The organism is Rhodococcus sp. SBT000017, assembly GCF_003688915.1.
Taxonomy (GTDB): Bacteria; Actinomycetota; Actinomycetes; order Mycobacteriales; family Mycobacteriaceae; genus Rhodococcoides.
In genome coordinates this window covers 1,898,689-2,127,296 of the sequence record NZ_REFU01000001.1, presented here as the reverse complement: position 1 = coordinate 2,127,296, position 228,608 = coordinate 1,898,689, and the positions used below count along the sequence as shown (strand labels likewise).

Here is a 228,608-nt window from a genome sequence, read left to right as displayed (position 1 = left end):
CATCTCAAAGTCCACTCGATGTGACATCGACCCCCCAAAAGTCCACCGAACGTCACATTGAGTACCCACTGGACCCCGCCCTGGTGGTGAACTCGGCCGCTGTTTCTCCACTACTGTGGTTACTCGTGCTGTCTGTCGTTCCCACACCCGTCGTCGTTCGGGCCCCGTCGAAGGTGAATCTGCATCTGTCGGTCGGTGACCTGCGTCCCGACGGCTTTCACGAGTTGACGACGGTGTTCCAGGCGCTCTCGCTCTCGGACGAACTGTCGGTGATTCCGGCCAAGACACTCTCGGTTCGGGTGCGCGGCGACGACGCAAGGGTGGTTCCCACCGATTCACGGAATCTGGTGTGGAAGGCCGCCGAGTTGCTGGGGCGTCGGGTCGGGCGAGAGCCGTTGGTGGAGATCACCATCGACAAGGGAATTCCGGTGGCCGGTGGGATGGCAGGCGGAAGTGCCGACGCCGCCGCGACTCTGGTGGCACTGAACGCGATGTGGCATCTCGATCTGTCGCGTGACGAGCTCGACGAGGTGGCGGCCCAACTCGGCAGCGACGTGCCGTTCTCGTTGCACGGCGGTACCGCGGTCGGAACCGGTCGCGGGGAGAAGCTGCTTCCGGTGCTCTCGCGCAACAGTTTTCACTGGGTGCTGGCGTTGGCGAAGGGCGGTCTGCAGACGCCTGCCGTCTACAACGAACTCGACGAGTTGCGGGCCAAGGGCGATCCGCCTCGCCTCGGCGGCACCGAGGATCTGATGCATGCGCTGGCATCCGGCGATGCGCGTGCGCTCGCGCCGTTGCTCGGCAACGACCTGCAGGCCGCTGCGGTGTCGCTGATGCCGCAGTTGCGTCGCACGCTGCGCGCGGGAGTCACCGCCGGGGCGTTGGCGGGCATCGTGTCCGGCTCGGGCCCCACCTGCGCGTTCCTGTGCGCCGACGCCGACGCGGCGGTGTCGGTGAGCGCTGAATTGTCCGGTGCCGGTGTGTGCCGCACCGTCCGTGTTGCGAGTGGACCGGTTCCCGGTGCTCGTGTTGTCACTAGTGAATCGATTGGTTTTTCCTGATGGTCAATCTCGTCAATCTCGAAAACGTCAGCAAGTCCTTCGGCGTCAAGCCGCTGCTCGACGGCGTCTCCCTCGGCGTGCAGGAGGGCGAACGCATCGGCATGGTCGGCCTCAACGGTGGCGGTAAGACCACCACCCTCGAGGTTCTGGCCGGCATCGAGCCGCCCGATTCGGGACGTGTCAGTCGCGTCAACGGTCTGCGGATGGCCGTCGTCACGCAGCGCGGCGTGTTGCCTCCCGGGTCGACCGTCGGCCAGGTGGTTCTCGATCCACTCGGAATGGCCGAGCACGAGTGGGCGGGCGACTCTCGGGTGCGAAACATTTTGACCGGCATCGGTATTGCCGACCTCGGGCCCGCGGGCAGTTCGGGACTCGACGCGCCGATCGACAACCTCTCGGGCGGCGAGCGTCGACGAGTTGCGTTGGCAGCGGCCCTGGTTCAGGACCTCGACCTGCTGGTGCTCGACGAGCCGACCAACCACCTCGACGTCGAGGGCGTGCAGTGGTTGGCCGCGCACCTGGTCAGCCGTCGCAGTGCGCTGGTGGTCGTCACCCACGATCGCTGGTTCCTCGACACCGTCGCCAATCGCACGTGGGAAGTGGTCGGCGGCGGCGTCGAGGCCTACGAGGGTGGTTACAACGACTGGGTGTTCGCCCGTGCCGAGCGATCCCGTCAGGCCGACGCCTCCGAGGAACGTCGACGCAACCTCGCGCGCAAGGAACTGGCGTGGCTGCGCCGCGGTGCCCCGGCCCGCACATCCAAGCCGAAGTATCGCATCGAGGCGGCCGAGGCCCTGATCGCCGACGTTCCCGCCCCGCGTGACTCCGTCGCGTTGTCCTCGTTCGCTCAGCGCCGTCTCGGCAAGGTCGTCATCGAACTCGAGGATGCGCGCCTGGAGACCCCCGACGGCCGCGAGCTGGTGAAGGACTTCACCTGGCGTCTGGCTCCCGGTGAGCGCGTCGGTCTGGTCGGCGTCAACGGCTCGGGTAAGACGACGATGCTCCGCACGCTCGCCGGTGAACTGCAGCCTGCTGCAGGCAAGCGCATCCAGGGCCAGACCGTCAAGATCGGTTGGCTGAAGCAGGAATTGGACGACCTGCCCAAGAAACTGCGGGTGCTCGACGCGGTCAAGGAAGTAGCCGAGCGGATCACCCTGGGCGACCGCGAGATTTCTGCCGGGCAGCTCGCGGAGCGGCTCGGTTTCACCCCGGCGCGTCAGCGCACCCCCGTCGGCGATCTCTCCGGCGGTGAGCGTCGTCGGCTGCAGCTCACTCGCGTGTTGATGGCCGAGCCGAACGTGCTGCTGCTCGACGAGCCCACCAACGATCTCGACATCGACACTCTGCAGCAGCTCGAGGACATCCTCGACGGCTGGGCGGGCACTCTGGTCGTCATCAGTCACGATCGGTATCTGATCGAGCGCATCTGTGATTCCACCTGGGCACTGTTCGGCGACGGCAAGCTCACCAATTTGCCCGGCGGCATCGACGAGTACCTGCGTCGCCGCGCGGTTCTCGCAGCCGAGGCAACACCGGATTCGTTGACCACCGGCACGGTGCCACGGAAGGCAACCAGGGACGCGGCCTCCGAGCGCGCGGCCCGCAAGGAACTCAGCAAGCTCGAGAAGCTCGTCCTTCGGCTCTCCAAGCGTGAGATCGAGCTGCACGCCGAACTCGTCGACGCGTCCACCGAGCAGGGCAAGCTCGTAGCCCTCGACACCGAGCTCAAGCAGGTCCTCGCCGACAAGGACGTCGCCGAGGAACGATGGATGGAACTGGCCGCCGAGCTCGAGTAGAGCCTTCGGCATGTGAGCAGAAATTCGTAGCCCACTACGAAGTTTCGCTCACATGCGCGCAGCGCATACTGGAGTCATGACATCGGTCGTCGCGGAAGTACTCGGTTCGGATTTCGCCCGGCTGCATCCCAAGGTTCAGTGGCGCTTCGGATTGCAGTCCTCGGACAATCTCGCTCAGTTCGGGGTGGGCGTGATGGAGGAGATGACGCATTCTCGGCTCGTGCCGCCGCCGTTGCTGTGGGCTGGACGCAAGCGTGGTCTCTTTCCCGCCGGTGTCGGCAAGGACGTGCCGTTCACCATCGCCAACTACGCCTACGTCGACGAGCTGGGCCGCGAGACACTGTCTTTCGTGCGTCGCTTCGCTTTCGCGGGTCGCCCGCAGGGGATGAACTCGGTGATGGTGTCCTCCGCCGAGTCCGACACGTATGCCTTGGACTACCTGGGTTTCTCCTCGGACATGGTGGTGCACACCAGATGTGAGGTCGATGCCGATGGTGGCCTGGTGCTCGAGAGCGAGGTGCCGCGATTCCTGCTCGGCCCTCTTGCGCCGAAGTTGCCGAAGATGGCATCGGCGGTGACGATCGGCCGGGAGTGGTGGGATGCGGCCGAGGAACGGCATCGCATCGAGATCGAGGTGAAGAGCCCGGTGCTCGGACAGCTGTTTCTCTATCGCGGTTGGTTCACGGCGGAAGAGCGGCCCTGTCTCACCGCCGACATTCCCGGTGATGCGCGTCCGCGATCGGTCGAGTCTCGCGAATAGCGCTACTGTTACGCGTCGAACGATCTGCGTGTGAAGGAGTCAACAGTGGCCGTTGTCGAAGCCGAGATCGTGGGCGGCGTAGGGCATATCGTCCTGAACCGGCCGGAGGCTCTGAACTCGTTGAACGGTGCCATGATCGACGGCATCCGAGCCGCCCTCGATGCGTGGCGAGACGATGACGCGGTCACTTCTGTTCTGGTGACGAGCAGTTCACCTCGTGCGTTCTGCGCGGGCGGCGACATCAAGGCGATTCGGCAGGCCGTTGTCGACGGTGACCACGAGGCCGGTCCGGCGTATTTTGCGGCGGAGTACGACCTCGACGAGTTGATTGCCGGCTACCCCAAGCCGTACATCGCCGTCATCGAAGCAGCGGCTTTCGGCGGTGGCCTGGGTATCTCGATTCACGGCAGCATCCGCATCGTCACCGAGAACGCCGTGTTGGCCATGCCGGAGACGGCGATCGGTTTTGTGCCGGATGTGGGGTCGAGCTATTTTCTCTCGCGCCTGCCGGGCCATGTCGGACGGTATCTTGCGCTGACGGGAACTCGGATCACCGGATCCGATGCGCTCGCACTGGGATTGGCGACGCATTTCTGCCCGAGCGAGGTCGTGTCCGCTCTGAAGCAGGACATCCTCGCAGGCGTGGATCTGCACGAGGTATTGGATCGATACACCACTGCGCCGTCGACGACCGAGCTGTCGTTCGACGCGGAGGCGGTGGCAGCGGTGTTCGAGAGGAACTCACTCGTCGACATCATCGATGCTCTGGTGTGCGACACACCCTGGTCGCGGACCACGAAGACTCAGTTGGCGACGCTGTCGCCGACGTCCCTGATGGCCACAGACGCGCTGATCACGCGAGGGGCCGACAGCACGTTGCGTGAATGCCTCGATCGGGAGTTGCGGATGGCGACGTGGATCATCACCGAACCGGACTTCGCCGAGGGTGTTCGTGCTGTGTTGGTCGACAAGGACCGAGCGCCGCAATGGAAGCCTCTGGTACTCGAGATGGTGCGACCAGAGGCATTCCAGCAGCTGTTGTGACCGGAACGGGTCAGCGGTAGCCCTTGGCGGGGTTCTGCAGGTCCAGCACGATGGTCTGGCCGTTGGAGCGCACGTGGATCTCGGGGTTCTGCAGGCCACCGGAGACGAGGTATTCGCCGAGGAGCTGGAGCAGCTCGTCGGGGCCGACGGAGGTGTCGGGGGTGCGGATGTCGCCGGTGCGGCTGCCGAGCTCGTTCTGGGTCAAGCGGCCTGCGATGCGTACCGAGGCGACGCCCATGGCGGTGCGACGGTCGGGTCCCTGGCCGCGACCGAGCGACGGCGAGGCGCTGGAGCCGTGAGACGTGGAGCGGCCGTTGGTGGGCAGGCCGTGTTCTGAGATCTGATCGCTTGTAGTCACTTCAACCTCGTTCGATTCCGTGGCGGGCTTCTCTGGACGACGTCGATCCGCGCGGGGGGTCGTTGAATCGGTGGCGGACGACGTTGCTGGTGCAGGCGTTGTTGCGGACGCCTTCTCGGTGGACGTGACCACTGCCTCCGACTTCTCGGTGGTAGGGGCCTCGACCGCGTTCTCGGCGGGCGCAGCCGCCGAAGAATCGGTGCGGCCACCGGCGGGTGAAGCGGAATCGGACTTCGGCGGCGTCGCCAAACGATGCGCGGGAGCGCCACCGACCTTGATCCCGGCCAATGGGTAGTTCGATCCCTTAGTCATGTCGTTTTCCACTTCATCGTGATTCCCAGGTGGTTCCGCGCCGAGATGTCACGATCGGGCATCGATCAGGACGGGCTACTCGGCGTCGAGCACGCAGAAACGTACTCGAAGTTTGTTCGGACACGCTGAGAGTAGCATCACGATTGTTTACGACGCCATTTTTTGACCGAAGTTCTTGTTCTGCACTCTGAACCACACGGCAAATCCCCAGGCCACGAACGCGGCGTACACGAGGTAGAGAACCGCGGACGGATAGAACCCGGCGACGATCAGCAGCGGAACGCCCACGATGTCCACCGCTATCCAGATCAGCCAGAACTCGGTGAGTCCACGCGCCATTCCGAAGGTCGCCAGCATGGATCCGGTGAAGATCCACGCGTCGGCCCACTTGCCGAACGAGCCGAGGTAGCCGAACAGTTGCGCGAACACCATGGTGCCGACAACCGCGACGACGATCATCGCCGTCCGCTCCCGGGCTGTGCCCCACCGCGGTAGAACCGCTGCCCCCGACCGCTTCGAATCCCGCATCCAGCGGATCAACCCGTAGACGCTCACGGCGATGAACATCAGCTGTCGCCCGGCCTGGCCGTACAGATCGAGCGCCTGCGGAGTGTGGAACACGCCGCCGAGAACGACAGTGAACAGCAGCGCATTTCCGATGATGCCCACCGGCCACGCCCACACGACGCGTCGCATCCCGCCGATCGCCGAGAGCAAGCCGAACCCGTTGCCGACCACCTCACGCCACAGAATCGGGTGCCCCAGCACGGAGAATTCGGCGTCGAGCAGATCGATCAGCACACCGGTGCTACTGATCACCCGCGGCGACGAGTGGTTCGAGGGTCAGCTCGGGCATTTCCTTCTGGATGTACTGCAGACGCCACTTGTCGCTCACCAGTGCCAGCAGCGCACCGTCGGTGCGGGTGAAGACCTCGACACCGCGTTGGCGACCCAACTCGACGGCCGAGGCCGCGTCGGTGCGTCGGGCAAGGGAGTATCCGAGTGGTTCCATTCGAGCGTCGACACCGAACTCGGTCTTCATTCGTGCGGTGACCACCTCGAACTGCATGGGTCCGACGGCGGCGAGGACGGGGGACGCGTCGCCGCGAATGTCGTTGCGCAGCACCTGAACAACGCCCTCGGAGTCGAGTTGCTCGACGGCGCGGCGGAACTTCTTGTACTTGTCGGCGCTGTCGACGCGCAGGGCCGAGAAGTGCTCGGGTGCGAACGACGGAATGGGCGGGAACTCGACCTTCTTGTCGGTGTAGAGCGTGTGCCCCGGGGCGAGTGCGGTCGCGTTGACGAGGCCGACGATGTCGCCCGGGTAGGCGTTCTCGACGGTCGTACGGTCGCGACCGAACACCGTCAACGCGTACTTGGTGGTGAACGGCTTCTTGGTTTGCGAGTGGGTGACGACCATGCCGCGCTCGAACACGCCGGAGACCACGCGCATGAATGCCAGTCGGTCGCGGTGCGCGGTGTCCATGCCGGCCTGCACCTTGAACACGACGGCGCTGAACGGGTCGGTGACCTCGCGTACGCCGCCGGAGACGTCGTCGCGCGGGCCGGGGGGCGGCGCGAGGGCCACGAGGGTGTCGAGAATCTGCCGGACGCCGAAGTTGAGCATCGCGGAGCCGAAGATCACCGGCGACGTCTGACCGGCCAGGAACATCTCCTGATCGTGCTGCTGACCGCTCGAGATCAGCAGATCGCTCTCCTCGACGGCGGTGTCCCAGTCGACGCCCTCACGTTCGGCCGCGGCCTCGGCCGTCAAGAATTCCTCGGGCGCGATGGTCGCACCACCGGCGGTACGGGTGAAACGGATGTAGCTGCCGTCCTGGACGTCGAGCAGGCCGCGGAAGTCACCGGCGATCCCGACGGGCCAGTAGAGAGGCGTTGGCGTCAGGCCGATCCGCGACTCGATCTCGTCGAGCAGCTCGAGCGGTGACTGGCCCGGGCGGTCCCACTTGTTGATCACGGTTATGACAGGGATGCCGAACTGGCGGCACACCTGGAAGAGCTTGAGGGTCTGCGGTTCGAGGCCCTTGGCGGCGTCGATCAGCATCACGGCCGCGTCGACGGCGGTGAGCACGCGATAGGTGTCCTCGGAGAAGTCGGCGTGGCCGGGGGTGTCGACGAGGTTGATGACGTTGGTGATCTCGGCGTCGGGGGAGGTCTGGTAATTGAACTGCAGCGCAGTCGAACTCACCGAGATACCGCGGGCCTTCTCCATCTCCATCCAGTCGGAGACGGTGGAGCGGCGGCCGGCTTTGCCGTGAATGGCACCGGCCTCGGAGATCACACGTGCATGCAGGGCGAGGGCCTCGGTGAGCGTCGACTTACCGGCGTCGGGGTGCGAGATCACCGCGAATGTTCGACGCCTCGCGACCTCGGTCTCGAGCTCTTTGGCCTGGCTTCGGGTGGTTCCGGACTCGTCGAGCGCTGCCGGTCCGGACCCTTCGAGCGTTGCGTCGACGTCGGGGGTGCTGGACGGGGTACTCACGAAGACCTCATTCTCGTAGCAAGGGCGGCACCGAAAGAGTGGCCGGGGCAAAATTCAAGGATACGCGGCCCGTTGTTCCCCCCGGTCGGGGCGGGAGTGCCTACTGTGAACGGTGGGCCGGGAGATCCCTCACGAGGAGACGTGCGTTGAGCAAGTTCACCGAAGAGATGTTCGAGACCGCGAGCACCAGCAAGCACGGTCTGGTCACCGGCGAGCCCGACGAGGCGCTTCGGCAGTCCTGGGGTGAGATCCACGAGCAGGCGCGGCGAATGGCCGGGGCTCTGGCCGACGCAGGCGTCGAACACGGGGACGCGATCGGGATCCTGGCCGGTCAGCCGGTGGACATCGCGCCCGCGTGCCAGGCGACGTGGATGCGCGGGGGATCGGTGACGATGCTGCATCAGCCGACTCCGCGAACCGACCTCGCCGTATGGGGTGAGGACACCGAGACCGTCGTGCGGATGATCGAGGCGAAGGCCGTGATTCTCGGGGCTCCGTTCGACATCGCCGCGCCCGTGCTCGAGGAGCGCGGCATCACAGTGTTGAAGATCGAGGACATGAAGACCGGTCGCGATATCGATCCGGTGCCGACGGCCGAGTCCGATATCGCGCTGCAGCAACTCACGTCCGGCTCGACCGGTTCGCCGAAGGCCGTGCGGATCACGCACGAGAACTTCTACGTCAATGCCTACGCGATGATCGACCGCATCGAATTCGATGTCGATTCCGATGTGATGGTCAGTTGGCTGCCACTGTTCCACGACATGGGGATGGTGGGCTTTCTGTCGGTGCCGATGCAGGTCGGTGCCGAGGTCGTCAGCATCACTCCACTGGACTTTCTGCGCTCGCCGCTGTTGTGGGCCAAGCTGATTCACAAGTACCGCGGAACCGTCACCGCAGCACCCAACTTCGCGTACTCGCTGCTGGCGCGGCGGTTGCGTCAGGCCGAGGACGATCTGGATCTCGATCTGTCGACTCTGCGCTACGCCTGGAACGGAGCCGAGCCGGTCGATCCGGACACCATGATCGCGCTCGCCGAGGCCGGGGCCCAGTACAAGCTGAACCCGCTGGCTCTGGCTCCGGTCTACGGAATGGCGGAAACGACTCTCGCAGTGTCGATTCCGGATCCCGATCAGGGGCAGGTGATCGACGTGGTCGACGCGGACCTGCTCGAGACCCTCGGTCGCGCCGTCCCGTCCACGCGCGGCAACACCCGATCGCTGGCGACGCTCGGCAAGTTCGTCCCCGGGTTGGAGGGACGGGTCGTCGACAAGGAGGGGCAGGTGCTCACCGCACGCGGCGTCGGCATCATCGAGGTGCGAGGCAAGGCGGTCACGCCCGGATACATCACCGTCGAGGGCCCGGTGTCGACGCTCGACGCGGACGGCTGGCTCGATACCGGCGACGTCGGCTACATCACCGAGGACGAACTGGTAGTCGTCTGCGGACGTATCAAGGACGTCATCATCATGGGCGGACGCAACATCTATCCCACCGACATAGAACGGGCAGCGGGCACTGTTGCAGGTGTGCGGCCGGGCAATGCCGTCGCCATTCGGCTCGATGCCGGCGACAAACGCGAAAGTTTCGCAGTGGCAGTGGAAACCAACGACATCGACAAGCCGGACGAGGTCAAGCGCATCGAACGTGAAGTGATCCACGCGGTGCACTCGGAGGTGGGTGTGCGGCCGCGAACCGTTGCGGTGCTCGGGCCGGGCAGTATTCCGAAGACGTCGAGCGGCAAACTGCGACGGGCGAATTCGGCGTCGCTGCTGAACTGAAACTGGGGGAGACCTCACACCCTTTGTGCGGGGTGCGCGTGTGCGCTCGGAGGCGAGAAGGGGCGCGCGCCTCGTACTGGGGACGCTCGGTTCAGCGCGGGTGCACCCTGTTCTGTGCTGCTTCGAGGCCGGCCGACAGCAGGAGCTCCGCAGCGTCGGCGGCTTCCTCGACGACAACGCCGAGATCCTTGCGTTCGGCTGGGGAGAACGGCTTGAGCACGAACGACGCCGGATCCATCCGCCCAGGTGGCCGCCCGACCCCGACGCGCACCCGCAGGTAGTCCTTGGTGCTCAGGTGCTGCGAGATCGAGCGGAGGCCGTTGTGGCCGCCTTCGCCGCCGCCGAGTTTGAGTCGCAGAGCACCGAAATCGATGTCCAGCTCGTCGTGCACCACCACGACGTTCGCAGGCTCGATCGAGAAGAAACGCGCCAACGCAGCCACCGGTTGGCCCGAGAGATTCATGAAGGTGCGCGGCTTGGCGATGACCACCGAGCGAGAGCCGAGACGGGCTTGCACGATGTCGGAGTTGGACTTCTTGTGCGACGAGAACGCCGAGCCGATGCGTCCGGCAAGGGCGTCGGCCACCATGAATCCCACGTTGTGACGGGTCTTTTCGTACTGCGGGCCAGGATTGCCGAGGCCGACGATCAGGGCCGGCGCTGCGGGGTCAACACTCACGGTCGTCATTGTCTCATCACGCCTTCGAAACGAACGACGCGCTGCTCCCGGTGTGGGAACAGCGCGTTGTTCGTGGTCGGTGGAGCGAGATCAGCTGTCGCTGTCCTTGCTCTCGTCCTCGGACGCTGCCTCTTCCTGAGTCTCGGCTTCGCCTTCCTCGGAGACCGGCTCGGTGCCTTCGCCTTCGGCCTCGAGCTCTTCCTCGGACGGAGCCTCGGTGACGTTGACGAGCAGCTGCTCGGGGTCGGAGGTCAAGGTGACACCGTCAGGCAGCTGGACATCGCTCGCGTAGAACTGCGTGTCGATCTGGGCGTCCTCGACGGAGATGACGAAGTTCTCCGGGATCTCGAGAGCATCGGCCTCGATCTCGATGTACGTCGAGTCGGTGACGACCAGGGTGCCCGGAGCGGCATCGCCTTCGACGATGATGTTGACCTCGACGGTGACGCGCTCGCCCTTGTTCAGGACGAGGAGGTCGGCGTGCTCGATGCTGCGACGGATCGGGTGCACGACGATCGACTTGGTCAGTGCCAGCTGCGACGCGCCGTCGATGTCGAGGGTCAGCACGGCGTTGGTGCCATCGTTACGCAGCACGGCTGCGAACGCGCGAGCGTCGAGCGCGAGGTGCTGAGGGTCGGTGCCGTGTCCGTAGAGAACCGCCGGAACCAGGCCGTCACGGCGGGTGCGGCGAGCTGCGCCCTTGCCGAATTCGGTGCGGACCTGCGCGGTGAGATTGTTTACCTTCGATGCCATGGTGCTGAATGCTCCTGATAAAAGTGGTTCGTGCGGCGTACTTCGTCGGGCGGTCAAGCTCGTCGGGGCGGACACGAACGAGCGCGGCCAACGGGGCCGAGCCGCGTCGATAACGGTGGATCCTGAGAATCTGGATCCACCCTCGCCGAGACAACCTGGGAAACAATACACGACCACGTCATGTGCGCGGAAGTTCGACCCCTGCTACGAACTTGCACGCACGGCGAGCGCAGTGAGCAACTCGGCGGCAACGCTCCTGGCCACCGATACCGCATCGTCCCTCGCGCCTGCCGTGCCCATCACCACCGCGCCCTCGTGCAGCAGCGACAACCGGGTTCCCAGCTGTTCGGCGTCGGGGTATCCGGCTTCGGTGACCAGTCGGGCGAACAACGATCTCGTCCAGTTCTTCTCGGACTCGATGATCGCGAGTACCGGGCTGTCGGTGCCACCGAACTCTGCGAAGGCATTGACGAATCCGCACCCGCGGTGGTTGTCGCGCATCCAAGCGTCGAGGGCGTCGTACACCCCGAGGACGCGTGCGTCGCCGGGTTCGAGGGATTCGACGTACTGCGTCACGTGATCGCACCACAGGCCGTATCGGCGGGCAAGGTACCGCTGCACCAGGCCGTCTTTGGAGCCGAATCGGTCGTACAGAGTCTTCTTCGTGGTGCCGGCTTCCTCCGCGATGAGGTCGACCCCGACGGCTCGGATGCCGCGGGCGTAGAACAGTTCGCTGGCGACGGTCAGGATGCGTTCTCCGGCGGGGGTGAGCGGCTTGTCGAGCATGGTTGCCTTCCGAAAGCGCTGGTGAGAAGCAGGTGCACTGCGAGTATACAGACCTGTATGTTTACATCGCTGCATGAAAGCAAATGTCGACGCCATCGCAGGTACAGCGCTGGTGGTGCTGTGGAGTTCGGGATTCATCGGAGCCGAACTCGGAACCGCCGAAGCCCCTGCCCACACGCTTCTGGCCTGGCGCTACCTCGCTGCCGTGGCGCTGCTGATCGCGTGGTGCCGGTATCGGAAGCTGACCCCCACCTGGCATGCCCTCCGAATCCACGCAGTCCTCGGCCTGTTCTGTCAGTTCCTCTACCTCGGCGCCACCATCACCGGCATCGGGATGGGCGTGCCACCCGGTGTCGCCGCGTTGATCGCCGCACTGCAGCCGCTGGTGGTCGCGATGGCGTCGAGCAGGATCTTCGGTGAACGCGTCGGAGGGCGGCAGACCCTGGGACTGGTCGTCGGGATTGCGGGTGTCTCGCTGGTGGTGGTCGGAGACCTGTCCGGTGCCGATCTCGCCTGGCCGGTCTACCTGTTACCGGCCGCGGGGATGCTGGCACTGTCGATGGGCACGATCGGTCAACGCATGCTGGCACCGAAGGAGCCGATCGCCCTGGCGATGGCAATCCAATGTTCCATCAGCGCAGCCGGATTCATGACGTGGAGTGCGCTGGCCGGAGACGCCGCACCACCCATGACGACGGGATTCTGGGCGGCCGTGGCCTGGACTGTCGTGCTCTCCACCTTCGGGGCGTACGGCGCGTACCTGTTCGTGGTGCGTCGCAACGGTCCCACGCGCGCCAGCGTGCTGCTCTACCTCACACCGCCGACGACGATGCTGTGGGCATTCGTGATGTTCGGCGACGAGATCACCTGGCTCGGACTCGGCGGGCTGCTGGTCTCGGCGATTGGGGTCGCTGCCTATGTGAGTGGAACTTCGACCCCTGCGGGCTGTTTCAATTTGATGGTGGGGCGTCTCGAGTGTCGAGGCGCCCCATCGTTGTGGGTGGGCGAGAATGTGGTGGTGGCGAAGGGGTATCGACCGGTCGATCGTGATCAACAGTTTCTGATTCCACCGGACATGCGCGAGTGGTTACCGGCGGAGCATCCGGTGTGGACGCTCATCGACATCGTCGATACTCATCTCGACACCTCGGCGTTTCATACCGGGCGTCGACTCGGTGGTGTCGGGCGCGCCGGATACGACCCGGACATGTTGCTCACGTTGCTGATCTGGTCCTGGTCGCAGGGCCAACGATCCTCACGCCGGATCGAGTCCGCGTGCGCCGACGTGGTGTCCTACCGGGTGATCTGCGCTGGTGACATCCCCGATCATGTGACGATCTCTCGGTTCCGTAAAGACAACCACGCGGCCTGCGCGGCTTTGTTCGCGCAGGTGCTGATCCTGGCCGCGCGGGTGGGATTGGGGTCGTTGGGAACCATCGCCCTCGACGGAGTCAAGATCGCCTCGAACGCGTCGCTGTCGGCGAATCGCAGCGAATCCGGGTTGCGTGCGGCGGCCGAGGCCGAGGCTGCGAAGATCGCCGCCGCGGCGGCCGCAGCGCACGCCGCGGGCGATGACGCCGACGACGAGCTCTACGGCCCGGACGATCCGGGCCCCGGCCACGTCCCGAAAGACCTGGCCGACCCGAAGTCTCGGTCGGCGCGGATCGCCGAAGCACTGGCCCAGATCGAGGCCGAGAAGGCAGCGGCGCGAGCAGCCGAGCAGGCCGCGGCGAAGGGCCATCTCGAGCGGATGGAGGCGGGCGCAAAGATCATCGGTCAGTCTCCGGTCGGTGCTGCGGTCGACGCAGCGGAGATCCGGTTGCAGCGTGCACGGCAGGTCAGGGTGCAGATGAGCGCTGACTACGAGGCCAAAGTTGCGGCACTGGGTGCTCGTGGGGCGAAGCCGAAAGGAACTGCTCCGGTGCCGGTGGAGTCTCATTACACGGTGGTGCGGGCGCGGGCGGCGTTGGCGAAAGCTCGAGCCCGCCGACGTGACCGGGAGAACAGTGCGCCGGTGATCTGCCGCAACATCACCGATCCGCAGTCGCGAGTGCAGCCGATCCGTGGTGGCGGATGGGTGCAGGGTTACAACTGTCAAGCATTCACCACCGAGGACGGGATCATCATCGCGACCGGTGTCGGGATCAACCCCAACGACTCCGGTTACTACCCGGACATGGTCGCGAAGGCCATCGCTGCCGCCGACACGATCGTCGCGACGAAAACTGCCACAGATTCACCGCCGGTCACCGACACGGTCTGCGGATCCGATGCCGGTGCCGGTGAGGCTGCGATCGGGATCATGCTTTTCGATGCCGGGTACTGCTCGAACGCCAATCTCGATGCACCCGGCCCGGACAGGTTGATCGCCACCGGCACCACCCGTGATCTCGAAGCCGCTGCCCACGCCGCCGCGGCGAGCAACACCGAAGATGCACCGGTGCAACAGAGTTCGCTCGATAAGATGCGGGAGAGGTTGGCGACACCGGACGGGATCGCGACCTACCGCACACGCTCGCATATCGCCGAGACACCGTTCGGGCATGCCAAACACAATCTCGGATTTCGTCGCTTCACAGGTCGAGGACTCGACCGAGCGGCCAGTGAATGGTCATTTCACGCAGCGGTTCACAACATCGGCAAAATCCTCACCCGCCTCGCGGCCGCCCCCACAACGGCACCGGCCTGAACAGTGAGTGACCGGGCCCTACCGGGCCCGGCCACACCGACCGACCTCACACAGCCGATCAGTTCACCCGCTCACTCGCGCCAAAACGCAACGGCCCGCCTGCTACGAACTTTCACTCACGTGCGAGCGCAGCGAGCATTGTGTCCAGTTCCGCGGACGTGACGAAATAGTGCGGAGACGCACGGACGACGGCGTCGAGTCCCCGGCCCGTCATGTCCAACCGCGTCGAGCTGCGGTGGCTGACGGTCACCGTCACCGAGCTGTCGGCGAGTCGGTCACGCACGGCCACGGGATCTTCACCGTCGACGGTAAAGGACACGATGCCACTCCTGCGATCGCCGAGGTCCTGCACTGTCGCCCCCGAGATTTCTCCGAGCCCGGCCCGCAGGTATTCGGCGCGTTCGACAACGGCTTCTTCGACGTGGTCGATGCCGAGCTCGAGGAGATAGTCGACGGCCGCACCGAGCGCGAGCCTGGCCGCGACGTCGCATTCCCAGAACTCGAATCGTGTGGCATCGTCGGCCATTCGATACGTTTCTCGGTCGACCCATTGGGCGCTGTGCAGGTCCAGGGCCGGCGGATGCAGCGTCGACGCCAATCCGGGACGCACGTAGAGGAAGCCGGTTCCGCGGGGTCCGCGCAGCCATTTGCGGCCGGTGGCCGAGAGGGCATCGACTCCCAGTTCCTCGACGTCGACGCGCAGTTGCCCGATGGATTGGCAGGCGTCGAGCAGGACCAGTGCGCCGTGGCGGTGTGCGAGATCGGCGACGGCGCGGGCGGGATTGATCAGACCGCCGTTGGTGGGGGCGTGTACCACCGAGACCAGTTTCACCCGCTCGTCGAGCATCGATTCCAGTGCGTCCGGGTCGATGCGTCCCGACTCGTCGCTGGGCACGATCTCGACGGTCGCGCCGGTGACCTCGGCGCGGTGGAGGGCGGAGATGGCATTGCTGGCGTATTCGGCCTCGCACAGCAGGATTCGATCACCAGGGGAGAGTGGCACGGAGTAGAAGAAGTCGGTCCAGGCTCGTGTCGCAGAATCGCTCAGTGCGATGGTCGACGCCTGCGCTCCGATCAAGGTTCCGATCGAGGTCTTGACCGCGGCGAGGTCATCGAGTCGTTCGTTCGCGGCCCGGTAGCCGCCGATTTCTGCTTCCCGGCGCAGGTGCGCGATCGCGGTGTCGAGGACGACGGTCGGCGGCAACGAGGATCCGGCGCTGTCGAGAAACACGCGGCCCGACGCACCGGGGGTGTCGCGTCGAATGCGGTCGTGATCGAGCATCGGTCGTCCTTTCGGTAGCGAAGTCTCGGGCACCAGAGTTCCACAATCGGTAGCCTCGACAAGGCGAGGGATCGCGGCGTTTTCGATCCTCGCAGCTGGGTACGTTCGGTAGCGAAGAACGTGTTGAGTGCGGAAAGAAGGAATGAGTGTCGTCCAACGAGAAGTCTCTCGGGCTGAGCTCGCGCCCGGCAGCAGAGGCATACGTGTCGAAGGTGTGTTTCAAACTGGGGCCACCGGCTCTCATCGGTGCCGAACTCGAGTGGCTCACCGCTCTCGACGACGGAACCCGCCCGACCCTCTCTGCTCTGGCCGCTGCGCTCGGTGTTCACTCCCCGCGCAGTATCGATCCCGAATCACCCGCCCTGACATTGCCGGGCGGCAGCATCGTCACCGTCGAACCCGGCGGTCAGGTCGAATTGTCCAGTTCGCCTTATATATCCGTTTCCCAACTCGCACCGATGCTCGACGCCGATGCGCGGCTGCTGCGGGATATTCTCGGCAATGCCGGCATAGACATCGCATCCGTTCCGGCCGATACCGCTCGGGCACCCGAACGCCTCCTCGTCCTACCGCGGTACTGCGCGATGGAGAATCGGTTCACCACCATCGGCCCCTTCGGGAAGTTGATGATGTGCAACACCGCTGCGGCTCAGGTGAGCGTCGATGCGGGACGTGATCAGGCCGAGGTCGCCGCCCGCTGGCACATGCTCCACGTCATCGGCCCTGCCTTCGTGGCCGCGTTCGCGCGCTCTCCCGAGCTCGCCGGTGCGCCTGCGGGAAACTGGACATCGCAGCGGATGCGCACCTGGCTCGAACTCGACTCCAGCAGAACCGATTCCAGTAGAACTGCGGTTCCGAACACTGGCGACCCGATCGCCGACTACGCACGCTGGGCACTCGACGTTCCACTGCTCTGCATCCAAGGCGTCACCCAGAACTGGGAAGCGCCTGCGGGCACCACATTCGCTCAGTGGTTGGACGATCCCGACCTTGTCGGACGAGCGCCGACCTCCAGTGATCTCGACTATCACCTGACCACCCTGTTCCCCCAGGTGCGAGCCTGCGGGCACCTCGAGATTCGGTACCTCGACGCGCAGCCGGACGGTCAGTGGGTGGTTCCGGCGGCGGCATTCGAGGCGCTGCTGTCCACACCCGAACTGGTGGCCCGCGCCACCGAGATCGGCGGCGGGACGGCCGGACGGTGGCTCGACGCGGCCCGCGTCGGGCTGGCGGACGGTGATTTACGCACGGCCGCAACCGAATTGCTCGACCTCGCAGCGGCGGTCGGTGGCGAGTACTCCGAGCACCTGTCGGCGGCATCTCGCCGGTGCAGTGCGGGTGAGCCCCCCAGTGAGTTCGACGCGGCGACACGGGAATTTCAGACTCGAAAGGAATCGGTGTGAGCGCCGAACAACTCAGGAGCAGGATCGAAACGGTCCTCACTCGCAGTCGTGCCCGAAGTGCAGCACTCACCGACTGCGTGGACGAGACCGAACTGATGGCGCAGCATTCGCCGTTGATGAGTCCGCTGGTCTGGGATCTCGCACACATCGGTAGCCAGGAAGAACTCTGGCTCGTGCGCGACGTCGGTGGCCGTGACCCCGTCCGTCCCGACATCGACGAGCTGTACGACGCGTTCAAGCATTCGCGTTCTTCACGTACGTCGCTTCCGCTGCTCACTCCGGACGAGGCGCGCGTCTACGTCCAGACCGTCCGCGACAAGGCCTGGGATGTGCTCGACCGCAGCACTTTCGAGGGTAGGCCGGTGGAGAAGCACGGATTCGCGTTCGGCATGATCGCCCAGCACGAGCAGCAGCACGACGAGACAATGCTCGCCACTCATCAATTGCGTTCGGGGCCTGCGGTTCTGACGGCTCCTGCTCCGCCGGCCTCGGTGGTACCGGTGTCGGGTGAGGCCGTCATTGCGGGTGGCCCGTTCTCGATGGGGACCTCGCTCGACCCGTGGGCACTGGACAACGAGCGACCGGCTCATGCCGTGCACGTGCCCACCTTCGCCATAGACCGAGCCCCGATCACCAACGCGCAGTTCATGGACTTCATGGCTGACGGCGGTTACGAACGCCGTGAACTGTGGACCGAGAAGGGGTGGCAGCATCGCGTCGACGCGAACCTGACCGCACCGCAGTTCTGGGAGTCCGACTCCGATGGCACCTGGTGGCGTCGCAGCTTCGGCGCGAGTAAACCGGTGCGCCCGCATCAGCCCGTGGTGCACGTGTGCTGGTTCGAGGCCGACGCCTACGCCCGCTGGGCAGGCAAACGTCTGCCGACGGAGGCCGAGTGGGAGAAGGCCGCGCGATTCGACGTCGACACTCGCACCAGCAACGCGTACCCGTGGGGCGACGCCGAACCCACTGCCGCACATGCCAATCTGAACCAGCGGCATCTCGAACCGGCGGACGTGGGCGCGTATCCCGACGGTGCCTCCTCGGCCGGTGTGCATCACCTGATCGGTGACGTGTGGGAGTGGACCTCCTCGGATTTCGAGCCGTACCCCGGGTTCGAGGCGTTCCCGTACGCCGAGTACTCCGAGGTGTTTCTCCGCGGCGACTACAAGGTGTTGCGCGGCGGCTCGTTCGGCACCGACGAGGTGGCGTGTCGAGGCACGTTCCGCAACTGGGACCACCCGATCCGCCGCCAGATCTTCAGCGGATTCCGGTTGGCCCGCGACGTCGAGCCCAGCTGAATGTGCCGTCATCTGGGGTATCTGGGCGCTGCCACCTCTGTCGGATCGCTGCTGACGCAAGGTGATCATTCTCTGCGCACCCAGTCCTTCGCACCGAACGACATGCGCGGTGGAGGGACCATCAACGCCGACGGCTTCGGCGTCGCATGGTGGCAGGACGGTTCGGTGCGCAGCTACCGCAATCCGATGCCCATCTGGACCGATCCGGCGGTGGACGATGTTCTGCCGCAGGTGCGCTCGACGTCGGTGATCGCGGCAGTGCGATCGGCAACTGTCGGCATGCCGGTGGAACGCAGTGCCTGCGCCCCGTTCACCGACGACCGATGGGCGTTCAGTCACAACGGTGTGGTGTTCGGCTGGCCGCAGTCGATGGTCGAATTGTGGTCGGAGGTACCGCCGATCGACGCGCTCGCGTTGCCCGCGCCCACCGATGCGGCCGGCCTGTGGGTCGTACTGCGGAACCTGTTGCGCACCCACGATCCCGAGACGGCATTGCGCGTGCTGGTCCGTAGGGTCCTCGCCATCTCGCCCAAGGCTCGCCTGAATTTTCTGCTGTCGGACGGCGAGAGCATGTACGCCACGGCGGTGCATCATTCGCTTTCGGTTCTGCGGACCGAGGATTCGGTGACGATCGCCTCCGAACCCCTCGACGATCGACCCGACTGGATTTCCATCGACGACCGACGCGTGGTCGTCGCCACGACAACCGATCTCACCATTTCCAGCCTGGAATCGTAAAGGAGCGTCATGAGCACAGTGGACGTACATCTGGCCGACACAGCATTGCTCGACGAGTTGCGCAAGGACGTGCGGGACGGTCTCACTGCCGACTCGAAGTGGCTCTCGCCCAAGTACTTCTACGACGCTCTGGGCAGCGAGCTGTTCGAGCAGATCACCGCTCTGCCCGAGTACTACCCGACGCGGACCGAGCGCGCCCTCCTCGAGGAGCATGCTCTGGACATCGCGGAGGCAACCGAATCCACCATGTTGATCGAGCTCGGTTCGGGCTCGTCGGAGAAGACGAAGTTGCTGCTCTCCGCCGGAGTCAAGCACGGATCACTGAGAACGTATGTGCCACAGGATGTATCCATCTCGGCGCTCGAGGGCGCTATCGAGCAGATCGCGCAGGAATTCCCCGCGCTCGAGGTGCACGGCATCGTCAGCGATTTCACCGACACTCTGCACAATCTGCCGGGCGGCGACGGCCGGACGATCGCATTTCTCGGCGGTACCCTGGGCAACCTCATTCCCGAGGAGCGCGAGGAATTTTTGAAAGCAGTAGCCGACGCGCTCGATCCGGGCGAGTATCTGTTGCTCGGTGTCGGTTTGGTCATCGACCCGGACGTGCTCGTTCCGGCGTACGACGACGCTGCCGGGGTGACTGCGAAGTTCAATCGAAACGTGTTGTCGGTGATCAACTCTCGCCTGGGTGGCAACTTCGATCCCGATGCTTTCGAGCATGTCGCGCTGTGGAATGCCGAGCAGGAGTGGATCGAGATGCGACTGCGGGCCACATCGTCGCAGGAGGTGTACCTCGCCGACCTCGATCTGCACGTGCATTTCGAGGCAGGCGAAGAACTCCGCACCGAGATCTCGGCGAAGTTCCGACCGGACGGCATCACCGAAGAACTGGCGGCAGCGGGATTCGGCGTCGAGCATCTGTGGTCCGACGCGGATTCCCGATTTGCGCTCATTCTTGCTCGGAAGGGCGAGTAGCGACCCACTCGGCCTTACAGAGTGGGCACCATTGCACGCTACGACCGCCGGTCGACGGAATCCCGTCGATCGGCGACGGTAGTGCGCAGCCCTGCCCGGTGCTGCCGTGTGTTCAGGGCAGTCGACGGTCCGTTGCCGCGATCGACTTACGGCGACGCCGCACCACGGTGATGATTTCGTCCACGACGCGATCGAGGTCCGCAAGCGCCGTGGCCGCCGAGTATCGCAGTACCAACCATCCATCGAGCACCAACTCGTTCTGGCGTCGACGATCGTTGTTGAACGTCGCGGGATCCGTATGGAACTCTCGTCCGTCGATCTCGACGATGACTCGTGCAGAAAAGTCGACCAGGTCGCCGTAGAACTTCCCCACGCGCGCATTGATCTCCATCGTGAAGTTTCGAGCAGTCAACGCCCGTGCCACCACGCGCTCCGGCTCGGATCGTGTTCTTGGGCAGCATGTTCGAAGCTGCTTCCGAACGGCAGCCATCCCGTGCATTCCTTTCGCCGTGTCACACAGTGCAGCGACCCGTCGCCATGGCAGATGATGGTCGATGGCGTTGTCGAAGAACTTCTCGAGATCGGGCGTCGACAACGAGGTCGCGACGTCGACGAATGTCTGCTCCAGTGACACGACTCGCAGGCCTCGGTGAAGCTGGACCTCGACGAGGCGTCGGCGATGAATTCGAATCCAAGCCACCGACCTCGACTGGACGTTCGGGGCCACAGTGACAGAGACCAGACGCGGTTCATAGTCGATCAATCCCCACAACCAGGCCGCACTTTCGTGGCTCAGTGTGGCATCCGGCCTCCACAGAGTCGCACCGGTGCACAGTCCGAAGTAGTCCGGTTTCTCCGTCGCGTAGACCTTCGGCAGCAGTCGCACGAGTTCTCCCGACTGCGCCCGCCTCGAAATCGTGCTCGTACTGAGCCCTTGCGCCACCAATTGCTGCACTGTGTAAACCCCCATCGCTACAGCGTTGCCGGTGTCGAGCCCGTGCAACAGTGGCAATCTCGCAACTGTGGATAACCGATGACGTAATCCACAGGACTGCACGGCAGAGTGGGCACCACTGCACGCTACGACCGCCGATCGACGGAATCCCGTCGATCGGCGTCGGTAGTGCGCAACCCTGCCCGTACAGCCGGCCCGAAGCCTCGCGATCAGGCATCCGCCAACGCGACCACCGGCGAAATTTGATTCGCTCGTCGTGCCGGAGTCAGTGAGGCACCGAGCGCGAGGAGTCCGCCGCACAGCACGGTTCCGGCGATCACAGCCCACGGAAGAGTGGGGGCAGTGAGCCCGCGAGAATCCAGTGAGCCGAGCAGCGATTGTGCTGCAGCCCAGCCGTATCCGATGCCGAGAATCAGACCGAAGCCCATCGACGCGACCACCATCTGGCTGCTCTCCGAGACGATCATCGCCCGAATCTGCTTGCGGGTGAATCCGAGTGCCCGCAACAGGCCGATCTCTCGGGTGCGCTGCAGAATGCTCAGCAGGAGGTTGTTCACCATCCCGACCGCCGCGATGACGGCCGAGAACCCGATCAGTCCGGTCATGATTCCCACCGTCACGGTGAGTACCTGGTCGACGGAGGCTTCGTCGTACTCGTTGACGAGCATCGACCGGTAGCTGTACATCGCGACGGCGAACGTGGTCACCAACGTGACCCCGATCAGCAATCCCACCGCGGTGCGGGTGCTGCGATCCGGATAGCGAATTGCGTTGGCCGAGGCCAATCTCGCCGCAGGTCCGCGGCCGAACAGTCTCCCGACCATCCTCAGCGTCGCGGGCAGAATTCGATAGGCACCGACCACGATGCCGGTGAACGATGCGACACCGCCGAGGAACGCGACCAGAACGCCGGTCGGGTTCACCATCCCGATCAGGATCCCGAGCCCGAGCAACGCCACTCCGCCTGCGATCAGCACGATCGACAGCGCCGTCCTGACACGACGCGACTGCGGAGCCTCCACTCCCGTGTCCACTGCGCCTCCCGTCGCCTGAACAGGCGTCACGTCCAACACCTTTCGAGACCCGACGTACGACGCGAGGGTCGTCGTCAACACCACGATGACGACCGGTAGGATCACCAGCGGTTGAACGGTCGTGTACGCCACATCCGGCAGTTGACCGGCCGAGACCGCGACCGCCCGCGCGAGGTGACTGGCACCGATTCCGAGAACCGAACCGACTGCACCACCGAACAATCCGACGAGGAAGCCTTCCCTGGCCACCGACCGTCGTAGGTCACGCGCCCGGGCACCCAGTAGTCGAAGAAGGGCAATGGTGCGGGTGCGTCCGGCGACGATGGTCGCGAACGTGTTCGAGGTGACCACCGCCGCGACGTACAGTGCGAGACCGATGAACACCAGGGCCACGCTGTACAGCGCAGTGACGGCTGCACCGTCGGTATCCCCGAAGATGTCGACCAGGAACGCCGTCGCCTGAATCAACACCACACCGAAGAACGACGCCAACGAGGTCACCAGAATGCTGGCACCGTGCTCCTTCGACGCCTGAGCAGAAGTCAACGCACTCATCGGACTGCCCCTCTCAGGTCGTTCCTGCCGGCTCCACTCCCGGCCTCCATCCCCAGCATGTAACTCGAAATCTGTTCTGCCGTGGAACGTCCCAGTTCGTTGACGATGCGCCCGTCGGCGAGGAAGACGATGCGATCGGCGTAACTGGCCGCGATGGGATCGTGCGTGACCATCACGATCGACTGGCCGTACTCGCGCACCGCTGCGGCGAGCAGGCCGAGAACCTCACGGCCGGTGCGGGAATCGAGGTTGCCGGTGGGTTCGTCGGCAAAGATGAGATGCGGCCGCGTACCCAGTGCCCGGGCGATCGCGACACGCTGCTGCTGCCCACCCGAGAGCTGATGCGGGCGGTGGTTCACCCGCCCCTGCAATCCCAGAGTGTCGATCAGCTGCTCTATCCAGGCCGCCTCCTCGGCGGTGGGTGCGCGGCCGTCGAGCTCGAACGGCAGCAGTATGTTGCCCCGAACATCGAGGGTGGGAACAAGATTGAACGACTGGAAGATGAAGCCGACCTGCGTGCGGCGCAGCGTTGTCAGTGCGTCGTCGTTGGCCGCTGTGATGTCGGCACCGGCCAGCATCAGATGCCCGGAGCTGGCGTTGTCCAGTCCGGCCATCACATGCATCAGGGTCGATTTGCCGGAGCCGGACGGTCCCATGATGGCGGTGAACTGGCCGCCGTGAATGTCGAGAGAGACGTTGTCGAGGGCGCTCACCGGATTGGACGAGTCGCCGAAATGTTTGCTGACCTGAAATGCCCGGGCAACGGGGCCTGCTGTGATCGTCATGCCCACAACGCTATGAATTCGGCGGCCCCGAGTAATCAGGCGCGAGTCTTCGCCCCGTACATCTACAGGATGACTTCGGTGTCAGTCTCCGGTCAGTCCGTGCTCGAATGCGTAGACCACCAACTGCACCCGATCTCGCAGCGCAAGCTTGGCGAAGATGCGACTGATGTGCGTCTTCACGGTTGCCTCGCTCAAGAACTCGATGGCCGCAATCTCCGAGTTGCTCAAGCCACGCGCGGTGAGCCGGAAGAGCTCCTTCTCCCGTGCGGTGAGGGTGGCGAACTCGGCAGGGACCTTCGGCACCACCGGCGTCGGCGTGAAGTGCGCCAGCAGCCCCGTCGTCGCCGACGCGGCAATCACCGAGTTGCCCGCATGAACCGTCCGGATCGCCGCGAGCAGAAATTCCGGGTCCGCGTCCTTGAGCACGAATCCACTCGCTCCCGAACGAATCGCTCGCGCCGCGCTCTCGTCGAGATCGAATGTCGTGAGCACCAGAATCCGCGGTGGAGTATCGGACGCGGCCACGATCTGCTCGGTCGCGGCGATACCGTCGAGCACCGGCATCCGGACGTCCATGAGCATCACGTCGGGCCCTGCCGACGCGGCGAGCTCCACGGCTTCCTTGCCGTTGCCCGCCTCGCCGACGAACTCCAGATCGGGCTGCGAGGAGATGAGCATGCGAATGCCCGCTCGGAACAGCTGCTGATCGTCGACCAGAGCCACCTTGATTCGATCGGCCATCAGTTGATTCCCTTCGTGGACGAGCCGGCAGCAGGAAGCCAGGCAGTCACGGTCCACGACGAGCCGTCGCCGGACGCGGTGCACATGCCACCGGCGAGGCTGGCGCGTTCCTTCATGCCGGCGATTCCGTGGCCGCCCGATTCCCATGGCGAACGCACCGAGGACACACTGTTGCGCACCGGCACCCAACGACACCGATGTGGTGTCGATCGAGGAGTCGATGGTCAGTCCGGTCGCGCGCACTTGGTCGAACAGGCGCTCGAGATCGTCGGGTGTCGGGTTCGGTAGATCGCCCTGACTGTGCCGAAGCTGTCCGAGCAACACCCGAACGTCGGAGAGTGCCTCGCGCGCGGTGTCGGAGATGGTCGTCAGCGCAGTGTCGACGGCAGCGGGATCGACGGCGCGCACGTAGCGTGCACCGTCGGCCTGCGCGATCACCACGGCGAGCGAATGCGCCACGATGTCGTGCATGTCGCGAGCAATTCTGTTGCGCTCCTGCTCGATTGCCACTTCGTGTTCGGCGCGGGCCTGATGTACCTCGGCGAGCTCGCGCGCGTGTGCGGATTCGATGGCGGTGCGTCGGGCGTAGGCGAGGCGGCCCAGTGCCCAGGACAACCCGAGCATCGCCCACAGGCCGGCGAGGAGTAGGGCGAACTGCGCGAGTCGGGGTTCCTGGTAGCCCTCTTCCGTCGGCGGGCCGAACGGATTGCCGTCCACGAAAGCCAGATACAGCGCCGCGATCACTCCGCCGCCGACGGCCGACGCGAGCCCGAAGCGTCGAACGACGCTGTCGCCGTAGGCGGCCGAGCAGTACAGAATCGCGAATATTGCGGTGTCCGCAGAGAGGGGGAGCACCCCGCTGACCATCTGCACGACGGCCAGCAGCCAGGCGAGTACCAACGACAGTCGCGGTGAGCGGCGCCTCATGGCCAGCGCAACGCCGAATCCGACCAGCACACCCGCGCCGGGAGAACCGTAGGATCCGCTCAGCGTGGACGGCAGCAGGAGCAGAACGAAAACGACGGCGTAGGTGACATCGAGCACCTGCCGTGAGATCGAACGCTTGCGCAGCACTCGATCAGACTACGTGGATCAGTTGGTGCGGCGACGAGCCTTCTCGAGCGCGGCCAGAGTCGACAGGACAGTGGTGCGCTGCCGTTCGAGATCCTTCATGCGCGCACGTGCCGGCAGGCCCTGTACGCCGTCGAGCGCGCTGATCTGCTCGTCGACGGAGGTGAGCTGGCCGAGCAACTTCTGCACACGGGACTGCAGTTCGATCGCATCGATCCCGGTGACGCCGGCCTGCGACTTCTTCGTCGGTGCCTTCGCGGGCGTTCCGGACGTCGTGGAGGCCGGTGCGTTGCCCGCGGCAGCGGCCCTGGGGCGCAAGGCTTTGCGGACAGCGGCCGGATCGGGCAGCTTCTCGAGCCGAATGCGGTTGAGCACCTCACGCGCATCCCGAGCGGTGACGCGGTACTCGCGCTCCTCCTCGTCCTCGGACGCCAGCGTGCCGCCCAGGGGCCGCAGGCCGTACATCCCGATGAAGTGCTTGGCCTCGTCGATGACGGCTTCCTTCTCGCGGCACAGACCACAGCGCGGCTCGTTTCGGAAGTCCTCGACGCTGTCGGTGCTACCGCACCAGACGCACCCGCCCGGCGTCCATCGGGCAATTCTGACCGTAGTAGTTCCAGCCGGGCCGTGGGGAGAGTCTGCGTCGATCACGACGAGTCATCTTAGGTGACAACGAAACCCGCCCCGCACACCCCCGTCTCGCGAGCTGCAGGTTCCGGTCACGGACGTGACGTAGTTCATGCAGAGCGGACGGAGAGTGGGCGGGGCGGAGTGAAACAGACCCGAAGGTCGGCAGTGGAGCCTGCGGAGTGACCCGAAAAGGCTATGCGCTGCCGTTGAACAAGCTTGTGACGGAGCCGTTTTCGAAGACCTCGCGGATGGTGCGAGCCAGCAGCGGCGCGATCGAGAGCTCGGTCAGCGTTGCGAAGCGCTTCTCGTCGCTGATCGGCAGGGTGTTGGTGACGACGACTTCCTTGGCACCGCAGTTCGCGAGCCGCTCGGCGGCCGGGTGGGACAGAACTCCGTGGGTGGCGGCGATGACGACGTCACCGGCTCCGGCTTCCTTGAGCACCTTCACGGCACCGGCGATGGTGCCGCCGGTGTCGATCATGTCGTCGATGAGGATGCAGGTGCGGCCTTCGACGTCACCGACGACGCGGTTGGACTTGACCTGGTTGGGCACCAACGGGTCACGTGTCTTGTGGATGAACGCCAGCGGCGCACCGTCGAACGAGTCGGCCCACTTCTCGGCGACGCGCACGCGGCCGGAGTCGGGGGAGACCACGGTGATGTGCTCGAGGCTGTAGGTCGCCCGGATGTGATCGGCGAGCTGGCTGTGTGCGTGCATGTGATCGACGGGGCCGTCGAAGAAGCCCTGGATCTGATCGGTGTGCAGGTCGACGGTGATGATGCGGTCGGCACCGGCGGTCTTGAGCAGATCCGCGACCAGACGAGCGGAGATGGGCTCGCGTCCCCGGTGCTTCTTGTCCTGACGCGCGTACGGGTAGAACGGCAGGATCGCGGTGATGCGCTTGGCCGATCCGCGCTTGAGCGCGTCGATCATGATGAGCTGTTCCATCAGCCACGTGTTGAGCGGGAACGGATGCGACTGCAGCACGAAGGCGTCCGATCCGCGGACCGACTCCTCGAAGCGAACGAAGATCTCGCCGTTGGCGAAGTCACGCGCGGTCTGCGGGGTGACGTCGATCCCGAGTTCCTTGGCGACCTGCTCGGCCAACTCCGGATGTGCTCGACCAGAAAACAACATCAGGTTCTTCTGGTTGTCGATCCAATTAGGGGTGGTCACTGCTCTTCGCCGTCCTTTTGTTCTTGCCGATCACGATCTGCGAGCGCCGCTGCTTTCGCAGCTTCGGTTCCGGGCCTGTTGTCGATGACCCAGCCTTCGATATTGCGTTGCTTGCCACCGGAGACGGCCAGCGCGCCGGGAGGAACATCGTCCCGAACCACTGTTCCTGCACCGGTGTAAGCGCCGTCGCCCACATGAACGGGAGCGACGAACGTCGAGTCGGAACCGGTCCGCACATGGGATCCGATTTCCGTGCGGCTCTTGTTGACGCCGTCGTAGTTGGCGAAGACGTTGGAGCAACCGATGTTGCTGTGGTCGCCGATCGTGGCATCGCCGACGTAGGTGAGGTGCGGGACCTTGGTGTTGCGGCCGATCGTCGCGTTCTTGGTCTCCACGTAGGCACCGAGTTTGCCGCCCTCGCCCAGGACCGTGCCGGGACGCAGGTAGGTGAACGGTCCGACTGTGGCATCCGGTCCGATCACGGCCTGCTCGGCGTGGGTGCGCACGACCGACGCGCGCTCGCCGATCTCGACGTCACGCAGGGTCGAGTCCGGTCCGACGACCGCGTCGTCGGCGATGTGGGTCTTGCCGTGGAGCTGGACGCCGGGTTCGATGCGGACGTCCGCGCCGAGGGTGACGTCGATGTCGATCCAGGTGGTCGACGGATCGACGACGGTGACGCCTGCCCGCATGTGTCGTTCGACGATGTGACGGTTCAACACGGAGGTGACGTGCGCCAGCTGGACGCGGTCGTTGACGCCCACCACCAGATCGGGATCGGCGAGCTGGGTGCCGTAGACGGCTTTGCCGTCGGCCTTGCTGATCTTGACGACGTCGGTCAGATACAGCTCGTGCTGGGCGTTCGCGGTGCTGAGTTTGCCCAGGGCGGTACGCAGCGCCACGGCGTCGAACGCGTAGACGCCGGAGTTGACCTCACCGATCAGCACCTGGGCCGGGGTGGCGTCGGCGTGCTCGACGATCTCGGCCACCTCGCCGTCGTCGGTGCGGACGATACGGCCGTAGCCGTTGGCATCGTCCGGGACGAAGGTCAGCACCGTGGCGGCAGCGGGCCTGGGGGCGCTCAGGTGCTCGTCGAGCAGAGCTTTGAGAGTGTGGCCGTCGAGCAGGGGCACGTCGGCGGCGGTGACGAGGATCGTGCCCTCGAAGTCGTCGGGCAGGGCGGCCAGGCCGCACTGGACGGCATGTCCGGTGCCGAGCTGGCGATCCTGGACTGCGGTGTGAATCGTGCGCCCGAAGGTGGCCGCGAGGTCCTGGACGGCCTCGGTCACTCGTTCGCGATCGTGTCCGACGACGGTCACCAGGTGGTCGGGACCCAGGTCGGCGGCCGCGTGGAGGGCATGCGCGAGCATGGTGCGGCCGGCGAGGGGATGCAGAACTTTCGGAGTCTTCGACCGCATTCGGGTACCTGCACCCGCAGCGAGAACGACCACGGCGGTCTGCACAGGCATTGAGCTCCTCAGGCGGTAACGCGAAGACGGTATGCACGAATGATGTTGCTCGCTCCGCCGCCAGGACTCGAACCTGAACTATCTGAACCAAAATCAGAGGTGCTGCCATTACACCACGGCGGATAAACGGCCAGCGGTCTCGCCAGTGGCCGACGAATCGAACGACTCATTCGTTTGCCGCTGCGCTCCCACTGAGCGCAACGATCCTCGCACGCGAGGTGGTGGTGAGTCGAACCGCGATGAAGATTCCGCCCTCCGGGTCGTTCCTGCAGGCTCCACTCCCGCCCTCCGGGTCGTCCTGCAGGCTCCACTCCCGCAGGGACAAACGGATGGATCGGACATCGTTAGTGTGGGGGAGGCGTCGATTCCGGCGTCGAAAATGCAGGGTCGGTAACGGGAGCGGTTTTCGATGACAGGCGCAGCCTCGGAGCAGGAACGCTCACCTCGAGTCCGAATGACAGGGACGCAGCGGCGCGAGCAGTTGATCGAGGTGGGGCGCACGCTGTTCGCCGAACGCGGGTACGAGGCCGCGTCGGTCGAGGAGATCGCCGGACGAGCGAACGTGTCCAAGCCGGTCGTCTACGAGCATTTCGGCGGTAAGGAAGGTCTCTACGCCGTCATCGTCGATCGGGAGATGTCGACGCTTCTCGGCATGATCACCAAATCACTCGACCTCAATCGCTCGCGGATTCGCGTCGAACGCGTCGCACTTGCACTGCTCACCTACATCGAGGACCGCACCGACGGTTTCCGCATTCTCGTGCGCGATTCCCCTGCGGCTGCCGAGGACGGCAAGTACTCGTCGTTGCTCAACGAGGCCATCGGTCGCGTCGGGCACATGCTGGCCGGGGATTTCTCACGCCGCGGACTCGATCCCGAGTTCGCGCCGATGTATGCCCAGGCGCTGGTCGGAATGGTGTCGATGACGGCGCAGTGGTGGCTCGACGTGCGGACACCGTCTAAAGAAGTGGTTGCGGCGCATGTGGTCAACCTGTGCTGGAACGGGCTGACGAATCTGGAGGCCGACCCTCGATTGACCGAGGAATGAGAACTCGGTTTCGTCTCTTCGCGGTTAAAGAGGGGGTATCGTCCCCTTTGTCGGTCATGAGAGCTGTGTCACACACGGCGTAAGGCTCGATCGGACCGATGCATGTTGGCACGAGACGTAAAGCAAGTCAGTGGTACCGTTCGGGCGTAATTTGCGCAGTGGCAGTTCAGAATTGCGAAGGCGGATCCCATGGTCAGGCAGGCCCGCGCTGAAATAACCCGCGACACCGTGCTCGCGGGCGCAGCGAACGTATTTCTGCGCCTGGGGTACGCGAACGCGAGTCTCAGCGAAATCATCTCTCAGTCGCAGGTCACCAAAGGCGCTCTGTACTTCCACTTCGGTTCCAAGGAAGAACTCGCACGTGCGGTCATCGACGAGGGCAATGCTCGGCTGACCACTGCGTGCATGCAGTTCAACGACGGTCGCATCCCCGCACTCGAGGCGGCGATCGGCATCTCCTACATCGTCGTCGACCTTTCGGTCAGCGATCCCATGGTCTCGGCCATGCTCCGGCTGAGCCATCAGATCGGCGATTACCGCGGCACCGAGGGCAACGTCATGGCCGGGTGGAGCGACTCGTTCGACAAGCTCGCCGCCAAGGCCATCGCGCAAGGCGACATCGACCCCAACTCGGACTCGCGCACCATCGGTTCGCTCGTGCTCGAGATCCTGGCCGGCGTGCACATGGTTGCGGTTGCCACCTCCACCACCGAGGAACTGCCGTCGCGCATGGAGCGTCTCTGGTACTACCTTCTCCCGGCTCTGGTCCCCGCCAACAAGCTGGACTACTTCCGCGAATTCGCAGCGCGTCGAGTCATCCGCTTCGGCCCGTAACTCACGAGTTCTTCGCAACGAAAGCCGCTACGTCGTCGCGCAGTCGATCCGGGTATTCACCGTTGATCGCATGTGAGGCGTCGGGATAGAGATGGACTGTCCCATCGGGCAGAGTTCTCTCGGCCGTGGTGGCGGCTTCCTCGGCGTCGTGCATCACCGACCTGCCCGCGATGATTGCCAGCACGGGCACGTCGAGTGTCGCGAGTTCCTTGTCGGTGATGCGCGTGGGCTGCGGCAGTTTCAGCGAGTAGCCCTGCATACCGGCTTCGATCATGTCTGCGATAGGAACGTCCTGGACCTCCGCGTCGCCTGCGGTATAGGAGTTGAAGCTGTCCCGCCAGGATTTCGGAAGCCACGGCACGGCCGCCGGTAGGGCGCGAATCGCAGTGCCCCAGGGAATGTCGGCGAAGGTCTGGGCCGGGTCTATCAGAGTGAGAGTGGCCAGGTGGGTGCTGTCGTGCACCGCCAGGTTCGTCGCGGTCCACCCGCCGATCGACAGCCCGACGAGATGGACCTGATCGGCGGGTAGCGCCTCGAGTGTCTGGTCGAGCCACGCAGCCTGGTCCTCGTCGCTGGAGATCGGCCGTTCCTGGATGCTCCGTCCCGGCTCGCCGAGCAGGTCGACGGTGTAGACGTCACCGATGGTCAGCAGGCCGGGCAGGTTGGCCGCCCAAACCGGCGTGCCCGAGGAACGGCCCGGCAGAAGGAGCAGCGGGTGGGTGGAGGTTCCCGTGCCATCGAACCGATACACGCGGACGACGCCGTAGTCGGTTCTGATGTCGAGCGTCTCCGCAGGATTCGGTAGATCTTCGAACGCGCGGTCGTAGGCGGCGAGGAATCTGTCCTCGCTCGCTGCGCTGTTCCAGTGGCCGACCGGTGAGGGCGACCGGAGTGCGAACGCGAGGGCGAGCGCGCCGACGGTCAATGCCCCGGCGGTGATCTTCAGGTATCGACGCCGTGTGCTCGCTGCTCGGACGTTCATTCGGGATCTCCTAACCGATCGGTAAGTAATTCAACCGTACGGTAGGCTGGCGAGCGTGGCAACGAGAGAACCGAGCTTCGTCGAGCGCGCGCGACGCGCTCAGCTGATCGACGTCACGATCGACGCGGTCGCCCGGCACGGGTATGCGAAGGTCTCGCTCGCGCGCATCGCGGACAGTGCCGGAATCACGAAAGCGGCTGTGCTGTATCACTTTCGGACCAAGGATGCGGTGATCGACGCGGCGTATCGATTCGTTCTCGCAGCGCTGGTCGAGGACGTGGCTGCCGCGGTCGAGGCCGTCGACGCGCGGAAGGGACCCGAGGCGTACGTGCGTGCGATGATCGGCCACCTACGCGATCACCCGACGCACACCCGGATGTTGGTCGAGGCGCTCGGCAACTCGGCTCTGGGGCACACCCCGGAAGACCGATGGCGTCCGTTGGCCGACCTCATCGACGCATCCGTCCGGGCTCGCGGGACGGCCGGCATCGATTCGCGCACCCTGGCCATCATCGTCGGCGGGGGAATCGATGCGATCGTCACCGAGCGCCTGCACGACCCGGAGTACGACTCGGCTGCTGCTGCCGAGTCTCTCGCGGCGATGTTGGACGCAGCTCTGAGGTAGTCCGTCGGCGTCTCCCGCCTGCCGGGCTGTCGGTGTGCTCCCATAGACTCGCTCAGGACTGTGCGTAAGCAGCCGTCGCCTCGAATCGCTTCTAGGAGCATTGCTGTTGTCTTCCGATTCTCTGCCTGCCATTTCTCCATCCGGGCCGGCCCCGATCGTTCCCGACGCGGCGCTGCAACTCTCGGGTCTGGCCAGCGTCGCGCTGACGGATTCGTCCATGGTGGCCGTCGCCGATGCGATCGGAACCGCCGAGCACACGCTCATCGGACCGCACTCGGTTCGCCCGTTCGTTGCCGCCGCGATCGCTCAGCACACGCAGCTGTTGATCGTCACCGCCACCGGACGTGAAGCGGACGATCTCACCGACGAACTGCGCCAGATCCTCGGCGGCGGCGTTGTCATGTTCCCGTCGTGGGAGACGCTTCCGCACGAGCGACTCTCACCGAGCGCCGACACCGTGGGCAAGCGGCTGGACGTACTCCGCCGGCTCGCTCGCCCCGGCGACACCGATTACGGCGATCCTCTGCGCGTCATCGTCACCACCGTCCGCTCGTTGGTGCAGCCGATGGCACCCGGTCTGGGCGAGATCGAACCCGTGACCCTGAAGGTCGGCCTGGACATCGACTTCGACGGCTTGATCCATCGACTCGTCGAGTTCGGCTACCTGCGCGTGGACATGGTCGGCAAGCGCGGTGAGTTCGCCGTCCGCGGCGGCATCCTCGACCTCTTCTCGCCGACGGCAGATCACCCGGTGCGTGTGGAATTCTGGGGCGACGAGATCACCGAGCTTCGCGCGTTCGCGGTCTCCGATCAGCGTTCGCTGCCCGATCACGAGGTCGATCTCGTCATCGCTCCGCCGTGCCGCGAGTTGCTTCTCACCCAGGAAGTTCGCGACCGCGCCGCGGTACTCGCAGCCGACAACGCCGGCGACACCGCGTTGGTCGAGATGCTCGACAAGCTGTCCGCCGGCGTCCCGGTCGAGGGCATGGAGGCGTTGCTGCCGCTGCTGCAGCCGGGTGAATTGCAGTTGCTCGCCGATACTCTCCCCGCAGGTACACACGTATTGCTCTGCGACCCCGAGCGAATCCGCACGCGCGCAACCGATCTGGTACGCACGGGCCAGGAGTTCCTCGAAGCATCCTGGACGGCAGCATCGATCGGTGGAGCTGCGCCGCTCGATACCTCCACCCTGGACACCTCCAGCCTCGAAGGTGCGTCACTGGATCTCGGTGCCTCGGCCTACCGTTCGCTGCGACAGGTTCGGGAGTCGGCTCAGGTGCACGGTCGGCCGTGGTGGACCATCAGCCCGTTGGCATCCGGAAACGGCGAAGAAGTCGAACTCGCCGTCGATTCGGTCCCGGAGGTCCGTGGGTCCGAGGAAGCACTGACGGCCCTGTTCGCCACGCTGCGAGCCCATATCGCCACCGGTGGTCGTGCGGTCATCTCGGTCGCGGGCGCCGGTACCGCCACCCGCATCATCGAACGCCTCGCCGAGGCCGAAGTGCCTGCGGCACATCTCGATTCCGGTGCGGTCCCGGTCGCCGACATCGTGAACGTCCTGTGTGGATCGTTGCACGACGGCCTGGTGTTCCCCGACGCCAAGCTCGTCGTCGTCACCGAAAGCGATCTCACCGGTAACCGCGTCGCCGCGGCGGGGGAGGGCCGCAAGCTTCCGGCCAAGCGTCGCAATCAGGTCGATCCGCTCGCGCTCGTCGCCGGCGACAGCGTCGTGCACGATCAGCACGGCATCGGTCGATTCGTCGAGATGGTCGAACGCACCATCGGTGGTGCTCGACGCGAATACCTCGTCGTCGAGTACGCACCCAGCAAGCGCGGCCATCCTGGAGACCGACTCTTCGTCCCGATGGACTCGCTCGATCAGCTCTCGCGTTACGTCGGCGGCGAGCTGCCGTCTCTGAGCAAGCTCGGCGGATCCGACTGGGCCAACACCAAACGCAAGGCGCGCAAGGCAGTTCGCGAGATCGCCGGCGAGCTGGTGCAGCTGTACGCGGCTCGTCAGGCAGCTCCCGGGCATGCCTTCGGACCCGACACCCCGTGGCAGCTCGAGATGGAAGATGCGTTCGGATTCACCGAGACGGTCGACCAGATGACGGCCATCACCGACGTCAAGGCCGACATGGAGAAGGCGGTTCCGATGGACCGCGTCATTCTCGGTGACGTCGGCTACGGCAAGACCGAGATCGCGGTTCGCGCCGCATTCAAGGCGGTGCAGGACGGCAAGCAGGTCGCCGTGCTGGTGCCGACAACACTTCTGGCGCAACAGCATCTGCAGACCTTCACTGCTCGCATGGCGTCGTTCCCGGTGACCGTCAAGGGGCTCTCGCGCTTCACTCACGGCTCCGAATCCAAAGAGGTCATGGCGGGGCTGGCCGACGGTACGGTCGACATCGTCGTCGGTACGCACCGGTTGTTGCAGACCGGTGTCGCTTGGAAGGACCTCGGGTTGGTCATCGTCGACGAGGAGCAGCGCTTCGGCGTCGAGCACAAGGAGCACATCAAGTCGCTCCGAACCCACGTCGACGTCCTGACGATGTCTGCGACTCCTATTCCGCGAACGCTCGAGATGAGCCTCGCCGGCATCCGCGAGATGTCGACCATCCTCACTCCGCCCGAGGAGCGGCACCCGGTGCTCACCTACGTGGGCGCGTACAACGACAAGCAGGTCGCCGCGGCCATCAGGCGTGAGCTGCTGCGTGACGGCCAGGTGTTCTTCGTGCACAACCGAGTCAGCTCGATCGACAAGGCCGCCAAGAAGATTCGCGATCTGGTCCCGGAGGCCAGGGTGGCGACGGCGCACGGTCAGATGAACGAGGAAACACTCGAGCGCACCGTGCAAGGGTTCTGGCAGCGCGAGACCGACGTCCTGGTGTGTACCACCATCATCGAGACCGGCCTCGACATCTCCAACGCCAACACCCTGATCGTGGAGCGGTCCGATTCGCTCGGCCTGTCCCAGTTGCATCAGCTGCGCGGTCGAGTGGGCCGTAGCCGCGAGCGTGGCTACGCGTACTTCCTGTACCCGCCCGAGAAGCCGCTCACCGAAACGGCCTACGACCGATTGGCGACCATCTCGCAGAACTCCGACCTCGGTGCCGGTATGGCGGTGGCGATGAAGGACCTCGAAATCCGCGGTGCCGGAAACGTTCTGGGAGCAGAGCAGTCCGGTCACGTCGCGGGCGTCGGATTCGACCTTTACGTGCGGCTCGTCGGTGAAGCAGTCGAGGCGTACCGCGCGGCCGCCGACGGAAAGCCCATCACCACCGACGAAGCCCCCAAGGAAGTGCGCATCGACCTTCCCGTCGACGCCAACATCCCACCGGACTACGTCACCAGCGATCGGTTGCGCCTCGAGGGTTACCGAAAGCTCGCTGCGGCAGCCGATTCCGAGGGCATCGACGCGGTCATCGAAGAACTCGTCGACCGATACGGTCCGCTGCCCGAGGAGGTCGGCCGCCTGGTCTCCATCGCCAAGCTGCGGCTTATCGCGAAGGAATACGGCCTGACCGACGTCAATGTTGCCGGAACACAGGTGAAGCTGGCTCCGATGGACCTGCCCGACTCCAAGCAGATCCGCCTCAAGCGGCTCTACCCGAGCGCTGCCTATCGGGCCACCACCGGTGTGGTGCAGTTGCCGCTGCCGCGCGTCGAAGGCGGCGGCGTGGGGGCGGCGCGCGTACGCGACGTCGAATTGGTGCAGTTCATCGCCGATCTCATCCTATCCTTGGACGGTAAGCCATCTCGGTCGGTGTTGTTGGAGCAAACAGTGGGGGTGTAGCGGTGACGGTAGTTCTGCTCGACCCTGTTCGACCCACACAAGTGCCGGTGGATGCTGTCGAATTTCTCGGCGGTGCAGTGCAATTCACCGAAGAAGTGCCGGTGCGAGTGCGGTGGCTGTTCTCGGGAACCGCTGCGCCCGACGCCGTCGACGCGGTGCTGGTGAGCACCGATCCCGCCAACCCCGACGTCCAGGAACGGATTGCACGCGGAGAACGGGTCATCGCCGCCGAGAAGCTGCCCGGTGACGACCTCATCGCGGCGGTCCGGCTCATGGATCGGCTGCGCACCCTCGGCGGATGGGAAGCGCAGCAGACTCACGAGTCGTTGCGGGGCTACCTGCTGGAAGAAACGTACGAGCTGCTCGACGCCATCGCCGCGGGCAACCTGGTGGACTTGCGCGAAGAACTCGGAGACCTGTTGCTGCAGGTGCTGTTCCATTCCAGAATCGCTCAGGATGCCGCCGAGAACGCGTTCGATGTCGACGACGTCGCCGCAGGACTGGTCGCCAAGCTCACCCACCGCAGCCCACACCTCGGTCGAACGGGCAACGGTCCCGTCGACATCGCGGAACAAGAGCGAGCCTGGGAAGAGAAGAAGGCATCGGAGAAGGCACGCGGATCCTGCGTCGACGGAATTGCCCTGTCTCAGCCGTCGCTTGCGCTGGCGCAGAAGGTGATCGGACGGGCCACCAAGGCAGGCCTGCCCGACGAGCTGATTCCCGACGGCCTCCGCGTCGTACACATCGGAGTCGATCACGCGCACGGTGGAGACAGTGCCGAGGACCTGCTGAGGCGTCGGGTACTGGATTTCGCGTCCCTGATCCGCAACGCCGAGGCGTCCGCCCGCAATGCGGGCATCGCACCGGGGGAGATGTCTGCCCTCGACTGGATCGAGCACTGGGGTCTGCGGGGCTGAGGGCTCGCCCCCGCCCCGCCTGGCGTCCCTCGTCCCTCGGTTGGGATCAATGTGAGTTTCAGTCGCTCAGAATGCAACAAAGCCGCATTGATCCGGACCGGTTACCTGCGCCAGAACAGGTGATGAGTGACGCCGCTGCTGCTGGGGACGACCTCGTGCGCGAATCTGTCGTTCAGCTCGTCGGGGGAGTCCCACAGCTCGAGGCCCGAGCCGAATTCGATGGGCGCGACGGCGATGTGCATGGTGTCGACGAGATCGGCGTCGAGAAACTCCCGAATGCTGGTGACGCCACCGCCGAGTCGCACGTCCTTACCGTCGGCCGCCTCCTTTGCCTGCTTCAGTACCTCGGCAGGCTCGGCGTCGACGAAGTGAAACGTGGTGTCGGACAGCGTGATGGACGGCCGCTCGTGGTGGGTGAGCACGAAGACAGGGGTGTGGAACGGCGGCTCGTCACCCCACCAGCCCTGCCATTCGTGGTCGGCCCACGGTCCGCGTTGAGGTCCGAACTTGTTTCGGCCCATGATCTCGGCACCGATGTTGTTGCTGAAGTCGCGGGCGAAGTAGTCGTCCAGACCACGGCTGCCGCCGGGATCGGTGCGGTTCGGCCAGCTTGCGGTGGCCGCACACCACTCCATCAGACTTGCATGGTCGAGACCGAACGGACTCTCGAAACTTTGGTCTGGCCCCGCAGCGATGCCATCGCGCGAGATGGTGAAATTCTGTACCCGAACCAGCTGTCCCATGTGTGCTCCCGAAGTCGATGACGAAGACGTACGACGTATGGACCGAACCAACCGTACGAACTCACCGCCCGACCGCGTCAATAGACCCTTGCAGCGGTCAGACGTATGCAGTGCGCCATCGACGCAGACCGGGGTCGTGCGTGAATGAACCCTTGCAGCGGTCAGACGTATGCAGTGAACCATTGACGCGGACGGGGGCGGTCTACTCGAACAGCGTCGAACCCCAGTATTCCGACTCTCCGACGCCGGGTGGGCAGGCGAATACCGCGGATCCCACGTGTTGGATGTATTCGTTCAATGCGTCCTTGCGGGAGAGTGCCAGTTGCATCGGGACGAATTGGGTCAGCGGGTCGCGGCAGTAGGCGATGAAGAACAGCCCGGCGTCGAGGTGGCCGAAGCCGTCGGATCCGTCGGTGAAGTTGTATCCCCGACGCAGGAGTTGGACGCCGCCGAGGTTCTCCTTCGATGCCAGGCGCACGTGGGCGGCTTTGTCGATGAAGTTGCCCTCGGGGCCCTGGGACTCGAAGTCGAGTGCGTCGAATTCGTCCTTCTGGCCCAGCGGCGCACCGGTTCCCTTGCTGCGCCCGATCACTCGCTCTTGTTCCTTCAGCGTGGTGCGGTCCCAGGATTCGATGAGCATTCGGATTCGACGCGCCACGAGGTAGGAGCCGCCCGCCATCCATTCCTGATCGTCATCGGCGGAGACCCACACGTTGTCGTTCAGCAGGGTCGGGTCCTCGGCTTTGAGGTTGGCCGTTCCGTCCTTGAATCCGAACAGGTTTCGTGGGGTGGCCTGGGTGGTCGAGGTGGACGAGGTGCGACCGAAGCCGAGTTGCGACCATTTGACCGACACTGTGCCGAAGCCGACGCGGGCGAGGTTGCGGATGGCGTGGACAGCAACCTGGGGGTCGTCGGCGCAGGCCTGGATGCACAGGTCTCCGCCCGAGCGTGCGGGGTCGAGGTTGTCGGCCGGAAAATGCTGCAGATCGGCAAGAGACGCAGGCCTTTTCGATGCCAGGTCGAAGCGATCGAACATGCTCGGACCGAACCCGATGGTCAACGTCAGCGACGACGCCGTCAGACCGAGCGCTTCGCCGGTATCGGTGGGCGGGTTGTACTGGCCACCGTCGACCGCGCCGCCGTCGAACGTCTCCTCGCCCTTGGTGAGGCGTTCGGCCATCAGCGTCCACTTCTTCAGCAGCGCAACGAATTCGTCACGAGAATCGGTGGTGATGTCGAAGGCGACGAAGTGCATGCGATCTTGCGCGGGGGTGACGATTCCGGCCTGGTGGTCTCCGCGAAAGTCGACCACATCCGACGGCACCTCGGCACCCGACGCCGTCGCATGTCCGGCGAGGGCCCCGACTCCGACGAGCGCAGCACCGGTCCCGACGGCTCCGAAGAGGCGCCGACGGGAGAACTGCCCGGTCTTATTGTCCTGCAACGACACCCTGCACCTGGCTCACTTCGGCGGACAATGCGTCGATCTTGTTGGACAGTTCCTGGCGCTGCGGTTCGGTCACGGTGTCGTAGAAGACGAAGCCGTCGCCGCTGCGGTACTTGGCGAGCTCGGCGTCCAGCTCGGCGAAGCGCGCGTCGATGGCAGTGCCCAGATCGGCGTTGCGCTCGTCGAGGATCGGACGGACGGCGGCAATGGCGGCCTGCGAGCCGTCGACGTTGGCCTGGAAGTCCCACAGGTCGGTGTGCGAGAAGAAGTCCTCTTCGCCGCTGATCTTGGTCTTGGCGACCTCGTCGAGCAATCCCTGTGCGCCGCCGGCCACCTGGATTGGGTCGATGGTGAAGTCGTCGGCCTTGATCTTGTCTGCGAGCTCGGTGATGTCGGCCTCGAGCTGATCGGCCATCGCATTCGTGTCGGGCTGCAGGCCCTGCGTCCACAGGTCCTTCTCGATGCGGTGGAAGCCGGTCCATTCGGCTCCGGGCTCCACGTCGGGCTCACGCAGGTCGATGCGTGGGTCGAGGTCGTCGGGGAAGCTCTCGGCGACGGGCTCGATGCGCTCGTAATAGCTACGCGCAATGGGGAATTGAGCCTTGGCCGCGTCGACGTCTCCGCTCTTGACGGCGGCGACGAACGAGGCCGTGGTGTCCTGCAGTGCGTCGATCTGACTGACGACGTAGCGCTTGTAACCGGATGCGGCCTCGGCGAGGAGTCCGTCCTCGTCCGCGGTGCGCACCGAGTCTCCGGTGACGACGTAATCGGCGCGGATGCCGTCGCCCACCATGCCTGCCTTGCAGGCGGTTTGGTACGTGCCGGGATCGGGCAGGGCGACGATGAGCTGACGCGTCAGCCCGGGTCCGATGTTCTCCACCTCACCCATGACGCGGTCGCCTTCGCCGTAGACGTAGAACTCGGTGACCTTGCTGCCGTTGTTGGTGATCTGGAATGTCGAGTTGCCGGTGGTGCCCTCGGATGCGTCGACGTCGCAGGAGGAGTCGGTTGCTGTGACGGTGATATCGCCCGACGCGGCTTCGGTGGAGGACTTCTCGGTGCATCCGGCCATAGCCATCGGCAGAACCGCGACGGCGGCCAGAGCGTAGGTGGTACGACGCATGGTGGTGGTGCCTTTCAGGAGGATTGCAGAGCTGGTTCGTCAGTCGCGGGAACGCGGACCGGGCGGAGGAAGAGGTAGAGGACGACCACGATGTAGAGCACCCACGCGATCGCTTGGAGCACAGTGGGTTCGGGCCGGAAATTGAAGATGCCGGCGAGCACGGTGCCGTACCAGCTCGAGGCGTCGAAGTGTGCGGTGATGTCGAAGGCGACGGCACTGCCGCCGGGCAGGATGCCGCCGATCTGCAGTGCCCGAATGCCGTAGGCGAGGATTCCGGCGGCGACCACGATGAGGAATACGCCGGTGTACTTGAAGAACACGGCGAAGTTGATGCGGACGGCGCCGAAGTACAGGAACACCGTCAGCACGGCGGCGGCGACGATGCCGAGCAGGAGTCCGAGCAGTGGCCACAGGCTGCCGTTGGTGTTCTCTGCGTAGCCGACCATGAGCAGTGCCGTTTCGACGCCTTCGCGGCCGACGGCGAAGAACGCCAGAGCCAATACCGCTGCGGGGCCGACCGTCAGCGCCTTCTCCATGTTCGCTCGCAGTTCTCCGGAGATGTTCTTCGCGGCGGTGCGCATCCACAGCACCATCGCGGTCACGATGACGACGGCCACGAGCGATGCTGCTCCGGCGATGATCTCGGCGGTCAGTCCGGTGACGGTGGAGGTGCCGTAATGGATCACGAAGAAGATGGCGGCGACCATGGCGACGGCCAGGCCGACTCCGAGCCAGACCCACTTGAGCGCGTCGCGTCGATCGGCTTTCACGAGGAACGCGACAAGGATCATCACGACGATGCCGGTCTCGAGCCCTTCGCGCAGGCCGATCAGGCCACTGCCGAACATCTGGGTGGCGATCGACGGCGCTGAACCGGCGGCGAGAACGACTGTGGACACGGGTGGTGCTCCTGTGGTGCGTCGAACATTGGTACGCCTGCCCTCGCAAAGGGTAGGCGACCCTCATGCGTGAAGGCTGACCAAAACATACACCCTGCAACCCGGCCCGAATACGCGTTGACCAGGGGTTATCTCGGTCTTTAGCTTTCTATTACCTTGCGTGTGCAGGATGGAGTGGTGATCTCCCGTATCTGCGTGCTCGCCACAGCGTCGGTCCTTCTCGCGTTGACGGCGTGCGGTACCGGCGAACCGAAGCGCGAGATTCCCGAGGGCATCCCGCCCGGGCCCGGCACCGAAGTGCCTGCCATCGACTTCAATGCGCCCGGACGGACAGCCGACCTGTTGCTCGCCTGGGCCGAACCGCAGACCGACGCGCTGGGCATCTCGGTGACCGCCCTTGCGTCGTACGGGCACGCTGCGGCGATCATGACCGAGACGGATGTCGACTGCGGAATCGCATGGACGACGCTCGCCGGCATCGGATACATCGAGAGTCGGCACGGCACCTACCAGGGTTCGTCGGTGGCACCCGACGGTCTCGTTGCGCCGCCGATCCGCGGAATCCCACTCGACGGCGGACCGGGCGTCGCCGAGATTCCCGATACCGACGGCGGTGTCATGGACGGGGATACCGAGTTCGATCGGGCGATGGGCCCCATGCAGTTCATTCCCGAGACGTGGAAGAAATGGGGCGTCGACGCCAACGGCGATGGCGTCGCCGATCCCGACAACATCGACGACGCGGCGCTCACCGCGGCGCGATATCTGTGCGCGCGCGGCGGTGATCTGAGGACCGCGCAGGGCTGGGAGACGGCGTTGATGGCCTACAACCTGTCGGGTCAGTATCTGCGGGATGTGCGCGATCGTGCGGCCGCGTACTCGGTGGGCGCCAGGCCGTAGGACCTCCATGCATCGCGGGCAGGACAGGGGAGCGGCTAGTCTTGCACCCGGCACAGTCCGTCGGTACCCGTTTATAGGAGAAGCATTCGTGGCCATCATTGAGCAGGTCGGAGCGCGCGAAATCCTCGATTCTCGTGGCAACCCCACGATCGAGGTCGAGGTCGCATTGGACGACGGGACGCTGAGTCGCGCCGCCGTTCCCTCCGGTGCATCCACCGGTGAGCACGAGGCCGTCGAGCTTCGTGACGGCGGAGACCGCTACGGCGGCAAGGGTGTCGAGAAGGCCGTCAATGCTGTGCTGGACGAGATCGCGCCTGCCGTCATCGGTCTGGACGCCATCGAGCAGCGCACCGTCGACCAGGCCCTGCTGGATCTGGACGGCACTCCGGACAAGTCTCGCCTCGGCGCGAACGCCCTGCTCGGTGTCTCGCTTGCCGTCGCCAAGTCCGCTGCCGAGTCCACCGGACTCGAACTCTTCCGTTACCTCGGTGGCCCCAACGCACACATCCTCCCCGTTCCGATGATGAACATCATCAACGGTGGCGCGCACGCCGACAGTGGCGTCGACGTGCAGGAATTCATGATCGCCCCCATCGGCGCACCCACGTTCAAGGAATCGCTGCGCTGGGGTGCGGAGGTCTACCACGCACTCAAGTCCGTGCTCAAGGCCAAGGGCCTGGGCACCGGCCTCGGCGACGAAGGCGGCTTCGCTCCTGACCTCGCCGGCACCAAGGCTGCCCTCGATCTCATCCTCGAGGCCATCGGCAAGACCGGCCTCAAGCCGGGACAGGACGTCGCGCTCGCTCTCGACGTTGCGGCCACCGAGTTCTACACCGCAGGCACCGGCTACGCCTTCGAGCGTGAGACCAAGTCCGCCGAGCAGATGTCGGCGTTCTACGGCGAGCTCGTCGACGCCTACCCGCTGGTCTCCATCGAGGATCCGCTCGACGAGAACGACTGGGACGGCTGGGTCGCGCTCACCGAGGCCATCGGCGACAAGGTGCAGATCGTCGGCGACGACCTGTTCGTCACCAACCCCGAGCGTCTCGAAGACGGCATCGTCAAGGGTGCGGCCAACGCGCTACTGGTCAAGGTCAACCAGATCGGCACGCTCACCGAGACCCTCGACGCCGTGGATCTGGCGCACCGCAACGGATACAAGACGATGATGAGCCACCGGTCCGGCGAGACCGAGGACACCACCATCGCTGACCTGGCAGTTGCCGTCGGCAGCGGCCAGATCAAGACCGGTGCTCCGGCTCGAAGCGAGCGCGTGGCCAAGTACAACCAGTTGCTGCGTATCGAAGAAGCTCTCGGCGACGCGGCGCGTTACGCCGGCGAGTTGTCTTTCCCCCGGTTCAATTACGAGGGATAGCGAACAGGCTCGTATGACACGAAGTGGAGAGTGATGATGGCACGGCGCGGCAGGTCCGGGACCAGTCCAGGTGGACGTGATCCCCGACCCCGTGGCCGTTCCTCCTCTTCCAGTCGGTCCAAGGCCGGGGGCGTCTCTCGCGACGAGAACGCCTCCGGCCGGCAGGCCACCCCACCGGAACCTTCCGAGCAGGTGCGCGACGCGGTGGTCGGCGGCAAGGCTGCGCCGCGGCGCGTCGGTGTTCGTCGTCCCAAGATGCCCGAGCGGACGTTCTTCGGACTGTCCACCGGTCGAGCCGTCGTCCTCGGTGTCGTGGTGTGTGCGCTGGCGTTGACGCTGGCGGTGCCGCTGCGCACCTACTTTTCGCAACGCAGTGAGCTCGAGTCCGTGCTGGCCGAACGGCAGGCGCTGGAGGACGACGTAAGCCGCCTGCAGGTTCAGAAGTCTCAACTCGACGAGCCGTCCCGCATTGCGGCCGACGCTCGCGAACGACTGCGTTTCGTCATGCCGGGGGAGACGCCGTATCAGGTGCAGCTGCCCGGCGACTACTCGCCGAGCTCCGAGGACCTCGCGGTGGACACCACTCCGACGGGACCGTGGTTCACCGAACTGTGGAACACCGCGGTCCAGCCGCAGGGCTCGGATGAGCCTCCGGAGCCGACGTCCGCACCGATGCCTCTCGTACAGCCAGAACCCGCACCGGCCCCGCCGCCGGTGCCAGCACCAGAAGGAGGACCCGTCGGGTGAATTCCTCGGCAGTCTCGCAGGAAGATCTCGATGCGGTCGCATCGCAGCTCGGACGTGAACCGCGTGGCGTACTCGAGATCGCGTACCGATCTCCGGACGGCAGGCCGGGTGTGGTGAAAACCGCCCCGAAGCTGCCCGACGGCACGCCTTTTCCCACCCTGTTCTATCTGACGGATCCGCGGCTGACGGCCGAGGCCAGTCGCCAGGAATCGGCCGGGGTGATGCGGGAGATGACCGAACGTCTCGGTACCGACCCCGAATTGGCCGCTGCATACCTGCGCGCCCATCAGTCCTATCTGGCCGAGCGCGACGAGATCGAATCTCTCGGAACGGATTTCACCGGCGGCGGCATGCCCGATCGTGTCAAGTGCTTACACGTGTTGATCGCGCATTCGTTGGCCAAGGGACCGGGCGTCAACCCGCTGGGTGACGAGTCGGTTGCGTTGGCAGCCGAGAACTCGTTGCGCGGCAAGGCAATTCCGGCCGATTGGCCGACCATCGAAGAACTACGTGCGGAGAAACAATGACCAGGGTTGCAGCAATAGATTGCGGCACCAACTCGATCCGCCTGCTCGTCGCCGACAACAACGGCAAGTCCCTCGCAGACGTCGCTCGCGAGATGCGAGTGGTGCGGCTCGGGCAAGGCGTCGACGCAACCGGAGCTTTCGTGCCCGAGGCGATCGAGCGCACCCGGGTGGCATTGGTGGAGTACGCGGAGATCATTCGCAAGACCGGGGCCACTGCGGTGCGGATGGTCGCCACCTCGGCCACCCGGGATGCGTCCAATCGAGAGGACTTCTTCTCGATGGTGCGCGAGGTACTCGGTAAAGTCATCCCCGGTGCCGAGGCCGAAGTGATCACCGGCGACGAAGAGGCCCGGTTGTCCTTCGCCGGTGCCGTGGGTGAACTCGACGCTGCCGCAGGGCCTTTCGTCGTCGTCGATCTCGGCGGAGGCTCCACCGAACTCGTACTGGGCGACGCGAAAGGCGTGAAGTCCGCGTTCTCGGCGAACATCGGCTGTGTGCGCCTGACCGAGCGCTTCTTGCACAGCGACCCGCCCACCGCCGACGAAATCAACGGCGCGCGTGAGTATGCCCGCGAGAAGTTGGCCGAGGCATTCGAGGAAGTATCGATCGGCGACGCCTCGAGCTGGGTCGGGGTGGCCGGCACGATGACCACCATCGCGGCTATTGCCAAGGAACTGCCCGAGTACGACGCCGACGAAGTGCACCTCTCGCGTGTGCCGTTCGATCAGCTCTTCGAGGTGTGCGAGCGACTGATCGGAATGACCCACACGCAGCGAAGTGCGTTGGGCCCCATGCACCCCGGACGGGTCGACGTCATCGGCGGCGGAGCAATTGTGTGCAGCGTGCTGGCCGAGGAATTCGAGCGACGCGGTGCCGTAAGCTCTTTGACCGTCAGTGAGCACGACATCCTCGACGGCATCGCGATGTCGATCAAGATATAGGCAGTACGGCCCCTATAGCCCAATTGGCAGAGGCAGCGGACTTAAAATCCGCACAGTGTCGGTTCGAGTCCGACTGGGGGCACCAGAGTCCATATGGATCCAGATTTCTGGACCAGGACAGTGGGTTTCGGGTTGTGCCGTGAGCTTCAGTAGCCTTGCACGTATCTGAGTGGACAACTGGGTGACGCCGAGACCGCATTCGAGGTCCGCAAGCTGTTCGCCCCGATCACGGCACCATCCCCGACGCTCCCGGCACCGACCCGGAGCCGGGCACCGAACCCGCAACGGCCACCAATTCAAGAGCCTGACTCGACCAACCTACCCTGTGACCTCGTCCAGGATCGCTGAGTATTGGGGGATCAACGCCGGGTCTGTCGGATTGCTGCCCCCCTGGGTGAAGCGCATGAAGAGGAGTCCCACTTGGTGGGTGAGGGGGAAGGCGGTCGCCATTCGGGTGGCGGCGACCTCGTCAACGTACTGGTAGACCGAGAAGTCGTCTGTTGTCACGAGTTGGACGCATCCTGAGTCGGCACAGAACCCCGTGTTGGTTCTGGGGTCTCGCGCGGGAGTCCGGCGGCGGTGACGGCATCGACGACGTCTTGAGCGCTCACCGCACTCGTTGGCGCTTGGGCGGTTGGGCACGCAGCGGGCGAAGCGAGCATTTCGAAGTCGGATCCGCCGGGTCGCAACCCGGTCTGTGCGGCGCCCAATGCGTCGAGGGCAAATTTTCCGTTGGCGATTCGTCCGCCGCCTTCGGCATCCATTCCCTGACCGCAGTCGATGGAGACGAACCAGCCGCCTTCCTCTCTTGTGCTGGTGTAGCGAGCGCGCACGTCCATGAACGTCGCTTCGAGTTGCGCTGGGGTGTAGCTGCCCCAGACGTTGAGAGTGATGTAGCCGTCGCGGTCGACGCGTTGCCAGTACTCGGCAACGTCCGGTTGGGCTGCTGGCATGGACGTCGGCCGAGTTGCGGTGCTCGTTGTCGACTGAGGCGTGGTCGTGTTCGTCGCGGCGGCCGTGGGAAAGGACTCGGAAGACTGGGTGGCCGAACGGGTCTCGTCTTCCGCTCCTTGCCAGGCGAAGGTCCCGATGATCCCGCCGACGACGACGATGGCGAGTCCGCCGAGGACGTAACTCCGGCGTTTGTCCAAGGGTGTGGACGGTGTGGGTTCGAGTGTGGGTTGTGGTAGCGGGGCTTGCGGCGGAGGCTGGGTGGCGGAGGTCCATTGACGTCCGTCCCACCACCGGAGCTGTCCGGATTTTTCGGGGTCGGGGTGCCATCCGGCCGGTGTTGTCATGCACGATGTGTACCAGGTCGCGCTGGCGTGCACCTACGCCAGCCAGCGACCTCGCCACGCCGCATGTGTGCACCGCCATGATCGGCGCGATGTTGACCTATCCCGCCGAACTCGGCGGGCGGCGGGCTAGCCCGAACCGTTGACCGCAAATTGCTTTGCGGTCCAACGCAACACGAATGGCAGACCAGTCATGGCACCGATGAAGTGGTCGCCTGCCACGGGCTCGTAGTGCACGTTGGCACCCTTGCTGCGCCACTGCTCGATCAGGGCAGTCACGCCGGTCTCGGGGATGAAGCGGTCGCCGATCATCTTGCTCGCGGAACCGTGGAAGAACGCGACCGGCGCCGACGGCGCGTCGGTGCCTGGACGGTTCGCGGCGATCACCCGCCGCGCGATGTCGGAGTCGAACGGGTCGGGCTCGGACGCCAAGTCCTCGATTCGCATGCGTACCAACCCGCCCAAGGCCAGGGGTAGGACGGACATGTCCTTCACCCAGGACGCCAACAGCAGCGCCTTCGGGCCGAACAGCTCCACCATCTCGGGGTGCTCACGGGCGAGACCCATGGTTGCCGCACCCAGCAGGCCGGCCGCGACGGTGCCGTTCATGGTGTCCAGCAGCATCGAGAAGTCGGTGGGCGTACCACCGGCGACGGCGCCAGCCAACCTCACGTCCGGCGCGTACCTCGGCTGCAGTTGCGCCGTCCACGTGGTGGCGATCGCGCCGCCGCTGTAGCCGTAGGCCACTACTGGGCTGTCGGCGAGCTCCGGGGCGACGACCGTCATCCCGCGGAGTGAGTCCAGGACGGCATGCGCGGCCATCGTGCCTTCGGAGTACGACATCCGCGGGCCTTGGTGATCGGCGACGAGGACGGCGTATCCGCGGGCGAGCCAGAGCGGCATCACCGGCGGGAGGTCGGCGCCGACACCGTGCACGAGCCGGTACGACGGCGTGCTCTTGGCTCCGAGGGAATCGATGGCCACGTTGTGGGCGACGACGGGCCGCGGTCCGCGCCCGGTCCACGGCCGTTTCGGGATCAGCAGCGAGGCGGTGACGCCGGCGGGGAGACCCCGCGCGTCGGTCGATCGAACCATGAACTGATGCAGGGCGGTTCGCGGCCGGGGTACCAGACCGCGGGTCGTGCGCTGCCGGATCACCACACCGGGTGCGAGGTCCTCGATGCTGGGAGGGGTGAGGAAGAAGGCGTCGTTGTCGATCGGGGTCGGAAGGATCGCGGCATGAGGATCGTCCGGTGGCTCCAGGGGCAGTCGTCGAGTCAATACGCGATCGAGCACACCGAACAAAGTCATGATCCCCCGATATTCTTTTCGAGCCGTACCGATCCCCGCGGTCACCGTACCGCGCGAGGCGGTCGGTGAACGCAATAATGGAGACGTCTCCGCGGGCCACCCCGGCGGCCATTGGTTCCCATGTCGAGCAGGTTCTGTGACTGCGTCCTGTCGTCGAGAGCGCCCCGAACGCCTCCAGCCGAGTGATGTCGACAGGGGAGCGGAGGGGTGCGAACCGCGGCCCGGTCCGCGCGGTGATGAGAGGGGCGTAGGGGTCGAACGCGGCGACCGCCTCCGGACTCTGCAGCAGCGCAAGGATGTCGAGCTCGAGCACATCGGTCTCCCTCAGGACCGCCTCACTGTGTTTGCCGCACTTGGCTGGCAGTCTTCCGTCATGCCTTTGCGCGGCTTTCGGTCCTGCAGTACTCGACAATGGAGGATGCGGCCAGCTTGGCAGTCGAGATCAGTGCGTGCCGCGGCACCGCGTTTCGGGATTGGACAGAGAGCCCGTGCCAGACCGCTTGGACATATCCGACGATTGCGTGAGCCGATGTCTCGACTGGTAGTTCCCCCGCGTCGATGGCGTGTTCGATTCGCGTAAGTAGCGTGCGTTCGTTCCCGCGGTGCAGTTCGGAGATGTATTGCGCGGCGTCCAACGTGTCAGCGCTGTCGTTCGTGACCGCACTGCTCACGAAACACCCGGGATGAGTCTCGGACGGGGCGGTGAACTCGAGAACCGAGTCCGTCAGAATCGACTCGATCACCGCAGCGATCGAGTCGAGACCGACTGCACGGGTGTAGATGTCGCGATAGGGGGCGGTGTAAGTGCGGACGGTTTCCTCGAACAATCCCGCCTTGCTGCCGAAGGCTGCGTACAGGCTCGACGTCGATAGGCCGGTTGCATCGGTGAGTGCGCGTGTGGATGTACCGGAAAATCCGTATCGCCAAAATAGCCGCGCAGCACCCAGGAGTACGAGATCGCGGTCGAACGCCGAGGGCCTGCCACGTGACGGTGTTGCCATCTTTGCATTTTAGAGCGATTGCTTCATAATTGCCATATGGAGCGAACGATACAGAAATCGGTGCCCGTGTCCGGCGGTAGCTGGGTCAATGTCGATGTCTACGGGAACCCGGACCTGCCAGGCCTTCTCATCCTCCCCGGGGTGATGAGCGATGCTCAATCTTGGTCCTCGGTGGCGCGATCGGTGAAGGCGTGGCCCTCGGTTTCCGTCGTCAATCGACGAGGCCGACGGCCTTCGGGGCCACTGACCGCTGACTACTCGATCGGCGTCGAGGTAGACGATCTTCTGCGGGTGCTGGGCACGATTCCCGAGCCGGTCAGCATCTTCGGGTGGAGTTACGGCGGACTGATCGCGTTGCTCGCCGCAGACGAACATCCGGTCGAGCACCTCATCGCATACGAACCTGTCATCCCGCCTTTTGCTCGACACGCATTGTCTGACTTGAAAGACGCAGCAGCACAGAGCAATCGGGGGAGGAGTGTCGAAATTGTCAACGTCGACATCTCCGGCTTCTCCGCCGAACACGTCGATGTCCTGCGGGCCGACAAGGGGCAGTGGAAGGCGCTGTGCGAGCTCGCTGAACCGCTGCACGCAGAGTTGAGTGCGCTCGACGCATCGCATCCGCCCGATGTTCTGGCCGGAAAAGTCGAGCGAGTCGACCTGATCATCGGCCAACACAACCGTTCGATCGAACCGTACGGCACATCATTCGATCGGATCAGTAGCCGAATCCCGACCGCGCGCATTCATCAGCTCGACGGCAACGGTCATCTCGCTCACATCGAAGCACCCCTCCAGCTCGGACGGGTCATCGACGCAACCGCGGCGTCGGTATGACGCGTCGATCATTGTGGTCGCAGTTGTTTGAGCCGGAAAGCTCTGCGCTGCTGGTGGTTTCGTCGGAAGAGCTGTCGTTGCGAGAAGTGACGATCACTACACCGCCGATCAACAGCGCCGCACACCACCAGAATCGACGACAGCACGAGGACGACGCCGAACACGCCACCGGTGTAGAGCTACGTATTCGCCGGCTACGAGTGCGAGAAGTCCGACACCGTCAAACGCGCAGGAGCGCAGTCGAACCGAGCATTCCGCCCCGATTGAGACGCGGTCCAGCCGTTGGTCCGTGTGGCTCTGCCCCTGTAGGCCGCGGTTCACGACCGTCCGCTCGGATCGGGTCAGGTGAAGTTCGGTGTCACGAAAGCATTGCAAGTCCGTACGATCGTGCGGGGACCGGAGTTCACATGAATCCAGTGTTGTAAACGAGAACAGCGGGTTCCCGCCTTCTCGATCGCTGCTTCGGATACAGCTCGCGGCAATCAGACGATAGGTGTCAGCTCAGGGCGCTCAGCAGAACGGCATCGAGTTCTCCGGCCGGCAGCATCGGCAACATGTGGTGGCTGCAGCCGGTCAGGACGACGGTGTGTGCGTTCGGGAGAACTTTCCCGACAGCGTCGGCAACGCGAAAACTGTTGTGCACCTTACTCTCGCCGGCAAAGACGATGGTGACGTCCGCGGACAGCGTCGCCCATCGATTCCCTGTGGGGCGGCGTGGAACCACTGGTTTCGCAGACGGGAAGTCGGTGCCTCGCTCGGTGAGATCGAGCCAGTCGGCGTCGAGCGGCGCGTTCTGCGTTTCCCACCGGATCAGAGAACGCATTCGTTCGCGAGTCGGTCGCACCAGAATAGGCACCGCGTGCAGAAGATACGCCAGGCGCATGCCGGCGAAACGCGAAGGGGGATCCAGTAGGACGAGTGTGCCGACTCGCTCCGGCCGTTGCAGCGCGTACTCGAGTGCCACCGTTGCCCCGTACCCATGTCCGACAACCGAGGTCCGCGTGACCTCGAGAGTGCCGAGAACCTGATCGAGCCAGCACATCAGGTCATCGACCGTGCGGATCGGTTTGCGACCGACCACGCTTCGCCCGGGCTCACCCATCGGGTCGATTGCGAAGACCCGCTTGCCCCGGGCCAGGGCCGCGACGTTGGCGAACCAGACGGTCGAGGTCGCTCCGCCGCCAGGCAGCAGTACCACCGGAGGTCCGTCGAGGGATCCGCAGGCGTTGACTCGGGTTGTGCCGTAGTCGGATTCGACGTCGATGGTGTCGATGGGTAGCGGCCACTTCGCCAGCACGCGGTCGTACCCGAAAAGAATTCCTCAGCTGCGGGGCTGTCACCGATCCGACTCACTGAACCTCCCAAGTATCTCGACAATCGAGATATTAGATGATCGTGATAGTTTTGGGCAACACTTCTCGGCCACCTCGAACACGACCACTACTGCTGTGGGCACCGTCGATCATCCCGCTGTGCGGTCGAGGACGTGGCACCGCGAGAGCCGTAGACCCGACCTGGACACACGGGTATGACATATCGGGCATCGATTTGACCATGCCCCAGGGGCGCAGTTTCAAATGTGCTGAGAGGGACCAGCCAGTTGACGACCAATGCGGCAACCCGGCCTGCCCTCGACCGCCGCCGACGAGAGGATTTCGATGAACGCTACTGCCGCGTCAGGCCACGAGCTACGCCCGCTCGGTGCGTTCGAGCGAATCATCGATCTGTACATCCATCGAAACCCGGTGCAGTTCTCGCTCGCTGTCGAGTGCCTCTGCGTACTACGCGAGCGCGAGGTCGACGAGGCACTACGTCGTCTTCAGAAAGCGCATCCGTTGCTTGCGTCAATGATCGACCGGAGTGGATCGAGACCGCTCTTTCGGTTCTCGAACAACGCAATCCCGCTGCGTACAGCGTCCGCATCCACGTGGCACGCGCAGGCGGCCATCGAACAGACGCGGCCGATTCCGCCGTCGCCGGGACCACTTGCGCGAGCGGTACTAGTTCCTGATGCTCCTTCGCCGGGACGTACCACCATCGTGCTTACGTTCTCGCACCAGATTGCAGACGGGCGTGGTGCTCTGGGCGCGGCGCATGATCTCCTTGCGATCCTGGATGGTCACGATATTAGTACGCGTGAGGTGCCGATCTGCCAAGAAGACCTGATGCAGCTGGTCGAACCGGAACCGATTCCTTCGGTCCAGGACGAGGTGCCCGGCAGCGAACACATGGTGCAGACAGCTCCAGCATCGCTACGGCCGTTCGATGAGACTGCTCCGCCTGTCGTGGGACACGCCGAACTCGACGAGGTCAGCGTCGACCGGATCCGACGGAGCGCTCGCTTGCATTCCTGCACTGTGCAATCGATGTTGTGCGCAGCCGCAGCGACGTCCCTGTTCGAGGCCTCGAACAGGGACAGAGTGCGAATCAATGTGCCGATCGATCTGCGCGGCGCAGCCGGACTCGAAGACGATGTAGTCATTCGCTTCACAGCGACCTCCGTCGTTCTCTCCCGTCCGTCACGAACAGCGTTCTGGGAACTCGCCCACGCCGCCACAACTCAGTTGGCGACTGCGCGGACGTTGGAGGCGACACGTAGGTCGGTCTTGGCGCTGGCCGCGCTGAATCCGGTTGATTCCGGGGGAGCCGAGCAGGCCATGCTCGCCGCCACGAACGCGGACATCGAGATCACAAACCTCGGTGTATCCAGCGACATCGGCACTCACGCTTCGGCGCAGGCGATCTGGGGACCGGTGATGAGCACCAAGGTCGAGAACGAGTTGATCCTCGGGGTAGTCACTCACGGTGACAGGTTGCGCATGACCATGACCAGTCAGGGGTCGGTCAGTGGGCTGCTTTCAGGCATGGTTGCCCAACTCACCGCAGCCACATCATGAAAAGCGGGGCGCGAATCTGGCAGCGACCAGGTCGATCGTCACGACTCGAGAACACATAGTGACGGTGGTCCAAGGCGCCACACCCTGCTGTCCGCCATTGTGTAGTCACGTCTTTCGCGCCTCGGCATCGCAGGACCTCACGGCCGTCGGATCGCCGTTCTCGAGTCAGCACACTTTTACAACACTGAAGATGACCGTTCCGGCCGGAGCGGTCATATTCCGAGGAAAGGACCACTGTGGATACCGCACGCGAACCGAATCTCGAAAAATTCGCCCGAGACGCCACCGGCTTCGCCGTACTCACGCCAGAGGACCCGGCCTACGACGGGTCGACTGAAATCTGGAACGGATCCGTCACCGCCCGTCCCCGTGTTCTCGTCAGAGCGACCCGAGCGGAGCACGTGCAGGAGGCCCTGAGGATTGCGGCGCAGAGCAACATGCCCGTCTCGGTGAAGAGCGGGGGGCACGACTGGGCCGGCCGGGCGCTCGCGGCCGGTGGACTGACTGTCGACCTGTCGGCCATGCGTGAGGTGCGGATCGACGTCGACCGCCGGCTGGCGCGACTGGGCGGTGGTGCCCGTCTCGCCGATGTCGTGGATGCGGCCGGTGCCCATGGACTGGCCGCCGCTACCGGTACCTACAGTGACGTGGGGTACACCGGGTGGGCAATCGGAGGCGGCTATGGGCCCCTCAGTGGAATCGTGGGATTGGGCGCGGACAACATCGTCGAGGCGCAACTCGTGACGGCCGAGGGATCGATCGTGACCGCCTCGCAGCAGCAGGATGCCGACCTGCTCTGGGCCATCAGGGGCGGAGGCGGCAACTTCGGTGTCATCACCGAGCTCACCGTGCGCCTGCACCCATTGCCGAAGGTCGCCGTGGGTGCGGTCATGTTCGGGGCGGATCAGATGGAGGCGGCGCTCGCTCGGCTCGACTCGGTGCTGGATGCCGCCCCCGGCGAACTCTCCGTTCAGTCGGCAATCATGGCAGGCGACGACGGGTCGCCGTCGCTCACGCTGTCCCTGACCTGGGCGAGCACCTTCGGCGGCGAGGCCGATCACTGGTTCGGCCGGCTCGCCGGGCTCGGCACCCCTGCCACCCGCTTCGACGTCACGACACCGTCGGAGGCGCTGCATGCTCTCGACGGGCAATTCCCCAACGGACTGCACTACGTCATCCGCACAGCTGATGTGGCGGCGATCTCCCCGGCCGTGGCCGCCGCGCTGACCACTGCGGCGCATTCGTCCTCCACGGGAGCCATCTCGCTACATCGCCTGCATGGAGCGGCCACCCGGGTGGCCGCGCACGACACGCCGTTCGCACTCCGCGACAAGCACTACATGGTCGAGATCATCGGTATCGCCGAGTCCGCCGAAGGGCTCCAGGCGCAGAGAAGCTGGGCCGACTCCGTCCTGGATGATCTGCAACCACACATCCTCCCGGCCGGCTACGTCAATCTGTTGGCGCCCGAAGAGACCGCACGGGCCGCGGCGGCCTACGACGGCAACCTGGAACGTCTCCTCGCGGTGAAGCGACGGCTCGACCCAAACGGCCTCTTTAAGGCCACGCCGTTCCCCCTGCACCGATAGCGGCACCGGGCCCGGCGGTCGTGTGCACTTCGGTCGTCACCTTGTTACCGGCCATTTCGAGCACGCGTCCGAGCGCTGTTGTGGCGGAGTCATGACATTTGTCTCGGCCGATCGGTGACGGTGTAACTGCAATCGGTGTTCGTGTGCACTATCTTCCGGCGTTCATCGCGACGACTCTGACAGTTGTGACAAACCGACGTGACCAAGGATCGAGCGAGGAGGACGTGATGACGATATCGGTAGATCGAGACGCCGAAGACATCACCGATCTCGCGGCTCGATGCCGTCGAAGCACCCTTGCTGATTGCCCAGTGGGCCAACGACGCACGCGTCACCCGGGCCGAATCCGACAACGTCGTCGACACACTCCGGTCAGGAGGCGTCGACGTCGACTACCTCGTCTTCGACGACGAAGGACGCGGATTCGTCAACCCCGAGAACAACATCACCTTCGCTACCACTGGCTTCTCGACGGCGCGGGCAAGCGACATCACCTACGGAAGGAAAGCCTTGAGCTTCAGAGTGTTTCGTCCAACGATCATCGCGCTCGCGATGGCGGGCGTGCTCGTGACCGGATGCACCCAGTCCTCGACGCAGTCGAGTGATCAGCCTCAGCTCGAACCCCCGCTGCAGTGGAACGCCTGTCCCGAGGGCGTGGAGAACCCGGACGACGGACCACCCCGATTGCAGTGCGCCACAGTGCCGGTACCGCTCGACTACGAAAATCCGGACGGCACCCGGATCGACATCACGATCTCGCGATTGCCATCCGAGAACCCTGATACACGACGGGGAGTGCTTCTCCTGAACCCGGGTGGTCCGGGAGGAACCGGTCTGGACCAACCGAAGTTCCTCGAGTCGCTGGGAATGCCCAAGAGCGTCCTCGACACCTACGACCTGATCGGAATGGACACCCGCGGCGTCGGACACTCCTCGCCGATCAGTTGTGGTTTCACCGAGGATCTCGAGTACTACGGCGCCGTCCCTCCCTATGCAGTCGACGAGGCGGCGTTCGCCGAGCAGATGGCGACGTCGAAAGAGGTGGCCGAACGCTGTGCCGCCAACGATGAGGACGGGACTCTGCGCCACGTGAATACCGCGAACATGGCACGCGATCTGGACCGTATTCGGTTAGCGCTCGGCGAAGAACAGGCAAGCTTCCTCGGGTACTCGTACGGGACCGCACTCGGTGCCGCCTACGCCTCGATGTTTCCCGACACGACCGATCGAATCGTGTTGGACAGCAACATAGGTGACACCCACCTCGATCGGGACGGTCTGCGCAGGTACGCGCAAGGAATGGAGGAGACATTCCCCGACTTCGCCGAATGGGCCGCAAACGAGCATGATCGGTACGGCTTGGGCGCAACGGCTGAAGACGTCCGCGAAACCTACTTCAGGATTGCCGACGAACTCGACAAGGCTCCGGTGGACGGAATCAACGGCCGCCTGTTCCGGTTGTCGACCTTCGCAACGCTGTACAACCCGTTGTCGTACGAGGCTGCGGCGGAGAGCTGGAAGTACTTCACGGATCGAGCCGGCGGAGTGCCCTCGGGGGACTCTGTGGTCGGCGATCAGGCACCTGCAATGGACAACAACTGGTCGGTGTTCTTGGCCGTGACCTGCAACGACATCGAATGGCCGAATGACGTTGCAACATACCGGCAGGCGGTCGAAGACGACCGCACGACGTACCCGCTCTTCGGTGCAGCCGCCGCGAACATCATGCCGTGTGCATTCTGGAAAACTACACCGTCCGAACCCGCGGTGAGCATCGACGACGAAGGCTCGGCCGACATCCTCATCGCGCAGCACCAGCGGGACCCGGTCACCCCACTGGCCGGAGGGCAGCTGCTCGACGACAAGTTCGGTGATCGCTCCACCCTGCTGACCGTCGACGGAAGCGGTCACGGTGTCTTCGTCCTCGGCAAGAACGCATGCGCCCAGGATGTCGTGGCCGGGTATCTGGTAGACGGCGTGATGCCGAGCGACGACCTCACCTGTCGGTAGTCCTCGAACAGCCTGCAGCGGAACCGGATCGGCCGCGGTCTTGACTCTGCCCCAGGGGCACGGTTCACACTTTTCATGGAACGACGACGCGGCGGACCGTACGGGAGACAGCATGGGATGGAGCACTCGGGAGCTCGCCGAATTGGCAGGAGCGACGGTGAAGTCGGTGCGGCACTACCACGATATCGGTATTCTCGAACAACCTGCGAAAGCCTCGAACGGGTACAAGCAATACGGCGTCGTACATCTTCTTCGGGTGCTACAGATCAAGCGTCTGACCGCACTGGGTTTTTCGCTCTCGCAGGTCGCGGCCATGGGTGACGAGGTCGACCACCCCGAGCATTCGCTGCGCGCACTGGACGCCGAATTAGCGGCCACCATCGAGCGACTGCAGCGTGCACGGATGGAGTTGGGATTGATTCTGCGGCACTCTGCGCGACCCGATCTACCGCCGGAGCTCGACTTGGCTGGCCACGATGGTGAGTTATCCGATGAGGATCGTTCTTTCGCGACCTACATGAGCAGGGTGCTGAGCCCGCCGGAACTCGATTCCTACGCCGAGCTTCTCCGATCGCCCGCAACCCGAGCAACTGTGGACTTCGACGAGTTACCCAGCGACGCAGACGAATCGACCAGAGCCGACCTCGCCCGCCGCATGATCCCGGAGGTCGAGGCACTGGCCGTCGAACATCCTGGTGCGTTCGAGCACCCGAACGCTCAGGACACCCGCACCAGGGAAGACGTGAAAGCGGTGATGTCCGAGTTGTACAACCCGGCCCAGCTCGACGTGTTGCGTCGTATCGGCCTCGGCCGGGCGCAATAGTCGAACCAGTCGGTAGTCGATTGGAGTTCGACGCTCCTGACTCTCGGCGCAGGCAGCTCCGATGGGACGAACTCGGATGAACAACAAGCGTCGACAGAGCTGCACCCGCCAAGGAACGTCGACGTTCACGGAGTCTCGACTATTCGCCTCGGTATGTCCCTAGGCTCCAGTACACGCCCTCGGGGTCGCGGCAGACGAAACCGCTCCCGCCATAGTCTTCGGTCCGCAACTCACGCGGCACGACGGTGTCCACCGCGCGAACTCGGTCGTAGATCCGGGAAAGTTCGTCGTCGGTGTCGATCACGAGGTAGATGGACCCGACACCTGCGGGCACCGATATGGGGCCGTCGTCTCGGACACTGCCGAGCATCACTCCACCTCCGCCCGGCCGATTGAGCTGCGCGTGATCCACTCGGTCGCCCTCGCCATAGACTGCGGTCTCCTCGAAACCGAGCATGTCGACGAGCCATACAATGGCAGCGCGTGCATCGTTGTAGCGGAGGGTGGGCCAGATCAAAGGATTCGTCGTCATGGGGTTCATTGTTCGGTCGGCACCGGCGACGTGTCTTGTACGAATGCGAACTCCTCGTTCGCTCGCCATACCGTTGGAGCGGACCCCGCGAACTCACGCCACTCGCGGGCCATGTGCGCCTGATCGTAGTACCCGCACCGCACGGAGATGTCGGCCATCGATTGCGGTAGGGCACTTCTGAGCAATCGATACGATCGATCGAACCGCGCCACTCGGGCTGCATCTTTCGGTGCGATTCCGAACTCCGCTCTGAACTTGGTGATCAGGTGGCGACGGCTCCAGCCGATCTCGTCGGCCACGGCTTGGATGCGAGGGCAGTCCGATTCGGTGAGGAGTTGCCACGCCGACGTCAGGTGTCGGTCCGGTTCCAACTTGCGTTGAATCGTTTTCGTGCGGACCAGCCGCGTCAACACCTCGTTCAGAACGGCGAACCTCGCGGTCCATGCCTCCTCGGATGCCATGCGCTGCTCGAGCTCTGGCGCGGCGGTACCGAGTAGATCGGTCAGCGAGACGACGATGTTTCCGATCTCGGAGGCGGGCACTCCCAGCAGAACGCGCGCACCCACGGGTGTCAGGGCGAGCTGGACGCCATGTTGGCAACCGTCGTGAAAGATTGAGATCGGCTCGGTTCCGAGTCCGCTGGCCAGTGACCCGAAACGCGACGGTAGCTCACCCCTCCACGCCAACTCGATCGGGTCGTCGAAGGGAATGATCACAGTGATGGTCGGCGAAGGCACGCCCACGTGGATTCCGGCGTCGTACCCGCTGATGCGGTAACCGACATAGGACGTGACGAAGCGTCGCAGGGGCGGCGACGGTTGCACCTCAACGTAGCTCGACTTTCCGCCCATGCCAACAGGTTACGCCCATCGCGGGAGCTCCTCTCGTTGCGTCGTGGAAGGTCGTTGAAAACAACTGTGCCTGCCGGCAGGTGAACGGGATGCGAGCACCACGCAGGCGCGATGGCGCTCGACAACAGTTCGCAAAGCTGACTACTCGGGTGCCGGGTGCCAGTGATTCCGGACCGTTGCTGTCCGCGATGCGTTGCACGATCAGTTCATGACAATCACCGCGCCTCCCGTCCCATTCGTAGTCGATGTCCCGCAGTCCGAGCTCGACGACCTGACCCGTCGTGTTCGCGACGCACGTCTGCCCGAACCCATCGGTGCCGACGACTGGACTTCCGGAGTCCCGATCTCCGTCCTGCGGTCTATGGCGACCACTTGGATCGACGATTTCAGTTGGCGGGAGGTGGAGAAGCAGCTCGCGTCGTTCCCTCAATACCTGGTGGAGATCGACGGGCAGCGCATCCACTATCTGCACGTGCGGTCGTCGCGCGCCGACTCGACTCCCGTGCTGCTGTGTCACGGGTGGCCGGGGTCGTACCTCGAGTTCCTCGACATCGTTCCACTGCTCACCGAGCCGGACGACGCCGACGACCAGGCCTTCGACGTGATCGTGCCATCGGTCCCCGGATTCGCCTTCTCCACACCGCTGGTCGACGACGGGTGGAGTACCGATCGGGTCGCGCAGGCGTTCGTCGAGCTGATGAGCATTCTCGGATACGGCTCCTACGTGGTGCAGGGCGGTGATTACGGTGCCGGACTAGCGCCGGCGATGGGCCGTCTCGATCCGGAGCACTGCACGGCCATTCATGTCAACGGGTCCATCGGTGCACCCTTTCAGGAACCCGACGAGGCGGAGCAGAAGCGTTGCACCGAAACCGAATTGGACCGCTACCGTCGGGTGGGCGAGTTCATGGAATCGGAGTTCGGGTACATCTCCATCCAGTCGACGCGTCCGCAATTGATCGGCACTGCCCTGACCGACAGTCCGATCGGTCAGCTGTCATGGATGCTGGACAAATTTCGCGCCTGGACCTACCCGTTCGACGAGGAACCGGATGGCACCCTCGGCCGCAATCGGATACTCGCCCACGTCACCCTGTACTGGCTGACGCGGAGCGCCGGGAGTGCCGCCTACACGGTGTACGCGGCCGAGGGAGGGGCTTGGGCCGGTCCGCAGGCAAAGCCGTCGCAACCGGTCGGTGCCATCATGTTCGCGCACGACATCGGAATCAGGCATCTTGCGGAACGCGAGTTCGACATCGTGCACTGGACCGAGGTGCCGGATCACGGTGGTCACTTTGCGGCGATGGAGGAGCCGGCGCGTCTTGCCGCGGATCTGCGCTTGTTTCTGTCCGCGCTACCGTCGGGTCGCTGATTAGTGTCTCGGACCGACTCGTGTTGGGCGTTTTTCGGATCTCGATGTGGTTGTGTGTCAACCGATTCGGCCGGCGAACGCGCGTCCAGTGGACACAGCGAGTCCGAGCAATCCGCGCAACCCCGGCAACGATCCCGCCAGTGACCACACGGTGTTCGTCGACGATTCGTCGGTCGGCTTGCCCGCGAAGCGATCCGAGAGCCAGTCCAGAGTGACGGGGGCCGCGATCGGGTGCAGCGACAGGTGTTCGCTGAGGCGATCACGGATGTACGTGACATTCGCTCCTGCAGCACGATACCGGCGCACTTGCCCGTCGACGTCGTCCACGTCGATCATCGGATCATGCACCGCCTGCACTACGAGAAGCGGAAACTTGGGTGCCGACTTCCCGGGCTGAATATCCTGAAAAACCTGCACCATCTCGGGTGTCGCCAAGAGATCTGCCATCGGGATATCGAGGTGCCGCTCCAGATCGTGCATCACCATGGACGCGACGGCGTGCACTGTCGTCTTGCGGTGCAGGGATGAGAGGGCCTCGAGCCCCGAAGCGGCGACGTGTTCGCGAACGAGGCGGTCGAGTTCGGGGTAGGTGCGGCGTAAGCCCTCCACCACCATTGCGGGCAGCGCCGCGAAGATCGTGCCGTTGAGGCGGGAGAATGCAGACCCGGGATCGCCGACGGGTGATCCGAGTGCAGCGCCGACGATATCGAGTTCGGGGGCGTAGTCGGCCGCAACCTCGGCGGCCCATGACGTCGCCAATCCGCCGCCCGAGTACCCCCACAGTGCGACAGGGGTGGTGTCGGCGAGGTCGAGCGGCTCGAAAGACAGTGCCGCGCGGACTCCGTCGAGTATGCAGTAGCCGGGCTCGATGGGTGCTCCCCACTGCCCGTTCATGCCCTCGTGATCGGGAAGGGACAGAACCCATCCGCGGCGCAGTGCGTACAGGATGATCATGAACTCGAACTGCGGTACGGAGCCTACGGCTCGAGCGCCCGCCCGCAGGACATAGGACGGGAAGCATCGATCCGACACGGCGTCGATCGCGCACTGGTAGGACAGCAGAGCGCGTTGCGGTCGCGCTCGGCCCCCGACCGGAAGAACCACCGTCGTGACCGCGACACGCGCTGCCCCGTCGAGGCTGGTGGTCCGGTACAGAAGTTGCCACGCCGACACCTTCTGTCGAATGACACCGAACAACGCGAGGGTCACCTCGCGGGACCGCAACACGGTCCCCGGCTTCGCGCGCTCGAAACCGGCAGGGGCCCGATAGAACGGGTCCACGCTGGGAATCGCGATGATCGATTCCGAGTCGGCATGGTCGGCCGAGGCTCGCGGACGACCGGTCGACGCGGTATCGGGTTCGGTACTCATAGTGGATTGCTTCCTGGTGCGGGTGTGATGGTGTCGACGAGTTGGTCGATGACAGCTCGGGAGACTTCAGCTGATGCCGCGTGAGTCAGCAATCCCTCGACGACGAACGTACCGATGCGGAGCATGGCGTCGGCCGCCTCCCCGGACAGGCCTGCAGCTTCGATATCGGCGGCGAACAGCGATTCCGCGAAGGCATGAAACCCGTTGTGCCATTGATCGATGGCCTCGGACTCGGTCACCCGATCGTGCACGGTGGAGACCAACGGACCAACTCTTCGCAGTCGCTCCACCAGCCAGAACAGCCGGTCGGCCAGTGGTAGATCGACGATTTCGAAGAAGTCCTTGGCATCCTCGGCGGCGATGGCCGTCAGAACAGCGACCAGGATGTCGTCCTTGTCGCCGAAGTACCAGTACAGCGTATTCGCGGTGACGCCTGCTGCTTTCGCAAGACGGCTGATCGAGGTGCGATCGAAGCCGTCGGACACGAACATCTCGCGGGCGGCGATCACGATGTCCTCTCGCTTGCTCTCCCGGTCGTGGAGTCCGCGATTCCTGGGCATACGACCGACTATATCTTGAATGGTCTTCAAGAGCCTGCTACCGTCCCTTGGATACCGTTCAAGAGTGGAGGCCAGTTCGATGTCGAAGACCGGAAGAACCGCGCTGATCACCGGCGCGTCAGCGGGCATAGGCGCGGCTTTTGCCCGACACCTCGCGGCCGAGGGGCACAACCTCGTTCTCGTCGCGCGACGCGAGGACCGACTCATCGCGCTGGCCGACGAGCTGTCGTCCCAGCACGATGTGCGATGCGACGTCGTACCCGCGGATCTCGCCGATCGTTCCGCGCCCCGGGCCATCCTCGAGAAAACGAAATCCCTCGGCGTCGACGTCGATATCCTCGTCAACAACGCGGGCATGTCGGGGAACTCCACGTTCGCAGATGCGCCGTTCGACGCGCTCGCTGCGGAGATACAGGTGATGATCACTGCCGTCACCGAACTCACTCATCTCACGGTGCCCGGCATGAAAGAACGCGGATACGGCCGGGTCGTGAATCTGTCGTCGCTGGCTGCGTTGCTTCCACCTGGTGCAAGCCTGCTGTACACCGGAATCAAGTCTTATGTGCTCGACATGTCGCAAGCACTCGACATGGAATTGCGGCCGCACGGCATCCACGTCACTGCGCTCTGCCCTGGTTTCACCCACAGTGAGTTCCACGACGTCATGGGAACCCGGGATGCAGCGACCTCCAAGCTGCCCTCTGTTCTGTGGCAGACCCCCGAGGACGTCGTCCGCGAAGGTTGGCGGGCCGTGAACAACGGCACGCCGGTGTGCGTCCCCGGGATGGTCAACAAGGTGACTGCTGCTGCCGCGAAGCCGATTCCGACTCGCATCGGGTACTACCTCGGCAAAACGCTCAACCCTTTCAAGCTGTGAGATCCGATCACCACCCTGCTGCAGAACAGAGAGACAAACGCATGTCCGCCGAAGAACACACCGGCTTCACCCGTACCGAAACCTCGTTCGTGTCGGACGGAGTTCGTTGCGCGGCAACGGTCTTTCGTCCCGCTGTAACCGCCGCCAGGCCACGGCCGGCAATCGTGATGGCACACGGATTCGGCTCACCCAGGGCGATGCGCCTGTACGCGTACGCCGAGCGTTTCGTCGAGGCCGGCTACGTGGTCTGCGTCTTCGACTATCGGTACTTCGGTGACAGTGAGGGCGAACCGCGCCAACTGTTGGACGTGGGTTCGCAGCTTGCCGATTGGCGAAACGCAGTCGACTTCGCTCGCTCGCTCGACGGCGTCGACGAGAACCGAATCGTCGGATGGGGCACGTCCTTCGCCGGCGGCCACGTACTCACGTTGGCGGGCACCGGCGTTCGCTTTGCAGCGGTCATCGCGCAGGTGCCCCACATCGACGGCATCGCCGCTGTTCGCGCGACCGGGTTCAGGCAGGCGTTGCGGCTGGCACCGGCCGCCATCACCGACAGCATCCGCGCCGCCCTCGGGCGATCGCCGCACTACGTCGACAGTGTCGGGCTACCTGGCACCCGCGCTGTGATGGTCTCACCCGACGCGATGAAAGGGCGTGACCGCTTGGTCCTCGAGTCGGGTCTGACCGACGGCGACTACCCCGAGACCGTGGCGGCGCGGATACTGCTGAAAATCTGGCGGTACTCCCCGGGCCGCACGATGTCTGCGATCGACTGCCCAACGCTGGTGCAGATCGCGTCCGAGGATTCCGTCACCCCGGCGTCCGTCGCGGAACGCGCCGCGGCGAAAGTTCGCAAAGCCACGGTACGCACCTATTCAGGCGGTCATTTCGATCCGTACGTCGAACCCCTGTTCTCCTCGGTGATCGGTGATCAACTCGCATTCCTCGCCGACAACGTGCCTTTGAAATTGCGGACGGTTTCCTCCATCTGATCGTGCGGTTCGCTGCACCCGTCGTTCTCGGATTGGATCACCATGCCCGACGGCACGAACAACTCTGAACTTTGGCTGTTGCGAACATATTTCGGTGATGACGACGATTCCGCGTGGACCAGCTTGACGGAGCAGGCCCGCCACGCGCGATCTTCGGTGTCAGGTGCCGCGCTGGTCGTTTCCTCGGACCGAACGCAGTGTCAGCAACGCATTCGTCGGGTCCTCACGCGACTGGCCACGCGTGCCGAGGCGAACGACGGCTTGTACGTTGTCATTGCAGACAAGCAGACGTTCGTGCGCCACGATCGAATGCTGCTCACCATCGATTGTTCTGCAGTGACACGAAACGCCGAACGCCTTCCCACAATCCGTATGGCCCCGCCCAGTGCCTTTCGGTTGGGGATCGATGGCCGATCACCGAATACCGGGCGCTCGATCGAGCAGGTTCGCCGACCGACAACGGAAGTCGAACCTGCACAGATCGATTCCGAGCGAACGGTCGCCGAACTCACGGCAAGCGTCGGCGACGCGATCCGAGCCAGTCTGCGGTGGCGAACGGAGATGACGCGAGACGGTTCCTGTGGGTAGACACCGGGAATCGCCGGGAAGAACGACGCCAACCGACATTCCGGCGGGTGCTCGGACGTACCAGGAATCTCCCGACCCGCTGCTGCGAATAGGCGTCGTCGTTCAAACATTGCTGTTCGGGCTCGTCGGCATCGGCACCACCTTCACGCAGGACGGCCCCACCGACGGTCTCGGCACCGTGCTCACCTACGCCGTGTGCATCAGCACGATTCCCGTTGCATGGATCATGAGCAAAGCCGACTACCGGATGGACTTGTGGTCACGCCGGGCACCGGGCAACAACTGGTTCGTCGTGTACTGCGAACTCGGTGTCACCGTCGTGACCGCAACGTATTCCGACCCGTTGGCGGCGCTTCACGGCGCGATGCTGCTGGCGCTGGTCGGTGCGTACGCCGCCCACTTCGCCCGACCGAAAGTGATCTGGTTTCACGTCGTGTGGAGTACCGTCTTCGTGCTCGGACTCGGAGCCCGGGCGTTGGCAAGTGCCTCGACCGACACCGTATCGATCGTCCTGCGAATGTTGGTGGCCGTCATCGTGATCAACGGCGCTGTCACACTGCTGTCGGCGTACTCGCGGGCGGTGTTGAAATCCTCTCGGGTACACCTGTCCGATGCGATGACGGATCCGCTGACCGGAGTGCTGAACCGGAGGGGCCTCGAGGCCAGAGCACTCGACGTCGGCGACGGCGCTGTCCACCCCGCGATCTTGCTGATCGACATCGACCATTTCAAAGCGGTCAACGACCACCATGGCCATTCAGCCGGTGATGTGGCATTGAGACTGACAGCGATGCGTTTGACCATGTCTGCAGGCCGGCACGCAGTCGTCGCGAGACTGGGCGGCGACGAATTCGTCGTCCTCGTTCCGGATCCGACGCCGACCCTCGGCGAGTTCGCAGACAGATTGCGTCGTGCCGTACACAACGTCGACGACGACATCGCGATCACGGTCAGCATCGGCGGTTCGTTGCCGCACATGGACCGCACCACTTCCCGGGAGATATTCGACGGGACACTGGCCGCCGCCGACGCTGCTCTCTTCACTGCAAAACGCAACGGCCGCAACCGTATCGCTCTGGATCGTCCACACATCGCGGAGAGTTCGGATCGAGAGTCCGAGACCGATCGCGGTGGAGGCGCTGGTCGTTGAAGTGACTGGAAGAGTGGAGGGCTCGCTTCTGGGTTGCAATGCCGAGGTTGACCGGGCTCCACTGCTTCCGTACAGCAGGGTGCTGAGACCGGACGGTGCAGGGAACCATCGGTCGGCGCGTTGCCAAGTGCAGAAAGAAGGAGCCTGCCGCAGGGATGAAAATGTCCAGGGTTGCGGTTGAATCATCCGTCAGCACGACCCGAAAAGTGAAAGGCATGCACCGTGTCCGAACGCGTCGTCCTCGAACCCAACGCCGAGCACCCGATCACCGTCGAGCCCACCGAAGGGCGCGTGACCGTCCACATCAACGGGCAGCAGGTGGCGGACAGTAGCAACGCCCTGACCCTGATCGAATCGAGCTACCCTGCAGTCCAGTACATCCCGATGAGTGACGTCGATACACGTTTGCTTCGGAAGAGCGCCACGACCAGCTACTGTCCGTTCAAGGGCGATGCCGAGTATTTCAGCGTCGCCGCCGAGTCCGAAACTGTCGCCGACGTCGTCTGGACCTACAACGCGCCCTTCCCTGCGGTGGCGATGATCGGACGTCACGTGGCCTTCTACACCGACAGAGCCGACGTCGTGATCAGCGACGTCGACGCGGAACCCGGTAGCCTCCCCTGACAATTCGGTAACTGTTGTCCCCGTGCGATCTCGTGGATGCCAACGCCACTGTGGCGGCGACGAAGGGGAGGATTTTCAGCCAACCGCCTTGTTGAATTCGATGGGCAAGAGACCGTGCGGTCGGGTACTTTTCCATCATGGCTCCGACGTGGGAACAGATCCGAGGCGCAAACTACGGCACTATGGGACGCACCGTAGGAGGGACCGTCCACCATTCCGACGGATCCAGGCAAACGGTGATGCACATACCGGACGAGACGTGGCGACACGAAAATGCCGCCGGCGAGCCCACATTCATCGAAAATGCCACCGACAGATGGTCCCGTGATGCCGACGGGACGATGATTCACTCCGTCAAGTCTCCCCACACCATGTATGCAGTCATGGGGGTCGGCCTCCCGTCCCAACTGCTGCGCGCATACGACACATTCCCGCCCAAGTCCTCGCACGGGTTCGACCAACAGCGGTTCGTCGATCCTGGTGCGCCCAGAGAAGTGACGGTCCGCGGTCGCGCTGGATGGGAAGTCACCGCGCACGACCAACATGCGAACGACCAGGTTGTCTACGTGTTCGATGCCGAACTCGGTGTCGCACTTCGGTGGCAGAGAGGCGAAGACTGGATCGAACTCGAGCACCCCACCCTCGACGAGCCATTCGATCCGAATCTGTTCGAGTGGACAGGTCCCTCACGCCCAGCCGAAGACGAGATGGAGAAGCTCCGCCGCGAGCACGAAGAACGGCAACGAGCGCTGGATGGTATGCCCAAGGCGGTCCCGGCATGGCTGCCGTTGCAGACGTATGTTCAAGTGCAGGCGGGCAATCCGCGTACCGGAGAGCTGAGTCTGTCGATCGGCGGAAATGCGCCTCAGTTCACCCTGCGCCGCTGGGTCACTGCTATCGGCGAGCCGACCCTCGAGTGGCCGAACGACTCGACGCCTGAGCGCTACCGGCAGTCCACCGGTGATTGGACCTACGAGATACGTAGTTATCAGGACATGGACGAGGGCGACTGCATTCGAATCATCGAGTCGATCATTCCCGTCGACCCGCCCGAGCGTGAGGCAGCGGTCATCGTCTCCGAGCTCGCCGCGGAGGAGCGCGACCGTCGTGAAGCAGAGGTGCTTGCCACCCTCGGAACCGGGCGGGTCCTTGCTGATCATCTCGAACACCAGTCACTACTGATTCGGACAGATTTCAGCGACGACGATGCTTGGCGCGCAGTCGCTGTCGCCGCTATGGCCCCGATACCGCAGGGTGGCGACGTCGAATTCGCCGCGTATCTCACCTGCATCGACAACTCGGAGAACGACGGCATGACCGTCGAGGGATTGCTCGAAGCCATCGGCGAGCCACCGCCCTACTATGCATTTCTCGTCGACGCCGAAACCGTGACCAATCCTGAAATGCCGATTGTCGCCGTCTACACCGGCCCCGACTATTCAGAGCGACCCCGCGGCAGGGCTTTCCGTGTCATCCCATCGGAGATGTGGTCGGTGGAGAACAATCTGTCCATCGCGAACATGGACTTCGAGTCATTCGCAGACAGCGCTGACCACGATGGAATCTTTCGGGGATTCTCGTAGCCTGATCGTGCCTCACGATATTGCGGACAATCCCTGTCTGTATATGCTGTGAGCATGTCCATCAGTGCGCAACGAGTCCCGGTCATCGTGGGTGTGGGTGACCTGAAGTTCACAGGTGCCGGGCCTGCACAGAGCGCCATCGAACCTCTCGAGCTCGTTCTGCGTGCTGTGGACGCAGCGATCGATGACGCTGGGGCACACGGCCTGAAGCACAAGCTCGACGCTGTGCACGCTGTTCGCACCACGAGCTGGAATTACGACGACCTTCCATCCCTGCTAGCCGAGCGGCTGGGCGTCACCCTCACTTCCCGGTCGACCAGCACCATCGGCGGGCACCACCCTGCGCGTCTCCTCGACCAGGTAGGCCGAGATATTGCCGAAGGGCTCACTACTGCAGCACTCGTGGTGGGCGGTGAGGCGCAGGCCTCGGTCCGCGCCCTGATGAAGGCGGGTGTGGACCCCCGTGAGTCGGGTTGGACCACCGCACCGGGAGGCCCTCCGTCGTTCTCGCCCGAGGACCTCGGCAGCGCCGAAATGCAGCGAGCAGGGATCCTGGCACCGGTACAGATCTACCCGCTCTTCGGGAACGCCCGTGCCCACAGCCGTGGACTGACCCCCGAACAGGCACTGCGCGAATCGGCCGACATGTACTCCCGCTTCTCGGCAATCGCAGCTGAACATCCTGTTGCCTGGAGTCCGGTCTTTCGCACGCCGGAGGACATCGGCACTGTCACGTCGTCGAACCGGCCTGTGTCCGATTGCTATCCATTGTCGATGAACGCCATGCCGTTCGTCGATCAAGCAGCTGCGGTCCTGATCTGTTCGTTGGCGACTGCTCGCGAAGCCGGTGTGGCAGAGGATCGGATGGTGTACCTGTGGGGTGGTGCGGGTGCCGTCGACAATCCGGATGTGTTGGCGCGCTCGGTGTTCGACGACGCTCCGGCTCTCCGCGCGGCCGTGCAACGCGCTTTGTCGAGGGCCGATGTCACCAGCGCGAACCTTGCATTCGTCGACGCGTACAGCTGCTTCCCGATCGTGCCGGAGCTATTGGCCGACGAGCTGGGCCTGGCAGAGGGCGCGACTCCCACTGTCCTGGGCGGACATTCGTTCTTCGGCGGACCGTTGAGCAGCTATTCGCTCCACGCTGTAGCGGAGTCGACGCGGCTGCTGCGAAAGAACTCAGGAGTCGCGTTGGTTCATGCGAACGGCGGCTACCTGACGTATCAGCATGTGGTGCTGCTGTCCACGACAGCTCATCGCGACGGATACATCGGCGACCCGGAGCCGGTGGATTCCTCGGGCACGCCGGTACATGCCGCGCACGGTTACTCGGGAAAGGCGACGATCGAGACCGCCACGGTCACGTACGACCGCAATGGCCTGCCGGAGCAAGCGTTCGTCGTTGCAGCAACGGACGACGGGGCGCGGGTGGCGGGCCGAGCCGGACGCGTATTCGCAGCGACGCTTCACGACCTCGTGTCTGGGCGGAACGAGTCGGCCGTCGGACACCGGATCGACCTGGTGGACAACGAGGGGAACCTTGCCGTCGACCGCTGCATGTAATCGTCGTCGTCGGTCGGCAGACGGGTGAGAGGATGCAGTCATGTCTCAGGAGTCTCCGCGCGGACCGGGACGTCCCCGTGACGCGGACATGGAGGACCGCGTGTATGCCGCTGTGCTCGAGGTGTATTGGGAAACCAGTTGGCGAGGCTTCACCTTCGACGCAGTCGCGCGGCGGGCCAAGGTCGGCAGGGCCGCACTCTATCGCCGCTGGGCCGACAAGGAAGAGCTCTTGGTTCAAGCGCTCGAAGCACGGTCGCCGCTGTCCACGCCGATCGACACGGGATCGGTCCGCGGGGACCTCGTCGAACTTGCGGAGCAATTGGCCGTCGGCTACGGAGAGCTCTCCGGCTTGGTCTCATTGCGGGTGACTCTCGACGCGAGGGTGAATCCGGACCTGTTGTCGCATCTCACCGAGACTCTCAATCAGAGCCGCTTGGTCACTACCCGACGCATCGTCCGCCGCGCGATTGCGCGAGGAGAGCTACCGGAGGGCACGTCGACGACGTTGCTGCTCGAACTCGTGACGGGTGCGGTATTGGCACGTGCGCTGTTCTCGCAAGCGCACGCAGGCGCGAGAAGTCGCGCCGCCGTGAGCCACTCGAAACTGATCGTCGACACTGTCCTGCGAGCGTTGAGCTAGCCGATAAACGACCGAACCATTGCAGACAGTGACTGTCTGAATTAGGTTACTGGCTCTCACGGCCCGGAGAAATGAGGATCGACGTGTCCGAAGTGGTAGTCACCGAAGTGCGGGGACACACCCTCGTCGTCACCATCGATCGGCCGGAGGCGGCCAACAGCATCAACGCCGATGTGCATCGCGGTTCGGGCGCGGCGTCGGAGCGTGCATAGAACGCCGACGACATTCCGTCGATATCGATGGATTATGCTGCAGTGCAATGAGTTCCGCTAGAAGTTGCGGTTTTACGCAACGGAACCAGACGACCCCCGTGTTCGATCGGTTTTCGGTAGCCCCACAAGCGACAGCAGACGCGTCAGGAGTTCATCCCGCCAGGCCCGCGATGACCAGGAATGGTCGGCACCGGAGATTGCGGTGAATGTCGCGTGCGGCAGCAACTCTGCGTAACGGCGTCCGTATTCGAGCGGCACGATCTGGTCAGCGGTGCCGTGGATGACGTCGACGGGTCCGCCGTAACCGGCCGCCGCCGCGTACACGTCGAGGCCATCGCGGATGTCGTCGAAAAATGCCGGTCCGAGCCACATGCCGCCGAAGTCGAAGCCGCCGTTCTGCGCGACGGAATCGAGAGGCCGGCCCTGGATCTCGTTCTTCACGGCGATGTCGTCGACGACGACGCCTGCAGGTGACCACAGGGTGAGGCTTGCGACCTGGTCGGGGAGGAGCGCGGCCGCCATGGCCGCTTCCACCGCGCCGAGGCTGTGCGCGACGACGTGAACCGGTGCAGAGTGGTCTGTAGCGAACGACCGGATCATGGTCGACACCTGTTCGACCTCGTCACGCAGCGTGATGGCCTCGAACTCGCCGTCGCTGACGCCCTGCCCGATTCGGTCGTACGCGCGGACGACCGCTCCCGCCTCGACCAGGCGTCGGGCGATCTGCACGAAGAGACGCTGTGGTCCCACGCTGGATTCGCTGAAGCCGTGGACGATCAGAACGGGCGGTGCTGCTCCGTCGGCGTCGACGGACCGGTACTCGTTGCCACGGATCAGCTGACCACCGTGGCAGAGCGTGACCGGGGCCATGTCGGGGTTCTGGATGCGCATCTCAGTTGCTCCGGTCGGCGAAGCCTGCCGGTAAGTCTGCGGGTGCGGTGTCGATCACGGTCTCGTCGTCGATGCCGACGAACTCGAACAGGGTGATATGCGCGAACTCCGGCACGACGTAGATCGGATAGGTGGGGCCCTGATCGCGGAACCGGCGCATCTTGTCGAGGTGGTCGTTCTGGAACAGGACGGTTTTGGATCCGTCGAGTTCCACCCAGTGAGGGAAGAAGATGGTGCCGTGCAGAACGCGGTCCTCGGGAACGACGTTGACGACGACGCTCGTGCCGGTGGGCTCGTTCCACGAGATCTTGAAGACGCCGCGGCCGAGTCCGACGAGGTCGACTTCTTGTCCCTTGACCCACCGGCCCCCGACCATCCCGGAGTGGATTCGGTAGTCGATGGTGGTGGCGTTCTTGACGTACATCTCGTACTGCCACCCGTTGGCATAGGTGTAGATGAAGCGATGGCCGATGATCGAGTCCAGGGCCTGCTCTGGGGCGGGGTCCGCAACGCTGGTGTGAATGCTCATGACTCCATGATCACCCATTAATGCGTTTGTTGCAAACCTACATTTTTGCTGAGTAGTCTGGCTCGGTGGACGATTCCAACAGCACACCCGGCCTCGCCGATATCGCCCGCCGCCTGAGCGAGGAGATCGGCCCCTTCCGGCGCGTGCTGCTCAACACCTCCCGCTCACGCGCGGGGCTCAAAGCCCTGCCCGACGCGCAGATCGAGATCCTGCGACGGCTCTTTCCGGACAAGTGGGAGGGCCCCACAGCGCTCGGGCGTCAGCTGGGTTTGGCTCGCCCCACGATCAGCAACCTCGTCCGAACCATGGAATCGGACGGCCTCGTCGCTCGCCGACCCGACGACTCTGATGCTCGAAGCATGCGCGTCGGCCTCACCGATCTTGCACGAGAGCAACTTCGCGTCTACGACAATGCGGCGGAAGGGCTTCTCGTGGAAGTACTCGGCGACCTGACGCCGGCTCAGCAACGCACCCTGCGTGACGCCGTTCCGTTGCTCGGGCGGATCCGCGCAGAGCTGGAAACCAGCGAGGCTCCCTCTTCTCGTCATCCGCGACAGAGCTGAAGCGTCGAGACCTCTGGGAGCGAACGACGAGGCAGGCCGTATCGAGAGGCTCACCCGCCGACCATACCGAGCATCGGGGCCGCACCACTGGTCCAGCAGGCGGTGAGTTTCGAGGCGGTACGGTCGAGGGCGTGAAAACTTCGATCGTCGGCACCGGTGCGATGTGAGTATCTCCTCGAGCGACCGTGCATTCCTGGCCCGCGCTGTGGATTTGGCGGCGGAGGCGGCGCGCACGGGCAACGATCCGTTCGGCTCGGTGCTGGTCTCGGACAGCGGCGAGCTGTTGGCCGAGGACAGGAACAGGGTCGGCGACCTGAACGATCCCACCCAGCACCCCGAGATCGCGCTGTCTCGGTGGGCTGCGACCAACCTGGACCCCGGTGCACGGCGGTCATCGACGGTCTACACCTCCGGTGAGCACTGCGTGATGTGCTCTGCGAGCCACGGAATAGTCGGACTCGGCCGCATCGTCTACGCCACGTCGACGGCTCAATTGCTCACGTGGCTCGAAGAATTCGGTGCTGCACCACTGGCGATCACGCCGTCGCCCATCGAACAGATCGTGCCGGGCATCGTGGTGGACGGTCCGGTGGCCGAGTTCAGCGATGCCGTTCGTGAACTGCACAGGCAACGACACGCGTCTGCTCGGTAGCGCACTCGAGAACGAAGAGGGGAAGACCGTGCCGGACGGCATCGAGGTCGGAGCAGGGCGCCGTACGAGAGCGATGACGACCGCGCTCGCGATGACCGGCGGCGTCTGCGTGGTTCTCGCATGGCTCGAGTTCCTCCTCATTGGTCAGCAACTCGCGGTGGGATTGTGGGTCATCGCCGCGGCAGTCGTGGCAATCGCTCTCGTGCGCGCCTCCTCTGCTGGAAAGCGCGTAGCCGTAGGAACGTCGCTCGGGTCCGTCACCGTCGTCGCTCAGGCCGCATGGCTGGTGACAGGCATCCACGCTCTGTGGGTCACGACCTTGACCGCGACGATTGCGCTCGGCTTCTTTCTGCTCGCGACGGCGTGGGCAGGCCGTTCGGAAGCCTCCACTCGTAGGGCGGCCACCGCCATCCCGGCCGGCTTCGCCGCAGTGGTTGCACTGGTGGTCTCCGCCGTGGTGGTCAGCACTGCGGCCAGTCCGGCACCGCTGGTTCGATCGCTGCATGCACTGGGGCAGAGCAATTCCTTCGAGCCCGACGCGCAGTCAGCGACGACGATGGTCGACGGTGCCCGCCTCACCAACGACATCGAATACGGCTCGACGCTTCCGAATTCGTTCCTCGACATCTACATCGCCGACGACGATCCATCGGTCGGCCGGCCCACGTACATCACGGTTCACGGTGGTGGCTGGATCGTCGGGGACAAAACGGATGGTGCTCCCAGCACAGATTCCGGCGGTGCGTCGTGGGCCGGCCCATGCTCGACGCCGGCTACAACGTGGTGTCGGTGAATTACGCGTTTGCGCCCAGCTACCGATTCCCCACGCAGACAATCCAACTGGGCCAGGCCATGCAGTTCCTGGAAACGAACGCCGACCGCTACGGACTCGACATGAGTCGCGTCGTGCTCGCCGGAACCAGTGCAGGTGGCCACATCGTGGGCAACTATGCCACCGTGCAGACCAACTCCGATTACGCGCGAGCGCTGGGTATCGAACCCACCATGGACCGAAATGCGCTGAAGGCGATCGTGTTCGAGAGTGCTGCCCTCGATGTCGGCAGAGCGGGCGCGCCGCAATCACCGAGCCCGTCCAACGGTTTCTTCTTCGACGTCGCCGCCCGAAACTACCTCGATACCACCGACGCAGCACTGGTGGCGCAGGCGAACGTCATCGACAATGTCACCGCCGACTTTCCACCGAGTTTCATCTCCGACGGCAACACCGGTACCTTCCCCGATCAGGCAGCCGAACTGAGCGCCGAGCTGGACAGAGTGGGCGTCGCCAATCGCCTGAACCTGTACAGCAAGAACGAGGCGAGACTCGACCATTCGTTCATGTCGGTGGATTCACAGTGGACCGACGAATACAGCCGCCTCAAGATCGAGTTCCTCCGCGACATCGTCTGATTCATTGCGTCTCAGCTCGGTCCGAAACGCTCCGTTCGGATGTTCGCTGCCGAGTGACCCCTGTCCACCAACATGTCGGCCACCGTGTCGACGAAGCTCGTGGGACCGCAGATGTAGCATCGCGGCTCGAACTCGGCCGGCCATCCGTGGGCGTCCAGGTCCTCGACCGTGATGCGGCCGAGGGGCCGAGCGTTGCCGGCAGGTGCACGCCGCGTGTGGATCATGGTGACGTCCACGCCGGCCGGAGGGCGAGCCCACTCGTCCGCGAAGTAGACCTCCGCGGGTTCGCGCACGGAGTACAGCACCCGAAAGGGCACTCGGCCGCCCGTCGCGGACGCCTGAGCCCGAACCATTGCGCGTAGCGGGACGATGCCGGAACCGCCGCCCACCAACAGAATCGGTGGAGACGGGGTCTCGGAGGGCTGGGACGGCCGCCAGACGAACCATCGACCCACCGGCCCGCGGATTTCGATGCGATCGCCGACCTCTACGGCCTCGACCAGGTACGGCGACACCTCGCCGTCTGCGACGTTCTGCACCGTGATCTCGATGCGCGACGTGTCGTCGGGTGCCGACGCCAAGGAGTAGCTTCGCTGTGCGCTGTAGCCGTCCTCGGCGGTGAGCTTGACGTCCACGTGCTGCCCGGCGAGGTGGCCGGGCCAACCGTCGACGTCGAGAACGAGGGTGGATGCGGTGGGTGTCTCACGCCGCACGGTCTGCACCGTGGCAACGAGCCAGGGTTTCGCCCCGGCCGCCGATGTCACGTCAGTCGCCCTGATAACGCTGCTCGCGCCACGGATCTCCGTAGTCGTGGTACCCACCGCGCTCCCAGAAGCCTTGCTCGTTCTCGAGAGTGAGCTCGATGCGTGAGATCCACTTCGCCGATTTCCAGAAGTACAAATGCGGGACGAGAAGCCGTGCGGGACCACCGTGTTCGCGTGTCAGGGGAGCGCCGTCGAACTCGGTGACGAGCCAGGCCTTCCCGTCCCTGAGGTCCTCGAGGGGGAGGTTGGTGGTGTAGCCGTCGAAGCCGTGCACGACGACGTACCCGGCATCGGTATCGAGACCGTCCAGCAGAACGTCCAGGCTCACGCCCTTCCACGTGGTGTCGAGCTTCGACCATTTGGTGACGCAGTGGATGTCGACGGTCGGGCTCTCGTGCGGAAGTGCCGCGAATTCGTCCCAGGTCCAGCTGCGCGTATCGCCGCGTTCGGTGGTGATCGAAAAGGACCACGTGTCGGTCGCGACCACGGGCGCGGGCCCGATCGCGAGGACGGGAAAATCCTTGGTCAGATACTGACCGGGGGGAGTGCGCCCGTCGTCGCCGCGTCGTCGACCCACGAAGCCCTTCGAGATCAATGCCATGGTGGCAAATTGTGCGCTCGTGGTCGGGAGTCTGACAAGTCGAAGGCGCGTGCTCTAAGGCGGTCTGCGAAGACATCGACGATTCGACGGCGGAGGGAGAATGCGAATTCGACCGCCTGCCAGTACAGAATCCCGACGACGATCGACAGGGCGAATGCCAACCAAGGATGGTCGTCGCGCAGCGGCAGGTAGACCTGGAAGTGGGTCAGATAGATGAAGAGGGAGGCGCTCGCCAACACTCCTGCCACCCGGCTCAGCAACGCGGGGAACGGAATCGACGACAGCCACACCAACATGCACAGGCCGATGGTGACGATGACTTCTCGTTGCGTGTCGCCGAAGAAGAACCCGGGGACCGTGGCCACGATGGCCGCTGTCACACACAGTCGCTGCCGTATCGTGTTCGCCTGCGCCGCAGCCCAACCCAATGCGAACAACCAGAAGACGACCGACGCGGTCAGGATGCGGTTGGGGCTGTCGTCGATGTCGATCAGTCCGTAGCGGGTGACGAGTCCGAGGCCCACGAGTCCCATCGGGAACCAGAACGAATGGCCACGCTCGAGACGGTCGAGGAATGGAATGGCCAGTGCCGCAGCAGCGGCGAGAACGATGTACACGATCGCCTCGACAAACCAGTACCGCCATTCCGCAGACCACCCGTCGGGGCCGAAGATCCCATTGAGCAGAAAGGCACTGGTGATTCGATAATCCCCCGTGAGGGCGATGACCAATCCGATCCACACCATGCTGGGGACGGCTATCCGGGCAACGCTTCGGAGTACACGTCGAGTCCGTTCGTTTCGATCTGCGGCCCCGAGGTGAAAGCGGGCGAAGTTGTAGCCGGCTATCCCGAGAAGAACGTGGGCCCCGCCGAGTACCGCGAACAGGTGAATGTGCGAGCCGACGATCGCAACGATCGCGAGGGCGCGCAGCAGAACGTTCGTCTCCGTTCGGCACCAGCCGCGGCGTGAGCGCGGACCTCGATCGAAGTCTCGCACCGGTGTGGTGTGCCAGTTCCCGGGCAGATTGCCGAGCATGGCCTCCAGCCGCATGGACATTCGGACGTACGACAGCGAGTCGCCGCCCAAACTAACGAACGTACTGTCGTCCTCCACCTGTGAGCAGTGCAGGATCTCGGCGAACAACGCCTTCACGTCGGCGGTCGTCGGGACGGTGTCCGACGGGTCGAGATCGTGCCGGGCAGCGATGTCCGCCACCGCTCGCAGATCGGGTTTTCCGGTTGGTGTTCGCGGCAGTTGATCAACGAGACACACCCGAACCGCTGCCGCGGGAAGACCACTGGCCTGCGCGGCAGTGCGGCGGGCGGCGTCGATGTCTCCGCCCTCCGAGACGACGACCAACTCGTCGACACCACCGGTGCAGCACGCCGTCAGCCCGCTCTGCGCGAGCGCGGATTCGACGCGCTGAAGGTCTATACGCAGTCCGAACACCTTCGCGAATCGACTTCGACGGCCCACCACCTCGTAGAGTCCGTCGTCCGTGAGCCGGGCTAGGTCGCCGGTGTGCAGTTCTCCGTCGAGGGTGTCACCGAGGCGAAGGTCGTCGGGACTCTCGGCGTAGCCGAGCATGACGTTCGGCCCCGAGTAGACGAGTTCGCCTGTCCCACTGGGGCAGTCGTCGGCTACCTCTAGGCGGAAGGAACCCCCGGGGATCGGACGGCCGATGGTGTGCGGGTGAGTGGCGGCCAGATCGGATGGCAGATAGGCCATTCGGGCCGTTGCCTCGGTCTGCCCGTACATGACGAACAGGTCCCATCCCCGACGTCGACCCAGCTCGGCGTACTTCCGGACGCGGTCCGGCGGCATCTTGCCGCCGGCCTGCGTGATGTAGCGCAGATCGGGCAGATCCAGCTCCTCGAACCCCATCCGGTCGAGTAGATCGAAGGTGTACGGCACACCCGCGAACGTGGTTCCGCGCTGCGTCCGCGCGAGGGTCCAGAAGTCAGGATCGGTCACGGAAGAATCGGTCAGAATCAACGCGGCACCGCGCAGAAGGTGGCTGTGCACGACCGACAACCCGTAGCAGTAGTGCATGGGCAGCGTCGTCACTGCTCGGTCGGTGGCGCGGATGCCGAGATACTCCGCGATCGACTCGGCGTTGGACTGCACGTTTCGGTGCGAGAGTCGGACGAGCTTGGGTGAACCGGTCGAGCCGGACGTGCTGAGAAGCAACGCGAGGTCGGGGTGCAGGTGATGCCTGGGTCGTCGATCGTCCTTCTCGACGACACTGCGGCCGTCGACGGTGCGCACCACCACATCGGGCCGGTAGGCGTCGATCAGGCCGTCGAAGTGGCCTGAACTGTCGCCCGGAGCCATCAGTACCGGATGCCCGGCCCGCAGCGCCGCCAGATACGTGACGATCACATCGACGTCGTTTGACCCGGCGATCAGAACGAGGCAACGCGTCGTCCCGAGTTCCGATGCCCGACGCTCGACCCGTTCGTCGAGGTCACGGTAGGTGAGTGTCTCGTGGGACGTGATCAGGGCAGGTTCGTCACCGAAGCGGCCGAGATCGCGCGCGAAGCGCACACCGGGGCGGTCGAGGTAGGTCATCTCGCTGAGCACCGACGGAGTGTATATAAGGGATGCCGAACCTAACTAGACGGCTCTGCGCTGAATGCCTCCTCAGGCATCTGATCCGCCGACCGGTCCTGGGTCGTCAGGTGGGGATCCCAACGCGTCGGCGAGCATATGCATTGCTGCGGTGGTGGACAGTGCGCGCACACTCGCCCGGTCGCCGGGGAGATGAAGGGTGCGAGTGACGGTCGGCTGGCCGGTGGAGGCGATGGCAAAACAGACGGTGCCGACCGGCTTGGCCTCGGTGCCGCCACCCGGGCCCGCGACGCCACTGGTCGATACCGCGATGTCGACGTTCAGCCGCTTCAGTGCGCCTTCGGCCATCAGCGCGGCCACTGGCTCGCTCACGGCTCCGTGTCGATCGATGACCTCGGCGGGGACGTCGAGAAGGCCGGTCTTCGCCTCGTTGGCGTAGGAAACCACGGCCCCGATGACATACGCCGACGATCCTGCGCGATCGGTGAGACGTGCGGCGATCATGCCGCCGGTGCACGATTCCGCCGTGGCGATGCGATGCCCGGACAGACGGTTCGCGACGATGTCGTCGATGGTGGAACCGTCGGTCGAAAAGACCTGTGTGCCATGTTCTTTGTCGATGAGACGTTCGAGATCTGTGTATGCCGTTCGCGCTGATTCGGCGTAGCGGGTCACCATCTCGAGCTCGCCGCGACTCAGACAGGTGGTGATCTCGAGATCGCCGAATCCAGTGATCTCGCTTTCGGCCGTGCGCAGGGTTGCGGCGAGGTCGGCCTCGGACAGTCGATAGCCGCGAATGGTGTCCTGACGCATCTGTGTGCGGCGGGCGAGAACCTCGGCGATGGGAGCGCTGTCGAGGGCCTCCGGCCACATCGCCTGCAGTTCGCGAGGAGGGCCGGGCAGGATGAGGACGGCGGGCAGTGACCGGGAATCGTCAGCAGATATCGCGACTCCGGGTGCGGTTCCGGTCGGTGAAATGGACTGCGCGCCTGCCGGAACCATCGCCTGCTTTCGGATGCCGGCCCGTAGCGGCTCGGAGTCGGCTGCCGAGCTCATTCGGCTTCGCCACCGTTGCACGATCGCGTGGATACGTTCTTCGAGCTCGGCGTCCAGCGTCAATTCAAGGCCGTACAGCGCGGCGACGGTCGGAACGGTGAGGTCGTCCGCGGTCGGACCCAAACCGCCGGTGGTGACGATCAGGTCGACGCGTTGGTCGGCCAGAAACCGAACCTGCGCAGTCAGATCGTCCGGCCGATCACCGCAGACGGTGATGTGGGCAACGTCGACCCCCATCTCGAGAAGTCGCTGAGCAACCCACGGGCCGTTCCGGTCGGTGACGCGACCGGCCAGAACCTCGGTTCCCGTGACCACCACACCTGCTCGCACAGTCATCCTTCGACCTTACTGACTGGCGAGTGCCGGTGACTTCTGCGGTTGGCCCGGGTCCAAGAAGTGACATCGACCGCTACCGAGGAGACAGCCATGACCACCACCCACACCCCGGCGTCGGGGAAGATCGCCCCGCGGATCGGCCTCGTTCTACAGATCCTCGTGATCGTCTTCCTCCTGTTCGACGCGATCAGCCACATTCTGAATTTGCAGGTGGTGAAGGATGCATCGGTCGACCTAGGCCTGCGCGACGAGATGGCGCCGATCACCGGCATCGTCATGCTGGTCATCCTGGTTCTCTACGCAGTTCCCGCGAGGTCGATCCTGGGTGCCATCGTGCTCACCGGCTACCTCGGCGGTGCGGTGCTGACCAATTGGCGCGTCGAGAAGCCGCTGCTGAGTACGGTGTTCTTTGCGATCTATGTGGGTATCGCAGCGTGGGGAGCGCTGTACCTACGGGACGAGCGAGTTCGCAGCATCATTCCGTTGCGACGAACATAGATTTCCGAGTTCCTTCAGGTCGCCGCTGGACGACCGTTCGGATAGCCGAGGCTCTCCCTGTTCTCCGCAAACGCGCGCGCGTTCGCCGAGTGCTCGCAAAATCGTCGACGAACTCGCGCGCGTCTGACGAATGCGCGCGAATTTGCCGCGAAATTCATTGTCCACGAATGCAACTCGGGCTGATTCCGGTGGCTCCGCCGTCATACAGCGTTTCTCGGCGCGCGGTTCAGCTCAGTTCGGTCCCGTTTTCCGGCGGGTGTGGCACGTTCTCGTCGTCCACGTGCGCGCCCTCGATCGCGTCGGTTTCGGCGGTGTGCTCGCGGGGGCCGTCGTTGCTGCCGTGGGACGGAACTGCATCGCTTGCATCGGTCGGCATCGTCATTGAATCTCCACAGGGTCGAGGCGATAAGGTCGCCAACAGCTGGACCTCATGGGTGTGCCCCGCTGAGCTCAGAATTACACCCCGCGAAGACTTCATTCCCTGAAGGACGAGGACCGCATGAAATCGACAGGCGCACGAGGCTCGGTATGGTCGACGGTTGCGGTGATCGTCGGGATTGTTGCTGTCGGCACGGTTGTGGCCGGCCTGCTGCACGAACCGCAGCCTGAACCGATCGCGATTCCAGGCTGCGCGGAGGTCATTCCGCCAGAGGATTTGGTGCGAGTGAACTATGCATTCGTCAGCGAGGGCGACGCCGACGTTTCCGAGGTGCCGTGGAGGTTCGAGGCCAAAGCACAAGCGATGACCGATGCCCTGATCGTGGCACTACCCACCGGGGCAGTGGTCGAACCCGATCCGTTCGCACCGGCCTTCGGCTTCGACGCACTCGCAGTACGGCAGTCACTGGACGGATACGCCGACGCGTTCGGAACCGTCACCGTCGGCGATCGGACCGGCACGCTGACAGTCACTGTCTGGCTGTCCTCCGAGCCGGTCGGTCCGTGCTTCGCGGGCGTCGTCGACGAGCGCTCGACGCAGGCCGACGGAACAGTGCTCGACATTCAGGACAGCAAAGACGCGAGTCGCGTCGTTGCGCAGGCCACCGACGGCACCCGAATCGATGTGAGCGCCAACGGCGTACTGACGCTCGAGCAAGTCATCGATATCGCACTGGCACCCGGCCTTCGCGCGAGCGCGCCCGCCTGATCACTCGGCCCGCGGGTGTCGATCGACGCTGATCCTTTTCGTCGATCCATTCCGCACCTGGGCGTTCACTACCGTCGCCCACCGGCGGCATCCCGCGCACGACACCCGATCGTGAACAGTCACGTCCGCGCGCGTCCAGTGGCCTATCTTGAGTTCGATGCGAATAGCTGTGGTGGAGGACGACGACGGACTCGGGGATGCGTTGGTGGACGCGTTGACCGAGGTGGGGCACACGCCTGTCCGCATGCGCCGCGGTGCCGATGCCCTGCTCGGCTACCACGAGATGGACGTCGTGCTGCTCGATCTCGGACTACCAGACATGGATGGCCTCGAAGTTCTCCGAAAGCTCAGGACCCTGAGTTCGGTTCCGGTGGTGGTGCTGACGGCACGGGACGACGAGCGCTCGGTGGTCCGGGCACTGCGCGGCGGCGCCGACGACTACGTCGTCAAGCCGGCTCGTTTGGGTGAATTGCACGCGAGACTCGAGGTGGCCGCGCATCGTCGAAGCGCGGCGACCGAACCCACGGCGGACAGGCTGACACTCGGTGACGTCGTCGTCGATCTCTCCGGCCGTGCCGTCGAAGTCGGCGGACGCTCAGTTGCGCTGACCACCAAGGAGTTCGACCTGTTGGCCCATCTCGTGACGCGACGCGGCGAAGCAGTGAGCCGGGAACAGTTGATGGACGCAATCTGGGGCGACGCCTATGTCGCGATCTCACGAACGCTCGACGTACACATGACGGCGTTGCGTTCCAAGCTTGCTCGCCCGGGTGCGATCGTCACCATCCGCGGCTTCGGCTACCGCTGGGATACCTGACGTGCGGCGGCGAGTCCTGTTGGTGTTGATGATCTACTCCACCGTCGTCGTGCTTGCTCTGTCGGTTCCCCTCGCGCTGTTGGTCGGCCGCGAACGGGCTCAACGATTCGGCGAGAATCGGGCCGCCGCAGCATCGTTCTTTGCAGAACTCAGCTCGCGAGAAGACGAATCCGGTGTAGCCCGTATCCGAGAATCGTTGCAACGCTACAACAGTCTGTACGACGAGGGAGTTGCCGTCGTCGATCGCACCGGAGGGGTGCGGGCGACGTCCGGCCTGGACGTGCAGCGTTCCGACATCCAGCAGGCGGTGGCAGGAGCGTTGCGCAATCAGCGCGGCGACCTACCGTCGAGTCTGACGCCGTGGTCGGATTCCTCGGTGTTGATTGCCGCCCCGGTCGGTGGGGGAACGCAAGTGGACGGCGCAGTGGTTCTCGAGGCGTCCACCGATTCTGCGCGTCGGGACGTCGCAATTGCCTGGGTGGTCATCGCTGTCGGTGCCATGCTGATCCTCGCGACGGTCGCGGTGATCGCTGTTGCGTTGTCGCGCTGGGTCGTTCGTCCGCTGAGCGCATTGTCCTCGCGAGTCCATTCGTTCGGCGACAAGTTCCACGATCAGGTGTCGGTCGAGGGATCGCATCGTCTCGAGCCGGTGCCGTACGTCGGGCCACCGGAGGTGCGTGAGCTGTCCAGTGCCTTCGAGGCCATGGCCGACGACGTCGAGGCCGCCACCGCTGCGCAACGTCGATTGGTGGCCGACACCGCCCATGCTCTCCGGAACCCACTGGCAGCGTTGCGAATTCGGATGGACGTTCTGGGAATGCGGGTGCCGGATTCGGCAACCGATGCACACCTGCGGACCACACTCGAGGTGGATCGCTTGAGCTCCGTGGTGGAAGATCTGCTCGTTCTCGCAGCTGCCGAGACCCCGGCGAGCACCCGGTCTCCCGGCTGCGATCTCGGTGCGGTTGTCGCAGATCGAGTCGAATTCTGGTCGAGCACGATATTCGTGGCGGGAATGACCGTTCACGTCTCGGAGCCGGATGCCGATGCGGAGTGTCGCGTTGCGATGTCCGAGGACGACCTGACTCGAATTCTCGACGCTCTGCTGAGCAACGCAACCAAGTACGCCGGCTCCGGCTCCGGCATCGAGATCGACTACCGAAGCAGTGACGCGGACGTCACGATGTGGTTGTCCGACAACGGACCTGGCGTGCCCGCAGACGAACTCGGCAAGGTCGTCGATCGGTTCTACCGAGCCTCCGGTTCGCACGGCGACGGCACCGGTCTGGGTCTGTCGATCGTCCACGCTCTGACCGAGCGAGCCGGCGGATCCCTTCGGGTCATGGAGCGTCGACCAGTGGGACTGCGGATCGAACTGCGCCTTCCGAAAGTCGTTTCCTAAGGGAGTGTTAGGAAATCCGAAACGGCTTGGTTCCGGCCTGTGCTTGCCGTCACAGTAGGGAGGCTTCGGTTGCCGATCGTCGACCGGCAGCCCAAATGCCCGACTGTGGAAGGACCAAACCATGGCCAACGAGGCCACCTCGATCGCCGGTACGACGCTCCCGAGTCCACCCGTTTCCTCTCGCGCTGCCACCCGCCGTGCTGTCTTCAACACGCTGCGGGGGTCGTCCGGAAATCTGGTCGAGTGGTACGACGTGTACGTCTACACCGTCTTCGCAACGTATTTCGAGAATCAGTTCTTCGACTCCGCCGACAAGAATTCCACGATCTACGTGTACGGGATCTTTGCCGTCACCTTCTTGATGCGACCGGTGGGATCGTGGTTCTTCGGCCGGTATGCCGATCGCAACGGGCGCAGGGCTGCGCTGACGTTCAGCGTCTCGATGATGGCTGCGTGCTCGCTGGTCATCGCGCTCACTCCGGGCCGGGAGAGCATCGGCGTATGGGCCGCCGTAATCCTGATCCTGTGCCGCCTGGTTCAGGGCTTCGCCACCGGCGGTGAGTACGGTGCGTCGGCGACGTACATGTCCGAGGCCGCCACGCGCGAGCGTCGGGGATTCTTCTCCTCGTTCCAATACGTCACCCTCGTCGGTGGACATGTGCTGGCACAGGTGACTCTGTTGCTGATGCAGGTGTTCCTCGAGCGCGAACAGATCGAGGACTTCGGTTGGCGCATAGCCTTTTTCATCGGCGGAGTGGCGGCAGTGGTGGTCTTCTGGCTGCGCCGCAGCATGGACGAATCCTTGACGAAGGATCAACTCGCCGCCGTTCGCAGCGGTGCGGACAAAGCCTCCGGTTCTTTGAAGGAGTTGGTCGCCAACCACTGGCGCGCGTTGCTGATCTGCTTCATGGTGACCGCCGGTGGCACCATCGCGTTCTACACCTACAGCGTCAACGCACCCTCGATGGTCAAGACCGCGTACGAGGACCGGGGGATGACCGGTACCTGGATCAACCTCGCCGGACTGGTCTTCCTCATGCTGCTGCAGCCCATCGGCGGAATGATCAGCGACAAGGTGGGTCGCAAGCCGCTGCTCGTCTTCTTCGGCATCGGCGGCGTGCTGTACACCTACGTGCTCATCACGTACCTGCCGACGGCGACTTCGGTGGTGCAGTCGCTCGCACTGGTGTGCGTCGGTTACGTCATCCTCACCGGCTACACCTCCATCAATGCGATCGTCAAAGCGGAGCTGTTCCCCTCGCACGTCCGGGCACTCGGCGTCGGCCTGGGATACGCACTCGCCAACTCGGCCTTCGGTGGCACAGCACCACTGATCTATCAAGCCGCGAAGAACGGCGGGCACGTGGGTTGGTTCATCCTCTACGTGACGGTCGTGATCGCTATCTCGCTGCTGGTGTACATCTTCGTACTGCGCAACAAGTCCGAGACCGTGCTCGACCGAGAGCAGGGTCGAGCGTTCCAGTGACCTGTCACGCCTTACAGTGACTGACATGCCCGAGCCCGCAGCGTCGTTCTCACGTAGAACGGCGCTGCAGGCAGGTCTGTTGGCACTGAGCGCTGCCGTCGTGGGCGCCTGCACCTCGGACCCGCCGATGCAGCTGCGGCTCGCGGCGGGCGAGGTCGGCGGCTTCTTCTGGGAGTTCGCCGGACTGTTGTCCGACGCTGCCGCCGAAACCGATGCCGCCGAGATAGTTCCGCTCACGACGGCCGGATCCGTCGACAACCTCGAGGCGTTGGGATCTCGGCGGGCCGAGCTGGCCTTGACACTCATGGACGCCGCCTACAGTCATCCGAGCGGAGAGCTGGCAGCTGTCGGGTGCGTCTACGAGAACTACTTCCAAGTGGCTGTGCGGGCAGACTCAGCTATAGAAACCATGGACGATCTGCGATGGCGAAACGTGAGTGTCGGTGCCCCGGGATCCGGTGCCACCGAAGTATCTCAGCGAGTCCTTCGCGCAGCGGGTATGGCGGAAGCAGGTGCTGTCGAACAGGTTCAGCTGTCGATGAGCTCGGCGGCAGATGCTTTGACGGCCAACGAAGTCGACGCCGTGATGTGGGCGGGCGGGTTGCCGACTCCGGCATTTGCCCAGCCGCGAGCCGCGATCCGTCTACTCGATCTGGGCGCCGTCGTCGCTGATCTGAGACGCGAATTCGGTACCGCGTACGAGGCCGTGCGGGTTCCGGCGAACGTGTACGGCGAACACCCGGAGGTCACCACCGTCGGGATTCCGAATCTTCTGCTGGCACATCCGGAGGTGCCGGACCGTGTTGTCGCCGCACTGGTGAGTGTGCTTCTCGATCAGTCGTCCGGCCTCGTTCCCGGTCAGGCGATCGGCAGCCAATTTCTCGACGCGCGGTCGCTCGTCATGACCGGCAACATTCCCCTTCACCCCGGAGCCGAGCAGGAATATCGACGACGCCACGGATGATCGACGACCTCACAACCTCGCTGCGAGTCGGTGGTAGGCCGCGTTCCATCGCAGTGTCTGTTGGAATCCTCGTGTCGTGGTGTCGGAATCGATGGTGAGCAGCTCGACACCGATCATGTCCGAGAATGCCTCCAGCACAGGCAAGCCGATCGCGGTACTCAGAACCGTGTGGTGGGGCGCACCGGCCGTCAGCCAGGATTCCGCCGACACCGCGAGTGAGGGCTGCGGTTCCCATACCGCGCAGGCGACCGGCAGCTTCGGCAGAGCCTCGTCGGGCTCCACGACGTCGATCACGTTGGCAGTCAATCGGAATCGTTCACCGACGTCCGAGAGTCCGACGACTACGCCATGGCCGGGGTCCGCCGTGAAGCGCAGGCGCACTGGGTCTTCGCGGCCACCGATGGACAGTGGATGGATCTCCAGGGTGGGCCGCGAGTCGGTGATCGAGGGACATACTTCGAGCATGTGCGCGCCGAGGATCTTCTCCGCCCCCGGGACGAGGTTGTAGGTGTAGTCCTCCATGAACGACGTTCCACCGTCGAGACCCTCGGCCATCACCTTCATGGCGCGCAACAACATCGAGGTCTTCCAGTCGCCCTCACCGCCGAACCCGTAGCCGTCGGCCATGAGGCGCTGCACCGCTAGGCCCGGCAACTGGCGGAGCCCACCGAGATCCTCGAAGTTGGTGGTGAAGGCCTTGAAGCCACCCTCGGTGAGGAACTGCCGTAGGCCGGCCTCTACGCGGGCGCCGTACCGCAGTGATTCGTGGCGGTCGCCGTCTTTGTCGAGGCTCGGCGCGATGTCGTACAGCGACCGGTATTCGTCGATGAGGTCGGACACGGACGAATCGCTCACGCCGTCCACGACCTCGACCAGATCGTTGACGCCGTAGGTGTTGACGGAGACTCCGAATCGCAACTGCGCTTCGACCTTGTCGCCCTCCGTCACTGCGACGTCGCGCATGTTGTCGCCGAAACGTGCCAGGCACAGTGACCTCAGCTCCGCGCGGCCGAGAGCTGCTCGCACCCACTGTTCCGCCCGCTCGATCACCGCGGGATTGTCGACGTGGCCTGCCACGATCGTGCGCAGAACACCCACCCGAGATTCGACGTGTCCGAACTCGCGGTCGCCGTGGGCGGCCTGGTTGAGATTCATGAACTCCATGTCGATCGTCGACCACGGCAACGACATTCCGGCCTGCGTGTGCAGGTGCAGCAGCGGCACGTCCAACGCGTCGAGCCCGGCGATCCACATCTTGGCGGGGGAGAAGGTGTGCATCCAGGTCACCACGCCCACACATTCGTCGGCGGCGTTCGCCTCGCGCATGCAGCGCAGGATGGACGACGCGTCGAGCAGCACCGGCTTCCAGACCACCGAGACGGGTAGTGCCGCATCGAGTTTGTCCGCGATCTCGCGGGACTGGACGGCTACCTGATCGAGTGTCTCGGGGCCGTAGAGGCTTTGACTGCCGGTGAGAAACCATACTTCGGACATGGGGGTACCTCCGTGGAGAGAAGATTCGGCGCGCCGGTCAGCGCTGGCCGTAGACGTTCTGGTAGCGGTCGTAGAGTGCGTCGACCTTCGAGCTCGGAATGGGAAGTGGTTGTCCCAGTTGATAGGACAGGTGTACCGACCTCGCGACGTCCTCACACATGACAGCTGCTTTGACGGCAGCCCTGGCCGTCGGCCCCACTGCGAACACGCCGTGGTTCTGCATCAGGACTGCCGGAGATCGACTGTCTGCCAGGGTGTCGACGATGCCGCGGCCGATCGAGTCGTCGCCGATCGTGGCGAAGGGCCCGACCGGAATGTCGCCGCCGAACTCGTCCGCGCACATCGTGGTGACCACCGGAATCGGTTCCCCTCGGGCCGCCCACGCCACCGCATAGGGCGAATGTGTGTGCACCACACCGCCGATGTGTTCCAGGTGTCGGTAGACATAGGCCTGCGCCTCGGTGTCCGAGGACGGTGCATGGTCGCCCTCGACCACCCTGCCGTACAGATCGCACACCACCATGTTGCCGGGCGTCAGGTCGTCGTAGGAGACGCCACTGGGCTTGATGACCATCAGGTCCCGGCCGGGGACCCGCGCCGAGACGTTGCCTGCCGTCCACACGACCAGTCCGTACCGCACCAGCTCGGCGTGCAGGGTGCATACGTCGCGGCGGACCTCCTCGATGACCTCACGCACGTCGTCGACAACGGTCATCATGCATCCACCTTTCGGGTCAGTGCGTCGCGTCGGAGTGCTCGCAGACGGCGCATGATCGGCACGTCCCGGCCGAACCGGTCGTGCAATTCCAGATAGATCTCGAAGAGAGCGTCGTACGCCTGAGATCGCGATTCGTCGGGCACGAATGCGGCGCGACGAACCTTGCCCATCGACTTCGATGCAACGGGCACATCGGAGTAGCACCCGGCCGCCACTGCGGCATGAATGGCGGATCCCAGGGCCGGTCCCTGGGCAGAGTCGATGACCGACAACGGCATTCGTAACACGTCGGCGTAGATCTGCATGAGCAGGGGGTTACGGGCCAGCCCACCCGCCACCACGAACTCCTCGACCGGAACGCCGCTGTCGCGGAACGTCTCCACGATGACGCGGGTTCCGAACGCCGTAGCTTCGAGCAGCGCACGGTAGGTGTCCTCGGGACGCGTGGCCAGCGTGGTCCCGACGACCAGCCCGGAGAGCTCGTGATCCACCAGAACCGACCGGTTCCCGCTGTGCCAGTCGAGCGCGACGAGCCCGTGCTCACCCACGTCCTGCGTCTGCGCGAGCCGCGTCAGGTGTTCGTGGACCGACTCACCTGCCGCGGCCGCCGCCTCGCTGTACGACGCGGGAACCGAAGTGCGCGTGAACCATCCGAAGATGTCGCCGACGCCGCTCTGTCCTGCCTCGTAGCCGAACGATCCGGCGACGATTCCGCCGTCCACCACCCCGCACATGCCGGGAACTTCCTTCAGCACGGTCGAACTCATCACGTGGCAGGTCGATGTTCCCATGATGGCGACCATCCGGCCCGGTTCCACCGCTCCGGCCGCGGGTGCCGTCACGTGCGCATCGACGTTGCCGACAGCAACGGCGATACCCTCGGGCAGCCCGGTCCATTGCGCGGCCTCGGCGGTCAACGTACCTGCTCGAGAACCCAACTCGCCCAACGGCTGATCGAGCTTGTCGGCGACGAAGGAACCGAAGCCCGGTGCCAGTCCGGTGAGGAAGTCGACGGACGGGTAGTGCCCGTCCTGATAGATGCCCTTGTATCCGGCTGTGCACGCGTTGCGTACGTAGTGTCCGCAGAGCTGCCAGACGATCCAATCGGCCGCTTCGACCCATCGGTCCATCGCGTCGTAGATCTCGGAATCTTCCTCGTGAATCTGCAGCGCCTTGGCGAACTCCCATTCCGAGGAGATCAGTCCGCCGTAGCGAGGGAGCCAACTCTCGCCGCGACGCGCAGCGAGATCGTTGATGCGGTCGGCCTGCCCCTGTGCTGCATGGTGTTTCCACAGTTTGACGTACGAGTGCGGACGATCGGCGAAGCGTGGATCCTCGCACAGCGGAGTGCCGTCGGCGTAGGTGGGCACCATGGTGCACGCAGTGAAGTCGGTTCCGATGCCGACCACTTGCTCGGGTGCGATGCCTGCGGCGGCCAGCGCAGCCGGAACCGCACGACGCAGGACGTCGCGATAGTCGTCGGGCACCTGCAGGGCCCACGCGTCGGGCAATCGCACCGTGCCGTCGGGCAGCGTCTCCTCGAGCACCGCGTGTCGGTAATCGTGCACTGCCGAGGCGATTTCGGCACCGTCGGACACTCGAACGACGACGGCGCGTCCGGACAGTGTGCCGTAGTCGACCCCCACCGTGTATCGGTCAGCGTTCATGGGAACTCCCTGGTGTGTTGCGGTATGGGTCGTAGTCATCTACGTCTCGCCGTCATCAGTCGCTGGGCCACGACGAACAGAAGCAGTAGGACTCCGATAGTGATTCGCGTCCACCAGGAACTCAGCGTTCCGTCGAACGCGATGAATGTCTGGATCGCACCGAGAATGAGCACGCCTACAAGCGAACCCAGCACGTATCCGCGTCCACCGGTGAGCAACGTTCCGCCGATCACCACCGCCGCGATCGCGTCGAGTTCCATACCGACGGCGTTGAGGCTGTAGCCGGACAGGGCGTAGAAGGAGAAAAGGAGTCCGGCGAGTGCAGCGCAGAATCCACTGATCGCGTAGACGCCCACCTTCACCGCGGCAACTTTGAGCCCCATCAGCAGTGCGGACGCTTCGTTGCCGCCGATGCCGTACACCGAGCGACCGAAGCGGGTGCAGGCCAGGACGTACATGGCGACCGCCACTACGACGAGTGCGATCACCACGCTCCACGTGATCGTGTAACCCCCGGGGAGTTCGATCACGGCGAAGGCGATGGACGAGAAGGTGTCGTCGGTGATCGGAATGGACTCGACGCCGATCATGTAGCACAGGCCGCGGGCGAGGAACATGCCGGCGAGTGTGGCGACGAACGGCTGAATCTGCAGGTAGTGAATCAACGCTCCCATGATCGTGCCGAGCACCGTTCCGCACAGCAGCACCACCGCCATGACGACGAACGGCGACCAGCCCAATTGCAGTGTGCGTGCAGCGATCATGGTCGACAGTGCCACTACGGATCCGACGGACAGATCGATACCCCCGGTGAGGATCACGAACGTCATTCCGACCGCGAGAACGATCAGGAAGGAGTTGTCGATCAGCAACGACAGGAACACCTGTGGGTCGGCGAATCCGCTGTAGCGGAATTCGCCGAGTCCGAAGAGGCCGATGAACAGCGCGAATGTTGCGATGACCGGCAGGAATCGGGTCGGCGGAGAGTAGCGCCGGATGCGGTCCCACGTCGACGGCGACGGGACCGGTGCACTGGTGGAGGTGGTGGGGGGAGCAGTCAGCAGATCACTCACGCTCGTACCGCCTTGGTCGAGTCGGGTCGCACGAAGGACCGCAGCGTGGCGCGGATTCGCGGTGATTGCAGGAGGCAGACCACGATGATGACGACTGCCTTGAACAGGTAGTTGGCCTCGGACGGAATGCCGACGTTGGTGATGGTGCGAGTGAGAGTGCCGATCAGCAGTGCGCCGACCACGGTGCCCGCGATGGAGAATCGGCCACCGGTGAGCGCGGTGCCGCCGATGACGACGGCCAGAATGGCGTCCAGCTCGATCCATTGGCCGAGGCTGTTGGCGTTCACCGAGTTGGTGTTGGCGGCAATGATCAGGCCGGCCGTTCCCGAGCACACCGCGGCGAACACGTAGACGGTCCAGACGATCGTGCGCGAGCGCACACCGGCCAATCTGCTTGCCTCCGGATTGATTCCGACTGCCTCGACGAGCATTCCCAGAGCGGTGCGACGCGTCAGCACCGCGGTACCCGCAACCACCACGAGCGCGATGATGAGGGCGAGCGGCAGACCGAGAAAGGTGCCGGACGCGAGTTCGCTGAACGCAGCGTTGTTGACGGTCGTGATGTTTCCGTCGGTGATCAACATGGCGAGCCCACGGCCGGCGACCATCAGAATCAACGTCGCGATGATGGGCTGAATACCGAAGACGGACACGAGAAGTCCGTTCCACAGACCGAGCAGCAAGCACGCGCCCAGCGCCCAGACGACGGCCATGATCATGGTCGTCGTGGCACCCTCGTCCGGTGCGGCGGCGATTCGGGTGCAGGCGACCGCGGCGGCGATCACTGCGACCGCGCCGACGGAGAGGTCGATACCGCGAGTGGCCACCACCAGCGTCATGCCGACGGCGACGAGGATGAGGGGCGCGGAGTTGCGCGCGATGTCGACGACGTTACCGAACAGTCCGCCATTCTCGATGCGAATATCGAGGAAGTCCGGTGTGACAACGACATTGACGACGATCAGTGCGATCAATGCCAGCAGCGGCCAGACCACGGGCTGGGTGAAAGCGGAGCGGACGCGCGCAGGCGCGGCGGTCTTCGGTTCGAGAGTTCGAGTCATGGTGCGACAGTCCTGTCGATGTTCGAGGCGGTGACCGCGGTGGGTTCGTCGGTACGAACGCCCGCTGCGATGGTGGCCAGCACGTCGCCCACCGACACTCCGTCGTTGATGCGTTCGTCGATCTTGCGGCGATCGCGCATGATCACGATGCGGTCGCTCAGGCGCAGAATCTCTTCGAGTTCGGCGGAGATGAATACCACCGACATTCCCCGGGCCGCGAGATCGGCGACCAGAGTTTGAATCTGAGCTTTCGCGCCGATGTCGATGCCACGCGTGGGTTCGTCGAGGATCAGCAGTTCCGGTTCGGTGATGAGCCAGCGGGCGAGCAGAACCTTCTGTTGGTTGCCACCGGACAGGTTGCGCATCGAGGCATTCGGATCTGCGGGCCGGATGTCGAGTGCAGTGATGTAGTCCTGCACGAGCTTGTGTCTCGTCGCTCGGGGAATGGGTCGTAGCCATCCCCGCTTCGCCTGCAGTGCGAGCATCATGTTGTCTGCCACCGACAGGTCGCCGACGACGCCGTCTGCCTTGCGATCCTCGCTGGTGAGCGCGATGCGTCGGTCCGCGGCCTGCCGAGGACTGCGAATGCGATGTTTGGTGGAGTGCACCTCGATGGATCCGGAATCCGCCCTGTCGGCCCCGGCGAGCAGTCGGGCCAATTCGGTGCGACCTGAGCCGAGCAGGCCTGCGACGCCGACGACTTGGCCTGCGTGAAGGCGAAGATCCGTTGCCTCGAGAGCGCCCTTGCGGCCGATGCCGAGTACCTCCACGACGGGAGCGTCTCCTGGCGCCACCACTACCGGTTCGCGGCTGTCGAGTTCGCGCAGAGTGTCGAGTTCGCGTCCGATCATCAGCTCGACCAACTCGAACTGCGGGGTGTCGGCAACCAGTCGCTCGGAGACGAACTTGCCGTTTCGCAGGATCGTCATCCGATCGGAGATGCGATAGATCTGGTCGAGGAAGTGCGAGACGAACACGATCGACGTCCCGTTGCCCCGAAGACGCTCGATCACCGAATACAGAGTCTCGACCTCGTCCTTGTCCAGACTCGACGTCGGTTCGTCGAGGATCAGAACCCGAGCATCGACGTCGACCGCGCGGGCGATCGCGACGAGTTGCTGCACGGCGATCGGGTGATCACCGACGATCGACGACGGTTCGATGTCGAGACCGAGCCGGTCCAGAGTGGTGCGTGCACGACGGTTCATCGCGCGTCTGTCGATTCCGCCGATGGCTCCCAACACTTTTCCGGGGAGCCGACGGGGTTCGCGGCCCAGGAGCATGTTCTCGGCAACCGTCAGATTGGGAAGCAGATTCACTTCCTGGTAGACGGTGCTGATACCTGCAGCCTGGGCCGCGCTCGGAGTGGCGAACTCGTGCTCGGTCCCGTCGATGGTGACGGTTCCGTTGTCGATCGAATAGACGCCGGTCAGAGCTTTGATCAACGTCGACTTACCGGCACCGTTCTCACCCATCAGTGAGTGCACTTCGCCGGGAAAGAGTCGGAGCGAGACCCCGTCGAGGGCTCGAACGGCACCGAAGGTGATCGAGATGTTCTTCATCTCCACGATGGGAACCGGCTCCGCAGCGGGAACGGTATCGGTGGTCATGAAGACGTACCTCAGTACTGGCGGTCGGCGAGTACGGCGGCCGCCTGATCGGACGTGAAAGTGGTCTCCTCGGTGACGACCCGCTTGGGTACGTCCTCACCCTTGACGACTTTGTCGGTCAGCTCCATCAGCTGAGGTCCGAGAAGGGGATTGCACTCGACGATGAAGTCGATCTTGCCGTCGGCGAGGGCCTGCATTCCGTCCTTGACAGCGTCGACCGTGATGATCTTGATGTCCTTGCCCGGCACCAGTCCGGCGGCCTCGATGGCTTGGATTGCGCCGATGCCCATGTCGTCGTTCTGAGCGAAGACGACGTCGATCTGGCCGCGGTTGGAGTTCAGGAACGACTCCATGACCTGCTTGCCGCCGTCGCGCGTGAAGTCGCCGGTCTGCGACGCTGTGATGGCGATGTTCGGCTCGCTGCCGATAGCCTGGCGGAATCCCTCGGCGCGGTCGATGGCCGGAGCGGCACCGGTGGTGCCTTCGAGTTCGACCACGTTGATCTTGCCGTCTCCGGTGGTATCGGCGATCGCGCTGTTCTGCACCAACCAGTCACCGGCCTTTACGCCTTCTTCGACGAAGTCCGACCCGAGGAATGTCGCGTAGAGCGAATCGTCGGTGGTGTCGACCGCACGGTCGGTGAGAATCACGGGGATGTCGGCTCGCTTCGCTTCCTGCAGAACAGGTTCCCACCCGGTCTCGACAACCGGGCTGAAGGCGATGACGTCGACCTTCTGCTGGATGTAGGTGCGAATCGCCTTGATCTGGTTCTCCTGTTTCTGCTGTGCGTCGGAGAACTTCAGATCGACGCCGGCTTCGGTGGCTGCCTCTTGAATCGATGTCGTGTTCGCGGTCCGCCAGCCGCTTTCGGCACCGACCTGGGAAAAGCCCAGGACGGTACCGCCTTCGCTGCCGCCGCCGGACGCGTCGTCGCCTCCGCTGCTGCACGCGCTCAGGACGATCGCGCCGCTCAGGACGAGCGCGCTTGCCGCAAAAAATGTTTTGGACGCCATGGTGATCTCCTCGATGTCGCCACTCCGCTGTGACGTGTGCAACATAGTGTGAGCGTTAACATCGGCAGTCGTCAATAGTTCGGCCAAGATCGATCGAAGAATTGTTAACGCTCACCCACGGTGGTCGACAGAGAACTTCCACTCGATGAGGGACCGGTACGTCTCGCCGGTGTTCAGTTCGGCCGACGGGAAGTTCGGATGATTCGGCCCGTCGGGAAACAGCTGAGGTTCGAGCGCTATGCCGTCTCCCTGGCGCAGCATGGTTCCGCGGCGCGAGACATCGCTACCGTCCAGGAAGTTGCCGGTGTACACCTGCAGCCCGGGCTGATCGGTCCACACCTCGAGTGCGGTACGGCTGCGCGCCGAGGAGAGCCTTGCCGCGCACCGCAACCCGTCGCCGTCGACGACGAAGTTGTGGTCGATTCCCCTGGCCGCCGACAATTGCGGGTGGCCGGCGCGGGCGAGATCGCCGACGCGACCCGGCTCTCGGAGATCGAGCGCACTGCCTGCGACGTCGTCGATGCTCCCGGTGGGAATGCCGTCCGGATTCACGGGAGTGAACGACGACGCGAAGACCTGGAGCACGTGGTCGTCGATGCCGTGACCGTCGAGGTCGAAGTATGCATGCGAGGTCAGGTTCACCACGGTCGTCGCGGTCGTGGTGGCGGTCAACTCCAAGCGCACGGTGTCGTCCGTGACCGAGAACCGTGCCCGCGCACGAACCTCGCCCGGGTAGCCCTGATCCCCGTCCGGGCTGATCAGTTCGAGTTCGACCGAGTCCACCGATCGCTCGACGACGGTCCAGTGTCGCGAGTCGAAGCCGTCGGCGCCGCCGTGAAGGTGATTGACGCCGTCGTTGATCGTCAGCTGTACCGGCCGTCCGTCGATGTCGAGCCGTCCATCCGCGATGCGGTTGGCGTACCGACCCACCGTGGAGCCGAAATAGGCTGTGGACGAGCGTAATTCGCTCTCCCCGGCTAGGCCCACGAGAACGTCGCGTCGCTGTCCGTCGCCGCAGGTGACCGACATGCGCTGCAGGGTGGCACCGTAGGTGAGCACGTCCACCTCGACGCCGGGCGCGGAGCCGATCGTGACGGTCTGGCTGGAATTCTCATCGGATGGCACGGCTCGACGATAGCGCCGGCCAGTGGGATCGGTGCTGTGATCGTTGCGTGCGGCGGGCGGCGCGACCCGCATTCGCACGTGCGCATACTATGGTGTGATGCAGGCCACATCGTCTCGCGTTCACTGACGAAGATGCACGAAAACTGTGAGCGCCCAATCGATCTCGGTCTGTCGATCGCACCAGGAATCCGCCGAACAGGAGAAATCGTGGCAGACAACAGAGCAGTGACGTACGCCGGACCGGGCAAGGTAGAGGTTCAGGACATCGCATTTCCGGGCCTGGAGTTGACCGACGGCCCCGGAGTGAACCCGGCGAACATCGGACGCAAGTGCGAGCACGGAGTGATCCTGAAGGTCGTGTCGACCAACATCTGCGGCAGTGATCAGCACATGGTCCGTGGGCGAACTACTGCACCTGAAGGGCTGGTGCTCGGCCACGAGATCACCGGTGAAATCGTCGAGGTCGGACGCGACGTCGAGTTCCTGAAGGTGGGAGACATCTGCTCGGTTCCGTTCAACATCGCCTGCGGACGGTGTCGAAACTGCAAGGAGCGCAAGACGGGAATCTGTCTCAATGTGAACCCCGATCGACCGGGCTCGGCATTCGGCTACGTCGACATGGGCGGGTGGGTCGGCGGCCAGGCCGAGTACGTCATGGCACCCTACGCAGACTTCAACCTGCTGAAGTTCCCCGATCGCGACCAGGCTCTGGAGAAGATACTGGACCTGACCATGCTCTCGGATATCTTTCCCACCGGATTCCACGGGGCCGTCACCGCAGGAGTGAAACCCGGTGCGACGGTGTACATCGCGGGCGCGGGACCGGTCGGCCTCGCCGCCGCAGTCGGTGCGCAATTGCTGGGAGCATCGGTGGTGATCGTCGGCGACATGAACGCCGAGAGGCTGGCCCAGGCGCGAACGTTCGGCTGCGAGACCGTCGACGTGGGCAAGGGCGCACCGCAAGATCAGATCGAACAGATTCTCGGCGTGCCCGAGGTCGACGCCGCGGTGGATGCGGTGGGCTTCGAGGCCCGCGGTCACGGTGGAGATTCGTCCAGGGAGGCCCCGGCCACGGTCCTGAACTCGCTGATGGACATCACCACAGCGGGCGGCGGAATCGGCATCCCGGGGTTGTACGTGACCGGCGATCCCGGCGGTGTGGACGAGGCTGCTCAGCGTGGTGCTCTGTCGCTCAGCCTCGGCACCGGTTGGGCAAAATCGCTGTCCTTCGCCACCGGGCAGTGCCCGGTGATGAGCTACCACCGCGAACTGATGAATGCGATTCTCTCGGAGCGGGTCTCGATCGCGAAAGCTGTCAATGCAACTGTGATCTCGCTCGACGACGCTCCGCGGGGCTACCGCGAATTCGACAGTGGAGTCGCACAGAAGTTCGTCATCGATCCACACGGCATGATCGCCAGCTGACGCCACCGCGCGACGACGGCCGCCCTCGCTACCCAGTGTGAGAGGGCGGCCTTTCCGTGTGTGCAACGGACGCAACCCGAACCGACAGGCCACGCGAGGCGAATCCCGCCGACGACCCCGCTTCGGATGTCCTGGTGCAGTGTGAGCGGTGTCACTGGTGTGTACTTCAACTGTTCCGATGCCCCGAGGCAAGTAACAGGTATGACGATGATGCGTTTCGGCCCGACCCGGATCCGTCCCGGGCGGCACCCGAACACGGTGATGCCACCTTCGGACGAGGCAGGTGAATTCGCAGGAGTCTACGAGGACCATGCCCGCACGATCCACCGGTACCTGGCTCGTCGAGTGGGAGTCGACCTCGCCGACGACCTGACGGCGGACACGTTCTCCGTGGCGTTCTCGGGATGGGCGAGCTACGACCCGACCAGGGGCGGCGTGCTGCCTTGGCTGTACGGCATTGCGGGACATCAGCTCTCACGGCACCGCCGCCGCGAGGTCTCGGGCTACCGTGCGTTGGCGCGACACGGCATCGATCCGGTCGCGGAGACGGGCTTCGAGTCCGCTGTCGTCGACCGAGACAGTGCACATCGTCGGACCCAGGCACTAGCAGGCGCGTTGGCCGCCCTGTCCTCGTTCGACCGGGACGTCCTGCTGTTGGTCGCCTGGGAAGACCTGACGTACGAGCAGGTCGCGTCGGCGCTCGACGTGCCCGTGGCGCGCGTTCGATCTCGACTGCACCAGGCCCGCAAAACTTTACGATCGTTCGAGGAGAAATCATGAACCTGCACGAGACCGACATGAGCACCTTCGAGCGAAGCGGCAGCCTGCGCGAGTTTCGCAGCGGCATCGCACCGATGTCCGATCAGGCCTATGCCGAGGGGCTCGCTGCGGCCACCGAACCGGCACCGGCCGAAAAGGCGGGCCCGGCATTCGGTCGATGGACCGCTGCCGCCGCAGCCGTCGTCGCAGTGATGGTCCTCGGCCTGCAACTCAGCGGAGGCGGTACGCCGAGCGAGGCAGTGGCGGCCACCGTTCTCGACAGAGCGGCCGTCGCCGCGTCCTCGGCACCGCCCTTGGATCTGCCATCCCAGGGGTGGGTGTACCGGGAGATCTTGCGGCAGAACGGGCCGAGTTGGGTGACTGTTCAGGTATGGGAATCCGTCGACGGCAGTGCTCCGGGCCTGATGACCTCGACCGAGAACGGTGCGTCGCAGTCGACGACGCTTCCGGTGGGCGACCAGTCGATCCTCGCGTCTCGTTCGCTGTCCGCACTCGAGCAATTGCCCGACGATCCGGCGAAGGTTCTCGACGACTTGAGGAAAGACCCGGCCACCGCAGCCGACATGTCGCTGAACGACGTCGACGAAGACGTCGCCGTGTGGGAGCAGATTCGAGCCCTCAGTGAGCGGGTGCCGGTGCAGAAGCAATCGGTACTGTTTCGAGCGGCCCAGGACATCGAAGGTCTCGATGTCGAATCCGGAGTCACCGATGCCGCCGGCCGTAGTGGCACCGCACTGGGTCTCGACGATCCTCGACTGGGAATCATCCAGCTGGTGTTCAGCGACGAAGACGGCCGGTTGCTCGGAGAACGAATTCTGCAGCGCGACAACCGATCGACTCAGTTCTCGAGTTCGGTGACGAACATCGCGGTCGTGCCGGCCATCGGTGACGTCCCAGCGCCGCGATGACGAGGGACGCACCTATGCTGGCGTCATGTTCCTTCTCTTCGGCTTCGGCAGCAAGCGCAAACACATCGGCTCGGGTGCCACGCGAACCTGCCCACGCTGCCACAACGTCACGCAGTGGGCGCGCATGAAGCAGTACCAACAGTTCACGCTGTTCTTCGTGCCGGTCGCACGCTGGAAGCGAGTCGAGTTCGAGGAATGCGGAATCTGCGGCGAGGCAGTGTCGGTGTGAGTGCCTGCAGAATTCTCGTCTCGTGAGGATCGCCGAGGACTATGCGGCGTGGAAGGCGCTCGGCCCCGGCGGGCTACCCGCCAACGTGGTGGGTTGGGCCATCACCAAGATCCTCACCCCGCTCGGTAGGGATCCGCTGACCGTCCGTGACGCCGTCGCCGACGCTGCCTCGCCGACGTGGGAACTGCCGGCCCGGCCCGGGCCCCGTCCCTCGGTTGCCCCTTATCCGATTCCGCATCGCCAGCTGAACGGCATCGCGCCGGGCGGCCCGGTGTCGGTGTTCGACGTTCTCGAGTCCCACGCGCGAACCGACTCCGATCGCCTGTACCTGGGCACGAGTCATTTCGAGAAGCGCGGGCAGGCCCTGTACGTGGTCGCCGAGAACCGGCGACCCGGTGTGGTGACTCGAGCAGGCGGGGAGATCGCTCACGTCCACCCCAGCGACGGGTCGCTGCACGTCGTCGCGCAGCACGGCGATGCCCAGCGCATCATCGATGCCGGTTGGGGAGAACTGCATCCGTTGGCCGGCCGCCCACCGATCGGACTTCCTGAGCCCTACGTGTTGTTGTACTCGCCCCGAGACCGCTACGACGTAGAGCAGATCACCAGGATCCTCGATCGTGTTGTCGAAACCGCCTTGCGCACCGGCTGATTGCAGCAGTACCGCTCGGGGGCTCGGCAGCCAACGCGGGCTGCCGAGCCCCCGCGAGCGACTCATGCCGGTGCCAGCACCACCACCGAGTTGTGTCCGCCCATTCCCAGGGACGATTTGACGGTCAATCCGGGCTCCGCCGCGGTGAAACCGTCGAGCAGCAGGGGGTGAGCATCCGAGACCTGCGGGGCAGCCGGCACGAGTCCGCGCTCGAATCCCATGACCGCAGAGATGGTTTCGATCGCCGACGCGGCTCCTTGGCAATGTCCCGTCAACGGCTTCACCGAGTACACCTGAGCGTGGGAGTCCAGCACTGTCTCCAACATGGTGGCTTCTGCCGCATCGCACTGAGCGGTGCCGGGGCCGTGGGCATTGAGATACCGCACCTGCTGGGCAGTGACGTCGGCGTCGACCAACGCCTGCTCGAAGCAGGCCCGCACCTGGGTGAGCGCAGGGTCGATCGAGGTGGCATGAAACGCGTCGTGTGTCATCGAACCGCCGAGTACCCGTGCATACGAGGCCGAGCTGCGCGTCGACAGAACGAAGGCCGTTGCGGCCTCACCCATTCCGAACCCGCGGCTGCCCTCTTGGAACGGCCGGCAGCCTTGCTGTGGCTCGACGTCGACCACACCGACGCCGAGCTTCACGAAGTGGTCGATGTTCTCCGGCGTCAGGGACAGATCCGTGGCGACGAACACCACGTCGTCGACGAATCCGGTATCGAGCCACATCTTGGCGGTGAGCAGACCTGCATTGCCCGACGCGCACATCGCCGAGACGTTCATGGCCGGGCCGTGAAAGCCGTATTCCTGCATCAGGAGGGACACCGGGGTCGACGGCATCAGCGTCAGATAGTCACGAACTCGGCGTTCTCCGCCGTCGCGTAGATAGAAGTTGCGCCACTCGTCCACTTCACCCAGAACGACGGCATGGATCAGACCCACCCGTCGACCCGGCTGCCAGCCCCGCGCCATCGCGTCGTCGACGGCCTCGCGTGCCGCCCCGCGAAGCGCCCGTCCGAATCGGCTGGTGCTGTCGCTCCGATCCCCGCCCTCGGGGACTTTCGCCAGCCAGACCGGATTTTGTCCCGGCCGGGTGAGGTCGTGGTGCAGCGTCGCCGCCGCCTTGCCCGTGGACAGGCCGTCCCACAGGGCGGATGCGCCCCAGCCGTAGCCGGACACTGCGCCGATCCCGGTGATGTCGATGCCGTGAGAGCTCATCGTCGAAATCCGTTTCTTTTCGAGGTACGCGAACCGGATTCGGTTCGCTCCTCGATTTAGCCCCGCAAACCGGCATCAGGTCCAGTCGAGAAAAGGGACATACAGTCCGAAACGGACGTGAGTCGCCAACGGCACGTTGGTAAGTGGTTCAATCGGGTGTTGACCGTCCGCCTACGATCGCGAGGACCGAGCATGGCTCCAGGGGAGCGTGATGGCGTCGGCGACCCTCGATCGCTTCCCGCGTCGCCCGGACTCGCCGATCGTTACCGAGTTCTCGTCGAGCATTCACCGGACGCGATCGGTGTCCATCGACGCGGCATCCTCGTCTACCTCAACCCAGCCGGGATGCGGTATCTGCGCGCCGAGGATCCTGCGGACGTCGTCGGGCATCCGATCACGGAGTTCATCGCCACCGAATCGGTGGGACCCATGCTCGAGCGGATCTCTGCCCTCGACGCACACGGCACTGCCAGCGCCGCGTCGGAGGCAACGGTGCTGGCCCTCGACGGTACGACGCTGACGATGGAAGCGGTATCGGTGCGCACCGTGTGGAACGGTGAGGCGGCGTTCCAGGTCATTCTTCGGGATCTCACCGAACACAAGGCCGCGCAGAAGGCGCTGCAGAAGCAAGCCGCGCTGGTCGAGCACGTCAGCGATGCCATCATCGGTGTGTCAGCCGACGGTCTGGTCTCGAGTTGGAATCCTGCTGCGGAGTCGGTCTACGGGAGACCGGCAGCGGAGGTGCTCGGTCGTGACGTCTCGACGGCCGTAGGGGTGCCCTGCGACCCGGCCGCGATTCTCGCTGTCGGCGGCCGACTGTGCGATTCCCATCGGCGTGCGGACGGGTCGGCGCTCGCGGTGATCGTTTCGGCTGCTCAGATGCCCGACGGCTACGTGTTGGTCTGCGCCGACCAGAGTGCAGTACGCAGAGTCGAGGAACATTTCACCGCGGTCGTGGAATCCCTGGAGGCAGGTGTCGTCGTTCTCGATCACACCGGCCGAATCGAATCGGCGAACCTGGCTGCGAAGACCATTCTCGACATTCAGGTCGGATTGGCGACTGCAGGGCAGGCGTCGGTGCTTCCGTTCCGGGTGTACGGCACCGACGAAGCGCCGATTCACCCGTTCGAGCATCCCGTCGCCGTCACCAGGAAAACCGGCGAGCCCTGCCAGGCGGTGATCGGGATCGAACGTCGCCGAGACGGCCGAAACTTCTGGCTGTCCTTGACGGCGACGATGCTCACCGCGGGCGACCCGACCCCCTCGGTCGTCGCGACGTTCGTCGACATCACCGACACCTATCGGATGAGCATGAAGCTCGAGCATGCGGCGACACACGACGATTTGACCGGATTGCCGAACAGGCCGTTGATCCTGGCTCGTCTGGACGAACAGCTGGCGGAGCCCGATCGCGAGGACTCCATGGCCGTGCTGTTCATCGACCTCGACAACTTCAAGACCATCAACGATCTGCACGGTCATACCGTCGGCGACGCCGTTCTGGGAGTGGTCGCAGACCGTCTGACGCGAGCTCTTCCGGCCGACGCCTTCGTGGGTCGGATCGGGGGCGACGAGTTCGTGGCGGTCGTGTCGCGTTGTGTGGGTACCGAGGCCGACGATGTTCGCGCCGAACTCGCCACACCTATCACGGCCGCCGGGCGGGTGTTGACGGTGACGGCGAGCATCGGTGGCGTCACCGTCGATCGCGACGACACCCGAAGTGCTTTGGACATACTCGACGATGCCGATCACGAGATGTACCAGGCCAAGCCTATTTCGCAGTACATTTCGCATTCATAACAACATCGGTAGCGATCTGTTGTATCTGTTACCAAAGGTACGCATGGTGCGTATGGGTCGGCCATACTTCTTCGGTGATATCGACCGTACGTAGGTTCCTGTTCGTCGTACCGATGGTGATCCTGGCGGTCGCCGGGCTGATGTTCTCCACTGCGGGAACCGGTGCCGCTGCACCCTCTGCGTGGCGCTACACGATGGTGGCGTTCAGCAACGACAGCGATCGAGACATGGATGTCTACGAATCCAGCGACGGCACCGACTTCACCGCACTGCAGACATCGGCGTACCGACCTCCGTCCGGTGTGGTGCGCGATGCGAGCATATTCCGGCACACCGACGGTATGTACTACGTGACGTACACGACGGGCGGCGGGGCGAACATCGGCTTCGCGCGCAGCAGCGACCGCGTGAATTGGACGTTCCTGCAGAACTTCCCGATCCCGTTCTGCTGCGCTTTCCTGCCGGGCACCGGAGCCGGCACCGGATCGGCCAGCCCGCCCGGATTCAGCGGATCGGCCGGATTCTCGGACGGACCGTCACTGTCTCCGTTCACCACGAAGGCATGGGCACCGGAGTGGTTCGTCGAGGGCGACCGCGTCAGCGTCATCGTGTCGCTGTCGACCGGCGGCGGGTTCGTCCCGTATCTGATGACGGCCATGGATCCGGGCCTGAGGATGTGGAACTTCCCGGTTCCGTTCGTCGGCATCGGTGCGGACCACATCGACACCACGGTGGTCAAAGTGGGGCCGACCTACCACGCACTCACCAAGAACGAGACCAACAAGGTCATCGAACACTGGACGGCACCGTCGTTGATCGGTCCGTACACCCTCGTCCCCATCCGCGATTTCGGACCACTGAAAGAAGGTCCGGCCGTCATCGAATTACCCGACGGCACATGGCGGTTGTACTACGACGACTACACCAACCGGAAGTACTTCTACTCCGACAGTACCGACGGGTTGAACACCTGGTCCGAGCCTCGGGAACTCCCGGGTGTGTCGGACACCGTCCGCCACATCGGTGTGATGAGAGAGCCCGCCTGACAGTGGTTTTCGTGTCAGTCGGTGGCTCCTGCGAGTGCTCGTAACCCGGCCGCGATGAACTCCCCGGTGGCCTCCGCGGCCTTGCCTGCACCGTCCCCGGTGTCGGAGCCCGACAGTGCGCGGTGGGTGATTCCCTCGCCGATCACTCCGAGCTTGAAATTGGCGAGGGCGAGGTAGAAGCCCCAATCGTGAAGATCCCGACCGGATCCCACTGCGTAGTGTTGCGCCAGGTCTGCCGCCGAGGGGTACCGATCGCTCGTCCACGCAGCGTCAGCGCCGAGGACTGCATCGAAGACCGGTTGACGATAGATGCACATCAACGCAACGTCGGTCAGGGGATCGCCGAGTGTCGACATCTCCCAGTCCACCACCGCGGCAACGGAACCGACGTCGTCGGCGTCGAGAATGGTGTTGTCGACCCGATAGTCGCCGTGCACGATGGACGACGCAGATCCTGCCGGTACTGCCGCTTCGAGCGCGCGATGCAGCCGTTCGACATCGGGTAGGTCGCGAGTCTTGACTCGTTCCCACTGCCGAGCCCACGTGGCGACCTGCCGCGAGACGAACCCGTCGGGTCGGCCGAAGGTGTCCAGGCCGACGGCAGCTGGATCAACCGCGTGTAGTCGCGCGAGAACTCGAACCAGCTCCGCGGCATTGGCAGTGACCTGCTCGTCTGTCAGATCGTCGAGATCCTCGCGCGTGCGGATCACCCGACCCGGGACGAACTCCACGACGGTCATGGGTGCACCCAACGCAGAACCGTCTCGGTCGAACGCGACGGTTCGAGCGACCGGTACATCGGTGCCCGCCAGCGCCTCGGTGACGGCCCACTCTCGGGCCATGTCATGCGCGGAGGGCGTGAGCCCGCTGGTGGGAGGTCGACGGACGACCCAGGTCGAGGTGTCGTCGTACGCCCGGTAGGTGAGGTTGGACCGACCACCACTGATCATCTCGACCGACAGTGCGCCGTCGACGTCGATTCCGTGTCCTCGTAGGAACCGTTCCAGCGCATCGCGATTCATGCCCGGCAGTTCGCTCACGACTGTGCCTCCCACGCTGCGCGCTTGGCTGCACCGATCGTCCGTTTGGCGATTGCCCACCGGTGTACCTCGGACGGGCCGTCGTAGACGCGGAACGGGCGCACTTCGCGTGAGAGCCTGGCCAACGGAAGATCGTCGGAAACCCCGAGACCCCCACACATCTGGATGCTGCGGTCGACGATTCGGAAGATGGCCTCGGCCGCGAACGTCTTCGCGATCGACGTCTCGTTGGACGCGTGCCCACCTCGATCCAACTCGAAGCACGCCACCGTCAGCAGCGCCCTGGTGGCCGCGATGTCGATCTCGTTGTCCGCGACCATCTTCTGCACCATGCCAAGATCTCCGAGCTTGCCGCCGAACCCTTCACGTCGGGCCACCTGCGCGACGGCGATGTCGTGCGCACGGCGGGAGGCCCCGAGCCAGCGCATCACGTGCGTCATGCGGGCAGGCCCCAACCGCACCTGGGCGTAGGCGAATCCCTCGTCTACGGCACCGAGAACGTTCTCGTCGGGCACGAACGCGTTCTCGAAGAACACCTCGCAGTGACCGCCGATCATCGCTTTGTCCAGGGTGCCGATGTGTCGGCCGACCCTGATGCCCGCGGTGTCGGCGGGTGCCAGGAACATCGTGGCCCCGCCGCGATCACCGGGCGCGCCCGAGGTGCGGGCCATGATGATGAAGAAGCCTGCGCCGTCGGCGCCGGTGATGAACCATTTGTGCCCGTTGATCTTCCAGCCACCCTCGACCCGCTCGGCGGCGGTGGTGAGTGCCGCGGGATCGGAACCTGCCCCCGGCGCGGGTTCGGTCATCGCGAAAGCCGACCGCACGTCACCGCGCGCGAGCGGAGCGAGAAACTGCTCTTTCTGCGCTGCCGACGCGATGTGAGCGAGCATGTGGACGTTGCCCTCGTCGGGGGCGCCGAGGTTGAGGGCGATCGGACCGAACAACGAGTAGCCGGCTTCTTCGAACACCGGCGCGCGGTCGCTCATCGACAGCCCGTGGCCGCCGTATTCGACCGGCGCGTGCGGTGCGAACACGCCGGCGTCCTTTGCGGCCGCTTGCATTTCGACGCGCAGCTCGTCGCCCCCGGCGTCGGCGATGTTGCCCAGGAATCGGTCTTCGATGGGAAGCACATGCTGGCGGGTGAACGTGCGCGTCCGATCGATCAGCTTCTCGATGTCGGGTTCGTACGTTAGATCGATGGCCACGATGCGCTCCCATTCCGATACCGACCGAACACTCGCTCGGTCACTGGAAGGTTGGCACAATCGCTCGGTCGGGTCAAGGATTTCTGGGCAGCTACTCGTGCCCGCCGGTCGCCGCACCGACCGTACGACGGGCAATGTCGAGATAGACCGCCACCAGTTCGCTCGGAGACAACGGCCCGTCCGGTCGGTACCACGTTGCCACGCCGACACACATCGTCGTGACGGCTCGGCTGGCGTCCCTCGGGTGCGGAGTGTCGAGCAGGCCTGCATCGACACCGGCAGCGACGATCGCGTCGAGCAGCCGTTGTTCCTCGTCGCGTTTGGAAATGTAGGCGGCGCGATTCGCGGGATCGAGGCTGCGAATTTCCGTCGAGCACACGAAGGCGGCGTCGCGCCGGTGAATGTGGAACAGCAGCAGCGATTCGACGACGGCGTCGAAACGGTCACTCGGCGACGAACCGGCACCGGCCTCTGCCGATCGAGTTCGTTCCAAGAGCTCGTCCATCGACGCGTCCATGATGCCGACGAGCAGAGCCTGCTTCGACGGAAAGTGGTGGTAGAGGCCGGGAACGGACAGGCCCGCCCCTGCGGCGATCTGCCGGACCGACGTCCCGTGATAGCCCTGCTCCACGAACGTGTTCAACGCCGACGACAAGGCAGGGGAGAGGTTCGAGCCCTCGTACGTTCGCCAGGTGCGGGTCGCGGTCATTCGCCCACCGTAGATGGCGAAGCGACGCGGGTGGTCCCGGAAGCACCCGGTTGACACCTCTTCTGTGATCCGCAACACTACGGAGAACTGACCGAGCGAGTGTTCGGTCGGTACGGCCGGCCAGACCGACGCCCAATCGAAAGAGTCCTCGATGACCCTCACCATTCTCGACGCGTGGCGCGCCCGAGTGTCCCGGTCGCCCGATCGGCCTGCGCTGGCGTACTTCGATGCCGTTCTCACCGTCCGCGAGGTCGACGAGGCCTCCGACGCGGTCGCCGCCGCGTTCGCGGATCGCGGAGTCACCCCCGGCGACCGTGTCGGCATCTACCTGCAGAACGTTCCGCACTACGCACTGACCTTCTTGGCGCTGTGGAAGATCGGTGCCGTCGCTCTGATCCTGAATCCGATGTACCGCAACAGAGAACTGCGACACCTGATCGACGACGCGAAGCCCGTCGCGCTCGTGTGCGACGAATCGGATCTCGACGTGCTCGAAGAATCGTTGCAGGGCAGTACGATTCGGTTCTTCGTGAGCACCAGCGGACTGGATCTGCAGACTCGCAACGATCCACGTGTGTTCACCACGACGACGCGCGTCACGCCGACGCCCGAGAACGACCTGCTCGGCCTCGTCGAGTCCTACCGCGGTCACGCGATGGGTGCATTCACACCGCAGCCCGACGATCTTGCGTTGTTGGCCTACACCTCCGGAACCACGGGACCGCCCAAGGGCGCTCGGATCTCGCACGCCAATGCGTGTGCGACGGCTACGGACTTCGGTGAGCGTGCGGGACTGGAGGATGGCGATGTCGTGTTCGCTGTCGCACCGCTGTTCCACATCACCGGGGCCATGCTCGATGCTGCGGTCGCTCTGGTGCGCGACTGCGTGCTCGTGTTCGCCCACCGATTCCATGCCGGCGTCACGTTGGACGCTTTTGTCGAGCATCGGGTCACCTACACCATCGGGTCCATCACCGTGTTCAACGCGATCTCCGAGAGCCCGGGCGTCGACCGCAGGCATTTCGCCTCGGTCAAATCGCTGTACTCGGGCGGCGCACCCATTCCGCCCGCCACCGTCTCCGCGTTCGAGGCGAAGTTCGGGTGCTACATCCACAATGCGTACGGGATGACCGAGACCACCGCCGGTGTGATCGCGGTGCCGCCCGGACTCCGGGCACCGGTGGACGCGTCGAGCGGATCGTTGTCCGTCGGACTGCCGCTTCCTCGCGTGCAGCTGCGCACACTCGATCTGGCCGGGCGACCCACCGAACCGGGGGTCGCGGGCGAGTTGGAAGTGTCCGGGCCGCAGGTCGTCTCGGGTTACTGGCAGAACCCGGAGGCGTCGGCGTCGACGATGCCCGAAGGTCGCCTGCACACCGGAGACGTAGCGATCATCGACGAACAGGGATGGGTCTATCTCGTCGACCGGCTGAAGGACCAGATCAACGTCTCGGGATACAAGGTCTGGCCCCGAGAGGTCGAGGACGCCCTCTACGAACACCCGATGGTGTTCGAGGCAGCCGTGGTCGGTCGTCCCGACACCTATCAAGGGGAATCGGTGGTCGCGTACGTGTCGGTCCGCAATGGTTCGGCCGTGACCACGGACGAGCTGATTGCCTTCGCGCGCGATCGACTCGCTGCCTACAAGCGTCCGAAAGAAATACACATCATCGACGAGCTGCCCAAGACGCAGACCGGGAAGATTCGTCGCGCAGCCCTCAAACCTGTTTCAGTACAGACTCACTCGAGCGAAAGTGACACCCCATGACCGTCGGATCACCCCGCGAAACCCGCTCGACACCGGACATTGCCTCGCGGAAGAAGTCGTTGTTCGCCAGCACGATCGGCAACGTACTCGAATGGTACGAGTGGAGCGCCTACGCAGTGTTCGCACCGTTCATCGCCGCGGCGATGTTCAGCCAGAGCGATCCGGTCTCGGCCCTACTGTCCACGTTGGCGGTGTTCGCCGTCGGGTTCCTGATGCGGCCGCTCGGCGGCATCGTGTTCGGCCGGATCGCAGACAAGAAGGGGCGCAAGTTCGTTCTCGTCACCACCATGCTGATGATGGCGGCCGGAAGCCTGCTGATCGGCATCATGCCCACCTACGGTGCGATCGGGGCCTGGGCATCGGTACTGCTGCTGCTCGCACGCGTCATGCAGGGTTTCGCGCACGGCGGCGAGTCCGCAACGGCCTACTCCTACGTCGGCGAGATCGCGCCACCGAACCGGCGTGGAATGTGGGGAAGCGTCGCGTTCGTCGCGATCTTCGGTGGTTCGGCACTGGCATACACGGTCGGTGGCGTCATCACCTCGACGCTGTCCGAATCTGCTGTCGGTCAATGGGGTTGGCGCATCCCGTTCCTGCTGGGTGCAGTCCTCGCGCTGTTCGCTCTGTACCTACGCAAGAACATGGACGAGAGCGACGTCTTCGATTCGGAGCAGAACAAGGTGACGCAGGCTCCGATCGCACGCAAGACGGTTGTGAAGGCAATCGTGTTGATGATCGGAATGACGTCGGGAATCACAGCGGCGCACTACACCTGGACCTCGTACGTCTCGACGTTCGCCATCACTCAGCGTGGGATGGATCCCGACACCGCGTACTGGATGCTCGTCATCGCTCAGTTGATCGCGTTGGTGTCGCTGCCGTTCTTCGGTCGTCTCTCGGACTCGATCGGTCGCCGGCCGATGCTGGCCGCGTTCGCAGTATTGATGTTCGTTCTACAGATCCCGCTGACGATGATGATCTCGACGCAGTGGTGGACGTTGTTGCTCCCGTCGACGGTTGCACTGCTCGTCATCGCCGTCCCGGCCTCGATTCTGTCGTCGACACTGTCGGAAAGCTTTCCCACCCGACTCCGCACGCAGGCAATCGGATTCGCATATTCGTTCTCGGTAGCGGTGTTCGGTGGAACTGCGCCGTATCTCAACCAGCTGTTCCTCGGGTTGGATCTGGGCTGGGTCTTCGGCGTGTACATCATGTTCCTGGCCGCCATGACCGGCGTCGCGTGCTTCTTCATGAGGGAGACGAAGGGCATTCGACTCGAGGACGTTTGATCCGAACCGGCCTGTCGATCGACGAGACCGCGGCGACTCGGCGCACCCCAGGGCGTCCGGGCTCCGGTTCTGTAGTGCGACCCATTCGGACGGATGAACTTTCACCGTTCACAGCGAACAAACCCCAGTTCGGATTCGTTCGCAGGACTTCCGGCTGACGACTTATCGCAAACCGAATGGTATTAATTTTAACTACTGACACCGATGCGCGGGAAGTTCGACGAAACGATAAGTACACCGTGCAGAACCTTCTCGATCTGGTCCAGGCTGATCTGTTGTGGGGCCGTGTCGGACGCAATCGACCATTGAGGAACAAGCATGACTACACCGGCTGGATGGTATCCGGACGCCCAGAATGCAGAACAGCTGCGGTGGTGGGATGGAGAGAAGTGGACTTCGGCGGTTCATCCGAATCCATCGGATCAGGCACCGACGGAACACCTTTCGGATCGAGACACTGTTTCCGCCACGGGTGGATCCAAAGGTAGGAAATGGCCGTGGATCGTCGGCGCTGTCGCGGGCATCGTGGTGCTCCTCGGCATCGTCGGTTCGCTCGTCTCTCCCGACGAGAACGCCGACGTCGCGGCGAGCACTCAGAGCACCACCGCACGGTCCAGTTCAGCTCCAGCGTCGACGACAATCGCGACCTCGACGGTGCTCTTGCCGCCTCCAGTGCAGGTCGAAACGGTCGAAACGGCGGCACCGACAACTCTTGTTCCGGTTGTTCCGAGGACGACGCAGGCACCTGCGCCCGCACCCGGTATGACGGCCGGCCAGAGAAATGCAATTCGGTCGGCGGAGCAGTATCTCGACTATTCGTCGTTCTCACGCGAGGGCCTGATCGATCAGTTGGTGTTCGAGGACTACTCGTTCGACGACGCTTCGGTCGCCGTCGATTCGATTTCACCCGATTGGAACCAACAGGCGGTCGAGTCGGCTCAGAGCTACCTCGACTACAGCGCATTCTCTCGACAGGGCCTGATCGATCAGTTGGTGTTCGAGGGGTTCACCCTGGAGCAAGCCCAGTACGGGGTCGACAGCGTCGGCATTTAGCCGCACACTCGACGGTCAGCGCGCAGTGAGAGACCTGGTGACTTCCTCTGCGATGGCGGCCTCCCCTAGAGCGTTGGGGTGCAGCGGCACGAACTGGTCTGCGAACAGGAGCGGTTCCACCCATCGCACTCCGACGGGTTGGCAGGCGTCGTGCCCCTCCGACACCACGGACATGTCAACGAATGTCGTGTCGGTATCGGCCGCCGCCTGCCGGACCGCCTCGTTCAGAGTGGCCTGGAGGTTGCGAAGATACGGCACATCTCCGAGCGCAACGGGAACCAGAGGTTCGCAGGTGCTCTCGGCGGGAATGAGCCACGGGTAGCCGACGATGATCACCTTCGCGTCCGGGGCGCGAGTGTGAATGTCACGCAATGCCTGCCGAATCGACGGCAACGTGATGTCGACGATCTTGTCGTCGAAGGTGTTTCCGTTCTGCTGCTCGCACGGGTTCGCCACACCGGGATTGGTTACCAGTGCGCCGACGCACGCGGCAATCGCACCCGAGAAGACGCTGTTGTCGTTTCCCCCGATCATCAAGGTCACCACGTCGGTGGACGGCGACAACGCATCGAATTGCGCACGAGTACCACTGGATTGAGGAGCGTAGAAGTCCTCGGTTGCTGCACCACCGCAGCTCACGTCGGTCAGGTCGTAACCCTGCTGGCGCGCCACGATGTGGGCGAAGTTCTGCTCGGACTGCAGACACTGAAGCGGCGCCCCCGGTGCCAGTGGAAGCACTCCGTTTCCTGCGCTGAAGCTGTCGCCGAGGTTGACGTGTTCGATCGAGGATGCGGCCGCGGTAGAGGGCGTCGCCAGCGCGACCACGACGGCTGCGACAACTCCGAGCCCGAACCGTCTCGTCCTACTTCGCACCACGAACCCCCTTGCCGCCGGATACCGTCATAGATGGTATATCCGCACGAATCTGCTCTAGGTTCAGTGCCATGAGAACTGCAGATGCCACCCGTCGACGCCTACTGCTCTTGCTGACCGTCATCGGCTTCGTCGTCCCCAACACCTTCGTGGTGACGTACTTCAAGGAGCACGGTGTCAGTCGCGAGAGCGCAACCGCCTTCTTTGCCGAGTGGGTCGCCTCGACGCCGAATCGTGCTTTGACGGCCGATCTCGGCATCACCAGCGTCGCGTTCGGGCTCTGGTCCCTGTGGGATTCGAGGGACAACGGGGTCAAGCATTGGTGGCTGGTGCCTGTCGGTACCGGTTCGGTCGGAATCTGCTTCGCGGCACCTCTGTACCTTCTGCTGCGCGAGTACTCGCGATAATCCCGTTCGATGATCCAACTCTTCAGAAGGACGCACTCCCATGACCGATGACACGCTGGCCGACTTCGAGCGAACCGAGTTCACCGCCGACGGGCGGACAGCGCCCGTCTACCGCATCGGAACCGGGCCGGCTGTGATCGTGATGTCGGAGATGCCCGGCATCACTCCGAGGGTCGCGGACTTCGCGAGAACCGTCGCCGGAATCGGTTGTACGGCCGTTGTTCCGCATCTGTTCGGAGTCGACGGCAAGGATCCGCTGGCCGCGCCACTGGGTGCGCTCGGCACCGTTGCCACCATGTCCCGTGCCATGGTTCCGGCGTGTATCAGTCGCGAATTCACCATCCTGGCCACCGGCAAATCGTCGCGCATCGTGGTGTGGTTGCGCGCCCTGGCAGCGCAGGAGCACGAGCGCTGCGGCGGACCAGGCGTCGGTGCCATCGGAATGTGCTTCACCGGCGGATTCGCGCTTGCCATGGCGGCGGACGATCGACTGATCGCACCGGTGCTCTCGCAGCCGTCACTTCCGTTCGCGGCCTCGAAGTCTCGCAGTCGATCCATCGACATCACTCCGGGCGACCTCGACAAGGTGAAAAGCCGTTGTGCGGCAGGGGAGCTCACGGTCCTGGGCATGCGTTTCGAAGGCGACAAGATGTGCCCACCCGCGCGATTCCAATGGCTGCGCGAGCAGCTCGGCGACGCATTCGTCTCGGCGGAACTGCCCGACTCCTCCTTCAATCCGGAAGCCTTCGGACCACCGCATTCGGTCGTCACCGAAGGACTGATCGACGAGCCGGGGGAGCCGACACGGCAGGCGTTGGATCAGGTGCTCGACCTGTTCCGTAGTCGGTTGCTCCCGACAGATTGAGTAGATCGCTGTCTCGGCCCTGCTGAGTGACCGAGCAACTCGGTCAGCGAGCCCCCAGATTCATGACCACGGAACGGTGGCCTGTAGAACCGCCTCCTTCAGCGCGCCGGTCCGCAGTGCCGTCACCGCCTGATAATCGGGATCGGCCACCATTTCGCTGAATGCCTTGCGCGAGGGGTACTGCACCAGCAGGACCGCATCCCAGGCCTGACCGTCGTCGGCTACCAATGCCGTCGAGCCGTCGCCCGCGTACAGCACCGTCGCGCCGTAGCGCGGAAGGAACGTCTCGTCCAGTGCTTTCGCATATTCGGCGTATGAATCGCGGCCACCGTCGGCGAACCGCAGCAGGTTGAGCATCACCACAGCACCACCGGGGTCTTCTTCCAGATAGCGCTTGAGGTCTTTTCCTCGGGGATCTATAGCCATCGATCGAGTATGCGTCAGCCGACGATCCGATGGAGCGGTAATTGCAACCGCGCACGCACCACCGACGGCACCAATTATGTGGCCCGCAGCCCGCGCTCATCGACCTCGGCATCGGACCGGTAGAGCCGCAACCCCGAGGGACAGATGGCCCCACGGGCGCAGCAGTCGTGGCCCGGGGAGCCGGTCGGTGTCCAATTTCTCCATCGTGAAGCCGGCGTCCGTCACCAATTCGGGGACGTTGCGAACGAGGTGGCATCCGCCGGCGACGCGTTGCTCGATGCCGTCGAGGCGACGCTGCCACGCGGGAACGCGGGGGTCCGGGGACAGACCGTGCTCGAGAAAGAACAACTTGCCGCCAGGACGAAGCACGCGTCCGATCTCGCGCAACGCGAGAGCGGGGTCGGGCACACTACACAGCGTGAACGTGCTGACCGCGGCGTCGCAGCACCGCCGGGCAGTTCGCCATGGCCGCTGTCATGGGGAGCGCGCTCGATCTCCTTCGCCGCGTGACAGCTCCTCGGGGAGACTCGACCGCTCGTTCAGCGAGTCGATCCGCTGTTGGACCCCGAGACGGTGGTTCCATGGTCAGCGTAGAACTTGCAGAGCGGGAAACCAGTGACTCGATAAATGGGAAGTGTGTCGTCCATGACTGACGTTGAGAAAGTAGCCGTGTTCGGAACTGGAGTGCTCGGTTCACAGATCATGATGCAGGCTGCGTACCACGGAAAAACCGTTGTGGGATACGACATTTCAGACGAGCTATTGGCCAAACTGCCGGATCGCTGGGAATGGATGCGCGGATACTACAAGCGTGACCTGAAGACTTTCGACGAGGCGCGATTCGACGAGGCCATCGAATCCATCACGACCACCACCAGCGTCGCGGAAGCCGTTTCGGACGCCGACCTGGTGATCGAAGCAGTTCCGGAGGATCTCGAGCTGAAGAAAAAAGTCTGGTCGGATATCGGCGCGTCCGCCCCGCCGAGAACCATCTTCGTGACCAACTCGTCGTCGCTACTACCCAGCAGTTTTGCGGAGGCTACCGGGCGGCCGGAAAAATTTCTTGCATTGCACTTCGCCAATCTCGTGTGGCGGTACAACACAGGTGAGGTGATGGCAACTGCTGCAACAGATCCCGTCTACTTCGATACAGTACTGAACTTCGCTTCGGAGATCGGTCTCGTTCCCGTTCCGGTCCGAAAGGAAGTTCCGGGATACGTGTTGAACAGTCTGTTGATTCCGCTGCTGCAAGCAGGAGCCAACCTCTACGTCGGCGGGGTTGCCAATCCGGCGGACATCGACAACGTGTGGCGAATAGCCACCGGGGCACCCGCCGGTCCGTTCCAGATATACGACACGGTCGGCTTCAACGTCGCAGCTCACATCGCGCGCGCGAGCAATGGCGAGGATCAAGTGAAATTCGCCGATATGCTGCAAAAGGGTATCGACGCGGGAAAGACAGGCCTCGGGGACGGAGAGGGCTTCTACACATACGATGCCGACGGCCAGCGACTCGATGCTGTCGAGTCGTGGAACATCAACTGAATCGCTTTGACGTCGCTGCCCACGCACTCTGTCGTCGGCCCCCTTTTTTCCGTGTCCGATGCCCAATAGTGGACACCGAGGTCACTGGGTTCAGCCGAGCCGGATCAACCGAGTTGCCGCAATTGAATCGCGGTGTCGAGCGCCAGCCGATGCCACGCCGATCGCGGATCTCGGCCGGTCAGTTCCTGGGCTCGGCGCAGTCGGTAGCGCAGAGTCTGCGGGTGCACATGCAACTGTGTCGCTGCGGCCGTGGCGGTGCCGGTAGCAATGAAGGCCGAAAGCCCCTCGAGGATGTGCGCATTCGCGGCCTCGGTGAGCGAGCCGAGAACGGTGCGCACCACCTCGCTCGTGTCCGCGGTGGGCCGCGCGGTCAACAGTGCCAGCAGCTGCCCGTCACCGGAGTCCAGCACGGCACGGTCCTCGAACGCGTGATCCGGTGCAGTGTCCAGAGCCTCCGAAGCGAGTCTCCACGCGCTGCCGACACCGGCAATGGTCGATCGCTCCACGAGGCATCCATGCACACCGGTCGCCCGGGATGCGACGTCGACGTGGGCGCGACCGATCGCAGACGGCAGCAGCAGGATCGCCCGCTGCTCCCGCCGGGTGCACAGGTGACTCCGCTGGGTCGACGGCGTGGTGCGATCGGGTGGCGCGAGTCCCAGTGCGAGAACGAGAGATTCGACAGTGTCGTCGGTCAGGGATCTGCCCACGCCTGTCGGCTCCACCACCAGCAGATTCGGGTGACTCGGCAGTTCGAGGTCGAGTTCGCGGGCGCGATCGGCCACGGTTCCGGGCGAATTGTGTCTGCCCGCCAGTAAGTCGTCCAGCAAGAGGGCGTGAGCCTGCGCCCGATTGGACGTGAGTTGTTCGCGCGCAACGATGTACGCGCCGATGATCTCCTCGGATATCGCGTCGATGGCGTCGAGCACGCCCAGGCTGAGATCGGCTATGTCCGGTGGGTCGAGCGCATCGAGGTACTCGGTCGCCACGTGCCGAACGAACACGCTCGACGCAACTCTGTACGCTCTGAGCACGTCGGCCAACGGCCGGCCGTCGGCTGCGCGAGCCGCACCGATTGCGCGGAAGCGACTGTGATCACGTTCGTCGATAGCCGGATCGCCGCCCGCCCACAACGTCATCAGGCGACGAAGCGACCAGTAGGCGATCGCCTCGACATCGGCCAACTGCGGACCGTGCAGGTTGCGATAGACCGGGATTGCATCCCGCACGGCCTGTACTGCCGACGCCACCACAGTGACCAGTTCCGTTTCGATCTCGGCGACCACCGCTGCCCGGGCTGGGTACATCGCGGCATCGTCTCATATTTGTCAGTGACTGATAAACCTAATCATCATCCATGCTGATTTGCTTGAGTTACGGTGCTCACGACAGCACAGTCGAGGGAGACAGACGGGTCGAGCAGAAGAGTGGGGCAATGGACGCAGACGTGATCGTGGTGGGTGCAGGCTTGGCCGGACTGGTGGCGACCGCCGAACTGGCCGACGCCGGAAAGCGGGTGCTGCTCCTCGACCAGGAGCCCGAGCAGAACCTGGGCGGTCAAGCGTTCTGGTCCCTGGGCGGTCTGTTCATGGTCGACACCCCGGAACAGCGACGCATGGGCATCAAGGATTCCGCGGAGCTCGCGTGGCAGGACTGGCTCGGCACCGCTACCTTCGACCGCGGCATCGACGATCCCGCCGGGGAGGACTACTGGGGCCACCAGTGGGCGCGCGCGTACCTCGATTTCGCGGCGGGGGAGAAGCGGTCCTGGCTGCACGCGCAGGGCGTGCGGTGGGTACCCATCGTCGGGTGGGCCGAACGTGGTGGCTATCTCGCCGAGGGACACGGGAATTCGGTTCCGCGGTTCCACCTGACGTGGGGTACCGGGCCTGGGGTCGTCGCGCCGTTCGAGCGACGCGTGCGTGAGGCCGCCGACAAAGGGCTGGTGCGCTTCGGTTTTCGGCACCGCGTCGACGAGTTCATCGTCAGCGCAGGCACAGTCGAGGGAGTCCGAGGCGCAGTTCTCGAACCCAGTGCCGCGGAACGCGGTTCGGGTAGTACGCGCGTGGAGGTGGGCGAGTTCGAGTTGCGTGCCGGAGCCGTGCTCGTCACCGCGGGCGGTATCGGGGCCAATCATGACATGGTGCGGGAGAACTGGCCGGCACGGTTGGGGACGGCTCCGAAGTCCCTGATCTCGGGAGTCCCCGAACATGTCGACGGCCGCATGCTCGGCATCACCGAGAAAGTCGGTGGCCGCTTGGTCAACAAGGACCGCATGTGGCACTACACCGAGGGCATCAAGAACTGGAATCCGATCTGGAAGAACCACGGAATCAGAATCATTCCAGGCCCGTCGTCCATGTGGTTCGACGCACGTGGTCGACGGTTCCCGGTTCCCAACTTTCCCGGATTCGATACCCTCGAAACGTTGAAAGCCATCCAGGACAGTGGATTCGAGTACTCCTGGTTCGTTCTGACGCAGAAGATCATCGAGAAGGAATTCGCGCTCTCGGGATCGGAGCAGAATCCGGACATCACCGGGAAGAACCTCAAGCTCGTTCTCGGCCGAGTGTTGCCCGGTGCCAGCGAACCGGTCGAGGCGTTCAAGAAGAACGGCGAGGACTTCGTCGTCGCGGACACGCTCGCCGAACTCGTCCAAGGCATGAACAGGATCTCCGGCGAAAATCTGATCGAGCTCGCCGATCTGAAGCGGCAGATCGAGGCCCGCGACCGTGAGGTCGACAACCCGTTCACCAAGGACCTGCAGATCTCCGCAATCCACAACTCGCGTCGATCGCGCGGAGAGCGCATCGCGCGTACCGCCTCACCGCACAAGATCCTCGATCCCAAGTCGGGTCCGTTGATCGCCGTGCGTTTGAACATCATTACGCGAAAAATGTTGGGCGGCATCCAAACCGACCTGCAGGGCCGTGTCCTGGACGGCGACGGACACGCGATCGACGGCCTGTGTGCGGCAGGTGAGATCGCCGGTTTCGGCGGCGGCGGTGTACACGGGTACCGCTCACTGGAGGGAACGTTTCTGGGTGGGTGCATCTTCGGTGGCCGGCAGGCCGGACGCGCACTGGCCGCGCAGGCATAACGGTGGCCAGGAGGATCGGTCGTTCCGCGCTGCCGGGTCCGACGGAGATCGCCACCACTGCGTCGGCGTGTCCCAGGTCGCCGGTGACAGTGTCGTTCCTCGGTGTCAGCACCGTGCTCTTCGACGACGGCCGATCGGCGATCCTCACCGACGGCTTCTTCTCGCGACCGTCGCTTCCGAAAACCCTTGTGCTGCGGCTTCATTCCGATACGCGGCGCATCGATGCGGCCCTGCACAGAGCAGGGATCACCACGCTCGACGCTGTGCTGTGTGCCCACTCGCACTACGATCACGCACTCGACTCGGCGGCGGTAGCGCTGCGTACCGGTGCAGTTCTGGTCGGCGGTTCCTCGACCGGTTTCATCGGGCAGGGTTCGGAGCTCCCGAAAGACCGGATCGTCGTGGTCGAGAACGGTGAGACGACAACGCAGGGCAACTTTGCCGTCACGTTCGTCGAATCGGTTCACTCGTATCCGGACCGAGCGCACGGAACGATCGAGCGGCCACTGACCCAGCCGGCTCGGGTGCGCGAGTACCGGTGCGGCGAGGCATGGTCGATGCACATCGAACACGTTCCGAGCGGCCGGACCGCACTCGTGCACAGCAGCGCCGGGTTTCGGTCCGGCATGCTCGACGGTCGCCGTGCCGACGTGGTCTACCTCTCGATAGGACAACTGGGCCGCCGACCGCGCGCGTTCATCGAGCAGTACTGGCAGGAGACGGCCGTGGCGGTCGGTGCCCGACGCGTAGTATTGACGCACTGGGACAACTTCTTTCGGTCCCTGGACCAACCACTGCAGGCGCTCGCGTACGCCTTCGACGACATGTCTGCCTCCGTCGATGTCCTGAACGCCTGCGCGCGAAGAGACGACATCGACCTCGAATTGCCGACCCTGTGGCGACGCGGCGACCCATGGGCCGACCGAGGCTGACCTACGGATCAGCCGGTGCCGTCCTCGATCGTCTCGACGATCGTGCGTGCGCACAGTTCGGGGTCGTCGATCATCGGAACGTGACCGACGCCGGGTAGTGCGACGAACCGGGCTCCGGGCAGCCGTTGCCGAGCGACGGGAACGAACTCGGCCGGCGGAAAGATGCGATCGTGGGCAGCCCACGCGACGGTCACCGGACACGGAAGTTCGAGGAGCGGTTCCATGTTCTCGCGAGTGTCGAGCAGTTCGTACGCCGCCTCGCACCCGACGAGGTCCTGGAACGATCGGACCGCTTGCTGCCTCGTCATTCGATCTCCGTGGACCGCGATGTCGCGCATGGCAATTCGCCGGCCCGAGCCGAACTTCATCAGCGGCGGAGCGAGATGGCGGGTCGCGTCGGCCAGCTTCTTGGTGCGGATCAGCGTGGCTCGGCTGGCACCGGGCTTCTCGTTCTTCTCCCACAACCCGGCCGGTGAGAATGCGCAGACCGACCGCGCCCGACCCCGTCGAGCAAGTTCGACGGCCATCCATCCGCCCATCGAGTTTCCAGCGATGTGGACTGCGTCGAGGCCGCGCTCGTCGAGTTCGCGTTCCGCGGTATCGGTGACGGCAGCGATTGTCGCCCCGGCTGCGAGCGTAGGACCTCCGCGATGGCCGGCTGCAGTGGGAACGATGAGGTCGAAACGCTCGGCGAGCAGCGGTACGACATCGTCCCATGCTGCTGCAGACATGGTGACGCCGTGTAGCAACATCAGCGCAGGTCTGTCGGTCATCGGCTGAACTCTGCCAGTCGAGTCGAAACCTGTTCCGGGAGGCCGTCGTTCTGCTTCTGAGCTGCCGTCAACACGTCGAGGTGGTTGTATCCGCGGAGCTTGACGGGAACGTCGCTCGGGCTGTCCGACGCACCGAGGTCGAGCCCGCCGTCGCCCTGCAGCGTCAGCACCGGGTTGCGGGTGACGCCGTCTCGGTAGAGGTAGTGAGCGGCGATCGACGGCGCGGTCGGTTGACCGAGATCGGTGCTGATGGCCGTCGGGAAGTACCACTCGGTGAAGTCCAAAGGCGGTTCGCTCAGACTCCGCACGATCTGCGAGATGGAACTGACTTCCTTCGATGGGTCGGTGTACGAGTTCGGGGTCATCTCGTCGTAGTCCTGCCAGGTGTAGACGACGGATGGGTCCCCGTAGCTCGTCGGTGCTGCTTTGCGGTCGCTGCCGAAGACCTGACCCAGGAACGGAATCGTCGCGATCACCTCGTTCGGCATCGGGAAGTATTTGTCCTGTACGGGCCCGTTGCCGATGAAGCCGACGCTGGTCTGCAGAAAACCGAGTGGCTGAGAATTGTCGTCGAGCAACGCGCCGACGACGGCTTCGTTGGTGGCGTACAGCGTCCTGATGTCGGGGAGTCCGGTCGCGGCCATGATGGGGTCCTTGGACAGCAAGGTCCGCAATGTCGCATCGAAGTTGAGGCTGCGCGGCAGTCGGTCGACGACGTCGTTGACTCCAGTCGGGTCCAATCGAGCGGCAAGTCCCGCTATCGCAAGCAGATTCGTCGTTTCCGGATTGATGACGGCGGGCAATCGCGTCACCGGGTACACGTCGGTCAACGCACCCGACGCGGCCTCGACGGGGCCGGCGAGCGCCGGCGGAACTTCCGGAAGGTCGAGGTTCCTGATGGGGTTCGGCGGACCGGCCTTGATCACGGTGTCGAGTGCGAAGTACCCGGAGCACTGGTTGTATCCGGCATCGTCGGTGGTTGCCGGGTTGCCGTCGAAATCCCAGTTCGCGAAGTAACCGGTCAGGAACCCACCGAGGGAATGGCCACCGCACAGTACCTTCTGTTTACGGATTTTCTGGTCGGGGAATTCGAGACGCAGCACGTCGTACTGGTCGCGCATGGTCTGCACCAGGCCCTGGTCCTCGAGCCACGCGGTGCCCGCGCCGTCGGCGTATCCGGCAAACGTGTGGCCGTGGACGGTTCCCCCGGCGAAGTAGTAGTCCGTGGCGATGTCGAGGTCGTTCGCGGCGAGTGCCGCCTGGGTTCCGGTGTGGTCCTCTAGGCAGTTCGAGCGGCGGTCCAGGGCCCAGAACTCGATGTGTCTGCCCTCTGCGTCCGCTGCGGCGACAGTGTTGCGGGCGACGGACTCGAAGGCACCCGCACCCTCGAACACTCCGGGCTGTGCCACGAGCACTCGGTCGGCGTCCGCTGAATTCTCGGGTCCGTCCGCGGCTCGATATCGCAGATAGGCGAGCCGATCGCACTCCGCCGGGTGCGGCGCAGAACCCGCGGGAAGCGGGGCGTCGAGATCGACGACCGTCGCGACGACCCCGGTGACGGGTGAGGACGACGTGATCTCGCGTTCGGTGCGGCCCGGCACAGGCTCAGCAGACACAGCAGCAGGTACCACGGCTGAAGTCGACGCCACCAACGATATGCACACGGCACCACGCACGAACGAGCGCCGCGCGAATTCCCCCAGAATTGTCATGGCCCCCACCATCGGCATGAATACATCGTGCGTCTGGGAATCTAGCATCGGACCGCGACGCGGCGAACCGCAATGGGTCAGAGATCGTCGAGGGTGACCAGGCCGTCCTGCAGTGCACGGGCCACGAGCGACGCTTTGGTCGGTGCAGCCCGACCGACAGTGGCGTACTTCGCGCGAATTCGAGTCAGGTGGGTATTGACCGTGCCGAGTGCGATGTGCAGGACCGCACACACTTCTTGTTTGGAGTCGCAGCGCAACCACGCATCCAGGACCGCGATTTCGCGCGCGGTGAGTCCTGGATCGGCGAATGTCGCCGCTTCCTTCTGGGACCTGGGTGTGTCGGTGCCGGAAGTCACGGCGGTCCTGGCCCGCACGGTCGATGCACTGCGGCGCGGCGCGAACCTCTGCGCCGGGTGGATCGCGGTACCGGACGCAGCCTGAATCGTGGTCGACACACCTGTACTCGTCACTCGCATTGCATCCGACCCCCGTTGTCCGACTTGGGTGTTTCGAGTATCCGACCACGCGAGAAAATATGAAACAACACCAATGGCTTCGAGGCGGAACACGGCATTGGAGACTTTTATCGACCTAGCTTTATTTGCTTGTAAAGTCAGCGGTTCATGACACGATTGCTATAGTTCACTATCCACCGGGTCGAATATCGTAGGCGGTCGTCGTTGAGTCCGAAATCCACACCCCGCGAAGAACTGCTCCTGGCGGGCTCACGATTGCTGACCGATCTCGATATGTCGGTGCTGGCCAGATCGTTGTCGATTGCCTCTCTCGTGGAAGAAGCCGGTCTGTCGCATCAGACCTTTCACAACGCGTACCCCGGGTCCTCCCGTGCCGGGGAGCGTGGTGGCAAGGAAGCGTTCGTCGAGGACCTGCTCGCGCACGTGACCCTGCGATACACGAGACCCGACGACGCAGAGCATCCCTCGTCGGATCTCGCGTCCTACTTCGAACAACTGACCTCCGGTCTGCTGCGCAGGAGAATGATCGGCGCGATGATCGCCTCCGACCATGCCGGAGCGCGATCGTCGTTGGCACCCGAATTCGCAGCCATGGACGCCGCCGTCGAGGACGCCGTCCGCCACAAGCTCCGTGCGCTCGGTGGTTCGGTGAGAACGCCGCTCACAGTGACCGGACTGTCCATGGTCCTCGTCGCTCTGCTCGACGGGCTCGCCTTCCGTGAAACCATCACGCCGGGAACGGTACCCACGTCTCGGGCGTCCGCGGCCGTCGAATCGCTGCTGGATTGGGCAGTGGACCCGGTTCACTCGGATCGTCGTGAACGCATCGCGGGACCGGCGGACGCGCCTGCTTCTCTCGAGGGTCTCGATCATGCGAGGGCCGACATCGAATCCGATGTCATCGCGGCGACCGAGACGTTGTTCGCGGCACACGGATATTTCTCGGTCACCCTCGCCGACATCGCAACTGCCTCCTCGCTCACTGTTGCCGATCTCAAACGCCTGTTCCCGAGCAAGGTCGACATCATCGTTGCCGCACTGACGCCCGAATTCGAACGCGTCCTCCGGCTGGGTCGGGCGGATGCCCGACTGGAGGTGGAACCCATTGCTGCCCTGGAGCGTTCGGTCAATCGGCTTGCGGAGTTCGTGGCGCGCAACCGGTCGATGAGCTCGGGGATGTTGCTGGCCCTGAGCTTCGAACAGTTTCACGAGCCGAGCACCGTCACCACCGTTCGGGAGCAACTCCCACTGCCCTCGGCGCTCACCCCGATCCTCGAACGTGGCCAGCGTCGAGGCGACTTCGGTACCGAGGCGTCGGCGAGCGATCTTGCGACGATACTCGCCAACAACGTGGTGATCAGATCCGTCTCGCGGTCCGAGGAAGGCCCGGAAGAAGTCTCCGACTACGTCCTGCGGGTGTTTCTGTCAGGGATACGCGCACGTTGAGCGGACCCGCGGGCCCGGACAGCTACGAGTCGGCGTCGGCCCGGGGTACCTCGAAGGCGAGCAGTGCAACGTCGTCCTGCAGGCCGTCCCCGAAGGAGGCCAGCAGAGCCGTGAGGTCGTCGACGATCTTCGGTGCCGTCGTCGGACCCTTTCTGGCAGCGAAGGATTCGAGGCCACCGTCGTCGTCGAAGCGTGTGCGTCCGGGGCCGACTATTGCTTCGGTCAATCCGTCGGTGTAGAAGGCCATGACGTCGCCGGGTCGCAGGGTCACCGATGCCGATGCGAAGTGCGGCTCGGCCAACGCTCCGACCAACTGGCCACCGGTGGTGTCGACGAAGTCCACGACGGCGTCGCGAGTGATGCGCAGTGCCGGGGGATGTCCGCCGCTGGCGAGGTGTATCTCGGCGCCGTCCGGTCCCGGAGTGATGGTGCCGAACACCACCGTGCAGAAACGTGGGTCGTCGCCGTGAAACTCGTGGTGCAGAACGGTATTGAGGTTTTCGAGCACCGAGATCGGGTTGCGGTCGAACACTGCTGCGGCGCGCAGGGTGTACCGGGTCAGTGAGGTCACGGCGGCGGCTCCGGCACCCTTACCGCTCACGTCGCCGAGGAAGAATCCCCACGTCTGCTTGTCGAGGGGGAACACGTCGTAGAAGTCGCCACCGACCTCGTCGATGGACGCGGGGTGATAGTGGGCTGCCACGTTCATGCCCGTCGGAGCGGACAGTATCGGCGGCAGCAGAGTGCGTTGCAGCGTCGACGCCAGAATCTGCACCTGCGTTTTCTCCGCCTCGGCCTGCTTGCGTGCTTCCTCCGAAGCACCCAATGCGTCCTGTGATCTGTCCAGAGCGGCCTCGGCGTTGTCCTGGGCGGCCTCGGCATTGTCGCGGGCGTCGATCAGATCTTTCTCACGCACATGGCGTTCGGTCTCGTTGTGCAGCGTCATCGTCACCGTCACGGCCCCCGTGGGCGTTCGCAGACTGTTGGCCAGTATCGATACGGCTATCGCGGCACGTCGATCGGGCGCGACGGTCAACTTCGCGGTCGCTCCGATCGGTGAGTCCGATCCCGATGTCGACGCGACGTCCATCAGGGCCGTCAGCATCGGCTCGAACTCGATCGTGAACAGGTCGGTGACGGTCGTCCCGACGAGGGCCTCGCGGCTGCGCGCGGTGATCCGAGCGGCGGCCGCGTTGGCGTACAGAATTCGCGAGGTGGCGACGTCGACAGAGAACACCCCGCACGGTGCGGTGTCGAGTAGATCAGCGGCCGTGGCAGACATGGGGACTCCCTTCGGTCATGACGAGCGGGTGGCGGATCTCGAGCGGTCGGCTGTGACCGGATCGGTCCACACAGCAGTCACCACGGTGCCGAAACCCGGTCGGTGGTCGACGAGGAGGTCGTCGGCCACCGCGGCTGCGAGGTGCAGACCGTGGCTGCGATTGGTCGTCGGCGTCGGTGGACGCCACGTCCCGGTGTCGGAGATCGTCACTGTCAGTGTCCGGTGTTCGTAGGCGGCGGTGATTGTCATCGTCCCGGGCTCGGGCACCGATCGATACGCGTGTTCGACGACGTTCGCCAGTGCCTCGTAGACACCGAGGACGATGTCGTCCACCAGACCGTTGCTGACACCGAGTTCGAGGGTCCAATGGTGCAATCGGCGCCGGATGGCAGTAGCCACGGCGGGCTCGGCCGGCGCGGTGTGGCTCCAGCGCAGGGGAAACGGTGTTCGGCCACTCTCGGTCATGACAGGAGTCCGAATCGGTACCGGCCGGTCATCGGTCGACCTCCGCGTCGAGAGCTGCCGACCGAACGTGGGCCACCGCGTCGGGCAGAGTCGTGAAAGTTGCCATCACCCGATCGATTCCGCTGAGCTGCACAGGCCGAACCACGACTCCGTCGACCGCCACCAGCGCCATGCGCGAGGCGTCGGGGAGTCGATCGCACACTCGCACCAGCACCGTTATCGCGCTCGACGACAGGAAGCTGACGTCCGTCAGGTCCACCACGAGTCCACCTCGAGCGGTGTCGGCAGCGGGAAACGCTACGGCCGACAGTTCCGGGATGGTGTCGAGATCGAGTTCGCCTCGAACGGTGAGCACCTGCGTCGCGTCGTGGGCTGCCGCCACGATCTCGAAGGGGGCTCCGGTCGGCTCGTCTGGCATATGCCCGACGTTACCTGTTGTCGAGTCGGATTCACGACCGAAACGTGTCGACGAACAGGTCGCCTGCGCCCAGTACTTCCAGGACCATGCGGACCGATCGGGCAGGTGCGAGCACGGCGATTTTCCCCGGATGTACGTAGGTGGCGTCGATGATCGCATTGGCGACGCCGGAGTACATGAACGACACCTCCGACAGATCGACCGAGACCCGATCGGACGTAGCGGCCAGGCGGTCGAGGCTGTGCACGAATTCGGCCCGGGTGGACATGTCGAGTTCGCCCGAAGCGCGCAGTGTGTTGTGGCCGTCCGGTCGCACGACGGTCTCGACTCGGAACACGCCCTCGTCGTCGCGAATGGAGCGTTCCATGGTTGCGGTGCTGGTCAACATGTCGTTACCTCTTCCCCGAAGCGCTCGTCCCGGTCGGTTTGCCCGCCCGGTGCCGATGCTGAGTTGTTGTGCTTTCAACGATGTCAGTGCGCAATTGCAGAAGGCTTCGCCCCATATCTCGAACGAGTAACGAAATATCTCGTTTCGATAACGGCGCTACCGGGCCAGCACGTCGATGAGTGAACCGGTGATCTTCTTCTTCATCCAGCCACGCACGCCTCGCTGGCCCAGCGCTGCCCGGGCAGCATTGAGGCCGGCTGCTCCGTGCACTCCGCCACCCGGATGCGCCGATGCCGAACCCAGGAACAGCCCCTCCACCGGCGTTTCCGACCGCCCCAGTCCCGGCGTCGGTCGAAATATCAACTGCTGCTGCAGCTGCGCGGTTCCGCCGTTCACCGCGCCACCGTGCAGATTGGCGTCGGCACCGTACAGGTCGCTCGGGCGCTGGACGACCCGCCCGACGACCGAATCGAGAAAACCCGGTGCGTGGGCTTCGAGGACGTCGTCCACCCGATTCGCCACGGTGTCGGCGGCCGCGTCGTCGACGACGCCCCTCGGCAGATGTGTGTAGGCCCAGGCGCTTTCGGTGCCCTCCGGTGATCTGCTCCGATCGGCGGTGGTCATCTGGCCGAACAGCATGAACGGGCTCCGAGGAAGAACTCCGGTGGTGAGATCTGCCGCCCAGTGCACGAGGCCGTTGTCGTCCGCACCGAGATGGACGGTGCCGGCATCGGCCAAAGACGGTGAGTTCCAGGGTATTCGGCGATCGAGCGCGTAGTTCACCTTGACCACCGGGGTGTCCCACTCGAAGGTGCGCAAGTCCTCGTGCACTCGGCGAGGTACGGCGTCGAACGGAAGTAGTGAACCGTACAGGGCCGGCGCGGACACGTCGGCCACGATCGCCCGACGCGCTCGAAACGTGTCTCCTGCAGCGGTGTGCACTGCACGAGCGCGGCCGCCGCGCACCTCGATGTGCTCGACCGCCTGGCCGCACTCGAGCACCGCACCCGACGCAGCACCGCGACGAATCAACGCGGCCGTCAGCGCAGACGATCCGCCCACGGGGGCCGGAAACCCGACGTCCTGGGCCAGCATCGTGAGCAGCCAGCCCATCATGCCGCTCACCGGGGCATCGGTCGGGACGTCACCGTGCATGGCGTTGCCCAGCAGCAGGCAGCGAGCAGCCTCGCTGTGGAAGAGTTCGTGAGCCATCACCCGGGCGGGGAGGGCCGCGAATCGCGCGAAGCGCAGTGTCTCGGGCACCCCCAAGGTGTGGACGAGTCGAGCGGCTGGGACGACGGGTGGAAACGGTCCGAACAACGAATTCATGAAGGGCTCGCGAATGCGCTCCCACTGCTCGAAGAGCCGCAGCCAGGTTCGGCCGTCTCGCGCGTCGTGTTCCGACAGCCGCGCAGCGGTGGTCTCGACGTCGTGGTGAACGACCGGCGCGTCGGTGTCCTGCGGTGACCGCGCATGGCCGTACACCGCGGGGGAGTGCGACCACTGCAGCCCGTGGCTTTCCAGCTCGAGTGCCGTCATGGCAGGCGAGGCGAGAGCCAGCGGGTAGAAGGCGCTGAAGAGGTCGCTGGTGAAACCGGACACGAGCTCGGCGCTGCGCACAGCGCCGCCGGGATGTTCGGCGGCCTCGAGAACCACGACGTCCCAGCCGGCGTCGGCCATCGCCGCCGCCGCCACCAAGCCGTTGTGGCCACTGCCGATCACGATCGCGTCGACCTCGGTGGTGGTCATGAGACTGCACTCCTCTGGTCGGGATCGGTCTTGCTGGTCAGCAGGTTACCGACGAAGTACAGCGCTACTCCCACGGCGAGGAGCAATCCGGCGCGCAGCCACGTTGCCGCGGACTGTTGGGTCAGTAGAACTGCGCACGTGATCAATGCCAGGACGGGGAGTGCTGTCGGTGTCCGGAAATGACCGGAGTCGGCCCGATCGCTGCGGAGTACCAGCACCGCGACATTGGTGCTGATGAAGACGAACAGCAGGAGCAGCACCACGGTCTCCGCAAGCGCAGCGACGGAACCGGTGCTGCACAACACCATCGCGACGACCGTGGTGGCGACGATCGCCGCCCACGGAGTCTTGCGCCCCGGCAGAACCTTGGCCAATGCGCCGGGAAGCAGACCGTCACGCGCCATGCCGAAGGTCAGTCGCGACGCCATGATCATGGTCAGCAGTGCGCCGTTGGCTACCGCTATCAGTGCGACGAGGCCGAAGACCCACGGCGGAATGCCGGCATCGGCAGCGGCGACGACCTCGAGCAGCGGACCGCTCGATTGCGCCAGGGTGTCGGCGGGCACGACGGTGGACACTGCGAGACCGACGAGCACGTAGACCACCCCGGCCGCGGTGACGGCACCGAGAAGAGCTCGCGGATAGACCCGTCGCACGTCCTCGACTTCTTCGGCGATGTTCGCCGACGTCTCGAATCCCACGAACGAATAGAACGCGAGCAGAGCCGCGCCGAGCACTGCGAGCGTCGGAGTTGTCTCGTCGGTGAATTCGAGGACCCTGGACGGCGTGCCGTCGCCCCGGCTCAGGACGAGACCGGCGAGGGCGACGATCAGCACCAGACCCGATACCTCGACGATCGTCATGGCGAGATTCGCCCGCAACGATTCGGTGATCCCGCGGGCGTTGAGCAGCCCGACCAGAAGCAGGAAGACAACCGCGGCCGGCACGGCAGGCACGTCGAGGAACACACCCAGGTAGTCGCCCGAGAAGGCGAGCGCCAAGCCTGCGGCGCTGGTGACACCTGCGGCGAGCATCGAGAACCCCACCAGAAACGACACGAGCGGGCGGCCGTACGCGCGCTGCGCGAACACGGCCGCGCCACCTGCTCGTGGGTACTTGGTGACGAGTTCCGCATACGACGCAGCGGTCAGCAGCGCCATCAGCAGCGCGACGAGCATGGGGAGCCAGATCGCACCGCCGACCTCACCCGCGATCTCGCCGACGAGAGCATAGATTCCGGCGCCGAGCACGTCGCCGAGAATGAACACGAACAGCATCTTCCCCGAGACTGCCTGTCGCAGTGGGGACTTGCTCACGGAGCCGTGGACCGCTCTGCCAGCAGAGCGAGCCGGCGTAGTGCCTCGGCGTTACGCGGATGCGACAGGAGATGCTGCACCCTGTTCGGCACCAGGTCGAAGGGCGGCGTGATCGCATGTTCGATGATCTCGATGCGGCAGCCGGTGGCAATCGGGTGTAGCCGCAAGGTGATCGACGCCTTGCCGAACGGCAACGCCCGCGCCTCGAGCCGGATTTCGCGGTCGGCATGAATTCCCACCGAGCGCGTGATGTCGCTCAGTACGGCGGGCCAGGCACCCACCGAATGGTGGATCGCGGCACCGGCGGCGGGCCAGGTGTCGTCGACTGCGCGAATTCGGGATGCACCGACCACCCAGGTGGCGTACGTCCATCCGTTCGCCAGAACGTTCCAGACGTCCTCACAGCTGGCTGTGGTGTCTCTGCTCGTGGGCACGATTGGGCCTCCGAAATCTCTCGTGGTGTTGTGTGAGCGCGCGATCGGTGCTCGTCGACACTCCGGGGCTGGAAGTGGGGCACTCTCGATGCTGCGATCGCACGGTAGAACGATCCGATACTGCCGTATGCCCCGAAACTGTCCACCTCAACCGGCAGCAGGAGAGCCGTTCGCAGGGACTGCGCGCCATCGCACCGGTGTGAGAAGGTACCGACGGGACGCATGCGGTCGAAAGGATGAAGACGTGGAACAGGTCGACATCTACGAACGAATCTCGCAGATGGCTCTCACGGCGCACGGAACGGTCGTCCACGGATCTTTGACCCAGCAGCAGGTGTTGGAGGAGGTCACGGCGGCGGCCGTGCGATTGCTCGACGGGGTGGACCATGCGGGGGTCACTCTGGTTCGGCGAGTAGGCAAGGGCCGACGCCCGGAATACCTGGAGTCGACGGCCTCGACCGGCGATGCGCCTCGCACGTTCGATGCTTTGCAGCACGAGCATGGAGAAGGGCCCTGTTTCGAGGCCATCTGGACTCATCAGACAGTGCGGATCGAGGACGTCGAATCCGAGGACCGGTGGCCACGACTGACTCGTGCGGTGGTCGAACGGACTCCGGTTCGTTCGGTTCTGTCCATCCAGCTCTACACCGACGGGCAGGAACTCGGCGCGCTCAATCTACTCGCCGAGGGCACCGGCCGGTTCGATCCGGAGACCGAGGATTCGGCACTGAACCTGGCCACACACGCGGCGATCGCGCTGTCGAGCGCTCGGCGTGGTGAGCAATTTCGCAGCGCCTTGGCCTCGCGAGATCGAATCGGTCAGGCCAAGGGGATCATCATGGAGCGTTTCGACGTCGACGCCATCCGCGCCTTCGACATGCTCGGCGCGCTGTCGCAGGAAATGAACGTGCCGGTGTCGATGTTGGCGGCGCAGCTGATCAGCCGTGACCACCCGACCAAGCCCGATCTGCCGAGCTGACCGCACTGACCCGCCGCTCGACCACCTGATTCGAGGCGCAGCGGTGCTTGTCATACTGAGCTCATGTCGACTATCGCGTACGTGATCGCAGGTTCGGAAGCCACCGGTGGAGCCGGTCTGCAGGCAGATCTCAAGACATTCGAGCGGCTCGGGGTCTACGGAGTCGGCACCATCACGTGCATCGTCTCGTTCGATCCGAAGTCCGGCTGGGGCCATCGTTTCGTCCCCATCGACAGCTCGGTCATCGCCGATCAGATCGAAGTTGCCACTGCCGCACACGATCTCGATGTCGTCAAGATCGGCATGCTCGGCACGCCCGCTACCGTCGAGACCGTGGCGAGCTCGTTGCGTCTGCAGCCGTGGCGGCACGTGGTGGTCGATCCGGTGTTGATCTGCAAGGGGCAGGAGCCGGGCGCGGCGCTCGACACCGACAATGCGCTTCGGCGCGACATTCTTCCGCTGGCCACCGTGATCACCCCCAACCTGTTCGAGGCCCAGACGTTGTCCGGAATGGACGCCATCACCACCGTCGACGATCTGGGCGAGGCGGCCAAGCGAATTGCCGATCTCGGACCGGGCTACGTGGTGGTCAAGGGCGGTGCGGGGTTGCCCGGAGACGAGGCCGTCGACGTCGTCTGGGACGGTTCCGAACTGACCGTGTTGCGCGCTCCCAAGATCGGTGACGAGCGGGTCTCGGGAGCGGGCTGCGTCTTCGCGGCTGCCATCACCGCCGAGCTGGCGAAGGGTGCGGACGTGCTCGATGCGGTGGCAACCGCAAAGGACTTCGCGCACGCAGGCATCGTCGGCCGAGTGACGAGCAACGCTCCGTTCGCAGCGGTGGGTTGGCACGCTTGATCGGTCGATTCGCTTCGCTGCCAGGTTTACCTCCCGTCTCGAGCGGGCAGCCGTCGTGGACGGTTTGTCTCGAATGGGATGAACGGTCCGCATCCGGAGGGGATCCACATGGCAGACGAGAACACGGGCGAAGCCGACGCCGGCGCCACCGACGACGATCGGACCACACGTGGTCACGCCGGTGAGGCGATCGTCGACACCCGCAACTGGCCGGGATACATCTGCATCGGTCTGGCATTGGTGAGCCTCGGCCTCACCCTCACCGCAGCCGGGTACGGGTTCAGTGGCTGGACGTGGATCGGGGCGGTGGCCGCGCCGATCCTCCTGATTGCCGGAATCGTGCTGGTGCTGCTCGAACGCCGCCGCGTCAAAGCGCAGGAGGGTAAGTCGCTGACGGACCCCGCCGGGCATTGACCGACTCCGCGTCGTACGAGAGCCAACGGTCACTGTCGAGAGTCGTCGGGGTGCCCCTGGCCGATCTGGCCCTCTCGCTCGGATCACCGGAACCCATCGAGTCCGTTTCGGTGACCGGGGCCAGTGACGACTCGCGCACCGTGATGCCCGGGGACCTGTACGTGGCGCTTCCCGGCACGCACGTTCACGGACTGGATTTCGAGATCGAGGCGTTCGAGCGCGGAGCAGTCGCCGTGCTGTCCGACCGAGTGTCGACGGTGCTGCCGACCATCGTCGTTGCGGATCCGCGTCGAAGCGCCGGTCCGGTCTGCGCCCGGATCCATCGGTATCCGGCCGACACGATGGACATGTACGGCGTGACCGGCACCAACGGAAAGACCAGCACCGCGTTGCTTCTCGCCGCCGGACTCGCCGCGTCCGGCGAGGTTGTCGGCACGATGACCGGCATAGGTCTTCAGGGACCACTGACATCGGTGCCGACGGCACGAACGACACCGGAGGCCGCCACCGTCCAGCGCACACTCGGACGGTTTCGCGACGAGGGTGCGACTGCGGTTGCAGTGGAGGTGTCCTCGCACGCGGTCTCCGAACACCGCGTCGACGGCGTGCGGTTCGCAGCGGTCGGGTTCACCAATCTCGGCCCGGACCATCTCGACTATCACGGCAGCATGGACGAGTACTTCGCGGCGAAGGCCGAGTTGTTCGCAGCCGACCGAACGGCCGTCGCGGCAGTGGGGATCGACGACGTACACGGCAGACGACTCGCCCGGCTGGTCGACGTTCCGTGCTGGACGTGGTCTGCAGCCGATCCGCGCGCAGATGTCGTGGGCGAGAACATCGAGTGCACCGATGCCGATACATCCATGACGGTGCGAACTCCGCTGGGTTCGCTGCACATTCGCCTGCCCCTGCTCGGACCGCACCAGGCGAGCAACGCGCTGACCGCGCTCGCCGTCGCATTGGCTGCGGGCAAGGGTCTCGAGTCGGTCGCCGCCGGGTTCGAGCGTGTCCGTTCGGTTCCCGGCCGGCTCGAACGCATCGACGCCGGACAATCGTTTCTGGCCCTGGTCGACTACATGCACAACACCGCGGGGCAGCGCAGCTTGCTGCCGTTCGTGCGATCTCTGGTGCCCGGACGGGTCATAGTGGTTGTCGGGGCGACGGGGGAACGTGATCCCGGCAAACGCTTCCCGCTGGGTGCCACCGCAGCGGCTCTGGCGGATGTGGTGATCGTCAGTGACGAGAGCCCGCTGTCCGAGGACGCCGATGTCATCCGCCGAGCAGTGGCGGATGGCGCGCGAGCTGCGCGGTCGGCAGTGGTGATGGTGGAGCCGGATCGTCGTGCCGCGCTGGCGCTCGCGGTGCACACCGCCGGGCCGGGAGACGTGGTTGTGGTCGCGGGCCGAGGCTGCGACACCGAGCAGGTCTACGGTCGTGAGATCGTCGAGTTCGACGATCGTGTGGTGCTTCGAGAACTGTTGAGCGACATCGTCTGAGTGACGTGGTTGTGCCGGTCGACGGTGTCGTCGACCGGCTCTACGTGATCAGCGAACTGCGCGTCGAACCTTCAGTGCGGCCGTTGCGGCGAGCGCGATGACGGCACCGACGACAGCGGCACCGAGCAGGGACACACCCTGAGCGAGCTCGAAGTTCCAGCCGAGGAAGTTGATGTTGGTGTGAATCGTGTTCTGCAGCACGAAGATCACCAGTGCTGCGACGAGGACGAGCGTGACGAGGAGGGCGAACTTGGAGGCGAATCCGCCGCGACGCTTGGTGGTCTGTGTCGTGTCGGTCGATGCGGTCATGAGGGGAATCCGTTCTCTGGTGTGAAGTAGGAGGGGTGAAAGGCGAGTGCCGCCGATCGTCGAGATCGGCGGCACTCGATGCGATGGGGGTGGTTACTTGAAGGTGTCCTTGATGTTCTCGCCGACCTTCTTCACGCCTGCCGAACCCTGGTCCTTCTTGCCCTCGGCCTCGAGGTCCTTGTTGTCGGTGGCGTCGCCGACAACTTCCTTGGCCTTGCCGATGGCGTCTTCTGCTGCGTTCTTGGCCTTGTCGATGAAGCTCATGTGGGCCCCTTTCAGGTGGCTGTGAATGTTGGTAACGGATACTTAGTCGGTTTTCGTCGGCGAAAACAAACGCCGCCGTGATGCAGATCACATCACGGCGCCGTTCGTTCGTAGGGTCAGGTGAGGGAGACCAGCTCGGTGATGTCGTCATGGGGGAGGTCGCCGTCGACCACCGCGGTGACCACGGAACTGTTCAGCGTGATGGCACCCTTGTGGTTGTCCAGGAATGCGGTGTCGGCGGCGTCGCGACCGACCGAGATGCGCACCAGCGTCGAGCGCGGGGCGAGGCAGGTGGCATCGACGACGCGCCACTGGCCACCCACGAACGCCTCGGCGACGGCGTGGAAGTCCATCGGATCGCAGCCGGGTGCGTACACCGCCACCAGGCGGGCCGGAACGTTGACCGCGCGCAGCATGGCAACCACGAGGTGCGAGTAGTCCCGGCAGACGCCCTGTCCGGCGAGCAGCGTGTCGACAGCTCCGTCGATCGGATCACTGCTTCCGGGAACGTAGCTCAGGCGAGCGCCGACCCACGCGGAAATCTTGGCCAGCAGTTCCTCGGAGTCCGCGTAGTCGCCGAATTCGGTTGCGGCGAAACCGTAGAACTTGTCGGCCTCGGCGTACCGGCTGGGTCGGAGGTAGAGCGACATGTCGTAGTCGGTGACCGGAGCCGGGGTGGTGTTGCCCACGATTGTGGCGTCGTACGACACCTGTAGGTTGCCCACGTCGGCGGGCATGACGTGAATTCGGTTGCCGTGCGGCCCGCTCACTTCCTTCGCCTCGATGGGGGTGCCGTCGAGAACGAAGGACAGTGATTCGGTGACCGTCGTGCCCGGGTGTGGCGCAATCGCGATCTGAAATTCGAGCGTGGTGGCTGCGGTGATGTCTACATCGAGGCGCGCGGATACGTCGCGTTTGAGCACTTCGAACTCCTGGCAGGTGGGGGTGGGTGAACGTGCTGCCAGTACCCGTATCCGCCGAAACCAACCCCATCTCGCTCCGCGAGTGTTCAGCGCCACCCCAGCGCGGGGGCGACGTCGCGCACCACAGTGTCGAGCACGTGCGCGCAGTAGTCGACGCCCAACTGGTTCGGGACGGTGAGCAGCAAGGTATCGGCGGCCGCGATCGCTTCGTCCGCAGCGAGTTCCTCGATCAGTCGATCGGGTTCGCCTGCGTACGTCTTGCCGAATCGGGCTTTGCCGCCGTCGATGTAACCGACCTGATCGTCGCCACTGCCCTCTCGGCCGAAATAGGCGCGATCGAGATCGTTGACGATCGGAAAGATGCTGCGGCTCACCGAAGTTCGCGGAGCGAAATCGTGTCCGGCGTCGCTCCACGTCTTGTGGAATCGTTCGATCTGCTCGGCCTGCAACTGATGGAACGGCACTCCGGTGTCTTCGCTCAACAGCGTCGAGCTCATCAGATTCATGCCTTGGCGCGCGGTCCATTCGGCGGTTTCGCGGGTGCCGGCACCCCACCAGATGCGCTGTCGGAGACCGGGGGAGTGCGGTTCGAGGCGCAGGAGTCCGGGCGGATTGGGAAACATCGGCCGTGGATTCGGCTGTGCGAAGCCCTTGCCCTCGAGGAGATCGAGGTAGATGCGGGTGTGTTCGCGGGCCATGTCGGCGTGGTCGGAACCCTCGGCCGGTGTGTAGCCGAAATGGCGATACCCCTCGATGACCTGCTCGGGCGATCCTCGGCTGACCCCGAGCTGCAACCGTCCGCCCGAGATGAGATCGGCGGAACCCGAGTCCTCGGCCATGTAGAACGGATTCTCGTAGCGCATGTCGATGACGCCGGTGCCGATCTCGATGGTGCTCGTCTTGGCACCGACGGCGGCGAGGAGGGGGAACGGTGACGCGAGTTGGCTGGCAAAGTGATGGACGCGGTAGTACGCGCCGTCGGCACCCAGTTCTTCGGCCGCGACCGCGAGGTCGATGGACTGCAGCAGCACGTCCGACGCCGACCGCGTCTGTGACTGTGGGGACGCCGACCAATGCCCGAAGGACAGAAATCCGATCTTCTTCATCACGCGCTCTTTCGTTGAAGGATCAACTATTCACTGTACTTCAGCGTGTGTCGGGTCGAATCCATTCCCGGCGTCGGGGCTACGCACCGATGCCGGCGGTCAAGAGCTTCGCCAGTTCGAGATAGGCGTCGCCGTCGCTCAGTCCGGTCAGGCGGAACACCTCGCGAGTCTGAATGCGAACCATGACCGAGGAGGCGACGTCGCCGACGAAGGCCGCGTGCACGTCGCGCACCTCGCCACTGGCCACGCCCTCGCTGATCAACTCCTGGACGCGGCGCGCGGCGATCGCGGTGTTCCGTTCGTACACCGAGCGGGCCGCCTCGAGTGACGCCAGGTCCGTCATGAACTGCTCGGACGCCGACTCCAGGGCTGCTCCCACCGCAGTCAGATACGTGGTGATGCGATTGCGGGTGCCATCGACCTCGGCGACCGCGCTTTCGACCTGCGTGGTCATGGACTTGAAGTAGTGCACGGTGGCACCGCCGACAAGCTGGTCCTTGCTCGACGCCAGTGTGTACAGCGTGGACTTGGAGCAGCGGAGGCGGGCCGCGATGGTGTCGAGCGTCAGGTGCGCGAAGCCCTCTGCCAGAAACAGACTCACGAGCTGGTCGAAGAGCTCGGAACGGCGAGCCGTGGCATGCGAGGTCACGGGTGCGTTCACATCAGGGATGGTACTGCATCGTCTTGTGCAGTACTCTGCATCAGTACTGCGGATCGCCCGGCAGTACTGATCCGAACTTTCTGGAGGTTTTTCACGTGCCCGTCGATCGTCTGTTGCCCACTGCCGAAGCGCGCGACCTCATCGCGCTGACCCGCGACGTGGCAGACAAGGTGCTCGACCCGATCGTCGACGATCACGAACGGCGCGAGGCGTACCCCGACGGAGTGTTCGACACCCTCGGCGAGGCGGGCCTGTTGAGCCTGCCGTACGCGGAGGAATGGGGCGGGGGAGGACAACCGTACGAGGTCTATCTCCAGGTTCTCGAAGAACTGGCATCGCGCTGGGCGGCAGTGGCCGTTGCGGTGAGCGTGCACGGCCTGGCCTGCCACCCCCTGATGGTTTTCGGTACCGATCAGCAGAAGGCCGACAAGCTTCCCGGCATGCTCGGTGGTGCACAGATCGGCGCGTACTCACTGTCCGAGGCGCAGGCCGGCTCCGACGCCGCCGCACTGAGCTGCAAGGCAACCCCGACCGAGGGTGGCTACACGGTCAACGGTTCGAAGGCGTGGATCACGCACGGCGGAGTGGCCGACTTCTACAACCTGTTCGCCCGGACCGGCGAAGGATCGAAGGGCATCTCGTGCTTTCTCGTTCCGGATGGAACCGACGGCCTGAGCTTCGGCAGGCCCGAGGAGAAGATGGGACTGCACGCGATCCCGACGACCTCGGCGCACTACGACAACGTCCACGTACCCACCGAGTGGCGAATCGGTGCGGAGGGGCAGGGACTGCAGATCGCCTTCAGCGCACTCGATGCCGGACGGCTCGGAATTGCTGCTGTAGCAGTGGGAATCGCGCAGGCGGCGCTCGACGACGCGGTGAAGTACGCCCAGGAGCGTACGGCTTTCGGCAAGAAGATCATCGACCACCAGGGCCTCGGTTTCGTGCTGGCGGACATGGCGGCGGCGGTTGACTCTGCCCGCGCCACCTACCTCGATGCTGCCCGTCGGCGTGACGCCGGACTTCCCTACTCGCGCAACGCTTCCGTGGCCAAGCTGATCGCCACCGATGCTGCCATGAAGGTGACCACCGATGCGGTGCAGGTGTTCGGTGGCTACGGGTACACCCGCGACTTCCGCGTCGAGCGATACATGCGCGACGCCAAGATCACTCAGATCTTCGAGGGCACCAACCAGATTCAGCGTCTGGTGATCGCGCGCTCGCTTGCCACGAACTGACGATCTCCGTTTGCCATTCCACACAACGTAGGGGACCTCTGCATGACGACAACCGAACCCGATATCCATACCACTGCGGGTAAATTGGCCGATCTTCGTAAACGTCTCGCGGTTGCGGAGATTCCGTCCGGTGAGGCGGCGGTGGACAAGGTCCACGCCAAAGGCAAGCTGACCGCCCGCGAGCGGATCACCGCCCTGCTCGACGAGGGCTCGTTCGTCGAACTCGACGCCCTGGCCCGGCACCGCTCCCAGAATTTCGGGTTGGCCGACAACCGGCCGTTCGGTGACGGTGTCGTCACCGGCTACGGCACGGTCGATGGCCGCGATGTGTGCGTGTTCTCCCAGGACGCGACCGTCTTCGGCGGCTCGTTGGGGGAAATCTACGGCGAGAAGATCGTCAAGGTCATGGACCTGGCCGTCAAGACCGGCCGCCCTCTGGTCGGCATCAACGAAGGCGCCGGAGCCCGCATCCAGGAAGGGGTCGTCTCCCTCGGACTGTACGGGGAGATCTTCCACCGCAACGTCCGCGCGTCGGGAGTGATCCCGCAGATCTCGGTGATCATGGGACCCGCCGCAGGCGGGCACGTCTACTCCCCGGCGTTGACCGACTTCGTGGTCATGGTCGACGGCACGAGCCAGATGTTCGTCACCGGACCCGACGTCATCAAAACCGTCACCGGTGAGAACGTCACGATGGAAGAACTCGGCGGCGCGAGAACCCACATGGAGAAATCCGGGGTCGCGCACTACGTCGCCTCCGGTGAACAGGACGCCCTCGACTACGTCCGCGACCTCCTGTCGTACCTGCCGTCGAACAATCGCGCCGACGCCCCCCGCACCGCACCGTCGGACCCCGTTGTCGGGTCGATCGAGGACTCGCTCACTGCCGAGGATCTCGAACTCGACACCCTGATCCCCGATTCACCGAACACCCCCTACGACATGCACGAGGTCATCACCCGGATCCTCGACGACGACGAATTCCTCGAAGTCCAGGAAGGGCGGGCACGCAACATCATCGTCGGGTTCGGGCGCATCGACGGCCGATCGGTGGGGATCGTGGCCAACCAACCCACCCAGTTCGCGGGCACATTGGATATCGACGCCTCCGAGAAGGCTGCCCGGTTCGTGCGCACCTGCGATTGTTTCAACGTCCCGATCATCACCCTGGTCGACGTACCGGGCTTTCTGCCCGGCACCGGCCAGGAATACAACGGCATCATCCGACGCGGCGCGAAACTGCTCTACGCCTACGGCGAAGCAACGGTCGGGAAGATCACCGTCATCACCCGCAAAGCGTACGGCGGGGCGTACGACGTGATGGGATCCAAGCACATGGGAGCCGACGTCAACCTCGCCTGGCCCACCGCACAGATCGCCGTCATGGGAGCCTCCGGAGCCGTCGGATTCGTCTACCGCAAACAACTGCTCGACGCCGCGAAGAACGGTGAAGACGTCGACGCCCTCCGCCTGACGTTGCAGCAGGAATACGAGGACACCCTCGTCAACCCCTACATCGCCGCCGAACGCGGCTACCTCGACGCCGTCATCCCACCGAGCCACACCCGCGGCCAGATCGTCACCGCACTACGACTACTCGAACGCAAACAAGTCACCCTCCCACCCAAGAAACACGGAAACATCCCACTATGAGCGGCGAAGCGAATCATGACGCAGTGAGCAACGAAACGAACGGCGACGCGAATCATGTTGCTGCGTCGCCTGGTTGGTCGTTTCGCGGAAGCCCCACCGACGCCGACATTGCTGCCGTTGTTGCTGTTCTGACCGCAGCGCGGTCTTCGGCGACCGTCGAAGCTCCGGTTGTATCGGATCTGTGGGGTCGTCCCGAGGATCTGCATCGATACGGACTTGCCAGTGCCCCAGCTCTTTTCGTCAATGCCCGATATGGCCAGTGAAGGAATTTCAATACATGACTACCTCGACTTCCCATAAGAAAATCTCGAAGGTTCTTGTCGCCAATCGTGGTGAGATCGCGGTGCGGGTGATCCGGGCGGCCGCCGATGCCGGGTTGGCCAGTGTCGCTGTGTACGCCGAGCCCGATGCCGATGCCCCGTTCGTCCGGTTGGCCGACGAAGCCTTCGCACTGGGTGGACAGTCCTCGGCGGAGTCGTATCTGGTGATCGACAAGATCCTCGACGCCGCCGCCAAGTCCGGTGCCGACGCCATCCACCCCGGCTACGGCTTCCTCTCCGAGAACGCCGACTTCGCCCAAGCGGTGATCGATGCCGGACTGATCTGGATCGGCCCGTCACCCCAGTCGATCCGCGACCTCGGCGACAAGGTCACCGCCCGCCACATCGCCGCCCGCGCCAAAGCACCGTCCGTCCCCGGTACGTCCGAACCGGTCAAGGACGCCGACGAAATCCTTGCGTTCGTCGACGAACACGGCCTCCCGATCGCGATCAAAGCCGCATTCGGTGGCGGCGGACGCGGCATGAAAGTCGCCCGCACCCGTGAGGAAATCCCCGAACTGTTCGACTCCGCCACCCGCGAAGCGGTCGCCGCGTTCGGGCGCGGGGAATGCTTCGTCGAGCGCTACCTCGACAAGCCGCGCCACGTCGAAGCACAGGTCATCGCCGACCAACACGGCAACGTCATCGTCGCCGGCACCCGCGACTGCTCCCTGCAACGCCGCTTCCAGAAACTCGTCGAAGAAGCCCCCGCCCCGTTCCTCACCGACGCCCAACGCAAAGAAATCCACTCGAGCGCCAAAGCCATCTGCCTCGAAGCCGGCTACTACGGTGCCGGGACCGTCGAATACCTCGTCGGCCAAGACGGATTGGTCTCGTTCTTGGAGGTGAACACCCGACTGCAGGTCGAGCATCCCGTCACCGAGGAAACCTCCGGCATCGACCTGGTGCTGCAACAGTTCAAGATCGCCAACGGCGAAGAACTGTCCATCACCGACGATCCCGAACCACGCGGCCACTCGTTCGAGTTCCGCATCAACGGCGAAGACGCCGGACGCGGCTTCCTGCCCGCCCCCGGACCGGTCACCACCTTCACCGCCCCCTCCGGACCCGGTGTGCGCGTCGATTCCGGAGTCGAATCCGGCTCGGTGATCGGGGGCCAGTTCGACTCGATGCTCGCCAAACTCATCGTCACCGGAGCCACCCGCGAGGAAGCATTGGCGCGGTCGCGTCGTGCGTTGGCCGAATTCACCGTCGAAGGACTTGCCACGGTCATCCCGTTCCACGCCGCGGTGGTCTCCGATCCGGCGTTCATCGGCGACGGCGAATCCTTCGACGTCCACACCCGCTGGATCGAAACCGAATGGGACAACCAAGTTCCCCCGTTCACCGCCGGGCAACCGCTCGACGACGACGAGGTCCTGCCGCGGCAGTCGGTGGTCGTCGAGGTCGGCGGCCGACGCGTCGAGGTGTCCCTGCCCGGGGAACTGTCCCTCGGCGGTGGCAGCGGCGGCGGCGGTAACGCGGGTGCAGTGCGCCGCAAACCCAAAGCCCGCACCCGCGGCGGAGCCGGAGCCGGAGCCGCATCCGGTGACTCGGTCACCGCACCCATGCAGGGCACCGTGGTCAAAGTCGCCGTCGACGAAGGCCAAACCGTCGACGCCGGCGACCTCATCGCCGTCCTCGAAGCAATGAAAATGGAAAACCCCGTCAACGCCCACAAAGCAGGCACCATCACCGGCCTGACCGTCACCGCAGGCGACGCCATCACCCAAGGCACCGTCCTCGCAGAGATCAAGTAGGGGAGTGTCCGATGACTGCCCTCGCTGAATCGTTCGACGGTGGTACCTCTCCGGTGCATTCCACCGAGCTCGAAATCGTGTCCACGGTGCTGCGCATGGCGTCGGCCGCGCGGGTTCGTCTGGCGGAGGCACTGGACGCGCAGGGGCTGAGCTGGGCGAGGTACGAGGTGCTGGAACTGGTGTCCAGGCGAGGGCCGATGTCCTACAGTGCGCTGTCGCGTGAGTTGGTGCGACACCGGACGAGTATCACCGCCACGACGGCCAGTCTCGTCGAGGCGGGGTTGCTGGTGCGTAGCGTCAATCCGCGAAATCGGCAGCAGTACATGGTCGAGGCCACCGACTCGGGGCACCGTGCGGTCACTCGGGCCGAGCGTGCGCTCGAGCGCGCTCGGTCGAGGATGGCGGTCGATGCCGACTCTGCTCGGACGCTCGAGGTGTTGCGTGGCATCGAGAAACAGTGGAACGGTCGGCGCTGACCGGCGGGTGACAACACCGGCTATTCGGCTCTGAAGAACAAGTACCCCTGAGGTGATACCCCCAGGGGTACTTGCATACCCCCCTGGGTATGTGCGAAGGTGGGCAGGTTCGTTCGTTCGAGGGTTTCGTCTGCCCCGTTCGATACCCCCACCCGTATAGGAGCACAATGTCGCTGCGTGACGCCGAAGTTCTTCGCCCACCTGATGATCGGCCTCAGGCCGAGCCGGGCCTGCTCGGCCGCGCGGGCGGCTCGATGGTGACTCACCGGCGGTGGGTGTTCGGTGTGTGGCTCATCGTGCTCGTGGGCCTCGGTTCGTTTGCGCCCTCGGTGTTCTCGTCGCTGGCCGGAGCGGGATGGCAGGCGAACGGATCCGAATCCGTACAGGTTCGAGAGTTGGCCCAGCAGCACTTCGGCGGTAATTCCTCCGCGGCGGTGCAGGTGGTCGTCCACTCCGACTCGGCACCCATCACCGATCCCGCTGTTCAGGATGTGATTGCCGACGTGTCCGATGTATTCACCGGCGATACCAGATTCGGGGACGTCGTTGCGCCGCAACCGGGTATGACGATCAGCCCGGACGGCCGCACCGGCATCGTCATCGCCGGGGCGAACGGCACCACCGACGAGATGGTCAAAGCCGTCGACGATGTGAAGGAGCGGTTGACCGCGCTCTCGACCGACGGAATCGAGGTGTATCCCACCGGTTCGTCGGCCCTGTGGTCGGACTTCAACAAGGCGAACCACGATGCGATGATCCAGGCCGAATTATTCTCGTGGCCAGTCACATTGGCGATCATGGTGCTTGCGTTCGGATCGCTCGTCGCCGCGGGATTGCCGCTGCTGCTCACCGTCGCCGGACTCGTCGCATCCGCTGGTGGTCTCGTTCTGCTCAACGGTGTCACGCCGATTTCGGTGTGGGCCATGAACTTCGCGATGATGTTCGCCCTCGCGCTCGGAATCGACTACGCGCTGTTCATCGTCGCTCGATTCCGCGACGCGTTGCGCAACGCCGACCCTCGGGCCGCAGTGGCCGAAACCATGGACACTGCAGGCAAAGCCGTCGTGTTGTCCGGGCTGACGGTGCTGGTGAGTCTGTCCGCAGTACTGCTCGTCCCCGCGCCTGCAGTGCGCACGATGGCTGTCGGGATCATGCTGGCCGTCGCCTTCGTGTTGCTGGCAACCATGACGCTGCTGCCTGCGGCATTGGGGGCGCTCGGGCCCAAGGTCAATGCCGCCTCGTTGCCGTACGCCAAGCGGCAGGAGCATCGATCCCCGAAGTTCGCGGCCTGGGGCGAGTTGTTGCACAAGCACCCGTGGCCGTTCGCCGTCGTCTCCGTGGGAATTCTGATCGCCCTGGCGCTTCCGGTACTCGGCTTGAAAGTAGCGATGCCGTCGATCGCGGTGGTGCCCGAGGACGCACCGGTGCGGCAGGGCTACGAACTCGTTCAGGCCCAGTTCGGACCGGGCGCGCCGGGAGCGCTGCAGATCGTGGTCCCCGACGCCGATGCCGTCGAGACCGCGACCGTCGCTGCGGGAGTCGACGGGATCTCGATGGTGACTCCGCCGCAGAGTGCCGCTGACGGTTCGGGATTTGCTCTGCTGCAGGCAATTCCGTCGGTGGATCCGTCCGACGAATCGATGAGTACCGTTCTCGCCGATCTGCGATCCACGCTGCCCGATTCGGCACTCGTCGGCGGAGCGCCCGCGGAGAACCTGGACCTCCAGCAGGCCCTGAACGACTACCTGCCGATCGTCGTCGGGATCATCCTGGTCCTCGGGTTCGTGCTGCTTCTGGTGGCGCTGCAGGCCCCACTGATCGCGCTGCTCGGCACTCTGGTGAGCCTGCTGTCCACCGCGGCGGCCTTCGGAGTCGCCAAGTTGATCTTCCAGGACGGCCATGGGGCGTCACTGCTCGGTTTCACCCCGCAAGGATTCCTGGACGGCTGGGGCCCGGTGTTCTTCTTCGCGATGATCTTCGCCATCGCCATGGACTACACGGTCTTCCTGCTGGCCACCGCCAAGGAACACTACGAACGCTCGGGTGACTCCAAGGTTGCTCAGGTCGACGGGTTGGCCCACTCCGGGCGGGTCATCTTTGCCGCAGCAGCGGTGATGGTGGCAGTGTTCTTCACGTTCGCACTCTCCGATCCGCTGCCACCCAAGGAGATGGGCATCATCCTCGGTGTCGCTGTACTGCTCGACGCGTTCCTCGTTCGACTCGTGCTGCTTCCCGTCCTGTTGCGATTGACCGGGCACGGTGCCTGGTGGTCGCCGGCATGGCTGCGCGCGGTACTGCCCTCCATCCGCTTTTCGCACTGACACAACAATTTCTCAGGAGTCACCATGAACATCGCATTGTCCACCACACTGACCGACACCGACTTCGACACCGCGATCGACAGCACCAGAAAGGCGTTGTCGGAGCAAGGATTCGGAGTTCTCACCGAAATCGACATGCAGGCCACCCTCAAAGCCAAGCTCGGCGAGGACATGGAGCGTTACGTGATTCTCGGGGCATGCAACCCGGGACTCGCTCATCGCGCCGTCGGAGTGATGAAGCAGATCGGCCTGCTGTTGCCGTGCAACGTGGTGGTCCGAGAGAACACGGCCGTAGTGGGATCCGTCGTCGTCGAGGCGATGAATCCGGCCATCATGGTCGAGGTCACCGGTGAGCCCGAATTGGGTGCGGTCGCCTCCGAGGCCACCGAGAAACTGCAGGCGGCGATCGCGGCACTGGGCGGTACCGGATCCGATCCCGCTTGATGCCCCCGGGGGTACCATCGGGTTCACTACCACAACCATCGAGGGGATCGACATGATCGGCGACGAAGACAGCATCGCACTGGTATTGAACCGGCTCAAGCGTGCGCACGGTCAGCTGGCCGGCGTCATCGGGATGATCGAGAACGGACGCGATTGCAAGGATGTGGTCACTCAGCTCGCTGCTGTCTCCAGAGCGCTGGACAAGGCCGGATTCAAGATCGTGGCGACCGGTCTGCGTGAATGCATGACCGGCGAGAGCGCGGGCGAGAAGGAGCCGATGACCGAGGCCGAACTGGAGAAGCTGTTCCTGGCGCTGGCCTGATCCTGGGTCGAATCCCACGAGGGAGCGACGGGAGAGCGAACAGTGGGAGTCGCGATTGCTCCGTGACGACGCTGTTGTGCGACGTCGAGGTCGACATCCGACGAATTCCGCTGCATACTTGACTTTGTCCAGAAAAGCGGAGGATAGTATTACTGTGATGCCGATCTCACCGTACGCGGAGCTGTTACGCACCGCCGACATGCGCGTGACCCGTCCCAGGGTCGCGGTGCTCGAGGTCGTCGGATCCAATCCTCATGCAGACACCGACACGATCCTCGGACTCGTGCGATCGGTGCTGCCCGAGGTGTCGCGGCAAACCGTGTACGACGTGCTCAATGCGTTGACCGCGGCGCGCCTGGTACGGCGAATCGAACCGGCAGGATCGCCTGCTCGGTACGAATCTCGTGTCGGCGACAACCACCACCACGCGGTGTGCCGCTCCTGCGGCGTCATCGCCGACGTGGACTGCGCGGTCGGCGAAACGCCGTGTCTCACCGCATCGGACTCCGTCGGTTTCACGATCGACGAGGCGGAAGTCATCTACTGGGGCTTCTGCGCACAGTGTTCGACTGCTCGAGGGCAGTCGACAGCTCCTGTTTCGTTCCCTCCCGGTTCTCGGACACAGCAGAGTTCGTGAACCGACCTCGATCACAGCCCGATCGTCACACCTTGGAAGGAAGCACGTGTCAGAAGATCACACAACACGCGAAAAAGAGATGAACGAGGATCAGCCACAGGAGTCGGGTGGCAAGTGTCCCGTCATGCACGACTCGATGCCGATGCCCGTCGAGGGTGGCAGCAACCGCGAGTGGTGGCCCAAGACTCTGAACCTCAAGATTCTCAAGAAGAATCCGGCCGTCGGCGACCCGATGGGTGCCGATTACGACTATGCCGCCGAGTTCAACTCCCTCGACCTCGCCGAGGTCAAGCGCGACATCGAAGCCCTCATGACCAATTCGCAGCCCTGGTGGCCTGCCGACTTCGGTCACTACGGCCCCTTCTTCATCCGCATGGCGTGGCACGCCGCGGGCACGTACCGCAAGCAGGACGGACGCGGCGGTGCCGGAGCGGGCATGCAGCGCTTCGCACCCCTGAACAGCTGGCCGGACAACGCCAGCCTGGACAAGGCTCGTCGTCTGATCTGGCCGGTCAAGCAGAAGTACGGCCGCAAGCTCTCCTGGGCGGACCTCATCGTGCTCACCGGCAACGTCGCCATCGAATCGATGGGCCTACCCACCTACGGCTTCGCCGGCGGACGCGTCGACGCCTGGGAGCCGGACGAGGACGTCTACTGGGGCCCGGAGCAGACCTGGCTCGGCGACGAGCGCTACGACGGTGATCGCACGAGCCTCGAGAACCCGCTTGCCGCAGTGCAGATGGGCTTGATCTACGTCAACCCCGAAGGCCCCAACGGCAACCCGGATCCGGTGCAGTCCGCACTGGACATTCGCGAGACCTTCGGCCGGATGGCCATGAACGACATCGAGACCGCGGCACTGGCCGTCGGTGGGCACACGTTCGGCAAGACGCACGGTGCAGCGGATCCCGACGTGCACATCGGTGCCGAGCCCGAGGGCGCACCCATCGAGCAGATGGGCCTCGGCTGGAAGAACAGCTACCAGAGCGGCGTCGGCGCGGACGCGATCACCAGCGGTCTCGAAGTCATCTGGACCCCCACGCCCACCCAGTGGGACAACAGCTTCCTCGAGACGCTGTACGGATTCGAGTGGGAGCTCTACAAGAGCCCCGCAGGTGCGCACCAGTGGCGCCCGAAGAACGGCGAGGGCGCGGATCTCGTCCCCGACCCCGCCGATCCCACCAAGCGTCGCCACCCGTCGATGCTGACCTCCGACATCGCGATGCGTGTCGATCCGATCTACGAGCAGATCACCCGTCGCTGGCTCGACCATCCCGAGGAGCTCGCAGAAGAGTTCCAGAAGGCCTGGTTCAAGCTCACCCACCGCGACATGGGACCCGTCTCGCGCTACCTCGGCCCCGAGGTCCCGTCCGAGACCTTGATCTGGCAGGACCCGATCCCGGCCGTCGATCACGAGCTGATCGGTGAAGCTCAGATCGCCGAGCTCAAGCAGACGATCCTCGACTCCGAACTGACTCAGGATCAGCTGATTTCGGCTGCCTGGGCCGCGGCGTCGTCGTTCCGGGTCAGCGACAAGCGCGGCGGTGCCAACGGTGGCCGTCTGCGCCTCCAGCCGCAGGCAGGCTGGGAGGTCAACGAGCCCGACGAGCTCGCGCAGGTCATTCGTGTGCTCGAGGGAATCCAGCAGTCGTTCTCCGGAACGGTCTCGTTCGCCGACCTCGTCGTTCTCGGTGGCGTTGCCGCACTCGAGAAGGCGTCCGGTGTCAGCGTGCCGTTCACGCCGGGCCGCATGGACGCGACGCAGGAGCAGACGGACGTCGATTCGTTCTCCGATCTCGAGCCGAAGGCCGACGGCTTCCGTAACTTCCTCGGCAAGGGCCAGAAGCTTCCGGCGGAGTACTCCCTCGTCGATCGGGCGAACCTGTTGTCGCTCAGCGCACCCGAGATGACCGTGCTCGTCGGCGGACTGCGTGTGCTCGGAGCCAACTTCGGAAACTCGTCGCACGGCGTCCTGACGGACAAGGTCGGAACGCTCACCAACGACTTCTTCGTCAACCTCCTCGACATGGGCACCGAGTGGGTCCCCGCCGCGGAGGACGGCATCTACGAGGCCAAGGACGCGGCGACCGGTGAGACGAAGTGGACCGGAACTCGCAACGACCTGGTGTTCGGATCGAACTCCGAATTGCGTGCTCTCGCAGAGGTTTACGCCTGCGACGATGCAAAGGACAAGTTCGTTGCGGACTTCGTCGCTGCCTGGGACAAGGTCATGATGCTCGATCGGTTCGAGCTGGCCTGATTTTCTCTACCGAACTCGAAGTTATGGATGGAAACCGTGCTCGATCCATCCATAGCTTCGAGTTCGTCGTTATCGGTCCGTTACCTTTCGTTGCCAATTCGTGTCCTCGGTCCCTGACTCGCTGCAATTTGCGAGCGGCAAGCTACAAGACATGACACACGACGAGGGGGCGGCAGGAGCCGTCGATCACAACATGGACGAATCACGCAAGGGAGCATCCGGGTTCGGGTCGTTCCTGGAGATGTTCCAGGATGCCTCCACCGACAAGTCCGACATCGAGCGCTGAATCGTCAGCGAGTCCCGATCGTATTGGTGACCGAACCGATTCGTTCGATGCTCAGTTCGACGCGATCGCCCGGGGCGATCCAGCGGTCGAGTTCCAGGCCGCAACCGCGTGGGAGCGTGCCGGAGGTCAACAGCTCACCGGGGTAGACGTTTTCGCCGCGACAGGCGTACGCGAGCGATTCGCCGACCGAGTACCGCATGCCTGCGGTGCCGGTCGTCGACCACACTTCGTCGTTGACCGTGACGCTGGCCGTCAACGAGTCCAGATGCGGCACCACCTCGTCGGCGGTGACGATGTCGGCTCCCATGGAGCTGGCGAAGGTCTTGGTCTTGACCACCGGGCCGAACGGGGTGCGGCGCTGCTCCTCCCATTGGGTGTCGCGGGCACTGATGTCGTCGAACACCACGTACCCGCCGATCGCAGCGGTGGCCTCTCGCTCGGATACGTCGCGGACGGGCCTGGTCACCACGGCTCCGAACTCGAGCTCGAAATCCAGTACCCGGCTGTAGGACGGCCACTCGACCGGAGCTTCGTCGGCGACGACGGTGAGGTGATTGCCGGTGTAGTAGACCGGATGGTCGTCGAATCCCGGCCCAGGACGGAGCGCAGGAAACGTCGATCGAGTGACGGCTTCGAAACTGCGGATGAAGGGGACGGCTTTCGGGAGGTTGCGGCGAACCAGGTTGTGCGCAGCCAGATCCCAGTGTGCCTCCCAGCCGAGGAAGCAGCGAAGCGACGCCGGGATCACCGGCAGCGTCGGTGCCGGTCGCTCGATCACCGCGACTCCCTCGGACACCGCACGCTGCACCACTGCCGACGCCGCGTCGCGCGCGCGTTCGCCGGCATCGAGAAACCCGAGCACAGTGCGGGTGAGCGGGCGTAGGGCTTCGTCGGCACCCAGCGTCGACACGGCGGCGTCGAGATCGACCCACGCCCCCGACTCGGGTGCGTACACGGCCAGACGATCTGCCGAGTCGGCAGCGATCATGCGTCGCAATCGCACTTGAGGAATCCGATCTTCGCGTGAGGGGGCTCCACAACGGTTGAGGAACCAGGAGTGTAAACGGCAGCACAGCTGTGGTGTCAAGACCTCCTCGTCGAGGACTAGCGTGGACACATGAGATCGCCTGTTCCCGAATACCTGGCTTCCGTGTTGGAGGACTGTCGAGCGTTCGACGGCGGGACGGTGACCGAGGGCAACCCGGTGGTGGCCTCGGCGGATCCCGACACGTTTGCAGTCGCCCTGGCCACCGTCGGGGGTTCGCTGCACGGAGCGGGCGATACCGACACCGAATTCTCGATCCAATCGATAGCCAAAGCGCTCGCGTATGCGCTCGCCATCGAGGACAACGGCATCGAAGCGGTGCTCGAGGCCGTCGACGTCGAACCGTCGGGCGACTCGTTCAACGAGATATCCCTGGAAGCGGAGACCGGACGGCCGCGGAACCCGTTGATCAATGCCGGTGCACTGGCGGTGCATTCGATGATTCGAGGCCACGGGAGCGAAGAGCGGGCGGGGCGGATGACGGACCTTCTGAGCAGGATGGCCGGCCGCGAACTCTCCGTCGACCGTCAGGTGTACGAGGCCGAACTGGAATCCGACGACCGGAACACCGCGATCGCACACTTACTGAAGTCGGTCGGCCACCTCGGAGCCGAGCCCGCCGATGTCGTCGACGGTTATGCCCGGCAGTGCGCGGTGACCGTGACCTGCAACGACCTGGCCCGGATCGCCGCGGTGCTGGCGAACGGCGGGAAAGATCCCCAGACGGGCGAACAGGTACTCGACCCGGCGATCGATCGCCACGTACTGGCGGTCATGGCGACCTGTGGAATGTACGACGGCAGTGGCAGTTGGCTCGCGACCGTGGGGATACCCGCCAAGAGCGGGGTTGCCGGGGCGGTCATCGGTGTATTGCCGGGTCAGGTGGGGATTGCCGTGCTGTCGCCGAGGCTGAACGAGCACGGCAACAGTGTGCGTGGGGTGGCGGTGTTCGAGAGGCTGTCGCGCGATCTGGGTCTGCACATGATGCATGTCGCGCCCAGCGGTGAATCGGCGATCCGTAGCGTGACCGAGGAGGACGGCGTGGCCACCGTGGAGCTGCAGGGCGATCTTCGGTTCGCGGGTGCAGAGGCGGTCACGGCTCGGTTGGTCGACGGTTTCGGTGAAAACACTTGCACAAAGGTCGACTTCAGCGAGGTACGTGCAATCGACGGCGCGGCTCGACGGCTCTTGCGCGATGCGTTTCGCGCCCTGGAGGACGACGGTCACCGGGTCGTCGTCCACGACCCCGACGGGTTCATGGAGTCGCCCGACGGGTCAGAGTCGGCCGGCGAGAATCATGTTCCAGTAGGACAGCGGTAGCCCGTATCGGTCGAACGCCCAGGCGGCGCGCCTCGGCTTCAGCGGATCGAGGAACGACGGCAGCGACGGCGTCAGGGTTCCGGTGCGGTCGAACTCGGCGGCGATCAAGCTGTGTGCGCCGACCGCGATGGGGGCGACGGTGTAGCCGTCGTACTCCGACAACGGTTGCCCGCTGCGCGCTGCGATCAGATTGTCGACGAGAATCGAAATCTGCTTGCGCAGTGCGCCACCCGAGGAGTCGGTGTCGATGGCTGCGCCGTCACCCGCGGCCCAGACCTCCGGATACACCCGGTGGCGCAGAGTTTTGCCGTCGATGTCGACGACACCGTGCGGCGCAGAACCGGTCAGGTTCGATTCCTCCAGCCACGTCGGACCGCGGAACGGCGGTACGAGGTGCAGCATGTCGTAGCCGATGCGCTCGTCGACGCCGTCGTGGTCCGTGACGGTGATGTGTCCGCTCTCCGGGTGCAGTGCCGTCACCGCGGTGCGGGCGAGGATTCGCACGCCGAGCTCGCGTAGTCGCCCGACGACGATGGCGTCGAGCTCCGGCACACCCATCAGTCGAGGTCGATCCACCACCAGCGTGATGTCGATTCCCGGCATGCGGCCGGTGCGGGTCCAGTGGTCTGCGGCGAGGAACAACGGCTTGAGCGTGGTGCCGGTGCAGCCGACCGGTGGGCGCGGCACGGTGAACACCGCACTGCTGTGGGCGGGTAGATCGCGTACCAGTTGCCAGGTGCGTTCGGCTCGGTCGAGGTAATTGCTGGTGACAGTGGGGGATCGGAGCGCAGCCCGCACTCCGGGCAGCGCGTCGGTGTCGACGACGAGGCCCTGACCGAGCACCAGGTCGCGGTAGCCGTATTCCGCGCCCGAGGCACATCGCACCAGACGATTCACCGGGTCGATCGCAACCGCCGAGTCTTCGAGCCAGACGCATCCGGTCGGAATCACCGAACGCTGGGTACGCTCGGCCTCGGTCAGCGCCGCCTGACCGGAGCCCACGTACGACAGCAGTGGGCGATAGGTGTGCACCTGCTTGGGCTCGATGACCGCGACGTCGGAGATGCCCTTCTTCAGCAGTCGCGCTGCCGCGCTGATGCCTGCGTTGCCTCCGCCGACGACGAGCACGTCGTAGGTCGTGTTCGGGGTGGTCACTTACAACACCTTTCGCGCATCGACGGGTGCCCTCGCCGTCACCGAACGGATCACCGGGTGTCTGCTGTCGGCGCGATCACGGACTCGGTCGTCGATGAACGCACCTCTACGCGTTCCGGTACGAGGTCGATGCCGGACTGCTGCAGAGCCGGTGAAAGCACCACGGCGAGCCGCTGATTCCAGCGTCCCAGTCGGATGGCGGTGGCGTCGAGCACGGAGTGGACACCTGCGGCGACGCCTGCCACCGACGACAGGTCGAGGATCAACGCTCGCCCGCGCTCGGCGGCCTCACCGAGGGTTTCGGTCAGAACAGGGACGTCCGAGTCTCCGATCGTGCCGATCACTCGTACGACGATGTCGGCGCCTGCGCTCTCGTCGACCGACAGAGTCATCTCGCTGACGAGGCTCTGCGAGTCGATCAGTGACGGAATCACTTCCACGAGCGGGGACGAAATGGACGGTACGACGATCATGAACACACTCCTGAGCAGCCGAACTCCTCGCCCGGCGCACGGGGAGTCGACAGTCGACATACGGGGATTGCGGGCTACTCCTCAACCACGCTTGGATGGACTACCCGGGGTGGGGTGTTCGTAAGCCTCGAAACGGCAACGGGTTTGACTGCGGGTCCGACGGGAATACGAGAACGATCGCTACACCGTGGGAGGCACGCCGATGACGACAGCCGAATCCGATTACGTTCGAACCCTGACCTCCGTGCACGCCGATCCCGGAGTGTACGAACCGCAGGAGGATTCGCTTCTGCTGTGCGACATCGCCGCCACGACGGGCATCGTTCCCGGCGCGCGAGTACTGGACATGTGCACCGGAAGTGGTGCTGTTGCCATCACCGCTGCACTGTTGGGCGCGCGTGAGGTGGTGGCGTTCGACATCGCGCCCCGCGCAGTGGACTGCGCCCAGCGCAACGCGCGCTCGGTAGGGGTCGAGGTGGACGTCAGAGTGGGATCCTTGGCAGAGGCGGCCGAACTCGAATCGTTCGACGTGGTGCTCTGCAATCCACCGTACGTTCCGTCCGAGATGATGCCGACCGGAATGGGGCTGCACCGAGCCTGGGACGCAGGCGAGGACGGCCGGATGGTGCTCGATCCACTCTGCCGAGCCGCTGCCTCCTTGCTGGCTCCCGGCGGGGTGCTGCTCGTCGTCCACTCGGAGTTCTCCGGACCTCGACGCACCGTGGGCATGCTGTCCGACAACGGATTGTCGGTGACGGAGGTCAGCAGGCGCACCATCGATTTCGGGCCCGTGATGCACCGTCGCGCACAGTGGCTCGAAGCTCGTGGAGTACTGGCTCCGGGTCGTCGAACAGAGGAGTTGGTGGTTGTTCGTGGCGACAGGCGATGACTCGGCATCTGCGCGCACAACGGTGAGAATCGTGCGCGGCGGACCGATGCTGATCGACGGACCGGTGAACATCGAACTCGACGACGGTACGCGAGTGGAATCGGATCGCTTCGTCGTCGCGGTGTGCACGTGTCGGCGTAGCAAGAACTATCCACTGTGCGACACGAGCCACCGCGCGAAGAAACGACCTTCTCAGTCCAACGAGGACTGACCGGCAGACCATCGCTTCATCACGTGGTCGGCGAGTTCGTTCTCGACGAAGTCCAGTGCACGCATTCCGAACACCACATCTGCCTCGAGTTCGGGCTCGTGGCGAAGAAGAGTGCCGACCACATCGTGACGCAGCACCTGCTCGTGTACGGCGTCGGCCTCGACGTGCTCGGCGTAGAACGCAATGCATGCAGCAGGGGCATCGAGCCTTTGCAGTCCCTGCACGTAGCGCTGGGAGCCGGGCGACGAGGTGATCTCGGTTGCCGCCAGGTGGCCAACGGTGGCACCGCGCAGTCCTCGGTGCAAACCGAACAAGGACATGAGATTGACCCAGGCCAAGGTCTGCGCCGGGACGCGATCGACGTAGCCGAGGTACGACGCATCGAGATTTGCGGCCACCATCGATTCGGCCCACAGATGCTGGTGCAGGCGATCGCCTTTGCCGCCGCCGTACTCATCGAATTCGACTGCCACATAAGAAGCTTTGGTCTGACCTGTCAACCGGGGGATGGCCCAGGCGTGCGGATCGGCTTCCTTGAGGTGATAGACGGAGCGGTGCACGAAGTACTCGCACATCTGCTCCCATGACCCCTCGTCGCGCAGGAACCACGACGGGCCGGTTCCCGAGGTCGCCTCGACGGACAGCGCGTCCATCTCGGCCACCGCGTCGGTGCCGGGTTCCACGTTCTCGCGTACGTACGTCAGAAACGCAGACTCGAGCGCTGCTCGTAGTCGGAGGAGTTCGGGGTCCCACTCCCAGGCGTCGGAGACACCTTCGAACCCGCGGTAGTGCAGTTCGTAACAGATCAGAAGCGACAGTTGCACGTCTCGTGACGTGGGATCGACCTCGGTCGGCGTCGCCACGATTGCAGTCCCGTTGGGCTCACCTGCGGTCAGGGACCGAGTGACGGCCTCGGAGATCGGCCCACAGGGGGTGGGCAGTGCGGGAGAGCGAGCGGTGGACGGGTCGACTGAGAACAACGCGGTCATAGTGGTGGCTACCCGTTGCCGGCCGGTACCAACCACTGACGGCCTGCGTGTTTGTGACCTGTCACGACAGGCAATGCGCAGTGCACGACATCGAACTTCGGAGTCGTTCCATCGGAAGGACCACATGCGCGCAGTGACCTGGCAAGGCAAGAGGAAAGTCAGCGTGGACACCGTTCCCGATCCGCGGATAGAACTGCCGACGGACGCGATCGTGAAGATCACGACCACCAATATCTGCGGTTCGGACCTGCATCTGTACGAAACACTCGGTGCCTTCATGGACGAAGGTGACATCCTCGGCCACGAGCCGATGGGCATCGTCGAGGAAGTCGGCTCGCAGACAGGGGATTTGGCAGTCGGAGACCGAGTGGTCATTCCGTTCCAGATCTCCTGCGGGCACTGCTACATGTGCAATTCGAGCCTGTACACCCAGTGCGAGACCACCCAGGTTCGCGAACAGGGAATGGGCGCAGCACTGTTCGGCTTCTCCAAGCTCTACGGTCAGGTCCCCGGCGGTCAGGCCGAGTACCTTCGCGTCCCGCAGGCACAGTTCACGCACATCAAAGTGCCGGAGGGCCCGCCGGATTCGCGATTCGTGTACCTCTCCGATGTGTTGCCCACCGCATGGCAGTCGGTCGAATACGCGGCAATTCCCGACGGGGGATCGGTGACCGTCCTCGGCCTCGGGCCCATCGGAGACATGGCAGCGCGCATCGCACAGCACAAAGGCGCGCGAGTGATCGCCGTCGACCTCGTACCCGAGCGACTCGCCCGCGCCGCGGCACGGGGAATCGAGACGGTGAACCTGGCCGAGCACAGCGGTGGCGTCGGCGACGTCATCCGCGAGATGACCGACGGCCGGGGCCACGGACTCGGTCATCGATGCGGTGGGCATGGAGGCACACGGATCTCCGGTCGGCAAACTCGCACAGCAGATCGTCGGAATGCTCCCGGACGCCGTGGCCGCGCCGATGATGCAGAAGGCCGGTGTCGATCGACTCGGCGCGCTGTACTCGGCAATCGACATCGTCCGCCGCGGCGGAACCATCTCGATCATCGGGGTGTACGGCGGCATGGCCGATCCGCTGCCGCTGATGACCATGTTCGACAAGCAGATTCAGCTCCGCATGGGGCAGGCGAACATCAAGAAGTGGGTCGACGACATCATGCCGTTGCTCGGCGACGACGATCCTCTCGGCGTCGATTCGTTCGCCACGCACGAGCTCTCGATCGAGGAGGCTCCGCATGCATACGAGATCTTCCAGAAGAAGCAGGACGGTGCCATCAAGGTGCTACTGAAGCCCTAGCGTGTGCTTCGAATACAGCGATGCGGCCCGGAAGTTCACGGGCCGCATCGGTATTCGCAGAAGGGTCGATCAAGCTACATCAGTCGATGGAGATGACATCCTTGGCGATTGCTGCCACGCGTGTCTGTCCTGCGGACACGACTCCGTGGCGGTTCTTGTGTGCCTCTTCGTACGTCACGACGGTGCGAACGTCGGTCGGGTTCGTGAGGTCCTTGATGGCGGCGACGGCGTCCGAGACGTTCAGGTCGTCGTAGTCGGCGATCGGCAGCTCGTCGGCGTCGAGGGTTCCGCCGGCCGATCGTGCGGTGTGGATCGCGTCGGCGACGGTATCGACTCCCTCGCTACGGGTGACGTCCTCGGCTGCCTCGAGTGCTGCATCGCGGCTTGCCGTCAGCGTCTTGACTGCCACGTCACCGGCGTGAGCGCCGCGGCCGAGAAGTGCGGCGAGGCGGTCCGGGGTGGCGCGAGCTGCGTCCAGTGCACGGTCGAGATTGCGAGCCGACCACGTTGCCGGAGCGTTGACGATCTTGACCGCGGTGCCTGCGGCGGCCTGGAACGGAGTACGACGCAGCGCTGCGGGTCCGCCGAGGGCGTCTTCCGCGAGCACCGTCTCGAGCCATTCCACCGTTGCGCTGTGCGCCGTGGCCAGCCGGGTCGCCAGTGCGACGACGGTGGGCTCGTTCGCTGCCGTGGCCAGTGCCTTGATGTACTTGGCGCGGCCCAGCAGCTGCTGCTCGAGGGCGAGATCGCCCAGCAGGGCCTCGTCGAACGGCTGCGCCTGCTCCGCGACCGTCTTGACGGCAGCGAGTGTGCGCCCCAGGAACGGTGCGACGAGTTCGGGCAGTCCGCCGAGTCCGCGAAGGGCTTCTTCGATGGCTGCCGCGCGCTCGCGGCCGTTTGCGGCGTTCTGAGTCAACTCCCTGCGTACCGCCTCGGTGCGCGCCTGAACGACGCGAGTTTCCGCGATCTGGATCTCGGTATTGGTCAGCTGCAGTGCAATGCGCAACTGTGCGATCAACGTGGATGTGCTCATGGTGCTCCCCTTTCGGTTGGGTGGTCGATTTTCTCTGGCCGATGCCTGTGGGTCACAGCGTGATGCTCGGCCCTGACAGCAGCGTTACCCGTCGGTAGGTTCGGTCAAACTGATGTGTCCGATGTGTGAAGATCGACACGTACCTTTCGGTTTCGTCTCGGGCGCACGAACCCCGGCGGTTTCGATCGGCTGCCGACTGGACATCCGACATCGATGAACACCGAGCTGTACACCGCAACTGTCTCTGCCACCGCGACGGGAGTCACCTCCGACGACGGGGTTCTGTCCCTCGGTGTACGCGAACCGAAGCAACTCGGTGGGCCGGGGGAGCACACCAACCCGGAACAGCTGATGGCCGCCGCATTGTCTAGCTGCTTGGTCGAATCTCTGCGAATCGCGCTCGGAACCGTCGGAGGTAGCGTCGACGAACTGGCGGTGAAGGGCACCGTCGTACTCACCGACTCGGACGCATCCGGCTACGACGCGAGGTTCGCCCTCGCGGTATCTCTTCCCGGCACCGATGACGCCGAAGCAGTGTTGGCGCAGGCAACCTCGATCTGCCCGTTTCTCAAGGTCATCGACGGAGTGGACATCACCCTTGAGTGACGCGGTGACGGTCGGCGTGTCCCTCTGTGCCCGCGCGAGATGACCTCGATACGTACCAGGGCAACGCGGGCAGTCGGCGCGATCAAAGCCGGGTTCGCCCGCGAGGACACCACCCTGATCGCGGGCGGCCTGACCTTCTATGCCGTCATCGCTGTGGTGCCGCTGCTGCTCCTGACCATCCGCGCCTGCACTCTGTTGGTGTCGGCGGACTGGGTACGCGGCGGATTCGACGCCATGTCGGCGTTGTTGCCCGACGCCCTCGGCGCTCGCGCGGCGGTGGATGGATTGGCCACGGCCGGAGTCGAACTCGGCCCGATCGGTGTCCTGATCGCCATCTTCCCCGCAACCTTCTACGGGGAGGGTCTGCGCCGGGCGATCGTGCGCTTCGCTCCGACCAGAGAATCGTTCACCGGTTGGCGGGGTCGGTTGGCGATGGTGCCGTTCTTCGCCGCCGCACCGGTCTTGCTGGCGGGGGTCCTCTGCGTTGCGCGGTTGCTCGACGCATCGACCGGGGGCGGCGGAGTCGGTGCCATGGCGCTGCGTGTATTCCTCGGCTTCAACTGCCTGTGGGTGATCCTGTCGGTCCCCCTGGCCTGGACCTATCGCGTGATTGCGCCACGTGCGGTGGGCTGGCGGGCGTTGATCGTCGGATCACTCGTCACCTCGTCCATCGTCACCGGATTCGTACACGGATTCATCTTGTTCCTGGCGATACCGGTGGACCTGGGTGCGCCGTTCGGAGGCCTCACCGCGATCGGCGGCGGGGTCGCAATCATGTTGTGGATGTTCGTGTTCCATGTGCTGGCCCTCGCCGGCTGGCTGGTCACCGCCGATTTCGATCGGCCCGACGATGCAACCCGAACATCAACTGGCTGAACCCGACGACCGCGAGCGCGCACGTCACCGACATTCCGATGGTCGCCGATGTTCCGGCAGCAGCCGGAGCGGCACCGGCAACCGTCGCCGTGACCGCAGCAGCGATCACCCGCGAAGGACGTTCCCATATTGTCAGGAAGCCGACATCCTCGATGCCGGAACCCACCGCGCGAGCACGTGCCATCTCGTGCAGCAACGTCACCACCCCGACCGCGACGACGAGCGGCATCGGGGCTCCCAGAGCGAGACCGCTCGCCAGCAGCAGCAGGTCGCTGCAGCGATCGGCGACGGTATCGAGCAGGTACCCCCACTGGGATTGGGACCGGCCGATCATCGCGACACCGCCGTCGATACCGTCGAGCAGGCCGGAGATCACGATCAGCACGGCTGCGATCAACGGTGCCGAGGTGCCGGGTCGCGACAGCGCCACCGCCGCCCCTGCCACGACCACGGCGGTGAGGGTGACGGTGTGGGCGGAGACGGACGCGCGAACCAGCGGCGCGCTCAGCGAATACACGACGCGAAGCCAACCCGAGACCAGCGCAGACGAGGAAGGATCGATGCCGTTGTGCAGCGTCGACCACGTCGACAGATACTCTTCACGAGTCGCCGGTTGTACCGACATACCGTGCTGCTTCGACGTACTGCGCTGATTGACCATCGAGAACCCTTGCTCGGCACTGACTGAGAGGAACTCGACGAGCAGGTGACCGGCGATCGCGCGTCGAGACTTCGAAGCGGAGTACCCGTCCATGGCGTTCTCAATCCGCACCCCGGCCGAGTCGTCAGTCGTCGTCGGAGTTGCTCGCTCTCCGGCGCGCTTTCAGACGCGAGATCTTGATACCCACGGCAGCGAACACGATCAGCCATCCCGAGATCAACACTCCGCCGCCCACGAACGCCGCACGGCGCAACGGATGTTCGTCGGCGTACACGTAACCGACTGTGCCCCAGATCAATGCAATCAAGGCGATGATCGCCATCATCCAGATCATCGAATACAGCGTTCTGTTCACAATTCACCCGACCTTGCTGTTACGTCGTCCCCGACGAGCGCGGACATCCATTCTTCCATCAGTGGCCGCCGCGTCGTATTCCCCGTCACCAGGACAGATTCGGTTGATGTTCACCGGTCGAGATCCCGAATTCGACGGCCGTGCGGTGCATGTGCCCGAAGAGATCCTCGGCAACGTCGAGCGGATCACGACCGAGCGCATCGGCCCACCGCGCCGCACGCGCACTCGAACGCGAACTGCGACACTCGACGACACCGCTGCCGCCGACGTCCACGGTCATGCGATCGGCACCGGTTGCCAGCATTCGCCGCAGAGCGTGCTCTCCGAACAGTACGAGTCCGCGCACGTGCACGACGATGTGGCTGCGGCCGGTGTTGTCGGGCCGACCCAGATGAATGCGTGGGTCGACGTCGCCCCACTGCTCTCGCAACGACACCGCGTCCGGACCGTCTATCCACACCGCACAATCTCGCTCGCGCAGAACGGATCCGACCGTGGCGAGCAGCGAGGCCGAGCTGTGTCCGGTGGAATCGACGACCACGACGATCTCGGGCACCGCGTAGACGAGGCCGTGAGTGCGAGCCGCGGGGTCGGTGATACGCGAGGACAGCATCAGGGCTTCGAGATTCTTGCGTTCGCGATCCCCGCCCGTCCGCTCGGCCCATTCGGGTCCGTCGTGCCAGGCGACCGCACGGGGCAGGTGGGCCAGGACGGCACCGGCGTCATAGGCGCGATGCGCGAAATCCCAGTCCTCTCCGCCGTATCCGACGAAGGTCTCGTCGAATCCACCGATCTCGCAGAACAGCTGACGGCTGCACGACATGACGGCGCTGATGATGTACCGGTACGAACGCCGATCGGCATCGAGCAGATCGCGCGAGCGGACGTACCCGTCCCGAAGCCACCCCGGCTCCGACAATTCCGGCGGTGCGGACGATCCGCCGCCGAACCACTCGGCCACGTCCTCGGCGGACCAGCCCGTCAGATCGGCGTGGCGTCGCCGACCCACGGTGAGGGCATCAGGAACTGCTCCGGTCAGCCGTACCGATTCCGCGATGTACTCGGGCTCGGGGACGGTGTCCGCGTCCAGAAAACACAGAATCTCCCCGTCGGCGGCCGATGCGCCGAGATTGCGTGCAGCCGCCGCGCGAAAGCCGAGATCCTCCTGTCGAACGACGGTGATGTCGAGAGCGGACCGAAAGGCATCGACGTCCGGTGCGTCGGGCGAGCCGTCGTCTGCCACGATCACCTGGAGCAGGGTTGCCGGGTAGCTCTGCAGTGTCAGCGCGGTGAGTACGAACTCCAGCTGACGCTGCTGGCGAAAGTACGGGATCACCACGGACACTCGCGGGTTGCGATCGACAGGCGGGGCGAGATCCCACCGATTGCCCGGTACCACCCATCGGCCGTCGGGTAGCTCCTTCGCCGCTGTCGCGCACCGTTCGTCGAACAATGCGCGGTACAGCGCGGCTGCCTGCTCGAGTGTGGGGTAGGTGACCACGTCGTCCTTCTGCCAAGTCCTGTCGGGATGGCGTAGAGCCTCCGCCATCGCAGCGGCGAGGCCTTCGACCGAATTCTCGTGAATCCACAGCGCGCCGGGGGAGTTGGCCTCCATCTCCTCCACGTACCGACCGCGCGGGACGAGTGGTCGACGGCCCGCCGCGATCCAGGAATTGATCGAACCCGATGCCGATACGTGTCGGTGGAATGCGACGGGAATCGCGACCGACCTCAGGATCTCGTCCAGCTCGGCATCGGGAACGAAACCGGTCGAGGTGAACGATCGACCGAGTTGCTCTGCAGCAGAGCTGAGTTCGCCGATCATGGATTCGTGGCCCGGTGACGCGGACCCGATCGAGAGAACGTCGACGTCGGCGTCCAGCGATGTCACGGCACCGAGTACCTCCTCGTGCCCCTTACCCGGATAGACGAATCCGAGTACACCGACGACTCTCCGCGGGGCGACGGGGTCTGCGGTCCGCGCCGCAGCACGTCCGATCGGAAGAGGGATCACCCGAACGTCGTGCCGACGGTCCAGGACGTCCTCGAGCAGCAGTCGCTCGTGCATGCTGGAGACCACCACCGTCGCCGCGCAGTCGATCACCCGTCGATAGCAGTGCGTACGCGCCTCGAATGCGTGGCCGTCGGATGCCTGCGGGACATCGTGCACCGTGAGGGTGATCGGTGCGCGGTGCCGCTGCGCGAAGGTGACGAAGGCATCCGCTGCCTCCTGTGCAGTGCGGCCGAACAACCGGTCGGTGAAGTGCACGTGGATCGCAGTGTCGAGGGGAAGATGCTCGAGATCGGAGATCACCGGACTCGCTGTTGCGGAGGCCAATTCGCGTGCGCAGCGGACGACGCCGTGCTCGACCGGCCCCATCACCAGATGATGTATCGACCCGGTCACGGTGCCAGCTCCAGGGTTCGGATCAGCTCGGCGTGACGTTCGAGCGCCGCACCGACGAATTCGGGACGAACTGCGTACCACTGCAGGTGAGCGCGGTGAACGGAATCCGGCGACAATTCAGCGCCGTCGACAGACCAGTTCGGCCGCGGATCACCGTGCAGGCCAAGTGCTTTCAGTACTCGTCCCTCGACGGGCGCGCGAACACCTCCGAGCAATTCGCGTCCCGGGTCCCGCACCGTGCTACCGGTATCCAGATAATCGAGTATTCGCTGCGCGAGAGCGCCGAGCACCGGATTGGTCGCATGGTTGATCGTGTGGGTGGCGTTGCTTCCGGCATCTCGGAACAGGTCGGACGCAACGATGTCGGTGTCCCGGCGTTCGCGTCGGCGCAACTCGTCGAGGCTCGCTTCGGCTGCCTGTCGCAGACCGTCCTCGGAGACCGGTATGTCCCAGTCCGTCTCGCTGCCGAGGCCGCGATGGGCGGCGAGAACAGTGCGTAAGTCGTGGTACGGCACCATGTTCGGGACGGCCGCGGGGTCGCTCGGGTGGCGAACGATGACCTGGAAGGGGTGCAACCCCGCGTATCTGAGCACCGGCCATCGGATGACGGTGGCGTCGGGCGCGAGAGCTTCGGCGAGGTCGGACACCCCCAGCGGCAGTGACCGGTAGCCGGCTCGAACCGGCTGGGTGAGCAGCACCGACGCCTGGCGCACGAGGCGGTCGATGTGAGGCAGGTCCGAGGATTCGAGTTCGTGCACAGGAGGGATGCGCACCGTCCGCAGCGGCATGTCCGGATCGGAATCGAGGAGGATGCGCAGCGCCTCGGCCTGGCAATTTCCCCAGACGAGCAGAAGGGGTCTGTCATCGGCGGAGCGAACCGGCTCGTGTGCTGTTGCGTAGAAGTCGCCGTAGTGGCGGGTGCGACCGTCCATGCTTGCCCCGACGTCGTGTGCTCGTTCGTGTTGGACCATTCTCTCGTCAACGTAGACCCGGTGGACGGGCTTCGCCAACCCCGATTGAACCCGGGTGCAACTGGGTACTGGCTACGTATCGCGTGTCGGGACCAGGCACGATCCACCTGCCTGTACTCGAAGGAATTCATGATTCGCGTTGCATCGGTTCCGTCCTCGCACGCCTATGTCCGACACCTGCAACCCGTCGTCGGCGACTCCGCACGCGCGGCGTCGGCAGACCCGTCGGCGGTGATGGTGCTACCCGATCCGGCCCCTGTCCGTGTCGACGTACCCGGCCAGTGGTGGCCCCCACGACTGCTCGATGCTCGGTGGCTCGCCGAGCAGACCGACGTGCACTTCGATGTTCTACACGTGCATTTCGGTTTCGAGTCCTTCGCCCCGGACGAGCTCACCCGTACCGTCGACCATCTGCGCGCCCACCGGCAGCCGTTGGTGCTGACGGTCCACGACCTGCACAATCCCCATGTCGCGAACAACGCCGATCATCTGCGACAGCTGGACGTACTTGTTCGCGCGGCCGCCGCCGTCATCACTCTCACCGCGGGAGCTGCTGCCTGGATTCACGATCGGTGGGGCGTGGAGGCAACGGTGGTGGACCATCCGCACGTCGTGCCGCTCGAGCGGATGGCACACCCGCGCCCGGTGTCGGACTCGTTCGTCATCGGCGTCAACGCCAAGAACCTGCGGTCCAACATGGATCCGTTGGCTGTGATGGATGCGGTGGTCGAGGCCGCACGATCGCTACCCGACGCCACCGTCCGGTTGGACATCGACGAGGACGTGTTCGAGTCCTCCAGTCATTGGTACAGCCCGACGGTCGGCGCAAAGTTGCTGGACTACACGAGTTTTCCCGATGTCGACGTGCGGGTGCACGAACGTTTCGACGACGACGCGCTGTGGGACTATCTGTCGTCGATCGATGTTTCGGTGCTGCCGTATCGTTTCGGAACACACTCGGGCTGGCTCGAGGCCTGCCGCGATCTCGGGACCTCCGTCGTCGCGTCCGACTGCGGCTTCTACGCAGATCAGGCCCGGGTGCACAGTTTCCGAATGGGTATCGATTCGTTCGATCCCGCCACCCTCGTTGCTGCCGTACAGGCATCGCACGCCGATCGAACGCCGGCGGTCGAACCGGGCGTTCGCGCGGAGCAACGACAACGAATCGCCGCAACTCATGCCGCGATCTACTCAGCAGTGACAAAGGAGATGCGTTGAACGAGAACCCACTTCGCATCGCGGTGCTGGCGTCGTCGAGTTTTCCGGTGGCACAGCCCTTCGCCGGCGGTCTGGAGGCACACGTCTACAACCTGGTGCGCGCGCTCACCCAGCGTGGGCATCAGGTGAGTCTGTTCGCTGCAGACGGATCGAGCGTCGACCTGGATGCAACGCTGCTGCCGGTCCGAACGTTGGATCTGAGTCCGATCTCCATCGCCGACGTGGCGATCACACCAACCGCGATCCGCGAGCATCACGCGTATCTGGCCGTGATGCTGGAACTTGCCGGGACGCTGTCTCGGTCCTTCGACATCGTGCACAACCACAGCCTGCACTACCTGCCGCTGGCGATGTCGGCGACGCTGTCGGTACCGATGGTGACGACACTGCACACACCGCCGTTCGCGTGGCTCGAGTCCGCAGTTGCGCTGGCCCCTTCCGGTGCCAACACATTTGCCGCGGTCAGCGAGTTCGCCGCCTCGCAGTGGGCCGATGTCACCGCCGGAACCGTCGTCATTCGCAACGGAATCTCATTGGAGGAGTGGCCGTTCGGCACCGGCGGTGACTACGTGGTGTGGTCGGGTCGGGTGGTTCCGGAGAAGGGGCTGCACCTGGCCATTGCGGCGGCGAAGGAAGCAGGCCGCTCGCTGCGCATCGCCGGACCGCTGAGCAATCTCGAGTACTTCCACGAGTTCGTCGAACCGATGCTCGACGAGAACATCCGCTACGTCGGACACCTCGATCAGCCCGCCCTGGCGGCGTTGGTGGCCGGTGCCGAGGTAGCGCTCGTCTCGCCGGTCTGGTCCGAGCCGTACGGCCTGGTGGTGGCGGAAGCACTGGCCTGCGGCACTCCCGTCGCCGCGTTCGCCAGGGGCGGCATACCGGAGATCGTCGACGCCTCGTCGGGAGTACTGGTGGCGGCCGACGACGTACACGGCCTCGCCGCAGCGATCCCCGCGGCGGCAGCGCTGCGCAGGCCCGACGTCCGGGCGCGGGCGGAGCAGGTGTGCTCGATGGACCGGATGGTGGACGAGTACGAGGCGCTGTACCACTCGACCCTGGACGCGCACGTCGAGAAGCTCGACGACCGGCTCGCGATCGCATGATCGGGTACTACGCGCACCACCACGGGGTCGGTCACATCACGCGTTCCGACGCCATCGCACGGTCGATGGGCGAGCCGATGACGGTGCTGTCCTCGCGCGCTCGACCGGCAGCGCATGCGGCGACCGAGTGGATCTCGCTTCCCCTCGACGTCGACGATTCCGTGGAAGGCGATGCGGCGGAGGACAGTTCGGCGGGAGGGATGCTGCACTGGGCGCCTCACGACGTGGACGGTCTGACCGAGCGGATGGCGATCATCGCGGAGTGGGTGGCGCGCGAGCGGCCGCGGGCAGTGGTGGTCGACGTATCGGTCGAAGTAGCGATGTTCCTGCGGCTCATGGGTGTTCGCGTGATCGTGATGGCAATACCCGGGGGGGCGGGATGATCCGATCCACAACCTCGCCTATCGGGCAGCGACCCACATCGTCGCACCGTGGTCACGCGAGATCTACGATCCGACGTGGCTGCGTCCCTTCGCGGAGAAGACCACCTACGCAGGCTCCATCAGCCGATTCGCCGAACGGGAGCGAGTCACTGCCGACGCCGATCCGACAGTGGTGGTTCTGGGTGCCGCCGGTGGCACGGAGTTGACCCGAGACCTGGTGGACTCGTGGTCGGCGGTGGACGCCCGATTCGAGTTCCGCGCGCTCGGCGTCGCAGGCGGCGACTGGGTGGACGACGTGTGGCCGGTGTTGTGTTCGGCAGCACTCGTCGTCACGCACGCCGGTCAGAACGCCGTCGCCGACGTAGCCGCGTCGGGCGCGCCCGCCATCGTGGTACCGCAGGCTCGACCCTTCGGCGAGCAGTCGGCCACCGGACGAGCCCTGGCCCACGGGTCGGTTGCCGAGGTGCTCGATACGTGGCCGTCCGTCGCGCGGTGGCACGCTGCGGCGAACCGTGCCCTCGAGATCGGTGGCCGTCGGTGGTCGGCTTTGCGTACCGAGGGTGCGCCCGCCCGCGCCGCCAGGGCGATCGAGCAGGCCGCCCCTCGGACGGTGCGACAGTGAAGATCGTCGTCGTCACCGTGGTGTCCGGTCGACACGAGCACCTGGCCGCTCAGGTGCGCGGTCTGCGAGGCAGCCCCGAGGAACAGGTCGACCACATCGTCGTGTCCATGGGCGACGACGCGATAGTCGACGTACTCGCTCGATCGGGATCCGCAGCGACGTGCATCGAGATGCCCGCGCAGCACCCACTCCCGCTGGCGAGCGCCCGTAATCTGGGCGCGGCCGCGGCACTCGATCGCGGCGCGGAGTTGCTGGTGTTCCTGGACGTGGACTGCATCCCCGGCCCGGAGATGGTCGAGCACTACCGCTGTGCGGCAACGCTGCCCGGCAACGGGCGATCGCTGCTCTGCGGTCCGGTGACCTATCTGAAAGAGAAGGACATCGGTGCCGAGGGCGAGGCTCTGACGTTGCTGACCGCGCCGCATCCGGCGCGGCCGAACCCACCGGTCGGCGCCGTCGAGCACGGAGACAACTTCGATCTGTTCTGGTCGCTGTCCTTCGCGGTCGGGGCAGCGACCTGGACCGCACTCGGCGGTTTCTGCGAGGACTACACCGGCTACGGCGGTGAGGACACCGATTTCGCTGCCACCGCGGAGGCGTCGGGCATGGGGTTGCGGTGGGTCGGTGGGGCGCACGCCTACCACCAGTTCCATCCGGTCTCCGATCCTCCGGTGGAACATCTCGACGACATCGTCGCCAACGCGCGCACGTTCTTCGATCGATGGGGTCGGTGGCCGATGATCGGCTGGCTCGACGCCTTCGCCGCTCGCGGCCTCGTCGAGTTCGACGGCTCCGGGATTCGCCGCGTCGTTTCGTGAGATGGACGAGGTGGCGCCCGCACAGCAGTGAGGGCGACCGGCGTCGATGCCGATCGCCCTCACCGAGGTGAAGCCTTGCCGATTGCTACCCGCCGGTGACTAGCCGCCGGTGATGGGCGCGTTGAATGCGCACGGGATCGACCTCGTGGGGAAGCCCTTCGGATCCAGTGCATTCTTCACGATGCCGATCGCGCGAGGCGAGACCGAGATCGACAGGTGATCCGACAGATCGATCTCGCAACCGTTCTGCAGGGTGACGTTGTTGACCGTGGCACCGGGGCCTGCGGTGAGGAACGTCGTCTTGTACGGGGTGACGACCTCGTCGTACTTGGTGCCGATCACGGTGTACTTGATGCCGGGGTCGGTGTCACCGCCCACTGCCAATCCCTTGACCAAGTCCGAGTCGATTACCTGGTCCGAGGCAGCGGGTCCGGCGATGGCTCCGACGACGCCGAGCACGTTCAGGCCCAGGTTGTTGATCGTGCGACCCAGGGTGCCGATACCGACGAGTGTGGTGCCGTGGTTCGATCCGGCGACGCTGACGACGGTGTTCACCTTGTTCTGCGTCGGGTCGGCCGGATTGGCTCCGCCCTCGAAGCGCAGGTACTGGCGGGTCACGAGTCCACCCTGGGAATGGCCGACGATGTCGACCTGAGCGGACCCGGTGGCGGCGCGCACCGCGTCGATGTAGGTCGCGATCTCCTTCGCGCTCGACGCAACCGATGCCGTGCCGCGCAGCGACTCGAGGTTGCCGACGATGCTCGAGTCCTTGTCACCGTAGTTCAGCGCGAAGATGCAGTAGCCCTCCTTCTTCAGCGCAGGCGACATCCGCGCGAAGTTGTTGTAGGCGTTCTCCCAGGTGCCGTGCAGCAGCACGACCGGGCGCGGATGCGCTGCCGACGGCTTGCAGTTCCAGTCGTTGGCACCCTGAGGAGCGACGTTGGGGTTGACGATGCTGTAGAGGAATCCGGCCAGGAAGTTCTTCTGCTCCGGTCCGTAACCCGTGGTCTCGGTCCGTGGGTCGTAGGTGATGGTGGCGGGAGCGGCGGATTCGATGCTCGGCTGGGCGATACCCTGGTCTGCGGCCTTGGGTGATGCCTCGGTCGGGCCGGGCGGAACAACCGTGTCGCCCTGCACGGTGGCAGGCGGAGCGGGCGTGGTGGCGGGCTGTGCCTGCGCTGCAACACCGGTACCGAGGGTAAGTGAGCACGCCATTGCCGCGATCATCGCAGCGCGCACCGTCGTTGCCTTCCGCGTTGTGCGGAAGGTGGACCGAGAAGTGGTCATGGAGCCTGACTTTCGACGAGGGTTGTTGGACAAGGCGGAACAGTAAGCGCGGATTTCGGTCGTTTGTGCTCTCCTGCCAGGCGTTTGGAATCTGCCTGTAACCGACGCGTCATATGTGAGAGAACGTCACAACTGAGTTCTCGGGTCCCGAATCTGGATGGACTGCCGGATATATTCGGAAAAACAATCCACGGGTTTGGTTGTTGTTCTACTGTTCGTGTGTCTGCTTCTCGCCCGGTTTCGATCGGTACGGATGCATGCGCGCGACGTCGAGACCGAGCGATCTTTCGAGATGGCAGTCCGGCAGGAAAACAAACCTGAAGTAGGTTTCGAGTTCGAGGGGTGGGGTCGGGTTGACGGCAGCAGAGAGCGTGCACGTGTCGCAGGAGGAGTACGTCAGCGGGCGACGGGCCTCCGACCGTCTGCGGACGCCGAGAGAGACTGCCGCACGCATGCTGGATCAGTACTTCGGTGAACCCGAGGACACACCACCGCCGCGCGAGTGCGCCCGCGGTGAGCTCGACGACATGACGACGACGTGCTGCGAACTGGCGACCGGAGTCCTCGAATCCGGTCGGCTGCCGATACCCGGTGCCATGGACGTCTTTCGCGATGCGGCAACCCGGTGGGCCCGTGACGGTGTACCGCTCGGCCGTATTCAACATGCCGTCAACGAGGGCTGCGCACTGGCTGTACAACAGGCACCGCGATCGGTCGGCGAGGGTGCCGACGATCGGCTCGTCGACGGAACCGTACTGGTGATGGAACTGTTGGACGTCGTCACCGCGGCCGTGTCCGATGCCTACCTGACCGAATTCCGGACGCTGACGCAGAACGGTCCCCGTCACGACGTGGAACTGCTCGATGCGCTGCTCACCGGTGACGGCACGGCTCGCAAGATCGCCGATCGGATGGGTACGCTGCTCGCCGAGGACTATCACGTTGTGGCCCTGCACTTTCCGGCCCACGCCGACGAAGGGGGCCGACGGATCGACGCCGCAATGATGGCGGCTCGGAAGCTGCGAAGAATCCACACAGCGTTGGCGACGTTCGACGCGGAGTGCCTGCCCATCGCCTCGATCAGTCCCACCGGCGGAACCGTCCTACTGCCCGATGTTCCCGGTGTCGACATCGGGGAACTGGTCGATCGTCTGGCCGACGCGGGTCAGGTGGCGGTGACCGCGACGACCGGGTCGGCCGCGATCGACGACATCGCCACGACCGCGCCCCACCTGTACGAGCTGCTCGGTCTCGTGCGGCGGCTCCGGTACGCGCCCGGGACATACCGAATTTCGGATCTCGTGTTCGAGTACCAGGTGAGCAGGCCGGGCCTGGGGCGCAAACATCTTGTGACACTGATCGATCCGCTGCGCGATTCGGTCGACCTGTTGCCGACGCTGCAAGCATTCGTCGACTCGGACTCCAACCGAAAGAAGACGGCCACCTGGCTGACGGTGCATCCCAACACCGTCGACTACCGCTTGAAGAGGGTGGAGCAGCTCACCGGACTCGATCCGATGAAGCCGTCCGGACTGCGAAGACTGCATGCTGCTCTGATCGCCGACCGCCTCGAAGCCCGTCGCGTTCCGGTGGACGAGCGATCACTGTGACCGCGCCGGACGGCGCGGTGTTCGCAGCATCGGCGGCGCTCGATTCGGTGGAGTCCGTCGCTGCTCTGTTTCAGCCCGTCGTCGAACTGGCCACCGGGGTGGTCGTCGGATACGAGGCTCTGGCCAGGTGGCCGTCGCCGAGCCTGGCCGTTCCCGAGGACGTGTTCGCGCTGGCCCGAGAGCGCGGGATGGTGGGTCGCGTCGACGTCGCATGTCGCGCCGCCGCGCTGCGGGCGGCGCGCGAGCGTGCGTATTCGCGTCGGGTGCGCTTCTTTCTCAACATCGAGCCGGGCTGCTTCGTCGACGAACGCGACGTCGACAGCCACCTCGATGCGATCGGTGACGACCTCGACGTCGTCCTCGAGATCACCGAGCGAGACCTCGACCGAAACGTCCCGTTGCTGATGGCCCTGGTTCGAGGAGCCCGCGCTCGCGGTATGTCGGTGGCCATGGACGACGTCGGTGCCACGCCTGCAACATTGGAATTGTTGGCCGCCGTCGCGCCGGACATCGTCAAACTCGACGCGTCGATCATCCGGTCCCCGTATCGGTCACGCGCCGCGGTGCGGCAGGTGCGGGCCTACGTCCGCACGAGCGATGCCGTTCTGCTGGCAGAAGGAATCGAAACCCGCAGACATTTGCGTCGCGCCAGGTCCCTGGGAGCAACCCTCGGCCAAGGCTGGATGTTCGGCCGTCCGTTGCCGCTGCCGAATCCGCAGATCTGATCGGTGGCAGGCAACGAAGAAACCCCGCACCTTCGACAGCCGGGGCCTGGGTGCGGGGTTTCGATACGACCGATCGAGACGATCAGTTCGTGAACTTGTCCTTGATGTTGCCCGCGGCGTCCGAGACGTCGTCGCCGACCTGCTTGGTCTTGCCCGACGCCTGATCCTTTGCGCCTTCGGCAGCAAGATCGTCGTTGTCGGTCTTGTGGCCGATCTTTTCTTTGGCGTCGCCCACGAGCTCTTCTGCCTTGTGCTTTGCCTTGTCGATGAAATCAGCCATGGTGAACTCCTCGAGATCGATTGTTCTATCCGTTCTCGAGGAGCTATACCCGTGAGAGTCCGCAGTAATCATCGATGCGCGTGCGGGTAGTGCCGGGGTGATCGGGGTAGTCCTCGACAATGGATACAGAGATCGGTGCACAGCCCCCGCACGAGACCCCATCGCCCGAACACCGGCGTCCGAGCGGAGTCGACGATGCGACCGTGGCCGCAGTGGGAAAGATGTCCGAGGCGCTCGAGTGCGTGGAGCGGGCCAGGGGACACCTCTACTCGTTCCACCAACTGATGGGGCATTCCGACCTGCTGCTGGGGGAGGCCGTCGAGGCACTCGCCGAGGCAGATCACGACGCGATCGCGCAGCGAATCGACAACGACATGATCGGCAGGAACATCGCACCGGGGCGCTGGACGTTCCAGCTCGTCGAGGAATTCGACGACGGATACTGGAGCACGTTACGCGAACACGAGCGGGCCGTCCGGGACGAATTGCTCGACGGACGTCGCCACGTCTTCGAGGCCGAGATGAAGGAGAAGCGTCGAACCCATGGCCGCAGCGGGCACGAGGCGAAGCCGTCCGACTGACCGTCCGCCCACAAAAAAGCACCGATCCCGCCGGTTGTCGGCGAGGTCGGTGCTGGAGTGTGAGTGTCTAGCCTGCTTGCTTCGCCGCGTCGACCTCGCTGGTCGCGTTGGCGGTGGACAGCTGGCCACCGGAATTCTCCAGGTGCGCGCGGACGAACCAGTGGAAGAGTTCGAGCTGTGCGCTCTGGCCGATGAGCATGTCCTCGGTGACGGGGTCGATCTCGCCGACCTCCTCGATGTTCTTGCGAGTGGTCTCGATGACTCCGGTGTAGACCAGGTCGAGTGCTCCGAGGTGCTCGATGGCCGTCGCGCGACCGATCGAGTAGTCGTCCCAGCTGCGCTCGGAGACGATGGTGCCCGGTGTGCCCTTGGCCGAGGAGCCGAGGGTCGCGATGCGCTCGGCGACGTCGTCCGCGAATCCGCGAACTGCTTCGACCTGAGGATCGAGCATCTCGTGTACCGAGATGAAGTTGGGTCCGACGACATTCCAGTGAATGTGCTTGAGCGTCAGATGGAGGTCGTTGTACGCGTTCAGTCGATCTTGCAAGATCTCGGCGACGCGTGCGCCCTTTTCCGAGGTGAGTCCGGGAACGGTGTACGAGTTCTTTTCAGCCATGTGCAGGGATTGCCCCATCCCCTCGGAACACAAACATGCCCCGCCGAATCGAACTCGGCGGGGCATGTGTGGTGCGGGATCAGGACTTGTCGAGTCTCGGTGAATCCGTGCCCGACGTTCCGGTGGACGGGGTGCCTGCCGAGGATGTTCCGTCCGTCGGATCGACGATCGGGCTGTCGGCAGCGACGTCGTCGATCACGTCGGCACTGTCGTCTTCGGCCGGGGGATTCTTCAGGCTCAGGATGATCGAGCCTGCCAGGACCACGATGATGACCACCAGGCTGACCAACGAGGGGATCTCGGGGATCGAGGTGCTGATCACCTTGTGTCCGGCCTGGAGGATCAGCTTGACGCCGATGAAGGCGAGGATGATCGCCAGTCCCTTGGACAGGTAGTGGAACTTCTCGAGCAGCCCTGCGAGCAGGAAGTACAGGGCACGAAGGCCGAGGATGGCGAACGCGTTCGAGGAGTAGACGATGAACGGGTCGTCGGTCACCGCCAGGACGGCGGGAACGCTGTCGACTGCGAACACCAGGTCGGCGGCTTCGATTGCCACCACGACGGCGAGAAGTGGCGTGGCCACGCGCTTGCCGGCTTCCTTGACGAAGAACTTGGTACCGGAGTACTCGTCTTGGACCGGGATGATCTTGCGCAGCAGACGAACCGCGATCGAGTTGCCCGGGTCGTACGACTCCTCCTCGTCCTTCATCAGCTTGTAGGCGCTGTAGAGAAGGATGGCTGCGAAGACGAACAGAACGGCAGCGAACTTGCTGACGATGGCCACACCGGCGGCCAGGAAGATGGCACGGAAGACCAGGGCACCGATCACACCGAAGAACAGCACGCGGTGCTGGTACTCACGGGGAACCTTGAAGTAACCGAAGATCAGCGCGAAGACGAAGAGATTGTCGACGGACAGACTCTTCTCGAGCAACCAGGCCGTCGTGTATTCGACTCCGGCCGTGGTTCCCAACGTGAAGAACACCACGATGCCGAAGATGATGGCCACGCCGACCCACAGGGCGCTCCACCATGCGGCTTCCTTGAAACCGATGATGTGGGCACCGCGGTGCGCCAACAGGTCGATGGCCAACAGGATCAGTACGACGGCACCGAATGCCGCCCATGCCCACCACGGGACGACGTTCATGAACGGCCACCTCTACTCGTGAATTTGCTGCCGAGTTGCTTCAACTTCGCCTGATTCTCGGGCTTGGTCGCGTACCGACGTGCCTGATCGATCATCTTCTTGCCCTGTGGGCTGCGAGCGAACGATGTCAACTTCTGTGTCAACGACGCCATCTGTCACACGCTCCTTTTCGTTCTCGTCTGTCTTTTTCCTACCGATGTTCCGGCCGTGCGTTCGGGCCTCGGCGGAAAACGTTCGGTCATTCCGCGACTACTCCAGTGTGACTGTTCGCTTTCCTGCAGGCATGGTCGTTTTGCGGACACGTTTCGACCGATTTCGTTGCCCGGTTACGGCAATCAGAGCAGTTTCTCCCCGTCACGACGACGAGCGCACCTCGGGCCAGTCGAGCAGCTTCGCTCCGAGTACCGCCGTGTGCAGCGCGAATGCCTCGACGGGGTTGCCCACATTCTGCCCGGTCAAATCCTTTATTCGAGACAATCTGTAGGTGACCGCCCGCACCGACAGGTGCATCCGTCGTGCGGTGGAGGCGGTGTTCGCCCCGGTGTCGAAGTACACCTGCAACGTCTCCAGCAGCGGACCCGCCCCGCCTCGCGCGCCCAGCAACGGTGTCAACAACGTATCGACCAGATCGGCGATCGCCGCACGATCGCTGATCAGGACGCGGTAGACGAGCAGATCACGAGCATCGACGACAGATGCGTCGAATCCGAGCGAGGCGGCGAGATCGAGTGCGTCGAGGGCTTCCCGGTACGACGCCGCGACACCCACCGCCCCGCTGCGCGGCCGGCCGATCCCGATCTGCGTCCGGCCGTACTCTCCTTTGCGACGGAGATCGACCGATTCGCTCGACGCCGACGTACCGAGTGCGCGTCCCACCCGGTTGAGGACGTGGTCGACGGCGTCGAGGTCGGGTGCCGGGAACACCAGGATCAACCGGTCCTGCTTGGTGGCCACGAGCAACTCGGCGTCTCCCTTGCTGCCCTGCACGCTGCGCTCGACGAGGCTGATGGCAGAGCTCGCGTCGGTGAACGGCTTGGTCGACGTCACCACGGCCACCACGTGGGGACTCGACAGGTCGAGGCCGAACGTCTGCGCGCGCCCGAGTACCCCGGCGACATCGGAGGTGCCCGAAAGTAGATCGTCGACGAATTCACGGCGGGCGAGTACCTCGGCTCGCACGAGAGTGCGCCGGGCGAGCTGAAATCCCTCGGCCAGTTCGGCCACCGCGTCGTCTACCGCGCGCAGCATCACCTCGCCCGCGGTGACCACCCCGGCGGGGTCATCCGCGGCGGCGACGACAGCGGGTAGTTCTCGCCACAGCCGCCACGCCGAGGTCAGGTACAGATCCAGCAATGCCCGCAGTGCGACGCCCGCGCGGGCAGCAGCATCGCCCTGCGCTCGAAACTCGTGCAGCTGCCCACGGCTCAGTGGCACGCCGGCATCGACGGCGTCGGCGAGGACGTCGAGAAAGCTGCCCAGCAGAGCGACGTCGAGTCCGCCGGCGTCCGACGCTGCCTGCGCCGCGACCGAATCCAGCGGTAGCGCATCGCGCTGTGTGACCATCTGTTCTCGTGTCTCCCATCCGGACTCGAGGTCAATGGTATGCATCGCGGACGCGGCGGAGAAACGGATCGGTGTGTGAATCGACCGATTCCACCGCGTGTTCGGCGTGCGAGAGGCGGTATCTGAGAGCACAATCAGCCGATCCGCACCGTTCGTCTCGACATTGGGAGTGCCGGCCATGACATCGTCGAACAGACCTGCATCGAGTCTGCGATCGCAACTGCTTCGCAAGAAGCCGATCGTGGATCCGGACCAGCAGAGCAGTGGCGGGTTGGAACGGACCATCGGCACCTTCCAACTGACGATGTTCGGCGTCGGTGCCACCATCGGAACCGGTATCTTCTTCGTCCTCTCGCTCGCGGTTCCCGAAGCCGGTCCCGCAGTGGTGCTCTCGTTCCTCGCCGCGGGTATCGCGGCCGGTCTCGCCGCCATCTGCTACGCCGAAATGGCATCGGCGGTACCGGTTTCGGGCTCGACCTACTCCTACGCGTACGTGACGATGGGCGAGGTGGTCGCGATGGGCGTCGCCGCCTGCCTGTTGCTCGAATACGGAGTGTCGAGCGCTGCCGTTGCCGTCGGGTGGAGCGGGTACCTCAACGAGTTGTTGAACAACCTCTTCGGCTTCACCATCCCGCACGCGTTGTCCGCTGCGCCGGGTGACGCCGATCCCGGCATCATGAATCTGCCTGCAGTGGTGCTGATCGTGCTGTGCGCCGTTCTGCTCATTCGCGGTGCGAGCGAGTCGGCGGCCGTCAATGCAGTCATGGTCGTCATCAAACTCGGTGTGCTGGCGCTGTTCGCAATCGTCGGATTCACCGCCTTCGACTCCGGCAACTTCTCGGACTTCATGCCTTTGGGCGCAGCAGGCGTGACGGCGGCCGCGGGCACGATCTTCTTCTCGTTCATCGGACTCGACGCGGTGTCCACCGCGGGCGACGAGGTGAAAGATCCGCAGAAGACCATGCCGCGCGCCATCATTGCGGCGCTGATCGTCGTCATCGTCTTCTATCTCGTCGTGGCCGTGGCCGCCCTGGGGACTCAGCCGTGGACCGACTTCGCCGGCCAGGAGGAAGCCGGGCTGGCGGAGATCCTGCGCAACGTCACCGGGCAGGCCTGGCCGGCAACGATTCTGGCTGCAGGTGCAGTCATCTCGATCTTCTCGGTGACCCTGGTGACGATGTACGGGCAGACTCGCATCCTGTTCGCCATGGGCCGAGACGGCATGTTGCCCAAAGCTTTCGCCAAGGTCAGTCCGCGCACACACACGCCGGTCAACAACACGATCGTCGTCGCCGTCGTGATCTCGATCCTGGCCGCGTTCATTCCACTCGACAAGCTGGCGGACCTGGTGTCGATCGGCACCCTCGTCGCGTTCATCGTCGTGTCGATCGGAGTGATCGTGTTGCGCCGCTCGATGCCCGATCTCGAACGGCCGTTCAAGGTTCCTGGATACCCGGTGACTCCGGTGCTGTCGGTTCTCGCCTGCCTGTACATCCTGTCCGGACTGCACTGGACCACGTGGTTCTGGTTCGGGCTCTGGCTCGCGGTGGTGTTGGCGTTCTACTTCCTGTGGGGTCGGCATCATTCGGCGCTTCGATCGGTTGGGAAGGATGCGGAATGAGCGTCCTGATCGCCTTCGCGCCGGGGAAAGGCAGCGTGGGTGCCCTCGACCTCGGTGCCCAGCTCGCACGGTCGTTGGGCACCGAGATCGATGTGGCGACGGTGGTGCCCAAGCCGTGGTCGACTCCGTCGATGGCACGGGTGGATGCGGAGTTCGCCGACTGGGCAGCGACGACTGCAGCAGAGTCGGAGGCGAAAGCGCGCCACTACCTCGAAGATCGGGCACCCGACATCACCGCGTCGTTCCACCGATTCGCACACCGCTCGGTGTCGACGGCCTTGACCGAGGCGGCCGAGAACATTTCGGCCTCGGTACTGGTTCTCGGCTCCTCGGGCGACGGCGCACTCGGGCAGGTGGTCGTCGGGTCGACGGCAGACAAGCTTCTGCATTCTTCCCCGGTGACCGTGGCACTCGCTCCGCGTGGCTACCGCATGCGCGACCGTGCCACTCTGACGCGGATCACCAGCGCGTTCTCCGGTGACAGCGAGGCCTCGCGCGTCGTGGGCCCGACCGCCGAACTCGCCCGCGCCGCGGGCATTCCGCTCCGCCTCGCCTCGTTCGTCGTACGTGGGGCGACGATGTATCCGCCCGAAGTCGGCCTACGCGTCGAGGACGACGTCGCCACCGAACTCGCCGTCGGGTTGAGCGAGGCCTTGACCGCAGCAATGGACGACGCAGTCGCAGTAGGGCTTCCGGCCGAACAGGTGACAACCGAACTGGCCATGGCAAGTAGCTGGCGCGAGGCCCTCGACGAAGTTCAGTGGCAGGACGGCGAAGTGCTCACCATCGGTTCGTCTGGGCCGCTGGGGCCGATCGCTCGGGTGTTCCTCGGGTCGCGGGCGACCAAGATCATCCGACATTCGCCGGTGCCGATCCTGGTGCTGCCGAGGCAGTGACGTTCTATCGGTTGAGAGCCAGCACCGAGAGCAATTCGTAGGCAACGTGTGCCGCTGCTATTCCGGTGATTTCGGCGTGATCGTAAGCGGGTGCCACCTCGACGATGTCGGCACCGACCACGTTCAGGCCGACGAGTCCACGCAGGGTGTTGAGCAACTCTCGGGACGTCATGCCACCGGCCTCGGGAGTGCCGGTACCCGGCGCATGCGCCGGGTCGAGAACATCGATGTCGACCGAGACGTAGACCGGGCCGCCGTCGAGGCGTCGGCGCATACGTTCGACGATGCTGGCGACGCCGTCGACCTCGTAGTCGTCGGACCGAATCACCTGGAAGCCGAGCACACGATCGTCCTCGAGGTCCTGCTCGCTGTACAGCGGGCCGCGAATGCCGATGTGCTGTGAGCGTTCGAGATCGATCAGACCTTCCTCGCTGGCCCGTCGGAACGGTGTGCCGTGAGTGTAGGGAGCACCGAAGTACGTGTCCCACGTATCGAGGTGCGCGTCGAAGTGCAATACCGCGATCGGCCCGTGATCGCGTGCGAGCGAACGCAGAATCGGCAGTGCGATGGTGTGGTCGCCGCCGAGAGTCAGAACCGAGGAGCCGTCGGCGCGTAGGTCCGTCACCGCGTCGTGCACCGTGGTCAGTGCCTCGGTGATGTCGAACGGATTGACGCCGATGTCGCCGAAATCCGCCACCTGTTGGCGGGCGAAGGGTGAGACCTTCAGCGCAGGGTTGTAGGGCCGCAACAGTTTCGAGGCCGCTCTGATGTGTCCCGGGCCGAAACGTGCGCCGGGGCGGTAGCTCACACCGGAGTCGAACGGAACGCCGAGGATGGTCACATCGGCCCGGGACACCTCGTCGAGACGGGGAAGCCGGGCGAACGTGGTGGGCTCGGCGTAGCGGGGGACCTTGGTGGCGTCGACCGGACCGATCGGGGTGTGCTCGGGATTGCTCGGGTTCATCGAGAATTCCTTCCGAATTGTCAGGAGTCCGGTGACAGTTGAGTCGACCAGTTCGCCCGGCAAGCGTTACTCTGATGCTCGATCTTGTCAACACGAGTTTCCTGAAGGGCGATAACGGTGTCGGTTGCTACGTCGGTCGAGAACGACGCACCGCGTATCGGTGCGCGGCTGAAGGAGGCTCGGCAGAAGAAGCGACTGACCCTCGACGCGCTGGCCGACACCTGTGGAGTGACCAAGGGGTATCTGTCCAAGCTCGAACGCGACCAGGTCAATGCGTCGGTGGCGTCCCTGGTTCGGGTCTGCGCCGCCTTGGAGCTTCCGGTCGGCTCGTTGTTCGACGACGCCCCGTCCGGTGAGGTGGTCCGGGCGCAGTCGTTGCCGCGCATCATGTTCGGCGGGGAGGCGATGACCGAGTACCTGCTGACACCGGTGGGGGAGCGTCGGGTGCAGGTGCTGCTGGGGGACATCGAGGAAGGTGGCGGCAGTGGCGCGGAGGCGTACACCCTTCCGCTCGATGTGACGTTCGTGCATGTGATCTCGGGTGAGCTGCGGGTGACCTTCGAGGCCGAAGCGGACCGTACGTTCGCGGGCGACGAGGTGCTGCTCGGTCCGGGCGACGCGTTCACCTTCTCGCCGCGTCGCCGGCACAGCTTTCGAGCCGAAGGCAGGGGCGGTGCTCAGGTCCTGTGGGTGTTGGCACCCGCGCTACCCGAGGAGTTACCTACGAGGAAACAGGAGTTGTCGCCATGACCGTGACCGTATCGCTGTTCCAAGGGCCCGAACTTGCCGGCGATGTCGACGCGAACCTCGCCGCACTCGACGACGCAGCGAGGAGCGCGGCTGCGGCCGGCGCGTCGATCCTGGTGACCCCGGAGATGTCGGTCAGCGGATACGACATCGGTGATCTGGTGCTCGAACGAGCCGAACCGTTCGACGGTCCGATCTTCGAGAAGGTGTCGACGATCGCTCGATCCCACTGCGTTGCAATCGTCTACGGATACCCCGAGAGCAGTGGTGAATCCGTATTCAATTCGGTCCAGGTGATCGACGCATCCGGGCTGTCGATCGCGCGCTACCGCAAGACCCACCTGTTCGGTGAACTCGATCGCGCTCACTTCGCTCCAGGGGCGGAACTGTTGGTGCAGTTCGACTTCGGGGGTCTTCGGTGCGGTCTGCTCACCTGTTACGACGTCGAATTCCCGGAAGCCGTTCGCGCGCACGCCGATGCCGGTACGCAGTGGTTGATCGTTCCGACGGGACTGATGACTCCGTTCGAGATCATCGCTACCCATGTCGTCCCGACGCGGGCGTACGAGAGCCAGCTGTTCATCACCTACGTCAACCGGTGCGGCACCGAGACGAGTCTGACGTATTGCGGGCTGACCTGCGCCGTCGCGCCGGGCGGTGCCGACCTCGCGCGAGCCGGCGCGCACGAAGAGCTTCTGACAGTGGATCTGGATCCGGCCGAGCTCGCTCGATCCCGTGCGGTCAACACCCACCTGGCCGATCGCCGAACCGACCTCTACCCGACAGGACCCTCACGGGCCGAGCAGGAGACCGACCGATGACCACACCCGTCACCCCGGACAGCGCGATCGAATCCGAGGCCGACCAGCCGCTCACCATGTTCGGTCCCGACTTCCCGTTCGCCTACGACGACTACCTGGCGCACCCGGCCGGCCTCGGACGTGTTCCCGACGCTGCCCTCGGTACGAAGGTTGCAGTGATCGGCGGCGGACTCGCCGGCATGGTCGTCGCCCATGAATTGCTCAGGCTCGGCCTGGAACCCGTTGTGTACGAATCGGATCGGATCGGCGGCCGGATGCGGTCGGTGCCGTTCGAGGGGCACCCGGGTGTGGTGGCCGAGATGGGTGCGATGCGGTTTCCGCCGTCGTCGACTGCACTGTTCCACTACCTCGACGCAGTCGGGCTCGAGACCACGCCGTTTCCGAACCCGCTGGCAGAGGTGACCCCGAGTACGGTGATCGACCTCAAGGGCGAGAGCCATTACGCCCAGAAGCTCGAGGATCTTCCGCCGGTGTTCGCCGAGGTCGCGGACGCGTGGAACCGGACGCTCGAGGATCACGCCGAGTTGGTTCCGCTGCAGCGTGCCATTCGCAGGCGCGACGTTGCCGAGATCAAGCGAATCTGGAACGAGCTGATCGTGAAGTTCGACGACCAGACCTTCTACGGATTTTTGGCCGCATCCGAACACTTCTCGTCGTTTCGGATGCGTGAGCTGTTCGGCCAGGTGGGATTCGGAACGGGTGGTTGGGACACCGACTATCCTAATTCGATTCTCGAGATCCTCCGCGTCGTCATCACGGCAGCGGACGACCACCATCGCGGAATCGTCGGCGGCTCACAGCAACTGCCGATGCGGTTGTGGACCGACACGCCTGCGAACATGGCGCACTGGCCCGCGGGCACATCGGTGGCCTCACTGAACGGCGGCACCACGATGTCGCGCGTCACCGAGATCAGACGCACCGACGGTGGCACCACGATCCACGACGACCGCGGCAACATCCGTACGTACGCGGCCGCCGTCGTGACCGCCCAGAGTTGGATGCTGCTCAGCAACATCAGGTGTGACGACGATCTGTTTCCCATCGACCACTGGACCGCCATCGAACGCACCCACTACATGGGTTCGACCAAGGTGTTCGCACTCGTCGACCGGCCGTTCTGGAAGGACAAGGATCCGGTCACCGGCCGCGATCTGGTCAGCATGACGCTGACCGACCGAATGAGTCGTGGCACCTACCTACTCGACCAGGGCGAGGGCAAGCCTGGGCTGATCTGCCTGTCCTACACGTGGTCCGACGATTCGCTCAAGCTGCTGGCTCTCGACCCGACCGAACGCATGAACATCATGCTGCGCTCGCTCGAGGAGATCTACCCGGGCGTCGATTTCCGCAGCCACATCATTTCCACCCCGGTGACGCTGTCCTGGGAAACCGAACGCGATTTCATGGGTGCCTTCAAAGCCAACCTGCCGGGTCACTACCGCTACCAGGAAAGGCTGTTCACTCACTTCGTGCAGCACCGACTCGACCCGCGACATCGAGGAATCTTCCTAGCCGGCGACGACATCTCGTGGACGGCGGGTTGGGCCGAGGGTGCCATTCACACTGCACTGAATGCGGTGTGGGGCGTCGTGCATCACTTGGGCGGTTCGTCGGCAGCAGGCAACCCGGGGCCGGGCGATGTGTTCGAGTCCATTGCTCCGCTTCGGTTGGGCGACTGACCTTTCGGAGGCAACGACCTGGGTGTGCGCTCGTCGAACACGAACAGTGCCAGAGCGATGGTCAGCATGACGGCGACGACCCAGATCGCCCGTAGCCCGAACAGCTCCACCGCGACTGCGCCGAGCAGCGCCCCGCCGAAGAATCCCGAGATCACCGCGCCGAACCGTCGGGCGCGGGTACCGGCCTCCAGATCGTGTTCGACCACCCGATGGAATGCGGCCATCGCCATGCTACGGAGATTCCCGGTCGTCATGGTGGTGTTGAACGGCGAATCCACCAGCACGCGAAAGGTGGTCACCTGCACGCCGGCAACGTGAGCGAGGATCACCGAGACCACCGCATCGGGCACGGTCGCCGGCAGAAATCCGACGACGAGGACCACCAGGATCTCGAACACCAGCACCGCCCGCACCGGTCTTCGCACGATCTTCGCAACCGCGGGCAGCGCGATGAATTCCGCGGTCGCGACGCCCAGGACGAAGGCCGCCAACGGCGGCAGAAAGGCCAGCGCCTCGATCCACCTGCCACCGGCGACATCGACACCGAGCAGCACCACGTTGCCGGTCTGCGCACCGGCGAACACGCCGCCACGGGTGATGTAGGTGTACGCGTCGAGGAATCCGCCGACTGCCGCCAGCAGTACTCCGAGCCGAACCGATTTCGCAGTTGCGACGGCGATGTGGGGTTCGGGACGAGGCGTGGTCATCGGGAAATCCTGACACGTGTGCCGATATTCACGTTGTCGCGGCAAGCAGTGAGAGCAACAGTTCGGCTCGCACCCGCGCCGACGTCAGATCCACCGCGAGCAATTCCTCGCACCGCGTGATCCGGTTTCGCAGCGTGTGACGATGAACGGACAGGTGCGCCGCAGCGGTTTCCCAATGCCCGTTCGCCTCGAGGAAAGCCCGAAGCGATCCGACCAGATCGGCGGAATGGGTGCGGTCGTACTCGGCCAGTACCGCGATGGTCACGGCAGCCATGGCACGCAACGACTCCTGCACCGGTTCGGAGGCCAACAGCATCGATCCGGTGAATTCGACGATCCGGTCGTGGGGACCCGCCGCGGCGCATGCGAGTGTGGCCTGCCGCAGCGCCGTAGGCGACTCGTCGATGTTCAGCCGGGAACTGATGCCTGCACACGTCGACCGAGGGAGTGAATCGACGAGGTGAGCAACGAACCGGGCGTCGTCGGAGCCGCGCAGCAGTAGTTCGCAGCCGGTATCGGTGTTACGGGCGTAGGTCGGCCGCGCGCGGACCCGGCACTCGGCGTCGACTGCCTCGGCGATGCGTTCGGACGGTCCGCGAATCACCGCAACCCTGATGTGGGAGTCGTCGTCGGCAGCATCGGCGAGATAGCTCGGTAGGGCCGTATCGTCGGAAGACAAGAGATGTCCGTCGAGCAACAACCCGAGCGCGAGAGTGTTGAGCCTGGACTGCTCGGCGCGCAGTCGTGCCGGCTTCTCGAGGTCGAGCGTCACCAGTGATACCGCGTGTCCCAACAGGATCTGCTCGACCCCGGTCATCGGCCCTGTGGTGCGAATGGCCAGGAAGGTCGGAGCGCCACCGGTGATCGCAACCGAATGCAGGGTCACTGTGCGCCCCGGTTCGCTCGCCGACACGGTGGCGGGAGAGGACGACGGCCGGATGCTGCTGGCGATCTCGCGGGCCTGCTCGACGAGGTCGGATGCGTCTGCGGGATGAAACGACTCGGTGCGCCGGCCGATCAGCGCCACCGAGGTCGACGTGGCAACGGCCAGCTCACGGACGATCGCGTTCACGCCGCCGTGCAGCGCTGCCCGAGTGATGCGGTTCTGCACCGAGGCCGCGCGAACGACCTGCTCGTACTCCTGCTCCGAGATTCGCTTCATGACCGCGCGGATGACGGCTGCGAACGGAGTGTCGTAGGGGACCTCGACGACGGGTAGGCCCACGTCCTCTGCCGCATCGAGAATGTGCTGGGGAATCGTGCTGTGCGACAGACCGATTCCGAATCCGAGGCAGGCGACGCCCGCGGCCGCCAAGGTTCGGACGTAGGTGCCGAGAGCTGGGCCGTCGGTGTCGAACCCGAGCCCGGTCGTCAGAATCAGCTCGCCACCCGACAGCCAAGGGCTGGGGTCGGTGAGCTCGGTCGCCTGCGCGAAGGTGATGGGTACGACGCTGCGTTCGGGTCCTCCGCGGTGACTCAGGCGGAGGTGTTGCTGCCTCAGCAGCCAGGACATCTGCACGCTCACCTGTCGAACTCTAAACCCCGGGTCGACGAAACGGAGTGCAACCAGCCCTTCGAATGGACGAATTGGCAGCAGTCCTGGGCGGTCGACCGGTCGCATACTTGCTGGACCAGCCCACATGAAAGGTGCGACCATGGCCTCGATCGAGTACCGACTTCCGCAGGAGCGCAAGATCGTCACCGCGTTCCCCGGACCGAAGTCGTCGGCATTGGCGGAGCGCCGCAAGGCCGTCGTCGGTGCGGGCGTGGCGTCGACGCTGCCGGTGTACGTCGCCGACGCGGACGGTGGCGTCGTGGTCGATGTCGACGGGAACTCGCTGATCGACCTCGGGGCCGGAATCGCCGTGACGACAGTCGGTGCCTCGAACTCGGCAGTCGTTGCTGCAGTGCAGGATCAGGTCGCACACTTCACCCACACCTGCTTCATGATCGCGCCGTACGAGGGGTACATCGAGGTCGCCGAGAAGCTGGCCGAGTTGACGCCGGGGGATCACGACAAGCGCAGCGTCCTGTTCAACAGTGGTGCCGAGGCCGTCGAGAACGCCGTGAAGATCGCTCGTCACGCCACCGGGCGGTCTGCTGTCGTCGTGTTCGACCACGCTTACCACGGTCGTACCAATCTGACGATGGCGCTGACGTCCAAGTCGATGCCGTACAAGAGCGGGTTCGGGCCGTTCGCTCCGGAGGTCTATCGGGCGCCGATGTCCTACCCGTTCCGAGAGGGCCTGAACTCCGACGGTTCCGCGATCACTGGCGCCCAGGCTGCGGCCCGGGCGATCTCCGTCATCGAGAAGCAGGTGGGCGCAGCCGATCTCGCGGCCATTCTGATCGAGCCGATCCAGGGTGAGGGCGGCTTCATCGTGCCCGCAGAAGGATTCCTGCCGGCTCTGGCGGACTGGGCACGCGAGAACGGCGTGGTGTTCATCGCCGACGAGGTGCAGGCCGGATTCACCCGCACCGGAGCCTGGTTCGCGAGCGAGCACGAAGGCGTCGTGCCGGATCTGATCACCATGGCGAAGGGGATTGCAGGTGGCATGCCGCTGGCCGCGGTGACCGGCCGTGCCGATCTGATCGATGCCGTGCACCCCGGTGGACTCGGTGGCACCTACGGCGGCAACCCGGTGGCCTGCGCCGCGGCCATCGCATCCATCGACCAGATGGAGACACACGACCTCAACTCCCGCGCCCGCGACATCGAACGCACCGTGTTCGAGCGATTGAACGCGTTGGCGTCCGAGGTCGGCATCATCGGCGACGTGCGTGGCCGCGGAGCCATGCTCGCGATCGAGCTCGTCGTGCCGGGTGGGCGTGAGCCCAACCCGGAGGCCACCAAAGCCGTTGCGGCGGCGGCACTCGCGGCCGGGGTGATCGTGCTGACGTGCGGCACGTACGGCAACGTCATCCGGTTGCTGCCGCCCCTGGTGATCTCCGACGAGTTGCTGAGCGACGCGCTCACCGTCCTCGAAGACGCGCTGCGCACTGTGGCACAGGGGAACTGACATGTCGGCTACCGACCTGATCTCGAAGCTGCCCACCGAACTGTGGCTCGGCGGCGTGCAGTCACCGTCGGCGTCGGGTGCACGATTCGCCGTGCTGAACCCGGCGACCGGCGAGGAGTTGACCACCGTCGCCGACGCCACCGCGGCCGATGGCATCACAGCGCTCGACCTTGCCGCCGAGGCGCAGCCGGGGTGGGCCGCGACGCCCCCTCGTGAGCGAGCCGAGATTCTGCGGCGCGCCTTCGACCTGCTGCAGGAGCGTGCTGCCGACTTCGCTCTGCTGATGACACTCGAAATGGGAAAGTCGTTGGCGGAGAGCCACGGTGAAGTGAAGTACGGCAGCGAATTCCTGCGCTGGTTCGGTGAGGAGGCCGTCCGAATCGGCGGCCGGTTCACCCCTGCCCCTGCGGGCAACGGCTCGATCCTGGTCACCAAGTCTCCGGTCGGCCCGGTCCTGGCGATCACCCCGTGGAACTTTCCGCTGGCCATGGGCACACGCAAGATCGGCCCGGCCCTGGCGGCGGGCTGCACCGTCATCGTCAAACCGGCCGAGGACACCCCACTGACGATGCTGCTCCTCGGGCAGGTGTTCGCCGACGCCGGGTTGCCCCGCGGCGTGCTGTCGATACTCCCGGCCTCCGACGCCGCGTCCGTCACCGGACCATTGATGGACGATCCGAGGCTGCGGAAGATCACGTTCACCGGTTCGACCGGAGTGGGAAAGTTGTTGGTGCGCAATTCAGCCGATCGACTACTGCGGACGTCGATGGAGCTCGGCGGCAACGCCCCGTTCATCGTGTTCGACGACGCAGACGTCGACGCCGCCGTCGACGGAGCGATGCTGGCCAAGATGCGCAACGGCGGCGAGGCGTGCACGGCAGCGAATCGGCTGTACGTTGCCAACTCGGTGCGCGAGGAATTCACCGCGAAGCTGACCGAGCGAATCGAGGCGTTGACCGTCGGTCCGGGTGACCGAGACGGCACCGATATCGGACCGCTCATCAACGACAAGCAGCGTCGAACGGTCATGGCACTGGTCGACGACGCCGTCGCGAAGGGAGCCCGGGTGCGCACCGGCGGAACCGCGCCCGAGGGACCCGGCTTCTTCTACGCGCCGACGGTGCTCGACCGAATCCCGGCCGACGCGAATCTGTTGCAGGACGAAATCTTCGGGCCCGTCGCGGCGATCATCGGATTCGACACCGAGGACGAGGCCGTCGCTGCAGCCAACGACACCCGATACGGGTTGGTGGCCTACTTCTACACCGAGAGCCTCGACCGAGCCCTTCGGGTGTCGGCAGCACTGGCCACCGGCATGGTCGGGGTCAATCGCGGTGCGATCTCCGACGCCGCAGCCCCGTTCGGTGGTGTGAAGGAATCGGGCTTCGGACGCGAGGGCGGGTCGGAAGGTATCGAGGAATACCTCGAGACCAAGTACATCGCGCTTCGGTAGATCTGCACGTTTCGCTCCACTCTGTGACCGTCAGTGCGGGAATCCCCGATCGACGGCCGAGAGTGGAGCGAAGCCTGCTTGTGATCAGCTGCGAGCAGCCGCGATTCGATCCTCGGCCAGGCGATCGGCTGCTGCGCCGAGCAGGATGCCCTCGGCGCGGGCGATGGCGAAGATGCCCGTGACGGTGTCGCGGATCTTGCCGATCGTGGCCATCACTTCTTCCGAATCCTTTCCGCGCAGTTCGCCTTCCACCTGAATCAGGCCGCCGGCGTTGGCCACGTAGTCGGGTACCCAGACGATTCCGCGCGCAGCCAGCATGGCCTCGACATCGGGTGTGAGGAGTTGATTGTTCGCTGCGCCGCACACGATGGACGCCGACAACCGGGCCACCGACGAGGCATCGAGAGTGGCACCCATGGCGCACGGCGCATAGACGTCGATGTCGGCACCGATGATGTCGGATTCGACGGTGACACCGGGGAAGTCCAGGGCGATGCGGTCGAGGGCAGGCGGGTAGGAGTCGCTGACGACCACCTCGGCACCGGCCTCGCGCAGCAGTGCGACGAGGTTGTAGCCCACCTTGCCCGCGCCCTCGACGCCGACGCGCCTGCCGGTCAGATCGTCCGAGCCCCAGGTGGATTCGGCTGCGGCCAGGAGTGAGAGAAAGACGCCGAGCGCGGTCTGGGGGCCGCTGTCGCCGGTGCCGCCCGCGGTGGTGTTCTTGCCGACGACGTGCGCCGTCTCCTCGGCGATGATGTCGAGATCGTCGCTGTTGGTGCCCACATCACCTGCCGTCACGTAGGTGCCACCGAGCGATTCGACGAACCGGCCGTACGCGCCCAGAAGCGTCGGGGTCTTGATGGCGTTGGGGTTGCCGATGATCACTGCTTTGCCGCCGCCCAGATCGACACCCGCGACGGCTGCCTTGTACGTCATTCCGCGGGAGAGGCGCAGCACGTCGGTCAACGCTTGCTGCTCGGAAACGTAGGGGTAGAAGCGAGTTCCGCCGAGAGCCGGACCGAGGGCTGTGGAGTGGACCGCGATGATCGCGCGCAGACCGGTGTCGGGGTCCTGGCAGAACACGACGCGTTCGTGTGCGCAGTCGCGCGGCATGTCGGGACGATCGAAGACGCCGGTCGCGGCGGGGAAGGAATCGGACGAGGTACTCGATGCGGCGGGGTGGTCGGCAACGACGGACACAGGCGGTCTCTTTCGGTGATGAGGCGGCGGTACCGGAAATGGGTGGTATCCGGAATTCGTGTCCCCGAAGAGTGTCGTGCACGTGCACGCTGGTCAACCGCTGTTGCCGAGAATGTGCATGTTGCACGGTGCATCTCGGATCGACCTCGCCGGGATGGTCGGGCTGCTCAGCGACGACCGTCCTCGGCGAGTTGCTCGAGCAACGGCTTGGTGCGGTACTGGATCAACTCGCTCATCGCGATGGACATGTTGGTGCGCTCGACTCCGGGGATATCGAGAATGAGACCCGCGATGCGATAGAGGTCGTCGGCGTCGACGGCCGCGATGCGGATGTGCATGTCCGCTGCTCCGGACAGCCCGAACACTTCGAGCACCTCCGGGATGGTGCGAAGGTGTTGGGTCACTGCGGCGAGCGTGTGTTGATTGACCTGTGCGGTGACGAATGCCTGTAGTGGCCGCCCCAGAGACTTCGGCGGGATGCGGTGATCGATCGGCGTGAGCGATCCCTTGTCGTCCCATCGACCGAGGCGCGCCTGCACGGTGTTGCGGGACAGGCCCAAGGTGGTGGCGAGTTCGACGCCGGTGGCTCGTGGTTTGGCACACAGGGCGAGAAGGAGTCGGGCGTCGGTCTTGTCCAGATCGGTCATTGCGCACTTCCTGTAGCTCAATCTTTACCCAATATTGTGCACACTGCGCAGTTGTGAAGTCATCACTTGTGCAGGGTGGATGTCGGTGGTGTGCTTGTGAAAGACATCACACCACGACGGAGAGTGCCACGAACATGAACACCACCTCGCTGGTACAGCTGATCAAAGAATCTGGAACGGTGGTCCGCAACGAGACCTACTCGCCTCTCGTCGCCGACATCGACACGGCCGCGATGATGGAGATGTACCGCGATCTCGTGGTCGTCCGGCGCATCGACACCGAGGCGACCGCGCTCCAGCGACAGGGCGAACTGGGGTTGTGGGCACCGTTGCTCGGGCAGGAAGCGGCGCAGGTCGGTTCGGCTCGCGCGCTCGACACCGAGGACTTCGTGTTCGCCAGCTACCGCGAGCACGGGGTCGCCTACTGCCGGGGCGTCGACCCCACCCGGATGCTGCGCTTCTGGCGCGGATCGACCCTCTCCGGCTGGGACCCGTACGAATACCGCATGACGACGCCGGCGATCATCGTCGGGTCGCAGGGCCTGCACGCAACCGGGTACGCCATCGGCATGCAACTCGAGGGAGCCGAGGGCGCGGCCATCACCTACTTCGGCGACGGTGCCACCAGCCAGGGCGACATTTCCGAGGCACTCGGCTTCGCCGCGAGTTTCCACGCACCGGTGGTCTTCTTCTGCCAGAACAACCAGTGGGCCATCTCCGAACCGGTGACGGTGCAGACGAAGGCGACGATCGCCGCCCGCGGTGAGGGATACGGAATTCCGTCGGTCCGCGTCGACGGAAACGACGTCCTCGCCGTCCTGGCTGTGACCAGGGCAGCACTGGCGCGGGCGCGTGAAGGCAGCGGCCCGACGCTCATCGAGGCCGTCACCTACCGCATGGGCCCGCACACCACGTCCGACGATCCGACGCGATACCGCTCGGGTGCCACCGACGACGAATGGCGCGCCAAGGATCCGATCGATCGAATCGAGAAGCTGCTCAGGCGAATCGGCGTGTTCGACGATGCGTTCGCCGCCTCGGTGAAGCGGACGGCCGACGACGTCGCCGCCGAGCTTCGTCGCGGGTGCCTGGAGACAATCGAACCGGAAGCGATGTCGGTGTTCGACAACGTCTATGCCGATCCACACCCCCTTCTGGATGACGAGCGGGCCCAGTTCGCCTCGTACCAAGCCGGATTCGAAGGAGCCATGTCATGACCACCCTGGAACGGCCCACCAGTCTTCCGTTGGGCAAGGCCATCAATGCAGGTCTGCGACGAGCGATGGAGAACGACCCGAAAGTTCTGCTGATGGGCGAGGACATCGGCAAACTCGGCGGCGTCTTCCGCATCACCGACGGCCTGCAGAAGGACTTCGGCCCCGGTCGTGTACTCGACATGCCGCTGGCCGAATCGGGCATCATCGGCACCGCAGTCGGACTCGCGATGCGGGGATTCCGCCCGGTGTGCGAGATCCAGTTCGACGGCTTCATCTACCCGGCGTTCGACCAGATCGTCTCGCAGGTCGCCAAACTGCACTACCGTACCAGCGGCAATGTGAAGATTCCGATGACGATTCGCGTGCCCTACGGTGGCGGAATCGGTGCCGTCGAGCATCATTCGGAGTCTCCCGAGGGCTACTTCGCGCAGACCGCAGGCCTTCGTGTCGTCACCTGCAGCAATGCCGCCGACGGCTACTCGATGATTCAGCAAGCCGTCGCCAGCGACGACCCGGTGCTGTTCTTCGAACCGAAGCGCCGGTACTGGGAGAAGAGCCCGATCGATCTGGAGTCGCGCGATCTCGACGCGTCCTACCCGCTGCATCGGGCGCGGGTGGTCACCGAGGGCACCGACATCACCCTCATCGCCTACGGTCCGCTCGTTGCCACCGCCCGCAAGGCCGCCGAAGTCGCTGCCCACGAGGGAATCTCGATCGAGGTCATCGACCTGCGCTCTCTCTCGCCGATCGACTTCGAAACCATCGAGGCCTCGGTACGCAAGACCGGACGGCTGGTCGTCACGCACGAGGCCCCCGTGTTCATGGGCCTCGGCTCCGAGATCGCCGCTCGAATCTCCGAACGCTGCTTCTACAACCTCGAAGCGCCGGTGCTGCGCGTCGGCGGCTTCGGTACTCCGTACCCGGCGTCGAAGCTGGAGAAGTTCTATCTCCCCGACGTCGACCGGATTCTCGACGCAGTCGACCGCTGCCGCTCGCACTGACCTCGCGTTCACCGACCGCCGCCGATACGTACCGAACAGGATTCGACGATGCCCACCATCAAGAGCTTTCCATTGCCCGACCTCGGGGAAGGACTCACCGAAGCCGATCTGCTGACCTGGCTCGTCGCCGTCGGTGACACTATCGAGCTGAATCAGAACATCGCCGAGGTCGAGACGGCCAAGGCCGCCGTCGAACTTCCCTCACCGTTCGCGGGCGTCGTTGCTGCCCTTCATGTGTCGGAAGGTGACACCGTCGAGGTCGGGGTCCCGATCATCGACATCCGAGTCGATGGAGACACCGAGGACCCCGAAGTCGTCGTCGCCGGCACCGATGTGGACGACGCGAGTCCGGTGGAGGACAGCGAGGAACGCGTCCCGGTTCTCGTCGGCTACGGCGTGGCGAAGGAAGGATCGAGTCGACGCGGCGGCCGGGGGAGCACGCCGGTCGCTCCGACATCGAACGCGCAGAACGGAAAACCGCTGGCGGCACCGACGGTGCGAAAGATCGCCAAGGACAACGCTGTCGATCTGGCCGAGGTTCCCCCGACCGGAACTCGCGGCGACGTCACCCGCGAGGATGTCGAGTCGTATCTGCACGGAGCCGACACTGCAGGGGAGCAGGCCCCGCTACGGGTCGGTCGCGAAGAGCGCACACCGATCAAGGGGGTGCGCAAGCACACGGCGGATGCGATGGTGCGCAGTGCATTCACCGCTCCGCACGTCACCGAGTTCGTGACCGTCGACGTCACCGACACCCTCATACTGCTGGACTCCCTGCGGTCCTCGACCCACTTCGCAGACGTGCGGCTGACCCCGCTGGCTCTGGTCGCCAAGGCGGTTCTCGTTGCGCTGAAATCGAATCCGTCGCTCAACTCCTCCTGGGACGAGACGACTCAGGAGATCGTGACCAAGCACTACGTCAATCTCGGTATCGCCGCCGCGACTCCGCGCGGACTGATGGTGCCGAACATCAAGGACGCACACGAGAAGTCTCTGGTGGACATCGCCCGCGCGCTCTCGGATCTGACGCGGACGGCCAAGGAAGGCAAGAGCAGTCCGGCCGATCTCGCCGACGGCACGATCACCATCACCAACGTCGGAGTGTTCGGAGTCGACGCCGGTACGCCGATCCTCAACCCCGGCGAGGCCGCCATCCTCTGTTTCGGCTCCATTCGCCGCATGCCGTGGGAACACGAGGGCGAGATCGCACTACGGTCGGCGACGACACTGTCGCTCTCGTTCGACCATCGCCTCGTCGACGGTCAGCAAGGATCGCAGTTTCTCGCGCTCGTCGGCCGGTTGTTGAGCTCTCCGGTGGATATGATCGCGCTGGGCTGACTTCCCAGCTCGTACCGTGAGACGAAGAGGGGCGAGCGTGGCGAACGCGATCGACGCGCATTTCCTGGACCGGATCAGGGTCGCCTCGACGAGCGGGCCGGAGCTCGCCGATCCGGATCGTCTGCTGCGGTACTTCGATGCGCAGCTCGCGAGCCGGCACCTGGACTTCGCAGCCCGCTGGTTGCAGTCCGAGGGCTTCGGGTACTACACCATCGGATCGTCCGGGCACGAAGCAAATGCAGCCGTCGGTGCCGCGACGACGGTCACCGACCCGGCCCTGCTGCACTACCGCTCGGGCGGTTTCTATGCCGCACGTGCACAACAGCATTCGGGTTCGAACCCGATCCACGACGTGCTGGCCGGGTTGGTCGCCTCCACCCGCGACCCCATCTCGGGCGGACGCCACAAGGTGTTCGGGCACCCGGATCTGGGCATCGTGCCACAGACCTCCACCATCGGCTCGCAGGTTCCGCGCGCGGTCGGACTGGCGTTCGCTCTCGGTCGCGCGAAGGCGCTGCGTCATCGAACGCCGTGGCCCGAGGACGCCATCGTGGTGTGCAGCTTCGGCGATGCCTCGGCCAATCATTCGACGACGGTCGGTGCGCTCAATTCGGCTGCGTACTGTGCCCACCAGTCGATTCCGATGCCGATCCTTCTCGTCTGCGAGGACAACGGCATCGGAATCAGTACCCGGTCGCCGCGGGGCTGGATCGCGCAGTCGCTCAGCCGATTTCCGTCGATCGAGTACGTCCGAGCCGACGGGACAGACCCGGTCGCGCTGATGAGTACCGTGGACGCCGCTGTCGCCGCAGTGCGGTCGGGGCGTCGGCCGGTGATGTTGCACCTCGAGACAGTGCGGTTGATGGGCCACGCCGGATCCGACGCCGAGCTCGCGTACCGCACCAACGCAGACATCGTCGGCGACTACGCACGAGATCCGTTGCTGGCCTGCGCACGTGCGCTGATCGGGGCCGGTGTGCTCTCGGCAGCCGACGTCGAAGGTCGCTACGAGGCAGTACGCGAGACCGTGATGACCGAGGCCGAGGCGATGGTCGAGTCACTCCGGTCCGGGGCATCGTCTCGCCTGGTCACCGCGGACGCGGTGATGGCTCCGCTCACCGAACGGCGACCGATTGCCGTGGCCGCCACCGAGCAGAGCCTGCGACCGACACAGGGCGGGCCGCGTCTGACGCTCGCCGCCATGATCAACACGACGCTTGCCGACATCATGGCGGCGCGACCGGATGTCCTCGTGTTCGGCGAGGACGTGGCTGTCAAGGGCGGCGTCTACGGCGTCACGAAAGGTTTGCGCAAGAAGTTCGGCGCAGCAAGGGTTTTCGATACCCTGCTCGACGAGCAGACGGTGCTCGGCACCGCCCTCGGTACCGCGCTCGCAGGATTCGTTCCGATACCCGAGGTCCAGTATCTGGCGTACCTGCACAACGCCGAGGATCAGCTGCGCGGTGAGGCCGCGTCGCTCAAGTTCTTCTCCGATGCGCAGTTCACCAACGGGATGGTCGTGCGCATCGCCGGTCTGGCGTATCAGCGTGGTTTCGGAGGGCACTTCCACAACGACAACGCGGTTGCGGTTCTGCGCGATATTCCGGGCATCGTCGTTGCCGTTCCGAGTTCCGCTGCCGAGGCCGCCGCGCTGCTGCGGACGTGCGTGGCGCTGGCCGTGGAGGAGGGACGGGTATGCGTCTTTCTGGAGCCGGTTGCGCTGTACCACCGCGTCGATCTGGACGACGGCGACGGGGCGTTGCGGTGCGTCGACGACGCGTCGGCCGAGTTCGCGACCATCGCAACCCATTCGGACGGTGAGGATCTGGCCATCGTCACCTTCGGTAACGGGGTGGTGATGAGCAGGCGCGCCGCGTCGAGGTTGCGTGAGCGCGGCATCGGCGTGACGATCGTCGATCTGCGCTGGATCGTTCCGCTGCCGGTCGACGACCTTCTGCGCCGGCTCGAAGGCTTCGATCGAGTGTTGATCGCGGACGAGACCCGCCACGACGGGGGAGTGGGAGAAGGCGTCGTGACGGCCCTGATCGAGGGTGGCTACGCGGGTACGATCCGCCGAGTGGCGAGCAAGAATTCGTTCGTTCCGCTGGGCGCCGCAGCCGATCTCGTCCTCCTGTCGGAAGACGAGATCGTTTCTGCGGCTGCGGAGATGGTCGAATTCGGTTGACTCAGTGCACCGGCTGTACGGGAGCGACCTCGTCGAGATCCTTGCGTGCCGGGGCGCGGATGAAGAACGACGCAGCGACGGCCACCAGAGATACTGCGCCGCCGTAGAGGAACGCGGTGTGGATACCGGCCTCCGAACCGCCGACCTGGGTTGCGCCGTCGGAGATTCGGGCTGCTGCGGTGTTCGACATGACGGTGACGAACAGGGCGGTACCCGCAGCACCGGCCAACTGCTGAACAGTGTTGAAGATGGCGCTTCCGTGTGAGTACAGCTGTGTCGGAAGCGATCCCAGCGACGATGTCATCAGCGGCGTCATGATGAGAGCGAGACCCGCCGAGAGCAGCATGTGGATACCGATCACGAGCGGGAGCGCAGATTGCGCGTCCAGCACGGTCATCGACCACAGTGCGGCGCTCACCACCATCGCGCCCGGAATGACCAACGGGCGCGGACCGATTCGGTCGAAGATGCGTCCGACGAACGGCGCGAGCAGACCCATCAGCAGTCCGCCGGGGAGCAGCATCAGGCCGGTGTCGAGAGTGTCGAGTCCGCGGACGTTCTGCAGATACATCGGCAGCAGGATCAGAGCGCCGAACAGTGCCATCATCGAGATCGCGATCATACCGAGGCCGATGCTGAAGGTGGGGGTGCGGAACGGACGCATGTCCAGCAGTGCGCCGCGATCCTGGCGCGAGATCTGCCGGAGAACGAACACGACGAGGGAGATCGCACCCACCACCAGCGGCAGCCAAACCGGCACCACGGAATCCTCGGCCGAGTGTCCGAGGCTGCTCAGGCCGTAGACGATCCCGCCGAACGCCAACGCGGACAACACGACCGACGGCGGATCGAACGACGGTCGCCCGGTCTGGGTCACGTTCTTCACGAGAGTGGTCCCGATCGCGAACGCGAGGAGGGCGATCGGCAGGACGAGCCAGAACATCCAGCGCCAGTCCAGCGAATCGAGGATGATGCCCGAGATCGTCGGACCGACAGCGGGTGCCACCGCGATGACGATGGAGATCACGCCCATCATCGCGCCGCGCTTGTGGGCCGGGACGACGGTGAGCACCGTGGTCATGAGCAGCGGCAACATGATTGCCGTGCCGCTGGCCTGGGTGATGCGTCCGAGCAGGAGCAGTTCGAATCCCGGGGCCGAGGCCGCGAGCAGTGTGCCGACGGTGAACAGCGTCATCGCTGCCACGAACACCTGACGCAACGTGAATCGCTGGAACAGGAATCCGGTGATGGGGATGACCACGGCCATGGTCAGCAGGAATCCGGTGGTGAGCCACTGCGCCGTCGTCGCCGTGATGTCGAGGTCGACCATCAGGGTCGGTAGTGCCACGCTCATGATCGTCTCGTTGAGGATCATGACGAACGCCGCGATGACGAGAATGCCGATCAGTAGTTTGCTGCCCGGCGCGAGTTCGTCGCCCGACGTGGGCTCGGACATGTGGTCGGTCTCAGGTGAGGTCATCGGAAGCTTTCGAGTATGGGTTCGAAGTGCGGACTTTCGGCCCGCTCAATAGCTTGAATCATCATGACAGTGACTGTCAACTTGAATACTACTGGTAAGTTGACAGCGAGAATACGAAGGAGTGACGAGGATGACCGAACGAGCGCCCGATCTGCGAGAGCGACGTCGCCGAGACACCCAACTCGAGATCACCCGCGCCGCGCTCGACCTGTTCGAGAAGCAAGGGTGCGCCGCGACGACGGTCGACGAGATCGCGCGTCGGGCCGGGGTGTCGCCCAGCACGTTCTTCCGCAGCTTCGCGTCGAAGGAGGAGTCCGTCCTCGGAAACGACCCGGACCTGGATGTCGACCTGAACGCCTGGCTGGCGTCCACGGCACCGAAGAACATCACCATCACCGGTATCGAAGCACTCTACGAGCGATCCGTCGAACGACTTTCCTCCGCGCCGGACGAGGTGCGAGATCGCCTCCGGCGTACCCGACGGCTGATCGGCGCCGACGCGCACCTGCGTTCCGCGGCCTTCGCCCACGACGCGATGACGTTGTGCCGCGTCACCGATGCGGTAGCCGAGAGGCTCGGTGGCCACGAGCCGCGTTCCTACGCGAGACTTCTGGTCGAGGGGGCCGGGATGGTCATGCGCATCGCCTTCGACGACTGGGCCGAGCGAGTCGACGGTGGGCAGGACGCCGATCTACTGGACATCTACCGAACCACGGTGCGTGATCTACGACGCGTCGTGGCCGGCTGAGCTTGTCGATGTGAGTGGAACTTCGTAGCCCAGGTCGAGCTTTCGTGCACGTGGCGCGGAGCGCCTTTCACCAGAATCGGCCTGGCGACAGGTCCGCTTCGTCGAGTCCGCGGGCGGCCACGTCCTGTGGAAGTGGTTCTCCGCGAACGATTGTCGCGCCGACTCGGGCCAGTGCCGCACAGGTCTGGATTCCGTATCCACCCTGACCGGCGCACCAGAAGAAACCTTCGACCTTCCGATCGAAGCCCACGACCGGGGTGCGATCGGGAACGAAACTGCGCAGACCCGCCCAGGACGACCGCAAATGCCGGCCCGTCAGCGTGGTCGCCTCGGCGATGTCGTCGAACGCGCGCGCGATCTCCAATTCGTCGGGACGCGCGTCACTGGGCTCGGTGGGCGTCTCGTCAGCCGGTGAGCACAACAACTGTGCGCCATCTGGTTTGATGTAGAACTTCTCGTCCATGTCGCTCAACGTCGCCAGATTCGCGGTGTCCAGATCATCGGGCGCGGCGACCATGAACACCGACCGACGCATCGGGACGAGTCCGATCGGATCGGCACCCGCCATCTCGCCGACGACGTCCGCCCATGCGCCTGCTGCGTCGACGACGAGAGGAGCGGTGTGGACCGACCCGTCCGTGGTGTGCACGTGCCACAGTCCGTCGACGCGTCTCAGTTGTGTCACGCCTGCCCCGGTGTGGACTCGTCCACCTCGATCGCGCAGCCCCCGCACGAAGCCCTGATGCAGTGCGTGAACGTCGACCTCCATCGAATGTGGTTCGTACAGTGCACAATCGATCAGTTCGGGACGTAGCGGCGGGAAGAGCGTACGCGCGTCGGTCGGGGAGACCAATCGGGCGTCGGGTGTCAGTCGGCTGACGTCCGCGTACGTTGCCTCGAGCGCGTCACCTCGCCCGGTTGCCGCGAACTGCAGCAGCGGTCGCGGGGCGAGCAGCTCGGATCGGAAGTGCTCCGGCGGGTCGACCAGAAATGCCCGGCTGGCCGTCGTCAGTGCCCGAATGGTGCTGTTGCCGTAGGTTTCCAGGAACAGGGCGGCCGAACGTCCGGTGGTGTGGAAGGCCAGGGTCGATTCGCGCTCGAGCAGTGCGACGCGTCGGTCGCTCGCGAGTTCGTAACCGAGCGAGACACCCCCGATTCCGCCGCCGATCACGATGACGTCGGCGGAGTTCCGTTCTCGCTCGGACGTGGTCATGGATTGCTCCCGTTCGTTGCCTCTGCGGTCCACTGCGCGCCGGGGCCGATCGCCTCGTCGAAGATCAGCCAGGTTCGCGTCGACAGTATCCCGTCGAGTCCCTGCAGCTTGTCGAGCACCAGATGGCGTAGTGCCGAGGTGTCCGGAGCTCGCACCAGAACGAGTGCGTCGAAGTCGCCGCCCATGAGGCTGACGTGTTCGACGAACGGGAAGGTGCTCAGGTCGTCGGCGACGGCGCGCCAGGAATCCTGCCGAATGGACAGTGCCACATACGCCGACGCGCCGAACCCCGCTTTCTCGTAGGCGATGCGTGCGGTGAATCCCTCGATGACTCCTTCGTCGACGAGACGGTCGACGCGCACGTACGCGTGCGCCCGCGAGATATGGGTGGCCTCGGCCAGGGCGCGCATGGACATTCGGCCGTCACGGCTGAGTTCGGTGACGATGCGTCGGTCCACGTCGTCGAGCCGGTACTCGGGTCGGTGCTGTGCCATCCGTCCACTCCAGGTCGCTCGAGAAGGGTCTGCGTAGACGAATTGTCACATCCTTTCAGAAATTGAGCCATCGATCTTCGATTCGGCTCACGATTTGAATGTAGGTCCATATGGCCGCACTCTGTGTAGAACACATCGATCCGCGACGAACACGCGCAGGAGGGGTACCGCATGACCACGACCGACACGCTCGATCACGTCACGACCTCGGTCGCACGACGCGTTCGTCAGGGATACGAGGCCGACTTCGTGGAGTGGACCGATCGCGGGATGGATCTCGTCCGAACCTTTCCGGGATTTCTCGGTGGCGGTTGGCTGCGCAGTTCCGGTAATTCCAGCGATTATCACGTGCTGTATCGATTCGAGACACACGACAACCTCGACGGCTGGCTGCGCTCGGATGCCCGACGCGCGTGGCTCAGCACCGGCCGTCCCATCGCCGACGACGTTGCGACACATCGACTTTCCGGTGTGGAGGGATGGTTCGAACCGCAGTCCAACCTCACCGACGCGGTTCGAGTGATCGGTGGCCCGCCGCCGCGGTGGAAGCAGGCGATCTCTATCGGCGTTGCCTTCTATGCCGTCAGTCTGCTCGTCAACATCGTTGTGACGCCACACCTGACGGACCTGAACGTGGCTCTGCGTACCGCACTGGTGGTGATGATGTGCACGCCGCTGATGGTCTACGTGGTGATGCCGTTCGTCACCGCCCGGCTACGTCGGTGGCTGGTACCGCGCTCGTAGCATCACCTTCGATAGGGTCGAACCCATGCCCGACGCCCCGGTACACGATCAGTTCGCCCTAGACGGGGCCTGGAACTTCCGCGATCTCGGCGGCGCGCGCACCACGGACGGGGCCACGGTTCGGGCCGGATCGTTCTATCGCGCATCGGAATTGAGTGCGCTGACCGAGCACGGTCGGCGCACCGTCGCGGACCTCGGCATTCGTACGGTGTTCGACTTTCGCGGTGAGCCGGAGATAGGCCGAAGTGGCGCCGACCGAGTTCCCGAGGGGGTCCGATCGATCTCGGTGCCGTTCGACACCGTGCGGGGCGAGCGCGCCCCCCACGAAGCTCCGATCAGCGACGAGCAGAGCCAAGTGGACTACATGCTGCGGGCGTACGCCTCCTATCCGACACTCGACGGGGCGTCGTATGCCATCAAACGAGTGGTCGACGCCCTCGCCGAACGACGCGGTGGGGTTCTGGTCCACTGCGCGGCGGGTAAGGACCGAGCAGGGTGGACCGTGTCGACGGTCCTGCGGGCCGCGGGGGTCGACGAGGACGACATCGTCGCGGATTACCTGAGAAGCAACGACGCGGTGGCCCCACTGCTCGCTCACGTGCGCCGCACGTGGGCGGGAGCCGCGGAGGCGGACGGCCTACCCACCGACGCGATGTTGGGGGTCCGCGCGTCCTACCTGGAGCACGGACTGGACGTCATGAAGTCGACCCACGGCTCGTTCGAGGGATATTTGAACTACCTGGGCATCGATCGGGATCTCCGACAACGCCTGACTGCCGCCCTCGTGGAGGGCTGAGCGGTAACCTCGGGCCCATGCGCATCGGAAAGACCGCCCCGGACTTCGAGTTGCCGGACCATTCCGGCGAACTTCGTGCGCTCGCCGACCTGACCGCGTCGGGTCCGGTCGTACTGTTCTTCTACCCAGCGGCCAACAGCCCCATCTGCACGGCCGAAGCGTGTCACTTCAGGGACTTGGGCACGGAATTCGAGAGATTCGGCGCACAACGGGTGGGCATCAGTACCGACACCCGAGACCGCAACCAGCATTTCGCGCTGCAGAGGTCCTTCGACTACCCGTTGCTGTCCGATTCCGACGGTGCGGTGGCAGAGCAGTTCGGAGTGCGACGAGGCGGGTGGTTCACCCGGCGGCGTCGGCTTCGTGAGCTCGAACGCGGGCGGGCGCATGCGGCCAACCGTGGGTACCTGCGGCAGCTACTGTCCGTGAAGCGGACGACATTCGTGATCGATCGGAACCGAGTGGTGCGGATGGTGGTGCAGAGCGAACGCGGTCACGTGCATGCGACCAAGGCGTTGGAGTACCTCCGCTACCTGTCGTGACGGGCTGTTCCAGCTATTCGTTCGCGCCGCTGAACAGGGCGGTGTAGACGGCAGGCTTGGAGGTTTCGGCGTGTGCATCGGTGGACGCATCGTCGGGATGGCTGAAGAGCGCCTCGTTCTTGTCTTGGTGTTCCATTCCCCGAGCATGCCCCTGATTCGCGGCAATAGCCACTCGCCGCGCGGGCTGTCTGGGCTCCGCCGGGTGGGATACTGCTCGAGTGCCCGATGAATCCCTGTTCGACGCCCTTCGTCGTGAGCCCGACGCCGAGGCGCCCAACCTCCATGCCGTCGACGCTGCGGACCGCCTCGTCCTCGATACCGTCGACGAACTTCCCGGAATCGACAGGACCACGCCGATCGCGGTGATCGGCGACCGGTACGGAGCCCTGACCCTCGGGGCCGCGTCTCTCGGGTTCTCCGCGATACGCGTGCATCAGGACGCCGTCACCGGCGTGCGAGCGCTCGAGCTGAACGCGGCACGGGTCTCGATGTCGGGCTCCTACACCCAGCACGCACTGGGTGCCGAACTGCTCGACGGCGTCGGGATGGTGCTGATGCAATTGCCGCGCGTTCTGGCCGAACTGACCGAGATCGCCGAGCACATCGCCGCACACGCGTCGGCGGACGTCGTCGTCCTCGCGGGCGGACGAGACAAGCACATGACCCCGGCAATGAACGACGTCCTACGAAAGTCGTTCGAGACCGTCACGGCCGGCCGAGGGCGGCAGAAAGCCCGAGTGCTCACCGCACGTGGGGCGGTGGCGTCGGGCATGACGTATCCGGTGAGCAAGCGGATTGCCGATGTCGACATGACGGTGGTGGCGCACGGTGCGGTGTTCGCGGGGGCCGGCCTCGATATCGGAACTCGTTTTCTGCTCGAGTACATACCGAAGATGCTGCCGCGAGCCCGCAGTGCCGTCGATTTGGGTTGTGGCACAGGAATTCTCGCCACCGAGCTGGCTCGGACCAGGTCCGATCTCGAGGTGATCGCAACAGATCGCTCGGCGGCAGCAATCGCATCGGCAGCGGCCACTGCGGCGGCGAACGGGACGAAGATTTCGGTGATCGCCGACGACGCCATGTCGACCTTCGAATCCGAATCGGTCGATCTGGTGGTCTGCAATCCACCGTTCCACGAGGGTGCCGCGGTACACACGGGCGCGGCGAGCAAATTGTTCGCAGCCGCCGGTCGGGTGCTGCGACCGGGCGGACAGATGTGGACGGTCTACAACACGCACTTGAACTACCGGCGTGAACTGGCCGACGCGGTCGGTCCCACCGACCTCATGGGCCGCAACGGCAAGTTCACCGTCGCTCGCTCGGTACGCCCGAGCGAGCAACGATGACGGTCAGGTGACCGGGCCGCCGTCTTCGGGAGTTCCGTCGATCTGTCCCCGGTTGCGCCCGAGGTCCTCGACGAGGGTGCCCTCGACGATCTCGGCCTGACGCTGGCCTTCCGCGTAGTCGATGTCGGGATCCTCGTCGGATTCCTCGACGACGTGGTCGACGAGTTCCTCGGTCAGTTCGTCGTCGGGAGTCTCGGTGATCGGGCGGTCGAGTTCCTCCTCGACGGCGATGTCGGGTTCTTCCTCGCTGAGCTTGAGATCCAGGCTCTCGCCCTCGGCAGCCTCGCGAGCGGTGGTGCCGAAGCTGTTGGCCTCGCTCCAATGGTCGGGGGGATCGACCACGGTGTCGCCGTCGTCGTTGCGCACCTCGTCGGAGTCGACGCTTTCACTGGGGTCCAAGGTCTGGTCGGGTCCGTCTTCGATTGCCATTTCCTCATACTGCCCGTTTCGATTCGGTGTCACACACGCGGTCGTCTCCGCGTGTGTGCCCGGTACCCGGTAGAGTCCGTTTTGTCCGTCGTAGAAGTTCTCCGCTCGGGAACTTTTGTCCGGATGTCAGACGTTCTACTGATGACCGACGGGGAGATCCCCGGTGGGGATCAGAACTTACGAAGGGAAGAGACACGGTGCGCACCTCCAGCAACCCGGTGTTCCGCAACCTGCCCAAGCAGCAGGGCGGCGGATACGCCACATTCGGATCTGCGACGGCTGGAGCCTCGCAGGCCGCAACCTTCGGCCAGCATCCCGGAACGCAGGCCGACCCGTACACCACGCAGCCCGCACAGCGGGCCATGACGATCGACGACGTGGTCACCAAGACCGGCATCACCCTCGGCGTGCTGAGCGTGACGGCGATCATCTCGTACCTGCTCGTCTCAAACAACACCGACTTGGCCATCCCGTTCGTCATCGGCGGTGGCTTGATCGGCTTCGGTCTGGTCATGTTCGCGACCTTCGGCCGCAAGATGGACAACAAGGCGATCGTGCTCGCGTACGCCGCAGCCGAAGGTGTGTTCCTCGGTGCGCTGTCGCTCATGTTCACCGGCGTCGAGTTCGGTGGGGTCGGTGGATCCGCCCTCATCGGCCAGGCAGTCCTCGGTACGTTCGGCGTGTTCTTCGGCATGCTGATCGTCTACAAGACCGGTGCCATCCGCGTCACCCCGCGCTTGACCCGCATGGTCGTCGGTGCCCTCATCGGTGTCGTCGTGCTGATGCTCGGCAATCTCGTCGCCAGCTTCTTCATGGAGGACGGTTTCGGACTCCGCTCCGGCGGACCGCTGGCCATCATCTTCAGCCTCGTCTGCATCGGCATTGCCGCGTTCAGCTTCCTGCTCGACTTCGATCAGGCCGATCAGCTGATCCGCGCACAGGCTCCCGAGAAGGCAGCCTGGGGCGTCGCCCTCGGTCTGACCATCACGCTGGTCTGGCTGTACGTCGAGATCCTGCGTCTGCTGAGCTACTTCCAGAACGACTAGTGCTCACGCGAAAAGCCCCGCCACTCCATCGAAGGAGGGCGGGGCTTTTTCGTTGTGTGTCTCGGATCAGCTGAGGCGCTCGAGCACCATCGCCATACCCATGCCGCCGCCGACGCACATGGTCTCGACGCCGAACGTCTTGTCGTGCGTGGTCAGGTTGTTCAGCAGCGTGGTGGTGATGCGCGCACCGGTCATGCCGAACGGGTGGCCGATCGCGATGGCACCACCGGAGACATTGAGCTTGTCCTCTTCGATGCCGAGGTCGCGCGCCGATCCGAGGACCTGGACTGCGAAGGCCTCGTTGATCTCGAACAGGTCGATGTCGGAGATGGACATGCCCGCGATCTTCAGCGCCTTACGGGTCGCCTCGATGGGTCCGAGGCCCATGATCTCGGGGGACGTGCCGGTCACGCCGGTCGAGACGATGCGGGCCAGCGGGGTCAGGCCCAGTTCCTTGGCCTTGGTGTCGCTCATGATGACGAGCGCTGCTGCGCCGTCGTTGAGCGGGCACGCGTTACCGGCGGTGATGGTGCCGTTCGGGCGGAAGACCGGCTTGAGCTGGCTGATCTTCTCGTAGGTGGTGCCGGCGCGAGGGCCGTCGTCGGTGTTGACGACGGTGCCGTCGGGCAAGGTCACCGGGGTGATCTCCCGCTCGAAGAAGCCTGCGTTGATGGCCTCTTCGGCGCGGTTCTGGCTGCGGACGCCCCAGTGGTCCTGATCCTCGCGGGTGATGCCGGTGAGCAGCGCGACGTTCTCGGCCGTCTGGCCCATCGCGATGTACGCATCGGGCAGCTCGCCGTTCTCGCGGGGATCGGTCCAGCTGTCCGCGCCCTCTTCCTGCGCCTTCTTGGTGCGGGCCTCGGCGTCGGCGAAGATCGGGTTGTGGCTCTCGGGCAGCGAGTCGGAGCTGCCGTGGACGAAGCTGGACACGCTCTCGACACCAGCGGAGATGAACACGTCACCCTCGCCTGCCTTGATCGCGTGCAGCGCCATGCGGGTGGTCTGCAGCGAGGACGAGCAGTAGCGCGTGATCGTCGTTCCGGGCAGCGAGTCGTAGCCGAGCTGCACTGCGACGATACGAGCGAGGTTGTTGCCCTGCATGCCGCCGGGTAGACCGCAGCCCAGGAGGAGATCGTCGATGTCCTTTGGGTCGAGCGAGGGCACCTTGGCCAGCGCGGCGGCGACCATCTGGGCGGTGAGGTCGTCGGGACGAATGTCCTTGAGCGAACCCTTCATCGCCCTGCCGATCGGTGAGCGCGCGGTGGCGACGATGACTGCCTCTGGCATGAGATCTCCTTCGAATCGATACTGCGTGACTACAGTGCTACCGCCGGGTAGGCGATGTCTCCCGTCCGAACTTACAACCCCGCCGATTCGTCACCGGCACGACGTACGAGATCCTCCGACGCAGTGACGATCTCGGCATCGAGCTCGGCGCTTCTCCGACGCAGGAAGCGATCGAGTGCGGCCGTCGCGCGGGGGATGGCCTTGCGTGACTCGGCGGCAGCGGACACGGTCGGCAGCTCGGGCAACGGTCCGCCGTGCCACACGCCCAGCGCCGATGCGAGTACCGGCAGAATCTGCTGAGCGGCGAGCTCGTACCCCGCGGCCGACGGGTGAAAGCGGTCGGCCGAGAACATGGTGTCGGGCGCTGCCAGGAACTCGGGGGAGAGCAGATCGGCCAGAGCCACCGGATGGCCACCGGCGCTGAGAGTCCTGGCCGTCTGGGCGTTGGCGAGACGTCGACCCCAATTGCGGACGACGGTGCGCAGCGGCTGCGGGATAGCCGTCACGACACCGAGATCGGGGCACGTGCCCACTGCCACGACGCAGCCCTTGGCCGTCAATCGTTCGACGGCGTCGCCCAGCCGGGCCGCCGACGCCGGGATGGAGAACTTCTTGGTGACGTCGTTCGCGCCCACGAAGATGACCGCTGCGTCCGGGGGCGGGCCCGCGACGAACATCGCGTCGACCTGGCCCTCGAGCCCCTTCGAGGTGGCACCGGCAATCGCTTTGGTGCTCAATCGAATTCGTTGCCCGGTTTCCTCGGCAAGTCCGCGGGCGATCAGTACGCCGGGAACTTCGTCGGCTACGGTGCAGCCCACGCCGGCAGCGGTGGAGTCGCCGAAGATCATCAGGTGAATATCTGCTGAATTTCCCATCCGCCACCGTTCCGGGGCCGCGCATCCGGCGGTGTAGACGCCGTCCGCCTCCGGTGGCTTGGCGGTGGTGCGCCCGATGACGCCGCGGGCCGCCGCGGCCTGCGCCATCAGATGTCGGTACGCGGCCCAGGATGCAGTCCCTGCTCCGGAGCCTGCAAGTACTGTCGCGGCGCTCGCTTTAGCAGCGGTACGCCATCCGCTCGCCGTCACAGATCGATCCCTCTCCTCGTGCCGTTGTGACCATCGTATGCGGGGTATCGACGGCCGTGACCGAGAGTGAAATAGGTGCATCTGGGAAGATGGAGCAATGCGCATCGCACAGCACATCACCGAACTCATCGGCAACACCCCGTTGGTGAAGTTGTCCACCGTCGTCGGCGACGGTGCAGGCACTGTCGCGGCCAAGATCGAGTACCTCAACCCGGGTGGTTCGTCCAAGGATCGCATCGCGGTGAAGATGATCGACGCGGCCGAGGCAGCAGGGGAACTGAAGCCCGGCGGCACCATCGTCGAGCCCACGTCCGGCAACACCGGCGTCGGTCTCGCCCTGGTCGCTCAGCAGCGTGGCTACAAGTGCGTGTTCGTGTGCCCCGACAAGGTCGGCGAGGACAAGCGCAACGTGCTGCGCGCCTACGGAGCCGAGGTCGTCGTCTGCCCCACGGCTGTCGCACCCGACGACCCCAACAGTTACTACAGCGTCTCCGATCGACTCGTCCGCGAGATCGACGGAGCCTGGAAGCCCAACCAGTACTCCAACCCGGCCGGCCCGGCCAGCCACTACGAGACCACCGGTCCGGAGATCTGGGCCGACACCGACGGCAAGATCACGCACTTCGTCGCAGGCGTCGGTACCGGCGGAACCATCTCCGGCACCGGCAAGTACCTCAAGGAGGTCTCCGGCGGCAAGGTCAAGGTCATCGGCGTCGACCCCGAGGGCTCGGTCTACTCCGGCGGAACCGGGCGTCCGTACCTCGTCGAAGGTGTCGGCGAGGATTTCTGGCCGACCGCCTACGACCCGTCCATCCCGGACGAGATCATCGCCGTCTCCGACAACGACTCGTTCGACATGACTCGGCGTCTCGCTCGCGAGGAGGGCCTGTTGGTCGGCGGTTCGTGCGGCATGGCTGCCGTCGCCGCGATCCAGGTCGCCGAGCGCGAAGGTCCCGACGCCCTCGTCGTCGTACTGCTGCCCGACGGCGGCCGCGGCTACCTGGCCAAGATCTTCAACGACTCGTGGATGTCCTCGTACGGCTTCCTGCGTTCGCGTCTGGACGGCAAGACTCACGAGACCTCCGTCGGCGAGGTGCTGCGCGGAAAGTCGGGTGCGCTCCCGGATCTGGTGCACACCCACCCGTCGGAAACCGTGCGCGACGCCATCGAGATCCTGCGCGAGTACGGCGTCTCGCAGATGCCGGTCGTCGGTGCCGAGCCTCCCGTCATGGCAGGCGAGGTTGCCGGCAGCGTCACCGAACGCGATCTGCTCAGCGCGGTCTTCGAAGGTCGCGCCGCGTTGGCAGACCCCGTTGCCAAGCACATGAGCGAGCCGTTCCCACTGATCGGAGCCGGCGAAACCGTCTCCGACGCCACCAAGGCACTCGGCGAGTCCGATGCTCTGATGGTCGTCGAAGAAGGCAAGCCCGTCGGCGTCATCACTCGCCACGACCTGCTCGGATTCCTCAGCAAGGGTGCCTAGCGGCAGTGGTGCGGTTGAGCGCCCCAGGGGGCACTCAACCGCACCACTGCGCGTCAGCGCACTGCGCTGGTGCCGGTCAGTGCCTGGCCGATCACGAGTTGATGGACCTCGGATGTGCCCTCGTAGGTGAGGACGGATTCGAGGTTGTTGGCATGACGGAGCACCGGGTATTCCAGCGTGATTCCGTTGGCCCCCAATATCGTTCGGCATTCACGAGCGATCTTGATGGCCTCGCGCACGTTGTTGAGCTTGCCCAGTGACACTCGTTCGCCCGGCAGTTCGCCCTTGTCCTTGAGCCGGCCCAGATGCAGTGCGAGCAGCTGACCCTTGCCGAGCTCGAGGGTCATGTTCGCGAGCTTGGCCTGAGTGAGCTGGTACCCGGCGAGTGGCTTGTCGAACACCGCGCGGGTCTGCGAGTACTCGATCGCCGATTCGATGCAGTCCCGCGCCGCGCCCATCGCACCGAAGACGATGCCGAAGCGCGCCTCGTTGAGGCAACTCAGAGGTCCGCGCAGACCGCTGGCCTCGGGCAGCATCGCGTCGGCAGGCAGTCGGACGTCGTCGAACACCAATTCGCCGGTGATCGAGGCACGCAGCGACAGCTTCTTCTTCACGGTGTTGGCGGTGAATCCCGGTGTATCGGTGGGAACGACGAATCCGCGGATCTTGTCGTCGGTCTGAGCCCACACGACGGCGACATCCGCGACGGGTCCGTTGGTGATCCACATCTTGCTGCCGTTGAGGATCCAGTCGTCACCGTCGCGCTTGGCACGGGTGAGCATGCCGCCGGGGTTCGATCCGTAATCGGCCTCGGTGAGCCCGAAGCAGCCGATCAGCGATCCCTCGGCCATGCCCGGGAGCCACTGCTGCTTCTGCTCCTCGGAGCCGTACTTCCAGATGGCGAACATCGCGAGCGAGCCCTGCACCGAGACGAGCGATCGGATGCCGGAGTCGATCGCTTCGAGCTCGAGGCAGGCCAGGCCGTACGCCGTCGCGGACGTTCCGGCGCAGCCGTAGCCCTCGAGGTGCATGCCCAACAGGCCCAGCGAGCCCAGCTCCTTGGCCAGCTCGCGCGCCGGCACCGTGCCCTCGTCGAACCAATCGGCGATGTGCGGACGAATGCGCTCGTTACCGAACTTGCGGACTGTGTCCCGGATCTGACGTTCCTCGTCGTCGAGGAGTGAATCGATCGCGAACAGTTCGTCGACGCTCTGGGAGTTGGCCACGGTGCCTCTTTCCGCTGGGGGTTGTCTTCGCAGGTTACCCACGCCCCCGCGCGGCGACGCAGGCCGATTAGGGTGGAGGCCATGAGTGAGCAGCGCAGCAAGGCAGACAACACCTCCTGGCAGGGCTTTTCCACGAAGGCAGTGCATGCCGGATACGAGCCGGATCCGCTGACCGGCGCGGTGAACGTGCCGATCTACGCCAGCTCCACCTTCGCTCAGGACGGCGTCGGCGGCATGCGCAGTGGATTCGAGTACGCGCGCACCGGCAATCCGACGCGTCGGCCGCTCGAGGCCAATCTCGCGGCCATCGAGTCCGGCACCTACGGTCGCGCGTTCTCCTCCGGCATGGCGGCCACGGACTGCCTGTTGCGCTCGGCGCTGCGTCCCGGTGATCACCTCGTCATCCCCAACGACGCCTACGGCGGCACGTACCGGTTGATCGACAAGGTCTTCACCCAGTGGGGCATCGAGTACTCGGTGGCTGCGGTGTCGGACGTCGACGAGGTGCGCGCGGCGATGCGTCCGAACACCAAGCTCGTCTGGGTCGAGACGCCCACCAACCCACTGCTCAACGTCGGAGACATCGAGGCATTGTCGGGCATTGCGCACGAGGGTGGGGCCAAGCTCGTCGTCGACAACACCTTCGCGTCGCCGTATCTGCAGCAGCCTCTGAGCCTCGGTGCCGACGTGGTGCTGCACTCGACGACCAAGTACATCGGCGGACACTCCGATGTCGTCGGCGGCGCTCTGGTGACCGACAGCGAGGAACTGGACGCGGCCTTCGCGTTCCTGCAGAACGGCGCGGGTGGCGTTCCCGGACCGTTCGACGCGTTCCTGACCTTGCGCGGCATCAAGACTCTTGCGCTGCGGATGGAGCGACACAGCGACAACGCCGAGAAGATCGTCGAATTCCTCGACGGGCATCCGGCCATCTCACAGGTCATCTACCCCGGACTCGAATCTCACCCGTCTCATGCTGTCGCCGCGAAGCAGATGCGACGGTTCGGCGGGATGGTCTCCGTTCGTCTGGCCGGTGGCAAGCAGGCTGCGCTGGACTTCTGCGCGAAGACCGAGATCTTCACGCTCGCCGAGTCTCTGGGCGGCGTCGAATCGTTGATCGAGCATCCCGGTGCGATGACCCACGCCTCGACGGCCGGTTCGTTGCTCGAGGTGCCCGACGATCTGGTGCGTCTGTCGGTCGGTATCGAGGACGGTGCCGATCTGGTCGGTGACGTCGAGCAAGCGCTGGCATGATCGTCGCACTGATCGACTCGGGCCTCGGGATGCTCCCGACGGCTGCGCGGCTGCGACAAGCGCGCCCCGAGCTCGATCTGGTGCTGATGATGGACCCCGACAACGCTCCGTGGGGACCCAAACCCGATGGGTGGGTCGTCGATCGAGTGGTCGGCACCGCCCAGCATGCAGTCGAACTCGGTGCCGAGGTGGTCGTGCTTCCCTGCAACACCGCCAGTGTGACGGCGCTGAGTCACGTTCGGGCCGCGCTCGGTGACACGATTCCGGTGGTGGGTACCGTTCCGGCGATCAAACCCGCTGCAGCGGTGAGTGATCGGATAGCGATCTGGGCGACGGCGGCCACGACCGCGAGCGCCTATCAGGGGCGTTTGATCGAGCAGTTCGCCTCGCACCGAACGGTGACGAGTGTGGCGTGCCACGGTCTGGCGGATTCGATCGACCGTGGTGACGAGCGGGGGATCGGTGCCGCCATCACCGCGGCCGTGGCCGCGACACCCGCGGACGTCGAATCGATCGTGCTGGGTTGCACGCACTACCCACTGGTGTTGGACCGGATCGTTTCGCAGCTGCCGGGCGACGTCACGATGTTCGACAGCGCCGAGGCGGTGGCCAACCAGACGGTGCGACGCGTCGACGAAGTCGGTTCGAGCGGTTCGGGCACCGGCTGCGTCTCGGTGTGGTTGAGCGGAATCGAGGGCGACTTGCCTGCGAGCGCGCAGCGGTACCGCGAAGGAAAACTGCTGCGGGGCGACGCACGAGCCGAGCAACACTGACCGTCGGGGAATGCCGGGCGCTCCCGAGCGTTGTCTTTCACTGAGCTAACGGTTACTGCGGTGAAGGGAAACACATGGTCGGCGTGGGCACTCGGACTCCAGTGGAACGGACGGCGGTGCGCATGCCGCATCGGTACGCGTTCTGGGTCGTCGGCGTCGCCTTTCTGGTTCTGATGGCGTCCGCGTCGGCACCGTCACCGCTGTACCCGGTGTACCAACAGGCCTGGGGATTCAGCGCTCTCACCCTCACGGTCATCTTTGCCGTCTATGCGGTCGCGTTGCTGTCGACGTTGCTCACCGTAGGTAGTCTGTCGGACCACATCGGGCGCAAACCCATTCTGATCGCTTCACTGATTCTCCTTGCCGTCAGCTTGATGCTGTTCATCGTCGCCGACAGCGTCCCGGTACTCCTCGCGGCTCGCGTCGTGCAGGGAATTGCTGCGGGTGCGGCCACCGGTGCGCTGAGCGCAGCCGTCATCGACCTGCAGCCCGACGCGTCCACCGGACCGTTGCTCAACAGTGTCGCGCCCTCTCTCGGCCTGGCAAGCGGCGCGCTCGGGGCCGGATTGCTGGTCCAATTGGCTCCTGCGCCCGACATCTTGGTGTTCGCGTTGCTGATCGGCGCGGCACTGATCCTCGCGGTGGCACTGCTGTTCGTCCCCGAGACCTCGGCACTGCGTGGCTTCGATTCCCGACGTCACCTCGCCTCGACCCTGCTGCCGAGGATGTCGATCCCCGCGTCGGTGCGGGCACCGTTCCTGCTCATCGCTCCCGCTCTGTTCGCGACCTGGTCGCTCGGCGGGTTTCACCTCTCGCTCGGGCCGTCGATCATCGGCACGGTGTTCGACGTGGACAACCACATAGTGGGCGGGTTGGAGATTTTCGCGATGTTCGCCTCGGGCGCGGTGGCAGCTGCAGTGGTACGCAACGGGTTTCCCCGCACCGTGATGATGATCGGGGCGACGGTGTTGGCGGCAGGTGTCGCGCTCTCCCTGGCGTCGGTGCAGATCGAGTCGATCGTGCTGTACTTCGTCGGGGCTGTCATCGCCGGATCGGGCTGGGGAGCAACATTCCTCGGTTCGATGCGCACGCTCGGCGCGCTGGTCCCCGCAGCGGAGCGAGGTGGGGTGTTCGCCACGACGTTCGTCATCAGCTACCTCGCGTTCAGCCTGCCCGCCGTGGTCGCCGGGCTGGCCGTGCATCGCCTCGGCCTGAGCACGACGGTGCAAGTGTACGGAGGGTTCGTCATCACGCTCGCGCTGATCTCGGTTCTCGGATTCTCTCTGGCGCAGCGGCGAGATCGATAGTGCACCAAAGCTTGTGAGTTCTCCTCTGCCGAGGGTGAGCGAGTACTCCTACCCGATCGGGTAGTTCGGTCGAGTCGTTGGCAGGGTTCCCGCCTCGAGGTGTTCCCACGCGGTATCGGGCAGGGGAGTGTGGTCATCAGTGAGACGCCGATCACAGAGGAAGGCGTCTTGTACTCACACTCACCGAGGAGACACCGATGGTCATCGAGCTCAACCAGATCTGGGAATTCCCCATCAAGGAGTTTCACCCGCTGCCGCGCGCCAAGCTGGGAGTCGGCGCCCACGACATGATCGGTGTCGAGGCCAAGGAACTCGGATTCAAGCGCTCGCTGCTGGTCACGACCGGTCTGCGCGGATCGGGCATCATCGAGGAACTGATCGGCAAGATCGAGTACCAGGGCGTCGAGGTGGTCCTCTACGACAAGGTCGAGTCCAACCCCAAGGACTACAACGTCATGGACGGTGCCGCGCTGTACCAGAAGGAGAAGTGCGACAGCGTCATCTCCGTCGGTGGTGGCTCGAGCCACGATGCGGCCAAGGGCATCCGCGTCGTCGTCGCCCACGACGGCCGCAACATCAACGAGTTCGAGGGATTCTCCAAGTCGACCAACAAGCAGAACCCGCCGCACATCGCCGTATCGACCACTGCCGGAACGGGTTCGGAGACATCCTGGGCCTACGTCATCACCGACACCTCGGACATGGAGAAGCCGCACAAGTGGCTCGCCTTCGACGAGGCGTCGACACCGACGCTGGCACTGGACGACCCGCTGCTCTACTACACCTGCCCCCAGCAGTGGACCGCGTTCTGCGGCTTCGACGTCCTCGCCCACGGCGCAGAGCCGTACGTCTCGCGGCTGGACTTCGCGCCGTCGCTGGGCAATGCGATCTACTCGATCGGGCTGGTCTCCAAGCATCTTCGTGAAGCTGTGTACGACCCGGGCAACCTGAAGGCTCGCGAGGGCATGATGAACGCCCAGTACATCGCCACACAGGCCTTCAACTCCGGTGGACTCGGCGTCATCCACTCGATCTCGCACGCGATCAGCGCCTTCTACGACAGCGCGCACGGCCTCAACAACGCCATCGCTCTACCGCGCGTGTGGGAGTACAACCTGCCCTCGCGTTACGAGCGCTACGCCGAGATCGCCGTGGCCATGGGCGTGGACACGAAGAACATGACCACCGTTCAGGCTGCCGACGCGGCAGTCGAGGCGGCCATCAGGCTCGCCAAGGACGTCGGAATTCCGGACAACTTCGGATCGATCCGTTCGGCGACGTACGACAAGAACCGGATGAACACCGGCAAGTACGCCGGCAAGGGCGACGTGATCAAGGGCGACGAGAAGTCGGTTCTGAAGATCTCCGAGCACATCCAGGAAGACTGGTGCACCCCGGGCAACCCCCGTGAGGTGACCGTCCAGTCGATGATTCCCGTCGTCTCGCACGCGATCAACGAGTCTTACTGATGCTTCGCAGTGGTGCGGTTGTGTGCCCCGGGCGGCGCACAACCGCACCACTGCGCCGCCTGAAAGGAAGCACATGACCTCGCTGTCGACAGTGCGTAGCGACGACACCGGCACCGTTCGATTCACCGACGCCGCCGATCTGCAGCGCGCGCTCGGAGAGCAGGACTACATCGCGGACGACGATCTCGCCACCGTGGTGCATCTGGCGACAGCACTCGATCGCCCACTGCTGCTCGAAGGCCCCGCGGGCGTGGGCAAGACCGAGCTGGCGAAGTCCCTGGCCGCGGCGAGCGGACGCAAGCTGGTGCGCCTGCAGTGCTACGAGGGTCTCGACGACAATCGGGCCCTCTACGAGTGGGACTACGCCAAGCAACTTCTGCACGTGCAGATGCTGCGCGAGCACATCGGCGCACTCACCCAGCACGTCACCGACATCGACGACGCCTCGAAGATGCTCGCCGCCAGAGACTTCGGCCTCTACTCCGAGCCCTTCCTCGCCGTGCGGCCCCTGTTGGAATCGGTGCTCTCCGAGGAGCCGGTGGTGCTCCTGGTCGACGAGGTCGATCGCACCGAGGAATCGATGGAGGCCTTGCTGCTCGAGGTGCTTGCCGAGAAGCAGGTGACGATCCCCGAGGTCGGTACGTTCACCGCGCGCAGCGATCCGTGGGTGATACTGACCTCCAACGACACTCGTGAGCTGTCGTCGGCCCTCAAACGTCGCTGTCTGCATTTCCATCTCGATTATCCGACCGCGGCGCGTGAGCGCGAGATCGTCACTGCTCGTGCCCCCGAGGTGCCCGCGCACATCGTGTCCGAGATCGTGGAGCTGGCAACGGAATTGCGTGAGCTACCGCTCCGCAAGAGCCCGTCGATCTCGGAAGTGATCGATGCGGCTCGTATCGCCTCGGTCCTCGGTCATACCGAAGACACCCGCAAGTACCTGCTCGCGGCCCTGGTGAAGTACTCGTCGGACATGAAGATCGCGCTGGCCGGACCGGTCGCAGAAACACCCTCTGCAGCAACATCACTCGGAACGGTCGTCAACACGACCGCGTCGGCCTTCAGAGGGCACGGTGGACGCGACAAGGGTGGCATCGGAATACGACGATGACCGTGGCACAAACGTTCTCGGCATCGGTGGTGCTCGATGTGCTGGCTGCGGTGTTCGGGCGCACGCTCAGGCACTTCGGAGTAGCGGCGTCGCCGGCAGAGGTCATCGAGGTACGACGCGTCCTCGGACTTCTCGGGGCACGTGACCTGGCGGTGTTGCGCGCGGCCTTGCGTGCGACGTGCGCCAAGTACGACCACGAACAGCACGGTTTCGATCTGGCCTTCGAGTCGATGTTCAGGGCACCCGTCGAGAGCGCTACGGACGAGCATCGTTCGCCACTGGGAGCGCAGGTAGCAGGCGGATTGCCGACGGACCTGGACGTCGGCGCAGACCAGGAAGCGGCCAAATACGCCGAATACAACGAGCGTGCGGTCGAAATCGGTGATCTGCTCGACGCCCCGGAAGCGGACAAGGGCTTCAACCCGCACAAGGACGACGACGACATCAGTCTCTCGTCCGAGGACCACGATCTGTCGATCGACACCGACGGCGACATGGGTCGACGGGGTGTCACCTACACCGTCGACCTGGAGCGGTCCGGGTCGACGGCGGCCGGGGAGTTGGCGTCGAGCACCAGCGGAGCTGTTGCGGGACAGCTGAAATGGGAGGATCCGGCGAGCATCCTGGCGTGGTTCGATGCCTACGATCCGAGTAGCGTCTACGGCGACGGGAGTGATTCCGGTCCACTGAGTGCCGCGATGCTGGACCGGATCACCGATGCCGTCGAGGCTTTCGTCGCGGCGCTGGGTGAGCTGACCGGCACGATGTCCTCACCGGTACCGATCGACGGTGCGGCGCAGGCGATGGACCGGCACGCCGAGATCGAGCGCGCGAGTCACGAAGTGCTGCGGCACATGCGCGGCACCCCCCGGCCGCGGCCGCGTGAGCACTCGCGAGGGCCGTTGGACATGAGGCGCACCGTGCGATCGAGTCTGCGGACCGATGGAATTCCGTTTCGTCTGGTGACGAAGACACCGGTACCGGACAAGGTCCGACTCCTCGTGCTTGCGGACGTCTCACTGTCGGTACGGCCCATCACCGCGTTCACCTTGAGGCTGGCGCAAGCCATGCATGCGCGCGCACATCGATGCACGGTGATGGGGTTCGTCGATGCACCGGTGGACGTGACGACCACCCTGCTCGGCAGTACGGGGGACGGCGCGCTGGCGGCGGTGCTCGCGGATGCGCGTCTGGACCTCGAAGCCAGTAGCGATTACGGCAGCACGTTCGCCGATCTGCTGGACTCGCATGCCGAGGTGCTGAACAAGCGCACCGCGGTGATCATCGTCGGCGACGGCCGGTGCAACGGCCGCCCGTCGGGGCTCGATGCGCTGGAGAAGATTCGAAACAAGGTGCATCGAATCGCGTGGATCACCCCGGAAGCGCGCCGCTACTGGGCGCAGGCCGCATGTTCGATGGAGGACTACGAGCAGATCTGTGACCGGGTTGTGGTGGCGAGGGACGGGCAACAGCTGACGGCGCAGGCAGCCGAACTGGGGCATGCGCTGTCGTGACCTGACCGTGAGCGCCCACCACCTACCCGATCGGGTAGGTCGGAACCTGGCCCGGTGCTGGTGGGATTCGACGTACCCCCCTCGTAGGGTTGTAACCTGAATCACATGCCCGGATGTCTCGGGCCGATGGACAGCGAGGGTGTGAACCGTGGACCAGGCCGCTGCTGCGAACGTAGGCAAGGCGCTGCACGACCTCGACGACCGACGCGGCCGCCCGGAGACACCCCGCGTTCTCAAGTTCCATGCCCCGGAGATCGTGTTCGGTCAGGATTCGCTGGGTGAAGTGGCGCACGCGACGCTTCGGTTGGGCGGAGTGCGTCCGCTGGTGGTCACCGATGCCGGTCTGATCGACAGCGGTTGGGCGGGTCAGTTGATCGATCTGCTCACCGCACAGGGCCTGTTTCCCCAGGTGTGGAGCGAATTGACGCCCAACCCAAAGGACGTCGAGATCGAAGCCGGATATGCGGTCTACACCGCGTCAGGCTGCGATGTGCTGGTGGCCATCGGCGGGGGATCGGTGATGGATGCAGCCAAAGGCATTGCGATCCTGGCCGGCAACGGCGGCAGAATCCTCGACTACGAGGGCGTCGACCAGGCCACGCGTCCGATTCCTCCCCTGGTCATGGTGCCGACGACCTCCGGCACCGGTGCCGACGTCTCCCAGTTCTGCATCGTCACCGACACGGCGCGCTCGACGAAGATCACGATTCTCGGCCGGGCTCTGGTTCCCGACATCACCGTGATCGATCCGACGTTGCTCACGACTATGCCTGAATGGCTCAATGCAGCAACGGGATTGGATGCCCTGACGCACGGAATCGAGGCTTTCGTCTCGCTCGGACACAACCAGCTCACCGACCACCATGCGCTGCGAGCAATCACCATGGTGATGTCGCAATTGGCGCGGACCATCGACGAACCCGCCGACATGGTTGCGCGCGGATCGATGGCCCAGGCCAGTCTCGAAGCGGGGCTGGCCTTCACCAACGCGATACTCGGTGCAACGCACGCGATGAGCCACCAGGTGGGCGGACTGCTCGACCTGCCACACGGCGTGATCAACGGGGTGCTGCTGCCCCACGTCATTCGCTTCAACGCAGCCGAGGATCCCTTGCCGTACGTGGCGATAGCGACCAGTCTCGGGCTCGACGAGGGGCGTGCCGGGCCGGAGGAGGCGGCTATGGCCGTTGCCGACAGGGTCGACCGACTCGCTCGGCAAGTGGGAGTTCCTGCGGGCCTGGCCGAGATCGGCGTCAGCGAGTCCGACCTCGACGTGTTGGCTACCAACGCTTTACACGATGCCTGCATGTCCACCAATCCTCGCTCGGCGACGCACCGCGAAATGGTCGAACTGTTCCGGAGTGCACTGTGACGTCGGGACCCGATGTGACGTCCGGACCCGACCTGTCGCTGTTGACGGGACTGCGCTCGGGCAAGAACACTTTCTATCCCCAGTATCGCGGTGCGGCCGAACGGCTCGAACGCGTCGTCTATGCGCTGGAACTGATTTCACGGGCGCTGGTGCGGACGGTCGACGGCCCCGAGACGCTGGTGTGCGCGGTCGCGGAAGCAGCTCGTGCCCATTTGAGCGCGCAGTGGGTCGTGTTCGCGCTCGCCGACGGTGCCCTCCCGGATGCCGGTCCCCGGCGGCTGGTGCTCGGACCGGACGCGACGCCGTTTCTGGTCGACAACGTCGAGGGTCCACCGCTGCCGGAAGACGTCATCGACTGCCTCGAGTCGATTCGGACGTCCACCTGCGGTGACGGGCAGAACCCGGTCATCTCGGCCCATCACGCATTCGTGCCGATCGCGTTCGACGGTGGCGTCGTCGGCGCGTTCGCGGCGTGGACCGGCGATCAACGGGTGCTCGACGCCACCGACGCGGCCGTGTTGAGCATTCTGGCGAGTCAAACGGCTGTGGCGCTGCAGAATTCGGCTCTGTTCCAGAGCCGGAGACAGTTGCTCGAACGCACCGAGAGTGCATATGCCGAGGCGAATCGAACAGCAGCCGATCTCGCCGCCCGCAATGCCGAACTGTTGCTGACGCAGCGGCAACTGGGTGCCGCGCATCGACACCAGGTGCTCGACGACGAACGCCATCGCATCGCCCGCGAACTGCACGACAGCGTGACCCAGGCCGTGCTGTCCGCGGGGATGCAGATCGAAGTGTGTCGGAGCGAAATCTCGGCCGAGGAGCGCAGCGACAGGTTGGATCTGGCCAAGGATCTGACGCGTCGAGCTGTGGAACAGCTACGGTCGGCGATCTACGCGCTCAATCACCCGCAGGACGCCGACCGAACGTCGCTTCCCGAAATGCTCGAACAGCTCTCGGTGGTCCACATGCCCGACGAGCTGCAGGTGTCGTTGCGCGTGGAGGGAACTCCCATCGAGTTGAGCAGTGAATGCGAGCACGCATTGCTCCGCATCGCCGGCGAAGCGCTGTTCAACACAGCGGTGCACGCGCACGCGTCGCGGGCAATTCTGCGATTGACCTATACGCCCGATCAGGTGCAGCTGTCGATCGCCGACGACGGTGACGGCGATCCGGCCCACCTGCGCATGATGCTGCACATGGCCGAATCCACCGATGTCGACGGCAGGCACCGTGGATTGGCGAACATGGCGGCCCGCAGTCGCGAACACGGCGGGGCGTTAGAGATCCGCCGAGCCCGAACCGGGGGAGTGCGTGTAGCGGTGCGCATTCCACTCCAGGAACATTCCGAGAAGGGCGAAACACAGTGAGCGTTCCAACTGTTCGCACGGGGACAGGGCAGGTGGTGGCACCGACGGTGCGCATCGTGCTCGTCGACGATCACGCAATTCTTCGCGACGGGCTACGTTCGGTACTCGAACGCGAGTCCGACCTGACCATCGTGGGGGAGGCGTCCACTCGGGAGGAGGGATTGGCCGTCGTCGCGCGGGTGGAGCCCGACATCGTGCTGATGGACCTCAAGCTCTCGGCCAGCTCGGACTACGAGGGGCTTGCGCTGTGTGCGCAGTTGGCGAAGGCGCACAACGGAATCGGTCTGCTGGTGCTCACGACCTTCCTCGACGACCGACTCGTGGTGGAGGCCGTGCATGCGGGAGCGCGCGGGTACGTGGTCAAGGACGTCGACACCACCGAGTTGGTACGCGCGATCCGCGCGGTCTCGCGAGGCGAGAGCGCCTTCGACTCGCGGAGCGCCTCGGCTGTTGTCCGTTCTCTCAACGGCACACCGAGCAGCATCGAGCGCCTCACCGAGCGCGAGCTCGAAGTGCTACGGCTACTGGCAACGGGATTGTCCAACAACATGATCGGAACGAGACTGTTCATTTCGGCGACGACCGTCAAGTTCCACGTCAGCAACATCATGCGCAAGCTCGCGGTGTCCAGACGAGCCGAGGCCGTGTACGCGGCGAGCAAGCAGGGGCTCATCTAGAACGACGGACTCATGCCGAGGCCGGTCGCGTCTCGACCCGCTGCTTCAGTGCTCGATTGAACGAGGCGTAGCCGTCGTCCTCTTTGCTTGTGAACAGTCGCCGGAACGGCCGTACGGAGACACCGGAGAAGGTTTCGACGTTGTTCAGTCGGGTGGTTCCGTCCTCGTTCGGGATCAGGGTGAAGGTGTGTCGACCGACGAAGAAGCGTTCGGAGGCGATCGTCGCCGACCACTCGAGCTCTTGATTCGGAACGGCCGCGGTCACGAACGGCCGAAAGGACATGCCAGGCATGCGAATGGAGAGCCGGGTGCCCTTCGTCGCTGTTCCGCTCACGCGGGAGAAGTTGCTCCACTGGCCGTAGGAATCGAAGTCGGAGAGCACGTCCCAGACTTGCTCGGGGGTGGCGGCAATGTCGATGGAGAAGTGAGCACGATGCCCATGATGTGTCCGTTCGTGAAGGTTCGGGTGGGAGTCAGGCGCTGTGTACGGCGGTGAGAAATTCGAGCACGGCGTGGGCGGTCACATCGGGTTGCTGCGCCTGCGGGTAGTGGCCGGCTTCGGCGACCATGACGGCCTCGCCATGGAGCGTGTCGGCGATCCAGTGGGCCTCGGCCGCGGGATCCTTGAAGTCCGGGTCGAGTTCTCCCATGATCACCACGACGGGCGCGGCAACCTCACCGAGTCGGGCCTCGGCAACCGCGTGATCGGTCTGACGTGTCGTTTCCGAGAACGCCTTGCCGTACGGCTTGCGTTTCAGGCTGGTCACGACGGCGGTGCGGTAGTCGTCGAAGTCGTCGGGCTTGCGTCCCGCGTAGAGGGTGGGCATGTAGGACTTCCACATCACGGCAACCCACAGCGGGGCCATCATCGTGTGAAACATGGCCCGCGTGAACACATTCGAGGGTGGGTTACGTACGTACGGTCCGACCAGCACCAACCCGTCGACCTGGTGGGGATGATCAGCGGCCACGATCACCGCTGCTCCCGCGGCCAGCGAGTTCCCGACGATGACCGCCGATCCGCCGAGGTGGGTGATCAGCGCGTGCACATCGCCCGCAGTCTCGGCATCGCCGTATGCGATGAACGTGGTGTCGCTGTCGCCGTGGCCACGTAGATCGGTGGTTGCCACCGAGTACCCGGCTGCGACGAGGGCGGGCGTCAGGAAGCGGTAGGAGGAGCGCAGGTCGCCCATACCGGGAACGAGGACGAGAAGGGGTCCGTCGCCCTGAAGGTCGTAGGCGATACGTCCCTCCGGGCGGGAAATGTACTGGGTCGACGGGGTGGGATGCGGTGTTGAGGAAGTCATAAAAGCTACTATTACATGCCAATTAGCTATTGACAATAGCCAAACCGGATTCAGGGAATCCGGTTGCTGACGAGGGCCGATGAACGGCAGGCTATTGACGCTAGCCAAAAACTGGAGTAGCCATAGCCCGGTGAGAAACTACTGCTCGACGTTCGATTTCTGCATCAGCACCTGCGCGTGGTCGGTGTCCCGTGCCTAGGGCAGGTCTGACGCGTACACGCGTGGCAGAGGAAGCGGCGGTGATGGCCGATCACGTCGGTCTCGGCAAGCTCACCTTGGCAGCACTGGCGGACCGACTCGGCGTGCGGCAGCCCTCCTTGTACAAACACATCGACTCGATGGCAGGCCTGCACCGCGACATCGCCGTCAACGCCAAGCGCGAACTCGGCGAAGTGCTCGCGCGAGCGGCAGTAGGTCGTTCGGGAGCAGAGAGCATTTCCGCCATGTCGCGGGCCTACCGCGCCTGGGCGCTCGAGCATCCGGCCCGGTACGAGGCGTCGAATCTGATGCCCGCCCCGGGCGACAGCGAGGACGAGTCGGTATCGATGGCCGCCATCGGTGTCATCGCCGACGTACTGACCGCGTACCGCCTCGAAGGCGACGATGCGATCGATGCGATCCGGGCGTTCCGATCCACCCTGCACGGATTCGTCTCCTACGAAACGGCAGGAGCGTTTGCCATGAGTGCAGACATCGATCGAAGCTTCGAGCGTCTCGTCGACGGGTTCGTCATCGCTCTGACTCGATGGGCGGACACCAAGCCCCGCCCGGAGGCCGAGTCGGGTTGATGCGAGCACCCCTCGCGCGGGCGCAGAGCGCAAAGTAGACGGCGCTCCGCGTCCTGTTCGGAGCGTTCGCGAGGTGCAGGCTTCGGATAGCACACACCAGTGATATCCATGCCGAGGAGCACCCATGACCGTTCAGGAAGACACGCGCCCAGACGACGCTCCCACCGACCGCCCCACGGAGCTCACGGTTCTCGGAGCCTGCGGCCAGGACTGTCCGGATTCCTGCTCGATGGTGGTCACGGTCGCGGACGGTGTGGCGACCAGCGTCAGCGGCAGCAAGACCAACCCGTACACCAACGGTGGACTGTGCGTGAAGGTGGACAACTACCTGGACAAGGTTTACAGCCCCGATCGAGTTCTCTACCCGCTCAAACGATCCGGACCGAAGGGCTCCGGCCGCTTCGAGCGAATCTCGTGGGACGAGGCCGTTGCCACCATCGCGGAGAAGTTCACCGCCATCGCCGAGGAATTCGGCCCGGAAGCGATCATGCCGTGCAACTACCTCGGCACCCAGGGAATCACGCAGGGGCTCAACGTCGGGGATGCATTCTTCAACCGACTCGGCGCAACGGTCGCCGAGCGCACCTACTGCGACGCCGGCTCGTGCACTGCCTACGCGATGACGGTCGGCGACACGGCGGGCGTCGACCCCGAGAGCTTCGTCCATTCCAAGTTCATCCTGATCTGGGCGTCGAACATCATGAGCACCAATCTGCACCTGTGGCCGTATGTGGCCGAGGCGAAGAAGCGCGGTGCCAAGGTCGTCGTGATCGATCCGGTCAAGACCAGAACCGCGAAGGCTGCGAGTTGGTACATCCCCATTCGCCCCGGCACCGACGGCGCACTCGCGCTGGCGATGATGCACGTCATCATCGACGAAGGGTTGACGGACGCGGATTACATCGAACGTCACACCATCGGCTTCGACGAGTTGGCCGAGCGCGTGCAGCAATACACCCCGCAGTGGGCATCGGAGGAGACGGGCATTCCCGTCGAAGACATCTACACGCTGGCAAGGGAATACGCGCAGAGTCAGCCGACCGTGATTCGTATCGGCGTCGCGATCGAGCGCAGTGCCGGTGGCGGACAGAGCGTTCGGGCCATTTCGTGTCTTCCGTCGTTGGTGGGTGCGTGGCGTAAGCCGGGCGGCGGGATCCTGCAGCTGCCGCTGTGGGCGTTTCCGGTGAACTGGCCAGAATTTCTGCAGACGGACCTGCAGACTCCCGGCACGCGCGTGATCAATCTGTACCAACTCGGGGAAGCGCTGACCGGTGGGCTGAATCTGGACACGCCCCTCAAAGGCCTGATGGTCTACAACTCGAATCCGGTGGTGGTGTGCCCCGATCAGAAGCGGATGATCGACGGGCTCAGCCGCGAGGATCTGTTCACGGTCGTCAGTGACCATTTCATCACCGACACAGCCGATTACGCAGACATCATCCTGCCTGCCACCACTCAGCTCGAGCAGGACGACATCAATTTCTCGTGGGGCCACCTGTTCGTCACCTACAACAACCGTTCGATCGAGCCGATGGGTGAAGCCGTCCCCAACACCGAGCTGTTTCGGCGATTGGCCAAGGCCATGGGGTTCACCGAACCGGTGTTCTCCCGAACCGACGAGGAACTGATCGGCCTCGCCTACGATTGGAATGTCCCGGCCATGGAGGGCATCTCGATCGAGTCCCTCAAGCGGCTCGGGTGGCAGCGGCTCAATCTGCCCGGCCCCGACGAGTACGCACCGCACGCCGAGGGCAATTTTCGGACCCCCTCCGGCAAGACCGAGTTCCTGTCCTCGGCAGCGGCGGGCGGCAACTTCGTTCTGCCCCTGTTCCGGCAAGGCTCGAACGATCACCAACCGGGTCAACCGGTGGATCCGCTGCCGCACTACATTGCACCCCGAGAATCGCTGCGTACCAACCCCGAACTGGCGCAGAAGTATCCGCTCAACCTGCTGACGCCCAAGTCGCACGCCTACCTGAATTCGAGCTTCGGAAATCTCGACATGCATCGCAAGGTGCAGAAGGAGCCGACGTTGCTGATCAATCCCGTCGACGCCGAGCGTCGGGGAATCGCCTCGGGAGATGTGGTGCGGGTCTTCAACGATCGTGGAGAGTTCACCGTCGTTGCCAAGCCGGACAGGACGGTCATGGAGGGCGTCACGGTCTGTGCGATGGGCGCGTGGCGCAAGAACATGCTGTCGCTGTCCACGCCGGCCTCGCTGAACCCGACCGTGTTCGCAGACCTCGGCAACGCCCCGACGTTCTCCGACACCCTCGTCGAAGTTCGACCACTCGACGCCTGACCATCATCACCACTACGAAAACGAGGATTCGCCATGGCCTACGTCGTCACCGAAGCGTGCATCGACCTACTCGACAAGGCATGCACCGAAGAATGCCCAGTCGATTGCATCTACGAGGGCGCTCGCATGATGTACATCAATCCCGACGAGTGCGTCGACTGCGGAAAGTGCATGCCCGCCTGTCCGAACGACGCCATCTTCTGGGAACACAAGATTCCCGACGAGCAGACGAGGTTCGTCGACATTGCCGTCGAATTCTGTGAGGACGCAGATGCTTCCGGCGGCGCGGAGGACCTCGGTCCGATCGGGCACGACCATCCGGCGATCGACGAAGTGGCGAAGAAGTGAGTGGTGCAACCGTTTTCGAATGTGACCTGATCATCGTCGGCGCGGGCCCGGCCGGCCTCTACGGTGCCTACTACGCGGGCTTTCGAGGTTTGACGGTGACCGTCATCGATGCCCTGCCACACCCCGGTGGTCAACTGGCCGCGCTGTACCCGGAGAAGAAGATATTCGACGTCGCGGGCTTCCCGGCGATCAAGGCGCAACATCTGGTCGATTCACTGGTCGAACAGGCGGATCAGGCGAAGCCGGAATATCTGATGGGCCACGTGGCCACCGAACTCGAGGAGTTCGACGACTCCGTGCGCATCACGACCGACAAGGGCGTCACCGTCGTCGGAAAGGCCGTTCTCGTCGCGGCGGGCATCGGGAAGTTCACACCGAGGCCGCTGCCTACCGGTTCCGAGTTCCACGACCGTGGATTACGGTATTTCGTGCCCAGGCTGAACGATCTGGCCGGCGAGCATGTGATGATCGTGGGCGGCGGTGATTCGGCGGTCGACTGGGCGCTGAGTCTGGAACCGATCGCGAAGTCGGTCGTACTGGTGCACCGGCGCAACGATTTTCGAGCTCACGCCCGCAGTCTGGGTCTGCTCGAGCGGTCGAGCGTCGATGTCCTCACTCCGTTCGAGGTCGAGGAGATCGCGGGCGAGGACAGCGTCGAATCGGTGACGATCGTCGACGGTGCCGGAATCGAGCGGCGACAGCTGGCGGTGTCGAGTGTTGTTGCCGCACTGGGATTCAAGGCAGCACTCGGCCCCATCGCAACGTGGGGGTTGGACAAGTACCAGCGCGACATCGCCGTCGACCGTACGATGCGTACCAACCGGAGGCGAGTGTTCGCGGTGGGTGACGTTGCCGGACACGAAGACAAGGTCAAGTTGATCGCGGTCGGCTTCGCGGAGGCGGCCACCGCGGTCAATCACATCGCTCCACTGGTGGACGGCTCGGCAGCAATCGTGCCGGGCCACTCGAGCGACTCGATTCACTGACCCGATTGGGTCGTACGGTTCGGTTCGGCCCACGAGCGGGTGACTGCTCGTGGGTCGTCCGAGTGTGCGCAGGCAGCAGTGCGGTACTGGCGGGGGCTCATGCCGTATTGCTCACGGAATGCGCGGCTGAACACGGCGAGGTCCGCAAAGCCCCACCGTCGACTGATCTGTCCGAGAGAACGGTCGGCCGACACGCTGGCGATGATTTCACGACGGCACCGCTCGAGCCGCTTGACGCGGATGCTGCGGGCAACCGTCGTACCGCTGGCGGCGAAGACACGGTGGAGTTGGCGGGTCGAGACGAGCATCGCCGCAGCGACTGCGCCGGGCGAGAGCTCGGGGTCTGCGAGATGTTCGTCGATGTATCGCTGCGCCGACCGTACGAGTGCTGCACTGGGTGAGTCGATCGTCGGGTTGGTGGTGGTGTTGCGGGCGATCACGCTGACCAGGTCTCCGACCTCGTCGGCTATCGCCTGGGCCCCGGAGGCTCCCAGAGTCGAGCGGGTCGACCCCAGGTCGTGCAGAAACCGTCCGAGGAGGCCGCTGAAGCCGGCCGACCCGTCGAAAGCCATGGCTGTCATGTCGCTGGATTCGCGGTCGTCGAGTCGAAGCATGTGGCGGGGCCAGGTGAAGACTTCGAGCTCCCACTGGTCGTCGTCGGGATGGCCGTCGATGATCCAGTCGAACGGCCGCGAGGTGTCGTAGATGGCGAAGTCGCCGCGTGAGAGCGCGCATTCGCGGCCGTCCTGCACCACGATCGCGCGGCCTCGACGAATCATCCCGATCTGCACGTACTCGGTGTGGTCCTTCTCGATGAGCGAGTCGGTACGAGCGATGCGTTGTGTCGTGGACCGAACGCTCGAAACCTGCAGGTGCGCAAGCGACATCGAACGAACCGCGCCGGTGAATCGGCTATCGGCCACGTCGGCGACATCGAGTGCCACGAAGTGCTCGTTCAACATGTCGCACCAGTCTCCGCGGCTGGTCGTCCTGGCCGGGATGGAGAATCCGGATCTGGAGAGCATGAGAACCCCTTGTCGTCGGAGCCCGTCGTGATCGTGTCGATCAGTGCGATACAGGGGCTTCGTTCGAGGTTAACGCGCAATGTTTCGGCTCGATTGGCAGTTCGTAACATTGCCGGAAAGTTCGGCGACGCCGACGCAGCGTGGTCTCTGCGGATCAACTAGCCGTCACGGACGGTCAACTGCGAATCACCCGGTTCGGCAATTCTTGGTGCACATGAGGTGAAAGGGGTGTGCCGTGGGCGAAGTCGACACTGTCCGAACGATGGCCGCAAGACCGACCGGACCGAAACTGCGCGCGACCGAGACGTACGTCGCCGTGGTGGCCGATGTTCTGTCGGTCGAGGCGACGATCGACTGGGCGACACTGCCGCAGTGCGGGGCCGCCGTGACCTTCACCGGAGTGGTTCGCGAGTATTCGACGGGAAGATCGGGTCGTCCCGCAGGGGGTGTCGTGTCGATCGACTACCAGGCCTACGAGTCGGTGGCCCGAGTGCGACTGATCGAGATCGCCGACGCGGCGCGAGAGCGATGGGCAGGAATCGGACGTATTGCGTTGCTGCACAGGGTCGGATCGGTTCGGCTCGGTGAAGCCAGTGTGCTGGTCTGTGTGTCCTCGGGCCATCGAGTCGAGGCCTTCCTGGCCGCGCAGTTCTGCATCGACGTCCTCAAAGCGTGCGTGCCGGTGTGGAAGCTCGAACAGCGGGCCGGAATCAGCGCCTGGGTCGAGACCGGCGTCCAGATCGAGGGCGTCGAGCGAGCGGCCTCGCACTGGCTGCCCGCCACCTACGGACGTTCCTCGTGAGCGGTCTCGATGCGGGCATTCGCGATACTCGTGGACGAGCCCTTCGCGATCTACGGATCTCGGTCACCGATCGGTGCAACTTTCGCTGCGTGTACTGCATGCCCCGGGCCGAATTCGGCCCCGATCATTCGTTCCTGAACGCGAGCAGGCTGCTCTCCTTCGAGGAGATCGACAGAGTCGCTCGAGCGGCGGCCACCATCGGAATTCGCAAGATACGTCTGACCGGCGGCGAACCGCTGCTGCGCGCCGGAATCACCACGTTGATAGAGCGATTGAGTTTGATCGAGGACATCGATCTGGCGATGACGACCAACGGTTCGCTGCTTGCTGCGCATGCCGAAGAACTGGTCGCGGCCGGGTTGCGCCGCGTCACCGTCAGCCTCGATTCCACGGATCCGGACACTTTCGCTCGGATGAGCGACACGCGCGTCCCTGTGCAGACCGTGCTCGACGGCATCGACGCGGCCGTGCGGGCCGGAATGTCGCCGGTCAAAGTCAACGTCGTGGTGCGCCGAGGAGTGAACGACGGGTCGATCCTGGCCGTTGCCGAACGGTTCCGAGGCACGGACATCGTGGTGCGTTTCATCGAATACATGGATGTGGGAGCGACCAACAGGTGGGAGCTGGCCCAGGTCGTCGACGTCGAATCGATCGTCGACACGATCGGAAGGATCCACCCGCTGGAGAGAGTCGACGCGGAGTACGACGGTGAGGTGGCGATGCGGTATCGCTACCTCGACGGCAGCGGCGAAATCGGTGTGATCGGTTCGGTATCGGAACCGTTCTGCGGAGCGTGCACTCGTGCGCGGTTGTCCGCTGACGGCAAGGTGTTCACTTGCTTGTTCTCCTCGACGGGAACCGATCTCCGGGCTCTGCTGCGATCGGGAGCCTCGCAGGACGACCTCGTTGCGCAATTGTCGGCGCTGTGGCTGCGTCGAGACGATCGCTACTCGGAGCTGCGAGCAGGAACGAAGGACGGTGCAGTGCGTGACCGCATCGAAATGTCCTATATCGGTGGATGATCGGAGAGTGGGAAGTCCATGGCCGAAGTTCTGATGTTCGCAGCGGCCCGTCAGATTGCGGGTGAGGCGGCGCGAGACATTCCGGGGTCGACGGTCCGAGGGGTGCTCGATTCCGCGGTCGAGCAGTATGGCGCGCCGTTCGCGGATGTGCTTGCCGTGTCTCGGATCTGGATCAACGGTCGTTCGTTGGGGCGCACCGAGGATTCGCCTTGCTCGGACATCGACGAGATCGCCGTGCTGCCTCCGATTTCCGGCGGATGAAGTCTGCGCAGGTCGATATCCGTCCGACTACGTATCGGACGGTCGACGAATATCGTTGTGCCGTGCAACGACTGGGTGTATCGCCAAGCGTTCGCTCGGTGTCGATCGACAGTGCCGTGGGACGAGTGTTGGCCGAGGACATCGTTGCCGATCGTGCACTACCGGCGTTCGACAATTCCGCGGTCGATGGATTCGCAATTCGCGCTGCAGATGTGGCCGACCCCGGTCTGCTTCCTGTCCGGTCGAGGGTGTCCGCGCGCAGTGTCGCGGGTCGGCAGCTCTCAACGATCGAGGTTCTGCCGGGGCAGTGCGTCCAGATCATGACCGGGTCGGTGGTGCCGTGCGGCGCAGACCTGGTGATCCCGGTCGAGCGAACCAGCGGGTTCGTCGAGTCCTTCGGTTCGGACGAGGTCACCATCTTCTCGCTCGATTCCAAGAGCAACATTCGCACCCGGGCGTCGGATTTCGAGGTCGGTGACGTTGCGGTCCGGGCGGGAACGGTGGTCACCCCCGCTCAGGTCGGCGTGCTCGCCGCCCTCGGCCGCACCCACGTTCGGGTCGAATCTTCTCTGACCGTCGCTTTGCTCTCGACGGGATCGGAGATCCGCGGTGTCGGGACCGAACTCGTGAACGGTGAGTGTCACGACTCCAACGCGGCGATGATCGTTGCCGATCTCACCCGGTGCGGTGCCGACGTGCACCTCGAACCGGCTGTGGCCGACGACGTGGACGCATGTCGGGCGGCACTGACCCGGTGCGCCGACGCTGCGGACGTCATCGTCACCACCGGTGGCATCAGCGCCGGTACCGAGGAGGTGGTTCGGCTCGCACTCGCGGGTCAGGAGGTCGAGTTCGTCTCTGTCGCAGTGAGACCGGGAAAGCCGCAGGCGTGCGGGCGATTCGAGGAAACTCCGATCGTATGCCTGCCGGGAAATCCGGTCAGCGCATTGATCTCCTACGAATTGTTCGTCCGACCGGTGGTCGTTGCGGCACTGCGAAACCCGCAGGCGGAAAGAACGATGAGAACGGTCAGGGCTGAGGGGGAGACGCCTCCTGCCTCGGCGATACCCCGGGTGATGCTGGGCGTCGTCGACGGTGACGACGCCACGATCAT

At 64.7% G+C, this 228,608-nt stretch carries 220 protein-coding genes, 2 tRNA genes and 4 pseudogenes (1 of these 226 running past the window's edge); 127 read left to right on the top strand and 99 right to left on the bottom strand.

Annotated elements, in window-relative coordinates; genetic code table 11:
• Positions 1–125: 125 nt before the first annotated feature.
• The 4 genes from AYK61_RS09585 (at position 126) to AYK61_RS09570 (ending at position 4,661) form a co-directional block, all read left to right on the top strand.
• On the top strand, positions 126–1,061 hold the full coding sequence (locus tag AYK61_RS09585; protein ID WP_121872614.1) for a 4-(cytidine 5'-diphospho)-2-C-methyl-D-erythritol kinase: 936 nt from the start codon (positions 126–128) through the stop codon (positions 1,059–1,061).
• Positions 1,061–2,857, top strand: a complete 1,797-nt coding sequence (locus tag AYK61_RS09580) for an ABC-F family ATP-binding cassette domain-containing protein (RefSeq protein ID WP_121870628.1) — start codon at positions 1,061–1,063, stop codon at positions 2,855–2,857. Before AYK61_RS09585 ends, AYK61_RS09580 begins: the two co-directional genes overlap by 1 nt.
• A 76-nt stretch (positions 2,858–2,933) precedes the next feature.
• The gene (locus AYK61_RS09575; protein ID WP_121872613.1) at positions 2,934–3,617 is read left to right on the top strand and encodes a DUF4166 domain-containing protein; all 684 of its coding nucleotides are present in this window, start codon (positions 2,934–2,936) and stop codon (positions 3,615–3,617) included.
• A 45-nt stretch (positions 3,618–3,662) separates the two neighbouring features.
• Positions 3,663–4,661 (top strand): enoyl-CoA hydratase/isomerase family protein, encoded by a 999-nt coding sequence (locus AYK61_RS09570; protein WP_121870627.1) that lies wholly within the window; start codon positions 3,663–3,665, stop codon positions 4,659–4,661.
• Between the two features lie 10 nt (positions 4,662–4,671).
• On the opposite strand, the gene AYK61_RS09565 is transcribed toward AYK61_RS09570, so the two are convergent.
• The 3 genes from AYK61_RS09565 to AYK61_RS09555 all read right to left on the bottom strand — a co-directional run bounded on the left by AYK61_RS09565 (position 4,672) and on the right by AYK61_RS09555 (position 7,834).
• Complete coding sequence (locus AYK61_RS09565; RefSeq protein ID WP_121872612.1) at positions 4,672–5,331, bottom strand: hypothetical protein; 660 nt, start codon at positions 5,329–5,331, stop codon at positions 4,672–4,674.
• A 147-nt stretch (positions 5,332–5,478) separates the two neighbouring features.
• Complete coding sequence (pnuC, locus tag AYK61_RS09560) at positions 5,479–6,132, bottom strand: nicotinamide riboside transporter PnuC (RefSeq protein WP_121872611.1); 654 nt, start codon at positions 6,130–6,132, stop codon at positions 5,479–5,481.
• 7 nt (positions 6,133–6,139) lie between these two features.
• Positions 6,140–7,834 (bottom strand): peptide chain release factor 3, encoded by a 1,695-nt coding sequence (locus tag AYK61_RS09555; protein ID WP_121870626.1) that lies wholly within the window; start codon positions 7,832–7,834, stop codon positions 6,140–6,142.
• 146 nt (positions 7,835–7,980) lie between these two features.
• Between AYK61_RS09555 and AYK61_RS09550 the strand changes: the two genes are divergently transcribed.
• Complete coding sequence (locus AYK61_RS09550; RefSeq protein WP_121870625.1) at positions 7,981–9,615, top strand: fatty acyl-AMP ligase; 1,635 nt, start codon at positions 7,981–7,983, stop codon at positions 9,613–9,615.
• 91 nt (positions 9,616–9,706) lie between these two features.
• Here AYK61_RS09550 and pth read toward each other — a convergent pair whose 3' ends face one another.
• From pth to AYK61_RS09535, 3 genes are all read right to left on the bottom strand, one after another.
• The gene (gene pth, locus AYK61_RS09545; protein ID WP_259467992.1) at positions 9,707–10,294 is read right to left on the bottom strand and encodes an aminoacyl-tRNA hydrolase; all 588 of its coding nucleotides are present in this window, start codon (positions 10,292–10,294) and stop codon (positions 9,707–9,709) included.
• Positions 10,295–10,384: 90 nt separating this feature from the next.
• Positions 10,385–11,047, bottom strand: coding sequence for a 50S ribosomal protein L25/general stress protein Ctc (locus AYK61_RS09540; protein ID WP_121870623.1), 663 nt, complete (start codon positions 11,045–11,047; stop codon positions 10,385–10,387).
• A gap of 204 nt (positions 11,048–11,251) precedes the next feature.
• Positions 11,252–11,833, bottom strand: coding sequence for a TetR/AcrR family transcriptional regulator (locus tag AYK61_RS09535; protein WP_121870622.1), 582 nt, complete (start codon positions 11,831–11,833; stop codon positions 11,252–11,254).
• A 73-nt stretch (positions 11,834–11,906) separates the two neighbouring features.
• On the opposite strand from AYK61_RS09535, the pseudogene AYK61_RS09530 reads away from it, so the two are divergent.
• Positions 11,907–12,737: pseudogene (locus AYK61_RS09530) on the top strand (DMT family transporter); the annotation flags it as partial.
• Positions 12,738–12,791: 54 nt separating this feature from the next.
• Positions 12,792–14,522 carry a transposase gene (locus tag AYK61_RS09525; protein ID WP_183130116.1) on the top strand — a complete coding sequence of 577 codons (1,731 nt, stop codon included), beginning with the start codon at positions 12,792–12,794 and terminating at the stop codon, positions 14,520–14,522.
• A 112-nt stretch (positions 14,523–14,634) separates the two neighbouring features.
• Here the strand turns inward: AYK61_RS09525 and AYK61_RS09520 are convergent, their stop codons facing one another.
• The gene (locus AYK61_RS09520) at positions 14,635–15,804 is read right to left on the bottom strand and encodes an aminotransferase class V-fold PLP-dependent enzyme (protein ID WP_121870621.1); all 1,170 of its coding nucleotides are present in this window, start codon (positions 15,802–15,804) and stop codon (positions 14,635–14,637) included.
• A gap of 146 nt (positions 15,805–15,950) precedes the next feature.
• On the opposite strand from AYK61_RS09520, the gene egtA reads away from it, so the two are divergent.
• The 4 genes from egtA to egtD are packed head-to-tail and all read left to right on the top strand — an operon-like array spanning position 15,951 to position 20,224.
• Positions 15,951–17,207: an ergothioneine biosynthesis glutamate--cysteine ligase EgtA gene (gene egtA, locus AYK61_RS09515; protein WP_121870620.1), complete on the top strand. Its 1,257-nt coding sequence runs from the start codon at positions 15,951–15,953 to the stop codon at positions 17,205–17,207.
• Positions 17,204–18,508, top strand: a complete 1,305-nt coding sequence (gene egtB / locus AYK61_RS09510; RefSeq protein ID WP_183130220.1) for an ergothioneine biosynthesis protein EgtB — start codon at positions 17,204–17,206, stop codon at positions 18,506–18,508. The genes egtA and egtB overlap by 4 nt, the downstream gene beginning before the upstream one ends.
• Positions 18,509–19,246 (top strand): ergothioneine biosynthesis protein EgtC, encoded by a 738-nt coding sequence (gene egtC / locus AYK61_RS09505; protein ID WP_121870618.1) that lies wholly within the window; start codon positions 18,509–18,511, stop codon positions 19,244–19,246. It abuts the gene before it with no gap.
• Between the two features lie 9 nt (positions 19,247–19,255).
• A complete protein-coding gene (egtD, locus tag AYK61_RS09500) occupies positions 19,256–20,224 on the top strand; it encodes an L-histidine N(alpha)-methyltransferase (RefSeq protein ID WP_121870617.1) in 969 nt (322 codons plus the stop codon).
• Positions 20,225–20,336: 112 nt separating this feature from the next.
• On the opposite strand, the gene AYK61_RS09495 is transcribed toward egtD, so the two are convergent.
• The 9 genes and pseudogenes from AYK61_RS09495 to AYK61_RS09455 all read right to left on the bottom strand — a co-directional run bounded on the left by AYK61_RS09495 (position 20,337) and on the right by AYK61_RS09455 (position 28,764).
• The gene (locus tag AYK61_RS09495) at positions 20,337–21,194 is read right to left on the bottom strand and encodes a DUF559 domain-containing protein (protein ID WP_121870616.1); all 858 of its coding nucleotides are present in this window, start codon (positions 21,192–21,194) and stop codon (positions 20,337–20,339) included.
• 194 nt (positions 21,195–21,388) lie between these two features.
• Positions 21,389–22,768, bottom strand: a complete 1,380-nt coding sequence (locus tag AYK61_RS09490) for an ABC transporter permease (protein WP_121870615.1) — start codon at positions 22,766–22,768, stop codon at positions 21,389–21,391.
• Entirely contained in the window at positions 22,765–23,553 is a 789-nt protein-coding gene (locus AYK61_RS09485) for an ABC transporter ATP-binding protein (protein WP_121870614.1), read from the bottom strand. Before AYK61_RS09485 ends, AYK61_RS09490 begins: the two co-directional genes overlap by 4 nt.
• 81 nt (positions 23,554–23,634) lie before the next feature.
• Entirely contained in the window at positions 23,635–24,294 is a 660-nt protein-coding gene (locus AYK61_RS09480; protein ID WP_121870613.1) for a response regulator transcription factor, read from the bottom strand.
• A 354-nt stretch (positions 24,295–24,648) separates the two neighbouring features.
• Positions 24,649–24,765: pseudogene (locus AYK61_RS27785) on the bottom strand (histidine kinase); the annotation flags it as partial.
• Between the two features lie 621 nt (positions 24,766–25,386).
• On the bottom strand, positions 25,387–26,016 hold the full coding sequence (locus AYK61_RS09470; protein WP_231893907.1) for a hypothetical protein: 630 nt from the start codon (positions 26,014–26,016) through the stop codon (positions 25,387–25,389).
• A 172-nt stretch (positions 26,017–26,188) separates the two neighbouring features.
• On the bottom strand, positions 26,189–27,172 hold the full coding sequence (locus tag AYK61_RS09465) for a ribose-phosphate diphosphokinase (RefSeq protein WP_121870612.1): 984 nt from the start codon (positions 27,170–27,172) through the stop codon (positions 26,189–26,191).
• The gene (glmU, locus tag AYK61_RS09460; RefSeq protein ID WP_094670508.1) at positions 27,169–28,641 is read right to left on the bottom strand and encodes a bifunctional UDP-N-acetylglucosamine diphosphorylase/glucosamine-1-phosphate N-acetyltransferase GlmU; all 1,473 of its coding nucleotides are present in this window, start codon (positions 28,639–28,641) and stop codon (positions 27,169–27,171) included. Before glmU ends, AYK61_RS09465 begins: the two co-directional genes overlap by 4 nt.
• Before the next feature lie 52 nt (positions 28,642–28,693).
• Positions 28,694–28,764 (bottom strand) — tRNA-Gln (locus tag AYK61_RS09455).
• Positions 28,765–29,050: 286 nt separating this feature from the next.
• On the opposite strand from AYK61_RS09455, the gene AYK61_RS09450 reads away from it, so the two are divergent.
• Both AYK61_RS09450 and AYK61_RS09445 read left to right on the top strand, forming a co-directional pair.
• A complete protein-coding gene (locus AYK61_RS09450) occupies positions 29,051–29,689 on the top strand; it encodes a TetR/AcrR family transcriptional regulator (protein WP_094613864.1) in 639 nt (212 codons plus the stop codon).
• Between the two features lie 189 nt (positions 29,690–29,878).
• Positions 29,879–30,523 (top strand): ScbR family autoregulator-binding transcription factor, encoded by a 645-nt coding sequence (locus AYK61_RS09445; protein WP_068049844.1) that lies wholly within the window; start codon positions 29,879–29,881, stop codon positions 30,521–30,523.
• A gap of 1 nt (position 30,524) precedes the next feature.
• Here the strand turns inward: AYK61_RS09445 and AYK61_RS09440 are convergent, their stop codons facing one another.
• On the bottom strand, positions 30,525–31,505 hold the full coding sequence (locus AYK61_RS09440) for an alpha/beta fold hydrolase (RefSeq protein WP_121870611.1): 981 nt from the start codon (positions 31,503–31,505) through the stop codon (positions 30,525–30,527).
• 55 nt (positions 31,506–31,560) lie between these two features.
• Between AYK61_RS09440 and AYK61_RS09435 the strand changes: the two genes are divergently transcribed.
• From AYK61_RS09435 to AYK61_RS09425, 3 genes are all read left to right on the top strand, one after another.
• Positions 31,561–32,130, top strand: coding sequence for a TetR/AcrR family transcriptional regulator (locus AYK61_RS09435; RefSeq protein WP_121870610.1), 570 nt, complete (start codon positions 31,561–31,563; stop codon positions 32,128–32,130).
• Between the two features lie 217 nt (positions 32,131–32,347).
• Entirely contained in the window at positions 32,348–35,926 is a 3,579-nt protein-coding gene (gene mfd / locus AYK61_RS09430) for a transcription-repair coupling factor (RefSeq protein WP_259468175.1), read from the top strand.
• Between the two features lie 2 nt (positions 35,927–35,928).
• Positions 35,929–36,843 carry a MazG family protein gene (locus AYK61_RS09425; protein WP_121870609.1) on the top strand — a complete coding sequence of 305 codons (915 nt, stop codon included), beginning with the start codon at positions 35,929–35,931 and terminating at the stop codon, positions 36,841–36,843.
• A 101-nt stretch (positions 36,844–36,944) separates the two neighbouring features.
• Here the strand turns inward: AYK61_RS09425 and AYK61_RS09420 are convergent, their stop codons facing one another.
• From AYK61_RS09420 to efeU, 4 genes are all read right to left on the bottom strand, one after another.
• Positions 36,945–37,586 carry a dihydrofolate reductase family protein gene (locus AYK61_RS09420; RefSeq protein WP_121870608.1) on the bottom strand — a complete coding sequence of 214 codons (642 nt, stop codon included), beginning with the start codon at positions 37,584–37,586 and terminating at the stop codon, positions 36,945–36,947.
• A 202-nt stretch (positions 37,587–37,788) separates the two neighbouring features.
• Positions 37,789–39,036 (bottom strand): iron uptake transporter deferrochelatase/peroxidase subunit, encoded by a 1,248-nt coding sequence (gene efeB, locus AYK61_RS09415; RefSeq protein WP_121870607.1) that lies wholly within the window; start codon positions 39,034–39,036, stop codon positions 37,789–37,791.
• On the bottom strand, positions 39,017–40,156 hold the full coding sequence (efeO, locus tag AYK61_RS09410) for an iron uptake system protein EfeO (RefSeq protein ID WP_121870606.1): 1,140 nt from the start codon (positions 40,154–40,156) through the stop codon (positions 39,017–39,019). Before efeO ends, efeB begins: the two co-directional genes overlap by 20 nt.
• Positions 40,157–40,170: 14 nt before the next feature.
• Positions 40,171–41,004 (bottom strand): iron uptake transporter permease EfeU, encoded by an 834-nt coding sequence (gene efeU, locus AYK61_RS09405; protein WP_121872609.1) that lies wholly within the window; start codon positions 41,002–41,004, stop codon positions 40,171–40,173.
• A gap of 228 nt (positions 41,005–41,232) precedes the next feature.
• On the opposite strand from efeU, the gene AYK61_RS09400 reads away from it, so the two are divergent.
• The 6 genes from AYK61_RS09400 to AYK61_RS09375 all read left to right on the top strand — a co-directional run bounded on the left by AYK61_RS09400 (position 41,233) and on the right by AYK61_RS09375 (position 45,630).
• Positions 41,233–41,955 carry a lytic transglycosylase domain-containing protein gene (locus tag AYK61_RS09400; protein ID WP_121872608.1) on the top strand — a complete coding sequence of 241 codons (723 nt, stop codon included), beginning with the start codon at positions 41,233–41,235 and terminating at the stop codon, positions 41,953–41,955.
• A gap of 88 nt (positions 41,956–42,043) precedes the next feature.
• A complete protein-coding gene (gene eno / locus AYK61_RS09395) occupies positions 42,044–43,330 on the top strand; it encodes a phosphopyruvate hydratase (protein ID WP_037192069.1) in 1,287 nt (428 codons plus the stop codon).
• 192 nt (positions 43,331–43,522) lie between these two features.
• Entirely contained in the window at positions 43,523–44,077 is a 555-nt protein-coding gene (locus AYK61_RS09390; RefSeq protein WP_259467990.1) for a septum formation initiator family protein, read from the top strand.
• Positions 44,074–44,604: a DUF501 domain-containing protein gene (locus AYK61_RS09385; RefSeq protein ID WP_032377244.1), complete on the top strand. Its 531-nt coding sequence runs from the start codon at positions 44,074–44,076 to the stop codon at positions 44,602–44,604. The genes AYK61_RS09390 and AYK61_RS09385 overlap by 4 nt, the downstream gene beginning before the upstream one ends.
• Positions 44,601–45,545 (top strand): Ppx/GppA phosphatase family protein, encoded by a 945-nt coding sequence (locus AYK61_RS09380; protein ID WP_121870605.1) that lies wholly within the window; start codon positions 44,601–44,603, stop codon positions 45,543–45,545. The genes AYK61_RS09385 and AYK61_RS09380 overlap by 4 nt, the downstream gene beginning before the upstream one ends.
• Positions 45,546–45,553: 8 nt before the next feature.
• Positions 45,554–45,630, top strand: a tRNA-Leu gene (locus AYK61_RS09375).
• 233 nt (positions 45,631–45,863) lie between these two features.
• Here the strand turns inward: AYK61_RS09375 and AYK61_RS09370 are convergent.
• The 4 genes from AYK61_RS09370 to AYK61_RS09355 form a co-directional block, all read right to left on the bottom strand.
• Positions 45,864–46,052, bottom strand: coding sequence for a hypothetical protein (locus tag AYK61_RS09370; RefSeq protein ID WP_121870604.1), 189 nt, complete (start codon positions 46,050–46,052; stop codon positions 45,864–45,866).
• A complete protein-coding gene (locus tag AYK61_RS09365) occupies positions 46,049–46,843 on the bottom strand; it encodes a DUF2510 domain-containing protein (RefSeq protein WP_121870603.1) in 795 nt (264 codons plus the stop codon). Before AYK61_RS09365 ends, AYK61_RS09370 begins: the two co-directional genes overlap by 4 nt.
• Positions 46,844–46,969: 126 nt before the next feature.
• Positions 46,970–48,151, bottom strand: coding sequence for a lipase family protein (locus AYK61_RS09360; RefSeq protein WP_121870602.1), 1,182 nt, complete (start codon positions 48,149–48,151; stop codon positions 46,970–46,972).
• Between the two features lie 371 nt (positions 48,152–48,522).
• Positions 48,523–49,152, bottom strand: a complete 630-nt coding sequence (locus tag AYK61_RS09355; RefSeq protein WP_121870601.1) for a TetR/AcrR family transcriptional regulator — start codon at positions 49,150–49,152, stop codon at positions 48,523–48,525.
• 36 nt (positions 49,153–49,188) lie between these two features.
• On the opposite strand from AYK61_RS09355, the gene AYK61_RS09350 reads away from it, so the two are divergent.
• The gene (locus AYK61_RS09350; protein ID WP_121870600.1) at positions 49,189–49,989 is read left to right on the top strand and encodes an alpha/beta fold hydrolase; all 801 of its coding nucleotides are present in this window, start codon (positions 49,189–49,191) and stop codon (positions 49,987–49,989) included.
• Positions 49,990–50,485: 496 nt separating this feature from the next.
• Here the strand turns inward: AYK61_RS09350 and AYK61_RS09345 are convergent, their stop codons facing one another.
• Positions 50,486–51,286 carry an alpha/beta fold hydrolase gene (locus AYK61_RS09345; RefSeq protein WP_259467989.1) on the bottom strand — a complete coding sequence of 267 codons (801 nt, stop codon included), beginning with the start codon at positions 51,284–51,286 and terminating at the stop codon, positions 50,486–50,488.
• 361 nt (positions 51,287–51,647) lie between these two features.
• Here AYK61_RS09345 and AYK61_RS09340 point away from each other — a divergent pair, with 361 nt between their 5' ends.
• The 4 genes from AYK61_RS09340 to AYK61_RS09325 all read left to right on the top strand — a co-directional run bounded on the left by AYK61_RS09340 (position 51,648) and on the right by AYK61_RS09325 (position 57,308).
• Entirely contained in the window at positions 51,648–52,886 is a 1,239-nt protein-coding gene (locus AYK61_RS09340; protein WP_147458305.1) for a peptide synthetase, read from the top strand.
• A gap of 236 nt (positions 52,887–53,122) precedes the next feature.
• Entirely contained in the window at positions 53,123–54,475 is a 1,353-nt protein-coding gene (locus AYK61_RS09335) for an FAD-binding oxidoreductase (RefSeq protein ID WP_121870598.1), read from the top strand.
• Positions 54,476–54,772: 297 nt separating this feature from the next.
• Positions 54,773–56,485, top strand: coding sequence for an alpha/beta fold hydrolase (locus tag AYK61_RS09330; RefSeq protein ID WP_259467988.1), 1,713 nt, complete (start codon positions 54,773–54,775; stop codon positions 56,483–56,485).
• A gap of 112 nt (positions 56,486–56,597) precedes the next feature.
• The gene (locus AYK61_RS09325; protein WP_121870597.1) at positions 56,598–57,308 is read left to right on the top strand and encodes a MerR family transcriptional regulator; all 711 of its coding nucleotides are present in this window, start codon (positions 56,598–56,600) and stop codon (positions 57,306–57,308) included.
• A 139-nt stretch (positions 57,309–57,447) separates the two neighbouring features.
• On the opposite strand, the gene AYK61_RS09320 is transcribed toward AYK61_RS09325, so the two are convergent.
• Both AYK61_RS09320 and AYK61_RS09315 read right to left on the bottom strand, forming a co-directional pair.
• Positions 57,448–57,849: a VOC family protein gene (locus AYK61_RS09320; RefSeq protein ID WP_183130219.1), complete on the bottom strand. Its 402-nt coding sequence runs from the start codon at positions 57,847–57,849 to the stop codon at positions 57,448–57,450.
• Entirely contained in the window at positions 57,846–58,691 is an 846-nt protein-coding gene (locus tag AYK61_RS09315; protein WP_121870596.1) for an AraC family transcriptional regulator, read from the bottom strand. Before AYK61_RS09315 ends, AYK61_RS09320 begins: the two co-directional genes overlap by 4 nt.
• 208 nt (positions 58,692–58,899) lie before the next feature.
• Here AYK61_RS09315 and AYK61_RS09310 point away from each other — a divergent pair, with 208 nt between their 5' ends.
• The gene (locus AYK61_RS09310) at positions 58,900–60,063 is read left to right on the top strand and encodes an epoxide hydrolase family protein (RefSeq protein WP_121872603.1); all 1,164 of its coding nucleotides are present in this window, start codon (positions 58,900–58,902) and stop codon (positions 60,061–60,063) included.
• Between the two features lie 57 nt (positions 60,064–60,120).
• Here the strand turns inward: AYK61_RS09310 and AYK61_RS09305 are convergent, their stop codons facing one another.
• Entirely contained in the window at positions 60,121–61,434 is a 1,314-nt protein-coding gene (locus AYK61_RS09305; protein ID WP_121870595.1) for a lipase family protein, read from the bottom strand.
• Positions 61,431–61,994 carry a TetR/AcrR family transcriptional regulator gene (locus AYK61_RS09300; protein ID WP_237668944.1) on the bottom strand — a complete coding sequence of 188 codons (564 nt, stop codon included), beginning with the start codon at positions 61,992–61,994 and terminating at the stop codon, positions 61,431–61,433. The genes AYK61_RS09305 and AYK61_RS09300 overlap by 4 nt, the downstream gene beginning before the upstream one ends.
• A 79-nt stretch (positions 61,995–62,073) precedes the next feature.
• Here AYK61_RS09300 and AYK61_RS09295 point away from each other — a divergent pair, with 79 nt between their 5' ends.
• The 9 genes from AYK61_RS09295 to AYK61_RS27780 all read left to right on the top strand — a co-directional run bounded on the left by AYK61_RS09295 (position 62,074) and on the right by AYK61_RS27780 (position 70,223).
• Entirely contained in the window at positions 62,074–62,871 is a 798-nt protein-coding gene (locus AYK61_RS09295) for an SDR family oxidoreductase (RefSeq protein ID WP_121872601.1), read from the top strand.
• 41 nt (positions 62,872–62,912) lie between these two features.
• Positions 62,913–63,863 carry an alpha/beta hydrolase gene (locus AYK61_RS09290; protein WP_121870594.1) on the top strand — a complete coding sequence of 317 codons (951 nt, stop codon included), beginning with the start codon at positions 62,913–62,915 and terminating at the stop codon, positions 63,861–63,863.
• Between the two features lie 42 nt (positions 63,864–63,905).
• Positions 63,906–64,451 carry a DUF6924 domain-containing protein gene (locus tag AYK61_RS28235; protein ID WP_121870593.1) on the top strand — a complete coding sequence of 182 codons (546 nt, stop codon included), beginning with the start codon at positions 63,906–63,908 and terminating at the stop codon, positions 64,449–64,451.
• Positions 64,444–65,601: a GGDEF domain-containing protein gene (locus AYK61_RS09280; RefSeq protein ID WP_121870592.1), complete on the top strand. Its 1,158-nt coding sequence runs from the start codon at positions 64,444–64,446 to the stop codon at positions 65,599–65,601. The genes AYK61_RS28235 and AYK61_RS09280 overlap by 8 nt, the downstream gene beginning before the upstream one ends.
• A gap of 222 nt (positions 65,602–65,823) precedes the next feature.
• A complete protein-coding gene (locus tag AYK61_RS09275) occupies positions 65,824–66,225 on the top strand; it encodes a DUF427 domain-containing protein (RefSeq protein ID WP_121870591.1) in 402 nt (133 codons plus the stop codon).
• A 182-nt stretch (positions 66,226–66,407) separates the two neighbouring features.
• Entirely contained in the window at positions 66,408–67,808 is a 1,401-nt protein-coding gene (locus AYK61_RS27605; RefSeq protein ID WP_220709109.1) for a DUF6924 domain-containing protein, read from the top strand.
• A 54-nt stretch (positions 67,809–67,862) separates the two neighbouring features.
• On the top strand, positions 67,863–69,371 hold the full coding sequence (locus AYK61_RS09265) for an acetyl-CoA acetyltransferase (RefSeq protein ID WP_121872599.1): 1,509 nt from the start codon (positions 67,863–67,865) through the stop codon (positions 69,369–69,371).
• A gap of 40 nt (positions 69,372–69,411) precedes the next feature.
• Positions 69,412–70,011 (top strand): TetR/AcrR family transcriptional regulator, encoded by a 600-nt coding sequence (locus tag AYK61_RS09260; protein ID WP_121870590.1) that lies wholly within the window; start codon positions 69,412–69,414, stop codon positions 70,009–70,011.
• Positions 70,012–70,094: 83 nt separating this feature from the next.
• Entirely contained in the window at positions 70,095–70,223 is a 129-nt protein-coding gene (locus AYK61_RS27780; protein WP_259467987.1) for a hypothetical protein, read from the top strand.
• A gap of 72 nt (positions 70,224–70,295) precedes the next feature.
• Here AYK61_RS27780 and AYK61_RS09250 read toward each other — a convergent pair whose 3' ends face one another.
• Together AYK61_RS09250 and AYK61_RS09245 are read right to left on the bottom strand one after the other, a co-directional pair.
• Positions 70,296–71,114, bottom strand: coding sequence for an alpha/beta hydrolase (locus AYK61_RS09250; protein WP_121870589.1), 819 nt, complete (start codon positions 71,112–71,114; stop codon positions 70,296–70,298).
• 1 nt (position 71,115) lies between these two features.
• Positions 71,116–71,643, bottom strand: a complete 528-nt coding sequence (locus tag AYK61_RS09245) for a phenolic acid decarboxylase (protein ID WP_121870588.1) — start codon at positions 71,641–71,643, stop codon at positions 71,116–71,118.
• A 65-nt stretch (positions 71,644–71,708) separates the two neighbouring features.
• On the opposite strand from AYK61_RS09245, the gene AYK61_RS09240 reads away from it, so the two are divergent.
• The 4 genes from AYK61_RS09240 to AYK61_RS09225 all read left to right on the top strand — a co-directional run bounded on the left by AYK61_RS09240 (position 71,709) and on the right by AYK61_RS09225 (position 74,268).
• Entirely contained in the window at positions 71,709–72,206 is a 498-nt protein-coding gene (locus AYK61_RS09240; protein ID WP_121870587.1) for a MarR family winged helix-turn-helix transcriptional regulator, read from the top strand.
• A 163-nt stretch (positions 72,207–72,369) separates the two neighbouring features.
• Positions 72,370–72,858 (top strand): nucleoside deaminase, encoded by a 489-nt coding sequence (locus AYK61_RS09235; RefSeq protein ID WP_121870586.1) that lies wholly within the window; start codon positions 72,370–72,372, stop codon positions 72,856–72,858.
• The gene (locus AYK61_RS09230) at positions 72,812–73,651 is read left to right on the top strand and encodes a hypothetical protein (RefSeq protein WP_121870585.1); all 840 of its coding nucleotides are present in this window, start codon (positions 72,812–72,814) and stop codon (positions 73,649–73,651) included. Before AYK61_RS09235 ends, AYK61_RS09230 begins: the two co-directional genes overlap by 47 nt.
• Positions 73,606–74,268, top strand: coding sequence for an alpha/beta hydrolase (locus AYK61_RS09225; RefSeq protein ID WP_147458304.1), 663 nt, complete (start codon positions 73,606–73,608; stop codon positions 74,266–74,268). Before AYK61_RS09230 ends, AYK61_RS09225 begins: the two co-directional genes overlap by 46 nt.
• An 11-nt stretch (positions 74,269–74,279) precedes the next feature.
• Here AYK61_RS09225 and AYK61_RS09220 read toward each other — a convergent pair whose 3' ends face one another.
• The 4 genes from AYK61_RS09220 to AYK61_RS09205 all read right to left on the bottom strand — a co-directional run bounded on the left by AYK61_RS09220 (position 74,280) and on the right by AYK61_RS09205 (position 79,598).
• Entirely contained in the window at positions 74,280–75,032 is a 753-nt protein-coding gene (locus tag AYK61_RS09220; protein ID WP_121870583.1) for a ferredoxin reductase, read from the bottom strand.
• A gap of 1 nt (position 75,033) precedes the next feature.
• Positions 75,034–75,633: a sulfite oxidase-like oxidoreductase gene (locus AYK61_RS09215; RefSeq protein WP_121870582.1), complete on the bottom strand. Its 600-nt coding sequence runs from the start codon at positions 75,631–75,633 to the stop codon at positions 75,034–75,036.
• Entirely contained in the window at positions 75,624–78,206 is a 2,583-nt protein-coding gene (locus AYK61_RS09210; protein ID WP_121872598.1) for an AMP-binding protein, read from the bottom strand. The genes AYK61_RS09215 and AYK61_RS09210 overlap by 10 nt, the downstream gene beginning before the upstream one ends.
• Positions 78,207–78,278: 72 nt before the next feature.
• Complete coding sequence (locus AYK61_RS09205) at positions 78,279–79,598, bottom strand: competence/damage-inducible protein A (protein WP_121870581.1); 1,320 nt, start codon at positions 79,596–79,598, stop codon at positions 78,279–78,281.
• A gap of 90 nt (positions 79,599–79,688) precedes the next feature.
• On the opposite strand from AYK61_RS09205, the gene AYK61_RS09200 reads away from it, so the two are divergent.
• Positions 79,689–80,096 (top strand): DoxX family protein, encoded by a 408-nt coding sequence (locus tag AYK61_RS09200; protein WP_121870580.1) that lies wholly within the window; start codon positions 79,689–79,691, stop codon positions 80,094–80,096.
• A gap of 226 nt (positions 80,097–80,322) precedes the next feature.
• Here the strand turns inward: AYK61_RS09200 and AYK61_RS27250 are convergent, their stop codons facing one another.
• Positions 80,323–80,478: a hypothetical protein gene (locus AYK61_RS27250; protein ID WP_183130218.1), complete on the bottom strand. Its 156-nt coding sequence runs from the start codon at positions 80,476–80,478 to the stop codon at positions 80,323–80,325.
• A 117-nt stretch (positions 80,479–80,595) separates the two neighbouring features.
• Between AYK61_RS27250 and AYK61_RS09195 the strand changes: the two genes are divergently transcribed.
• The 5 genes from AYK61_RS09195 to AYK61_RS09175 all read left to right on the top strand — a co-directional run bounded on the left by AYK61_RS09195 (position 80,596) and on the right by AYK61_RS09175 (position 85,912).
• Positions 80,596–81,243, top strand: coding sequence for a hypothetical protein (locus AYK61_RS09195; RefSeq protein WP_147458303.1), 648 nt, complete (start codon positions 80,596–80,598; stop codon positions 81,241–81,243).
• A 157-nt stretch (positions 81,244–81,400) separates the two neighbouring features.
• Positions 81,401–82,060: a response regulator transcription factor gene (locus AYK61_RS09190; protein ID WP_121870578.1), complete on the top strand. Its 660-nt coding sequence runs from the start codon at positions 81,401–81,403 to the stop codon at positions 82,058–82,060.
• A gap of 1 nt (position 82,061) precedes the next feature.
• The gene (locus AYK61_RS09185) at positions 82,062–83,462 is read left to right on the top strand and encodes a HAMP domain-containing sensor histidine kinase (RefSeq protein ID WP_259467986.1); all 1,401 of its coding nucleotides are present in this window, start codon (positions 82,062–82,064) and stop codon (positions 83,460–83,462) included.
• A 121-nt stretch (positions 83,463–83,583) separates the two neighbouring features.
• Positions 83,584–84,948, top strand: coding sequence for an MFS transporter (locus AYK61_RS09180; protein ID WP_121870577.1), 1,365 nt, complete (start codon positions 83,584–83,586; stop codon positions 84,946–84,948).
• Positions 84,949–84,973: 25 nt separating this feature from the next.
• On the top strand, positions 84,974–85,912 hold the full coding sequence (locus AYK61_RS09175; protein WP_121872596.1) for a TAXI family TRAP transporter solute-binding subunit: 939 nt from the start codon (positions 84,974–84,976) through the stop codon (positions 85,910–85,912).
• A gap of 9 nt (positions 85,913–85,921) precedes the next feature.
• On the opposite strand, the gene araA is transcribed toward AYK61_RS09175, so the two are convergent.
• From araA to AYK61_RS09140, 8 genes are all read right to left on the bottom strand, one after another.
• A complete protein-coding gene (gene araA, locus AYK61_RS09170; RefSeq protein WP_121870576.1) occupies positions 85,922–87,406 on the bottom strand; it encodes an L-arabinose isomerase in 1,485 nt (494 codons plus the stop codon).
• A gap of 37 nt (positions 87,407–87,443) precedes the next feature.
• Positions 87,444–88,121, bottom strand: coding sequence for an L-ribulose-5-phosphate 4-epimerase (locus AYK61_RS09165; protein ID WP_121870575.1), 678 nt, complete (start codon positions 88,119–88,121; stop codon positions 87,444–87,446).
• Entirely contained in the window at positions 88,121–89,791 is a 1,671-nt protein-coding gene (gene araB / locus AYK61_RS09160; RefSeq protein WP_121870574.1) for a ribulokinase, read from the bottom strand. The genes AYK61_RS09165 and araB overlap by 1 nt, the downstream gene beginning before the upstream one ends.
• 35 nt (positions 89,792–89,826) lie before the next feature.
• Positions 89,827–90,864 (bottom strand): galactofuranose ABC transporter, permease protein YjfF, encoded by a 1,038-nt coding sequence (gene yjfF, locus AYK61_RS09155; RefSeq protein WP_259467984.1) that lies wholly within the window; start codon positions 90,862–90,864, stop codon positions 89,827–89,829.
• Positions 90,861–91,925 carry an ABC transporter permease gene (locus tag AYK61_RS27600; RefSeq protein WP_128644729.1) on the bottom strand — a complete coding sequence of 355 codons (1,065 nt, stop codon included), beginning with the start codon at positions 91,923–91,925 and terminating at the stop codon, positions 90,861–90,863. The genes yjfF and AYK61_RS27600 overlap by 4 nt, the downstream gene beginning before the upstream one ends.
• A complete protein-coding gene (locus AYK61_RS09150; RefSeq protein ID WP_121870572.1) occupies positions 91,922–93,535 on the bottom strand; it encodes a sugar ABC transporter ATP-binding protein in 1,614 nt (537 codons plus the stop codon). The genes AYK61_RS27600 and AYK61_RS09150 overlap by 4 nt, the downstream gene beginning before the upstream one ends.
• 11 nt (positions 93,536–93,546) lie before the next feature.
• Positions 93,547–94,548 (bottom strand): ABC transporter substrate-binding protein, encoded by a 1,002-nt coding sequence (locus AYK61_RS09145; RefSeq protein ID WP_121872595.1) that lies wholly within the window; start codon positions 94,546–94,548, stop codon positions 93,547–93,549.
• Positions 94,549–94,659: 111 nt separating this feature from the next.
• The gene (locus tag AYK61_RS09140) at positions 94,660–95,673 is read right to left on the bottom strand and encodes an aldose epimerase family protein (protein ID WP_183130217.1); all 1,014 of its coding nucleotides are present in this window, start codon (positions 95,671–95,673) and stop codon (positions 94,660–94,662) included.
• Between the two features lie 207 nt (positions 95,674–95,880).
• Here AYK61_RS09140 and fdhA point away from each other — a divergent pair, with 207 nt between their 5' ends.
• From fdhA to AYK61_RS09115, 5 genes are all read left to right on the top strand, one after another.
• Positions 95,881–97,098 (top strand): formaldehyde dehydrogenase, glutathione-independent, encoded by a 1,218-nt coding sequence (gene fdhA, locus AYK61_RS09135; protein ID WP_121872594.1) that lies wholly within the window; start codon positions 95,881–95,883, stop codon positions 97,096–97,098.
• Between the two features lie 201 nt (positions 97,099–97,299).
• Complete coding sequence (locus AYK61_RS09130; protein WP_183130216.1) at positions 97,300–97,878, top strand: RNA polymerase sigma factor; 579 nt, start codon at positions 97,300–97,302, stop codon at positions 97,876–97,878.
• Positions 97,875–98,786, top strand: coding sequence for a hypothetical protein (locus AYK61_RS09125; RefSeq protein ID WP_121870569.1), 912 nt, complete (start codon positions 97,875–97,877; stop codon positions 98,784–98,786). The genes AYK61_RS09130 and AYK61_RS09125 overlap by 4 nt, the downstream gene beginning before the upstream one ends.
• A gap of 25 nt (positions 98,787–98,811) precedes the next feature.
• Entirely contained in the window at positions 98,812–99,015 is a 204-nt protein-coding gene (locus AYK61_RS09120; protein WP_121872593.1) for a zinc-ribbon domain-containing protein, read from the top strand.
• A 22-nt stretch (positions 99,016–99,037) separates the two neighbouring features.
• The gene (locus AYK61_RS09115) at positions 99,038–99,667 is read left to right on the top strand and encodes a luciferase family protein (protein WP_121870568.1); all 630 of its coding nucleotides are present in this window, start codon (positions 99,038–99,040) and stop codon (positions 99,665–99,667) included.
• 62 nt (positions 99,668–99,729) lie between these two features.
• Here the strand turns inward: AYK61_RS09115 and AYK61_RS09110 are convergent, their stop codons facing one another.
• On the bottom strand, positions 99,730–100,887 hold the full coding sequence (locus AYK61_RS09110) for a beta-ketoacyl synthase N-terminal-like domain-containing protein (RefSeq protein ID WP_121870567.1): 1,158 nt from the start codon (positions 100,885–100,887) through the stop codon (positions 99,730–99,732).
• Positions 100,888–101,079: 192 nt separating this feature from the next.
• Between AYK61_RS09110 and AYK61_RS09105 the strand changes: the two genes are divergently transcribed.
• Both AYK61_RS09105 and AYK61_RS09100 read left to right on the top strand, forming a co-directional pair.
• On the top strand, positions 101,080–102,687 hold the full coding sequence (locus AYK61_RS09105; RefSeq protein WP_121870566.1) for a bifunctional diguanylate cyclase/phosphodiesterase: 1,608 nt from the start codon (positions 101,080–101,082) through the stop codon (positions 102,685–102,687).
• A 113-nt stretch (positions 102,688–102,800) separates the two neighbouring features.
• Positions 102,801–103,733: an arabinofuranosidase gene (locus tag AYK61_RS09100; RefSeq protein WP_121870565.1), complete on the top strand. Its 933-nt coding sequence runs from the start codon at positions 102,801–102,803 to the stop codon at positions 103,731–103,733.
• A 14-nt stretch (positions 103,734–103,747) separates the two neighbouring features.
• Here the strand turns inward: AYK61_RS09100 and AYK61_RS09095 are convergent, their stop codons facing one another.
• From AYK61_RS09095 to AYK61_RS09085, 3 genes are all read right to left on the bottom strand, one after another.
• Positions 103,748–104,773, bottom strand: coding sequence for a phosphotransferase family protein (locus tag AYK61_RS09095; protein ID WP_121872592.1), 1,026 nt, complete (start codon positions 104,771–104,773; stop codon positions 103,748–103,750).
• The gene (locus tag AYK61_RS09090) at positions 104,770–105,981 is read right to left on the bottom strand and encodes an acyl-CoA dehydrogenase family protein (protein WP_121870564.1); all 1,212 of its coding nucleotides are present in this window, start codon (positions 105,979–105,981) and stop codon (positions 104,770–104,772) included. Before AYK61_RS09090 ends, AYK61_RS09095 begins: the two co-directional genes overlap by 4 nt.
• Before the next feature lie 91 nt (positions 105,982–106,072).
• Positions 106,073–106,690, bottom strand: coding sequence for a TetR/AcrR family transcriptional regulator (locus AYK61_RS09085; protein ID WP_121872591.1), 618 nt, complete (start codon positions 106,688–106,690; stop codon positions 106,073–106,075).
• Between the two features lie 151 nt (positions 106,691–106,841).
• Between AYK61_RS09085 and AYK61_RS09080 the strand changes: the two genes are divergently transcribed.
• The 3 genes from AYK61_RS09080 (at position 106,842) to AYK61_RS09070 (ending at position 110,800) form a co-directional block, all read left to right on the top strand.
• Complete coding sequence (locus tag AYK61_RS09080) at positions 106,842–108,458, top strand: class I adenylate-forming enzyme family protein (RefSeq protein ID WP_121870563.1); 1,617 nt, start codon at positions 106,842–106,844, stop codon at positions 108,456–108,458.
• Entirely contained in the window at positions 108,455–109,747 is a 1,293-nt protein-coding gene (locus tag AYK61_RS09075; RefSeq protein WP_121870562.1) for an MFS transporter, read from the top strand. Before AYK61_RS09080 ends, AYK61_RS09075 begins: the two co-directional genes overlap by 4 nt.
• Before the next feature lie 318 nt (positions 109,748–110,065).
• Positions 110,066–110,800 (top strand): Ltp family lipoprotein, encoded by a 735-nt coding sequence (locus tag AYK61_RS09070; RefSeq protein ID WP_121870561.1) that lies wholly within the window; start codon positions 110,066–110,068, stop codon positions 110,798–110,800.
• A 15-nt stretch (positions 110,801–110,815) separates the two neighbouring features.
• On the opposite strand, the gene AYK61_RS09065 is transcribed toward AYK61_RS09070, so the two are convergent.
• Entirely contained in the window at positions 110,816–111,676 is an 861-nt protein-coding gene (locus AYK61_RS09065; RefSeq protein WP_259467982.1) for an SGNH/GDSL hydrolase family protein, read from the bottom strand.
• A 68-nt stretch (positions 111,677–111,744) separates the two neighbouring features.
• Between AYK61_RS09065 and AYK61_RS09060 the strand changes: the two genes are divergently transcribed.
• Together AYK61_RS09060 and AYK61_RS09055 are read left to right on the top strand one after the other, a co-directional pair.
• Positions 111,745–112,080, top strand: a complete 336-nt coding sequence (locus AYK61_RS09060) for a DUF2834 domain-containing protein (RefSeq protein WP_121870559.1) — start codon at positions 111,745–111,747, stop codon at positions 112,078–112,080.
• Positions 112,081–112,120: 40 nt separating this feature from the next.
• Positions 112,121–112,945, top strand: a complete 825-nt coding sequence (locus AYK61_RS09055; RefSeq protein WP_121870558.1) for a dienelactone hydrolase family protein — start codon at positions 112,121–112,123, stop codon at positions 112,943–112,945.
• Between the two features lie 60 nt (positions 112,946–113,005).
• Here the strand turns inward: AYK61_RS09055 and AYK61_RS09050 are convergent, their stop codons facing one another.
• Both AYK61_RS09050 and AYK61_RS09045 read right to left on the bottom strand, forming a co-directional pair.
• On the bottom strand, positions 113,006–113,371 hold the full coding sequence (locus tag AYK61_RS09050) for a DUF1330 domain-containing protein (RefSeq protein WP_121870557.1): 366 nt from the start codon (positions 113,369–113,371) through the stop codon (positions 113,006–113,008).
• A 96-nt stretch (positions 113,372–113,467) separates the two neighbouring features.
• Positions 113,468–113,806, bottom strand: a pseudogene (locus AYK61_RS09045) (class I SAM-dependent methyltransferase); the annotation flags it as partial.
• 210 nt (positions 113,807–114,016) lie between these two features.
• On the opposite strand from AYK61_RS09045, the gene AYK61_RS09040 reads away from it, so the two are divergent.
• A complete protein-coding gene (locus AYK61_RS09040) occupies positions 114,017–114,916 on the top strand; it encodes a 3-hydroxyacyl-CoA dehydrogenase (protein ID WP_121872590.1) in 900 nt (299 codons plus the stop codon).
• A 104-nt stretch (positions 114,917–115,020) separates the two neighbouring features.
• On the opposite strand, the gene AYK61_RS09035 is transcribed toward AYK61_RS09040, so the two are convergent.
• The gene (locus AYK61_RS09035; protein ID WP_121870556.1) at positions 115,021–116,223 is read right to left on the bottom strand and encodes a helix-turn-helix domain-containing protein; all 1,203 of its coding nucleotides are present in this window, start codon (positions 116,221–116,223) and stop codon (positions 115,021–115,023) included.
• Between the two features lie 128 nt (positions 116,224–116,351).
• Here AYK61_RS09035 and AYK61_RS09030 point away from each other — a divergent pair, with 128 nt between their 5' ends.
• A complete protein-coding gene (locus AYK61_RS09030) occupies positions 116,352–118,016 on the top strand; it encodes an FAD-binding dehydrogenase (protein ID WP_121870555.1) in 1,665 nt (554 codons plus the stop codon).
• A 2-nt stretch (positions 118,017–118,018) separates the two neighbouring features.
• Positions 118,019–118,948, top strand: a complete 930-nt coding sequence (locus tag AYK61_RS09025; protein ID WP_121870554.1) for an MBL fold metallo-hydrolase — start codon at positions 118,019–118,021, stop codon at positions 118,946–118,948.
• Between the two features lie 8 nt (positions 118,949–118,956).
• Here the strand turns inward: AYK61_RS09025 and AYK61_RS09020 are convergent, their stop codons facing one another.
• The 3 genes from AYK61_RS09020 to AYK61_RS09010 all read right to left on the bottom strand — a co-directional run bounded on the left by AYK61_RS09020 (position 118,957) and on the right by AYK61_RS09010 (position 121,909).
• Positions 118,957–119,721, bottom strand: coding sequence for an alpha/beta fold hydrolase (locus tag AYK61_RS09020; protein ID WP_121870553.1), 765 nt, complete (start codon positions 119,719–119,721; stop codon positions 118,957–118,959).
• Complete coding sequence (locus tag AYK61_RS09015; protein ID WP_121872589.1) at positions 119,718–121,433, bottom strand: hypothetical protein; 1,716 nt, start codon at positions 121,431–121,433, stop codon at positions 119,718–119,720. Before AYK61_RS09015 ends, AYK61_RS09020 begins: the two co-directional genes overlap by 4 nt.
• Before the next feature lie 77 nt (positions 121,434–121,510).
• Positions 121,511–121,909: a LuxR C-terminal-related transcriptional regulator gene (locus AYK61_RS09010; protein ID WP_121870552.1), complete on the bottom strand. Its 399-nt coding sequence runs from the start codon at positions 121,907–121,909 to the stop codon at positions 121,511–121,513.
• A gap of 204 nt (positions 121,910–122,113) precedes the next feature.
• On the opposite strand from AYK61_RS09010, the gene AYK61_RS09005 reads away from it, so the two are divergent.
• Complete coding sequence (locus AYK61_RS09005) at positions 122,114–123,355, top strand: TetR/AcrR family transcriptional regulator (RefSeq protein WP_121870551.1); 1,242 nt, start codon at positions 122,114–122,116, stop codon at positions 123,353–123,355.
• 22 nt (positions 123,356–123,377) lie between these two features.
• Here the strand turns inward: AYK61_RS09005 and AYK61_RS09000 are convergent, their stop codons facing one another.
• From AYK61_RS09000 to AYK61_RS08970, 7 genes are all read right to left on the bottom strand, one after another.
• Positions 123,378–124,637, bottom strand: a complete 1,260-nt coding sequence (locus AYK61_RS09000) for a PP2C family protein-serine/threonine phosphatase (RefSeq protein WP_121870550.1) — start codon at positions 124,635–124,637, stop codon at positions 123,378–123,380.
• Between the two features lie 15 nt (positions 124,638–124,652).
• A complete protein-coding gene (locus AYK61_RS08995) occupies positions 124,653–125,102 on the bottom strand; it encodes an ATP-binding protein (protein ID WP_121870549.1) in 450 nt (149 codons plus the stop codon).
• 28 nt (positions 125,103–125,130) lie between these two features.
• Positions 125,131–125,520 carry an STAS domain-containing protein gene (locus tag AYK61_RS08990; RefSeq protein WP_121870548.1) on the bottom strand — a complete coding sequence of 130 codons (390 nt, stop codon included), beginning with the start codon at positions 125,518–125,520 and terminating at the stop codon, positions 125,131–125,133.
• Positions 125,521–125,551: 31 nt separating this feature from the next.
• The gene (locus tag AYK61_RS08985; RefSeq protein WP_121870547.1) at positions 125,552–125,908 is read right to left on the bottom strand and encodes an STAS domain-containing protein; all 357 of its coding nucleotides are present in this window, start codon (positions 125,906–125,908) and stop codon (positions 125,552–125,554) included.
• Between the two features lie 156 nt (positions 125,909–126,064).
• Positions 126,065–127,657: an NAD(P)/FAD-dependent oxidoreductase gene (locus tag AYK61_RS08980; RefSeq protein ID WP_121870546.1), complete on the bottom strand. Its 1,593-nt coding sequence runs from the start codon at positions 127,655–127,657 to the stop codon at positions 126,065–126,067.
• A complete protein-coding gene (locus AYK61_RS08975) occupies positions 127,654–128,973 on the bottom strand; it encodes an APC family permease (RefSeq protein WP_259467980.1) in 1,320 nt (439 codons plus the stop codon). Before AYK61_RS08975 ends, AYK61_RS08980 begins: the two co-directional genes overlap by 4 nt.
• Positions 128,970–129,407 (bottom strand): SRPBCC family protein, encoded by a 438-nt coding sequence (locus AYK61_RS08970; RefSeq protein WP_121870545.1) that lies wholly within the window; start codon positions 129,405–129,407, stop codon positions 128,970–128,972. Before AYK61_RS08970 ends, AYK61_RS08975 begins: the two co-directional genes overlap by 4 nt.
• Before the next feature lie 244 nt (positions 129,408–129,651).
• Here AYK61_RS08970 and AYK61_RS08965 point away from each other — a divergent pair, with 244 nt between their 5' ends.
• The 4 genes from AYK61_RS08965 (at position 129,652) to AYK61_RS08950 (ending at position 133,151) form a co-directional block, all read left to right on the top strand.
• A complete protein-coding gene (locus AYK61_RS08965; RefSeq protein WP_259467979.1) occupies positions 129,652–130,386 on the top strand; it encodes a GAF and ANTAR domain-containing protein in 735 nt (244 codons plus the stop codon).
• A gap of 63 nt (positions 130,387–130,449) precedes the next feature.
• Positions 130,450–131,241 carry a bifunctional hydroxymethylpyrimidine kinase/phosphomethylpyrimidine kinase gene (gene thiD / locus AYK61_RS08960; protein WP_121870544.1) on the top strand — a complete coding sequence of 264 codons (792 nt, stop codon included), beginning with the start codon at positions 130,450–130,452 and terminating at the stop codon, positions 131,239–131,241.
• A 108-nt stretch (positions 131,242–131,349) separates the two neighbouring features.
• A complete protein-coding gene (locus AYK61_RS08955; RefSeq protein WP_121872586.1) occupies positions 131,350–131,655 on the top strand; it encodes a hypothetical protein in 306 nt (101 codons plus the stop codon).
• The gene (locus tag AYK61_RS08950; protein WP_259467978.1) at positions 131,652–133,151 is read left to right on the top strand and encodes a Mur ligase family protein; all 1,500 of its coding nucleotides are present in this window, start codon (positions 131,652–131,654) and stop codon (positions 133,149–133,151) included. The genes AYK61_RS08955 and AYK61_RS08950 overlap by 4 nt, the downstream gene beginning before the upstream one ends.
• Before the next feature lie 48 nt (positions 133,152–133,199).
• Here the strand turns inward: AYK61_RS08950 and AYK61_RS08945 are convergent, their stop codons facing one another.
• From AYK61_RS08945 to AYK61_RS08925, 5 genes are all read right to left on the bottom strand, one after another.
• Complete coding sequence (locus tag AYK61_RS08945) at positions 133,200–133,460, bottom strand: lipopolysaccharide assembly protein LapA domain-containing protein (protein ID WP_121870543.1); 261 nt, start codon at positions 133,458–133,460, stop codon at positions 133,200–133,202.
• A 93-nt stretch (positions 133,461–133,553) separates the two neighbouring features.
• Positions 133,554–133,724: a CsbD family protein gene (locus tag AYK61_RS08940; protein ID WP_008718579.1), complete on the bottom strand. Its 171-nt coding sequence runs from the start codon at positions 133,722–133,724 to the stop codon at positions 133,554–133,556.
• A 116-nt stretch (positions 133,725–133,840) separates the two neighbouring features.
• On the bottom strand, positions 133,841–134,647 hold the full coding sequence (locus AYK61_RS08935; RefSeq protein ID WP_121870542.1) for a transglutaminase family protein: 807 nt from the start codon (positions 134,645–134,647) through the stop codon (positions 133,841–133,843).
• 86 nt (positions 134,648–134,733) lie between these two features.
• Positions 134,734–135,753 (bottom strand): LLM class flavin-dependent oxidoreductase, encoded by a 1,020-nt coding sequence (locus tag AYK61_RS08930; RefSeq protein WP_121870541.1) that lies wholly within the window; start codon positions 135,751–135,753, stop codon positions 134,734–134,736.
• 79 nt (positions 135,754–135,832) lie between these two features.
• Complete coding sequence (locus AYK61_RS08925; RefSeq protein WP_230596325.1) at positions 135,833–136,414, bottom strand: TetR/AcrR family transcriptional regulator; 582 nt, start codon at positions 136,412–136,414, stop codon at positions 135,833–135,835.
• Between the two features lie 95 nt (positions 136,415–136,509).
• On the opposite strand from AYK61_RS08925, the gene AYK61_RS08920 reads away from it, so the two are divergent.
• From AYK61_RS08920 to AYK61_RS27775, 11 genes are all read left to right on the top strand, one after another.
• A complete protein-coding gene (locus tag AYK61_RS08920; protein ID WP_121870540.1) occupies positions 136,510–137,652 on the top strand; it encodes an acyl-CoA dehydrogenase family protein in 1,143 nt (380 codons plus the stop codon).
• A 42-nt stretch (positions 137,653–137,694) separates the two neighbouring features.
• Positions 137,695–139,305 (top strand): acyl-CoA carboxylase subunit beta, encoded by a 1,611-nt coding sequence (locus tag AYK61_RS08915; RefSeq protein ID WP_121870539.1) that lies wholly within the window; start codon positions 137,695–137,697, stop codon positions 139,303–139,305.
• A gap of 23 nt (positions 139,306–139,328) precedes the next feature.
• On the top strand, positions 139,329–139,568 hold the full coding sequence (locus tag AYK61_RS08910; protein ID WP_183130215.1) for an acyl-CoA carboxylase epsilon subunit: 240 nt from the start codon (positions 139,329–139,331) through the stop codon (positions 139,566–139,568).
• A 14-nt stretch (positions 139,569–139,582) separates the two neighbouring features.
• Positions 139,583–141,385 (top strand): acetyl/propionyl/methylcrotonyl-CoA carboxylase subunit alpha, encoded by a 1,803-nt coding sequence (locus tag AYK61_RS08905; RefSeq protein WP_121872584.1) that lies wholly within the window; start codon positions 139,583–139,585, stop codon positions 141,383–141,385.
• A gap of 11 nt (positions 141,386–141,396) precedes the next feature.
• Positions 141,397–141,861, top strand: a complete 465-nt coding sequence (locus AYK61_RS08900; protein ID WP_121870537.1) for a MarR family transcriptional regulator — start codon at positions 141,397–141,399, stop codon at positions 141,859–141,861.
• A 167-nt stretch (positions 141,862–142,028) separates the two neighbouring features.
• Positions 142,029–144,182 carry an MMPL family transporter gene (locus tag AYK61_RS08895; RefSeq protein ID WP_259467976.1) on the top strand — a complete coding sequence of 718 codons (2,154 nt, stop codon included), beginning with the start codon at positions 142,029–142,031 and terminating at the stop codon, positions 144,180–144,182.
• 24 nt (positions 144,183–144,206) lie between these two features.
• A complete protein-coding gene (locus AYK61_RS08890) occupies positions 144,207–144,626 on the top strand; it encodes a DUF302 domain-containing protein (RefSeq protein ID WP_121870536.1) in 420 nt (139 codons plus the stop codon).
• Between the two features lie 52 nt (positions 144,627–144,678).
• A complete protein-coding gene (locus AYK61_RS08885) occupies positions 144,679–144,948 on the top strand; it encodes a metal-sensitive transcriptional regulator (protein ID WP_032397635.1) in 270 nt (89 codons plus the stop codon).
• Positions 144,949–145,105: 157 nt separating this feature from the next.
• The gene (locus tag AYK61_RS08880) at positions 145,106–145,585 is read left to right on the top strand and encodes a Fur family transcriptional regulator (protein ID WP_121870535.1); all 480 of its coding nucleotides are present in this window, start codon (positions 145,106–145,108) and stop codon (positions 145,583–145,585) included.
• A 79-nt stretch (positions 145,586–145,664) separates the two neighbouring features.
• A complete protein-coding gene (gene katG / locus AYK61_RS08875) occupies positions 145,665–147,845 on the top strand; it encodes a catalase/peroxidase HPI (protein WP_259468174.1) in 2,181 nt (726 codons plus the stop codon).
• A 151-nt stretch (positions 147,846–147,996) separates the two neighbouring features.
• The gene (locus AYK61_RS27775; RefSeq protein WP_254923937.1) at positions 147,997–148,131 is read left to right on the top strand and encodes a hypothetical protein; all 135 of its coding nucleotides are present in this window, start codon (positions 147,997–147,999) and stop codon (positions 148,129–148,131) included.
• A 4-nt stretch (positions 148,132–148,135) separates the two neighbouring features.
• Here the strand turns inward: AYK61_RS27775 and AYK61_RS08865 are convergent, their stop codons facing one another.
• Positions 148,136–149,119 (bottom strand): fumarylacetoacetate hydrolase family protein, encoded by a 984-nt coding sequence (locus AYK61_RS08865; protein WP_121870532.1) that lies wholly within the window; start codon positions 149,117–149,119, stop codon positions 148,136–148,138.
• A 129-nt stretch (positions 149,120–149,248) separates the two neighbouring features.
• On the opposite strand from AYK61_RS08865, the gene glsA reads away from it, so the two are divergent.
• On the top strand, positions 149,249–150,496 hold the full coding sequence (glsA, locus tag AYK61_RS08860; RefSeq protein ID WP_121870531.1) for a glutaminase A: 1,248 nt from the start codon (positions 149,249–149,251) through the stop codon (positions 150,494–150,496).
• On the opposite strand, the gene AYK61_RS08855 is transcribed toward glsA, so the two are convergent.
• Positions 150,452–151,651: an NAD(P)/FAD-dependent oxidoreductase gene (locus AYK61_RS08855; protein WP_121870530.1), complete on the bottom strand. Its 1,200-nt coding sequence runs from the start codon at positions 151,649–151,651 to the stop codon at positions 150,452–150,454. The genes glsA and AYK61_RS08855 overlap by 45 nt on opposite strands.
• Positions 151,652–151,701: 50 nt before the next feature.
• Positions 151,702–152,124, bottom strand: coding sequence for a hypothetical protein (locus tag AYK61_RS08850; RefSeq protein ID WP_147458302.1), 423 nt, complete (start codon positions 152,122–152,124; stop codon positions 151,702–151,704).
• A gap of 202 nt (positions 152,125–152,326) precedes the next feature.
• Between AYK61_RS08850 and AYK61_RS08845 the strand changes: the two genes are divergently transcribed.
• Positions 152,327–153,013 carry a HemK2/MTQ2 family protein methyltransferase gene (locus AYK61_RS08845; protein WP_121870528.1) on the top strand — a complete coding sequence of 229 codons (687 nt, stop codon included), beginning with the start codon at positions 152,327–152,329 and terminating at the stop codon, positions 153,011–153,013.
• 46 nt (positions 153,014–153,059) lie between these two features.
• The gene (locus AYK61_RS08840; protein ID WP_121872582.1) at positions 153,060–153,224 is read left to right on the top strand and encodes a CDGSH iron-sulfur domain-containing protein; all 165 of its coding nucleotides are present in this window, start codon (positions 153,060–153,062) and stop codon (positions 153,222–153,224) included.
• Here AYK61_RS08840 and AYK61_RS08835 read toward each other — a convergent pair.
• On the bottom strand, positions 153,206–154,213 hold the full coding sequence (locus AYK61_RS08835) for an iron-containing redox enzyme family protein (protein ID WP_121870527.1): 1,008 nt from the start codon (positions 154,211–154,213) through the stop codon (positions 153,206–153,208). The two genes, AYK61_RS08840 and AYK61_RS08835, sit on opposite strands and share 19 nt — an antisense overlap.
• 124 nt (positions 154,214–154,337) lie before the next feature.
• Between AYK61_RS08835 and AYK61_RS08830 the strand changes: the two are divergent.
• Positions 154,338–155,520: pseudogene (locus AYK61_RS08830) on the top strand (zinc-dependent alcohol dehydrogenase).
• Between the two features lie 79 nt (positions 155,521–155,599).
• Here AYK61_RS08830 and AYK61_RS08825 read toward each other — a convergent pair.
• Positions 155,600–156,553 carry a ferritin-like domain-containing protein gene (locus AYK61_RS08825; RefSeq protein WP_121870526.1) on the bottom strand — a complete coding sequence of 318 codons (954 nt, stop codon included), beginning with the start codon at positions 156,551–156,553 and terminating at the stop codon, positions 155,600–155,602.
• A 213-nt stretch (positions 156,554–156,766) separates the two neighbouring features.
• Between AYK61_RS08825 and AYK61_RS08820 the strand changes: the two genes are divergently transcribed.
• Complete coding sequence (locus AYK61_RS08820) at positions 156,767–157,159, top strand: OsmC family protein (RefSeq protein ID WP_121870525.1); 393 nt, start codon at positions 156,767–156,769, stop codon at positions 157,157–157,159.
• A 39-nt stretch (positions 157,160–157,198) separates the two neighbouring features.
• Positions 157,199–158,035 carry a YihY/virulence factor BrkB family protein gene (locus AYK61_RS08815; RefSeq protein WP_121870524.1) on the top strand — a complete coding sequence of 279 codons (837 nt, stop codon included), beginning with the start codon at positions 157,199–157,201 and terminating at the stop codon, positions 158,033–158,035.
• Here the strand turns inward: AYK61_RS08815 and AYK61_RS08810 are convergent.
• The 4 genes from AYK61_RS08810 to AYK61_RS08795 form a co-directional block, all read right to left on the bottom strand.
• Positions 157,983–158,807 (bottom strand): CDP-alcohol phosphatidyltransferase family protein, encoded by an 825-nt coding sequence (locus AYK61_RS08810; RefSeq protein WP_147458301.1) that lies wholly within the window; start codon positions 158,805–158,807, stop codon positions 157,983–157,985. The genes AYK61_RS08815 and AYK61_RS08810 overlap by 53 nt on opposite strands.
• 13 nt (positions 158,808–158,820) lie before the next feature.
• Positions 158,821–159,051: a hypothetical protein gene (locus tag AYK61_RS08805; protein ID WP_237669098.1), complete on the bottom strand. Its 231-nt coding sequence runs from the start codon at positions 159,049–159,051 to the stop codon at positions 158,821–158,823.
• Between the two features lie 85 nt (positions 159,052–159,136).
• Positions 159,137–161,458, bottom strand: coding sequence for a glycosyltransferase (locus AYK61_RS27770; RefSeq protein WP_259467975.1), 2,322 nt, complete (start codon positions 161,456–161,458; stop codon positions 159,137–159,139).
• Complete coding sequence (locus tag AYK61_RS08795) at positions 161,455–162,390, bottom strand: WcbI family polysaccharide biosynthesis putative acetyltransferase (protein ID WP_259467974.1); 936 nt, start codon at positions 162,388–162,390, stop codon at positions 161,455–161,457. Before AYK61_RS08795 ends, AYK61_RS27770 begins: the two co-directional genes overlap by 4 nt.
• A gap of 168 nt (positions 162,391–162,558) precedes the next feature.
• Between AYK61_RS08795 and AYK61_RS08790 the strand changes: the two genes are divergently transcribed.
• The 5 genes from AYK61_RS08790 to AYK61_RS08775 all read left to right on the top strand — a co-directional run bounded on the left by AYK61_RS08790 (position 162,559) and on the right by AYK61_RS08775 (position 166,576).
• A complete protein-coding gene (locus tag AYK61_RS08790) occupies positions 162,559–163,647 on the top strand; it encodes a glycosyltransferase family 1 protein (RefSeq protein WP_121870521.1) in 1,089 nt (362 codons plus the stop codon).
• Positions 163,644–164,753, top strand: a complete 1,110-nt coding sequence (locus tag AYK61_RS08785; RefSeq protein WP_121870520.1) for a glycosyltransferase — start codon at positions 163,644–163,646, stop codon at positions 164,751–164,753. Before AYK61_RS08790 ends, AYK61_RS08785 begins: the two co-directional genes overlap by 4 nt.
• Positions 164,750–165,136: a hypothetical protein gene (locus tag AYK61_RS27765; RefSeq protein WP_259467973.1), complete on the top strand. Its 387-nt coding sequence runs from the start codon at positions 164,750–164,752 to the stop codon at positions 165,134–165,136. Before AYK61_RS08785 ends, AYK61_RS27765 begins: the two co-directional genes overlap by 4 nt.
• Before the next feature lie 169 nt (positions 165,137–165,305).
• On the top strand, positions 165,306–165,758 hold the full coding sequence (locus AYK61_RS27760; protein ID WP_259467972.1) for a glycosyltransferase: 453 nt from the start codon (positions 165,306–165,308) through the stop codon (positions 165,756–165,758).
• Positions 165,755–166,576, top strand: a complete 822-nt coding sequence (locus AYK61_RS08775; RefSeq protein WP_121870519.1) for a glycosyltransferase family 2 protein — start codon at positions 165,755–165,757, stop codon at positions 166,574–166,576. The genes AYK61_RS27760 and AYK61_RS08775 overlap by 4 nt, the downstream gene beginning before the upstream one ends.
• A 99-nt stretch (positions 166,577–166,675) precedes the next feature.
• Here the strand turns inward: AYK61_RS08775 and AYK61_RS08770 are convergent, their stop codons facing one another.
• The gene (locus AYK61_RS08770; protein WP_121870518.1) at positions 166,676–167,863 is read right to left on the bottom strand and encodes a triacylglycerol lipase; all 1,188 of its coding nucleotides are present in this window, start codon (positions 167,861–167,863) and stop codon (positions 166,676–166,678) included.
• Positions 167,864–168,216: 353 nt separating this feature from the next.
• Here AYK61_RS08770 and AYK61_RS08760 point away from each other — a divergent pair, with 353 nt between their 5' ends.
• Both AYK61_RS08760 and AYK61_RS08755 read left to right on the top strand, forming a co-directional pair.
• Positions 168,217–169,473: a CdaR family transcriptional regulator gene (locus AYK61_RS08760; protein WP_147458300.1), complete on the top strand. Its 1,257-nt coding sequence runs from the start codon at positions 168,217–168,219 to the stop codon at positions 169,471–169,473.
• Positions 169,470–170,198, top strand: a complete 729-nt coding sequence (locus tag AYK61_RS08755; protein WP_259467971.1) for an EAL domain-containing protein — start codon at positions 169,470–169,472, stop codon at positions 170,196–170,198. The genes AYK61_RS08760 and AYK61_RS08755 overlap by 4 nt, the downstream gene beginning before the upstream one ends.
• 82 nt (positions 170,199–170,280) lie before the next feature.
• Here the strand turns inward: AYK61_RS08755 and AYK61_RS08750 are convergent, their stop codons facing one another.
• Positions 170,281–170,478 carry a CsbD family protein gene (locus AYK61_RS08750; RefSeq protein WP_121870515.1) on the bottom strand — a complete coding sequence of 66 codons (198 nt, stop codon included), beginning with the start codon at positions 170,476–170,478 and terminating at the stop codon, positions 170,281–170,283.
• Between the two features lie 119 nt (positions 170,479–170,597).
• Here AYK61_RS08750 and AYK61_RS08745 point away from each other — a divergent pair, with 119 nt between their 5' ends.
• Positions 170,598–171,059, top strand: a complete 462-nt coding sequence (locus AYK61_RS08745; protein ID WP_121870514.1) for a hypothetical protein — start codon at positions 170,598–170,600, stop codon at positions 171,057–171,059.
• Positions 171,060–171,126: 67 nt separating this feature from the next.
• On the opposite strand, the gene AYK61_RS08740 is transcribed toward AYK61_RS08745, so the two are convergent.
• The 4 genes from AYK61_RS08740 to AYK61_RS08730 form a co-directional block, all read right to left on the bottom strand.
• Entirely contained in the window at positions 171,127–171,675 is a 549-nt protein-coding gene (locus AYK61_RS08740; RefSeq protein WP_094611891.1) for a Dps family protein, read from the bottom strand.
• 79 nt (positions 171,676–171,754) lie between these two features.
• Positions 171,755–172,825 (bottom strand): TerC family protein, encoded by a 1,071-nt coding sequence (locus AYK61_RS08735; protein WP_121870513.1) that lies wholly within the window; start codon positions 172,823–172,825, stop codon positions 171,755–171,757.
• On the bottom strand, positions 172,822–172,977 hold the full coding sequence (locus AYK61_RS27245; RefSeq protein WP_183130214.1) for a hypothetical protein: 156 nt from the start codon (positions 172,975–172,977) through the stop codon (positions 172,822–172,824). The genes AYK61_RS08735 and AYK61_RS27245 overlap by 4 nt, the downstream gene beginning before the upstream one ends.
• 202 nt (positions 172,978–173,179) lie before the next feature.
• Positions 173,180–174,388: a CdaR family transcriptional regulator gene (locus tag AYK61_RS08730; protein WP_121872579.1), complete on the bottom strand. Its 1,209-nt coding sequence runs from the start codon at positions 174,386–174,388 to the stop codon at positions 173,180–173,182.
• A gap of 178 nt (positions 174,389–174,566) precedes the next feature.
• On the opposite strand from AYK61_RS08730, the gene AYK61_RS08725 reads away from it, so the two are divergent.
• Complete coding sequence (locus AYK61_RS08725) at positions 174,567–176,009, top strand: amino acid permease (RefSeq protein WP_121870512.1); 1,443 nt, start codon at positions 174,567–174,569, stop codon at positions 176,007–176,009.
• Positions 176,006–176,905: a universal stress protein gene (locus AYK61_RS08720; RefSeq protein ID WP_121870511.1), complete on the top strand. Its 900-nt coding sequence runs from the start codon at positions 176,006–176,008 to the stop codon at positions 176,903–176,905. The genes AYK61_RS08725 and AYK61_RS08720 overlap by 4 nt, the downstream gene beginning before the upstream one ends.
• A 4-nt stretch (positions 176,906–176,909) precedes the next feature.
• Here AYK61_RS08720 and speB read toward each other — a convergent pair whose 3' ends face one another.
• Positions 176,910–177,869, bottom strand: a complete 960-nt coding sequence (speB, locus tag AYK61_RS08715) for an agmatinase (protein ID WP_121872578.1) — start codon at positions 177,867–177,869, stop codon at positions 176,910–176,912.
• Between the two features lie 117 nt (positions 177,870–177,986).
• On the opposite strand from speB, the gene AYK61_RS08710 reads away from it, so the two are divergent.
• Genes AYK61_RS08710 through AYK61_RS08700 form a run of 3 tightly spaced genes read left to right on the top strand, consistent with a single transcriptional unit; the run spans position 177,987 to position 181,119 of the window.
• Positions 177,987–178,619 (top strand): helix-turn-helix domain-containing protein, encoded by a 633-nt coding sequence (locus AYK61_RS08710; RefSeq protein WP_121870510.1) that lies wholly within the window; start codon positions 177,987–177,989, stop codon positions 178,617–178,619.
• On the top strand, positions 178,616–179,437 hold the full coding sequence (locus AYK61_RS08705; RefSeq protein WP_121870509.1) for a carbon-nitrogen hydrolase family protein: 822 nt from the start codon (positions 178,616–178,618) through the stop codon (positions 179,435–179,437). Before AYK61_RS08710 ends, AYK61_RS08705 begins: the two co-directional genes overlap by 4 nt.
• A complete protein-coding gene (locus AYK61_RS08700) occupies positions 179,434–181,119 on the top strand; it encodes an NAD(P)/FAD-dependent oxidoreductase (protein WP_121870508.1) in 1,686 nt (561 codons plus the stop codon). The genes AYK61_RS08705 and AYK61_RS08700 overlap by 4 nt, the downstream gene beginning before the upstream one ends.
• Here the strand turns inward: AYK61_RS08700 and AYK61_RS08695 are convergent.
• Both AYK61_RS08695 and AYK61_RS08690 read right to left on the bottom strand, forming a co-directional pair.
• Positions 181,035–181,826, bottom strand: a complete 792-nt coding sequence (locus tag AYK61_RS08695; RefSeq protein ID WP_121870507.1) for a YoaK family protein — start codon at positions 181,824–181,826, stop codon at positions 181,035–181,037. The two genes, AYK61_RS08700 and AYK61_RS08695, sit on opposite strands and share 85 nt — an antisense overlap.
• A gap of 28 nt (positions 181,827–181,854) precedes the next feature.
• Entirely contained in the window at positions 181,855–183,351 is a 1,497-nt protein-coding gene (locus AYK61_RS08690) for a PucR family transcriptional regulator (RefSeq protein WP_121870506.1), read from the bottom strand.
• Positions 183,352–183,481: 130 nt separating this feature from the next.
• Here AYK61_RS08690 and gabT point away from each other — a divergent pair, with 130 nt between their 5' ends.
• Together gabT and AYK61_RS08680 are read left to right on the top strand one after the other, a co-directional pair.
• Positions 183,482–184,846, top strand: a complete 1,365-nt coding sequence (gabT, locus tag AYK61_RS08685) for a 4-aminobutyrate--2-oxoglutarate transaminase (protein WP_121872577.1) — start codon at positions 183,482–183,484, stop codon at positions 184,844–184,846.
• A 1-nt stretch (position 184,847) separates the two neighbouring features.
• The gene (locus tag AYK61_RS08680; protein ID WP_121870505.1) at positions 184,848–186,299 is read left to right on the top strand and encodes an NAD-dependent succinate-semialdehyde dehydrogenase; all 1,452 of its coding nucleotides are present in this window, start codon (positions 184,848–184,850) and stop codon (positions 186,297–186,299) included.
• Between the two features lie 84 nt (positions 186,300–186,383).
• Here AYK61_RS08680 and AYK61_RS08675 read toward each other — a convergent pair whose 3' ends face one another.
• On the bottom strand, positions 186,384–187,412 hold the full coding sequence (locus AYK61_RS08675; protein WP_121872576.1) for a Glu/Leu/Phe/Val dehydrogenase: 1,029 nt from the start codon (positions 187,410–187,412) through the stop codon (positions 186,384–186,386).
• A 254-nt stretch (positions 187,413–187,666) separates the two neighbouring features.
• Positions 187,667–188,146 carry an Lrp/AsnC family transcriptional regulator gene (locus AYK61_RS08670; RefSeq protein ID WP_032397602.1) on the bottom strand — a complete coding sequence of 160 codons (480 nt, stop codon included), beginning with the start codon at positions 188,144–188,146 and terminating at the stop codon, positions 187,667–187,669.
• Between the two features lie 134 nt (positions 188,147–188,280).
• On the opposite strand from AYK61_RS08670, the gene pdhA reads away from it, so the two are divergent.
• Genes pdhA through AYK61_RS08650 form a run of 4 tightly spaced genes read left to right on the top strand, consistent with a single transcriptional unit; the run spans position 188,281 to position 193,887 of the window.
• Positions 188,281–189,363: a pyruvate dehydrogenase (acetyl-transferring) E1 component subunit alpha gene (gene pdhA, locus AYK61_RS08665; protein WP_121870504.1), complete on the top strand. Its 1,083-nt coding sequence runs from the start codon at positions 188,281–188,283 to the stop codon at positions 189,361–189,363.
• The gene (locus AYK61_RS08660) at positions 189,360–190,364 is read left to right on the top strand and encodes an alpha-ketoacid dehydrogenase subunit beta (RefSeq protein ID WP_121870503.1); all 1,005 of its coding nucleotides are present in this window, start codon (positions 189,360–189,362) and stop codon (positions 190,362–190,364) included. The genes pdhA and AYK61_RS08660 overlap by 4 nt, the downstream gene beginning before the upstream one ends.
• 48 nt (positions 190,365–190,412) lie before the next feature.
• Positions 190,413–191,702: a dihydrolipoamide acetyltransferase family protein gene (locus AYK61_RS08655; protein ID WP_121870502.1), complete on the top strand. Its 1,290-nt coding sequence runs from the start codon at positions 190,413–190,415 to the stop codon at positions 191,700–191,702.
• Between the two features lie 37 nt (positions 191,703–191,739).
• Positions 191,740–193,887, top strand: a complete 2,148-nt coding sequence (locus tag AYK61_RS08650) for a thiamine pyrophosphate-dependent enzyme (protein WP_121870501.1) — start codon at positions 191,740–191,742, stop codon at positions 193,885–193,887.
• A gap of 1 nt (position 193,888) precedes the next feature.
• On the opposite strand, the gene AYK61_RS08645 is transcribed toward AYK61_RS08650, so the two are convergent.
• Positions 193,889–195,367, bottom strand: a complete 1,479-nt coding sequence (locus AYK61_RS08645; protein WP_121870500.1) for an MDR family MFS transporter — start codon at positions 195,365–195,367, stop codon at positions 193,889–193,891.
• A gap of 130 nt (positions 195,368–195,497) precedes the next feature.
• On the opposite strand from AYK61_RS08645, the gene AYK61_RS08640 reads away from it, so the two are divergent.
• Positions 195,498–196,115, top strand: a complete 618-nt coding sequence (locus AYK61_RS08640; RefSeq protein ID WP_121870499.1) for a TetR/AcrR family transcriptional regulator — start codon at positions 195,498–195,500, stop codon at positions 196,113–196,115.
• A gap of 67 nt (positions 196,116–196,182) precedes the next feature.
• Here AYK61_RS08640 and AYK61_RS08635 read toward each other — a convergent pair whose 3' ends face one another.
• Complete coding sequence (locus AYK61_RS08635) at positions 196,183–197,328, bottom strand: FAD-binding oxidoreductase (RefSeq protein WP_121870498.1); 1,146 nt, start codon at positions 197,326–197,328, stop codon at positions 196,183–196,185.
• Complete coding sequence (locus tag AYK61_RS08630) at positions 197,325–197,822, bottom strand: Lrp/AsnC family transcriptional regulator (RefSeq protein WP_121870497.1); 498 nt, start codon at positions 197,820–197,822, stop codon at positions 197,325–197,327. Before AYK61_RS08630 ends, AYK61_RS08635 begins: the two co-directional genes overlap by 4 nt.
• A gap of 171 nt (positions 197,823–197,993) precedes the next feature.
• On the opposite strand from AYK61_RS08630, the gene AYK61_RS08625 reads away from it, so the two are divergent.
• The 3 genes from AYK61_RS08625 to AYK61_RS08615 are packed head-to-tail and all read left to right on the top strand — an operon-like array spanning position 197,994 to position 199,904.
• Positions 197,994–198,566, top strand: coding sequence for an antibiotic biosynthesis monooxygenase (locus tag AYK61_RS08625; RefSeq protein WP_121870496.1), 573 nt, complete (start codon positions 197,994–197,996; stop codon positions 198,564–198,566).
• A 25-nt stretch (positions 198,567–198,591) separates the two neighbouring features.
• Positions 198,592–199,362 carry a tyrosine-protein phosphatase gene (locus tag AYK61_RS08620; protein WP_121870495.1) on the top strand — a complete coding sequence of 257 codons (771 nt, stop codon included), beginning with the start codon at positions 198,592–198,594 and terminating at the stop codon, positions 199,360–199,362.
• A 17-nt stretch (positions 199,363–199,379) separates the two neighbouring features.
• Complete coding sequence (locus AYK61_RS08615) at positions 199,380–199,904, top strand: peroxiredoxin (RefSeq protein WP_121870494.1); 525 nt, start codon at positions 199,380–199,382, stop codon at positions 199,902–199,904.
• 13 nt (positions 199,905–199,917) lie between these two features.
• Here the strand turns inward: AYK61_RS08615 and AYK61_RS27755 are convergent, their stop codons facing one another.
• Positions 199,918–200,040: a hypothetical protein gene (locus tag AYK61_RS27755; RefSeq protein ID WP_259467969.1), complete on the bottom strand. Its 123-nt coding sequence runs from the start codon at positions 200,038–200,040 to the stop codon at positions 199,918–199,920.
• Between the two features lie 82 nt (positions 200,041–200,122).
• Here AYK61_RS27755 and AYK61_RS08610 point away from each other — a divergent pair, with 82 nt between their 5' ends.
• A complete protein-coding gene (locus tag AYK61_RS08610) occupies positions 200,123–201,250 on the top strand; it encodes a methyltransferase (RefSeq protein ID WP_121870493.1) in 1,128 nt (375 codons plus the stop codon).
• Positions 201,251–201,253: 3 nt separating this feature from the next.
• On the opposite strand, the gene AYK61_RS08605 is transcribed toward AYK61_RS08610, so the two are convergent.
• Positions 201,254–201,679, bottom strand: coding sequence for a hypothetical protein (locus AYK61_RS08605; protein ID WP_068051629.1), 426 nt, complete (start codon positions 201,677–201,679; stop codon positions 201,254–201,256).
• Positions 201,680–201,876: 197 nt separating this feature from the next.
• On the opposite strand from AYK61_RS08605, the gene AYK61_RS08600 reads away from it, so the two are divergent.
• Positions 201,877–202,725, top strand: coding sequence for a Bax inhibitor-1/YccA family protein (locus tag AYK61_RS08600; protein ID WP_032404782.1), 849 nt, complete (start codon positions 201,877–201,879; stop codon positions 202,723–202,725).
• Positions 202,726–202,791: 66 nt separating this feature from the next.
• Here AYK61_RS08600 and AYK61_RS08595 read toward each other — a convergent pair whose 3' ends face one another.
• Together AYK61_RS08595 and AYK61_RS08590 are read right to left on the bottom strand one after the other, a co-directional pair.
• The gene (locus AYK61_RS08595; RefSeq protein WP_068051627.1) at positions 202,792–204,012 is read right to left on the bottom strand and encodes an acetyl-CoA C-acetyltransferase; all 1,221 of its coding nucleotides are present in this window, start codon (positions 204,010–204,012) and stop codon (positions 202,792–202,794) included.
• Between the two features lie 71 nt (positions 204,013–204,083).
• Positions 204,084–205,097 carry an SGNH/GDSL hydrolase family protein gene (locus AYK61_RS08590; protein ID WP_121870492.1) on the bottom strand — a complete coding sequence of 338 codons (1,014 nt, stop codon included), beginning with the start codon at positions 205,095–205,097 and terminating at the stop codon, positions 204,084–204,086.
• A gap of 97 nt (positions 205,098–205,194) precedes the next feature.
• On the opposite strand from AYK61_RS08590, the gene AYK61_RS08585 reads away from it, so the two are divergent.
• Positions 205,195–206,580: a cystathionine beta-synthase gene (locus AYK61_RS08585; RefSeq protein ID WP_121870491.1), complete on the top strand. Its 1,386-nt coding sequence runs from the start codon at positions 205,195–205,197 to the stop codon at positions 206,578–206,580.
• A 53-nt stretch (positions 206,581–206,633) separates the two neighbouring features.
• Here AYK61_RS08585 and AYK61_RS08580 read toward each other — a convergent pair whose 3' ends face one another.
• Positions 206,634–207,806, bottom strand: a complete 1,173-nt coding sequence (locus tag AYK61_RS08580; RefSeq protein ID WP_121870490.1) for an acyl-CoA dehydrogenase family protein — start codon at positions 207,804–207,806, stop codon at positions 206,634–206,636.
• Between the two features lie 81 nt (positions 207,807–207,887).
• On the opposite strand from AYK61_RS08580, the gene AYK61_RS08575 reads away from it, so the two are divergent.
• The 9 genes from AYK61_RS08575 (at position 207,888) to AYK61_RS08535 (ending at position 218,653) form a co-directional block, all read left to right on the top strand.
• Entirely contained in the window at positions 207,888–209,060 is a 1,173-nt protein-coding gene (locus AYK61_RS08575; protein WP_121870489.1) for a cystathionine gamma-synthase, read from the top strand.
• A complete protein-coding gene (locus AYK61_RS08570) occupies positions 209,057–209,833 on the top strand; it encodes a glutamate racemase (RefSeq protein ID WP_121870488.1) in 777 nt (258 codons plus the stop codon). The genes AYK61_RS08575 and AYK61_RS08570 overlap by 4 nt, the downstream gene beginning before the upstream one ends.
• A 122-nt stretch (positions 209,834–209,955) precedes the next feature.
• Entirely contained in the window at positions 209,956–211,140 is a 1,185-nt protein-coding gene (locus tag AYK61_RS08565; RefSeq protein ID WP_121872575.1) for an MFS transporter, read from the top strand.
• A gap of 197 nt (positions 211,141–211,337) precedes the next feature.
• Positions 211,338–212,609 carry an NDMA-dependent methanol dehydrogenase gene (gene mdo, locus AYK61_RS08560; protein ID WP_094639073.1) on the top strand — a complete coding sequence of 424 codons (1,272 nt, stop codon included), beginning with the start codon at positions 211,338–211,340 and terminating at the stop codon, positions 212,607–212,609.
• Positions 212,610–212,682: 73 nt separating this feature from the next.
• The gene (locus tag AYK61_RS08555; RefSeq protein WP_121870487.1) at positions 212,683–213,720 is read left to right on the top strand and encodes a MadB family AAA-type ATPase; all 1,038 of its coding nucleotides are present in this window, start codon (positions 212,683–212,685) and stop codon (positions 213,718–213,720) included.
• Entirely contained in the window at positions 213,717–215,234 is a 1,518-nt protein-coding gene (locus AYK61_RS08550; RefSeq protein WP_121870486.1) for a MadC family VWA domain-containing protein, read from the top strand. Before AYK61_RS08555 ends, AYK61_RS08550 begins: the two co-directional genes overlap by 4 nt.
• 184 nt (positions 215,235–215,418) lie before the next feature.
• Positions 215,419–216,606 carry an iron-containing alcohol dehydrogenase gene (locus AYK61_RS08545; RefSeq protein ID WP_183130421.1) on the top strand — a complete coding sequence of 396 codons (1,188 nt, stop codon included), beginning with the start codon at positions 215,419–215,421 and terminating at the stop codon, positions 216,604–216,606.
• Positions 216,603–217,976, top strand: coding sequence for a MadS family sensor histidine kinase (locus AYK61_RS08540; protein WP_310886821.1), 1,374 nt, complete (start codon positions 216,603–216,605; stop codon positions 217,974–217,976). Before AYK61_RS08545 ends, AYK61_RS08540 begins: the two co-directional genes overlap by 4 nt.
• Positions 217,973–218,653: a MadR family response regulator transcription factor gene (locus AYK61_RS08535; protein ID WP_308198163.1), complete on the top strand. Its 681-nt coding sequence runs from the start codon at positions 217,973–217,975 to the stop codon at positions 218,651–218,653. The genes AYK61_RS08540 and AYK61_RS08535 overlap by 4 nt, the downstream gene beginning before the upstream one ends.
• A gap of 10 nt (positions 218,654–218,663) precedes the next feature.
• Here AYK61_RS08535 and AYK61_RS08530 read toward each other — a convergent pair whose 3' ends face one another.
• Both AYK61_RS08530 and AYK61_RS08525 read right to left on the bottom strand, forming a co-directional pair.
• A complete protein-coding gene (locus AYK61_RS08530) occupies positions 218,664–219,071 on the bottom strand; it encodes an SRPBCC domain-containing protein (RefSeq protein WP_121870483.1) in 408 nt (135 codons plus the stop codon).
• Positions 219,072–219,126: 55 nt separating this feature from the next.
• Complete coding sequence (locus tag AYK61_RS08525) at positions 219,127–219,960, bottom strand: alpha/beta fold hydrolase (protein ID WP_121870482.1); 834 nt, start codon at positions 219,958–219,960, stop codon at positions 219,127–219,129.
• A 221-nt stretch (positions 219,961–220,181) separates the two neighbouring features.
• Between AYK61_RS08525 and AYK61_RS08520 the strand changes: the two genes are divergently transcribed.
• The 4 genes from AYK61_RS08520 to AYK61_RS08505 all read left to right on the top strand — a co-directional run bounded on the left by AYK61_RS08520 (position 220,182) and on the right by AYK61_RS08505 (position 224,384).
• Positions 220,182–220,748 carry a TetR/AcrR family transcriptional regulator gene (locus AYK61_RS08520; protein WP_220709108.1) on the top strand — a complete coding sequence of 189 codons (567 nt, stop codon included), beginning with the start codon at positions 220,182–220,184 and terminating at the stop codon, positions 220,746–220,748.
• 124 nt (positions 220,749–220,872) lie between these two features.
• Complete coding sequence (locus AYK61_RS08515; RefSeq protein ID WP_121870480.1) at positions 220,873–223,050, top strand: molybdopterin-dependent oxidoreductase; 2,178 nt, start codon at positions 220,873–220,875, stop codon at positions 223,048–223,050.
• A gap of 33 nt (positions 223,051–223,083) precedes the next feature.
• A complete protein-coding gene (gene fdxA / locus AYK61_RS08510) occupies positions 223,084–223,398 on the top strand; it encodes a ferredoxin (RefSeq protein ID WP_121870479.1) in 315 nt (104 codons plus the stop codon).
• Positions 223,395–224,384: an NAD(P)/FAD-dependent oxidoreductase gene (locus tag AYK61_RS08505; RefSeq protein ID WP_220709107.1), complete on the top strand. Its 990-nt coding sequence runs from the start codon at positions 223,395–223,397 to the stop codon at positions 224,382–224,384. Before fdxA ends, AYK61_RS08505 begins: the two co-directional genes overlap by 4 nt.
• Here the strand turns inward: AYK61_RS08505 and AYK61_RS08500 are convergent.
• Complete coding sequence (locus AYK61_RS08500; protein WP_121870478.1) at positions 224,378–225,409, bottom strand: helix-turn-helix domain-containing protein; 1,032 nt, start codon at positions 225,407–225,409, stop codon at positions 224,378–224,380. The genes AYK61_RS08505 and AYK61_RS08500 overlap by 7 nt on opposite strands.
• A gap of 262 nt (positions 225,410–225,671) precedes the next feature.
• Here AYK61_RS08500 and AYK61_RS08495 point away from each other — a divergent pair, with 262 nt between their 5' ends.
• The 4 genes in view from AYK61_RS08495 to glp are tightly spaced (at most 18 nt apart) and all read left to right on the top strand, a layout consistent with a single transcriptional unit that may run on beyond the window.
• Positions 225,672–226,211 (top strand): molybdenum cofactor biosynthesis protein MoaE, encoded by a 540-nt coding sequence (locus tag AYK61_RS08495; protein WP_121870477.1) that lies wholly within the window; start codon positions 225,672–225,674, stop codon positions 226,209–226,211.
• Entirely contained in the window at positions 226,208–227,233 is a 1,026-nt protein-coding gene (moaA, locus tag AYK61_RS08490) for a GTP 3',8-cyclase MoaA (RefSeq protein ID WP_259467968.1), read from the top strand. The genes AYK61_RS08495 and moaA overlap by 4 nt, the downstream gene beginning before the upstream one ends.
• Positions 227,234–227,251: 18 nt before the next feature.
• The gene (locus tag AYK61_RS08485; protein WP_121870476.1) at positions 227,252–227,494 is read left to right on the top strand and encodes a MoaD/ThiS family protein; all 243 of its coding nucleotides are present in this window, start codon (positions 227,252–227,254) and stop codon (positions 227,492–227,494) included.
• Positions 227,491–228,608, top strand: the 5' portion of a protein-coding gene (glp, locus tag AYK61_RS08480; protein ID WP_121870475.1) for a gephyrin-like molybdotransferase Glp. The gene runs 145 nt beyond the window's last position; only the first 1,118 of its 1,263 coding nucleotides appear in the window; it begins with the start codon at positions 227,491–227,493; its stop codon lies beyond the right edge, outside the window. The genes AYK61_RS08485 and glp overlap by 4 nt, the downstream gene beginning before the upstream one ends.

Bases quoted from the DNA above. Each gene is read 5' to 3' on its own strand.
- AYK61_RS08500 (WP_121870478.1), bottom strand. From the start codon at position 225,409: ATGCTCTCCAGATCCGGATTCTCCATCCCGGCCAGGACGACCAGCCGC.
- AYK61_RS08730 (WP_121872579.1), bottom strand. From the start codon at position 174,388: ATGGTCACACAGCGCGATGCGCTACCGCTGGATTCGGTCGCGGCGCAG.
- AYK61_RS08990 (WP_121870548.1), bottom strand. From the start codon at position 125,520: ATGCCAGACGAGCCGACCGGAGCCCCCTTCGAGATCGTGGCGGCAGCC.
- AYK61_RS09230 (WP_121870585.1), top strand. From the start codon at position 72,812: ATGCCGTTCGTGAACTGCACAGGCAACGACACGCGTCTGCTCGGTAGC.
- gabT (WP_121872577.1), top strand. From the start codon at position 183,482: ATGGCCTCGATCGAGTACCGACTTCCGCAGGAGCGCAAGATCGTCACC.
- AYK61_RS09110 (WP_121870567.1), bottom strand. From the start codon at position 100,887: ATGAGCTCTCACGGCATCGACATCACCGGGATCGGCGCAGTGTCCGGC.
- AYK61_RS08940 (WP_008718579.1), bottom strand. From the start codon at position 133,724: ATGAGCTTCATCGACAAGGCCAAGAACGCAGCAGAAGACGCCATCGGC.
- AYK61_RS08850 (WP_147458302.1), bottom strand. From the start codon at position 152,124: ATGATCGTCGTACCGTCCATTTCGTCCCCGCTCGTGGAAGTGATTCCG.
- AYK61_RS08865 (WP_121870532.1), bottom strand. From the start codon at position 149,119: ATGATCGCTGCCGACTCGGCAGATCGTCTGGCCGTGTACGCACCCGAG.
- AYK61_RS08705 (WP_121870509.1), top strand. From the start codon at position 178,616: ATGACCGTGACCGTATCGCTGTTCCAAGGGCCCGAACTTGCCGGCGAT.
- AYK61_RS09340 (WP_147458305.1), top strand. From the start codon at position 51,648: ATGAACGCTACTGCCGCGTCAGGCCACGAGCTACGCCCGCTCGGTGCG.
- AYK61_RS08645 (WP_121870500.1), bottom strand. From the start codon at position 195,367: ATGACCTCACCTGAGACCGACCACATGTCCGAGCCCACGTCGGGCGAC.
- AYK61_RS27755 (WP_259467969.1), bottom strand. From the start codon at position 200,040: ATGGAACACCAAGACAAGAACGAGGCGCTCTTCAGCCATCCCGACGAT.
- AYK61_RS08550 (WP_121870486.1), top strand. From the start codon at position 213,717: ATGACCGTGGCACAAACGTTCTCGGCATCGGTGGTGCTCGATGTGCTG.
- AYK61_RS09485 (WP_121870614.1), bottom strand. From the start codon at position 23,553: ATGACGATCACAGCAGGCCCCGTTGCCCGGGCATTTCAGGTCAGCAAA.
- AYK61_RS09040 (WP_121872590.1), top strand. From the start codon at position 114,017: ATGACTGACGTTGAGAAAGTAGCCGTGTTCGGAACTGGAGTGCTCGGT.
- AYK61_RS09070 (WP_121870561.1), top strand. From the start codon at position 110,066: ATGACTACACCGGCTGGATGGTATCCGGACGCCCAGAATGCAGAACAG.
- AYK61_RS09420 (WP_121870608.1), bottom strand. From the start codon at position 37,586: ATGGGACAGCTGGTTCGGGTACAGAATTTCACCATCTCGCGCGATGGC.
- AYK61_RS08485 (WP_121870476.1), top strand. From the start codon at position 227,252: ATGGCCGAAGTTCTGATGTTCGCAGCGGCCCGTCAGATTGCGGGTGAG.
- AYK61_RS09490 (WP_121870615.1), bottom strand. From the start codon at position 22,768: ATGAGTGCGTTGACTTCTGCTCAGGCGTCGAAGGAGCACGGTGCCAGC.
- speB (WP_121872578.1), bottom strand. From the start codon at position 177,869: ATGAACCCGAGCAATCCCGAGCACACCCCGATCGGTCCGGTCGACGCC.
- AYK61_RS09250 (WP_121870589.1), bottom strand. From the start codon at position 71,114: ATGCGCATCCAGAACCCCGACATGGCCCCGGTCACGCTCTGCCACGGT.
- AYK61_RS08595 (WP_068051627.1), bottom strand. From the start codon at position 204,012: ATGCCAGAGGCAGTCATCGTCGCCACCGCGCGCTCACCGATCGGCAGG.
- AYK61_RS08750 (WP_121870515.1), bottom strand. From the start codon at position 170,478: ATGGCTGATTTCATCGACAAGGCAAAGCACAAGGCAGAAGAGCTCGTG.
- AYK61_RS08700 (WP_121870508.1), top strand. From the start codon at position 179,434: ATGACCACACCCGTCACCCCGGACAGCGCGATCGAATCCGAGGCCGAC.
- egtC (WP_121870618.1), top strand. From the start codon at position 18,509: ATGTGCCGTCATCTGGGGTATCTGGGCGCTGCCACCTCTGTCGGATCG.
- glsA (WP_121870531.1), top strand. From the start codon at position 149,249: ATGAGATCGCCTGTTCCCGAATACCTGGCTTCCGTGTTGGAGGACTGT.
- AYK61_RS09495 (WP_121870616.1), bottom strand. From the start codon at position 21,194: ATGGGGGTTTACACAGTGCAGCAATTGGTGGCGCAAGGGCTCAGTACG.
- AYK61_RS08980 (WP_121870546.1), bottom strand. From the start codon at position 127,657: ATGACCACCACCGAGGTCGACGCGATCGTGATCGGCAGTGGCCACAAC.
- AYK61_RS09300 (WP_237668944.1), bottom strand. From the start codon at position 61,994: ATGCCCAGGAATCGCGGACTCCACGACCGGGAGAGCAAGCGAGAGGAC.
- AYK61_RS08575 (WP_121870489.1), top strand. From the start codon at position 207,888: ATGAGTGAGCAGCGCAGCAAGGCAGACAACACCTCCTGGCAGGGCTTT.
- AYK61_RS08660 (WP_121870503.1), top strand. From the start codon at position 189,360: ATGACCACCCTGGAACGGCCCACCAGTCTTCCGTTGGGCAAGGCCATC.
- AYK61_RS08825 (WP_121870526.1), bottom strand. From the start codon at position 156,553: ATGAGCACATCCACGTTGATCGCACAGTTGCGCATTGCACTGCAGCTG.
- AYK61_RS09060 (WP_121870559.1), top strand. From the start codon at position 111,745: ATGAGAACTGCAGATGCCACCCGTCGACGCCTACTGCTCTTGCTGACC.
- AYK61_RS09290 (WP_121870594.1), top strand. From the start codon at position 62,913: ATGTCCGCCGAAGAACACACCGGCTTCACCCGTACCGAAACCTCGTTC.
- AYK61_RS09080 (WP_121870563.1), top strand. From the start codon at position 106,842: ATGACCCTCACCATTCTCGACGCGTGGCGCGCCCGAGTGTCCCGGTCG.
- AYK61_RS09105 (WP_121870566.1), top strand. From the start codon at position 101,080: ATGGCTCCAGGGGAGCGTGATGGCGTCGGCGACCCTCGATCGCTTCCC.
- AYK61_RS08815 (WP_121870524.1), top strand. From the start codon at position 157,199: ATGACCTCGATACGTACCAGGGCAACGCGGGCAGTCGGCGCGATCAAA.
- AYK61_RS08615 (WP_121870494.1), top strand. From the start codon at position 199,380: ATGCGCATCGGAAAGACCGCCCCGGACTTCGAGTTGCCGGACCATTCC.
- AYK61_RS09380 (WP_121870605.1), top strand. From the start codon at position 44,601: ATGACCAGGGTTGCAGCAATAGATTGCGGCACCAACTCGATCCGCCTG.
- AYK61_RS08695 (WP_121870507.1), bottom strand. From the start codon at position 181,826: ATGACCACGCCTCGTCCCGAACCCCACATCGCCGTCGCAACTGCGAAA.
- AYK61_RS08905 (WP_121872584.1), top strand. From the start codon at position 139,583: ATGACTACCTCGACTTCCCATAAGAAAATCTCGAAGGTTCTTGTCGCC.
- egtD (WP_121870617.1), top strand. From the start codon at position 19,256: ATGAGCACAGTGGACGTACATCTGGCCGACACAGCATTGCTCGACGAG.
- AYK61_RS09000 (WP_121870550.1), bottom strand. From the start codon at position 124,637: ATGTCTGCCACGGCCGCTGATCTACTCGACACCGCACCGTGCGGGGTG.
- AYK61_RS09535 (WP_121870622.1), bottom strand. From the start codon at position 11,833: ATGCTCGACAAGCCGCTCACCCCCGCCGGAGAACGCATCCTGACCGTC.
- mfd (WP_259468175.1), top strand. From the start codon at position 32,348: ATGGTGGCCGTCGCCGATGCGATCGGAACCGCCGAGCACACGCTCATC.
- AYK61_RS09580 (WP_121870628.1), top strand. From the start codon at position 1,061: ATGGTCAATCTCGTCAATCTCGAAAACGTCAGCAAGTCCTTCGGCGTC.
- pdhA (WP_121870504.1), top strand. From the start codon at position 188,281: ATGAACACCACCTCGCTGGTACAGCTGATCAAAGAATCTGGAACGGTG.
- AYK61_RS09120 (WP_121872593.1), top strand. From the start codon at position 98,812: ATGTTCCTTCTCTTCGGCTTCGGCAGCAAGCGCAAACACATCGGCTCG.
- AYK61_RS08725 (WP_121870512.1), top strand. From the start codon at position 174,567: ATGACATCGTCGAACAGACCTGCATCGAGTCTGCGATCGCAACTGCTT.
- AYK61_RS09295 (WP_121872601.1), top strand. From the start codon at position 62,074: ATGTCGAAGACCGGAAGAACCGCGCTGATCACCGGCGCGTCAGCGGGC.
- efeU (WP_121872609.1), bottom strand. From the start codon at position 41,004: ATGTTCGGCAGTGGCCTGATCGGCCTGCGCGAAGGGCTCGAGACCGGC.
- AYK61_RS09085 (WP_121872591.1), bottom strand. From the start codon at position 106,690: ATGACCGCGACCCGCACCTGGCGAACGTACGAGGGCTCGAACCTCTCC.
- AYK61_RS28235 (WP_121870593.1), top strand. From the start codon at position 63,906: ATGCCCGACGGCACGAACAACTCTGAACTTTGGCTGTTGCGAACATAT.
- AYK61_RS08675 (WP_121872576.1), bottom strand. From the start codon at position 187,412: ATGCCGCGCGACTGCGCACACGAACGCGTCGTGTTCTGCCAGGACCCC.
- AYK61_RS27250 (WP_183130218.1), bottom strand. From the start codon at position 80,478: ATGACGATGCCGACCGATGCAAGCGATGCAGTTCCGTCCCACGGCAGC.
- AYK61_RS09180 (WP_121870577.1), top strand. From the start codon at position 83,584: ATGGCCAACGAGGCCACCTCGATCGCCGGTACGACGCTCCCGAGTCCA.
- AYK61_RS08945 (WP_121870543.1), bottom strand. From the start codon at position 133,460: ATGACCGCATCGACCGACACGACACAGACCACCAAGCGTCGCGGCGGA.
- AYK61_RS09360 (WP_121870602.1), bottom strand. From the start codon at position 48,151: ATGACTTTGTTCGGTGTGCTCGATCGCGTATTGACTCGACGACTGCCC.
- AYK61_RS27605 (WP_220709109.1), top strand. From the start codon at position 66,408: ATGGGACGCACCGTAGGAGGGACCGTCCACCATTCCGACGGATCCAGG.
- AYK61_RS09350 (WP_121870600.1), top strand. From the start codon at position 49,189: ATGGAGCGAACGATACAGAAATCGGTGCCCGTGTCCGGCGGTAGCTGG.
- AYK61_RS08955 (WP_121872586.1), top strand. From the start codon at position 131,350: ATGGCAGACGAGAACACGGGCGAAGCCGACGCCGGCGCCACCGACGAC.
- AYK61_RS09200 (WP_121870580.1), top strand. From the start codon at position 79,689: ATGACCACCACCCACACCCCGGCGTCGGGGAAGATCGCCCCGCGGATC.
- AYK61_RS27600 (WP_128644729.1), bottom strand. From the start codon at position 91,925: ATGACTCGAACTCTCGAACCGAAGACCGCCGCGCCTGCGCGCGTCCGC.
- AYK61_RS08585 (WP_121870491.1), top strand. From the start codon at position 205,195: ATGCGCATCGCACAGCACATCACCGAACTCATCGGCAACACCCCGTTG.
- AYK61_RS08640 (WP_121870499.1), top strand. From the start codon at position 195,498: ATGACCGAACGAGCGCCCGATCTGCGAGAGCGACGTCGCCGAGACACC.
- AYK61_RS08570 (WP_121870488.1), top strand. From the start codon at position 209,057: ATGATCGTCGCACTGATCGACTCGGGCCTCGGGATGCTCCCGACGGCT.
- AYK61_RS08820 (WP_121870525.1), top strand. From the start codon at position 156,767: ATGAACACCGAGCTGTACACCGCAACTGTCTCTGCCACCGCGACGGGA.
- AYK61_RS09265 (WP_121872599.1), top strand. From the start codon at position 67,863: ATGTCCATCAGTGCGCAACGAGTCCCGGTCATCGTGGGTGTGGGTGAC.
- AYK61_RS09035 (WP_121870556.1), bottom strand. From the start codon at position 116,223: ATGTACCCAGCCCGGGCAGCGGTGGTCGCCGAGATCGAAACGGAACTG.
- AYK61_RS08655 (WP_121870502.1), top strand. From the start codon at position 190,413: ATGCCCACCATCAAGAGCTTTCCATTGCCCGACCTCGGGGAAGGACTC.
- AYK61_RS09125 (WP_121870569.1), top strand. From the start codon at position 97,875: ATGAACCTGCACGAGACCGACATGAGCACCTTCGAGCGAAGCGGCAGC.
- AYK61_RS09205 (WP_121870581.1), bottom strand. From the start codon at position 79,598: ATGACTGTGCGAGCAGGTGTGGTGGTCACGGGAACCGAGGTTCTGGCC.
- AYK61_RS08495 (WP_121870477.1), top strand. From the start codon at position 225,672: ATGGCCGCAAGACCGACCGGACCGAAACTGCGCGCGACCGAGACGTAC.
- AYK61_RS08670 (WP_032397602.1), bottom strand. From the start codon at position 188,146: ATGACCGATCTGGACAAGACCGACGCCCGACTCCTTCTCGCCCTGTGT.
- AYK61_RS08845 (WP_121870528.1), top strand. From the start codon at position 152,327: ATGACGACAGCCGAATCCGATTACGTTCGAACCCTGACCTCCGTGCAC.
- AYK61_RS09145 (WP_121872595.1), bottom strand. From the start codon at position 94,548: ATGGCGTCCAAAACATTTTTTGCGGCAAGCGCGCTCGTCCTGAGCGGC.
- AYK61_RS09575 (WP_121872613.1), top strand. From the start codon at position 2,934: ATGACATCGGTCGTCGCGGAAGTACTCGGTTCGGATTTCGCCCGGCTG.
- AYK61_RS09440 (WP_121870611.1), bottom strand. From the start codon at position 31,505: ATGAACGTCCGAGCAGCGAGCACACGGCGTCGATACCTGAAGATCACC.
- AYK61_RS09525 (WP_183130116.1), top strand. From the start codon at position 12,792: ATGGTGGGGCGTCTCGAGTGTCGAGGCGCCCCATCGTTGTGGGTGGGC.
- mdo (WP_094639073.1), top strand. From the start codon at position 211,338: ATGGTCATCGAGCTCAACCAGATCTGGGAATTCCCCATCAAGGAGTTT.
- AYK61_RS09030 (WP_121870555.1), top strand. From the start codon at position 116,352: ATGGACGCAGACGTGATCGTGGTGGGTGCAGGCTTGGCCGGACTGGTG.
- AYK61_RS09310 (WP_121872603.1), top strand. From the start codon at position 58,900: ATGACAATCACCGCGCCTCCCGTCCCATTCGTAGTCGATGTCCCGCAG.
- AYK61_RS08890 (WP_121870536.1), top strand. From the start codon at position 144,207: ATGAACATCGCATTGTCCACCACACTGACCGACACCGACTTCGACACC.
- AYK61_RS27245 (WP_183130214.1), bottom strand. From the start codon at position 172,977: ATGGCGTCGTTGACACAGAAGTTGACATCGTTCGCTCGCAGCCCACAG.
- AYK61_RS08985 (WP_121870547.1), bottom strand. From the start codon at position 125,908: ATGTTGACCAGCACCGCAACCATGGAACGCTCCATTCGCGACGACGAG.
- AYK61_RS08525 (WP_121870482.1), bottom strand. From the start codon at position 219,960: ATGACTTCCTCAACACCGCATCCCACCCCGTCGACCCAGTACATTTCC.
- AYK61_RS08625 (WP_121870496.1), top strand. From the start codon at position 197,994: ATGACCACGACCGACACGCTCGATCACGTCACGACCTCGGTCGCACGA.
- AYK61_RS08740 (WP_094611891.1), bottom strand. From the start codon at position 171,675: ATGGCTGAAAAGAACTCGTACACCGTTCCCGGACTCACCTCGGAAAAG.
- AYK61_RS27765 (WP_259467973.1), top strand. From the start codon at position 164,750: ATGATCGGGTACTACGCGCACCACCACGGGGTCGGTCACATCACGCGT.
- AYK61_RS08770 (WP_121870518.1), bottom strand. From the start codon at position 167,863: ATGACCACTTCTCGGTCCACCTTCCGCACAACGCGGAAGGCAACGACG.
- AYK61_RS09195 (WP_147458303.1), top strand. From the start codon at position 80,596: ATGAAATCGACAGGCGCACGAGGCTCGGTATGGTCGACGGTTGCGGTG.
- AYK61_RS09355 (WP_121870601.1), bottom strand. From the start codon at position 49,152: ATGGCAACACCGTCACGTGGCAGGCCCTCGGCGTTCGACCGCGATCTC.
- AYK61_RS09540 (WP_121870623.1), bottom strand. From the start codon at position 11,047: ATGGCATCGAAGGTAAACAATCTCACCGCGCAGGTCCGCACCGAATTC.
- AYK61_RS09190 (WP_121870578.1), top strand. From the start codon at position 81,401: ATGCGAATAGCTGTGGTGGAGGACGACGACGGACTCGGGGATGCGTTG.
- AYK61_RS08735 (WP_121870513.1), bottom strand. From the start codon at position 172,825: ATGAACGTCGTCCCGTGGTGGGCATGGGCGGCATTCGGTGCCGTCGTA.
- AYK61_RS09175 (WP_121872596.1), top strand. From the start codon at position 84,974: ATGCCCGAGCCCGCAGCGTCGTTCTCACGTAGAACGGCGCTGCAGGCA.
- AYK61_RS08635 (WP_121870498.1), bottom strand. From the start codon at position 197,328: ATGACCACGTCCGAGCGAGAACGGAACTCCGCCGACGTCATCGTGATC.
- AYK61_RS09075 (WP_121870562.1), top strand. From the start codon at position 108,455: ATGACCGTCGGATCACCCCGCGAAACCCGCTCGACACCGGACATTGCC.
- AYK61_RS09210 (WP_121872598.1), bottom strand. From the start codon at position 78,206: ATGACCTACCTCGACCGCCCCGGTGTGCGCTTCGCGCGCGATCTCGGC.
- AYK61_RS08880 (WP_121870535.1), top strand. From the start codon at position 145,106: ATGCCGATCTCACCGTACGCGGAGCTGTTACGCACCGCCGACATGCGC.
- AYK61_RS08900 (WP_121870537.1), top strand. From the start codon at position 141,397: ATGACTGCCCTCGCTGAATCGTTCGACGGTGGTACCTCTCCGGTGCAT.
- AYK61_RS08995 (WP_121870549.1), bottom strand. From the start codon at position 125,102: ATGACCGAGAGTGGCCGAACACCGTTTCCCCTGCGCTGGAGCCACACC.
- AYK61_RS09050 (WP_121870557.1), bottom strand. From the start codon at position 113,371: ATGGCTATAGATCCCCGAGGAAAAGACCTCAAGCGCTATCTGGAAGAA.
- AYK61_RS09015 (WP_121872589.1), bottom strand. From the start codon at position 121,433: ATGACAATTCTGGGGGAATTCGCGCGGCGCTCGTTCGTGCGTGGTGCC.
- AYK61_RS09365 (WP_121870603.1), bottom strand. From the start codon at position 46,843: ATGACAACACCGGCCGGATGGCACCCCGACCCCGAAAAATCCGGACAG.
- AYK61_RS09260 (WP_121870590.1), top strand. From the start codon at position 69,412: ATGTCTCAGGAGTCTCCGCGCGGACCGGGACGTCCCCGTGACGCGGAC.
- AYK61_RS09020 (WP_121870553.1), bottom strand. From the start codon at position 119,721: ATGACCGACAGACCTGCGCTGATGTTGCTACACGGCGTCACCATGTCT.
- AYK61_RS08605 (WP_068051629.1), bottom strand. From the start codon at position 201,679: ATGGCAATCGAAGACGGACCCGACCAGACCTTGGACCCCAGTGAAAGC.
- AYK61_RS08565 (WP_121872575.1), top strand. From the start codon at position 209,956: ATGCCGCATCGGTACGCGTTCTGGGTCGTCGGCGTCGCCTTTCTGGTT.
- AYK61_RS08795 (WP_259467974.1), bottom strand. From the start codon at position 162,390: ATGGACGGTCGCACCCGCCACTACGGCGACTTCTACGCAACAGCACAC.
- AYK61_RS08840 (WP_121872582.1), top strand. From the start codon at position 153,060: ATGCTGATCGACGGACCGGTGAACATCGAACTCGACGACGGTACGCGA.
- katG (WP_259468174.1), top strand. From the start codon at position 145,665: ATGAACGAGGATCAGCCACAGGAGTCGGGTGGCAAGTGTCCCGTCATG.
- glmU (WP_094670508.1), bottom strand. From the start codon at position 28,641: ATGCCTGTGCAGACCGCCGTGGTCGTTCTCGCTGCGGGTGCAGGTACC.
- AYK61_RS09165 (WP_121870575.1), bottom strand. From the start codon at position 88,121: ATGACCGTTGTCGACGACGTGCGTGAGGTCATCGAGGAGGTCCGCCGC.
- AYK61_RS09320 (WP_183130219.1), bottom strand. From the start codon at position 57,849: ATGAACCCCATGACGACGAATCCTTTGATCTGGCCCACCCTCCGCTAC.
- AYK61_RS08930 (WP_121870541.1), bottom strand. From the start codon at position 135,753: ATGAAGAAGATCGGATTTCTGTCCTTCGGGCATTGGTCGGCGTCCCCA.
- AYK61_RS09445 (WP_068049844.1), top strand. From the start codon at position 29,879: ATGGTCAGGCAGGCCCGCGCTGAAATAACCCGCGACACCGTGCTCGCG.
- AYK61_RS09520 (WP_121870621.1), bottom strand. From the start codon at position 15,804: ATGCTCGATCACGACCGCATTCGACGCGACACCCCCGGTGCGTCGGGC.
- AYK61_RS09100 (WP_121870565.1), top strand. From the start codon at position 102,801: ATGGTGATCCTGGCGGTCGCCGGGCTGATGTTCTCCACTGCGGGAACC.
- AYK61_RS09565 (WP_121872612.1), bottom strand. From the start codon at position 5,331: ATGACTAAGGGATCGAACTACCCATTGGCCGGGATCAAGGTCGGTGGC.
- AYK61_RS08620 (WP_121870495.1), top strand. From the start codon at position 198,592: ATGCCCGACGCCCCGGTACACGATCAGTTCGCCCTAGACGGGGCCTGG.
- AYK61_RS09245 (WP_121870588.1), bottom strand. From the start codon at position 71,643: ATGAGCATTCACACCAGCGTTGCGGACCCCGCCCCAGAGCAGGCCCTG.
- AYK61_RS09130 (WP_183130216.1), top strand. From the start codon at position 97,300: ATGACGATGATGCGTTTCGGCCCGACCCGGATCCGTCCCGGGCGGCAC.
- AYK61_RS08515 (WP_121870480.1), top strand. From the start codon at position 220,873: ATGACCGTTCAGGAAGACACGCGCCCAGACGACGCTCCCACCGACCGC.
- AYK61_RS08630 (WP_121870497.1), bottom strand. From the start codon at position 197,822: ATGGCACAGCACCGACCCGAGTACCGGCTCGACGACGTGGACCGACGC.
- AYK61_RS08895 (WP_259467976.1), top strand. From the start codon at position 142,029: ATGTCGCTGCGTGACGCCGAAGTTCTTCGCCCACCTGATGATCGGCCT.
- AYK61_RS09480 (WP_121870613.1), bottom strand. From the start codon at position 24,294: ATGGCCGATCGAATCAAGGTGGCTCTGGTCGACGATCAGCAGCTGTTC.
- AYK61_RS08680 (WP_121870505.1), top strand. From the start codon at position 184,848: ATGTCGGCTACCGACCTGATCTCGAAGCTGCCCACCGAACTGTGGCTC.
- fdxA (WP_121870479.1), top strand. From the start codon at position 223,084: ATGGCCTACGTCGTCACCGAAGCGTGCATCGACCTACTCGACAAGGCA.
- AYK61_RS08915 (WP_121870539.1), top strand. From the start codon at position 137,695: ATGACGACAACCGAACCCGATATCCATACCACTGCGGGTAAATTGGCC.
- efeO (WP_121870606.1), bottom strand. From the start codon at position 40,156: ATGCGTCGTACCACCTACGCTCTGGCCGCCGTCGCGGTTCTGCCGATG.
- AYK61_RS27775 (WP_254923937.1), top strand. From the start codon at position 147,997: ATGACACACGACGAGGGGGCGGCAGGAGCCGTCGATCACAACATGGAC.
- AYK61_RS09315 (WP_121870596.1), bottom strand. From the start codon at position 58,691: ATGGGCGGAAAGTCGAGCTACGTTGAGGTGCAACCGTCGCCGCCCCTG.
- araA (WP_121870576.1), bottom strand. From the start codon at position 87,406: ATGTCCGAAGTATGGTTTCTCACCGGCAGTCAAAGCCTCTACGGCCCC.
- AYK61_RS09450 (WP_094613864.1), top strand. From the start codon at position 29,051: ATGACAGGCGCAGCCTCGGAGCAGGAACGCTCACCTCGAGTCCGAATG.
- araB (WP_121870574.1), bottom strand. From the start codon at position 89,791: ATGAACGCTGACCGATACACGGTGGGGGTCGACTACGGCACACTGTCC.
- AYK61_RS08745 (WP_121870514.1), top strand. From the start codon at position 170,598: ATGGATACAGAGATCGGTGCACAGCCCCCGCACGAGACCCCATCGCCC.
- AYK61_RS08555 (WP_121870487.1), top strand. From the start codon at position 212,683: ATGACCTCGCTGTCGACAGTGCGTAGCGACGACACCGGCACCGTTCGA.
- AYK61_RS09305 (WP_121870595.1), bottom strand. From the start codon at position 61,434: ATGAGTACCGAACCCGATACCGCGTCGACCGGTCGTCCGCGAGCCTCG.
- AYK61_RS09055 (WP_121870558.1), top strand. From the start codon at position 112,121: ATGACCGATGACACGCTGGCCGACTTCGAGCGAACCGAGTTCACCGCC.
- AYK61_RS08885 (WP_032397635.1), top strand. From the start codon at position 144,679: ATGATCGGCGACGAAGACAGCATCGCACTGGTATTGAACCGGCTCAAG.
- AYK61_RS08720 (WP_121870511.1), top strand. From the start codon at position 176,006: ATGAGCGTCCTGATCGCCTTCGCGCCGGGGAAAGGCAGCGTGGGTGCC.
- AYK61_RS09010 (WP_121870552.1), bottom strand. From the start codon at position 121,909: ATGCGAGTGACGAGTACAGGTGTGTCGACCACGATTCAGGCTGCGTCC.
- thiD (WP_121870544.1), top strand. From the start codon at position 130,450: ATGTCGACTATCGCGTACGTGATCGCAGGTTCGGAAGCCACCGGTGGA.
- AYK61_RS09150 (WP_121870572.1), bottom strand. From the start codon at position 93,535: ATGACCACCGATACCGTTCCCGCTGCGGAGCCGGTTCCCATCGTGGAG.
- AYK61_RS09325 (WP_121870597.1), top strand. From the start codon at position 56,598: ATGGGATGGAGCACTCGGGAGCTCGCCGAATTGGCAGGAGCGACGGTG.
- AYK61_RS09215 (WP_121870582.1), bottom strand. From the start codon at position 75,633: ATGGCATTGATCTCGAAGGGCTTCGTGGGTCGACGACGCGGCGACGAC.
- AYK61_RS08835 (WP_121870527.1), bottom strand. From the start codon at position 154,213: ATGACCGCGTTGTTCTCAGTCGACCCGTCCACCGCTCGCTCTCCCGCA.
- AYK61_RS08790 (WP_121870521.1), top strand. From the start codon at position 162,559: ATGATTCGCGTTGCATCGGTTCCGTCCTCGCACGCCTATGTCCGACAC.